The following is a 229,001-nucleotide window of genomic DNA, read 5'->3' as shown; positions in this document are numbered from 1 at the left end:
GTGGACCTTTCTCGCCAGCAGGTGTGCCCTGGCGTGTTGCAGCAGCTGTGCGAGCTGGCCCGGCAAATGAATCTGCCTGCGGCCATTGCCGGCCTGTTTGCCGATAACCAGTTTAACCCCACCGAGCAGCGCGCCGTGCTGCACACGGCACTGCGTATGCCGGCCGGTGCCGTGCTGATGCGTAACGGGGAAAATATTATCCCCGTTGTGCATGCAGAGCTGACTAAAATGCGCCGCTTTTGCCAGCGCATACACAATGGCGAATGGCGGGGTTACACCGGACTGCCCGTGACGGATGTGGTCAACATTGGCATTGGTGGCTCCGACCTGGGCCCGGCCATGGTGTGCGAGGCACTTAAGCCCTATTGCACCACCGGCATTCGCGCGCATTTTGTGTCGAACATAGACCCGGCGCATTTAGCCACCACCCTTGACCAGCTTAACCCGGCCACTACCTTGTTTGTGGTGTCGTCCAAAAGCTTTGGCACGGATGAGACCATGTCTAACGCGGTGGCTGCCCGCCAGTGGCTGCTGAGTGCCTGTGGTGATGAGAGCCTGATTCAGCAGCATTTTGTGGCGGTGTCTACCAATCATCGCAAGGTGGTGGAGTTTGGCATTGCGGCCGAGAACATGTTTGAGTTCTGGGACTGGGTAGGCGGGCGCTTTTCTTTGTGGTCGGCCATTGGCCTGCCCATTGCGCTGGCCGTGGGCTTTGAGCGCTTTGAGCAGCTGCTGGCCGGTGCCCATGCCATGGATGAACACCTGCGCACCACGCCCCTTGAGCAGAACATTCCGGTGCTGCTGGCGTTGTTAACCGTGTGGAACCATAACGTGCTGGGCCATGCCAGCGAAGGGGTGTTCCCCTACAGCCAGCTGATGCACCGCTTTCCGGCGTTTTTGCAGCAGCTGAATATGGAGTCGAACGGCAAGTCGGTTACCTTGAGTGGCGAGCCGGTCAGCTGTGCCACCGGCCCCATTGTGTTTGGTGATGTGGGCTCCAACAGCCAGCATGCGTTTTTTCAGCTGCTGCATCAGGGCACCACTGTGGTGCCGGCGGAGTTTATTGGTTTTGTAAACTCGCCTTACGACTTTGCTGCTCACCGGCACAAGCTGCTGGCCAATATGCTGGCCCAGGCAGAGGCACTGGCCTTTGGCAAACCGGCCGCTGAGGTGGAAGCCGAGCTGAGCGCGGAAGGCTTGAGCGAACAGCGCATTGCCGAGCTGCTGCCCAGTAAGGTGATGCCCGGCAACCGCCCCAGCACGGTGATTTTGTGCAAGGAGCTGACGCCTCACACCCTTGGCAGCTTAATTGCCCTGTATGAGCACAAAACCTTTGTACAGGGCGTGCTGTGGAGCGTGAACAGCTTTGACCAGTGGGGCGTAGAGCTGGGCAAAAAGCTGGCCAGCGGTCTGGTGGGTGCCCTTGCCGGTGAAACGGATGCCTCAAACCACGATGCGGCCACGCAGAGTCTGGTGCAGCAAATTTGCCGTTGGAGCGCCCCTGCGGGGAGCTGTAAGCCGTAAGCTATCAGCTGTAAGTTAACCCCCTCCCAGCCTCCCCCTTGGTAAGGGGGAGGAGCTGAAATGGTGCCCCTTGAAAAGGGGGAGGAGATGAAATGGTGCCCCTTGAAAAGGGGGAGGAGCAAATCGGTTCCCTCCCCTTGCCAAGGGGAGGGTTAGGGTGGGGTTAAGGGCTGAGTTAAAACGGAAACACCACCGGCACCAGTGCTATCACTCCTGCTGAATACACCAGGCTTACGGGAAGGCCGGTTTTAATGAAGTCGGTCATGCGGTAGTGGCCTGGTGAATACACCATTAAGTGCGTTTGATAGCCAAAGGGCACCATAAAGCAGGCGCTGGCACCAAAGGCCACTGCCATAATAAACGGCATGGGATCAGCGCCAAAAGCCTGAGCGGTAGACAGCCCCACCGGAAATGCCAGCGCTGCGGCGGCGTTGTTGGTGACGGTTTCTGTAAGCATGAGTGTCATTACATATACGCCCACAAAAGCCCCGAACACGCCATAGCCACTGAACAAGCTGCGCATGCCGTCTGCCACCAGCTGGGCCGCGCCCGAGCTGTCCATGGCTTTGGCTACCGTCAGCGCAGAACCAATAATAATAACCAGCTCAAACGGAAAGCGCCGGCGCAGCTCGCCCAGGGTTAATATGCGGCTTAGCAACAGGCCGGCCAGCAACAGCAGCAGGCCATTTAACAGCGGCAATGCGCCAAAGGCGGCCAGTGCCACCACGGCACCAAAGCCCACAAAAGCGAGCGTGCTTTGCCGGTTGCTGAGCTTGGGCCGCTGCCAGTTGCCCAGAATATGAAAGTTGCGGTCTATGTTGCGGTGCTGCGTAAAGTCTTGCCCCACGGCCAGCAGCAGGCTGTCTCCCACTTTCAGCGGTATGGTGCCCAGCTGGCCGGTTAACCGCTTGTTGCCCCGTCTTATGCCCACCACACCGGCATTAAACATGGTGCGAAAATCCACTTCCTGCAAGGTGCTTTTGGCCAGCTCCGACTGATTGGACACCACTACTTCTACCAGGTTGGATGCCAGCAGTTTGTCTACCCCGTTGCCAAACAGCTCCAGCCCGTTAAATGGCTGCAGTGCCTGCACTTTTTCTATTTCTCCGGTGAACACCAATACGTCATTTGCTTCCAGAATCTCATCGGGTGCCACCGGGCTTATCAGCCTTTCGTTGCGTACTATTTCCAGCAAATAAAGACCATTTAAGTTTCTGAGTTTGTTTTGCTCTATGCTGCGGCCAATAAGCGGCGCACCGGGCTGCACTTTGGCTTCCAGAAAATAAGGCTGCTGACCGTTGTGTTGCTGTAATTTGTGCCGGGGCAGCCAGCGCCGGCTGAGCATAATCACAAGCAGGCACAGCAGCGCCACCGGCACGCCCACAGCGGCAAATTCAAACATGCCCAGCGCCGGCAGGCCGGCATTTACTACAAAGGAGTTAACCACCAGATTGGTAGAGGTGCCAATCAGGGTAGTGATGCCCCCCAGCACAGAGGCAAACGACAACGGAATAAGCAAGCGCGAAGGTGCTATGTGCTGCTGGCGGGAAATGACGCCCAGCAAAGAGCCCACCACGGCGGTGTTGTTGAGAAAGGCCGAGAGTGTGGCGGTAACGCCCATCAGCCTGAAGGTGGCCAGATGCTCGTTGCCCTTAAGCAGCGCGCCGGAAAAACGCTCCAGCAGTGGAGAGCGCTCCAGCGCCAGTGACACCAGCATTAATACCAGCAGGGTGGCCAGCGCCGGATTGGTAAAACTGCTTAACCATTGCTGCTGAGTTACTACTCCCAGCATTAAATAGCCGGTTGCCCAGCTGCCAAACAGCACAGCCGGCGACAGCTTTCCGCGCACCAGCAACACCAGCAGCACTCCTACCGATGCCAATACCCACCAGGCCATCATTTTTCCCGTTCTTTTATATGCATGCTTTTATTCTACTTTGTTGTTTAATACACTGTCATCCGAAACTGAGCCTGCATTTTTTATAAATCGCTTAAAGCCAAGTGGTAACTGGGTTTGAACAACAAACAAAGTATTAAAGATTTATCGCCAGCAACGTTAAACCAGCGCCGGAAACAGGCGGTGGAGCTGCGCCTTGGCGGTGCTACTTTGGCTCAGGTTTCTGCTGCCACCGGGTTAAGCAACCCCACCATTATTGCCGCCTGCAAAGCCTTTGCCGCCGGTGGCTGGGATGCCATAAAAGTAAAGCCCAGAGGCCGGCAAAAAGGTGAAGGCCGCGCCTTGTCTGCCGAGCAAGAACAGGTGTTGCTGCAGCGCCTGCACACTGCGCCGCCGGAAGGAGGGCTATGGCACTCTGGGCTGGTGCTTGAGTGGCTGGCAGCAGAGCTGAACGTGAATGTAAGCGAACGCTCGCTGCTGCGCTTTATGGAACGTCACCAGTTGCAGAGAGAGCCGGAGCAAACGGTCTTCTCCCGCTTTACCCACCCGGCATGTGAACAATGGCGCAGGCATGCGTTACCCATTATCGAGCAACGTGCCCGGCATATGAATGCCCGTGTATTATGGGCGGGAATAAAAAACCTGGGCACTTATACGCAGCTTTATGCTCATACCCCCAGAGGCCGGCAATACTGGATGATGGCCCCCTATCCCGCTGCTGCCCTTGATTTTATTGCTTTTTTTGAACGCCTGATAACTGAAGAGCCATCCGCCTGTCTGGTGCTGCGCGGTTGCGCGTTATCCCGGAATGAAACCATTCAGCACTGGCTGGGTACGCATTCACAGCTGAATGTGTTTCACCCGGCCGCTCATTCATTTTCACCGGCAGAGCCGGTGCAAACACATCATGGTCGTCGCACACAGCCGCTGGCTGCCCGTGACTCGGCTACATCTGTAACAACGAGGACTTCAATGAACCTTACTCACCTGCAACGGCTGGAAGCCGAAAGTATTCACATTATGCGGGAAGTAGTGGCCGAGGCCGACAACCCGGTCATGCTTTATTCCATTGGTAAAGACAGCGCCGTGATGCTGCATCTGGCCATGAAAGCCTTTTACCCCTCGGTGCCCCCCTTCCCTCTGCTGCATGTAGACACCCGCTGGAAATTCCGTGAAATGTACGAGTTCCGCGACCACATGGCCAAAAAGCTCGGCATGGAGCTGCTGGTGCACGTCAACCCGGAAGCCATTGAAAAAGACATCAACCCCTTTACTCATGGCTCCGCCATTCATACCGACATCACCAAGACCGAAGGCCTGAAGCAGGCGCTGGACAAGTACGGTTTTGATGCCGCCTTTGGTGGCGCCCGCCGCGATGAAGAGAAGTCCCGCGCCAAGGAGCGTATTTTCTCCTTCCGCACCGCTCAGCACCGCTGGGACCCCAAAAACCAGCGCCCCGAGCTGTGGAAACAGTACAACGCCCGCAAGCACAAGGGCGAGTCCATTCGGGTGTTCCCCCTGTCCAACTGGACCGAGCTGGATATCTGGCAGTACATTCACCTCGAGAACATTCCCATCGTGCCGTTGTATTACGCCGCCGAGCGCCCGGTGGTGGAGCGTGACGGCACCCTGATCATGGTGGATGACGAGCGCATGCCGCTGAAAGACGGCGAAGTGCCCATGATGAAGCACGTGCGTTTCCGCACCCTCGGCTGCTACCCGCTCACCGGCGCGGTGGAGTCCACCGCCGCCACCCTGCCCGACATTATTCAGGAAATGCTGCTGACTAAAACCTCCGAGCGCCAGGGCCGCATGATTGACCACGACTCCGCCGCATCCATGGAGAAAAAGAAACAAGAGGGTTACTTCTAACGTGCCGAAGGCACGTTAGAAAGCTGGAAGCCGGCAGCTTGAAGCTGGAAGTGGCGTAGGTTGGCGATGAGCGTAGCGAATCCCAACAATGCAGGCGCTTGCCGACATGCAGGGACACGCCCCAATCTACGGACTACAGGCAGTATTTTTATGCTCTTGCATGATGTGCGAGAGCCAAAACACAAGATTCAGAGGATTTCATCATGGCGCATCAATCGGATCTTATCGCCACTGATATTGAGCAATATCTGCAGCAGCACGAGAATAAGAGTCTGCTGCGTTTTATTACCTGCGGCAGCGTGGATGACGGCAAAAGCACCCTGATTGGGCGTTTGCTGTTTGAGTCCAAGATGCTGTTTGAAGATCAGCTCGCCGCCATGGAAGCCGATTCCAGAAAATACGGCACCCAGGGCGAAGACATCGACTTTGCGCTGCTGGTCGACGGCCTGGCCGCCGAGCGCGAGCAGGGCATCACCATTGACGTGGCCTACCGTTTCTTCTCCACCGACAAGCGCAAGTTCATCGTGGCCGACACCCCCGGACACGAGCAGTACACCCGCAACATGGTGACCGGCGCCTCCACCGCCGATGCCGCCATTCTGATGGTGGATGCGCGTAAAGGCATTCTGACCCAGACCCGCCGCCACAGCTATCTGATGTCGCTGCTGGGCATTCGCCATATTGTGGTGGCCATCAACAAGATGGATCTGGTGAACTACTCGGAAGAGACCTTTAACCGCATCAAGGAAGACTACGCTCAGTTTGCCGAGCAGCTCAACCTGGAAAGCATCACCTACATTCCGCTGTCGGCGTTCAAGGGCGACAACATTGTTGAGCCCAGCCAGAACATGACCTGGTACCACGGCACCACCCTGATGGGGTACCTGGAAACCGTGGAAGTGGACGACACCCGTATGCAGCGGGCCCCCTTCCGCTTGCCGGTGCAGTGGGTGAACCGCCCCAACCTCGACTTCCGTGGCTTCTCCGGCACCATCGCCAGCGGCGTGATCCAGCCCGGCGACCGCATTCGGGTGCTGCCGTCCGGCAAGGAAAGCACGGTGGAGCGCATTGTGGTGCACGGCGGCGATCTGGCTCAGGCCGTGGCCGGCCAGTCGGTGACCCTGACCCTGGCGGATGAAATTGATATTTCCCGTGGTGATGTGATCTCCACCACCGAGGATCCCATTGCCACCGCCGATCAGTTTGAGACCACCCTGGTGTGGATGCATGAAGACGCCCTGCTGCCGGGCCGCCCCTACCTGCTGAAGATCGGCACCAAAACCGTGACCGCCACCGTCACCGATATTAAATATCAGGTGAACGTGAACACCCTGGAGCACGTGGCCGCCAAGAAGCTGGATCTGAACGGCATTGCGGTGTGTAACCTCAGTCTGGACCGGGCCATTGCCTTTGATGACTACCAGAGCAACAAGGACACCGGCGGCTTTATTCTGATCGACCGGCTGAGCAACAATACCGTGGCCGCCGGCATGCTGAATTTCTCCCTGCGCCGCAGCCAGAACATTCATATGCAACACGTGGATGTGAACAAGGAAGCCCGCGCCCTCTCCAAAGGACAGAAGCCGGCGGTACTGTGGTTTACCGGTCTGTCCGGTGCCGGCAAGTCCACCATTGCCAATCGGGTGGAGAAAAAGCTGCACGCGCTGGGCAACCATACCTACCTGCTGGACGGCGACAACGTGCGCCACGGCCTGAACAAGGATCTGGGCTTCACCGATGCCGACCGGGTAGAAAACATTCGCCGGGTGGCGGAAGTATCCCGACTGATGGTGGATGCCGGCCTGCTGGTGCTCACTGCCTTTATCTCGCCGTTCCGCGCCGAGCGCCGCCTGGCCCGGGAAATGCTGGAAGAGGGTGAGTTTATTGAGGTGCACGTAGACACCCCGCTGAATGTAGCCGAAGAGCGTGACGTGAAGGGTCTGTATAAAAAGGCCCGCCGCGGCGAGCTGAAGAACTTCACCGGCATCGACTCGGCCTACGAGCAGCCCGAGAACCCGGAAATCCGCCTCGACACCACTCAGCTGAGTGCCGACGAAGCAGCCGATGCGGTGATTGCCGTGCTGAAAGAGCGGGGAATAATTACAGGATAAAAAACAGCTGTAAGTTAAACAGGCGTAGGTTGGCGATGAGCGTAGCGAATCCCAACATTTATACCGCCTGCCGGAATATTGGGACTCGTCCCAACCTACGATCTCGTTCTCTCTGCAGAACAGACTCCGGCCTTCGCCGGAGTGACGTTACAAGGAAATTAAATGTCTATTACTCAGGAATTGCTCAACCAGGTAGACGCCCTCGCCCGCCGGGCCGGCGACGCCATTATGGAAATCTACGGACGGGACTTTGCCGTTGAGCATAAACAGGATAACTCGCCGCTGACCGAGGCCGATGCCGCCGCGCACCACATCATTGCCGACGGCCTGGCCCGGCTTGAACTCAAAGCCCCCGTGCTGTCGGAAGAAGACACCGCCGGTTTTGCCGGTGCCGATGAGCACGGTCGTTACTGGCTGGTAGATCCGCTGGATGGGACCAAGGAGTTCATCAAGCGTAACGGCGAGTTCACCGTGAATATTGCCCTGATCGAAAACGGCAAACCGGTACTGGGTGTGGTGTATGCGCCGGCCCTGAATACGGGCTATGTGGCTGCCGAAGGCCTGGGGGCTTTTAAAACCGAAGGCGATGCAGCTCCGGTGGCCATCAGCGTAGCCGAACACCAGACCGGCACCCCCTGGCGCGTGGTGGGCAGCCGCTCTCATGGCGGTGGCGAGCTGCCGGCTCTGCTGGAAAAACTGGGTGAGCACCAGCTGGTGCCTATGGGCAGTTCACTCAAGCTGTGCCTGGTAGCAGAAAATGCCGCCGATATTTATCCTCGCCTTGGCCCTACCTCACTGTGGGACACCGGTGCCGCTCAGTGTGTGGTAGAGCAGGCCGGCGGCACCGTGGTGCAACTGAGCGGCGAACCGCTGAGTTACGCCAACACCAGGGAAGTACTCAACCCCTACTTTCTGGTGCTGGGCGAGAATGACGTGAACTGGCCGGCACTGTTTGCCTAAACAAGAAAAAGGGGTCGGAGTCATTTTTAAAATGACTCCGACCCCTTTTTTAATGATTGAGCCTTTTATGCTTCTAACCACATCTCTTGGCATCTGGCGCCAGCGCCGGGTGCTTAATGCTCTACTGGTGCCTCATTCCCTTGGACTTATGCCCAGCAACAGCCCCACTGCTGTAGTGGGCTGGGGCATGAAACCCAATACTGAAAAAGCCCGAAAATTGGCACAGCAGCGCGCTCTGCCTTTCTGGCAACTGGAAGACGGGTTTGTGGGTTATATCGGTCACCCGGCTGAGGGCGGGCAGCGGCTGTCACTGATCGTGGATGAAGTGGGTGTGTATTACGATGCCACCCGGCCAAGCCGCCTTGAGCACATGCTGCAGCACCTGGATTGGTGGAATGACGGCTGGCAGCAGCGGGCCAGAGCGCTGCGCCAGGCTCTGGTTGAGCATGGTATTACCAAATACAACTGTTATACCGGCAATGTGCTGCCTTCGGCGGTAGCAGCCAGGTTGGATAATACTCGCCCCAGGGTGCTGGTGATTGACCAGACCAAAGGCGATCAGTCGGTACGGCTGGGGCTGGCCAGCGAGCAGTCATTTGCCGATATGCTGACCGCCGCCAAAGCCGAAAATCCGGGCGCCCAGATTATTGTGCGCACGCACCCGGATGTATTGTTGGGCAAAAAGCGAGGCTATTTAACAGATGTAGCCGGTGACGATGTGCTGTTACTGGCCGACAGTGTGAATCCGTTTGCACTGATGGCAGAAGTAAACAAAGTATATACGGTTACCTCTCAGCTGGGCTTTGAGGCACTGCTGGCGGGCAAGCCGGTGGTATGTTTTGGTGTGCCCTTTTATGCCGGCTGGGGTGCAACCGATGACCGTGTTGCCGTGCCCCGCCGGGGCAAGCCGCGCACTGTGGAGCAGCTGCTGGCAGCGGCGTATGTTCGTTATTGTCGCTATGTTGATCCGGTAACCGGTGAACGCTGTGAGCCGGAAGCGCTGCTGGACCTGCTTCTGGCACAGCGCGCCCCTGTGCCTCAAGTGGATGAACTTTATGCGGTAGGCTTTTCACTGTGGCGGCGGCGGTTTGCGCCTTATTTTTTGCGCCGTTATGCCAGGAAAGTGACATTTGTTGATCGTATTCCGGACGCGATGGATTCCAGCCTTCAGCCGAATAATAAACAAGCCGTGCTGGTGTGGGGCCGTAAGTTTGAGTGTCAGCTGGCGAGCTGCTCTCTGCCGGTGTGGCGCATGGAAGACGGTTTTTTGCGCTCGGTGGGGCTGGGCTCGGATCTGCGACGGCCCGGCTCGCTGGTGATTGACTCTGTGGGCATGTATTACGATCCGCGCATGCCCAGCGCCATTGAGCAGCATTTAAAGCAACATGATTTTTCTGAGCTGGAGCTGAAACTGGGTGAACAGCTGTTAACGCACTTTCGCGAGCAGGCCCTGACCAAATATAACGTGGGCACTCGCAGCCAGCTGAACTGGCGGACACTGGCCGGAGAGCGCCGCATTATTCTGGTGCCGGGACAGGTGGATGATGATGCCTCTGTGCAGTTGGGCAGCCCTTTTGTGGCGGGCAATGCTGCTTTGCTTGAAGCGGTGCGGGCCGCTTACCCCGATGCTTTTATTGTGTTTAAGCCGCACCCGGATGTGGTGAGCGGTAACCGCCAGGGTCGGGTGCCGGAGAAGGTGCTGAACGCCTGTGTGGATTTGGTTGAAACCAGCGCCGGCATTGTAGACTGCCTGGATGCAGCCAACGCCGTGCATGTGCTGACTTCTTTAACCGGACTTGAGGCCTTGATACGCGGTAAGCCGGTAACCGTATGGGGACAGCCGTTTTATGCCGGCTGGGGCCTGACCACCGATATGCACCCGGTAGCACGCCGGGGCAGTGAGCTGCCCCTGGCGGCGCTGGTGTACGCCACTTATGCCTGGTATCCCACTTATGTGGATTACAAAACCGGCCTGTGCAGCACCCCGCTGCGTATGGCGCACCAGCTGGCTGAAGAGCGGAAAAATTACCGGGAGCCAACACACCCGGCAATGCTGTTTATGTATCGCCGGTGGCGGAAGCTGACGTATTTATGGGAGGCGTTTGCCCCTTCGGGGAGCCATAAGCCGTAAGCCGACATGTTGGGACTCGCCCCAACCTACCGACTTAAATGCTCCGCATGAAACCGCAGGTGCTCTTCAATAAAACTGGCGATGAAGTAGTAGCTGTGGTCGTAGCCGGGCTGCAAACGCAGCTCAAGAGCGGCACCGCTTTCTTCGGCAGCGGCCTGAAGCGCTTGCGGCTTGAGCTGCTCGGCCAGGAAGTTGTCGGCCTCGCCCTGATCCACCAGCATCGGCAATGAGCAGCCCTTTTCCTTAAGCAGCAGACTGGCGTCGTACTCGGCCCAGGCGGCCCTGTTCTCACCCAGGTAGGCGCCCAAGGCCTTGTGGCCCCAGGGGCAGTCGCTCGGGTTGGAGATGGGGGCAAAGGCCGATACCGACACAAAGCGCTCGGGGTTGCGCAGCGCCAGCACCAGGGCGCCGTGGCCTCCCATCGAGTGGCCACTGATGGCGCGCTTGCCGTTAAGCGGCAGTTCGCTTTCCACCAGCGCCGGCAGCTCGCTCAGCACATAATCATACATGCGGTAGTGGCTGCTCCAGGGCGCCTGGGTAGCATTGACGTAAAAGCCGGCACCCAGGCCCAGATCGTAGGCGCCGTCGGCATCGTCGGCCACGCCTTCACCCCGGGGGCTGGTGTCGGGAATGATCAGCGCCAGCCCAAGCTCGGCAGCCACGCGCTGGGCACCGGCCTTGGATGAAAAGTTCTCGTCGGTGCAGGTTAACCCCGACAGCCAGTACACCGCCGGCACCGGCCCCTGCTCGGCCTGGGGCGGCAGAAACACGGAAAACTGCATGCTGCAATTAAGAGTGTGGGAGTCGTGATGATAGCGGATCTGGCGACCGCCAAAGCACTTTTGCTCTTGTACAAGTTGCATTGAGGATCCCTTGTAAAACGATGACAGGTTGCTGTCGCCCCCGCGAGAGCGGGGGCCCATGTCACGGCTCGGCGCCGCTGGCATGGATTCCCGCCTGCGCGGGAATGACGGCCTGAAAGAGTCCTGAACTTACTTGTTGTACAGGATCACGGAGCGAATGGACTTGCCTTCGTGCATCAGGTCAAAGGCGTGGTTGATGTCGTCCAGGCCCATGGTGTGGGTGATGAAGGTATCCAGCTCGAACTCGCCGTTCATGTACTGCTCAACGATACCGGGCAGCTGGGAGCGGCCTTTTACGCCGCCAAAGGCGGAGCCTTTCCAGACCCGGCCGGTCACCAGCTGGAACGGACGAGTGGAGATCTCGGCGCCGGCCGGAGCCACACCAATGATCACCGACTCGCCCCAGCCCTTGTGGCAGGCTTCCAGTGCGGAGCGCATCACCTTGACGTTGCCGATGCACTCAAAGGAGAAGTCCACGCCACCGTCGGTCATTTCCACGATCACGTCCTGGATCGGCTTGTCAAACTTGCTCGGGTTCACGCAGTCGGTGGCGCCCAGTTTTTTGGCGATTTCGAACTTGTCTTCGTTGATGTCGACGGCAATGATGCGGCTGGCCTTGGCCTGCACTGCACCGATGATCACCGCCAGGCCAATGCCGCCCAGGCCAAATACGGCTACGGTGTCGCCTTCCTGCACGTTGGCGGTGTTCTTGACCGCGCCCATGCCGGTGGTAACGCCGCAACCCAGCAGGCAAACCTTCTCCAGCGGTGCTTCGGGGCTGATTTTGGCCAGGGAGATTTCCGGCACTACAGTGTGCTCGGCAAAGGTGGAGCAACCCATGTAGTGGAAAATCGGCTTGCCGTCCTTGAAGAAACGGGTGGTGCCGTCGGGCATCAGGCCCTTGCCCTGAGTGGCGCGTACCGCCTGGCACAGGTTGGTTTTACCGGATTTACAGAACTTGCACTCGCCACACTCGGCGGTATACAGCGGAATAACGTGGTCACCCACCTGCAGGCTGGTCACACCCTCGCCCACGGCTTCCACGATGCCGGCGCCTTCATGACCCAGAATGGACGGAAACACGCCTTCGGCATCGTCGCCGGACAGGGTATAGGCGTCGGTATGGCAAACACCGGTGGCCACAATGCGCACCAGCACTTCGCCTTTCTGGGGGGGCATCAGATCCACTTCTTCAATGCTGAGCGGCTTGCCCGGTTCCCAGGCGACGGCGGCGCGGGTTTTCATCATTTCCATGGTTGGCTCCTGTTTACTTTCAATGTTGTCTTTTGTGTGAAGCGCAGCCGCGCTTCGTATGGTGGTTATTGTATTACAGCCCCGGTTGATGATAATGCTCAGCACAGCAAATCATCTTTACCAGTGAGTAACAATGACCAACTGGGAAGGCATTAACGAGTTCATTAGTGTAGTGGAAAGCGAGAGCTTCACCGCCGCCGCCCGCCGGCTGAACGTGTCGGTGGCCCATGTCAGCCGACGCATCAATCAGCTGGAAAAGCGGCTGGGGGCCAAGCTGCTGTACCGCACTACCCGCAAGCTCAATCTGACCGAGACCGGGCGACTCTACTACCGCCAGGTGCGCCGGGTACAGGACGAATTGCAGGCCGCCGAACAGCAGGTCATGGCGATGGAGGGCAACCCGGCGGGCAAGCTGCGCATTACCGCGCCTGTCTATTATGGCGAGCAGTTTCTGGCCCCGCTGGTGAACGACTTTCTGCTGCGCTATCCGGAGCTGAAGCTCGACATGGTGCTTACCAACCAGACGGTGGATCTGGTGCAGGAAGGGTTCGATCTGGCCATTCGCCTCGGCACCCTCGACTCCTCCAGCCTGATGTGCCGCAAGCTGGCCAGGCGCACTCAGTACCTGTGCGCCGCCCCCGGTTACCTGGCACGCTTCGGCACACCACAGCATATTGGTGATCTGGTCCGGCATCGTTGTCTGGCGGGCACCGTGGATCACTGGCGTTTTGTGGAGGATGGCAAGCCCCGCGCCTTTCGGCTGCAACCGGGCTGGCACTGCAACTCGGGGCTGGCCTTGAAGGACGCCGCCATCAAGGGCCTGGGCATAGTACAGCTGCCGGATTATTACGTGACCGCAGAGCTGGAAAAAGGGCTGCTGGTGAGCCTGCTCGATGAGTACCGGCTGCCGGACGACGGCGTCTGGGTGGTCTACCCCAATAACCGGCATCTGTCGCCGCGGGTGCGGCTGCTGGTGGATTATCTGGTGGAGCAACTGGGTTAGGGCTCACCATGGCGCTGAACGGAGCCCAGCTGACTTTGTTCCGGTGCCAGGTATACAATTGGCCATATTCCAGACAGCCCGCCCCAGCCGACAGGAAGCCGACATGCTCTCGTTCAAGCCTTGTGAAATTCTGACGCTGCCCGCCGAAATGGCCACCCACCAGCACCACTACAACCAGATGGTGATCGGCCTCAACGGGCAAACCGAATTCGACATCAACGGCAACGGCACCCTGCTCGGCCCCGGCCAGGGCTGCCTGGTGGCCTCGGAGCAGGATCACGCCTTTGGTGGTCTGGGACGCAACAGCATACTGGTGGTCAACCTGCCGCCGATCGCCGCCCCATGGGGGCCCGGCGGTAAAGAGCGATTGTCGGACTTGTTCGACAAACCCCGTTACTTCCAGCTGCCGTCCCAGGCCCGGCAGTTGGTGGCGGCACTGACTCAGGAAATCAGCAGTCACCCCGAAGACCAACTGCTCGGTCAGGCCTGCGCCCATACCCTGATGTGCGCACTGCAGCGACACATGACCGTTGCCGGCGGCCGCCCCCGGCGCACGCAGCTCAACCTGGATCTGATAGACGATTACATAACGCAGCACCTGCACCGCAAGATCACGGTGCCCCAGCTGGCCGGTTGTGCCTTTCTGGGAGAAAGCCAGTTTCACCTGCTGTTCAAGGAGCAAACCGGGCTGTCACCCTATCAGTACGTGCTGAAGAAGAGGCTGGCCGAAGCTTCCCGGCTGCTGAGCAACAGCCAGCTCAGCCTGTCAGACATTGCCCAGCATTGCGGTTTCTCCAGCCAGAGCCTGTTTACCCAGGTGTTTAGCCGGCATCAGGGGGTGTCTCCGGCCCGTTACCGCAAAATGCACGCCTGATCACATCCCCGCCGCGACCGGCGTTTTGCTAAAAAATGCCGGAGCATTGCAAAAGACGCCCTTTCAACCAGGCTTTACCATCTTCCGCTGTAACAAGATATTAACCAACAGCCATACTCAGGCACACGCAAGTCAGGAATCCATCCCGGAGGAACAGGGAATGATTGAGTCTAATTATGCCATTACCGGCACCTTTATTGTTTATTTGCTGGGCATGCTGGCCATCGGCTACTACGCCTACAAACGCACCGCCAGCTCGGCCGATTATTTTCTCGGCGGACGCTCACTCGGCCCCTGGCCGGCGGCCATTTCCGCCGGCGCTTCCGACATGAGCGGCTGGCTGCTGCTCGGCCTGCCCGGCTACGCCTATGTGGCGGGCATCGAATCTCTCTGGCTGGCCGGTGGCCTGCTGCTGGGCACCTGGGCCAACTGGCAGTTCTGCGCCAAGCGGCTGCGCACCTACACCATCGAGACCGATAACGCCCTGACCATTCCCGAGTATCTGTCTCGCCGGTTTGAAGACAACTCCAAGCTGCTGCAGACCATAGCCGCCTTTTTCATTCTGCTGTTCTTCCTGTTTTACACCAGCTCGGGACTGGTGGCCGGCGGCAAGCTGTTTGAAACCGTATTCGGACTGGATTACCAGATTGCCGTGGTGGCCGGCACCGTCTGCATCGTCTCCTATACCCTGTTCGGCGGCTTTCTGGCGGTGTCCTGGACCGATCTGGTGCAGGGCCTGCTGATGGCGGCGGCACTGATGTTCGTGCCCATCGCCGCCATGGAAGGGGGTTTTGGTCAGCTCGGCCAGGATCTTTCCGCCATCAACCCCGAACTGCTGACGCTGTGGAACGACATCAACGGCGAACCGCTGTCGCTGGTCGCCATTGCTTCGCTCGCCGCCTGGGGCCTGGGTTATTTTGGCCAGCCCCACATTCTGGCGCGGTTCAAGGCAACCCGCAGCAACAAGGACATCGGCACCGCCCGCCGCATTGCCGTCAGCTGGAGTCTGCTGTCGATGGCCGGCGCCGTCATGGTGGGCATGGTGGGCCTGCTTTATGTGCAACAGCAGGGCGACGCCCTGGCCGACAGCGAGACCATCTTTATGGTGCTGGTGAACGCCCTGTTTCATCCGGTGATCGCCGGCATTCTGCTGGCCGCCATTCTGGCCGCCATCATGAGTACCGCCGACTCCCAGTTGCTGGTGTCCTCCTCGGCGCTGGCGGAAGATTTTTACCGGCGGGTATTCAGGCCCGATGCCAGCTCACAAAGCATCGTGAACGTGGGCCGCTTTGCGGTCATCGCGCTGTCGGTTATCGCCCTGATACTGGCCTTCAACCCCGACAGCACAGTGCTGGGCCTGGTGTCCTATGCCTGGGCCGGCTTTGGCGCCGCCTTTGGCCCGGCGCTGCTGTTCAGCCTGTACTGGCGCAACATGAACCGTAACGGCGCCCTGGCCGGTGTACTGACGGGCGGTGTGACCGTGGTGGTGTGGAAACAGCTCTCCGGCGGACTGTTCGACCTGTACGAAATCGTGCCCGGCTTTGTCTTTGCCTCGCTCGCCATTGTACTGGTCAGCACCCTGACCGGTGGTGCCAGCACCTCGGTCGGCGCCACCTTCGACCGTTACCGAAAGAGTCTTGATACCCTGGACTGATTCAAAGGCTCAAAAACCAAAGGCCGGCAACTTGCCGGCCTTTTTTATGTATGCGATAAGCGCTTGCTCAGCCCATCTGCGACTGCAGGTAGTTCGGCAGGCCAATGCGCTGGATCAGGCCCAGCTGCTGCTCCAGCCAGTGGGTGTGGTCGTTCTCGGTGTCTTCCAGCAACACCTGCAGCATGTTGCGGGTCTGATAGTCCTGCTCCTGTTCGCACAGGGCCATGACCTTGCGCAGATCCTCGATCACCTTGTATTCCAGGTTCAGATCGCTCTGCAGCATGGAGGGAACGTCCTTGCCGATGTTAAGCGGTACCCGGGTCACCATGTCGGGGGTGCCTTCCAGAAACAGAATGCGCTCAATCAGCTTGGAGGCATGGCCCTTTTCGTCTTCGAATTCGTGATCGATGCGCTCAAACAGCTTGGCCAGGCCCCAGTCTTCATACATGCGGGAATGGATAAAGTACTGATCCATGGCGCTCAGCTCGCCGGCCAGCAGCTCGTTCAGCGCGGCAATAATTTGCTGGTTACCTTTCATTGTTGTGCTCCCTTACAGTTGCGACTGCTGGTAATTCTCAAGGCCAATTTTACCAATCAGGTCAAGCTGGGTATCAATCCAGTCCAGATGGCCTTCTTCGTATTCTTCCAGTCCGCACAGCAGCTCGCGAGACACGAAATCCTGCACCGACTCACAGTAGGCGATGGCTTCTTTCAGCACCTGCAACTGCTCTTCCACCTGCTGGCGATCACAGCTCAGCATTTCTTCGGTGTTTTCACCAATACGCAACCGGTTGAGGTGCTGCAGGTTGGGCAGGCCTTCGAGAAACAGAATGCGCTCGATCAGTTCATCGGCCTGCTTCATGTCCTTGATGGACTTCTTGTATTCCCGCTCGTTGAGCTGGTTCAGGCCCCAGTTCTTGAACATGCGGGCATGCAGAAAATACTGGTTGATGGAGGTCAGCTCGATACTGAGCACCTGATTCAGGTACTCAATGACTTTCTTGTCGCCTTTCATAACCACTCTCCCCTTTGAATCGTGGGCCTAAGGATAGACGGCAATCACACTTTTTTCAAATACAGCTCAAATATAAGTTACTGATTTAATTGGATTTAAGTGGTAACAAGAACGAATGGCATTTACCCTTTTGCTGCGAAGGCGGCCGCTTAAAAAACAGGCCGGCATGGCCGGCCTCGTTGTAACACAAGGGATTATTCGATCCATATGGGATTGGAATAGGCGCGTTTGCCCTCGCGATCTTCCACCACCCACTGCATCCAGGTGTGATTGGGGGGCACGGGCACCCCGGTTCTGAACCACCTGGCGCCATTGATCTTCCAGCCGGCCACCTGTTTGCCGTCCAGCCATACCTCGGCCTTGGCCAGGCCAACCTCGGAGCGAAACTCCACCTGACTTTCGCTGAAGGGTTTGGCGGTGCCGCCGAAATTGGTGGTGATGGGGTAAACCTGAGGCCCAAAGCTCAGAAAACTGTGGCCCTTGCCGGCGGCGCTGGCATAGCCGGCGCTCCCCCGGCCATTCGGGGTATAGGCATAGAGCTTGCCGTTGCCGGCCCCCAGATACACCCTTTCACCCTTGCTCCAGCGCTGGCGCAGATCTTTCAGCTGAGCGTCAAAGCCCTCGGTCACCGGCCTCAGCTCCAGCAGCGCCAGCTCGGCCTGGCCCAAACCGCTATAGAAGGGCTTGTCGGCATTCAACGCCCCCAGGGAGCCGGCGCTGAGCCAGGCGCTGACGTCACCGCCTTTGCGCTGCTGGCGCAGATCGTCGCTGGCATGAAGCAGGCCCAGCTCATTTTGCAGGCTGGCGGCGGTCCAGTGAGACTGCACCATGTTGGGCATGTCGTTGTAGTCGGAGCCAGCCGGTGCTGCGCCGCTGTTGCGCTGCAGGCGGTAGCCGGCAAGGCGGGCCTTGCCCTGGGGCAGCCTGGTGAAAAGGCGAATACCGGCGTCGTCCCGGTTCACCTCGTAGCGGCTGACCAGCAGCTGTCCGTGCCAGCGCCGTTTCAACTCAATCACCAGCCGGCGCTCGCTTTGCTCCAGCACCTCGATGTGAGCCGAAGAAGGCTCGCCCTCCCCGGGCACAACGTCGAGGCTTTGCACCAGATCCGGGCCGTAGCGGCCCTGCTCGACCAGCGCCAGATCCACCAGGGCCCCGCTGTTGGCGCTGATTGCAAAGGCGAAATACGGTGTGCGTACCGTAATGTCCTGCTCGCCGGTGGCATTGCCCCCTTCGATAAAGGTGGGTCCGCGAGTCAGCTCCAAAGTTGCCGCGGCGTTGCCGGCATCACCGCCCTGTGAGGCGCAGGCAGAAAGCACCAGGGCTGCCAGCAGGGTCAGCCCGGTTTGATAAAAGCGCATGTTGAACACCCCGATATGAATAAAACTGCCGTGAATTCTGACAGCTTGCAGGCGGAACTCAATAGCCTGCAGCCATGCTGCAGGCTAATACCACGACAGTCCGCGGTTGCAGCTGAAACCCGGCGCGGTGCAAGGGCTCGAGTGCGACCAAAGCCGTCGTCAGGGTTGCTCACCATCAAGCCAGGCCTCGGCCTCACTCCGGCTTTCAAAGTATTTCACCTGGCTGCCGAGCATAAACCAGTCCACCAGGGTCGCCATGATCTTTTCCTTGAGATTGCAGCCCACAATGGCCAGCCTGCTGAACTCGTCGCCGTGCTTTTGCGTAAAGCGAATGTCTTCCCAGAAGGCGCGGGCCTCCCAGCCGCTGAAGCCGGTAAGGTCCACTAGCGCGAAAATACGTGGCTTGTCCATGGCCGCCAGCTCCTGCTCCAGATGCTGTTCCATTTCCCTGAAGTCGTCGTAGGCGATGTCGCCGAAAATACGCAGGTGCAGACGCAGGGTACGATTGTCCCGGCGCGTCATTTCCGCTTCCATTCCGTGAGCCTTGAGCATGGCCGTCTCCTTGAACGAGTGAGTGTGGCACTAAGTATAGAGCCGCCTGACCCACTTCCACCCGCAACCGCCCCTGTTACATGCGCTCCAGTTGTTCCAGCAGCTGGTTAAGGTGGCTGAGCAGAGCGCCGGTGTCGCCGTTGGCCAGGCCCTGAGCCAGGCGGGACTCCCACTCCAGCACTCTGGGGACCATACGCCGGTAGAGCGCCTGGCCTTGCCGGGTAAGGGCGATGCGTGCCGCGCGCTGATCCCGGGGGCTGGGCGTGCGCCGGATCACGCCCTTGTCTTCCAGCCCCTGCAGCGCACGGGACACCTTGACCTTATCCATGCAGGTGAGTTCGGCCAGCTCCCGGGCAATACGGGCTTCTCCCTGGCCCAGCACCGCCAGCAAGCGCCACTCGGGCCGGGTAATGCCAAACTCCCGGCGGTAAAACACCGCCAGCTCACTGCTCACCCGCTCGGCCACCTGCATCAGTTTGTAGGGAAGAAAACGTTCCAGCTCAAAGTCGTCCTTGTCATCCATTGGTGGTTCCTGTCAGTCCGTGAAGGTGCGAAGTGTAACCATTTTCACCCTCTCCTTTGAAGAGGCCACATAACAGGGTGAGCGGCTATAGTGAGTAAGGTATTGATCACGACGGGAGCCATAACATGAAAGACAGGGTCTCCTTTCCCCTGCGCGAAGGCGACTACTCGCGTCAGGCCCATTGCGACCTGCCCGCCGGCAGTTTTGAGCGGGAAATCGGCAAGGACGGTTTTTTTGGCCCGGCCAGTCACATGTATCACCGTCATCCGCCCACCGGCTGGAGCCACTGGGAGGGTCCGCTGCGCCCCCGCGCCCTCGACACCGGCAAGCTGCCCACCATGGGCCCCTCGCCCTGGAACGCCGCACCTTTGCTGTATAATGATCGCCTGCGTGTTCGGCTGTGGCACTGCCAAAACGCCATGGATCACCTGGTGCGCAACGGCGACGGCGACGACTGCCTGTTCGTGCACCGAGGCCATGGCATGCTGTATTGCGACTATGGCCGGCTGCCCTTCACCGAAGGAGATTATCTGGTGTTGCCTCGCGCCACCAGCTGGCGCATTGAGCCCGCCGAGCCGGTCACCCTGCTGATGATCGAAGCCACCCATGGCAGCTACCGGCTGGCGGATCGGGGGCCGGCAGGGCGGCATGCCATTTTTGACCCCGGCGTGCTGGAGCACCCGCACATCGACGATGCCTTTGCTCGTCAGGCCGAAGCGCCCGGCGAGTGGCAGGTTAAACTCAAAGCCCGCGAGCAGCTCAACACCATCACCTATCCATTCAATCCCCTTGACGCCATCGGCTGGAAGGGCGATCTCACCGTGCTCAGGCTCAACTGGCGGGACATTCGGCCGTTGATGAGCCACCGCTATCACCTGCCACCCTCGGCCCACAGCACCTGGGTGGCCGATGATTTCGTGATCTGCACCTTTGTGCCCCGGCCCATGGAGTCGGACCCCGGCGCCCTCAAGGTGCCCTTTTTTCATAACAACGACGATTACGACGAAGTCATCTTTTATCACCAGGGCAACTTTTTCAGCCGCGACAACATCGACGCCGGCATGATCACCTGGCACCCCTGCGGCTTTACTCATGGCCCGCATCCCAGGGCCCTGGCCGCCGGCAGTCAGTCCAGCCGCCGCGAGACCGACGAGGTGGCGGTGATGATCGACAGCCGCCAGCCACTTAACCTGGCCGACCTGCCACCGGGCGTGGAAAACGCCGATTATGTGAATTCGTGGCAAGGAAAGACTTAAGCCAACTGACAGCATCAAGGAGGTAAGCGTGAAACTGGCCTCTCTCAAGGAAGGACGCGATGGCAGCCTGGTGGTGGTGTCCCGGGATCTGCGCCGGGCCTGCAGTGCCGAAGGGGTCGCCCCCACCCTGCAGGCCGCCCTCGACAACTGGGACGAATGCGAGCGGGCCCTGCGCGCCCTTTACCAGCAACTGAACCGGGACGAACACAAGGACGCCTTTGATTTTATTCCCCAGGAATATGCCGCTCCCCTGCCCCGGGCCTATCAGTGGGCCGACGGCAGCGCTTACGTCAGTCATATCGAGCTGGTGCGCAAAGCCAGAGGCGCCGATATGCCGCCGAGTTTCTGGACCGATCCGCTGATGTATCAGGGCATGTCCGACGGTTTTCTCGGCCCGTGCGACGATATTGTCCTGGCCGACGAAGCCTGGGGCATCGATTTTGAAGGAGAAGTGGCGGTGATCACCGCCGATGTGCCCATGGGCACCGGTGAACGCCACGCCCTGCCCTACGTCAGACTGCTGATGCTGGTGAACGATGTATCATTGCGCAACCTGATCCCGGCGGAGCTCGCCAAGGGCTTTGGCTTTTTTCAGTCCAAGCCGGCCACCGCCTGCTCGCCGGTGGCGGTCACTCCCGACGAGCTGGGCCAGCACTGGCACCGGGGCCGGGTGCAGCACCGGCTGCGGGTCACACTTAACGGCAGCCTGTTCGGTGAGCCCCATGCCGGCACCGACATGACCTTTGGCTTTGACCAGCTTATTGCCCACGCCTGCCTGAGCCGGCCACTGGGGGCCGGCACCATTATCGGCTCGGGCACCGTCTCCAACCGGGATGAAAGCACCGGCTCCTGCTGCATTGCCGAGCGCCGCACACGCGAACAGCTGGGTGCCGGCAGTGCCAGTACCCCCTTTATGCGCTTTGGCGATCGGGTGCGCATGGAGATGCTCGACGATGACGGCCACTCCATTTTCGGCGCCATCGATCAGCAATTGGTGCATTACAAGGGACCGGACGCATGAGTACCGCTCCGCTGTGGATCCCCTCGCCCGCGCGGGTACAACAAAGCCTGCTGCATGCCTTTATGCAGCGCCTGGAGCACGAGCTTGGGCTGCCGTTTGACGACTACCGCGCCCTGCATGCCTGGTCGGTGGCATACCCTGATCTGTTCTGGCATCAGTTGTGGCGCTTTGCCGGCGTTATTGGCCATCGGGGCAGCGTCACCGTGACCAACCCCAGTGATGCCGAACACGCGCTCTGGTTTCCCGAGGCCCGGCTCAATTTTGCCGAAAACCTGCTGGCCCATGATAGGGTGCCCCTCGATGAGCCCGCCATGATTGCCCTTGCCGAAGACGGCAAAACCCGCACGTTAAGCTGGCACCAGCTGCATCAGCAGGTGGCGGCGGTGGCGGCCTGGCTGGATGAGGCCGGCGTACAACCCGGCGACGTGGTGGCGGGCTTTTTACCGAATGTGCCGGAAACCCTGATCGCCATGCTGGCCACCGCCAGTCTGGGGGCAATATGGACCTCCTGCTCGCCGGACTTTGGCGCCGAGGGGGTGATTGAACGCTTTGGTCAGACTCAGCCCAAGGTGTTGTTTGCCGCCGACGGCTACCGCTACAACGGCAAGGCGCACGACAGCCGCGTCCGGGCCAGCGCCATCATGGCGGCCATTGCCAGCCTCACCCACAGGGTGGAAGTGCCCTGCCTGGGCGACACGCCCCCTCCCGACGGCGTTACTCCCTGGTCCGAGATGCTGGCCACCCATGGCCATGCGCCGCTTAGGTTTCATTCCATGCCCTTTAATGCGCCGCTGTACGTGCTCTATTCCTCCGGCACCACCGGCAAGCCCAAGTGCATGGTGCACGGTGCCGGCGGCACCCTGCTCAACCACCTGAAAGAGCACATGCTGCACTGCGATATTCACCCTCGTGACCGGGTATTTTATTTCACCACCTGCGGCTGGATGATGTGGAACTGGCTGGCCTCGGCACTGGGCAGCGGCGCCACCCTGCTGCTTTATGACGGCGCCCCCTTTTATCCCGATGCCGGCCGGCTATGGCAGTGGTGCAGCGAGCAGCAGGTCAGCCTGTTCGGCACTTCGGCCAAATACCTGGAGGCGCTGGAAAAAACCGGGCTGCAACCGGGCCGGCACTACCACCTCAATGCGCTGCGTACCCTGTGCTCCACCGGCTCGCCACTGGCGCCGGAGCAGTTTGATTTTGTCTACCGGCATATCAAGCGCGATCTGCTGCTGGCGTCCATTTCCGGCGGCACCGATATTTGCGGCTGCTTTGTGCTCGGCAACCCCGTAAGCCCGGTGTACCGGGGCCAGTGTCAGGGCCCGGGGCTGGGCTTAAACGTGCGGGTGTTTGATGATTCCGGTCAGCGACTGCTTGGCGAGCCGGGAGAGCTGGTGTGCTGTAACGCCTTTCCCAACCGGCCGGTGGGCTTCTGGAACGATGAAGACGGCAGCCGTTATCACCAGGCCTACTGGGCACGGTGGCCAGGCGTGTGGCATCACGGCGACTTTGTCACTCAAACCCGTGAGGGCGGCATGGTGTTTCACGGCCGCTCCGATGCCGTACTCAATCCGGGGGGCGTACGCATCGGCACCGCCGAAATTTATCGCCAGCTGGCACGCTTTGAGGAAATTGCCGAATCCGTGGTGATCGGCCAGCGCCAGGGCAACGACGAACGCCTGGTGCTGTTTGTGCAGCCGGCACAGGGCCATGACCTGACCCCGGTGCTGGCCGAGGCCATACGAAAGCGGCTACGGGAAGCCTGCTCACCGCGCCATGTGCCGGCGGTGATCCTGGCGGTAAACGACGTGCCCCGCACCCGTTCGGGCAAGCTGGTGGAGCTGGCAGTACGGGAAGTAGTGCACCAGCGGCCGGTGAAAAACCAGGAAGCGCTGGCCAACCCCGAGGCGCTGGAACAATTCAGGAACAGGCCGGAGCTGAATTTGTAGGTTCGGTATTAGCCGGGCAACGGCATTGCATATGGCGCGGTTTTTCCGACTGAAGCCGGGCCTACAAAAGGGCTCAGCTGTCGAGGTAGCGCCCCTGGGTCAGCTCGCGCTCGCGCTGACATTCGGCCAGATAGATGGCAGCCACCACGGAAGATTCCTGATGATGATCATCAATGGCCCGGGAGACCATGCGCTCCAGGGTCTTTTCATTTTTGGCCATGCGAAACTTGCGCAGCCAGTAATACTTGTCCTGCAGATCCTGTGCCTGTTCTGACTCTAAATATACGTTCATTAATGGTGTGAATTCCGGTGAGGAAATAGGGTAAATGGCCGAAGCCTGAAAATTAGACGACAAAACATTCAAAATGGTTCCCGCGCCGATGACGCGGGAACCCGGGCAGAACGGGCTCAGCGAACCCGCGGCACGAAGCCGATCACATCATACACCCGGTCGAGGGTCTGCACCGCCTTGGCCCGGGCCTTGTCGGCGCCCAGCGTCAGCACGCGACGCAGTTCGGTCTCGTCTTCCCGCAGTTCGTGAAAACGCTGCTGAATGGGGTTGAGCATATCGAGTACCGCTTCGGCAGTTTCGGTCTTGAGGTGACCGTACATTTTGCCTTCAAAATGCTGCTCCAGCTCGGCCACCGGGCGGCCGCTGGCGCCCGCCATCAGGGTCAGCAGGTTGGATACGCCGGGCTTTTCGGCGGTATCGAAACGCACCTGAGGCGGATCTTCCGAGTCGGTCAAGGCCCGCTTCAGCTTCTTGGTGATCTTCTTGGGATCTTCCAGCAGGCCGATGAAGTTGTTGGCATTGTCATCTGACTTCGACATCTTTTTGGTCGGCTCCTGCAGGCTCATGATGCGGGCGCCGTCTTCGGGGATAAAGGGCTCGGGCACGGTGAACACGTCACCGTAGAGCTGATTGAAGCGATAGGCAATGTCCCGGGTCAGTTCCAGGTGCTGCTTCTGATCGTTGCCCACCGGCACCTGATTGGCCTGATACAGCAGAATGTCGGCGGCCATCAGTGCCGGATAGGTAAAGAGGCCGGCGTTGATGTTTTCGGCGTAGCGGCTGGACTTGTCCTTGAACTGGGTCATGCGCGACAGTTCGCCAAACTGGGTGTAGCAGTTGAGCACCCAGGCCAGCTCGGCGTGCTCGGGCACGTGGGACTGAATAAAGATGGTGCTCTGTTCCGGTTCCAGGCCAATAGCCAGGTACAGGGCGGCGGCGTCCAGGCAGGCGGAGCGCAGGGCTTGCGGGTCCTGGCGCACGGTAATGGCGTGCATATCCACAATGCAGTACAGGCAGTCGTAGTCCTGCTGCATTTTCACCCACTGGCGCAGGGCGCCCATGTAGTTGCCTATGGTCAGCTGGCCCGAGGGCTGGGCACCGCTGAGTACGATGGGTTTAGCCATGTTGTTCCTTGTGGTGTATTTGATTAAAGCTTAAGCAGTTCAGCGAGCCCGGCGAAGTCGTCCAGCACCCAGTCGGGCTCGCTGTCGGCGATGGGCCGGCCGTAGTTGTAACCGTAGGTGAGCGCCGCCACCGCCATGCCCGCGGCCTTTGCCGCCAGCACGTCGTTTTCCGAGTCTCCCACCATCAGGGTACGGGCCGGACTCACGTCCAGCCGTTCACAGATGTGCAGCAGTGGCGCCGGACTGGGCTTTTTTTCGGCCAGGCTGTCGCCGCCCAGGGCCAGCTCAAAGTGCTTGCCGAGCCCCGCCGCCGCCAGAATGCCGGGCACAAAGCGATACGGCTTGTTGGTGACCAGCGCCAGGCGCTTGCCCGCGGCGCGCAGGCGCTCAAGGGTATCGAGCACGCCGGGATAAAACACCAGGTCACCGTCGGCATGACCGGCGTAGGCCTCGTCAAACAGGGTGCGGGCACGACGGTGCAGTTCGGCCTCAGGGGCTTGCCCCTCGGCGGCGGTCAGGGCGCGCTGCACCAGCATGTCGGCACCATTGCCCACCCAGTGACGCACCGCATCCACCGGCTGGGCGGCGTGGCCGAGATGTTCCAGCATCTCGTTGATGGCCTCGGCCAGCTGGGGCACGCTGTCGATCAGGGTGCCGTCGAGATCGAACTGAATAAGTTCAAACTCAGCCATGGGCGGCGGCCAGCTCGCGGCGCATCTCGTCAATCACCGCCTTGTAGTCGGGCTTGCCAAAAATGGCGGAGCCGGCCACAAACATGTCGGCGCCGGCCTCGGCGATGTCGCGAATGTTGTCGGGCTTGACGCCGCCGTCGATCTCCAGGCGAATGTTACGGCCGCTGGCGTCAATACGGCGACGGGCTTCGCGCAGCTTGTCGAGGGTGCAGGCGATAAAGGACTGGCCACCAAAGCCCGGGTTGACCGACATCAGCAGGATCACGTCGACCTTGTCCATCACATAGTCGAGGTAGCTCAGCGGCGTGGCCGGGTTGAACACCAGACCGGCCTGACAGCCGTGCTCGCGGATCAGCCCCAGGGTGCGGTCGACGTGCTCGGACGCTTCCGGATGAAAGGTAATGATGGAGGCACCGGCCTTGGCAAAGTCGGGCACCAGGCTGTCGACCGGCTTGACCATCAGGTGCACGTCGATGGGCGCGGTAATGCCATAGTCACGCAGGGCCTTGCACACCATGGGACCTATGGTCAGGTTGGGCACATAGTGGTTGTCCATCACATCGAAGTGCACGACATCGGCACCGGCTTCCAGCACTTTCTCCACGTCTTCACCCAGACGGGCAAAATCGGCGGAAAGAATGGAAGGAGCTATCAGAAAGTCTTTCATCAGGGTTACCTTGAGCGCAAAAAACGCACCGATTCTACCCCAGCGACCGGGGATTCTCTACAACCCCTTCGGGGAGCTGTAAGCTATCAGCTTTAAGCCATAAGAAATTACCGCTGTTTGAAGGTGCAACGCAGTGCCTGCAACCAGTTGAACTTACGGCTGACAGCTTACGGCTTATAGCTTCCCGAAGGGGGTAAGGAGTGAATCATGAGCTGGAAACACAGACTGCAGGCGGTGCTGGCCGCCCTGTTCGGGGTGCAGTCGGAGCAAAACCGCCAGGCCCAATTCACCGGCAGCCCCTGGCCCTATATCGCCGCGGGGGCGGTACTGATCCTGCTGTTTGTGCTGATGCTGGTGGGAATAGTGAAGCTGGTGCTGGGTTAGGCGAACAGCGCCAGCAGTTCGTCCACCTTCTGGCGGTTGTGGCCGTGGCGGCTGATGGTGCGCTTGACCGCCACCACGTCCAGACTGGCATCCCGGTACAGCTCGCGGGTAAGCGGAATATCGTGGTTGCTGATCAGCACAGGCACGCCCCTGGCGGCGGCTTCCCGGGCCAGCCGGGCCAGAATGGCCTGATCGTCCAGGGTAAAACCATTGGCGGCGTAGGTGGTAAAGCTGGCGGTACTCGACAGCGGCGCATAGGGCGGATCGCAGTAGAACACCTGATCCGGCTTGGCACTGGCAAACACCTCGTCGTAGCTCTGGCAGACAAAGGTGGCCTTTTGCGCCTTTTCGGCGAAAAACCACAGCTCCTTTTCGGGAAAATAGGGCTTCTTGTAGGCGCCGAAGGGCACGTTGAAGCCGCCCTTGCGGTTATAGCGGCACAGGCCGTTGTAACCATGGCGGTTCAGATAGAGAAACAACAGCGCCCGGCGGAACGGCTCCGTCTCCTGGTTGAACTCGGTACGCAGGCCGTAATACACCGCCTTGTCGTTGTTATCGGGAGTAAACAGGCCGGCCGCCTCGCGCACAAAGACATCGGGGCGCGTTTTCAGCAACTGATAGAGATTGATCAGATCGGCGTTGATGTCCGCCAGCACATAGGCATCAAAATTCGAATTCAGAAAGACCGAGCCGGCGCCCACAAAGGGTTCGACCAGGGTGCGCCCTTCGGGCAGGCGACGGTTGATGTTGTCCACCAGACCATACTTGCCGCCGGCCCACTTCAGGAATGCGCGGGTTTTCGTCATTGTTGCCATTGCTGCCGAACCGTGTGAGGGGCGCGCATTGTAACCCCATGCCGCGCTCATGGCTACGGGCCGGCTTCTTTTTGCACCTGGCCAAACGGCTTGGGCCAGGGCTTGGCGGCACGCAGCTCACCGGGCAGCGAACCAATGGCGCGCCGCGCCTGCTCGGCGGTGGCAAAATCACCGTGTACCAGCACATACCAGGGCTGGCCGTTAAGGGTACGGGTATACACCCAGGCCGGCGACAGCCGGTGGCGGGACACCAGCTGGTTCAGGGCGCTCTGATCCCGGCTGGCCATCAGTTGCAGGGTGTAATGGTCTGCCGGCTGTTGTTTCAGTGCCGCCGACTGAGCCGGCGCCGAGGCGCGCTCCGCCGTCTGCCCGGATCGGGCGCTGCCGTCACGGCGCAACAGCTCGCTCACCACCTCGTCTTCAATGATCACCCGCTCCCTGCTGCTGTCGTCGGGAGACTCCGCCACTTGCGTGGCCACCTGAGGCTCTTCGGGCAGGGGCTCCGCCGGCCAGTCACTCACCAGTGGCTCGGCCTGAGGTTCAGCTTCGGTTGCCGGGGCTTCCGGAGCCAGGGTGAGGGGTTGCGCCGGAGCCTCGGGCAGGGATTCGGCCTGAAACGGCTGGACCACCTCGGGGGCGGGCTCCGGTTTGCCCACCAGCAGGGCGACCAGCGCCGCCAGGCCGAGCAGGATCAGCCCGGTAAGCAGGATCTTGACCGATTTGTTTTCAAGCCATTGCCGGTATTGCGGGGTTCTCATGCTCGACTCCATACTGGCCGCCAGATCACCCGGGTAATGCAGCCGTTCCAGCAGTTCCGCCGCCGGCTCCACCCCGGAATAAAGGCACAGTTGCCGTTTATCTTCCTCACTCAGCTCGGGAACTTCAAGCTCTACCACCGGCAGCTCGGGGTAGCTGCGCAACAGCCCCCGTACGCCCCCGGCCCAGGACGGCAGACCCAGCAGCGCCATAAAGGGCCGCTGCTCCGCCGGCAGGCCCAGACACAGTTCGGCCAGCTCCTGCAGTTGAGGGTCGGTCAGCCACTGAGCATTGTCCACCACCAGCAGACGCCGGGCCGGCGCCGCCGGCAGCAGCCGGGACATGGAATCGAGCAGTGGATCATCGGCATCGAACACAGCCCCGGCAAACCACTGCTCCAGCAGCGCTTCGCGAAAGGTGGCCTGACTGGTGATCAGACGGGCATCAAGTACCACAGGCGTCAGCAGCTCGCTGTGCCGGGCCAGCAGGCTGGCCAGGGTGCTTTTGCCGGCGCCCTTCGGGCCACTCAGCAACACCAGCTCGTGATCGAGCCGAAACAGGTGCAGCAGCCGCTCCAGCAACTGCTGTTGGGAAGAAAGGGTAGGCAGGGCCTCGACGGTCACGCTACGCCGCCCTTAATCCAGCACGTGTGCCAGCTGGGCTTCGGTGACGTCGTCGACAACCTGTGCCCGGCCAATGCCTTGTGGCAGCACCAGCCGCAGCTTGCCGGCCAGCACCTTTTTGTCACGCAGCATGTGCGGCAGGTACTGGTCAAGCGTCATGCCGGCAGGGCCGGCCACCGGCAGGTGAGCCCGGGACAGCAAGGCCTCGACCCGGGCCACCTCGGCCTCGGTCATGTCACCGCGCAGCCGGGCGGTATGGCAGGCCTGCATGGTGCCGGCGGCCACCGCCTCACCGTGCAGCCAGTTGCCATAACCCATCTCGGCTTCAATGGCGTGACCAAAGGTATGCCCCAGGTTAAGCAGGGCACGCACGCCGTGCTCGCGCTCGTCACAGGCCACCATTTCGGCCTTGATTTCGCAACAGCGGCGAATGGCATAGGACAGCGCCTCGGTATCGAGCTGTTGCAGCCGCGGCAGCTTGTCTTCCAGCCAGGCAAAGAAGTCGGCGTCCCAGATAATGCCGTACTTGATCACCTCGGCCATGCCGGCGGCAAACTCCCGTTCGGGCAGGGTTTGCAGACAAACGGTGTCAATTAACACCAGTTCCGGCTGGTAAAAGGCGCCGATCATGTTCTTGCCAAGAGGATGGTTGACAGCCGTCTTGCCGCCCACCGAGGAGTCGACCTGGGCCAACAGCGTGGTGGGCACCTGAATAAAAGGCACGCCGCGCTGGTAGCAGGCAGCGGCAAAGCCGGTGAGGTCACCGATCACGCCGCCGCCGAGGGCCACCAGGGTGGTATCGCGGCCGTGACCGCTTTCCAGCAGCTTGCCCATCACCTGATTAAAGGTGTCCAGGGTTTTGAACTGCTCGCCGTCGGGCAGCACCAGGCTGTCGACATTCAAGGGGGCCAGCGCCGCCAGCAGCCGTTCAAGATACAAGGGCGCCACCACCTCATTGGTGAGCACCAGTACCTTTTTGCCTTTGATGGCGCCCTTCAGCAGGGCGCCGTCGGCCATCAGGCCGTCGGCAATCAGAATGGGATAGCTGCGCTCAGCCAGATTGACGGTTAACCTTTCCATGGAGCTTCTCCCGGCTTACAGGCCGATCAGTTCAACGATCTGGTTGGCCACCAGCTTGGCGCTCTGCTCGTCGGTACGCACGACATAGTCGGCCACTTCACGATAGAGCTCGTTGCGCTCATGGGCGAGGCGCTCGAGCACGTCCCGCGGCGCTTCTTCGGTCTGCAGCAGCGGACGGCGCTTGTCTTTCTGCACCCGTGCCAGCTGTTTTTCCACCGTGGTTTCCAAGTACACCACTATGCCCCGGGCCGACAGCCGGTTGCGGCTTTCCCGGCTCTTGACCGAGCCACCGCCGGTGGCGAGCACGATGCCCTGCATCTCGCTCAGCTCATTAATTACCTTTTCTTCGCGTTGGCGGAAGCCTTCTTCGCCTTCGACATCAAACACCCAGCTGATATCGGCACCGGTGCGGCGCTCGATCTCATGATCGGAGTCGTAGAACTCCATATGGAGTTGTTGTGCCAGGTATTTGCCAATGGTGCTCTTGCCCGCACCCATAGGTCCCACTAGGAAGATATTGCGTTTCTCAGCCATGTTGCACGAAATTCTCACAAACAAATGCGCCCCACGAACACCGCGGGGTCGACGATGAACCTAACCTTGATTTTCTGAAACTGGACGCCGGATTATCGCAACTGAGCCGGCGGCTGGCAAGGAGCACGCCGCCGGCTCGAAAATTGGGGGCCAGTTATCAGGCGCTGTCGTGCACGATACGGGGGGTGACGAAGATAATCAATTCCCGCTTGCGGTTGGTATCGGAAGTGCTCTTGAACAGGCGTCCCACCACCGGAATATCCCCCAGCAGCGGCACCTTGGTCACGGTGCGGGACTGCACCTGCTGAAAGATCCCCCCCAGCACCAGGGTTTCGCCGTCGTTCACCAGCACCTGGGTGGTGATCGACTGGGTATCGATGGCCACGGCCACTCCCCCGGTAGCCTGGGGCACTTCCTCGCCAATGGAGTCCTGAGTCACGGTCAGATCCAGCACCACCCGGTTGTCGGGGGTGATCTGGGGCGTCACCTTGAGGCTCAGCACCGCGTCCTGAAACTGCACTTCGGTACCGCCCTCGCCCGATGAGCTGGAGTAAGGCACCTGGGCCCCCTGCTCGATCAGCGCCGGCTTCTGATTGGAGGTGGTGACCCGGGGGCTGGCGATGATCTCGCCGCGGTTTTCCCGCTCCAGTGCCGCCAGCTCCAGATCGAGAATGGTGCCGTCCGACAGCTTGGCAATCTGCAGCCCGATGGAGCCACCGGTACTGGTGATGGGCAGGTTAACGTTTAAATTACCTTCGGTGCTGTTATGCTCACCACTGGTGTCGTTGCGGTATTCCCAGTTGACCCCAAAGGCTTCTTCAAAGCCCTCGTTGATGGTCACCATGCGCGCCTCGATCACCACCTGCTTGATGGGAATATCCAGCAGCGACAGCATGCGACGAATGTTTTCGATGTTTTCCCGAGTGTCCTTGATCACCAGTATGTTGGTTCTGTCGTCCACCGCAATGGCGCCACGTTCCGACAGCAGCCGGGTGCTTTCGTTGGTGAGCAACGCCACCACGTCCACCGCCTTGGCGTAGTTGACCTGCAAAAACTCGGTTTCAAGCGGTGCCAGCACTTCCTTGGCCTGACGGTTTTCCAGTTGCTGCTGCTCCTGCTGGGCCAGCTCCGCCGCCGGCGCCACCAGCAGAATATTGCCGTCCAGCCGCTTGTCGAGGCCGCGCACCTGCAAAATGGTGTCGAGGGCCTGCTCCCAGGGCACGCCGTCCAGGCGCAGGGTCAGGTTGCCCTGCACCGAGTCGGTGGTGACCAGGTTGAAGTTATTGAAGTCGGCGATCAGCTGCAGCGCGGTGCGCACCGGAATATCCTGAAAATTCATTGAGATGGGCTTGCCACCGTAACGCTTGCCGGGACGACTGGCGCTGACCGCCCGCGCCGGCCGGGCCAGCTCAATGACAAACTCGCGGCCGCGCTGATCGTACTGGTAAACAAACTCACCGTCCGCTTCCACCGTGATCACCACGTTTTCCCGCTCCCGGCGCGTGTGAATGCGATTGGCCAGAGTGGCGAAGTCGGTGACATCGTAGGTTTTCAGCAGCAGATCGGGAATATGGGTATTGTGAAAGCTGGCCTCCAGCCGCTGGCCACGCTTTTGCAGATCCACCGCCGCCGCGGCCCGGTCGAGGGCGATCACCACCTGCGCCTGACCCTCGGCGCCCCGGCGAAAGTCTATGCCGGCAATGCCGTTAATGGCCCCCGGCGGCAGCGGCTTGCCGGCCCCCGAGGTGGCGGAAACCCCCGCCCCCAGCAGCACCTGCAGCAGCTTGCCTTCCTGGCGTACCCGGTAGGGCTGCACCCGGCTCATGGGGATCACCACCTCCAGCGCCGCTCCGGCACGACGCACCTCAATGGTGGAAATGCCCTGGCGTTCGATGGGAATGCGGTTTTCCAGCAGTGCCGAGCTGGCGCCGGGCAGGCGCAGCACCAGACTAACCGGATCCTGAGTGAGCCGCTCGGTCACCGCCGGCGGCTGGTCAAACTCCATTTCCAGCACCAGTTGTTCGCCGGCCAGCGGATTGACCCGAAACTGCTCCAGACTGGCAGCCAGCGCCGGCCAGGCGCTCAGCCAGGCCAGGGCCGCAAGCAGACAGACCCTCAACCGCGCGGCGGTCGTTTTTCCCATGATGCGCACTCCCTGCAAAAATAATGATGTTGTTTGAGTCATTGTGGTTCGCCGGCCAGCGCCAGCGTTGTTTCCCGCTGAGTCCAGCAGCCCCGGCCATCGGACACGTATTCTTTCAGGGTGATCCGTTCCGCGCTGATGGCGGTCACCTCGCCGTGGTTCAGCCCCAGCCGGTCTCCCGGCGCCACCAGGTGGGTTTCTCCATTCCGCAACACCACCAGCGCCCGCATTTCACCGGCATTCTGCAGGCTGCCCCGCATGGCGAGATTATTGAGGGAATGGGACTCCAAGGGCTGCTTTTCCCGCTGCATATCGGGCTGTTCGCAGTCCCGCGGCGCCTGTCCGCGGCTGGCGGCACTTTCCGGCCGGGGGGCCACAAAGGGGCTGCGTTCACTCACCGGCACATACGCCTCGGGCACGTATTCATTGACCTCGGGCATGGGTTCCGGCGCCGCCGCCGGACGGGAACGCACCTCGGCCACATAACGGCGCAGATCTTCTTCTTCGGAGCAGGCGCTCAGGCCCAGTACCAGCAACATGGCAAGGGTGAGTCTCATCGGCCCCCCTGCTCGTTGTATTTGTAGGTTTTGGCCAGCATGCTCATGGCGAGCTGGTCACCGCTCTTGTTGCTGAGGCTGAAACTGTCGAGGATCACGATACGCGGCAGCGCGGCCACGTCGGCCACAAACCGGCCCAGCTGATGATAATCGCCGCCGACGATAATTCGCATGGGCAGCTCGGTGGAAAATTCGCCCGGCTGCTCCGCCTCCCAGTTGATGCGCTCAATACGCAGGCCGTTGTCGGTGGCGATAAAACTGATGTCATCCAGCAGGCCGGCGATCTCCAGCTGGTTGGGCAGCTTGCGCAGCTCGTTTTCCAGCCGGGCCTGCAATGTTTTCATCTGCTGCTCGTAGGCCGGCAGGGCCGCCGCCTGGCGGGCCTTGGTTTCAAAGGTCGCCTTGAGCCCGGCCTCCTGAGCCTGCGCCCGCTCCAGCCGCGCCAGGCTGTCGCGGATCAAAAACTGCCCCATCAGCCCGGCGAGCAGGGCGCACAGTATCACCACTGTGGCCACCTTGGCGGGTTTGGGCCACTGGCCGATATTGTCAAAATCGAGTTCGTTCAGCTCTTGCCAGTTCATGGCTGCCCCCTGTCTGCGGCCACCTTCACGCTCATGGAAAACTGACTGAGGGCGATGGGTTGACTGTCGGATGCGTAAATGGAGCCAAGGCGGGGCTCGGTCAGCCAGCGGCTGGCTTCCATGCTGCGCAGCATGCTGGCCACCCGCGGATAGGCTTCGGTCTTGCCCACCAGTTCAATGCGCTCCCGGGCCACATTAAGTGAGCTCAGGTACACACCGGGAGGCACCAGCCCCGGCATCTGGTTGAACAACCGCACCGAAAAGGCGCGTCTGTGCTGCAACTGGTCGATCAGCCGCATGCGCTCCAGCAGTTGTTCCCGCTGCTGACGAATGGCGCTGATTTCCCCCAGCACCTGATCCAGCCTGACGGTTTCCACCTGCAGAAAACGGTTGCGCTCCTGCTGGTGCGCCACCAGCTGGCCGATGCGCAGGTTCACCAGCAGCATGATCACGGCGGTGACGGCCACCGCCACCGACAGCAATATCATAAAGCGTTTTTTCTGCCGGCCCTTGAGTCCTTCCCGCCAGGGCAGCAGGTTTATATTTGACATGGTGAAAAACTCCTCAGTGCCAGCCCCAGTGCGGTGGTGTAGGCCGCCGCCCCGGCATATTGCCGCTCATCGCCGCCCAGCAGCCGCTCAAACCGGGGCACAAACACCGGCATGGCCAGCTCCTGCTCCAGCACCGGCGCCAGCTGGGCCAGCTGGCTGCCACCGCCACTTAAAAACAGCGCCTGGGGCGGCTGGCTGCCGGAGCTGCTCTGAAAGATTTGCAGGTTGCGGCGAATGTGCTGGAGAATGGCGGTAATGTGACGCTGGCTAGCCTCATCCAGCAGCGGCTCTGGCAAGGTGTGTTCCAGCTTGGCGGCGTCGGCCTGGGTTTCCGGTATGCCCGACAACTGGCTGAGCTCCCGAGTGAAATGGGCGCCGCCGAAGTTCTGCAGGCGGCTGTGAATGACTTCCCCCTGCTCCATGACCCCAAAGGTCAGGCACTCGGCACCAATATCGGCCAGCGCCAGCAGGCCCACGTCGGCCTGCTCCGCCTGCAGCAGGGCCTGGGCGGCACGGGCAACGGCGTGCACGCCTATGTCGACCACGCCGGCTTCCCAGCCGGCCAGCTGCAGCGCCGCCAGGCGCGTGGAAATACTGTCGGTACGGGCGGCGCTGAGCAGAATGTTTTCCCGGTCGGGACGCGCCTGACTGGGGCCCAGGCGTTCAAAGTCGAGGCTGATCTCTTCCAGCGGAAAAGGAATGTGCTGGCCGGCTTCCAGCATGACCTGGTTTTCCAGATCGTCGTCGCTCAGGCCCCGGGGCAAGGCGATGATCTTGGTGGTCACGCTGCTGCCGGTGACCGCCGTGGCCACCCTGTCGATGCGGCTGCCAAGCTGGCGCCGCAACTGTTTCAGCGCCTCGCCCACCGCTTCAATGTCCTGCAGCTGATGGTCGATGATACTGTTGGCGGGCGTGGGCACACTGGCCATGGCAGCCAGTTGCATGCGCTCCCTTTGCCCCTTGAGCACCACCGCCTTGAGGCTGCCGGTGCCAAAGTCCACCCCCACCATCCACTGCACATCCCGTTTTCCGGTCAGGCTAAACATAAGCATCCATGTAGTTGTTTTTGTTGGCGTCTGTAAGCTTAGACAGACTCATTTGTACTTATAGACATTTAATAAAATAAAACCAAAAGCGCTCGAACATGACGCCGCTCACAGGATATACTTGCCGGCCAATTGGTTAAAAAATGATTTACCGGGTTTTATTACATGCTCAAATGGCTCGTTCGCCTGTTTGCCCTGGCCTTTTTTCTCGGCCTGTCCGGCATGGTTGCACTTTTTGTTCTTTACCAGCAAATCAGCGCCGATCTGCCGGATGTTTCCAGCCTTAAGGACGTGCGTCTGGAAACGCCCATGCGCATCTACAGCCAGGATGGCGAACTGATCTCCCAATACGGGGAGCAACGCCGCACGCCGGTCACCATCGACCAAATGCCGTTACCGCTTATCGATGCCTTTCTTGCCACCGAGGATGCCCGCTTTTACGAGCACCCCGGCATCGACCCGGTGGGCATTGCCCGCGCCGCCATGGTGTGGCTGACCACGGGGGAAAAACGCCAGGGCGCCAGTACCATTACCCAGCAGGTAGCCCGCAACTTTTTCCTCAGCCGGGAAAAAACCATAGTGCGCAAGGTGAAAGAGATTGTTCTGGCTTTGCACATCGAAAGTCAACTGAGCAAGGACGAGATCCTTGAGCTTTACCTCAATAAAATTCCCCTGGGCCACCGCGCCCATGGCGTGGGGGCGGCCGCCCAGGTGTATTACGGCAAGGAGCTGGCCGATCTGAGCCTGGCGGAAATGGCGATGATCGCCGGCCTGCCCAAGGCGCCGTCCACCCTTAACCCCATCAGCAACCCGCGCCGGGCCGGCGAACGCCGGGCGGTGGTACTGGGTCGTATGCTGGACACCGGCAAAATCACTCAAGGCCAGTATGACGAGGCCATGGCCGCGCCGGTACGCACCCGCTACCACGGCGCCGAAATTACCCTGAGCGCCCCCTACCTGGCGGAAATGGCTCACCAGTTTGCGGTGTCCATGTTTGGTGACGAAGCCTATACCCGTGGCCTGAACATCTACACCACTGTCCACGCCGACGAGCAGCAGGCCGCCAACCAGGCGCTGGTGAACGGCCTGCTGGCCTACGATTTGCGCCACGGCTACCGGGGCCCGGTAGCCACCCTGTGGCAGGGCGACGAGGCCTGGAGCACCGAGCAAATTGAACAGCATCTGGACGAGCAGCCCGCTTACTGGCCGCTGGAACCGGCGGTGGTGACCAAGGTATCAGAACGCAGTGCCACCGTATTGATCAAGGACAAGGGTCAGGCCGAGCTGGGCTGGGATGGCCTCAAGTGGGCTCGCGCTTACATTGCCGACAACCGCCAGGGCAAGGCGCCCAAGCGGGCCGCGGATATTCTCAAGGCCGGTGAACAGGTATGGGTGCGCCCTCACCATGACGGCTGGATGCTGAGCCAGCAGCCCGATATCAACGGCGCCCTGGTGGCGCTGGAGCCGACCAGCGGTGCCGTCACCGCCCTGGTGGGGGGCTTTAACTTTACCCTCAACAAGTTCAACCGGGTGAATCAGGCCGAGCGCCAGATGGGCTCCAACATCAAGCCCTTTATCTATTCCACCGCCCTGGATCACGGCTTTACCCTGGCCAGCCTGGTGAACGACGCGCCCATCAATCACTGGGATGCGGGCAGCGGCAACGCCTGGAAGCCGCGCAATTCGCCCAATGTGTATGACGGCCCCATTCGGGTTCGTGAGGCCCTGGCCCGTTCCAAGAACGTGGTGTCCATTCGCCTGCTGCGCGACAGCGGCATTGCCAACGCCATGCAGCGGCTGAACGACTTCGGTTTTGATACTCACCGTATTCCCGCCACCGAAAGCCTGGCGCTGGGCTCCCCCTCGGCCACGCCGCTGCAAATGGCCACCGGCTACGCCACCTTTGCCAATGGCGGCAACAAGATCTCGCCCTTTCTGGTAGAGCGCATCGAGGATGCCCAGGGCGTGGTGCTGTACCGGGCCGCGCCCGAGCAACAGCGCATTATCAGCGAGGAAAATGCCTACCTCATCAGCTCGGCGCTGGGCTCGGCCATTCAGGGCGGCGTCAGCGGTGAGCGCCGCTGGAACGGCACCGGCTGGCGCGCCGGTCGCGCCCTGGGCCGCAGCGACATCGCCGGCAAGACAGGCACCACCAATGACTCGCGGGATGCCTGGTTCTCGGGCTTTACGCCGGACCGGGTCGCCACCGCCTGGGTGGGCTTCGACGACTTTGGCCGGCCCCTGGGCCGCACCGCCTACAACCCCAATCTGGGCCGGGATCAGGTGGCCGGCGGCGAGTTCGGCGGCAGCACGGCACTGCCGATCTGGGCCGATTACATGAAGGTGGCGCTGTCGCACTTTCCGGAGCGTGAACGCCCCCTGCCCGGTGAACTGGTGACCGCCACCATCGACACCAGCACCGGTCTGCTGAGCAATGGCAAGGGCCGCACCGAATACTTCGTGAAGGGCAGTGAGCCCCGCCGCTACAGCCGCCCCGACAGCCATCAGCAATTTGGCGGCACCAGCGTCACCGACGAGCTGTTTTAAACGGTGCGCACAGCTACAAAAAGGCGCTGCATGGGCAGCGCCTTTTTTATGGCAATCGCTCGTTCAGCAGGGTGCTGATCACCCGGGCCATTTCGTTAAAACAGGGCCGGCGCACCGAGTGAGCCCGGTGCAGCAGGGCAATGGTACGGCTGGGCCGGGGATCGGTCACCCTGAGGTAATGCACGCCGGTATCCCCATTACGCTCCCCCACCGCCAGCTGAGGGATCAGGGTCAGCCCCGATCCCGCCGCCACCATGTTGCGCAGGGTTTCCAGGCTGGTGGCCTTGAAATGGCTGTCTTCGCCGATACCGGCGGCAAAACAAAAGCCCATGGCCTGATCCCTCAGGCAGTGACCGTCTTCCAGCATCAGCAGCTTTTCGCCCTTGAGCTCATCGAGGCGTATCTGCTTCCGTCCGGCCCACTCGTGAGTAACGGGCACCGCCAGCAGCATGGCTTCGTCATACAACGGCAGAGCGCCGAAGTTATCCATGTTGTCGAGCTGGGCCAGGATCAGACAGTCGAGCTCGCCGTCCGCCAGCTGCTTGAGCAATACCTGGGTCTGGGCCTCGTAAAGAAAGATGTGCAGCTCGGGAAAGTGCTGTTTCAGCGCCGGAATGATGTGCGGCAACAGATAAGGACCAACCGTGGGAATCAGCCCGATATGCAGCTCCCCCGACATGGGCTCGGTAAAGGTGCGGGCAATGTCGCGCAGCTCCTTGGTGGCGGCCAGCACCCGCCGGGCCTGATTGGTAATGGCGTCCCCCGCCGGGGTAAACAGCACCTTGCGGGAAGTGCGCTCCATCAGCAATACGCCCAGCTCGTCTTCCAGCTTGCGCAGCTGGCCGCTGAGGGTGGGCTGACTGACGTAACATTTCTCCGCCGCCTTGCGAAAGTGGCGCTCTTCGGCGAGCGCCACCAGGTATTCAAGATCCCGTAAATTCACCTGTTCACCATGGTTATTCATTCCTTTACCGGCATGATCCCCGATTTTGGTGAAAATGGAAAGGATCAGCCCAGATGGGCGGCCAGGTCGTCGCTGCCGCCGATATGACGACCGTCGATAAACACCTGGGGTACCGTGCTGCGACCGGACACCGCCTTCAGGCTGATGCTGGTGGCGTCCTGGCCGACGATTACTTCCTCATAGCGCATATTGCGCTCCAGCAGCATCTGCTTGGCACGGGCGCAGTAAGGGCAGCCAGGCTTGCTGAACAGGGTGATGGCCGAAGGCTTGGCCGCGTCCGGATTGATATGCGCCAGCATGGTGTCGGCATCGGACACTTCAAAGGGGTCGCCGGGCTTTTCGGGCTCGATAAACATCTGTTCAATCACGCCATCCTTCACCAGCATGGAATAGCGCCAGGAGCGCTGGCCAAAGCCCAGCTCGCGCTTGTCTACCAGCATGCCCATGCCCTCGGTGAACTCACCGTTGCCATCGGGAATGACGCGAATATGCTCGGCTTCCTGATCCGCCAGCCAGGCGTTCATCACAAAGGTGTCGTTCACGCTCATGCAGATAATGTCGTCAACGCCGTTTTCAAACAGCACCGGCGCCAGCTCGTTGTAGCGGGGCAAATGGGTGGAAGAACAGGTGGGAGTAAAGGCGCCGGGCAGGGAAAACACCACCACGGTTTTGCCACTGAACAGCTCATCGCTGGTGACATCCATCCACTGATCCTGATGGCGGGTGCGAAAGGTAACCTGGGGTACACGCTGGCCGGTTTTGTTGGTCATCATGGTTTGAGTCCTTGTATTAACGGTTTGAAACTGGACTCAGTATGACCCGGCCATAACCAAAGTGTAAATCGTTTGAATAACTTGAATTGATAGCCCTTAACAATCAAAAGAGCAATGGCGATACCATTGCTCTTTTCATCATGTGCTTCAGCCCCAGCCGTTGAGCCACCCGTTATAGATCTGCTCCTTTAACTCGAGTCGTCGCAGTTTAAGACTTTCAAACTCGGTGTCGGAGATCGGCATGTTACAGGCTTCAAGGCCTTCAATTTCGTGATTCACCTTGTGGTATTCCCGGGCAAGACGGGCAAATTCCTCATCGTTCAGCTTGAGCGCGGTAATGTGGTCGGCATGCTCGGGAAACTCTTCGGCAAGCGTGTGTGTCATGAATCAACCTCCTCGGCGTCAGGGGATGATTTAACTATAGACGACACTTTCCTCCGGTACCCGGGCCATGGCGGCCTCCACCACCTCGGGGCCGGCGCCGCGCTTGTGGGCGTTTTCACTCAAGTGCCGGCGCCAGGCCCGGGCCCCCGGCATGCCCTGAAAAATCCCCAGGGTATGACGGGTAATATTGCCGAGATAGGTGCCCTGAGTGAGCTCCCGCTCGATATAGGGCAGCAGATTGCGGATCACCTGATGGCGGCTCGGTACCTCACGCTCATCACCAAACAGCTCGGCATCCACCCGCGCCAGCAGATAGGGGTTCTGATACGCCTCGCGGCCCAGCATAACGCCATCCAGATGCTGAAGATGAGCTCCGGCCTCTTCCAGGGTCTTGATGCCACCGTTCACGGCGATGGTCAGCCCGGCGTAATCCCGCTTCAGCTGGTAGACCCGGTCGTAATCCAGCGTCGGAATTTCCCGGTTTTCCTTCGGGCTGAGCCCCTGCAGCCAGGCCTTGCGGGCGTGCACGATCAGCGCATCGATGCCGGCTTCGGCCACGCTGTCCACCAGGGTGCACAGAAATTCGTAGCTGTCCTGCTCGTCGATGCCAATGCGGGTTTTCACCGTCACCGGAATGGACACCGCCGCCTTCATGGCCGCCACGCCCTCGGCCACTTTTTGCGGCTCAGCCATCAGGCAGGCACCGAACAGGCCGTTTTGTACCCGATCCGACGGGCAGCCCACGTTCAGATTGATCTCGTCATACCCGCGCTGTTCGGCCAGCACCGCGCAGTGAGCCAGAGCCTCGGGATCATTGCCGCCCAGCTGCAGCACCAGCGGGTGCTCTTCCTCGTTGTAGGCCAGGTAATCGCCCTTGCCGTGAATAATGGCCCCGGTGGTGACCATTTCGGTATACAGCTGGGCATGACGGCTCATCAGCCGGTGAAAATAGCGGCAATGGCGGTCGGTCCAGTCGAGCATGGGGGCAACGGAGAAACGGGCGCTGGGGTAATGACTCATGAGCGTGATGACTTTTTGAACAACAGGGCGCGCATTATACCCAAGCCCGCTCACAGACCCAACCCCGAACGCAGGAAGGGGCGGACTGCTGTGGTAGAATGCGCCCAGAAGCCCTAGCGATGAGCCTGATTTATGTCCATATCACAACAACTTGAACGTGCCGAGCGGCTGTGCGAGCAGCGCGGCGTGCGCTTTACCCCTACCCGTCGTCATGTGTTTGCACTGATGGCCGGTCACAAGGGGGCGGTCAGCGCCTACGAGTTGCTGGACAAGCTCAAGGAGCTGGAGCCCAGCGCCAAGCCGCCCACCGTATACCGGGCGCTGGACTTTTTGCTGGCCCAGGGGTTTGTGCACAAGGTGGAGTCTCTGAATGCCTTTTTATTCTGCGATCACTTCGCCGAACATCATCCCATGCAATTGCTCATCTGCACTCAGTGCGGCGAGGTCATCGAACTGCACGATGAGGCCATCAACCGCGCTTTTGAGCACCAGGCCGAGCTGCACGGCTTTGCCATCACCAGCCAGTCCATCGAGGCCCACGGCCAGTGCCGCCGCTGTCAGGGCGAAACCGCCGGCAGCTGATATGCTTATGGCACAGCCATCAACACATGGACGCAACGATGGGCGCACTGATCAAACTGCTGCTGTTACTGCTGGTCGGCTTTTTTCTGGCCAGCGAAGTCAATCTCAGCACCTCGCTGTATCGCTATGAAGACAATGAAATCGAGCTGACCTTTCCGGTCTGGCAAACCGACAACCCCTGGTATTACCTCAAGTGGAACCCGGCTGAACACGAGTTCGAACAGCGTATCAGCCTGAAACAGTGACCCCGATCAGTGTCGTGCGGCACCACCGTGCTAGTATGCCGGCTTTTACGCACGGAACAGGACCATGGTCGAACCACTGATCAATCTGTTACTGCCATTCATGCTGGCACTGATGACCCTGGTCATGGGCATGACCCTGGAAGCCACCCACTTCACTCGCCTTCTGCGCCGCCCTCGCCCGCTGCTGCTGGGGCTGGCACTGCAATGGTTGCTGCTGCCGTTGCTGGCCTGGGGGCTGATTTGGCTGCTGGCACTGCCGCCGCTGGTGGCCGCCGCCCTGGTACTGATCACCGCCGCCCCCGGTGGCGCCACCTCCAACCTGTTCAGTTTTCTGGCCGACGGCGACACCGCCCTTTCGGTGAGCCTCACCGCCCTGGTCGGCCTGCTGGCCCCCCTGTGGATGCCGGTGGTGGTGATGCTGCAACTGGGCTGGCTCGGCCAGCACAACGCCAGCCTGGCCCTGCCACTGGGGCCGGCCATGGCCCAACTGGCGTTGATCTGTATCGTTCCCGTGTTGGTCGGCATGGCGGTACGCCGGCGCTGGTGCGCCTGGGCAAAACGCCATCAGCCGCGGCTGAAAAGAACCGTGAGCCTGATGTTTCTGCTGCTGCTCCTGGTGCTGGTAGCCCGTCATCGTGAAGACTTGCCTTCCCTGTTCAGCCTGGCGGCGTTGGCCATGCTGCTATTGTGCACCACGGCCCTGACCGCCGGCTACGGGCTGGCACGTCTGGCCGGCTGCACCGAAACCGGTTGTCGCAGCCTGGCCTTTGAAACCGGCATTCAAAACGCCGCCATCGCCATTGTGGTGGCCTACACCCAGCTCAATTCCGGCGAGCTGGCCCTGATGGCGCTGCTGTACGGCATTGTGATGAACATTCCCGCCCTGTTGCTGCTGGGCTGGTTTCGCAGCCGGCAACCAGCAGCGCAATGGCGTGAGGCGTAAATCAAAAAGGCCCTGTTGCGAACAACAGGGCCTTTCTTCACGCCGAAGACTTAATCGACGTATTCCAGTCTGGGCCGGGCGGTCATGCGGGTGACCAGCTCGTAGGCGATGGTGCCCACATGGCGGGCCACTTCTTCCGCCGCCAGGCCGTCGCCCCACAGAATGACTTCATCACCCACCCTGTCGGTGGCATCCGGCCCCAGATCCACCGTAGCCATGTCCATGGACACCCGGCCCGCCAGTGGTACTCGGCGGCCGTTTACCAGCACCGGCGTGCCCGCCGGCGCCATGCGCGGATAGCCGTCGCCGTACCCCACGGCAATCACCCCGATGCGGGTGTCTCTCGGGCTGACCCAGCTGCCGGCGTAGCCCACCGGCTCGCCGGCCTTGTGCTCGCGCACCGCAATCAGGGTGGAGGTAAAGTTCATCGCCGGACGCAGACCGAAGTCGGTGCCCTGCTGCTCGCCAAAGGGCGTGATGCCATAGAGCATGACACCGGGACGAATGTAGTCGGCATGAGCGTCGGGAAACGCCAGCACACCGGCAGAATTGCACAAGGCGGTGGCGCCCACCCTGCCCTCGGTGGCGGCCTTGAAGGCCGCAATCTGCGCCTCGGTAATGGCACGCTGATCCGGCTCGTCGGCGCGGGCGAAGTGGGTCATGGCGTTCAGGGGCTGGATCACACCGGGCAGGTGGGCCAGACGGGCAAACACGCCCTCGGCTTCTTCCGGAGCAAAACCGACCCTGTGCATGCCCGAGTCGATTTTGACCCAGACGGTGACTGGGGCGGCAAGGGGAGTCTGCTCGAGGGCGTCGAGCTGGGCATGGCTGTGAATGCACAGGTGAAAGTCGTGGCGGGCAGCGTAGTGCAGCTGCTCCAGGTTAAAAAAGCCTTCCAGCAGCAGAATGGGCAGCTGAATGCCGCCGGCACGCAGACGCTGGGCCTCTTCAAAGCGGGCCACCGCAAACATGTCGGCGTCGCGCTCCAGCGCCGCCGCCACGGTGAGATCACCGTGACCATAGGCATTGGCCTTGACCACGGCCATGGCTTTGGCCGTGGGCGCCGTTTGCCTGGCCACCTTCAGGTTGTGCCGAATCGCCTCCAGACTGATGCGGGCCACCGCTCCCCGTGCATCCATTTTCGCTCCTTAATAATCATCATCGAAATCCGGTCCGGCGTAGTTGTCGAAGCGGGAAAACTGTCCCTGAAACGTCAGCCGCACCTTGCCTATGGGTCCGTTACGTTGCTTGCCGATGATGATTTCAGCGATGCCTTTATCGGGGCTGTCTTCGTGATAGACCTCGTCCCGATAGATAAACATGATGAGGTCGGCATCCTGCTCGATGGAGCCGGATTCCCGCAGGTCCGAGTTTACCGGGCGCTTGTCGGCCCGCTGTTCCAGGCTTCGGTTCAGCTGGGACAGTGCCACCACGGGCACTTCCAGCTCCTTGGCCAGGGCCTTGAGCGAGCGGGAGATCTCGGCGATCTCCAGGGTCCGGTTGTCGGCCAGACTGGGTACCGTCATCAGTTGCAGGTAGTCGATCATGATCATGCTGACGCCGCCGTGCTCACGGGCCACACGCCGGGCCCGGGAACGCACTTCGGTGGGGGTCAGGCCGGAGGAGTCGTCAATATAGAGCTGACCCTTTTCCAGCAACATGCCCATGGTGGACGACAACCTGCCCCAGTCTTCATCATCCAGTTGCCCGGTTCGAATGCGGGTTTGATCGATTCTCCCCAGGGAAGCAAGCATCCGCATAATAATCTGCTCAGATGGCATTTCCAAGGAGAATATGAGCACTGGTTTGTCATTTGTTAGTGCAGCGTGCTCACAAAGATTCATTGCAAAAGTGGTTTTACCCATAGAGGGTCTGGCCGCCACTATAATCAGATCGGAAGATTGCAGCCCTGCAGTTTTTTTATCTAGATCATTGTATCCAGTAGAGACACCGGTAATGCCCTGATGAGGATTTTTAAATAAATCCTCTATGCGATCTATGGTCTTTTCGAGCAGGTTACGCAGCGGCTGAGGGCCTTCATTGGCACTGGTGCGGCTCTCGGCAATCTTGAATACCCGGCTTTCGGCCAGATCCAGCAGATCGGATGAGTTGCGCCCCTGAGGGTCGAAACCGGCCTCGGCAATCTCGTTGGCCACCGCGATCATTTCACGCACCACCGCCCGCTCCCGCACGATATCGGCATAGGCGCCGATGTTGGCGGCACTGGGGGTGTTCTTGGCCACTTCCACCAGGTAGGAGAAACCGCCCACGGTTTCCAGCGCCTCATGGCGCTCCAGCTCTTCCTGTACCGTGATCAGATCGATGGGGCTGCCGGTCTGGCTGAGCCGCTGCATGGCCTGAAACACCAGCCGGTGGGGCCGGCTGTAAAAGTCGGCATCCGAGACCTTCTCCGCGACCCGGTCCCAGGCGTTGTTGTCCAGCAGCAGGCCGCCCAGCACGGACTGCTCCGCTTCAAAGGAGTGGGGCGGCATTTTTAGCTGGGCCACGGCCTGATCGGACCGGTTGGCGGTCTTGTCTGTCATCGGAACTCTCGCTGATTGACCAAAACGTCATTATCGGAATTTTTGGCCGGTACGGAAAGGTTCAAAGTTGTCTGTAGGTTCACGGGCGCGCCACTGAATAACAAAACGGCAGTTGACATAACATGTCGCTGCTTTAGGATGTTGCCAGTCCGTTAATCAAGGAAACCACCATGCGCAAACTGCTTGCCCTGTTTACCCTGATCTTTGCGGTGGGTCTGACCACCACCGCCTTTGATGCCGAAGCCCGCAAGATGGGCGGTGGCAGCCGCTCCATCGGCAAGTCTTTCAAGACCGCGCCGGCGCAGCCAACCCAGCAAAACATCAACCGCAACAACACCAGCCAGACCCAGCCCCAGTCCAAAAAATCCGGCCTGATGGGCGGCATTCTGGGTGGCCTGCTGGCCGGCGGCCTGTTCGCCGCCCTGCTCGGCTCCGGCGCCTTTGAAGGCTTTCAGTTCATGGACTTTCTGCTGATCGCCGGCCTGGCCTTTGGCGCCGTCATGCTGTTCCGCGCCCTGCGCCGAAGCAAGGCTCAGGCCGCCCAGCCCGCCTACAACGGCCCCCAGCGTTTTGAAGCGCCGCCGGCAGCCCCGGCCGCAACCGGTGCCACCGGCGGTTTTGGCGCCACCGATGTGCCGTTCAACCTGCCTCCCGGCTTTGACATGCAGGCCTTTTTACAGGGCTCCCGCGAGCATTACCGCACCCTGCAGGAAGCCTGGAACCAGAACAACCTGGAAAAAATGCGTGAATACCTGTCGCCGGAGCTGTTTGCCGAGCTGAGCCGGGAGCGTGCCACCCTGAGCGGTGATCAGCACACCGAGGTGATGTTCGTGGACGCCGAGCTGGTGCGTGCCGACCACACTTCCTACCAGGCCCAGGTGAGCCTGAAGTTCAGCGGCCGCTACCGCGACAGCGCGGAAAACGTGGAGCAGGACATCAATGAAATCTGGCACCTGGAGCGGGATCTGACCCAGGCCAACTCCCCCTGGCTGATTGTGGGTCTGGAAGACCTGGCCTGATAGTTTTCATTCTCTGTATCAAAGGGCTGCCCATGGGCAGCCCTTTTTTGTAGGCGACCTTGGTGGAGCGCGGGCAGCCTGCCCGCCATTTGGCGCAAAGCGGCAACCCGGGTCATTGAGCGCCTCTCGGCACTGATGCAGGCTGGCAGCCTGCGCGGGAAGGACAGCATATAGAATCTGGTTCGTGGCAATCCTCATTTCCAGCCCCTGTTCCCGGGACGCTCATACAAAAAAAGGCGCCCGCAGGCGCCTTGCTATACAAGGATAAAAAGACTCAGCCCACCAGTGCCAGCAGCACACCGGCGGCAACCGCCGAGCCGAGCACGCCGGCCACGTTGGGCCCCATGGCGTGCATCAGCAGGAAGTTCTGATGGTTGGCTTCCAGACCCACCTTGTTCACCACTCGGGCGGCCATGGGCACCGCCGACACGCCGGCGGCGCCGATCAGCGGGTTGACCTTGCCACCGGTCAGGCGGCTCATCAGCTTGGCCATCAACACGCCGGTGGCGGTGCCGATGGAAAAGGCCACCGCGCCCAGAGCCAGAATGCCGAGGGTGTCCAGGGTCAGGAACTTGTCCGCCGACAGCTTGGAGCCCACCGCCAGTCCCAGAAAGATGGTGACCACGTTGATCAGCTCGTTCTGTGCGGTTTTCGACAGCCGGTCCACCACGCCCGACTCCTTCATCAGGTTGCCCAGGCAGAACATGCCCACCAGGGGCACAGCCGATGGCAGGAACAGCAGCGTCAGGGTGAGGATCATCAGCGGAAAGATCACCTTTTCCCGACGGCTCACATGGCGCAGCTGGTCCATCTTGATGGCCCGCTCTTCCGGCGTGGTCAGCAGCTTCATAATGGGCGGCTGAATGATCGGCACCAGCGCCATGTAGGAATAGGCCGCCACGGCGATGGCCCCCAGCAGATCCGGCGCCAGCCGCGATGCCAGGAAGATGGCGGTGGGGCCGTCGGCGCCGCCGATAATGGCGATGGCCGAGGCGTCCGCCAGGCTGAAGTCAAACCCGGGCAGCGCATTCAGGGCAATGGCACCAAACAGGGTGGCAAAAATGCCAAACTGAGCCGCCGCCCCCAGCAACAGGGTCTTGGGGTTGGCGATCAGCGCCCCGAAATCGGTCATGGCCCCCACCCCCATGAAGATCAGCAAGGGAAACACCCCGCTGCCGATGCCCACTTCATAGACGTAGTAGAGCAGGCCGCCGGGATCGGCCATGCCGGCATTGGGAATATTGGCCAGCACACCACCAAAGCCGATGGGCAGCAGCAGCAGGGGCTCAAAGCCCCGGGCGATGGCCAGGTACAACAGCAGCAGTCCCACCGCAATCATCACCAGTTGCTTCCAGTGGAAGTTGGCGATGCCGGTTTCCTGCCACAGTGTTAACAGAGAGTCCATTCCGCGCTCCTTATGCCAGACTGACCAGGGCATCGCCCACGGACACGGCATCGCCTTCCTTCACCAGCACGTCCACCACCTGACCGTCCCGGGCGGCACGCACCTCGGTTTCCATCTTCATGGCTTCCATGATCAGCAGTACCTCACCGGCGGCCACTCGGCTGCCTTTTTTGGCCAGTATCTTGAAGATGTTGCCCGCCAGCGGAGCACTTACCGGCTCGCCACTGCCGGCCGGGGCTGCCGCTGCAGGCGCCGGGGCAGCAGGCGCAGGTGCCGCAGCGCCCGCTTCCTGAACGGCACTGATGCTGCCCGACGGGCCCACTTCCACTTCATATACGCGGCCGTCCACCTTGACCGCATAGGTCTCGGGGGCGCCCGCAGGGGCGCTGGCGGGCGCAGAAGCAGCCGGGGCCGGCTCGGTGCCCGGGGCCGGCTCAAAGGCCTCCGGGTTGTCGCGGTTGCGCAGGAACTTGAGGCCGATTTGCGGGAACAGCGCATAGGTGAGCACATCGTCCACCTCGTCGGTGGCCACCCGCAGCTTTTCTTCCTTGGCCAGCGCCTGAAACTCGCCGGTCAGGCGCACGAGCTCGTCAGTGAGCTTGTCGGCGGGGCGGCAGGTAATGGCTTCGCCACCGTCCAGCACCCGGGCCTGCAGCTCGGCATTCACCGGGGCCGGCGCGGCGCCATATTCGCCCTTGAGGATGCCGGCGGTTTCCTTGGTGATGGTCTTGTAGCGCTCGCCGGTGAGCACGTTGATCACCGCTTGGGTGCCCACAATCTGGGAGGTGGGGGTCACCAGCGGAATAAAGCCCAGATCTTCCCGCACCCGCGGGATCTCTTCCAGCACCTCGTCCATGCGATCGGCGGCGCCCTGCTCTTTCAACTGGCTTTCCATGTTGGTGAGCATGCCACCGGGTACCTGGGCCAGCAGAATGCGGGAGTCCACGCCCTTGAGGCTGCCTTCGAATTTGGCGTACTTCTTCCGTACTTCGCGGAAGTAGGCGGCGATTTCTTCCAGCCTGGTCAGATCCAGGCCGGTGTCGCGCTCACTGTCCTGCACCATGGCCACCACGGTTTCGGTGGGGGAATGGCCGTAGGTCATGCTCATGGAAGACACGGCAGTATCGAGAATATCGATGCCGGCGTCGATGGCCTTCATGTGGGTCGGCAGACTGAGGCCGGTGGTGGCATGGCAGTGCAGCGCCAGCGGCAGCGACACTTCGGCCTTGATGCGCTTGATCAGGGTCTCCGCCTCGTAGGGCTTGAGCAGGCCCGACATGTCCTTGATGCAGATGGAGTGACAGCCGAGATCCTGCAACCGCTTGGCCATATCTACCCAGGTGTCCAGGGTGTGAACCGGCGAGGTGGTGTAGGAGATGGTGCCCTGGGCATGACCACCCATTTCCACCGTGGCCTTGATGGCGCTCTGCAGGTTGCGCACATCGTTCATGGCATCAAAGATACGGAATACGTCCATGCCGTTGGCGCGGGCCCGCTCCACGAACTTGAACACCAGATCGTCGGCGTAATGGCGGTAGCCCAGCAGGTTCTGACCTCGCAGCAGCATTTGCTGGCGGGTATTGGGCATGGCCTTTTTCAGGGCACGCAGCCGCTCCCAGGGGTCTTCGCCCAGGTAACGGATGCAAGCGTCAAAAGTGGCGCCGCCCCAGGTTTCCAGCGACCAGTAACCGATAGCATCGAGCTTTTCGGCAATGGGCAGCATGTCTTCCAGGCGCAGGCGGGTGGCCAGCAGGGATTGGTGCGCGTCACGCAGCACCACGTCGGTAATGGCGAGGGGTTGAGTCATGGTTCAAGGCTCCGTTCAAGTTCCGTTTCAGGGTTTCCGTGTTATGCCGCTCAGTGCTTGTGATTTTTTTTGTATTGCGCAATGGCGGCAGAGATGACGGCCAGCGTCTGCGGGCCGGGCCCGTGCTCACTGGCTGGTGCAGCGGCCTGGGCGGCAGGCACCGGTGCTGCTTCGCCCGCAAAGCGGGCCAGCAGGGTAACGGCCACAATGGCCAGTGACAGAAAGGCAAACACGAAGGCCATGCCCAGCCCCATCAGGCTGGCCGCCTCCAGCAGTTGTGCAGAAAGGTTGTTCATCAGCATTGTCCTTGCTGTGGTTGTCCAGGGGCACGAGCATATCCAGAGCGGCTTGGTACTGGCAACGCCGCATTATTAAAATTGTTGTAATGATCCTAAAACAAGTTGATTTTCGATGGCTGGATCACGCTCGTAGCGGGTAATAAAACGCCGAAAAAGACCTTGTGACGAAGCATATTGAAAGTTGTATACGAAAAAAGACGTGGTGATATACAAAAAGGCGAGCAGGGGGTGCTCTGCGGAAAAGCAAAAAGCCGGCACAAGGCCGGCTTTTTTTAAATGGCGCATCCGGGAGGATTCGAACCTCCGACCGCTCGGTTCGTAGCCGAGTACTCTATCCAGCTGAGCTACGGATGCAAAGTTGTGTGCGTTAATTTTCAGATGGCGCATCCGGGAGGATTCGAACCTCCGACCGCTCGGTTCGTAGCCGAGTACTCTATCCAGCTGAGCTACGGATGCTTTTCTGAAAAACGCTTTTTAAAAATGGCGCATCCGGGAGGATTCGAACCTCCGACCGCTCGGTTCGTAGCCGAGTACTCTATCCAGCTGAGCTACGGATGCGCTGCAAAAATGGCGGTGAAGGAGGGATTCGAACCCTCGATGCGGGTATAAGCCGCATACTCCCTTAGCAGGGGAGCGCCTTCAGCCTCTCGGCCACCTCACCGTGTTTGCGGGGCGTATATTACCGCCGGGCCAAAATAAGTCAAACACTTTTCCGACCTGTTTTTTTCGTTCGAACAGACTTTAAGCATTTAGCATCAAAATCCGGCAAAATGAATAAAAAACACCCCATAAACCCGCTAATTAATACTGGCTGTCGTCGCCGGTACCCTTCTCCGCCTGTATCCGCATGTAGATTTCTTCACGGTGTACGGACACTTCTTTTGGTGCATTCACACCAATGCGCACCTGGTTACCCTTGACGCCCAGCACGGTTACGGTTACTTCGTCACCGATCATCAGGGTTTCCCCTACTCGACGAGTCAAAATCAGCATATGGCTGCTCCTGTAATGGCAATGTATTAGTGAAATATTTTGTTCATTATCCGCTAAAGACGACGAAAAACCCAGCCTTCCCATGGCATGAAATGGGGTAATACGACATCAAAATCAAGAGGCCTGTCGATGACAGGCCTCTTTTACTGTTCGGCGTATGGCTGCCGATTCAAATTATAGACGGCCTGGTCAGGCCTGCCGGGTTACAGACGCTCGTTCAGCCAAGACTTGACCGAGTCCAGCGCCGCCGGCAGTGCCGCCGGCTCGCTGCCGCCGGCCTGAGCCATGTCGGGGCGACCACCGCCCTTGCCACCCACCTGCTGGGCCACCATGTTGACCAGCTCGCCGGCCTTGACCTTGCCGGTAAGATCCTTGGTGACGCCGGCAATCAGGCTGACTTTGTCGCCGCTGACGGTGCCCAGCACCACCACGCCGGACTGCAGCTTGGACTTGAGATCGTCCAGGGTACCGCGCAGGGACTTGGCATCCACCCCTTCCAGGTTGGCCACCAGCACCTTGTTGCCGTTGATGTCGACCACCTGCTCCAGCAGAGAAGCGCCGGCCTGAGCCGCCAGCTTGCCCTTGAGCTGCTCGATTTCCTTTTCCAGCTGACGGCTGCGATCCAGCACCTGACGCACCTTGGCCGATACCGAGAAGGTATCACCCTTCACCAGGCTGGCGGCCTGGCCGATTTCGTGGTCGAGCTGATGCAGGTAAGCCAAGGCCGCTTCGCCGGTCACCGCCTCGATACGGCGCACGCCGGCGGCGATACCGCTTTCGGACAGGATCTTGAACAGACCGATGTCACCGGTGCGGCTGACATGGGTACCGCCACACAGCTCGGTGGACACTTCGCCCATGGCCACAACCCGTACTTCGTTTTCATCGTACTTCTCGCCGAACAGGGCGGTGGCACCGGCCTGTTTTGCCCCTTCCAGATCCATCAGCTGCGTGGACACCGGCAGGTTGGCGCGAATATCGCGGTTGACCATGTCTTCCACTTCCCGCAGTTCCTGGGCGCTCATGGCCTCCAGGTGGGAGAAGTCGAAGCGCAGCCGCTCCGGCTCGACCAGTGAGCCCTTCTGGGTCACATGGTCACCCAGCAGCTTGCGCAGGCTGGCATGCAGCAAGTGGGTCACCGAGTGGTTGAGAGCGGTGGCCTGACGACGGGCACCGTCGACCGCGGCAGACACGCTTTCGCCCACTTCCAGGGTGCCCAGCTCCAGGTAGCCCAGGTGCAGAATGCCGTTGCCGGCTTTTTGCGTGTCTTTCACCACAAACAGGCCGTCGTCCATGCGGATGACGCCCGCATCGCCCACCTGGCCGCCAGACTCGGCGTAAAACGGCGTGGTGTCGAGCACCACGGCGCCCTCTTCACCGGCAATCAGGGCATTCACCGGCTCGCCATCCTTGAACAGACCCGTCACCTTGCCCGGCTGGGCCAGGTGCTCGTAGCCGGTAAAGGCGGTTTCGCCGTCCACCTTGATGGCCTTGGTGTAATCCACACCAAAGTTGGAGGCTTCCTTGGCCCGCTCCCGCTGCTGCTGCATCAGGGTTTCAAAGCCGGCCTCGTCGATGCTGAGGTCCCGATCCCGCAGCACGTCGGCGGTCAGATCCGCCGGAAAACCGTAGGTATCATACAGCTTGAACACCACGTCGCCGGACAGCACAGTGCTGTCGCCCAGCTCATTAATGGCGTCTTCCAGCAGTTGCAGGCCCCGGCCCAGGGTGCGGGCAAACTGCTCTTCTTCCAGCCGCAGCACCTTCTCGATAATGGGGCGCTGGGTATTGAGCTCGGGATAGGCCTCGCCCATCTGCTCGCAAAGAGCCCCTACCAGGGTGTGGAAGAAGGTCTTGTCGGCACCCAGCTTGCGGCCGTGGCGCACGGCCCGGCGAATGATACGGCGCAGCACGTAGCCCCGGCCCTCGTTGGACGGCATCACGCCATCGGCAATCAGGAAGGAGCAGGAACGAATGTGGTCGGCAATCACCCGCAGCGACTTGTTGTCAAGATCGGTGGTGCCCACGGCCTCGGCGGCGGCCTTGATCAATGCCTGGAACAGGTCGATTTCATAGTTGGAGTGCACGCCCTGCAAAATGGTGGCGATACGCTCCAGGCCCATGCCGGTATCCACCGAGGGCTTGGGCAACGGCTCCATGGTGCCGTCGGCATGACGGTTGAACTGCATGAACACCAGGTTCCAGATTTCAATGTAGCGGTCGCCGTCTTCTTCCGGGCTGCCGGGAGGACCACCCCAGATGTGCTCGCCGTGATCGTAGAAGATCTCGGTACAGGGGCCGCAGGGGCCGGTGTCGCCCATGGTCCAGAAGTTGTCGGAGGCGTACTGGGCGCCCTTGTTGTCGCCGATACGCACGATGCGATCTACCGGCACACCAATTTGCTGGGACCAGATACCAAAGGCTTCGTCGTCGGTCTCGTAGACGGTGACCCACAGCTTGTCCTTGGGCAGCTTGACCACGTCGGTCAGGAATTCCCAGGCGAAGCGAATGGCATCCTGCTTGAAGTAGTCACCAAAGCTGAAGTTGCCCAGCATTTCAAAGAAGGTGTGGTGACGGGCGGTGTAACCCACGTTTTCCAGATCGTTGTGCTTGCCGCCGGCACGCACGCAACGCTGGGAGCTGACGGCCCGGTTGTAGGCCCGCTGCTCCAGGCCCAGGAACAGATCCTTGAACTGGTTCATGCCGGCATTGGTAAACAGCAGGGTCGGGTCGTTGTGAGGCACCAGCGAGCTGGACGCCACCACCTGGTGTCCTTGCTGGCGGAAATACTCGAGAAACGCGTTGCGTAACTCAGACGTGGTCATTCGCATGGAAAATCCTGTTGATTGCTTGGTAGGCGTTAACTCCCATAATTTAAAAGGAATGGGGAGCAATGTAAAACGCGCCATCAGGGCGATGACGGCAGAAAGGCGCTATTCGTCACCGCTTTCCAGGGCGTAGCGAATGTGATCCGGGCCAAAGCCCCTCGCCTGCAGGTAGCGCATGCGCCGGGCCCGCTCCTTGAAATCGGTGACGGGTGCCTCGCCAAAGCGGGCCAGATGGCATTCCCGGGCCAGTTCGAACCAGTCGGTGTCCTGCTCTTCCAGGGCCGCGGCTATCTCTTCGGCGCTGACGCCCTTGCGCTGCAACTCGGCGCGAATGCGCTGAGGGCCATGCTTTTTATAAATATGCTGACGCACCTGAACCTGGGCAAAGCGCGCATCCTGCAGCCATTGCTGCTGCTCCAGCCTGTCGAGCGTGCGGGCTATGGCGCTTTCATCAAACTGGCGCTGGTGCAGTTTTTGCTCCAACTCTCGTCGGCTGTGATCCCGCCGCGACAGCAAGCGCAGGGCGCAGTCCCACACGGCCTGATCCGGATTGGATGATTCAAATAACATAAGGAAGTCTTTCAAAAACAAAAGCCGGGCATTGCCCGGCCTTGTTATCAGAATTCGGCGTTGCCGTCGGGGCCGTCCAGCTCGGCCAGGACTTCGCCCTTACCGTCAGCGTCGGCAGCCGCACCGGGCGCCAGCAGCAGCATTTCACGCAGTTGCTGCTCAATTTCTTCAGAGATGTTCTTGTGCTCCAGCAGGTACTTGATGGAGTTGGCCTTGCCCTGGCCAATCTTGTCACCCTTGTAGCTGTACCAGGCACCGGCCTTTTCAATCAGCTTGTGCTTGACGCCCAGCTCAATCAGCTCGCCTTCCTTGGAAATGCCGGCACCATACATGATCTGGAACTCAGCCTGCTTGAACGGCGGTGCCACCTTGTTCTTGACCACCTTGACCCGGGTTTCGTTACCCACCACTTCGTCGCCTTCCTTGATGGAGCCGATACGACGAATGTCGAGACGCACGGAAGAGTAGAACTTGAGGGCGTTACCACCCGTGGTGGTTTCGGGGCTGCCGAACATGACGCCGATTTTCATGCGGATCTGGTTGATAAAGATACACAGGCAGTTGGCGCTCTTGATATTACCGGTCAGCTTGCGCAGCGCCTGAGACATCAGGCGGGCCTGCAGGCCCACGTGGGAGTCACCCATTTCGCCTTCAATTTCGGCGCGAGGAGTAAGCGCTGCCACCGAGTCGACGATGATGACGTCGACCGCACCGGAGCGCACCAGCATGTCGCAGATTTCCAGCGCCTGTTCACCGGTGTCGGGCTGGGACACCAGCAGGTCGTCCACGTTCACCCCCAGTTTGCCGGCATACACCGGATCCAGCGCGTGTTCGGCATCGACGAAGGCACACACCTTGCCGGCGCGCTGGGCCTGGGCGATCACCTGCAGGGTCAGGGTGGTTTTACCGGAGGACTCGGGGCCGTAGATTTCAACAATACGGCCGGTGGGCAGGCCACCAATGCCAAGGGCGATGTCCAGAGACAGGGAGCCGGTGGAAATGGCTTCAACATTCAAAGCCTTGTTGTCGCCCAAACGCATGATGGAGCCCTTGCCAAACTGTTTTTCAATCTGGCCCAGGGCGGCGGCCAAGGCTTTTTCTTTGTTCTGATCCATAAAATGCTCCGCTGAAATTGGCTGGTGCGTTATTCAAGAAACTGGGGTTGAGTATACTGGTTATTCGTACAGTATCAAGTCGGGTTTTGTTCAAGCAGGTCAAGGCAGGCCTGTAACGCGTGCAGCACGGTCTGGTGACGTATCTGGGAACGATCGCCGTCGAGCCGCAGCAGCCGGCAATCGAGACGGTCAGCACTCGTCGAGTAGCAGGCCAGCCAGACGGTGCCCACGGGTTTTTCCGGGCTACCGCCGCCGGGGCCGGCCACCCCGGTGACCGCCACGCCAAGGCCGCAGCCGGACTGAGCACAGGCGCCACGCACCATGGCCTCGGCCACTTCCCGGCTGACCGCGCCATGGCGCTCAATGAGGGCGGTGTCCACGCCCAGCATGTCGTGCTTGGCGGCATTGGAATAAGTGACAAAGCCCCGGTCAAACCAGGCCGAGCTACCGGCAATGTCGGTCATGGCGGCGGCAATGCCACCGCCGGTGCAGGACTCGGCGGTGGTCATCATGATGCCCCTGGCCTGTAGCGCCTCACCCAGTTGCCGTGCCAGTGTGTCCGTGTCCATCGCCTGCCCCATGTGCTCGTTTCAATATGCTGGTATTATGCCGGGCTCGGCCAAAGGGTGCCAACACCATTGCTTACCACCTCGTAAAGACAACGACAAAAGGCATTGATTTCATTATGAATCAGGAAAATTCCCCGCATACGCCCATGATGCAGCAATACCTGGCCCTCAAGGCCCAGCATCCGGACATTCTGCTGTTTTATCGCATGGGGGATTTTTACGAACTGTTCTACGACGATGCCAAAAAGGCCTCGCGACTGCTGGATATCTCCCTGACCAAGCGCGGCAAGTCGGCGGGCACCGCCATTCCCATGGCCGGGGTGCCCTACCACGCGGCGGAAAACTACCTGGCGCGGCTGGTGCAGATGGGCGAGTCGGTGGCCATCTGCGAGCAGATTGGCGATCCGGCCACCAGCAAGGGGCCGGTGGAGCGCCAGGTGGTGCGCATTGTTACCCCCGGCACCCTGTCCGACGAGGCCCTGCTCAATGAACGTCAGGACAATTGCCTGGCGGCGATATATCACGACGGCGAACGGTTTGGCTTTGGCATTCTGGATGTCAGTACCGGCCGTTTTGTGATCAACCAGTTCGACAAGGAAGAAACCCTGACCGCCGAGCTGCAACGCACTCAGCCCGCCGAGCTGCTGTATCCGGAAGGCTTTGACTGGTTTGGTCTTATCGAACAGCGCAAGGGCCTGCGCCGCCGGCCGGAGTGGGAGTTCGATCTGGGCACCGCCCGTCATCTGCTGTGCCAGCAGTTCGGCACTCGGGATCTGGTGGGCTTTGGCGTGGAGCAATCCACCACCGCGCTGTGCGCCGCCGGCTGTCTGCTGCAGTATGTGAAAGATACCCAGCGCACCGCCCTGCCCCATATCAACAGCGTGCGGCTGGAGCGGCGTCAGGACATGGTGATCATGGACGCCGCCACCCGCCGCAACCTGGAGCTGACCCTGAACCTGTCCGGCACGGTGGAAAACACCCTGGCCGAGGTACTGGACTGCACCGCCACCCCCATGGGCAGCCGGCTGCTCAAGCGCTGGATCCATCAGCCCAGCCGCCATAAAGACGAGTTGAACCAGCGCCAGGACATTATCGCCACCCTGATAGAAAGCGGCCGCCATGAAGAGCTGCACCCGCTGCTGCGCCAGGTGGGCGATGTAGAGCGGGTGCTGGCACGGCTGGCACTGCGCTCGGCCCGCCCCCGGGATCTGAGCCGGCTGCGCGCCGCCCTGCAAGCCCAGCCGGATATTCAGGCGGTGCTGGCCGAGGCTCAGGCCGACTGTCTCCTGCCCCTGGCCGAACAGATCAGTGACTTTCCCGAACTGGCCGAGCTGCTGGAAGCAGCCGTGGTCGACACCCCGCCGGTGGTGATTCGCGATGGCGGCGTAATCCGCGACGGCTATAACGCCGAGCTGGACGAGCTACGCGAGCTGGCCGCCGGCGCCCACCGTTACCTGGAAGAGCTTGAAGCCCGGGAGCGAGCCACCACCGGCATCAGTACCCTGAAGGTGGCCTACAACAAGGTACACGGCTTTTATATCGACGTCAGCCGGGCCAACTCCCATCTGGTGCCGGTGCACTATGTACGCCGCCAGACCCTGAAGAACAACGAGCGTTACATTATTCCCGAACTGAAGGAATACGAAGACAAGGTGCTGAATGCCCAGAGCAAGGGCCTGGCGCTGGAAAAACGCCTGTACGAACAATTGCTCGACCGGCTGCTGGAGCACCTGGCGCCCTTGCAGCAAAGCGCCGCCGCCCTGGCCTGCCTGGACGTGCTCGCCAACCTGGCGGAGCGGGCCGACAGCCTGAATTACTGCCGCCCCGAGCTCACCGACGATGAGATCATCGACATCGAGGAAGGTCGCCACCCGGTGGTGGAGCAGGTGATGACGGAGCCCTTTATTGCCAACCCGCTGTCACTGTCTGATGAGCGCAAAATGCTGGTGATCACCGGCCCCAACATGGGCGGTAAATCCACCTATATGCGGCAGACGGCACTGATCGTGCTGCTGGCCTACATGGGCTCCTTTGTGCCGGCGCAAAAGGCGCGCATCGGCCGGGTGGATCGTATCTTTACCCGTATCGGCGCGTCCGACGATCTGGCCTCGGGCCGCTCCACCTTTATGGTAGAAATGACCGAAACCGCCAATATTCTCAACAACGCCAGCCGTCACAGCCTGGTGCTGATGGATGAAATCGGCCGGGGCACCAGCACCTACGACGGCCTGGCCCTGGCCTGGGCCTGTGCCGATGCCCTGGCCAACCGGTTGCACGCCTATACCCTGTTCGCCACTCACTATTTTGAGCTGACCGGACTGGCGGCACTGTGGCCGGCGGTGGCCAATGTGCATCTGGATGCGGTGGAGCACGGCGAGACCATCGCCTTTATGCATGCGGTCCAGGAAGGCGCTGCCAGCCGCTCTTATGGCCTGCAGGTGGCGGCTCTGGCGGGTGTGCCCAGACCGGTGCTGAACCTGGCCCGGCAAAAGCTGGCCGAGCTGGAAAGCGGCCGCGATGCGCCCACGCCGGCCGCCGCCGAACCTCAGGGCTCGCTGCCACTGTTTGAAGAGCCGCTGAATACGGCGCTGACATTGCTGGATGAACTGAACCCGGACGATCTCACTCCCCGCCAGGCGCTGGAACAGTTGTACCGGTTAAAACAGGCCCGAAAAGAAAGCTGAAAGCTGGAAGTAAAAACCACCCCACCCCAGCCCTCCCCTTATCAAGGGGAGGGAGCAAACCGGCGACATATGCTTGCTCTCCTCCCCCTTGTTAAAGGGTGAAGGCTGGGAGGGGGTTATTGGTATTATTCGCTGTGGAACAGGGTATCGATATTCAGGCCCTGCTGAGTCAGGATTTCCTTCAGCCGGCGCAACGCTTCCACCTGGATCTGGCGAACCCGTTCCCGGGTCAGGCCGATTTCCCGGCCCACGTCTTCCAGAGTAGAAGGCTCGTAGCCCAGCAGACCAAAACGCCGCGCCAGCACTTCCCGCTGCTTGGGGTTGAGCTCTTCCAGCCAGCGCACCAGGCTTGAGTGCATGTCGTCGTCCTGAGTCTCGGCTTCCGGATCCTTGTCGTTCTCGTCGGCCAGCACATCAAGCAGCGCCTTGTCGCCGTCACCACCGATGGGGGTATCGACCGAACTTATCTTTTCGTTCAGCTTGAGCATGCGCGACACGTCTTCCACCGGCTTGTCGAGGGCATCGGCAATCTCGTCGGCGGTGGGCTCGTGATCCAGCCGGTGGGCCAGCTCTCGGGCGGTGCGTAGGTAGACGTTCAGCTCCTTGACCACATGAATGGGCAGGCGAATGGTGCGGGTCTGGTTCATGATGGCCCGCTCTATGGTCTGGCGAATCCACCAGGTGGCATAGGTAGAGAAACGAAACCCCCGTTCGGGATCAAACTTCTCCACGGCGCGGATCAGTCCCAGGTTGCCTTCCTCGATCAGGTCGAGCAGGGCCAGGCCCCGGTTGTTGTAACGGCGGGATATTTTCACCACCAGTCGCAGGTTGGATTCGATCATCCGTTTGCGGGCGGCGAGATCGCCACGCAGGGCGCGACGGGCGTAGTGCACTTCTTCTTCGGCGGTGAGCAGCGGCGAAAAGCCGATCTCTCCCAGATAAAGCTGGGTGACATCCAGGCTGCGCTGGCTGGGGGTGCTGAGCACTTCCTCTTCCTGAGTGTCCTGCTCGGCGGTACTCGCTTCGGCGCTTGTGGCCGTCTTCGTTTCTTCGTCGTGGGTCTGTTGTTTTTTCTGGCTCATGGCAGCTCTCCCTAAACCCGGGTACCACCTGTCTCCCGGTGACTATCGCTTGGGCAGGTATTTTCTCGGATCGACCGATTTACCCTGATGCCGGATCTCGAAGTGCAACCGGACATCATCAGCATCACTGCTTCCCATATCCGCTATGTGCTGGCCCGCCCGCACCGTATCCTGCTCCTTGATCCGCAGTACCTCGTTATGGGCGTAGGCCGACAAGTAATCATCGTTGTGTTTGATGATGATCAGATTGCCATAACCACGTAGCGCATTCCCTGCGTAAACTACCTTGCCTGCCGCGGCGGCCTTGACGGCCTGCCCTCTGCTGCCCCGAATGTCGATGCCCTTGTTGCCGGTTTCCGACACTGAAAAGCCCGAAATCACCGGCCCTTTGACAGGCCATTGCCAAACGATGGCAGCATTGACAGCAGTGCGTTTTTGTACTTCAGACCCAGCGTATGCTTTTCCCCTGGCCGGTGCAAGAGGCCTGGGTGATTTTGCAGCAGCGGGTTTGGCAGGCCGTGACAGGCCTGGTTTCGCCTGGGTCTTTGGCTTGCTGGCGGGGCGGCTGATGGCATGAAGCGCCAGCTGCTGACCCACGTAAATGCGGTAGGGCGGGCGCAGTCCGTTAAGGCTGGCGAGATCCGCCACCGAGTGATTGGTTCGCCGGGCAATGCCGCTCAGGGTGTCGCCCCGGCGTACCCGGTACACCACCCGCTTGCGACCGGGTACATCCAGACGCAGGGTCTGGCCGGGATAAATGCGATAAGGCGCGCGCAGACCATTGTGGCGAGCCAGGGTGGTCACATCGGTCCCGGCCTGCCAGGCAATGGAATAAAGCGTATCGCCACGGGCCACCACATAATGACGGCCATTGGCCTTGATGTAGCCCTGAGCATGAACGCCGACCCCGCGTACGGGGGCCGGACGATGGGCAGAGCAGGCCGAGAGCAGCAGCATCAGCGCCAGGCTGATACTCACCGCTTTGACGTAGCTGCTCCCCCGCGTCATCAGTTCCTCAGCAACAGATAGGCGATCACCGCCGCCGCCACGCACAGCCAGCCCAGCAGATCGATATAGCGAATGAGCTTGCGCTCCATTTTCACCCCGCCCCAGACCATGAGCCCGGACACCAGGAAAAAGCGCAGGCCGCGGCCCACCAGGGAGATCAGCAGAAACGGCATAAAGGCCATCTGCAGCAGGCCGGCGGTAACGGTAAACACCTTGTAGGGAATGGGCGTAAAGCTGGCGATAAAGATGACCCACACGCCCCATTCATCAAACCACTGACGGGCAATGTCCATCTTGCCCTGATAGCCCATGGTATTGATAAAGGGCTCCACCAATGGTTCCCACATGGCATAGCCCAGCAGGTAACCAAAGGCCGCACCCAGCACCGAAAACACCGTGGCCAGGGTGGCGTAGTTCCAGGCCCGCTCGGGCTTGGCCAGCGCCATGGGGGCCAGCATGACGTCCACCGGCACCGGCCAGAAAATGGACTCCACAAAACTGTTCATGGACAGGTAAACCGGTGCATGGCGGTGCACCGCCCACATCATCACCAGCCGGTACAAACGGGAAAACAGCTTCACTCAAGATCACCCTGAATCAAAGGAACAAAACGCACCGCTTCCAGCTCGGTACGCACAAAATCATCACCCCGGCGCTGGTAGAGCCACAGGGTTTGTTGCATGGCCCCCACCGGAATCACCATGCGCCCGCCATCGGCCAGTTGCTCCAGCAGCGCCGTGGGCGTGGAGCTCGCCGCCGCCGTCACAATAATGGCATCAAACGGAGCCTTACTGGCCCAGCCCTGCCAGCCGTCACCGTGCTTGGTACGCACGTTGTATAAATCCAGTCGCTGCAACCGTCGCCGGGCCTGGTATTGCAATGGCTTGATGCGCTCTATGGTGTAGACCTCATCCACCAGCTGGGCCAGCACCGCGGTCTGAAAACCTGAGCCGGTGCCCACCTCCAGCACCCGGCGGGGCATGGGCCCCTGCAGCAGGGCCTCGGTCATGCGCGCCACTATGTAAGGCTGGGAAATGGTCTGGCCAAAGCCGATGGGCAGGGCACTGTTCTCCCAGGCCTTGTGGGCCATGGCCTCATCCACAAACTCGTCCCGGGGCAGCGCGGTAATGGCCCGCAGCACCCGCTCGTTATGAATGCCCTGCTGCTTCAGCAGGCGATAGAGCTGCTCTCCTGCTAACGTGCGCACATCCTTACTCCACATCCTTGATCCAGCGGGACAGGGCCGCCATTTGATCGTATGCCGTGAGATCGATGGTCAGCGGCGTAATGGACACAAAGCCACGCTCCACCGCATCAAAGTCGGTGCCTTCACCCGCGTCCTGAATGGCTCCAGGCGGCCCTATCCAGTAAATGGGACGACCACGGGGATCAAATTCCTTGAGTACCGCCTCGGAACGATGGCGGTTCCCCAGACGGGTCACTTTGATACCCTTAATTTCCGCCAGGGGCAAGTCGGGCACGTTGACGTTAAGGATCTGGTTGGAGTACAGCGGCGCCCGCAACAGGCCCTGTACCAGCATGCCGGCGAAATGGGCGGCGGTCTCGAAATGGCGCTCGCCACACAGGGAAATGGCCAGCGACGGCAATCCCAGATGGCGGCCCTCGGTGGCCGCCGCCACCGTGCCCGAGTAAAGCACGTCGTCGCCCAGGTTGGCACCGTGATTGATGCCCGCCACCACCAGATCCGGGTCCGGATCCAGCAGGCAGTTCACCGCCCAGTGCACGCAATCGGTGGGCGTGCCCTTGACCGAATAGAAGCCGGTGTCGTCCAGCTTGTCGGCCCGCAGGGGCACTTCCAGCGTCAGGGAATGACTGGCACCGCTGCGATTGCGGTCCGGCGCCACCGTCACCACTTCGGCAAATTCCGACAGCGCCCGGCTGAGGGTGCGAATACCGAGGGCGTTGACGCCATCGTCATTACTCACCAGTATTTTCATGGCTCTCCTTTTCCTTGATGATTTCCCGTACCAGGCTGGTGGCATAGCTGCCCGCCGGCAACCAGAACGACAACGTCAGGCTGCGCTCACTGCGCTGCCAGCTCAGTTGTTCCGGTTTCAGCAGCAGGGCGCGGCGCTCCTGCTTGAGACCGTTGGCCTCGAGCCCACTCTGCAACTCCTCCATGCCGGCCAGGGCCGCCTGCTCAAGCGATGCAGCGTCGGCCTCGCTGGGCAACCGGCCCCGCCCCCACAAGGGGGCACTCAGGCGAATGTCGCCGGAAGCAAAACGCGCACGCAGGGCGTCGTCAAGGGGATTGTCGTCGTTAATGGTGAAAAACGACTGACTGCCCGCCAGCATCACGCAATCGCCGTTCAGCAGTTGCTCGCCGGTGTGCTGCGCCAGCCGATGACTCACCGCCAGATTGAACAGGTAACTGCGGGCCGCAGATAAATACATCGACCGCTTGTTGCGATCCTTGATGCGTTTGCCACCAAACATGGCCCTGGCCTGTGCGATATTGCCACCGTCGTGGCCAAAGCGCTGGTCCCCGAAGTAGTTGGGCACGCCCCGCTCACGAATGGCCGCCAGCCGGGCCTCGAGCTCCTCATCGTCCTCGAGACCGGTCAGGGTCAGCTCAAACCAGTTGCCCTTGAGCGCCCCGGTTTTCAGCTTTTTATGGTGACGGGCAATGGCCAGGATCTGTACGTCGTCGTTTTCCAGCGGGGAAAAGTCGGGCATCTCCTTGCCCGGCAGATGCACACCGAACCACTGCTCGGTCACCGCATGCCTGTCCTTGAGTCCGGCCCAGGTCACATCGCGCTGGGCCACGCCGGCCAGCCGGGCCAGATCACGGGCCACCCACTGGGTGTTCTGGCCGCGCTTGCGAATGTGCAGAAAAATGTGCTCGCCTTCACCGCTGGGGGCAAAGCCCAGATCCTCGCGCACCACAAAATGTTCAGGCTCGGCCTTGAGCCGGCCGCTGGCGGCGGGCTCGCCATGGAGATAATGCCAGTCGTTGTTCATGCTTTTACCAGTAACACCACGGCTTCCGCCGCCATGCCCTCTTTGCGGCCGATAAAGCCAAGTTTTTCGGTGGTGGTCGCCTTGACGTTGACCTGAGAAGAGTGAGCCTGCAGATCCTCGGCGATATTGGCCGCCATGGCGTCGATAAAGGGCGCCAGCCTGGGGGCCTGGGCCATGACGGTGACATCCGCATTACCCAGCACGTAGCCTGCCGCTTTCACTTTTGCAAAGACATCGCGCAGCAGAATGCGGCTGTCGATGCCGGCAAAGGCGGCGTCAGTGTCGGGAAAGTGGCGACCGATGTCGCCGGCGCCAATGGCGCCCAGCAGGGCATCGCTCAGGGCGTGCAGCACCACGTCGCCGTCGGAATGGGCCAGCAGCCCCTGTTCATGGGGCACTGTCACCCCGGCCAGAATACAGGGACCCTGACCACCAAATTTATGCACGTCAAAACCGTGCCCGATTCGCATCATTCGTTGTTCTCTTTCAGCTGCTGCAGAAAAAAGCCGGCCAGCGCCAGGTCTTCCGGCCGGGTAATCTTGATATTGTCGGCACGGCCTTCCACCAGCAGAGGGTGAACGCCGGCCAGCTCCATGGCCGAGGCCTCATCGGTCACCGCCAGGCCTTTGGCCAGCGCATCAGACAGCGCCCGGCGCAGGCTTGGAGTGGCAAAGCACTGGGGCGTCAGTGCGTGCCAGAGTTCGTCCCGGGACACGCTTTCGAGAATGGCGCCCTGGCCATCGCCCCGCTTCATGGTGTCCCGCACCCGGCATGCCAGAATGGCCCCTTGCGGTTGCTGTGCGCTCGCCAGCAGGGCATCGAGATCGCCACGAGCCAGGCAGGGCCGGGCCGCGTCGTGCACCAGCACATGGTCGCTGGTCACAAACTCAAGGGCATTGAGTACCGAATCGGCCCGTTCCCGGCCGCCTTCGGCCCGCACTACGCGAGCATCGGTGGCCAGCGGCAACGACGCAAACCACTGATCCTCGGGGCCGATTGCCACTACCACCCGCTCGATGGCGTCATGGGCCAGCAGTCGTTCGACCGTGTGTTCGAGCACGGTTTTACCGGCCAGGTTCAGGTATTGCTTGGGCACGGCGCTGCCCATGCGTTTGCCTACCCCGGCGGCCGGCACCACGGCGGTAATGCTGGCGCGGCTCATGGCCTGAGTCCGTCGTCGTCGGGGATCACCCGGTAAAAGGTTTCATCGGGCTTGATCATGCCGAGATCGTTGCGGGCCAGCTCTTCCACGGCCGCCAGCCCCTGGTTGAGATCCTTGATTTCCCGGTACAGCAGGGCATTGCGCTCTACCAGCCGTTCGTTGTCGGTGAGCTGACGCTCCACGTTGGCGGCCGCTTCATGGTATTCGGCCAGGCCGTTTTTGCCCCACCACAGGTGGTATTGCAGGGTGGCCAGCAGGGCGAGCAGTATCAGCGTCAGGGTGCGCATTTATCCTCCGAAACAAGACGGTTAGTTTCCCATATTCCCCGGCCGAACAAAAGAAACCCCGCACGGAGCGGGGTTGGGCATGTTACCGCACCGTCATGTCCGCAAAGGCGGACATTCGAAGCAAGCAGCCGGTTGGCCTGCCATAAAAAAACCCCGCTCAAGGCGGGGTTTTTTTTTCAGCTCAAGACAGGCATCAGGCCTGACCTTTCACCTCGGACAGACCGCGGAACGGGGCCTGGTCACCCAGCTCTTCCTCGATGCGGATCAGCTGGTTGTACTTGGCGATACGGTCGGAGCGGCTCATGGAGCCGGTCTTGATCTGACCGGCGCAGGTGCCCACGGCCAGATCGGCAATGGTGGCGTCTTCGGTCTCGCCGGAGCGGTGAGAGATCACGGCGGTGTAACCGGCGTCCTTGGCCATCTTGATGGCGTTCAGGGTTTCGGTCAGAGAGCCGATCTGGTTGAACTTGATCAGAATGGAGTTGGCGATGTTCTTGTCGATGCCTTCCTTCAGGATCTTGGTGTTGGTGACGAACAGATCGTCACCCACCAGCTGTACCTTGTCGCCCAGAATCTGGGTCTGGTAGGCAAAGCCGTCCCAGTCGGACTCGTCCTGACCGTCTTCGATGGAAACGATCGGATACTGATGGCACAGCTCGGCCAGGTAGTCGGAGAACTGCTCGGAGGTGAAGACCTTGCCTTCGCCCTTCATGTTGTACTTGCCGTCTTCATAGAATTCGGAAGAGGCGCAGTCCAGGGCCAGGGTCACGTCCTTACCCAGGGTGTAGCCGGCCTGCTCCACGGCTTCCTGAATGGCGGCCAGGGCAGCGGCGTTGGATTCCAGGTTGGGGGCGAAGCCACCTTCGTCACCCACGGCGGTAGACAGGCCCTTGGCCTTCAGTACCTTGGCCAGGTTGTGGAACACCTCGGCGCCGATGCGCAGCGCTTCCTTGATGTTCTTGGCACCCACCGGCTGGATCATGAATTCCTGAATGTCGACGTTGTTGTCAGCGTGCTCACCGCCATTGATGATGTTCATCATCGGCAGCGGCATGGAGTACTGGCCCGGGGTGCCGTTCAGTTCGGCGATCCAGGCGTACAGGGGCTGGCCCTTGGCGGCGGCGGCGGCCTTGGCGTTGGCCAGAGACACGGCCAGAATGGCGTTGGCGCCCAGGCTGGCCTTGTTGTCGGTACCGTCCAGATCGATCATGACCTGGTCAATGTCGGCTTGCTGAGTCGCGTCCTTGCCCACCAGAGCGGCGGCAATGCGGTCGTTGATGTTGGCCACGGCAGTCTGCACGCCCTTGCCCAGAAAACGGGACTTGTCGCCGTCACGCAGTTCCAGTGCCTCGCGGGAACCGGTAGAAGCACCGGACGGTGCCGCGGCGCGGCCCATGAAACCACCTTCCAGGTAGACGTCGGCTTCCACGGTAGGGTTACCACGGGAGTCGATGATCTCACGACCGATCACTTTAACGATCTTAGCCATTCTCTGTTTCCTCTTGAGTTAAACGCAAAACCTAACTAAAGCGCTAAAAAATACGGCCGACCCCAAGGGGTCAGCCGCTGGTACTGGTTACTCCAGCTCTCCCTGCTGGTACTGGCCGGCCGCCTTGACGAAGCCGGCGAACAGGCCGTGACCGTCGCGAGGGGTGGAGGTGAATTCGGGGTGGAACTGAGCCGCCACAAACCAGGGGTGATCCGGGTTTTCGATGATTTCCACCAGCTTCTTGTCGGCGGAAAGACCGGTCACCTTCAGGCCCGCCGCCTCGATTTGCGGCAGCAGGCGGTTGTTCACTTCATAGCGATGGCGATGACGCTCGTAGATGGTGTCGGAACCATACAGGTCGTGCACCTTGGAGCCCGGCGCCAGGTGGCACAGCTGGGCGCCCAGGCGCATGGTGCCGCCCAGATCGGACTCTTCGTCACGTACTTCGACGTTGCCTTCTTCGTCGACCCACTCGGTGATCAGACCCACCACCGGATAGGGGCTCTTGGGATCAAACTCGCTGGAGTGGGCGCCTTCCAGGCCGGCCACGTTACGGGCGTATTCGATCAGTGCCACCTGCATGCCGAGACAGATGCCGAGATAGGGCACCCGGTTTTCCCGGGCGTAGCGGGCCGCCATGATCTTGCCTTCCACGCCGCGCTCGCCAAAGCCGCCGGGCACCAGAATGGCGTCCAGGCCTTCCAGCAGGGCCACGCCCTTGCTCTCCAGATCCTGGGAGTCGATGTACTTGATGTTGACGGTGAGCCGGCTCTTCAGGCCGCCGTGCTTGAGCGCCTCGTTCACCGACTTGTAGGCATCGGGCAGCTCAATGTATTTGCCCACCATGCCGATGGTGACTTCGCCCACCGGGTTGGCTTCTTCGTAAATCACCTGTTCCCATTCAGCCAGGTCGGCCGCCGGGCACTCCAGGCCAAAGCGCTTGACCACCAGCTCGTCCAGACCCTGGGACTTGAGCAGCGCCGGAATCTTGTAGATGGAGTCCACGTCCTTCAGCGAAATCACCGCCTTGTCGGACACGTTACAGAACAGGGCGATCTTGCCGCGCTCAACGGCCGGAATCACCCGGTCGGAACGGCAGATCAGAATGTCGGGCTGAATGCCGATGGACAGCAGCTCTTTCACCGAGTGCTGGGTCGGCTTGGTTTTCACCTCGCCGGCGGCGGCCATGTAGGGCACCAGGGTCAGGTGCATGAACAGGGTGTTTTCCCGGCCCACTTCCACCGCCAGCTGGCGAATGGCTTCCAGGAACGGCAGCGATTCGATGTCGCCGACGGTGCCACCGATTTCCACAATGGCCACCTGATGGCCTTCGGCACCGGCGATCACTCTGTCCTTGATGGCGTTGGTGATGTGCGGAATCACCTGAATGGTGGCCCCCAGATAGTCGCCGCGTCGTTCCTTGCGCAGCACATCCGCGTACACGCGGCCGGAGGTGAAGTTGTTGCGGCGGGTCATCTTGGTGCGGATGAAACGCTCGTAATGGCCCAGGTCCAGATCGGTTTCGGCGCCGTCGTCGGTGACGAAGACTTCACCGTGCTGGGTGGGGCTCATGGTACCCGGATCCACGTTGATGTAGGGATCCAGCTTCATGATGGTCACGTTAAGACCGCGGGCTTCGAGGATGGCGGCCAATGAGGCGGCTGCAATGCCTTTGCCCAGGGAGGAGACCACCCCGCCAGTAACAAAAATATATTTAGTTGTCATGCTGAACCTGAAAAGCTTGGGAACGAATGAAATGTGGAATTCAAGACGGGGTCACATTATACGCAAGAAGCCCGATTACGACAATGAAACAATATCCCGTCCGCACCGCCCTGTGGCAGCTCCCTTTTTCACTCGAATGACCGAAACTATAACTTCTATCGTAGTTTTATTACAACAAAACAACATTCCGGCTTGCGATTGCCCGCCAGCCGGTCAGAATGGACTCACGGTGGCCGGCTCCCTGCCGGCTGTTGGTGATTTCAGCGATAAGGATATGTAATGAGCTTTACTTTCAATGAGTTGAAAAACAGCTGCCGGGATCACTGGCGCACCTACCGGGAACACGACTTCGTTCGTCAGCTAGGTCAGGGCACCCTGGCGCCCGAGGCCTTTCGTCATTACCTGAAGCAGGATTACCTGTTTCTGATCCAGTTTGGCCGTGCCTTTGCCCTGGCCGCCTACAAGAGCCCCACCCTGGCGGATCTGCGCCATGCCAAGGCCGGGCTGGATGCCATTATCGATCTGGAGCTGGGCCTGCATATCGATTATTGCAACCAGTGGGGCATCGGCGAGCAGGAACTGGCCGAGCTGCCCGAAGCCCGCGCCACTCTGGCCTATACCCGTTATGTGCTGGACACCGGCAATCGGGGGGATCTGCTGGATCTGCATGTGGCCCTGGCCCCTTGCCTGGTGGGCTACGCCGAGATCGCCCGCTGGCTGGTGGAGCAGCCCGACACGGTGCGGGGTGAGGCCAACCCCTTTGAGGCCTGGATTGCCATGTATGAAAGTGCCGAGTTTCAGGCCGCGGCCCAGGCCGAGATCGCCTGGCTGAACGAGCGCCTGGCAGAGGTGCCGCCATCGCGATTTAACCAGCTGTGCCGTATTTTCGACGACGCCACCCGGCTGGAAATCGACTTCTGGGACATGGGGTTAGAGCAAAGAATGTGAGTATCGGGGACTGGGGTACAAACCTGGTCATTCCGGACTTGATCCGGAATCCATTCTGCCAACAGATGTGCAATCCCCCCTGGACTCCGGCCTTCGCCGGAGTGACGGTATTGTTGCCCTTTCCAGTCCCCATTCCCTAATCCCTGCTGTTTACAGCTTGTCAGTCAGCTCCGGCAAGACATCAAACAGATCCGCGACCAGGCCGTAGTCAGACACCTCAAAAATGGGGGCGTCCTCGTCCTTGTTGATGGCCACAATGATTTTGGCATCCTTGATGCCGGCAAGGTGCTGAATGGCACCGGAAATACCCACGGCAATGTACAGCTCCGGCGCCACTATCTTGCCGGTCTGGCCCACCTGCTGATCGTTATCGGCCAGGCCCGCATCCACCGCCGCCCGGCTGGCGCCCACCGCCGCCCCCAGCTTGTCGGCGAGCTGTTCCAGCAGGGCAAACTGCTCCCTAGTGCCCAGGCCACGGCCTCCGGACACCACCACCCGGGCCGAGGTCAGCTCGGGACGCTCACTGTCACTGAATTCATCGCGCACAAAGCGACTGGCGCTGTCCACCGCCACCGGGGCCACGCTTTCCACCGGCGCCGTGTCATTCCCCTCGGCCGCCGGCTCAAAAGCGGTGGGGCGAATGGTCAGCAGGGTCACCGGATCCAGCGACTGCACCCGGGCCAGGGCGTTGCCGGCGTAAATGGGCCGTACAAAGATGTCATCACTTTCCACGGCCACCACGTCCGCCACCAGCCCCACACCCAGCAGGGCCGCCGCTCTGGGCAGCACATCCTTGCCAAAGGTGGACGCCGGCGCCAGCACGTGGCGGTATTGGGTGGCCAAGCGAGAGATCAGCGCCGCGCAGGGCTCGGCCAGCTGGTGCTCATAGAGGGCATCGTCCGCCACCAGCACTCTGCTCACCCCGGCGAGCCGGCTGCCCTGTTCACTCACGGCGGCGCAGTCATGGCCCATCACCAGCAGGTGCACCTCGGCATTCAGAATGCCCGCCGCTCCCAGCACCTTGTGGGTATTGACGCCAAGACGGGCGTTATCGTGTTCGGCTATCACCAGTATGCTCATGGAATCACCTTGGCTTCATGCCTGAGTTTGTCCACCAGTTCGGCTACATCGGCCACCCGCACACCGGCCTTGCGCGCCGGTGGCTCGCTCACTCCCAGCAGACGCACATGCTGCTCGGGGGTAATGCCAAGTTCGTCGGGAGTGAGCCTGTCCAGAGGCTTTTGCCTGGCCTTCATGATATTGGGCAGTGAGGCAAAGCGCGGCTCGTTCAGGCGCAGATCCGTGGTGATCACCGCCGGCGGTACCAGTGCCTGAGTGCGCAGGCCGCCGTCCACTTCCCGGGTGACCCGCAGGTCGTCGCCATCCCGCTCGATGGCCGAGGCAAAGGTGGCCTGGGGCCAGCCATTGAGCGCCGCCAGCATCTGTCCGGCCTGATTGTGATCGGTATCGATGGACTGCTTGCCCATCAACACCAGGTCGGGGGTTTCCCGCTCGCACAGGGCCGCCAGCAACCGGGCCACGGTGAGCGGCTCGGCAGGCTCGGCGGTTTCCACCAGCATCGCCCGGTCGGCGCCCAGAGCCAGGGCGGCGCGCAACTGCTCGCTGGCCTCGGCCGGGCCAATGGATACGACCAGGATTTCCGACACCCAGCCCTTTTCCTTCATGCGCACCGCCTCTTCCACCGCGATTTCGCAAAAGGGGTTGGCCGCCATTTTGACGTTGCTCAGATCCACGTCGCTGCCGTCAGGGCGCACTCTGGCCCGAACGTGATAGTCGATTACCCGTTTGACCGTCACCAATACTTTCATGACCGCTCCCGGAGTTGGTTAATACGACTTAATACTAGACGATTCCCGGCCCGCTCCCGTTTGTTAAATATCGCCGTCAATACAATACTTTAGCCATGACAACCACAGGGAGAGCGTGATGGAGCGGGAGTCGATGGAGTTTGATGTGGTCATAGTTGGTGCGGGCCCGGCGGGGCTGGCGGCGGCCTGCGGCCTGATGCAGCGCGCACAGCAGGCCGGTCTTGAGCTCACTGTGTGCGTGGTGGAAAAGGGCGCCGAGGTGGGGGCGCATATTCTTTCCGGCGCCCTGCTCGACACTCAGGCCCTGAACGAGCTGTTTCCCGACTGGCGTGAACGGGGTGCGCCGATATCCACCCGGGTGAGTGATGAGCATTTTTACATGCTGAGCAGCGACCAGGGTGGCCTGGAGCTGCCCGCCTTTATGACGCCCCGCTCGCTGCACAACAAGGGCAACTATATCGTCAGCCTGGGAAAACTGTGCCGCTGGCTGGCACAACAGGCAGAAAGCCTGGGCGTGGCGGTGTTTCCCGGCTTTGCCGCCAGTGAGGCGCTGTTCGATGACCAGGGCGCCGTGTGCGGCGTGCTCACCGGTGACATGGGGCTGGCGGCGGACGGTTCGCCCAAGCCCGGTCATGTGCCGGGCATGGAACTGCGGGCCCGCTATACCCTGTTTGCCGAAGGCAGCCGGGGCCATATCGGCAAGACACTCATCGACCGCTTTGCACTGGATCGACACCGAGATCCCCAGCATTACGCCATTGGCTTCAAGGAGCTGTGGCGGCTGGATTCGAAGCGCCATCGGCCGGGCCTGGTGGTACACGGCGGCGGCTGGCCACTGGGCAGCAATGGCGGTGGTTTTTTTCTTTACCATGGTGACGACGGCCTCGCCTCGGTGGGGCTGATCGTCGATCTCAACTATCAAAACCCGCATCTGGATCCGTTCCGGGAATGTCAGCGGCTCAAGCACCACCCGCTACTGGCCCGTCATCTGTGGGACGGGGAACGGCTGGCCTGGGGCGCCCGGGCGCTGACCAAGGGCGGGCTGAACTCCCTGCCGCAAATGATCCTGCCCGGCGCCCTGCTGCTGGGCTGTAATGCGGGCACCCTGAACGGCGCCCGTATCAAGGGCATTCACACCGCCATGAAATCCGGACTGCTGGCCGCCGAGGCGCTGGTGCCGGCACTGGCGGCAGGCCGCCGCGGTGACCAGCTCAATGAATTTGACGCATTAATGAAAGAAAGCTGGCTGCAGACCGAGCTGGAACGGGCCCGGCACTTTGTTCCTGCACTGCACAAACTAGGGCCCTGGCTGGGGGGAACCATCAACTGGCTCAGCCAGAACTTGCTGGGCGGCCGGCTGCCGTTTGCGCCGCATGATCGTACGCCGGATTACGCTGCCCTCAAACCGGCCGCGGCCTGCTCGCCCATTTCCTACCCCAGGGCCGACGGCGTGCTGGCCTTTGACCGCATGTCGTCGGTACATTTGGCCAGCACCGGCCACGACGAGGATCAGCCCTGCCATCTGCGTCTGGCAGATGCGAGCCTGCCGCTGCGGGACAACCTGCCCCGCTATAATGAACCAGCCCAGCGTTACTGCCCCGCCGGTGTCTATGAATTGGTGGAAGAAGGCGGTCGCTGCGTTTTCCGCATTAACGCCGCCAACTGTGTGCACTGCAAAACCTGCGACATCAAGGATCCGGCCCAGAACATTACCTGGGTACCGCCGGAAGGGGGCAGCGGACCCAATTATTCCGGCATGTAATCCATAAAAAAAACCCTGAAGGCAGTGCTCCCTCGTAAGGGACCAATGCGTTCAGGGATATGGCAGTGGTTATGGTTATTTTGTTGTTTGGCTCTGTTAACGCAAGGGCACGTTCCGTTGCTGTGCGTTGCAAAAAACAATACGCCTTTCACCTGCCGGCAACAAGATAGACTTTAGTTCTAACCGGGCAACATCCAGAGCCCCATGCCCAGCATCATCATATTTTCGGTCAGGGATATGGCCCCAAGCGGCACATTACTATTCCTCCCGACACAGGCGCATTTCAGCTCACGCCTGTCTATATACACCGCCTTGAATACAGACACAGCCCCAATCATGCCAATCATAATGGCCACAGGCGAAGCCAGCCAGAGCAGAGTCCCCGATGTCATGGCAATACCCGCCAAGGCCTCGCCAAAGGGATAGATCCTGCCGTAGGGAACCCAGCGCCGGGCCAGCAGATCATAATTCAGAAACATGGTTGAAAAGCTTTCAATATCCTGCAGTTTCTGCACGGCCAGAAAACACATCGAAATGGAAATGAACCACTCCACAGCGCGCTGGGTAAAAATGCTGTCATACATCTGCCAGGACAGTCCCAGCGCCATCAGCATGGCCACGGCAAAAATGGCAATCACCGGCTGATATGAGGTCTGCTTTTCTTCTGGATTGTCGAGCCCAAAATAAACACGCAACTTCTCGTAACCGCCGATACGTTCACCATCAATAAAGGCCTGAGGTGTCGTATCCACACCGTGACGCTCCATAAAGGCATCGGTTTCCTCCCGCGAGGAAAGATGATGATCCTCCACTTCCAGCCCCTGACGTTCCAGCAAATCCTTTGACTTCAGGCCGTAAGGACACAGATGCTTTGGCATTACCATACGATAGAGTTGCGCCGTTTGTTTGCCGGTCTGCTTCTCTGTCATTACTGTCCTCCCTCTGTCTATAACCGCAGGCCACCGTCCATTTCCAGTATGCGACCGTTGAAATAGTCATTTTCGATGATGTACTGCAGGCTGTGCACCAGCTCATCCACTTCCGCCAGCCGGCCCGAAGGTATGCGCCGAGTAATGCGTTCCATGGCTTCGGGTTTCATTCGCGCCGTCATATCGGTGTCGATCACTCCGGGCGCAATGCCCGCCACGCGAATGCCGAGCCGTGCCAGCTCGCCGGCCCAGCACACCACCAGGGCCGCAACGCCCGCCTTGCTGGCGGCATAGTTACTCTGCCCCGCATTGCCGGCCCGGGCCACCGAGGAAATATTGACAATCAGCCCGCCCTCGCCCCGTTCGGCCATGATGGCCGCCGCCTCGCGGCCACAGAGAAAGCTGCCGGTAAGATTAACGTCTATCACTTGCTGCCAGTCCTGCAGAGTCATTTTGCGGCTGACCTTGCCATTCTCAAGCTTCACCAGCAGGGCATCGCGCAGCAGGCCGGCGTTGTTGACCAGTACGTCCAGGCCGCCCAGCTCCCGTACGATATGGCCAAAACAGTCGGCCACCTGGGTTTCATCGGCCACATCACACAGGTGCACCGCCACCCGGGCACCGGTGGAGGCCACCATTTCGCCGCTTTTGGCCAGATCCTGCTCGTTATTATCGAGCAGTGCCAGCGCCGCCCCCTGCCGGGCCAGCTGGTGGGCCATGGCTCGTCCCAGGCCGCGCCCGGCCCCGGTGATCACCACCACCTTGCTTTTGATGTCCATTCAGTCGTCTCCCTGTGGTTTGCGATAAAGCTGAAACAGGCTGGAAAAATCCAGCCCGCCGTGGCCCGCCACCTGATGCAAACTGAACAGGGCCCGGGCCGCAGAGCCCATGGGCACCGGCGAGCCGCTGCCCTGACTCAGGCTCATGGCCAGATTGAGATCCTTGCACATCAGGTTGACCTGAAAGCCGCCCTGATAGCCGCGGCTGGCGGGCACGTTTTCCATGACGCCGGGCACCGGATTGTAGTGTTCCATCACCCAGTTGTTGCCCGAACTCTGGTGAATGATTTCAGACAGTACCGCCGCATTCAGGCCGTGTTCCAGCCCCAGGTTAAGGGCTTCACAACTGGCCGCCATCTGCGCCGCCAGCACCAGGTTGTTGCAGGCCTTGGCCACCTGACCGGCGCCATGCGGGCCAGCGTGCAGCACCTTCTTGCCCATGTGCGCCAACACGGGGCTGGCTCGGGCAAACTGATCGTCGCTGCCACCCACAATAAAGGTCAGGGTGCCGGCTTCGGCCCCGGCCACGCCACCGGACACTGGCGCATCCACAAAGTCCAGACCGTGCCCGGTAGCCACCTTGGCCATGCGTTGCGCTGTGTCCGCTTCGATAGTCGAGCAGTCGATCACCAGGGTACCCGGTGCCAGGTGACCAAAGAGGCCGTCATCGCAGCTGTAAAGACTGGCCACCTGCTCGCCACTTTGCAGCATGGAGATCACCACGGCTGCGTGTTTGGCGGCGGCGCTGGCCGTGGTTTCGGGAATACCGCCCAGGGCTGCGGCCCGGCTGACCGCTTCGGACTGCAGATCAAACACCTGAACCCTGTGTCCAGCCTTGACCAGATTGGCGGTCATGGGCAATCCCATGTTGCCCAGACCGATAAATGCGATGGTTGCCATAATCTGTGCCTCCTATTTGAGATCCGCGAGCGGGCTCAGGCCCCAGGGGGAAGTGAACAGGGTGTTCAGCAGGGGAGTATCTACTTCCTCCAGACTGGAAAAGGTCCAGTCGGGACGATTGTCCTTGTCGATTAGCCGGGCGCGGACCCCCTCGGCAAACTCCCGAAAGCGGCATAGCTGCACCGACAGTGCCAGCTCGCTCTGAAACACCTGCGCCAGTGACAGATGCCGGCTGGCGGCCAGTTGCCGGTGGATCACCGCCATGGCCAGCGGGCTGCCCGCCGCCAGGGTTTGCTGGGCACGCGTAAACCATGCATCGTGCATATCCACTTCAAGAATAGCGTTCACCTTGTCGGCCAGGTTGTCCCTGTCCATCAGCTTGCGGATCAAGTCCTGATGCCGGCGCAAGGGCGAGTCGAGCCCGGCAAGGGCCGTGGCCGATTCGGCTTCCAGCTCTCTGAGTACAGCAGGCACCGGGTTGGGCCCGCCGTTTTCGTCCTGCAGCCTGGGCCACAGTTCGCTCAACCGCTCCTGGGCCACAAACCGGTTGGCCAGTCCCAGCCAGAGGCTGTCGGCGGCATTGAGAGAGCAGCCGGTCAGGGCAATAAATTCCCCCAGCCCCGGCGGCAGCCGGTTAAGAAACCAGCTGCCGCCCACGTCCGGATAAAGCGCAATGGTGACCTCCGGCATGGCCAGCCGGCTGCGCTCGGTGACGATGCGCTGACCGGCCGCCGTAAACAGCCCCATGCCGCCGCCCATCACAATGCCGGCGCCCACACAGACTACCGGCTTGCCAAAGGTATGCAGCAAATAATCGAGCCGGTATTCCCGCTCAAAAAAACGCGCTGCCGCCCCGGGCACCAGACCCAGCTCCCGTTCTCCACAGCCAGACCGGGCGGCGGCAATGGCCTTGCTCAGCCCCACCACGTCGCCACCGGCGCAAAAGGCTCTGTCCCCGGATCCTTCCAGCACGACCGCCACCAGGCTGTCATCCCGTTGCCAGTCTTGCAGCGCTGTCAGCATGGTTTCGATCATGTCCAGATCCAGCGCATTGAGCTGAGTTTCCCGCTCCAGTACCAACCGGCCGATATGGCGGCCGCCGGCGGTGGGCAGTCTGTTCACCCTTACACTCATATCCTCTCCTAACGGTTACGCCACTTGGGCTCGCGCTTTTCCAGAAAGGCGTTCACTCCTTCCTGCTGATCCTCGGTGTCGAACAGCGCCATAAAGGCATCACGCTCCCGCACTCTGCCCTCGTTCAGCGGACGCTGCCGGGCCGACTGTATCAGCGCCTTGCAGGCGGCCACCGAGCCCGGGCTTTGTCCTTCAGCCCGCTCGGCCAGTGCCAGGGCCCGGGCCAGCACCTCATCATCGGGCCCCACTTCTTCCACCAGCCCGATATGCAGCGCCTGTTCGGCACTCAGCCGCTCGCCGCACAGAATCATTCGCTTAGCCTGCGCTTCACCCACCAGACGGGTCAGTAACTGAGTGCCACCGGCACAGGGCAGCAGCCCCACCCGAGCCTCGGGCAGGCCCATTACCGCGCGCTCGGCGGCAATGCGCAGGTCACAGGCCAGTGCCGCTTCCAGCCCGCCGCCCATGGCAAAACCGTTTATGGCTGCCACCGACAGCCCGCGAAACTCACTCAGGGCCTCAAAGGCCCGGCCAAAGGCCTGGGCCATGGCATGCGCCTTGCCCTTGTCGCCGTCGGCAAACAAACGCAGCTCGGCCCCGGCGCAGAAAAACTTCTCGCCCTCACCGGTGAGCACCAGACTGCGAATGTCGTCGTCATTATTTAGCTCGCCCACCAGCTCTGCCAGCCGGTTCAGGCTCTCTACCGTCCAGGTATTCGCCGGCGGATTGTTCATGGTCAACAGCGCCACTCGCCCTTGTTTTTCATACTGGATCACAGCTCGCCTCCTTCCGCCAGCAGCCGGCGGGCGATCAGCAGCTTCATGATTTCGTTGGTGCCTTCCAGAATGCGGTGCACCCGGGTGTCGCGCACATGGCGTTCCAGCGGATATTCCCGAATGTAGCCGTAGCCGCCATAAAGCTGCAGCGCCTGATCGCAGACTCTAAAACCCACATCGGTGGCAAAGCGCTTGGCCATGGCGCAATAGGTGGTGGCATCAGCATGTTTGGCATCCAGCCGGCTGGCGGCCAGGCGCACCAGCTGGCGGGCCGCCGCCAGCTCGGTGGCCATATCGGCCAGAGTAAATTGCAGCGCCTGAAACTCTGCTAGTTTGCGACCAAACTGGCGGCGCTCCTGCAGATAATTACACGCCATATTCAGCGCCTGCTGCGCCGTGCCCAGGGAGCAGCTGGCGATATTGATACGGCCGCCGTCCAGCCCCTTCATGGCGAGCTTGAACCCTTCACCTTCCCGCCCCAGCAACTGGCTGGCGGGTACCCGTACGCCGTCAAACGTCACACTGCGGGTAGGCTGACTGTGCCAGCCCATCTTGTCTTCCGGCCGGCCGTACTCAATGCCGGGGCTGTCGGCATTGAGGGCAAAGGCTGAAATGCCGCCGGGTCCGTCGCCGCCGGTGCGGGCCATGACCACCATCACTCGAGTGCTGCCCGCCCCCGAGATAAACATCTTGCTGCCGGTAAGTTCATAGTCGTCGCCCACTTTCTTTGCCTGGGTTTTAAGGGACGCGGCATCCGAGCCGGCATTGGGCTCGGTCAGACAATAGGATCCCAGCAACTGGCCACTGGTCATGCCCTCCCGCCACTGCTCCCAGACCTCTTTGCGGGCTGTGCTGGCAATCATCCAGGTCACCATGTTGTGAATGGTGAGAAAAGCAGTAGTGGAGGTGCAGCCCATGGCCAGCCGTTCAAAGATAAGGCTGGCATCGAGCCGGGACAGCCCCAGACCACCGGCAGCCTCGGGGGTATACAGGGCGCAAAACCCCAATTCGCCTGCCTGTTGCAAGGTCTCCACCGGAAAGTGATGGTCCCGGTCCCACTCCGCCGCATGGGGCGCCAGCGCCTTGTCGGCAAATTCTCCGGCCAGCGCCACAAAGGCCCGCTGATCCTCATTCAGTTCAAAATCCATGAGCCCTCCTCTAAAGCTGGAAGCGAGAAGGCGGAAGCTGCTCCAGATTTCTTCCAGCTTCTCGCTTCCAGCTTCAAGCTTTGTTTCGTCATTTAAGGTGAATCGACATATTGGGGCCGGTAACGACGTCATCGTCGAACCAGCGGGCGGTCACGGTTTTGGTTTCGGTATAAAAGCGTATCGCCTGTTTGCCGTAGGCATGCAGATCGCCGTAAAAGGAGCCGCGCCAGCCGGTAAAGGAGAAAAACGGCAACGGCACCGGAATGGGCACATTAATGCCCACCTGCCCCACCTGTATTTCCATCTGATACTTGCGCGCCGCCGCCCCGGAGGCGGTAAAGATGGCCGTGCCATTGCCATAAGGGTTGGCGTTTACCAGGGCAATGGCCTCATCCAAGGTGTCGGCTGTCATTAACAACAGCACGGGGCCGAAAATCTCTTCGGTATAAATGCGCATGGTGGGTGTCACGCCGGCAAACAGGGTGGGCCCTACCCAATTGCCGTCCGGGTGACCGCTGACGGTGCAGTCACTGCCATCCAGCAAACAGTCGGCGCCTTCCTGTTTGCCCGCTTCAATCAGCCCCAGTACCCGTTTTTTGGCGGCCTGGCTAATAAGCGGGCCGTAGCCTGCCTTGGGATCATTCCAGGCACCGGGGTGCACTTTCGCCAGTGCTTCTTTAATCTCAGGGATCCACTTTCGCGCTTCGCCCACCAGCACCCCCACCGAAATGGCCATGCAGCGCTGACCGGCGGCCCCCACCGATGCGCCTACCAGATTATTGATGGCCTGAAGCTTATTGGCGTCGGGCATGACCACCATGTGGTTCTTGGCCCCGGCAAACACCTGCACCCGTTTGAGCCGGTCGGTGGCGGTGCGGTACACATGCCGCCCCACCGCCACCGAGCCCACAAAAGACACGGCAGCGATATCCTCATGAGTCAGCAGCTGATCCACCACCTCGGGGCCGCCGTGCACGATATTGAGCAAACCGTCGGGGGCGCCCGCTTCACGAAACAACTTGGCCAGCTCCATGGGCACCAGGGGATCCTGTTCCGAAGGTTTCAGCACAAAGGCATTGCCGCAGGCGATGGCCAGCGGAAACATCCACAATGGGATCATGGCCGGAAAATTAAAGGGGGTAATACCCAGGCACACTCCAATCGGCTGACTGAAGCTGTAGCAATCCACCCCGGCGGCCACGTCGGCTTGTGTTTCGCCCAGACTTAGTGAGGCCACATTGGCGGCCTGCTCCACCACTTCTATGCCCCGCCACACATCACCTTTGGCATCTTCCAGGGTCTTGCCGGTATCCTGGCTGAGCAGCCGCGCCAGCTCGTCGTGCTGCTCTTTTAGCAGGGCCTGATAGCGCAGCATCAGCCGGGCCCGCTCCGGCACCGGCACTCGCCGCCACTGTTCAAAGGCGCAGCTTGCCGCTGCCACCGCCGCATTCACTTCATCAATCGTGGTGCAGGGCAGTCGCGCAATCACCTTCTGAGAGGCCGGGTTGGTCACCTCCAGCCACTGTTTGGTCTGGCTTTGCACCATGCTGCCGTCGATCAGCAGCGGAACCTGATAGGCCATGGAATCACCTCATTCACACAGTTCAATCGCCAGCGCCGTGGCCTCGCCACCGCCAATGCACAATGCCGCCACCCCGCGCTTCAGCCCCCGCCGGCGCAGGGCGTGAAGCAGGGTCACCACAATTCGCGCCCCGCTGGCGCCAATAGGATGCCCCAGGGCGCAGGCACCGCCGTTGACGTTCACTCTGTCCGGGTCAAGATCCAGCTCCTTGATGGCCAGCAGAGTGACCACGGCAAAAGCCTCGTTGATCTCGAACAGATCCACCTCATCCACACGCCACGCCAGTTGCGCCAGCAATTTCTCAATGGCACCGATGGGTGCCAGGGTAAATTCGGCGGGCAGTTGCGCATGAGTGGCGTGCCCAGTAATACGCGCCAGCGGCTTAAGGCCCAAGGTGTTTGCCTGTTCTTCCGTGGTCAGCACCAGAGCGGCGGCACCGTCGGAGATGGAGCTGGAATTGGCAGCGGTGATGGTGCCGTCTTTGGCAAAGGCGGGCCTGAGCCCGGGTATTTTTTCCGGGTCCGCATTGCCCGGCTGTTCATCGGTGTCGACGATGGATTCCCCTTTGCGGCCGGTTACCGTGACCGGAGCAATTTCCTCGCGAAAATCCCCATCAGTAATGGCCCGGCGGGCCCGGCACAACGAGCTGATGGCAAAGTCATCCATCTCTGCCCGCGTTACACCAAAGTTGTCCGCGGTACGCTGGGCAAAGCCCCCCATCAGACCACCTTCGTAGGCATCTTCCAGGCCATCACAAAATATGTGATCCAGCAGCTGGCCGTGGCCCAAGCGCAACCCAGCTCTGGCTTTGGGCACCAGGTAGGGCGCCAGACTCATGCTCTCCATGCCGCCGGCCACCATGACCGAGGCCGAGCCTGCCCGCAGTTGATCGTGGGCCAGCATCAGCGCTTTCATGCCCGAGCCGCACATCTTGTTGACCGTGGTACAGGGCACCGACACAGGCAGGCCCGCGCCCAAGGCCGCCTGCCGGGCCGGGGCCTGGCCCTGACCGGCGGGCAGCACGCAGCCCATGATCACCTCGTCTACCTGCCCGGCGGAAACGCCCCCCCGCGCCAGTGCGGCATCAATGGCAACCGCCCCCAGCCGGTGGGCAGGCTCGTTACCCAATGTGCCCATCAGCCCGCCCATGGGAGTACGGGCGGCGGCAACAATCACAATGTGCTTCCCTGTGCTCATGCTGGCCTCGTTGCTGAAAAATGCCTTTATCCGTTAAAGCTTAGCTGGCTCCCGCTGACTATAGTTAATGCATTCAAACGAACCCGGTTTACTGCATTTTCAGGAGGAGACATGGCCCCTTATCCCACTCTTGAGCTTGAGCTCGGCGAGATGCATACCCTGCTGCGTGAGCAGGTAGCCGCCTTTGCCGGCAAGGAAATCGCGCCCCTGGCCGAGGCCATCGACCGGGACAATCGCTTTCCCGCCGAACTCTGGCCAAAGCTGGGTGACATGGGGCTGTTTGGCATTACCGTGGCTGAAAGATTTGGCGGCGTGAACATGGGTTATCTGGCCCATGTGCTGGCCATGGAGGAGATCAGCCGGGCTTCGGCCTCGGTGGGGCTGTCTTACGGTGCCCACTCCAACCTGTGCATTAACCAGATCCACCGTCATGGCAATAACGAACAACAACAGAAATACCTGCCCGCCCTGCTCAGTGGCGAGCATATCGGGGCATTGGCCATGTCCGAGCCCGGGGCCGGCTCCGATGTGGTGGCCATGACACTCACCGCTCGCCGCGACGGCGACCACTTTGTGCTGAACGGCAACAAGATGTGGATCACCAATGGCCCCGACGCCCAGGTGTTTGTGGTCTATGCCAAAACCGAGCCGCAGGCCGGCGCCAAAGGCATCAGTGCCTTTATTGTTGAAGCCGGCACGCCCGGCTTTGTACCGGCGCAGAAGCTCGACAAGCTCGGCATGCGTGGTTCCAACACCTGCGAGCTGGTGTTTCAGGACTGCCGGGTGCCCGCCGCCAACCTGTTGGGGCCACTGAACGAGGGCGTCAAGGTACTGATGAGCGGTCTGGATACCGAGCGGCTGGTACTGGCCGGCGGGCCGCTGGGGATTATGACGGCGGCCATGGATCTGGTGGTGCCCTATGTGCGTGAGCGCAGGCAATTTGGCCAGGCCATTGGCGAGTTTCAGCTGGTGCAGGGCAAGCTTGCCGACATGTACACGCGCATGAACGCCGCCCGCTGTTATATCTACATGACCGCCATGGCGGCGGACAGAGGCAGGCTCAGCCGTCAGGACGCCGCCGGGGTCATTTTGCTGGCCGCCGAAACCGCCACGCAAGTGGCCCTCGATGCCATTCAGCTGCTCGGCGGCAACGGCTATATCAACGAATACCCCGCCGGCCGCCTGCTACGGGACGCCAAGCTCTATGAAATTGGGGCCGGCACCTCGGAGATCCGTCGCATGCTGATCGGCCGGGAGCTGGTACGCGAACCTTAAGGAGCCGTTATGACCCAGTTTGTCAGCCGGGTGCAGCCGGCTTGTGCGGAGTTTATTACCAACCAGACCGCCATGGCCGCCGAGGTGGCGGCGCTGCGTGAGCAGGTTACCCACATTGCCGAGGGGGGCGATGCCGCCAGCCGGGACCGCCATCAGGCCAGAGGCAAGCTGCTGGTGCGGGAGCGCATCAGTGCCCTGCTGGATGAGGGCGCGCCCTTTCTTGAGCTGTCGCAACTGGCGGCGCTGAACGTTTACGACGAGCCGGTGCCGGCAGCTGGCATCGTTACCGGCATCGGCCGGGTGCAGGGAGTGGAGTGCATGATTGTGGCCAACGACGCCACGGTCAAGGGCGGCACCTATTATCCGCTCACGGTCAAAAAACACCTTCGGGCCCAGGCCATTGCCGAGCGTTGCCAACTGCCCTGCCTGTATCTGGTGGACTCCGGCGGCGCGCATCTGCCCAGCCAGGACGAAGTATTCCCGGACCGAGACCATTTTGGCCGCATCTTCTTTAATCAGGCGCGTATGTCCGCCGCCGGCATTCCTCAGTTGGCGGTGGTCATGGGCCTGTGTACCGCCGGCGGTGCCTACGTGCCGGCCATGGCCGACGAGTCCATTATGGTGCGCAACCAGGCCACCATTTTTCTCGGCGGCCCGCCCCTGGTAAAAGCCGCCACCGGTGAGGTGGTCAGTGCCGAAGAGCTGGGTGGTGCCGAGGTGCACACCCAGCAGTCTGGCGTGGCGGATCACGCCGCCGATGACGATCGCCAGGCGCTGGCCATGGCCCGCCGGCTGGTGGCCAACCTGAATGTTTCCGCCGTGCCCCCTCCTCCACGCACACCCATGCCGCCCCGCTACTCAGCCGACGAGCTCTACGGCATTGTCGGCACCAGCCTGTGCACCCCCTTTGAGGTGCGGGAGGTGATCGCCCGGTTGGTGGACGACTCTGTGCTGGACGAGTTCAAGCGCGACTATGGCTCCACCTTAGTCACCGGTTTTGCTCACCTGCACGGCTATCCGGTGGGCATTATTGCCAACAACGGCATTCTGTTCAGCGAGTCGGCCCAGAAGGGGGCGCATTTTATCGAGCTGTGCTGCCAGCGAAATATTCCGCTGCTGTTTTTGCAGAACATCACCGGCTTTATGGTCGGCAAAAAATACGAGGCCGAAGGCATTGCCAAGCACGGTGCCAAACTGGTGACAGCGGTGGCCTGCGCCAGCGTGCCCAAAATCACCCTTATCATCGGCGGCAGCTTTGGTGCCGGCAATTACGGCATGTGCGGCCGGGCCTATGACCCGGATTTTTTGTGGTGCTGGCCCAATGCCCGTATTTCGGTAATGGGTGGCGAACAGGCCGCCGGTGTGCTGGCCACGGTGCGCCGGGATGCACTGGCAAAAGCAGGCAAGGAGTGGAGCGCCGAGGACGAAGCCGCCTTTAAAGGCCCCATTATCGAACGCTATGAGCAGCAGGGGCATCCCTGGTATGCCAGCGCCCGGCTGTGGGACGATGGCGTTATCGACCCCAAAGACAGCCGCGCCGTGCTGGCCATGAGCCTGGCGCTGGCGAGCAAACGCCCGGCAACCCCCACCCGCTTTGGCGTGTTTCGCATGTAGGGCGCCTGCAAGGACGCCTGTAAGGACGCCTGTAAGGAGATGTCATGACCGACCCGATAACACTGCAACCGGCCGGCAAGGGCGTATGGGAGCTGGTGCTGAACACCCCCGAGCGCCGCAATGTAATGAACGAAGCCACCATAGAAGCCTTTCACCAGTGCCTGAACGAGGCCGAAGCCAAGCCAGGGTTGCGCCTGCTGGTGCTGAAGGCCGAGGGCAAGCACTTTTGTGCCGGCGCGGATCTGGGCTGGATGCTACGGGCCGCCGAATTAAGCCAGTCACAAAACCGCGCCGATGCCGCCCGACTCGCCGAGCTGCTGTGGCGGCTGGACCGCTTTGCTCACCCTACTCTGGCGCTGGTACAGGGAGCCGCCTATGGCGGCGCGCTGGGGCTGGTGTGCGCCTGCGATATTGTGATTGCCGCCGACAACGCCCGCTTCAGCCTGAGTGAAACCCGGCTGGGGCTGATCCCCGCCACCATTTCTCCCTATGTGCTGCGGGTGCTGGGTGCCCGTCAGGCCCGACGCTTTATGCTGAGCGCGGAAGTCATCGACGCCGTCCGCGCCGAACGACTGGGTCTGGTGCATGAAGTGACCACTCAGCCCCTGGAACAGGCCGCCGCCGCCGTTATTGAGGCGCTGCTGAGGGGCGGCCCAAACGCTCAAGCCGCTGCCAAGGCCTTGATTCAGGACTATGCCGGCCAGCCGGTGAACCGGGCTCTGGTAGCCGACAGCGCCCACCGCCTGGCCACCCTGCGCATTACCGATGAAGCCCGGGAAGGGCTGGCCGCTTTTCTGGAAAAACGCACTCCGGACTGGGAGAACGATCCATGCTGACCAAACTGCTGGTGGCCAACCGGGGCGAGATTGCCTGCCGGGTACTGCGCACCGCACGCCGGCTGGGGCTGCACACCATAGCCGTGTATTCCGACGCCGACCGTCACGCCCTGCATGTGGAAATGGCCGACGAGGCCTGGCGGCTGGGCCCGGCACCGGCGGCGGAGAGTTATCTTAATCAGGCGGCACTGCTGGACATTGCCGGCGCCAGTGGCGCCGATGCCGTGCATCCGGGTTACGGTTTTCTCTCGGAAAACGCCAGCTTTGCACAGGGCTGTGCCGACACCAACCTGGTGTTTGTGGGCCCGCCCCCTGCCGCCATTGCCGCCATGGGCGACAAGGCCGCCGCAAAGGCGCTGATGGCCAGCGCCGGCGTACCGCTGGTACCCGGCTACCACGGCGAGGAGCAAAGTGATGAACGACTGAAACGCGAAGCCGACGCCTGCGGTTATCCCCTGCTGCTAAAAGCCGTGGCCGGCGGCGGCGGCAAGGGCATGCGCATAGTGCACACCCCAGCCGACTTTGATGAGGCGCTGGCCGCCGCTCGGCGCGAGGCCAGAGCGGCCTTTGGCAACGACGCCATGCTGCTGGAGCGTTACCTGCCCGAGGCCCGGCATGTGGAAGTGCAGGTGTTCTGCGATGCTCACGGCAACGGCCTTTATCTCTCGGAGCGGGACTGCTCGGTGCAGCGCCGGCATCAGAAAATTCTGGAAGAAGCCCCCGCCCCCGGCCTGAGCCAGGCCACCCGCATCGCCATGGGGGAAGCTGCGGTGCGCGCCGCCCGGGCCATCGACTATCGCGGCGCCGGTACCGTGGAGTTTCTCTATACCGAAGACGACCACTTCTACTTTATGGAGATGAACACCCGGCTGCAGGTGGAGCATCCGGTGACCGAGTTCATCACCGGGCTGGATCTGGTGGACTGGCAATTGCGCGTGGCCTCGGGCGAGCCGCTGCCGTTGACCCAGGACCAAATCACGTTAAGCGGCCATGCGGTGGAAGCCCGAATTTATGCCGAAGACGCCGAGCACGGCTTTCTGCCCGCTGCCGGCACCCTGCATGTGCTGCGCGAGCCGGACACCTCGGAACGAGTGCGCCTCGACACCGGCGTGCGCCAGGGCGACGAGGTGGGCATTTATTATGATCCGCTGATCGCCAAACTGATCGTGCATGATCAAACTCGCGAAGCCGCCCTGGCCGGGCTGGCCGGGGCCCTGGCGCACTACCGCATCGGTGGTGTGAAAACCAATATCGGCTTTCTGCACCGTCTGTGCCGTCACCCCGCTTTTATGGCGGGCGAGCTGCATACCCGCTTTATCGAACAGCACGAGCACAGCCTGTTTTCTCCCCCTCTGCTTGCCACCGGTGAGGTACTGGCATTGGCCGCTCTGGCTCATGCTTCAGGCCTGCCGCCCAGTGGCGCTTCGCCCTTTGCCGCGGCCACCGGCTGGCGGCTGAACCAGCCGGCGGAACACCGGCTGCGACTGGAATATTTGGGTGATATTCATGATGTGATGCTCACCGCCACGAATAATGGCTGGCGGGCACAAACGGGCGAACAGCAGCACATGGTTGACGGTGAGCGGACCGACGAGCGGTTACAGGTGATGCTGGATGATCGCCGGATCAGCCTGCATGTGGCCGGTGTCGACGCCCACCTCTGGTTGTTCTATCGAGGCCAGCGCCTTGATCTTCGCAAGGTGAATGATGAAACCGGCATGGCCCGGCACAGCACCGGCGGCAGCCTGACCGCCCCCATGCCCGGCCTGGTGGGTGAACTGAAGGTGACCGAAGGCGAGGAAGTGGCCGAAGGCCAGATCCTGCTGGTGCTGGAAGCCATGAAAATGGAGCACCCCATTCGCGCTCCCATGGCGGGACGGGTGGCAGACATTCACTTTCGCACCGGCGATCAGGTGAACGAAGGAAACGAGTTGTTACGGCTGGAGCCTGAATATGGATAGCGTCAGACTGGTGGAAATGGGCCCCCGGGACGGTCTGCAGAACGAGCCGGCGCGAGTGCCCGCTGCCGTGAAAATCGAGCTGGTGGAGCGGCTGGCGGAGTGCGGCCTGACTCATATCGAAGCGGCCAGTTTTGTCTCCCCCAAATGGGTACCGCAAATGGCCGATGCCAGTGACGTGTTAACCGGCATTTGCCGCCGTGAAGGCGTGGTGTATTCAGCGCTGACCCCAAATCTGAAAGGTCTTGAAGCGGCGCTGGCCGCCGGTGCAGACGAAGTGGCGGTGTTTACCGCCGCCTCGGAACGCTTTTGCCAGAAAAATATCAACTGCTCGGTGGCGGAAAGTCTGGCGCGTTTTACCCCGGTACTGCAACTGGCCCATGAACGCGGCGTCCGGGTGCGGGGCTATGTTTCCACCGTGCTGGGCTGTCCCTATGAAGGGGACATCCCCCCCGCCGCCGTGGCCCGAGTGGCCGGCGAGCTGTATCGCCTGGGCTGTGATGAAATCTCCCTGGGCGACACCATTGGCACCGGCACGCCGAAAAAGGCCATCGCCATGCTGTCGGCGGTACGCCAGGAGGTGCCCCTGGTGCGGCTGGCGGCCCATTTTCACGATACCTACGGCCAGGCCCTGGCCAACCTCTATGCAGTGCTGGAGCAGGGCTTGGGCATTATCGACAGCTCGGTGGCAGGCCTGGGCGGCTGCCCCTATGCGCGCGGGGCCACCGGCAATGTGGCAACCGAAGACGTGGTCTATCTGCTGCACGGCCTGGGCCTGGAAACAGGAGTGGACCTCAACCAACTGGTAGCTACCGGCCGCTGGATAAGCCAGCAGCTGGACCGTGAAAACGGTTCTAAAACCGGGCGTGCCTGGAACAAGTAACCAATCCCCAGTCCCTATTCCCCAGTCCCTGAACGAAAAAAGGGAGCCGAAGCTCCCTTTTTGGTGTCTGACTCGACAACCTTACTGGTTAACGAACTCCACACCTTTCTGAATATCGCCACGCAGGGTTTCCAGCATGCCGTCCATTGCAGCCTGTTCAAAGGCGCTGACTTCGCCGTAGGGCAGTACTTTTTCAACGCCGTTCTTGCCGAGCAGTACCGGCTGGGCGAAGAAGTCAGCATGCTCGCTGCCGCCGTCTACATAGGTGCACTCAACCACGTTGGCTTCGCCCTGCATGGCTTTCACCAGAGACAGCGCGAAACGGCAGGCGGCCTGACCCATGGACAGGGTGGCGGAGCCGCCGCCGGCCTTGGCTTCAACCACTTCGGTGCCGGCGTTCTGAATGCGGTAGGTCAGCTTCTCGATTTCTTCGTCGGAGAAGGAAACACCTTCCACCTGAGACAGCAGCGGCAGAATGGTTACGCCGCTGTGGCCACCGATTACCGGAACCTTGACGTCGGCCACGTTCAGACCCTTGGCTTCGGCCACGAAGGTCTCGGCACGGATCACGTCCAGGGTGGTGATACCGAACAGCTTGTTCTTGTCGTACACACCGGCCTTCTTCAGCACTTCGGCGGCGATCGGCACAGTGGTGTTCACCGGGTTGGTGATGATGCCGATGCAGGCCTGCGGGCAGGTGGCAGCGGCTTTTTCGATCAGGTTCTTGACGATGCCGGCGTTCACGTTGAACAGGTCGGCACGGTCCATGCCCGGCTTACGGGCAACACCGGCGGAGATCAGCACAATGTCGGCGCCGGTCAGGGCCGGAGTGGGATCTTCACCACCAAAACCAACCACGTTCACGGCAGTCGGGATGTGGCTCAGGTCGGCGGCTACACCGGGAGTCACGGGAGCGATATCGTACAGGCTCAGTTCAGAGCCGGCAGGCAGGTTGTTCTTCAACAGCAGGGCGAGAGCCTGACCGATACCACCGGCAGCTCCTAGTACGGCAACTTTCATAACTGAACTCCGTTTATTATTGAATAGTTATACGTTTCCTGGGCCCTAGCAAAATAGCGAAAGCGCGCTTTAAACACAATGCCCAGGCCCATCAAATGTAATGGTTATGTGAGCCAACGCAGGGCTTCACCCCTGCTGCTGGAATGCCAGTGCGCGCCGCTCCAGCAGGCGGAACAGCCAGGTCAGCAGGCTGTTCATCAGCAGATAAATAGCGCCGGCCACGCCGAACACCGTCAGGGTGTCGTAAGTCTGGCCGTTAATGCGCTGGGCCAGGCCCATGATATCCATAATGGAAATGGTACTGGCCAGCGAACTCCCCTTGAGCACCAGTACCACCTCGTTGGAATAGGCCGGGATCACCCGGCGCATTGCATGGCGCAGTTTCACGCTCAGGGTCTGCCACTCGCTCATACCGAGCGCCCGGCAGGCCAGGGTTTCGCCTTTGGGTACGGCATCCAGCGCGCCCTTGAACAGCCGGCAGGTATAGGCACCGGCATTCATGCCCAGGGCCAGAATGGCGCAGAACAGGGGCTCACGCAGATATTGCCAGGCCCAGCTTTGCTTGATCCAGTCAAACTGGGCCGGGCCGTAATAGATCAGAAAGATCTGCACCAGCAGCGGCGTGCCGGTGATCAGCAACAGATACGCTTCCGTCAGCCAATTCAGCACCGGCACCCGCTTGTCCAGGATCCAGGTGAGCAACAGGGCGATCACCAACCCCAGCAGCAGGCCGGAGGCGGTGATCAGCAGTGTTATCTGCAGTCCTTCCAGCAGGGTCAGGGAATAGTCGAGCAATTTAGTCATAACGGGTTACCCTCGCCTGCAGCCGTTTCAGACCCTGCTGGCTGACCAGGGTGATGGCCAAGTAGATCAGTGCCGCCAGGGCATACCAGGTAAAGGGCTCATAGGTACTGGCTGCCGCCGACTTGGCCTGGTGCATCAGATCGTGCACACCAATCAGGGATACCAGCGCCGTATCCTTCAACAGCACCAGCCACTGATTGCTGAGCCCCGGCAAGGCGTGGCGCCAGGTTTGCGGCAGCACAATATGAAAGAAGGTGTAAAGCGGTGGCAGCCCCAGGGCCTGCGCGGCCTGGCGCTGGCCGCGGGACACGGCATTGAGCGCGCCGCGCAGGGTCTGGGCGGCGTAGGCGGCAAACAGCAGCGACAGCGCGGTCACGCCGCACCAGAATGGGCTGAATTCGATGTATTCGCCGGTCAGCAGAAACAACAGGTGAGTGGAGCCGAAATAGATAAAGAACACCACCAGAATTTCCGGCAGGCCGCGCAGCACTGTGGTGAGCGCGGACGCCGGCAGCCGAAGCAGCCGCCAGCGACTCATTTCGGCTCCGCAGAACAGCACGGCCAGCACCATGCCCACCGCCAGCGAGACCAATGCCAGCCCGAGGGTCATCAGGCCGGCATTCAACAGATGATTCAGCATCAGTGCGGGAAGTACTTGCCGTAGAGGCTATCGTAGGTGCCATTGGCCTTGAGCTCGGCCAGGCCCTGGTTCAGCTTGTCGAGCAGTGCCTGGTTACCCTTGGTCACGGCAATGCCAAAGCCGGTGCCGAAGTAGTTGTCGTCGGTCACGGCGTCACCCACCACTTCAAAGCCATCGGACTTGGCCAACCAGTCCCCCACCACGGCGGTGTCGGCAAACACGGCTTCAATGCGGCCGTTGGTCAGATCCAGCAGGGCATCCTGCACGCTGGGATAGGCACGCGCTTCCAGACCGTCATCTTCCAGCTTGTCCTGCATGTACTTCTGGTGAGAGGTGCCGTTCTGCACGCCCACGGTTTTGTCCTTGAGCGCATCAATGGCACTGAACTGGCCGGCAGGCGCCACGAACACGGCGGAGTTTTCGTAATAGATGTCGCTGAAATCCACCTGCTCGGCGCGCTCGGGGGTGATGTCCATGGCGGCGATGGCGGCGTGGTAGCGCTTGAACTTGAGGCTTGGGATCAGGCTGTCAAAGGCCTGATTGTGAAAGCTGCACTTAAGCTCCGCCACGTCGCACAGGGCCTTGGCAAGATCGATGTCAAAGCCCTGCATTTCGTTGTTGTCGTCAACGAACTCAAAGGGAGGATAGGCGGCGTTGGTCACGAACTTCACTTCATCGGCCTGAGCGGCGGTGCTGCCGGCGGCGGCCAGCAGGGCCAGGGACAACAGGGTCTTTTTCATGGGGATATCCTTATTAATGAGTCAGAAATTCCGCCAGACGCTGGGTCTGGGGATGGTCAAGCAAGTCGGCGTCGCCGTATTCCACCAGTTTGCCCTGCTCAAGATAGGCCACCTTGGTCGCCACCCGACGGGCAAAATTCACTTCATGGGTCACGATCACCTGGGTAATGCCGGTTTTGCCCAGCTGGGAAATGATCTCCGCCACTTCCTTGGTGATCTCGGGATCCAGGGCTGCCGTGGGTTCGTCAAACAGCAGCACTTCAGGGCTCATCATCAGCGCCCGGGCAATGGCCACCCGCTGCTGCTGGCCGCCGGACAAGGAGCCCGGCCAGGCATGGCGCTTGTCGGCGAGCTTGAGCTGGGCCAGCAATTGACCCGCCTTGTCCTGAGCCTCGGCCTTGTTCATACCCAGCACCTTGAGCGGCGCCTCCAGCAGGTTTTGCTCCACGGTCAGGTGCGGCCACAGATGATATTGCTGAAACACCATGCCCACCTTGCGGCGCAAGCCCTGTGCCCGCTTTGGCAGCCGGCCGTTATCGTCGGCGGGAAAGCTGAAGGTCTCATTGGCGATGGCCAGAGAGCCGGAATCCGGTATATCCAGCAGGTTCATCAGTCTCAACAGAGAACTTTTCCCTGCCCCACTGGGCCCAAGTAGCACTAATGTCTCTCCGGCATCGCATTGCAGCGAAACCTGGCTTAAAATTTCCTGACCGGACCAGGACTTGCTTATGCCGCTGAATTCTATGCCCATGCGCTATGTTCACTTCATCTGTCAGAGTCTTTGGCTGATTTTATTTTGCATTATTGTTAATGCAAGCTAATTTTGCATCTTTATGCAAGATAAATGACTATTCCTTGATAAAAACTCATGGCGGATAGACAATATGTCCCATTCACTCACGCTCGGTCGACTGCAAAACATGAACGAAAAACAGGAACAGCTGGTCAAGGCGTTCAAGGCGCTGCTAAAGGAAGAGCGCTTTGGCTCTCAGGCGGAAATCGTCAATGCCCTGCAGGAACTGGGATTTGAGAACATCAACCAGTCCAAGGTGTCCCGCATGCTGAGCAAGTTCGGCGCAGTGCGCACCCGTAACGCCAAGATGGAAATGGTGTACTGCCTGCCGGTGGAGCTGGGTGTGCCCACCAGCAGCAGCCAGCTCAAGAATCTGGTGCTCGACGTGGGCCACAACAGCGCGCTGATCGTGATTCACACCAGTCCCGGCGCCGCCCAGCTGATCGCCCGCATGCTCGACTCCCTGGGCCGGGCCGAAGGCATTCTCGGCACCATTGCCGGCGATGACACCATTTTTATTACCCCTACCAAGGAAACCCCCATCGAGGAGCTGTACCAGAGCGTACTGGAGCTGTTCGAGCAATACGTTTAAACACACACCCGTGAGGGGGGAAGAGTAAGGGGTGAGGCGCCTTGTTCGAATCATCTCCTAGCTCCCCTCACTCCTCCCCCCCTTCTCCTCACATTTCAGGCATAGCGTTACACATCTCCCTGCGATAACAGCCATTCCTCTGAGGGCGCGAAAAATGCTGCGCCCGTCTGCGCTTGCGTGTACAGGGTCAGGTGATCGAAATGTCCTTCGCCGTCGCCCCGGTACATGCTCTCCAGCATGGCGGTAAAGTGGTGCGGCGTGTTACAGCAGGAAATAAATACCAGGCCCTGCTCGGTGGCCGAGCCCCAGGGCATGCTCTGACGCAAAATCTCCAGGCTGTTGCCGGCAGCATCCTTCAGGCTGGTGCGTTTGGTGTGGGCGGTCAGCGGCTTGTCGGCCGAGGCATACTCTATGTTGTCGGCCTTGGTGCGGCCGTATACGTCTTCCTGCTCTTTTACTGCCAGCTGCTGCCAGCGCGTCATACGGTGCTGAAAGCGCTGCACATGCACATAGCTGCCACCGGCAAAAGGCCCCTCGGCCACCAGCGCCACCTCGGCCCGGTGCTCCCCTTCCGGGTTTTCGGTGCCATCCACAAAGCCGGTCATGTCACGGCTGTCGAGATAACGAAAGCCCTGGCGCTCATCCTGTAACGCCACCAGGCCGGCCAGCAACGCCATCACCCGCTGCACGGCAATCCAGGCCACATCGAGGCGGTCGGCGCGCAACTGAAAGAAGAGATCAACGGGTGTGGCCGGCGCCGAACGCTCCCCTTCGCCCTGAGCCGGAAAGGCGGTCAGCTCGGCGGGGCGCCCCTGCGGATAGAGCTCGTCCCAGGCTTCGCTGCCAATCGCCGCCAGGCCGGAAAAGGCGGCGTCGGGGTCGCTGGCAGCCAGCTCCCGCCACAGCGCCGGCACGGCCTTGAGCCTTTCACGTACCTCGGGCTGGCGTCCTGGCAGAATATTGAAAAACAGGTAATAAGCGTGAAGGTTGGGTTCGGCGCAAACGCCGGCTTGTGCTGTCATGCTGTACTCTTCCGTTGCTTCGAAAGAGTCCAATATAACAACAAAAATGGGGACTGGGGACAGTACCAGCCCCTGATCTATTCCCTGAACTTAAGCCACTTCCCGCTGGCGTTCGCCCTGACCGGGAAAAAAGGTCAGGGCATGGGGCGCCACGCTTACCTGTACGCCGCTCACCGCCGGCAGCGGCTCATTGATGCTCACCTCCAGCACCAGCCCCTGGCACTCCACCAGGCAGCGGGTATGGGCGCCCAGAAACTGCTGCTCCAGCACTCTGGCATTGCCCCGCTCGGTTTCAGTCAGAGAAATCTGGCGCGGACGCAGCAACAGCTGGCCCTCGCTGCCGGGCTCGGCATTGAGCGCCGCCTGGCTTTCAATGGGGCCGATGGGGGTAACCAGGGTGTGGCTGTCGTGCACCGTGGCCGGGACATAGTTGCTCTGGCCAAGAAAGTCCGCCACAAAGGGTGTTTGCGGGTGCTGATACAGGGTTTGCGGCCGCCCAACCTGCTCGATATGTCCCTGACGGAACAGCGCCAGCTTGTCGGAAAAGGCAAAGGCCTCTTCCTTGCTGTGGGTCACAAAGATGGCGCTGATGCCCTGCTCCTTGAGCAGAGCACGAATTTCGCCAATCAGACGCATGCGCACCTGGGTATCGATATTGGAAAAGGGCTCGTCCAGCAGCATCAGCTGGGGCCGGCAGATCAGCGCCCGGGCAATGGCCACCCGCTGCTGCTGACCACCTGACAGCTGATGCGGAAAGCGATCGCCGAGACCCGTCAGGTTGACCAGCTCCAGCACCTCTTCCACCCGGCCTTGGATCACCCTCTTATTGCTTTCCTTGCTCTGCAGGCCAAAGGCCACGTTCTGGGCCACGTTAAGGTGGGGAAACAGGGCGTAATCCTGAAAGATCATGCCGATGTTGCGCTCTTCCGGCACCACCGCCAGGCCGTGACCGTTGACCTGCTGACCATTGATGGCAATCTCGCCGCCACTGACCGGCAACAGGCCCGCCACCGCCTTCAGCAGGGTGGTTTTGCCGCAACCGCTGGCGCCCAGCAGGCACATGATCTCGTTGCTTTGCACTTGCAGCGACAGGCCGTCCAGCACCGGCTTGCCGTTATAACTGCAACAAATGTTCTCAATCGTCAGTGCCGCCATCAGTGATGTTGCTCCAGTGAACGGTTCAGAAAAATCAGCGGTATCAGGCCCACCAGCACAATCACGATGGCGGGCAGCGCGCCCAGCTCCAGCTGCTCGTCGGAAACGAACTGATACACATAGGTCGCCAGGGTCTGAAAATTGAAGGGCCTGAGCAGCAGGGCCGCCGGCAACTCCTTCATGCACTCGATGAACACCAGCAGGGCGCCGGCCAGCATGCCCTTGCGGATCAGCGGCAGGTGCACTCTGCGAATCATGGCCGCCGGGCCGTAACCCATGGTCTGGGTCACCATGTCGAGGGACGGCGATACCTTGTTGAGGCTGCTTTCCACCGCACCAATGGCCATGGCGCCAAAGCGCACCAGATAACCAAAAGCAATGGCGGTCATGGTGCCGGTGAGCAGCAGGCCGGGCTCGGGCAGATTCAGCCACAAGGCCAGATCGTTGATGGCGAAGTCCATCATGGTGAGCGGCACCAGCACGCCGATGGCCAGCACTGTGCCCGGCAGGGCATAGCCCATGGACGCCAGCCGCATCGGCAGCACGGTGTAACGCTTGCCTCCCAGGCGGTGGGTCATGCCCAGCAGCAGGGCGATGGCCAGCGCCAGCACCGCCACCACGCCCGACAACAGCAGGCTGTTAAAGCTGTATTCAAAGAAGCGGGCATTCCAGGCCTGATCGAAATAGCGCACCGCGTGATAGCTGAGAATGGTAAAAGGCAGCAAAAAGCCGAGCCCTACCAGGCCCCAGCAAAACACCAGCGCCGCCCACTTGCGTACACCGGTGAGCCGGTAACCGGTTTCCTGCTCGTGCCCCATGCCCTTCTGAAACACCTGCTGACGCTTGCGGCTCATGCGCTCCATGCTCAGCAGTACCATGACCACCAGCAACATGATGGCGGAGATCTTGGCCGCCGCCTGCAGACTGCCGTAACCCAGCCAGGTGTCGTACACCGCCGTGGTCAGGGTGTTGACCGCAAAGAAGTTGACAGTGCCGAACTCGGCCAGGGTTTCCATCGCCACCAGCGACAGACCCACCGCCAGCGCCGGCCGCGCCAGCGGCAAACTGACCCGGCGAAAGCTTTGCCAGGGCGAGCAGCCCAGCAGCCGGCTGGACTGGATCAGGCTGGTGGACTGCTCCAGAAAGGCGGTACGCCCCAGCAGGTAAACGTAGGGATAGAGCACCAGCCCCATGACCAGGGCGGCGCCGCCGAGGCTGCGAATGGGGGGAAAGACATAATCGGCGGCCGACTGCCAGCCAAACCAGTCACGCAGCGCCAGTTGCACCGGGCCGGAGTAATCGAGCAGGTCGGTGTAAACGAAGGCGACAATGTAGGACGGCATGGCCAGGGGCAATATCAGCGCCCACTGCAGCCAGCGGCGGCCCGGCAGCTCGCACATGGCCATCAGCCAGGCGGCAGGCAAGCCAAACAACAGACTCAGGCCCATCACCAGCAGCACCAGCCAGAAGGTATTGCCAATATAGGCCGGAAGCACAGAAGCCCACAGATGACGGAAGATGTCTTCTGCGGGCAACAGGGATTCCACTATCAGTGCCAGAACCGGCAGGGTCAGCACAAGGGCGATGCCCCAGCTGCTGACCGTCCAACCATATCTTTTCATTTACCACTCGAAGCGGGGGCGAACCCCCGTCTTTTTACAGATCGTATTTCACTTCGTCTACCAGCTTGATCGCTTCCTTGGCATGTTTTGCGACCTCGGTCAGCGGCAGGGTATCGGCCTTGAACTCACCCCAGCTGCTCACCAGCTCTGACGGCTCCACACCCGGCTTGACCGGATATTCGTGGTTGGCGGAGGCATACAGATGCTGGGCCTCGTCGCCGGCCAGGAATTCCATCAGCTTGAGCGCGGCATCCTTGTTCTTGGCATGCTTGGTCATGGCCACGGCGGAAATATTGACGTGGGTACCACGATCGCCCTGGTTGGGGAAGTTGATGTACGCAGATTCGGCCCACTCACGCTGATCGTCGTTGGTCAGCATGACGCCGTAGTAATAGCTGTTACCCAGGGCATAATCACACACGCCGTCCTTGATGGCCTTGACCTGATCCCGGTCGCCGCCCTGAGGCTTGCGCGCCAGGTTGTCTTTCAGGCCCTGCAGCCAGTTTTTGGTGTACTCGCTGCCGTGCTCGGCAATCATGGAGGCGGTCAGCGCCACATTGTAGGGGTGCTTGCCACTGCGAGTACAGAGCTTGCCCTGATATTTGGGGTCAGCCAGCTCTTCATAGGTGATGTCATCACGCTTGCCCACCCGGTCAACCGAGCTGTAGATGGCACGAGCGCGGGTGGTCAGAGCAAACCACTTGCCGTCGGCGTCCCGGTACTGGGCCGGAATGTTGGCTTCCAGCACGTCGCTTTGCACGGCTTGAGTCAGATCCTTGCCCACCACGTCCATCAGCCGGCTGACGTCCACGGTCAGCACCAGATCGGCCGGGGACAGACGACCTTCCCGCTCCAGACGCTCGCCCATGCCGTTCTTGATAAAGACCACATTCACGTCGATACCGGTTTCCTCGGTAAAGGTATCAATAATGGGCTTGATCAGGAATTCCTGACGGTTGGAGTAGACATTGACTTCTTCGGCAAAGGCCTGGGCGGTGAAACTGGAAGCCAGCAGGGCGGCGGCAGAGAGGAAAAATGCTTTGGTCATCATCCGGGTCCATGAAGGTTGATTGAGAATAATTAACGTTCAGCAGTATACAAGGGCCAAACCGGGAATCAACCGCCAAAGCGCATTGAAATAAGAAAAATTTTCATCTGCAATACGATCCCTTGCGCCAGATCAAAAAAAGAGGAGCACCAGGCTCCTCAAAAACAAGACCCGGCGGCCTCGTGACGTAATCAAGACGTATAACTGCACTGCTCCATGCTCGACGAGCCCCGGCGGCCAGCGGACGCCGGGGTGACAAACCTGGGTTAACGCGGCTTCAGGGTGACGAACTCGGGATAGGCATCAATACCGCAGTCGATCTGATCCATGCCCGACAGCTCCTCTTCCTCGCCCACCCGAATGCCCATGGTTTTCTTGAGGCCGTACCACACCAGCAGGCTGATACCGAACGACCAGCCGCCAATCACCAGAATGCCGGCAAGCTGGGCCAGGAAACTGGCATCCCCGTTGGCGACCGGCACCAGCAGCAGCCCCAGGGTGCCGCACACGCCGTGTACCGAAATGGCGCCCACGGGATCATCGACGCGCAGACGATCCAGCCCCACGATGGCATACACCACCAGCACGCCGGCCAGCAGGCCGGTACAGGCCGCCCACAGGTGACCCGGCGACAGCGGATCGGCGGTGATCGCCACCAGTCCGGCCAGGGCGCCGTTGAGGATCATGGTGAGATCCGCCTTGCCCCAGGTCAGCTTGGTCACCAGCAGGGCACCGATGGCACCGGTGGCGGCGGCGGCGTTGGTGTTCACAAAGATTTTGGCTACGGCGGTGGCGTTCTCGACATCGGACACCAGCAGCTGGGAGCCGCCGTTAAAGCCGAACCAGCCCATCCACAGAATAAAGGTACCCAGGGTCGCCAGCGGCATGTTGGAGCCGGGAATGGGGTGGATTTCGCCCTTCTTGCCATACTTGCCCTTGCGCGCCCCCAGCAGCAGTACCCCGGCCAGAGCGGCGGCGGCGCCGGCCATGTGTACGATGCCGGAGCCGGCAAAATCGGTGAAGCCCCACTCGGAAAGGAAACCGCCGCCCCAGGTCCAGTAGCCTTCCACCGGATAGATAAAGCCGGTCATCACCACGCTGAAGGCGAGAAAGGCCCACAGTTTCATGCGCTCGGCCACGGCTCCGGAGACGATGGACATGGCGGTAGCCACAAACACCACCTGAAAAAAGAAGTCGGACTCCAGGGCGTGGTCGGCCCCGTCAGCCGGACTGCCAATCAGGCTGCCGAAGCTCGGCAAGACGCCCCCTTCAGGGTTGTTCACGTACATGATGGAGTAGCCCACCAGCAGGTACATGGTGCAGGCAATGGCAAACAGCAAAATGTTCTTGGTCAGGATCTCGGTGGTGTTCTTGGCCCGAACCAGGCCCGCCTCCAGCATGGCGAAACCGGCGGCCATCCACATCACCAGCACGCCCGACATCAGAAAATAAAAGGTATCGAGGGCAAATTTCACTTCGGTTAATGCATCCATGGCGGTGTCTCCCTTAAATGGCTTCCAGATCCCGCTCGCCGGTGCGAATGCGCACCGTCTGCAGCAGGTCGTAAACGAAGATCTTGCCATCGCCGATTTTGCCGGTGCCGGCGGCCTCGGTAATGGTTTCAATCACCCGCTCCACGTCTTCACTCTGAGCGGCGATTTCCAGCTTGATCTTGGGCAGAAAATCCACCTGATATTCGGCTCCACGATAGAGCTCGGTGTGCCCTTTCTGCCGGCCGAAACCTTTTACTTCACTGACCGTCATGCCATCGATGCCCATGCCGGCCAGGGCCGAGCGAACATCGTCGAGCTTGAAAGGTTTGATAATGGCGCAAATCATTTTCATGGTGAGCTCCTCGCGCAGCCAATTTAAGTCACTCTATGCATTACAAGCATCGTGCCAGTTTTTTATTTGCTTATATTCAATGACTTACATGCGAGCGCATGGATGCAGGCGCAACCAAAATGTTATGCTGGTGCAATTAACAGGCGGCAAGCACCAAAACGGTGCGAAGGAAATCATCATGCTGGAAGTATCGGCCCGGGTGCAGATCCCGGACAGCGAGCTGGAGTTTATGACCATGCGGGCCGGCGGCCCGGGCGGTCAGCACGTCAACAAGACCGACTCGGCAGTGCAGCTGCGCTTTGACTACGCCGGCAGCCCCAGCCTGCCCGCGGTATACAAGGAAGCGCTGGCCAACATGAAGGATCACCGGGTGCTGGCCAGCGGCCTGATCTTAATCAGAGTGGAAAGCGAGCGCAGTCAGCTGATGAACAAGGAGGCCGCCAAGGAAGCGCTGATCGCTCTGCTGCAAAAGGCCGGCAAACCGGTGAAGGTGCGCCGCCCCACCAAGCCCAGCAAATCCGCCAGGGCCAAACGCACCGACAGCAAGACCCACAGGGGCAAGATCAAGAGCGGACGGGGGAAGGTGAAGTTTTAAATTAAACCTGCCGTCATTCCCGCGCAGTGAAGAGCCAGAGCCGTCTGCACTGGATTCCCGCCTTCGCGGGAATGACAAAAGTAGCCGGCCTACCGCCCGGTCAGAAAATCACGCCATTGGGTGAGCAGCCGGGCCAGATCGTCCAGGCCGCAGCCGGCGTAATGGGCGTCGTCGTAATAGCTCATGCCCTCTTCCAGCTCACCGTTGTCAAAGGCCAGGCCATGGCCAACAAGCTCGGCTTCGCCATCGCCGAGGGCCAGGGTAAACTCGGCGTATTCCTTGCGAACTTCGTCCTGCGGCTGAGCGTCCAGCGCAGCGATGGCGTCCAGCAGCCGGCTTGCCTCGGCGGCATCCACCTCGTCGGTCAGCCACTGGCCAAAGGCCTCATGGCCCATGTCGCACCGGGCCCGGCAACGGCCGTCCAGATCACGCAGAAAATCAAATTCCATGGCCGTCCTCCCGGCGAAAAGGCGCTATTCTAGCCGCCGCCCACCCTGGCTCACAAGCACCCGTCCAGCCAGGGCCCGCCACAGCTTGCCGCCGGTTACCCAGAAGGGGCGCAGGATCAGGGTGCTCATGCGCTGGTAACGCTGGTTGTCCTTCTCTCCTACCCCGAACTCCAGCGGCTCGGGGGTGGCCGTGGTCACATAGAGGGTGCCGAACATCCAGTCCCAGACCGACAGGTTGGTGCCATAGTTCAGGCTGAAGTGCCTGGGGTCCTTGCTGTGATGGATCTGATGCTGGGCCGGGCTGTTGATCACATGCTCGATAACAGGTCCGAACGACAGCCACACATGGCTGTGGCGCAGGTTGGCGGCCAGGGAGTTAAACAGCAGCACCAGATAACTGGAGCCAAACAGGGTGTACTTGCTGATTTTGCCGCCACTCAGGTAAAAGAACAGCCCGGCGAACAGCGCCAGCGCCGTCCCCTTGCACAGTTTTTCAATCAGCTTTTCCACGATATGAATGCGGCTGGCGGTGGGCGGCACCATGACGGTGGCGGAATGATGCACCTTGTGAAACTCCCACAGCCAGCGGCCGTGAAAGGCCCTGTGCACCCAGTAATGCACAAAATCCGAGACCAGAAAGGCGCCCAGGCCATAGGCCAGCATCAGGGCCGTGCTCTCCCCCCGCCAGGCCCGCTCTCCCCACCAGTGGGCCAGGGTGCCACTGACGTCACTCGAACGCAGCAGAAAAGGATCCAGCCAGACCAGCACCGGCACCACCAGAGCGGCATGCAGCAACACCCGCAGAAAATAATACTGGTAATCGATAAGGGCAGAGCGGTGAAGCCACACCCGCCGCCCGCCGAGGAAGTGCCCGAAACTGCGGTATTGCCCCTCGTTTCGGCGCCGGTAGAGCACATAAGCCACGGCAAAGGAGATGGCCAGAAACACCACGCCCAGGCGCCCATTAAGATCGAACAGGCCGGTAAAGCGATGCCAGAGCGGCAGCCAGAACTGGCTGTAAAACATATCGGTGAGCGCCGAAAACTGATCCATGGGGCCGTGCCGTCCGTCCGGGCATGAAAAGGGAGTGCAATTCTAAAAGAAAGTCAGTCTCAGTTCCATTTTGTCTTTGGATATTGATTTTCGAGTCAGGCGAACAGAATTCACACAAAACGTGAACACATTTTACACCATTCTTGCATACATAAACTGGCCGGACCGTCCCATATCCAGTATCCTATGCGCCCTTCAGCGGCCCGGTTTTCGAACCGGCTCGCCAAAAATAACCATAACAATGACAACACCCGTAGCAACACACCGGAAAAAATATGTCTAACCACACGCAGCAATCTTCGCACCAGAGCGATCTGGTGTACCGGCTTCATGACAAGCCGCCGTTTATGCAGTCTCTGTTCGCCGCCATTCAGCATCTGCTGGCCCTGTTCGTGGCCGTGATCACGCCGCCGCTGATCATCTGTCAGACCCTGGGCATTCCCGCCGCCGACACCGCCCATATCATCAGCATGTCGCTGTTTATCACCGGTGTGGCGTCCTTCATTCAGATGAAGCGGGTCGGCCCCATCGGCACCGGTTTGTTGTCCATTCAGGGCACCAGCTTTAACTTTCTCGGTCCCATCATCGCCAGTGGCCTGGCCATGAAGGACGGTGGCGTGACCACCGAAGCCATGCTGGCGGCCATTTTTGGTACCGCCCTGCTGGCCGCCCCCACCGAGATGATCATCTCCCGCTTTCTGCATCTGGCCCGGCGCGTGATTTCGCCTCTGGTGAGCGGCATTATCGTCACCCTGATCGGCCTGACCCTTATTCAACTGGGCCTGACCTCCATCGGCGGCGGTTTTGGCGCCATGGCCGCGGGTGAGTTCGGCTCCCTGGAAAACCTGGCTCTGGCCGGTACCGTGCTCGGCATCATTATCATCATGAACCGCAGCCGTAATCCCTATATTCGCCTGTCCTCCATTCTGGTGGCCATGGTTGCCGGCACCCTGCTGGCCTGGCAGATGGGCAAACTGGCCCCGCTGTCCGACAGCCTGCCCACCGTGGCCCTGCCCATTCCCATGCAGTATGGTCTGGGCTTTGACGCTTCTCTGTTCATTCCGCTGGTGCTGGTATACGTGATCACCTCGCTGGAAGCCATTGGCGATACCACCGCCACCTCGGAAGTGTCCGGCGAGCCGGTCTCCGGCCCGGTGTACATGAAGCGCCTCAAGGGCTGCGTGCTGGGCGATGGCGTGAATTCCTCACTGGCCTCGGTTTTCAACACCTTTCCGGTGTCCACCTTCAGTCAGAACAACGGCGTGATCCAGATGACCGGCGTGGCCAGCCGCCACGTGGGCTTCTTCGTGGCCGGCATTCTGGTGATCATGGGCCTGTTCCCGGCCATCAGCACCCTGGTGCAGCGCATTCCCGAGCCGGTACTGGGTGGTGCCACCCTGGTGATGTTCGGCTCCATCGCCGCCGCCGGTGTGCGTATTCTGTCCCGGGAAAAACTGGACCGTCGTGCCCTGTTCATCATCGCCATCTCCTTTGGCATGGGCCTGGGCATTTCCCAGAAGCCGGACATTCTGCAGTTTATGCCCGACATCATTAAGAACGTGTTTGCCTCCGGCATCTCCGCCGGCGGTATCACTGCCATAGTGATGAACATCATCATGCCGATGAGCAAGCCCGAGACCGACGAAGCCGCCGAACAACAGCAGGCCGAACAGGCCGGCTAATCTCGCGATATTCTCTGCTCAAAGGGCCGGCTTATGCCGGCCCTTTTTATTCCCGCTCCCCACTTGAACAGTGCTACAGCGCCCAGCGGCGCAGCAGGTTGTGATAGACCCCGGTGAGCTGAATGCTGGCCTCATTATCGGCACCCAGTTGCTGATTGATGTTCTGAATGCCGGTATCCAGATCGAACAGCAGGCTGCGCTGACCGTCGTCCCGCACCATGCTCTGAATCCAGAAAAAGGAGCTGATGCGCGCGCCGCGCGTCACCGGCAGCACCTTGTGCAAGCTGGAGGACGGATACAAAATCAGGTCTCCCGCCGGCAGCTTGACGCTGTGGGCGCCATAGGTGTCTTCCACCACCAGCTCGCCGCCGTCGTATTCGTCCGGCTCGCAGAAAAACAGCGTGGCGGAGAGATCGGTACGCAGGCGCTCCCCCGTGACCTTGCTGGTGCGAATGGCATTGTCCACGTGAATGCCAAAGGATTGACCGCCCTGATAGCAGTTGAACAGCGGCGGAAATATTTTCTCCGGCAGCGCCGCCGCCACAAACAGCGGATGACGGGATAACGCCTCGGTTATCATCTTGCCGATAATATTGGCTGTGTCGCTGTCTTCGGGCAGTTGCAGATTGTTCTTGGCCCGGGCCGACTGAAAGCCGGCGGTGGCATTGCCGTTTATCCAGTCGGCGGCCAGCAGCCGCTCGCGGCACTCGGCCACCTGCTCGGCGCTGAGTACGCCGGGAATATGCAGCATCATGATGACATTCTCTTTTACGTGATAATGAATAAAGCCCCGTGAGGGGCTTTCATTTAACGGATCATTGGAGCACAGGCGGCTCGCCTGCATCAGCGCCCACCGGGTCGCTCGAGAGTTGCCGCTTCGCGGCAAATTGCGGGCGGGCCGCCCGCGCTCCATTGAATCAGAACCGGTAGTTGGCGGACAGTACGGCAGAGCGGCCGTCCCCCAGTTCCACGGCGGAGCTGCGGTCATCAAGTCCGGGGCGGCCACGCACCCGCTCCACGTAGTCCTCGTCAAACAGGTTGTTGACGTTCAGCTGCAGGCTGAAGGCGTCGGTCACCTGATAGGACGCCATGGCATTGTGGACCCAGTAGCTGTCGATCTTGGCATCCACATCGGACGCCACGTAGCGAGAGCCCACATAACGGGCGCCGTAGCCCAGCTCCACTCCCGGCATCAGCTCATAGGTGGTCCACAGGTTGGCGCTGTTGCGCGGCGTGTTGCCCAGCGGGTTACCTTCGGCTGAACGGCCACCTTCTTGTGGCTTGGCCACAGACTTCAGGGTTTCGCTGTCGAGCAGGGTGTAGTTGGCAAACACCTTCCACTCGTCGGTCAACACGCCGGTCAGGCCCAGCTCCATACCCTGCACCCGCTGCTCACCGGCCAGCTCCAGCTCATCGTCGGCATTGGTCTCGCGGGCGTTGGTCTTGTCGACCCGGAACAGGGCGCCGTCCAGTCCCAGCCGACCGTTCATCAGCTCCCACTTGGTACCCAGCTCCCAGGTTTCGTTCTTCTCGGGCTTCAGGTTTTCGGCACCGTTACCACGCGGCAGACCACCGGAGGTGGCCAGCGCCTCGGCAGAGGGGTTAAAGGAGGTGCCGTAGGCCAGGTAGACCCGGCCGTTATCGGCGGGCTTGAACACGATACCGGCACGGCCACTGAACATTTGATCACTGGTGGAGGTGGTTTCACCACTGTCCTTGTCGGTGGTTTCACCGGAGATCCAGTCATGACGCAGGCCCAGGCTCAGATCCCACTGCGAGTGCAGTGTCACGGTATCAAACACATACAGAGCGCGGGTATCCAGCTCGGCTTCTTTGCCGCCACGGGGGGTAACGGTAACAGGCCCGGTCCATACGCCCGGCGGGTTAGCAAGGCTGTAGCCATTCTCAGGATAAGCACTAGTGCCCTGACCAAGGTTATAGTTGCTAGAGGTCAGATCATAGGTTTCCCGGGAGATCTCCGCCCCCACCAGCATATCGTGCTTCAAGGCGCCGGTGTCGAATTCAACTGCCAGACCGGTCTGATTAATCCACATGTCGGTTTGGGCATCACGGCGGTAGGCCTGAGGTCCTGCTGGCAAATACTGCCCATCAGGAAGAAAATTCCCCTTATCGACCTCGAACTCACCTGAGCCGGCCGGCTCTTCTTTCCTTTTGAATCTACTGATATGAGACGCAGACACCGTTGTGTCTCTGTCCACCCGGCTGTAGCGGGTCTGGTTTTCAATGCGGGCGGTATCGCTCAGCTCGTGCTCAAGCTTGAGGGTGACGGCATCGGACTGAATCTTTTCTTCATCCAGATTGCGCCAGCCAAAGTAGCTCTCTCTGTCTACGCCGGGCACTACCTTGCCGTCCCGGGCCGGCAGGCCATAGTCGGGCAGGTTGTCGTCCTGCTGGTGGAAGTAGCTCAGGGTGGCCCGGGTTTGCTCGCTCAGACCTATGGTCACGGACGGCGCAATACCAAAACGCTGACGGTCGATATCGTTACGGCCGGGCACGTCGTTTTCGTGAGCCATCAGGTTGATGCGGGCGGCGCTGTTCACACCCACATCCAGCATGGTGTTGGCGTCCAGGGTTACACGGCGATAGTTGTCGGTACCCACACTGGCGCCGATTTCAGCGAAGTCGCGCTGTTTGGGGGCCTTGCTCACCTGGTTGATGGCGCCGCCTGTGGTGCCGGCACCGCCAAACACCGAGTTGGGGCCCTTCAGCACTTCCACCTGCTCAATATTAAAGGTGTCGGTGCGGTTGTTCTGGCTGCTGTCGCGCAGCCCATCGATTTGCATGTTGGCGTTGGCGCTGAAACCGCGAATATTGATCTTGTCGCCGGAGCCGCCGCCGCCCTCGCCCGCGTCAAAAGTGATGCCGGACACATTGGAAAGCACCTGGCGCAGACTCAGGGCCTGCTGCTCTTCCATCACCTCTTTCGGCACCACGGTCACGGTCTGGGGCGTATCCAGCAACGGCTTCACATACTTGTTCGATGCCGACTCCCCGGCCTTGTAGCCCTGCTCGCGGGACTCCTTGACCAGCACGGTATCAAGACGGGTCACGTCCTGCTGGGCATGAGCGGGGACCGCCATACTGGCCACGGCCAGGCCCACCGCCGAGCCGATCATGGTTTTGGGGGGAAGTGCGGATGAGCGAATAAAGGTGCGCACTGACAACTCCTTATGGGTATATTTTTATGAGAATTAAGCACCAAAACAAAAGGCGACTAATTCTCATTTATTGTTTGATTTAGATCAAGGAGCTTATATCTTTTTGTTCGGTTTGCTTCGGTGCTATTCCACAGTTCAGGAATTAAAGAAGGCGGAAAGCGGGCAATAAAAAAGCCAGCCCGAAGGCTGGCTTTGACTCAGACGAGGTTAATTCGTCTTAGATGGCCTGCTGAAAGATCACGGTATCGGCCTTTTCCACGTAGCTGTCCAGCTCGTCGAAGTTCAGGTAACGATAGGTGTCGGCAGCGGTGGCGTTCAGCTCCTCGGCGTATTCCAGGTACTCGGCCACGGTCGGCAGCTTGCCGTGAATGGCGGCCACGGCAGCCAGCTCGGCGGACGCCAGGTAGACGTTGGCGCCCTTGCCCAGACGGTTGGGGAAGTTACGGGTGGAGGTGGACACCACAGTGGTGTTGTCTCCTACCCGCGCCTGGTTACCCATGCACAGGGAGCAGCCCGGAATCTCGATGCGGGCACCCACCCGGCCAAAGATACCGTAGTAGCCTTCGCTGGTGAGCTGATCCTTGTCCATCTTGGTGGGCGGCGCTACCCACAGGCGGGTCGGCAGCTGGCCCTTGAACTTGTCGAGCAGCTTGCCGGCGGCACGGAAGTGACCAATGTTGGTCATGCAGGAGCCGATGAAGATTTCATCGATATTCTCGCCGGTCACCTCGGACAGCAGACGGGCATCGTCGGGATCGTTCGGGGCGCACAGAATGGGCTCCTTGATCTCGCTCATGTCGATTTCCAGCACGTGGGCGTACTCGGCATCGGCATCGGCTTCCATCAGCTCGGGGTTGGCCAGCCACTCTTCCATGCCCTTGATGCGGCGCTCCAGGGTGCGCTTGTCGCCGTAGCCTTCGGCAATCATCCACTTCAGCATCACGATGTTGGAGTTCAGGTACTCGATGATCGGCTCTTTATCCAGCTTGATGGTACAACCGGCGGCGGAGCGCTCGGCGGTGGCATCGGCCAGTTCGAATGCCTGTTCCACCTTCAGCTGGGGCAGACCCTCGATTTCCAGCACACGGCCGGAGAATTCGTTGATCTTGCCTTCCTTGGCCACGGTCAGCAGACCGTTCTGAATGCCGTAGTAAGGAATGGCGTGCACCAGATCCCGCAGGGTGATGCCGGGCTGCATTTCGCCCTTGAAGCGCACCAGCACGGATTCCGGCATGTCCAGCGGCATCACGCCGGTGGCGGCGGCAAAAGCCACCAGGCCGGAGCCCGCCGGGAAGGAGATACCGATGGGGAAACGGGTGTGGGAGTCACCGCCGGTGCCCACGGTATCGGGCAGCAGCATGCGGTTCAGCCAGGAGTGAATAACACCGTCACCCGGGCGCAGAGACACGCCGCCCCGGTTCATGATGAAGTCGGGCAGAGTGTGGTGGGTGGTCACGTCCACCGGCTTGGGATAGGCGGCGGTGTGGCAGAACGACTGCATGGTCAGGTCGGCGGAGAAGCCCAGGCAGGCCAGATCCTTCAGCTCATCCCGGGTCATGGGGCCGGTGGTGTCCTGAGAGCCGACGGTGGTCATCTTGGGCTCGCAGTACTGGTTGGGGCGCACACCCTCAACACCACAGGCCTTGCCCACCATTTTCTGGGCCAGGGTGTAACCCTTGCCGGAGTCGGCGACCGGCGCCGGGCGCTTGAATACTTCGGACGGCGCCATGCCCAGCGCTTCGCGGGCCTTGTCGGTCAGGCCGCGACCGATAATCAGCGGAATACGGCCGCCGGCGCGCACTTCGTCGAGCAGTACGTCGGTCTTCAGCTTGAAGGTGCTGATGACGTCGTCGCTGCCGTGGCGGCAGATCTTGCCCTCGTAGGGATAGATGTCGATCACGTCGCCGGTGTTCAGCTTGGTCACGTCGCACTCGATGGGCAGGGCACCGGCGTCTTCCATGGTGTTGAAGAAGATGGGCGCGATTTTGCTGCCGATGCAGATGCCGCCGGCACGCTTGTTGGGCACGAACGGAATGTCGTCGCCCATGTGCCACAGCACGGAGTTGGTGGCAGACTTGCGGCTGGAGCCGGTGCCGACCACGTCGCCCACGTAGGCCAGCGGATGACCTTTTTCCTTCAGGGCTTCAATGGCCTTGATGGGGCCAACCACGCCGTCTTCGTCGGGCTCGATGCCGGGACGGGCGTTTTTCAGCATGGCCTGGGCGTGCAGCGGAATGTCGGGGCGGGACCAGGCGTCCTGAGCCGGAGACAGGTCATCGGTGTTGGTTTCGCCGGGCACCTTGAATACGGTCATGGTGATCTTGTCGGCCAGGGGCGCGCGCTCCAGGAACCACTCGGCCTCGGCCCAGGACTGCATCACCTGCTTGGCAAAGGCGTTGCCGGCCTTGGCCTTTTCGTCCACGTCGTGGAAGGCGTCAAACATCAGCAGAGTGTGGCTCAGGGCCTTGGCGGCGATGGGCGCCAGGGCGTCCACGTCCAGCAGCTCGACCAGGGGAGCAATGTTGTAACCACCCTGCATGGTGCCCAGCAGCTCGGTGGCCTGCTCGGCAGACACCACCGGCGAGCTCACTTCGCCTTTGGCCACGGCGGCGAGGAAACCGGCTTTTACGTAAGCGGCTTCATCAACACCAGGGGGAATGCGGGTAGACAGGAGTTCGTAGAGGAAGGCTTCTTCGCCGGCGGGCGGGTTCTTGAGTAATTCAACCAGGGCGGCAACTTGCTCTGCATCGAGTGGCTTGGCAACCACTCCCTCTGCGGCACGTTCTTCGACGTGTTTACGATAGGCTTCAAGCACGACTGTATCCTCTTATTATCATTCGCCACCGTGGGCGTAAATGTCCTTGTAGGGGGCCTTGGGCGTCCGTAAGAACGCCGCGAAAGTATATAAGTTTTAACCCCGGATTAAAATCCGGCCCGCCTGTCCTTTGGTCGAATATTTGACTAACGCCATGTTTTGAATAGCATTTCCGTGCTTTTGCCACAAAACCAACGATCAACAAACCGTTAACATCAAAAGCTGAACAGGTTGCCGAAATAGAGGTAAACGCTGCTTTTATCCCCTTCCGCCTGACCAAAGGCCAGATAGAGGGGTCCCCAGTTGGTGTCTACACCAACGAATATGCTGCCGGCGGTGAGCGAGTCGTCCCAGCCCACCTCGGCGCCGGAATTCCACACCCCGCCCCGCTCAAGCGACCCGCCCAGGTACACGGGAGAGCGAAAGGCACCGAAGTCGTTATCGAACCAGCGGTAGTGATACAGCACCCCGGCCAGGCCGCTGTAACGGCCGCTGAGCTGCTCGCTCTGATAACCCGACAGGTTGAACAGGCCCCCCAGGCTACGGGCGAATACCGGCAGCGGCTGCTCGGCGGTGGAGCCCCCCAGCACCAGCTTGCCCACCAGCGTGTGGCGACCGGCATTCCAGGGCCTGAGCCAGTCCAGCTCGTAGTCGAGCCCGGCCACGTTTTCACTGCTGCCCTGTCCGTCCAGCCGGTTGCGGTAATACCCCAGGGTCAGCTCCGCCGCCTCGCCGTGAGTGGGAAAAAACACATTGTCCAGGGTGTCGTGGGTGAAGCGCAGATAGGGGCCGGCCGAGGCCACATCCAGGCTGCCGTCCAGGTTGCGCGCCTCAATGCTGCCGGTAAGCCCCTGCACCCCCAGGGCCAGCTCGCTCCAGGGGTTCAGGTTGTAGCCCAGCTCGCTCAGCCCTCGCCAGGTGGCGTAGTCAAAGTCCAGGGTAGTGAGCCGGCCAAATTGCTCGAAGCTCTCTTCCCCCGGCTCAACAAAAAAGGTGCGCCGGCGTTTTTCATACTCGCCCCTGACCTTCCAGAAAACGTCATAGTCGGTATCCAGCGGGGTGTAGAACTCGGTCGCCACCAGCTTGTTGCTGCCCAGGGTCACCTCGGCCAGCCATTCGCCCCCCAGCATATTGATGTTGGTACGACGAAACTGAGCACCGATCTCGTAACTGGTGCGGCTGGAAAAGTCATCTTCCAGGGCGAACTTGAGATCCACAAAGCCCGGGCCCCAACCCTTTTCCGTGGTCTGCACCGTCAGCACCTGCTCGCCGTCGCGCTCTTCAATGCGGTAACTGACCTGCTCAAAGGCATCCAGGGCATAGAGCCGGCGCACGCCCCGCTCCAGCTCCTCGGTCTGGTGAAACTGGCCGGGCCTGAGCCCCAGCACGTCCCGGATCACCGCCTCGCTCAGGTTGCCGTTGCCTTCCACTTCCACTTCCACCTTGTCCAGGAACACCGCATCGCTGCGCTGCAGCCGGGCGCGCCGATCCAGTTTACGGTTGTGATACTCGGCGTAGTCCCGCTCGCTGATGGCCAGTGCCTGCAGTTGCGGCAACATGGCTTGCGCCGCCGCTTCCCCCCGGCGAATGGCCTCGGGCATGCGGTTGAAATCCCCCACGCCAATGCCAATGATATCGGGGGTGAGCAGCACATCGTCGTCGCTGAGCAGCGCCGTTTGCCGCTCGGTACCAGCCCGGGTCAGGTAGTTAGTGAGCTGGGTGACCATGGCCAGGGCGCTGTCGAGCTCGGCTCTGGGGAGCATGGCATCGCCGATGTCCACGGCGATGACCACGTCGGCGCCCAGCGCTTTCGCTACATCCACCGGCAGGTTGTTGACCACGCCGCCGTCCGCCAGCAGCTTGCCGTTCAGCGCCACCGGCTGCAGCACCCCGGGTACCGACATAGAGGCCTGCATGGCGGTGGCCAGATGACCGCGCTTGAGCACCACAGGCGTCATGGTTTCCATGTCGGTGGCCACCGCCCGGTAGGGAATGGGCAGATAGTCGAAGTTTTTCAGCCGGGGAATGGTGAGGGTACTGCTCCTGAGCAGGGCGCCCAGGGCCTGGCCCTGAAAGAAACCGCCGGGCAGACTGAGCTGCCACTTTTCATCAATGCCAATATCGGTGCGCAGTAAAAATTCGTCGTTCTGGCGCTTGCGCCGAAGCGAGAGTTCGTCCCGGCCCACCTTGTCCTGATAGCCCTGATTCCAGTCCAGGCCCAGCAACTGGCGCTCCAGCTCGTCGGCATCGAGCCCCAGGGCGTACATGCCCGCCACATAGGCGCCCATGCTGGTGCCGGTGACAATATCCACGGGAATGCGGTTGGCTTCCAGCACCCGGATCACCCCCACATGGGCGGCGCCCTTGGCCCCGCCCCCGCTCAGCACCAGGGCCACGCGCGGGCGCTCGGCCTGCGCCGGCAAGGACAACAACAGGGTCAACAGCAGAAGGATGGGGCGCATGGCATGTCACGGCAGCACAAATAATGTCCGCATTGTATGCCGGCGGGCTGGAAATGAGGAGAGGCGGGAGTGCGGGTAAAGACAGGGGCAGACATGGAGGTTGCCGCTTCGCGCCAATATGCGGGCGAGCCGCCCGCACTTCAAAGACATGCAGCCCTCCTCTCCCCTTACCCCTCACAGCGCCTGGCATCACGCCGGCAGCCGGAACCGCCCCACCAGTTGCTGCAGCTCGTTGCCGAGGTCGGCGAGCCGGGCGCTGTTGTCGGCAGCCTCGTCGCTGGCGGCGGCGGAATGTTCGGACAGCTCGCGAATGCTGAATACCGAGCGGTTGATCTCTTCCGCCACCGAGCTTTGCTGTTCGGCGGCGGTGGCGATCTGGCTGTTCATCTGCTGGATCTGCGATACCGCCCGGGCCATGGCCTGAATGGCGTTACCGGTCTCATTGGCGGTGGCCACCGTGTCTTCGGCCATCACGGCGCTGTGATCCATCATGGTCACCGACTCCCGGGCCTTGCCCTGCAACCCTTGTATCATGCCTTCAATCTGGGAAGTCGCCTGCTGAGTGCGTTGAGCCAGGGCCCGCACTTCGTCGGCCACCACCGCAAAGCCCCGGCCATGCTCGCCGGCCCGGGCGGCTTCGATGGCGGCATTGAGCGCCAGCAGGTTGGTCTGCTCGGCCACCCCCTTAATCACATCGAGAATGCCGCCGATGTTGAGGCTTTCGCTTTCCAGTTGCTGAATGACCGCCAGCGAACGGCGCACCTCTTCCGCCAGCTCGCCGATCCGCGCCGTGGTCTGAGTGACCCTGTCATTGCCGGCACCGGCATCGTTATCAGCGGTCTGGGCCGCGCCAAAGGCGGCCTCGGCGTGACGGGCCACCTCCTGCACGGTGGCGGCCATTTCGTTCATGGCGGTGGACACCTGCTCCAGCTCCAGCCGCTGCTGATTGGTGCCACTGCGTCCCTGCTCCGACATGGCCGACAGGCTCTGGGCCGAGGTCGCGATATGGCTGCTGTTGTTGTTGAGCTCGCCCACCAGAGTGCGCAGGTTCCGGGTCATGGTCTGCATGCTGTCCATCAGCCGGCCCAGCTCGTCCTTGCGCTCATGAGTCACATCCTGGGTGAGATCGCCGGTGGCGATGCGATCCGCCTGGGCCACCAGTATCTTGAGCGGATTAACGATCCCCTGAGTGATCAGCCAGGCGAACAGGGCGCCCATCACCAGGGCGGCGACAGTCACCAGCAGGATCAGCATGCCCGACCACTGGCTGACGGTTTCCATGTTCAGCTTCTGGCTGGCCACCAGGGCGGCGCTGCTTTCGGCCATGGTGGTGGTCAGCTCGCCAATGCGCTCCTGTACCGTATCCAGCTCACGCGTCGTTTCGATATAGGCTTTTTGCTGTTCATCAAAGCGGCTGAGCAGCTCATAAAACTCGCGCACATCCCGATCTTCGCCCAGCTTCAGGCGGCTTTCCAGCGTGAGCAGCAGGCCCCGAAGCCGGCTGGCAAGCCGGGTCACCTCGGCCTCAGCACGGCTGATGACGTACTCCTTCTGGCTGAGGCGTATGCCCACCAGGCGTACCAGCCAGCTCATGTAGGCGGGTTCGCCGGCGCTCAGATACTCGGCACGCTGCTGGGCGGCAAAGCCCAGCTGGTTCATGCTGAGCAGCAACTCACCGGCCTTCTCTTCCAGCACGCCAAGCCGCTCCAGCTCCTGCTGGTAGGTTTGGGTTCCGTTGAGCAATTGCCCCAGCCGGGCCCGGTCGTCGGCCTGCTGCAGATCATCCAGCAAACTGCCCGCCAGGCTGCCGGCCCGGGATACCAGGGTTTTGGCCTGCTCCAGCTGTTCGATGTCATGCTGCAACAGGTAGTTTTTCTCGAACTGCCGGGCCTGCTGAAACAACAGATCGATCTGTGCCGCCCGCTCCTGCCGGTCGGCACTGCTCAGTACCTGGTTCAGAGAAAAACCACTGATGGCGGCGATGGCCAGGGTGGTCAGCAACATCATCACAAAGCCCAGGATCAACTTGAACCTGACACTCAGATTGCCGGGGTGAAAGCGCATGTCGTATTCCCTTACGTCACGGTAAAACGTTGAATGTGTGCCCTTGAACAGGCTTTTCAACATATCGGCTAATTGACAAGGGCGCGCGCTTTTTATTCAAAACAGTGATCTGTGACACAAATGAGGCTGAATTGCAGGGGAATGGAATAAAAAAATCCCCGGCCAGTAGGCCGGGGATTTTTATTGCCGAAGGCGTAAAAGAATTACTTCTTCTTCTTGGCCTTGGGGTTCGGCATGTCGGTGATGGAGCCTTCGAACACTTCGGCGGCCATGCCCACGGACTCGTGCAGAGTGGGGTGAGCGTGAATGGTCAGCGCGATGTCTTCGGCGTCGGCACCCATTTCGATGGCCAGACCGATCTCGCCGAGCAATTCGCCGGCGTTGGTACCTATGGTGGCACCACCCAGAACACGGTGAGTGTCTTTATCGAAGATCAGCTTGGTCATGCCGTAGGCAGAGTCGGAGGCGATGGCGCGACCGGACGCAGCCCAGGGGAAAGAAGCCACTTCAAAGTTCAGGCCTTTTTCCTTGGCTTCCTTCTCGGTTACACCCACCCATGCCACTTCAGGCTCGGTGTAGGCGATGGACGGAATCACTTTCGGATCGAAGTAGTGCTTCATGCCAGCAATGACTTCGGCGGCCACGTGGCCTTCATGCACGCCCTTGTGCGCCAGCATGGGCTGACCCACGATGTCGCCGATGGCGTAGATGTGCGGCACATTGGTGCGCAGCTGCTTGTCGACATTGATGAAGCCACGCTCGTCCACGTTGACACCGGCTTTCTCGGCGTCCAGTGACTTGCCATTGGGAGTACGGCCGATGGCCACCAGCACGGCGTCATAGACGTTGGTCACGCTCTGGCCTTTCTTGTCTTCCATGGTGACGTGAATGCCGTCGTCCTTGGCATCAACGGCGGTCACCTTGGTTTCCAGCATCAGGTTGAACTTGCTCTTCACCTGCTTGGTGAACACCTTGATGATGTCCTTGTCGGCAGCCGGGATCACCTGGTCGAACATTTCAACCACATCGATCTTGGAGCCCAGGGAGTGGTAAACGGTACCCATTTCCAGACCGATGATACCGCCACCCATGACCAGCAGCTTCTCGGGCACTTCCTTCAGCTCCAGCGCATCGGTGGAGTCCCATACGCGCGGATCTTCATGAGGAATGAAAGGCAGCTGGATCGGACGGGAGCCGGCCGCGATGATGGCGTTGTCGAAGTTAACGGTGGTGTTGCCACCCTCGCCTTCCACCACCAGGGTGTTGGCACCGGTGAACTTGGCAAAACCGTTCACTACCTTGACCTTGCGCATCTTGGCCATGCCGCCCAGACCCTGAGTCAGCTGACCAATTACCTTTTCCTTGTGCGCGCGGATCTTGTCGATGTCGATCTGCGGCTCACCAAAGGTCACACCGTGGCTGGCCATGATCTTGGATTCTTCAATCACCTTGGCGATATGCAGCAGCGCCTTGGAAGGAATACAGCCCACGTTCAGACATACACCGCCCAGAGTGGAATAGCGCTCTACGATAACGGTTTCCAGACCCAGGTCGGCGGCACGGAAAGCGGCGGAGTAACCGGCAGGACCCGCGCCCAGAACCACAACCTGAGCTTTGACTTCTTGACTCATGGTGACCTCTATTATGATTTTTTAGCCCTGTTCAGGCAGTGGCGGCGAGAGCACCAGACTCAAGGCGGCCACTACATTGCAAACGGGCAAAAGTTTACTGTTCTGTTATCAAAAAGAAAGTAAAAAGGCAGGCTTATGCCTGCCTTGTCACATTAAAGGGCCAGGCGGCGAAGGTCGCTCAGCACACCACTCAGCATGGTGATGAAGCGGGCACCGTCGGCGCCGTCGATCACCCGGTGGTCGTAGGACAACGCCAGCGGCTGGATCAGGCGGGGCTCGAACTCTTTACCGTTCCATACCGGCTTGATGCCGGACTTGGACACACCCAGAATGGCCACTTCCGGCGCATTCACGATGGGGGTGAACTGGGTGCCACCAATGCCGCCCAGAGACGAGATGGTGAAGCAACCGCCCTGCATGTCGGCCGCGGTCAGCTTGCCGGCACGGGCTTTCTTGGAGATTTCACCCAGCTCGATGGCCAGCTCGCGAATACCTTTCTTGTTGACGTCGCGAACAACCGGAACCACCAGACCGTTGGGAGTATCTACCGCCACACCGATGTGCACGTACTTCTTCATCACCAGGCTCTGGCCGTCTTCCGACAGGGAAGAGCAGAACTTGGGGAAGGCTTCCAGCGCCTTGGCGGCGGCCTTCATGATGAAGATCAGCGGGGAGATCTTGTAACCCAGCTTCTGCTTCTCGGCGATGGCGTTTTCGCTCTTGCGGAAAGCTTCCAGTTCGGTGATATCGGTCTCGTCGAACTGGGTAACGTGAGGGATTTTCACCCAGTTACGGTGCAGGTTCGGACCGGAGATCTTCTGAATGCGGGTCAGGGCCACTTCTTCCACTTCACCGAACTTGGCAAAGTCGACCTTGGGCCAGGCCAGCACTTCCATACCACTGCCGGCCACGGCCACGCCCGCGGGCTGACCGGAAACCTGCTTGATGATGGACTTGACGTAGTTCTGTACGTCTTCCTTCAGAATGCGCTGTTTCGGGCCGGTGGCGGACACCTTGGACAGGTCCACACCGAACTCGCGGGCCAGACGGCGAACCACAGGCGTGGCATGCACGTAGGCGTTGTTCTCAACGAACTCACCCTTGGCCGGAGCAGCAGCGGCGGCCGGGGCGGCAGCCTTGGGCGCTTCAGCCGCGGGGGCAGCCTTGGCCGGAGCGGCGGCGGCAGGAGCAGCAGCCGGGGCGGCACCTTCCACCTCGAACACCATCACCAGCGAGCCGGTAGCAACCTTGTCACCGGTGGCAACCTTGATTTCCTTGACCACACCGGCGAAGGGCGCAGGTACTTCCATGGAGGCCTTGTCACCTTCCACGGTCAGGATGGACTGCTCGGCTTCCACCTTGTCGCCCACGGCTACCATCACTTCGGTGACTTCCACTTCGTCACCGCCGATGTCCGGCACGTTCACGTCTTTGGCAGCAGCAGCGGCCGGCGCGGCAGCCGGAGCGGCTTCGGCCGGGGCAGCAGCAGCCGGAGCGGAGCCAGCTACTTCAAAGACCATGATCAGAGAGCCAGTGTTGACCTTGTCGCCCACGGCAATCTTGATCTCGGCTACCTTGCCGGCGAACGGAGCCGGCACTTCCATGGAGGCCTTGTCGCCTTCCACGGTGATCAGGGTCTGCTCTTCCTCAATGGTGTCGCCTACGGCCACGGCGATTTCGGTTACTTCAACCTCGTCACCACCGATGTCCGGCACGTTCACTTCTTTCAGGGCGCTGGCGGCAGCAGCGGCCGGCGCGGCTTCAGCCTTGGGAGCCTCGGCTTCAGCCGGGGCGGCAGCGCCGCCCTCTGCTTCAAAGACCATGATAAGAGAACCGGTGTTGACCTTGTCACCCACGGCAATCTTGATTTCCTTGACCACGCCGGCGGCGGGGGCAGGCACTTCCATGGAGGCCTTGTCGCCTTCCACGGTGATCAGAGACTGTTCTTCCTCGACCTTGTCGCCCACGGCAACCAGGATCTCGGTGACTTCAACCTCATCCGCGCCGATATCCGGCACCAGAATATCTTTAGACATGTGTTACCCCTTATGCGTACAGCGGGTTGATCTTGTCGGCGTCGATGCCGTACTTGGCAATGGCGTCGGCCACGACCTGCTTGTCGACGGTGCCCTGCTTGGCCAGCTCGGTCAGCGCGGCAACGACCACGTAGTGCTTGTTCACTTCGAAGTGACGACGCAGGTTGTCACGGCTGTCGGAACGACCGAAACCATCGGTACCCAGTACCTTGTAGCTGGCGGACGGCATGAAGGCACGAACCTGTTCGGCGTAGTTCTTCATATAGTCGGTGGCAGCAATGGCCGGCTCGGAACCCATCACCTGAGCGATGTAAGGCACGCGGGCCTCTTCGGTCGGGTGCAGCATGTTCCAGCGCTCGGCGTCCTGACCTTCGCGGGTGACTTCGTTGAAGGAAGTCACGCTGTATACGTCGGAACCGATGCCGTATTCCTCGGCCAGGATCTGAGCGGCTTCACGCACGCCCACCAGGATGGTGCCGGAGCCCATCAGCTGAACCTTGCCGTTCTTGCCTTCCACGGTTTCGAGCTTGTAGATACCCTTGCGGATGCCTTCCTCGGCACCTTCCGGCATGGCCGGCTGGTGGTAGTTCTCGTTCAGCGTGGTCAGGTAGTAGTACACGTTCTCGGGGTTGTCGCCGTACATACGACGCAGACCGTCCTGAACGATAACCGCTACTTCATAGGCGTAGGTCGGATCGTAGGTGATACAGTTCGGAATGGTACCGGCCAGAATGTGGCTGTGACCGTCTTCGTGCTGCAGACCTTCACCGTTCAGGGTGGTACGACCGGAGGTGGCACCCAGCAGGAAACCGCGCGCCTGTTGGTCACCGGCAGCCCAGCACAGATCGCCCACACGCTGGAAACCGAACATCGAGTAGTAGATGTAGAACGGAATCATGGGGCAGTCGTTGGTGCTGTAAGAGGTGGCAGCCGCCAGCCATGAAGACATGGCGCCCAGCTCGTTGATACCTTCCTGCAGTACCTGACCCTTCTTGTCTTCCTTGTAGTAAGCAACCTGCTCACGGTCCTGAGGTACGTACTGCTGGCCGTGCGGGTTGTAGATACCGATCTGACGGAACAGGCCTTCCATACCAAAGGTACGGGCTTCATCGGCCAGGATGGGCACGATGCGCTTACCGATGGACTTGTCTTTCAGCATGATGTTCAGAGAACGCACGAACGCCATGGTGGTGGAGATTTCACGCTTCTGCTCTTCCAGCAGCGGGGCGAAGTCTTCCAGCGCCGGAATGTCCAGCTTGACGGTGGTCTGCGGCAGACGGGTCGGCAGGTAGCCTTTCAGGTTCTGACGACGGGCATGCAGGTACTCGTGCTCGCGGGAGCCTTCCTCAATCTTGATGTAAGGCAGGTTCGGCAGCTCTTCGTCGCTGACTTCAATGTTGAAGCGATCGCGGAAGTGCTTGAGGGAAGACATGTCCATCTTCTTGACCTGGTGCGCGATGTTCTTGCCTTCGGCGGCATCGCCCATGCCGTAACCCTTGATGGTCTTGGCCAGGATAACGGACGGCTTGCCCTTGGTGTCGGCGGCGTTCTTGTACGCAGCAAACATCTTGGCCGGATCGTGACCACCCCGGTTCAGGGCGAAGATTTCTTCGTCGGTCATGTCCTTCACCAGCTCGGCGGTCTCCGGGTACTTGCCGAAGAAGTGCTCGCGCACGTAGGCGCCGTCTTTGGACTTGAAGGTCTGGTAGTCGCCGTCCAGGGTCTCGTTCATCAGCTGAACCAGCTTGCCGGACTTGTCTTTAGCGATCAGCTCGTCCCAGCGACGGCCCCAGATAACCTTGACCACGTTCCAGCCGGCGCCGGTAAACAGGCCGTCCAGTTCGTTGACGATCTTGCCGTTACCCACAACCGGGCCATCCAGACGCTGCAGGTTACAGTTGATGATGAAGCACAGGTTGTCCAGCTTCTCGCGGGCAGCGATGGTGATGGCACCCTTGGATTCCGGCTCGTCCATCTCGCCGTCGCCCAGGTAGGCGTAAACGCGCTGCTCGGAGCAGTCTTTCAGGCCACGGTCGGTCAGGTACTTGAGGAAGCGGGCCTGATAGATGGCGTTGATCGGACCCAGACCCATGGATACGGTCGGGAACTGCCAGAAGTCCGGCATCAGCTTGGGGTGCGGATAGGACGGAATGCCCTTGCCGTCCACTTCCTGACGGAACATGTCCAGCTGGGCTTCGGTCAGGCGACCCTCGGCAAAGGCGCGGGCGTAGATACCGGGAGAGATGTGGCCCTGGAAGAACACCAGGTCGCCGCCGTCTTTCTCGTTACGGGCGCGGAAGAAGTGGTTGAACGCCACTTCGTACATGGTGGCACTGGAGGAGAAGGAAGACATGTGACCACCCAGGTCCAGGTCTTTCTTGGAGCCGCGCAGTACGATCATGACTGAGTTCCAACGGATGATGGCGCGGATCCGCCGTTCCAGATCCCAGTTGCCCGGGTACTCAGGCTCTGCGTCGGCAGCAATGCTGTTAACGTAATCTGAGTGAGCGTTTCGGGCCACGGCAACGCCATGCTTGATGGCTTTGGTGGTCAGGCGCTCGTAAATGTATTGAGCGCGCTCAGGTCCTTCTTGACGGATCAAAGACTCCAGGGCGTCGAGCCACTCTTGAGTCTCTATTGAATCCACATCGTTTTTCAGGATATCAGACATGGCTGTTTCCTATCTCGTTTGGGGCAAGTGCCCATGGGTTTCGTCGCTGCCGAAGGCATTATTATTCCTGTTGCCGGGTCCGGCGCAGGGAACGCTGAATGCGGCTCTCCTCGCGCTGGATCTCCAACAGGGTTTCTTCAATAAAGGCCAGGTGCTCATGACAAGCGTCCCTGGCCTGCTCCGGCTCGCGTGACAAAATGGTCTGGATCAGATTGGCGCGATGTTTGCGGATCTGCTCCACCATGCCGGCTCGCCGGTTAAGAATCTGAATGTTGCGCAGAATGCTGGACTCCAGCATGGGCTGAATGGCGCGCAACAGGTGCAGCAGCACCACGTTGTGGGCGGCTGCCGCCACCGCCAGGTAGAACTCGGCGGCATACTTGGCCTCTGCGGCCAGATCGCCCTTTTCCTGGGCCTGAATAATGGCCTGCTGGGCCTCACGAATGGCATCGAAGTCGGTTTCGGTACCGCGCATCGCCGCATAAAAGGCAGAAATGCCTTCCATGGTGTGGCGAAACTCCAGCAGGTCGTACTGGGATTCCGGGTGTTCCGCCAGCAGCTGAAACAGAGGATCCGCCAAGCCCTTGGTGAGGGCATTCTGTACGTAGGTGCCCCCGCCCTGCTTGCGGGAAACCAGGCCACGCACCTCCAGGTGCTGAATGGCCTCGCGCACGGACGGGCGCGACACAGCGAACTGCTCGGCCAGCTCCCGCTCGGGCGGCAACCGCTGGCCCGGCTGCAGGCTGCCTTCCACTATCATCTGCTCCAGCTTGGAAGCGATGGTCTCGGCAAGTTTGGGCTGTTTGATGCGCTGGTAGGTCATTCGCTCTGGCTTTTTAAATTGGTAATACCAATTAACACTGTTAAAAAAAGGTATCAGAGCAGGCAAGAATTGTCCATTTTTTTTGTGAGCATTGCACACAAAAGGGCCGTTACGCCCGGCGTTTTTTTTGGGCCAGCTCATAAAACTAGCCCAGCCACGGGAAAACACAAGAATATTGGTAATGGTCAGACCAACAGGGAAAAACAGGGATTGGGGAATAGGGACTGGGGATTGGTGGTGTAGCAGGCAACGCCGATGTTGCCCGAAGCAGCAGTGGGGATTGCCGGAGCCGACCATTAAATGCCATATATGGCATTTTCGAGCGTACATGGGGCGAACTTGTTCGCCGTGACGAAGTAAAAAGCCTGACCGAACATTGAATATGTTCGCAGCAGGCTTTTTAGTGAGTGACATTCAGTGAAGCGTGTCGGCGCAGTGCAACCACACTGCTGATTCGCGTGGAAGATGCTCAGAGCATGGCTCTGAAGCGCTTCCAGTCAAAGCCGGGGCCGGGGTCGGTTTTGCGGCCGGGGGCAATGTCGCTGTGGCCGGTAATGCGCTCGGGAGTAATGGCGGGGTAAGCCTGCATTAAAGCCCGAGTCATCTTGGCCAGTTGCCGGTACTGGGCATCGGTATAGTCACCGGTGTCGGTGCCTTCCAGTTCAATGCCGATGGAAAAGTCGTTGCAGCGCTCGCGCCCGTCAAAGCAGGACAGTCCTGCATGCCAGGCGCGCCGGTGAAAGGGCACATACTGCACCAGCTCGCCGTCGCGCCTGATCAGACAGTGGGCCGACACCCGCAATTGGTGAATGCCCTCAAAATAGGGATGGGCGTTTGCATCGAGACGGCCCAGAAACAGGTCATCTATATAGTTGTCGCCAAAGCGCCCCGGCGGCAGGCTGATGCAATGCACCACCAGCAACGAGATGTCGCCCGCCGGGCGCTCGTCCTGGTGAGGCGATTCACAGTGGCGGGCAGGGCTCAGCCAGCCCTTATCAAGGGTAAAAGGCATAACGGATCCGTAAGCGTGAAGTGAGCGGGAGTATACTAACAGTTTGAACGCGTTTTTCGCCAAGGAGTCAGAATGGCGCAACAGCCCGATACGGTGCGCCGGACCGGACGCATCATGTGGATCCTGGTGTGGGGCCTGAGCCTGCTGCTGCTGACCTGGTACTTTAACCAGCGCCTGATGCAGGAAAACAACCCCAACCAGGAGGTGCGTGTGCTCGGCGCCAATACCGTGGTGCTGGAGCAAAACCGCCACGGTCACTATCTGGCCAGCGGCACCATAGACGGGCAGCCGGTGGTGTTTCTGCTCGACACCGGCGCCACCCAGATGGCGGTGCCTCAGGCCTTGGCCGCGCGGCTGGACCTGCCGGCGGGCCGGGCGCTGGCCCTGAACACGGCGGCGGGCCAGGTGACCGGCTACCGCACTCATATTAAATCGTTGTCGCTGGGGCCCTTCACCCTGTACGATCTGGACGCCGTCATCATGCCCAGCCAGAGCGATGAAGTGCTGCTGGGCATGAACGCCCTGCGCCACTTTGAGCTGGTGCAGCGGGGCTCGCAGATGACCATCACCTATTTGGAGCCGGCGCCCTGAGCCCGGCAGGCACGCTTGCCAGTAAACTCGCGATAAAAGGTAGACTCAATGCACAACGCCACCCTGGCCAAGGAAATTCGTTTTAACGTGACCGCTGCCCTCACCGAGGATCTGGGTGGCAGCCTGGATGCCCAACAGGACATCACCGCCATGCTGCTGCCGGAAGATCAGCAGGTCACCGCCCACCTGATTACCCGTGAAGACGGCGTGTTCTGCGGCCGGGACTTTGCCGAGGAAACCTTTGTGCAGCTGGGCGGCCAGGTGGAGCTGCACTGGCTGGTAAAAGACGGCGACGCCATTACCGCCGGCCAGCGACTGCTGACCCTCACCGGGCCGGCCCGGGCCATTCTTACCGGCGAGCGCACTGCGCTTAACTTTATTCAGACCCTCTCCGCCGTGGCCACCGAGACCCGGCGTTATGTGGCGCTGCTGGCCGGCACCCACTGCCGTCTGCTCGACACCCGGAAAACTCTGCCCGGGCTGCGCCAGGCGCTGAAATACGCGGTCACCTGCGGCGGTGGCCATAACCATCGCATGGGCCTGTATGACGCCTACCTTATCAAGGAAAACCACATTTTCGCCTGTGGCGGCATCGACAAGGCGGTGGCCGAAGCCCGCCGGCTGCAGCCGGAAAAACCGGTGGAAGTGGAAGTGGAATCCCTGGCCGAGCTGGAGCTGGCCCTGAGTGCCGGCGCCGACATCGTGATGCTCGACAACTTCAGCGTGCCCGACATGCGCACCGCCGTGGCCACCACCGCTAGCCGCGCCAGGCTGGAAGTCTCCGGCAACGTCACCCTGCAGACCATTGCCGAGTACGCCGCCACCGGAGTGGACTTTGTCTCTGTGGGTGCGCTCACCAAGCATGTGCGGGCCCTGGACCTGTCGCTGCGGGTTGAAAGCTGAACGCGGCACCCTTCACCTTTGTACATATGTTATGCCGGGCTTGCCCGGCATTTTTGTGCGTACGTGCCGATGAAAACTCAAATGAATCCATATGGTTAACGGTAGCAGATGTTCAAAAAACAACCATTGCATTATGTGAGTAGATCCACGTCAAAAGTGCCGTGAATTTTTTCGTTCGGCGCAACAATTCAGTGGGCAATATTCAAATGGCTTGCTATAGATATGGGGCAGGCTCAATCAAGGCCCGCCATAACAAGACGAATTGCTGCTCGAGGACAAGACCCATGAACCAAGTTTCCCACGCTCGCCCCCAGGGCGGTTTTACCCTGATTGAACTGATGATAGTGGTGGCGATTGTGGCCATACTGGCCGCCGTGGCCCTGCCGGCGTATCAGACCTATACCCAACGCGCCAAGTTTAGTGAGGTAATTGCTGCGACTGGAGGAGCTAAAACTGCATTTGAAGTATGTGTTCAGGCTGGGGGAACATTAGCTGACTGTATATCCAAGGCTGATACTATTGCTGCAAATGGGGTTGATACTGATTACGTCAATAGTGTTGACGTTGAAGCATCCACTTTGAATGCTACTAGTAATGCAAAAATTACAGCTACAGCAACTTCTGCACTGGGAAGTTTAACTTACATCATGGAAGGTACAGTTGATGGTGGAAGAGTCAAATGGGCAAATAACCCATCAGGTAGTGTCGGTTCTTGTGTTGGTGATGGTATTTGCTAAACCAATATGACCATCCCCGTTAATACCAGCAGAAGCGGCCTGGCCCGAAGCCTGGCCGCTTCTTCGCTGTTATCCTCCACCGAGCTGGATCAGGTGCAGAGCCTGGCCCGGCAGGAAGGCAAGCCACTCAGCACCATGCTGGTGGAAAAACAGCTGCTCAGCTCCCCCGAGCTGGCCCGCTTTTGCGAGCGGGAATACGGCCAGCCGTTGCTGGATCTCGACGACTTCGACGTCGATCAGCTGCCGCCCCAGTTTCTCAGCATGGATCTCATCGAGCGCCATCACGCCGTTCCGGTGAAGCTGGAAAACCGGGTGCTCTACCTGGCCATGTCGGATCCCACCCATGTGGCGGCGCTGGAAGACTTCGGCTTTCGCTTCAACCTGGTCACCGACACCCTGCTGGTGGAAGAAGACAAGCTGCAGCAACTGCTGCTGCGCTTGCAGCAAAGCGGCGGCACCGGGCTCGACATTGACGGCATTGCCGACGACGACATCGCCGGCCTGGAGCTGGGGGAAGATCCTTCGGAGCGGGAAGACGAGGTCGGCCGCAACGAAGACGATGCCCCCATCGTTCGATATATCAACAAGATCATGCTGGACGCGGTGCGCAAGGAAGCCTCGGATCTGCACTTTGAGCCCTATGAGCGCTTTTTTCGCATTCGCTTTCGCATCGACGGCATGCTGCACGAGGTGGCCTCACCGCCGGTGCACCTGGCCAGCCGTTTCGCCGCCCGGCTCAAGGTGATGGCCCGGCTCGATATTGCCGAACGCCGCCTGCCTCAGGACGGCCGCATCAAGCTCAAGCTGACCCGCTCCAAGTCGGTGGACATGCGGGTTAACACCCTGCCCACCATGTGGGGAGAAAAGGTGGTGATCCGTATTCTCGACAGCTCCGCCGCCCGTCTCGATATCGATCAGCTGGGCTACAGCGACGAGCAGAAGGCCATGTACCTCAAGGCCCTGAAGCGCCCGCAGGGCATGATACTGGTCACCGGCCCCACCGGCTCGGGCAAGACGGTGTCGCTGTATACGGGCCTCAGCATTCTCAATACCGTGACCGCCAATATTTCCACCGCCGAAGATCCCATTGAAATCAACCTGCCCGGCATCAACCAGGTACAGATCAATCCCAAGGCGGGGCTGTCCTTTGCCCATGCCCTGCGCGCCTTTCTGCGCCAGGACCCCGACATCATCATGGTGGGGGAAATCCGCGATCTGGAAACTGCCGAGATTTCGGTCAAGGCAGCCCAGACCGGCCACCTGGTGCTGTCTACATTGCACACCAACTCCGCCGCCGAGACCCTGACCCGGCTGGGCAACATGGGACTGCCGGCCTACAACATCGCCTCGTCGGTGAGTCTTATCATGGCCCAGCGGCTGGCCCGCAAGTTGTGCACGCATTGCCGCACGCCGGAAATCCTGCCCCATGAGCAACTGGCCCAGCTCGGCTTTAGTCCCGCCCAGCAGGCGGGCGGCATTACCCTTTACCGGGCGGTGGGCTGCGCGCACTGCACCGAGGGCTACAAGGGGCGCATCGGCGTCTATGAAGTTATGGCCATGAGCGAGCGGCTGGCCAACCTGATTATGGAAGACGCCGGCTCTCTGGCCCTGGCCCGGGCGGCGGAAGAAGAAGGCATGGTCACCCTGCGCCAGGCCGCGCTGGAAAAGGCGCGCCTTGGCATTATCAGCCTGGCGGAAGTCAACCGCATCACCGGCTGAGGCTTATTGGTAACAGGAAGGCACCATGGCAACTGCAAAGGACTTTCGGGTTTACCCCTACAAGTGGGAAGGCATTAACCGCAAGGGGCAGAAGGTCTCGGGCTTTGTGCAGGCGGCCGACGTCAAGGCCGCCAAGCGCGAGCTGCAGCGTCAGGGGGTGAACGCCCTCAAGGTAAAACGCAAAAGCCAGAGCGTGCTGGCCCGCTACAAGGACGCCATCAAGCCCGCCGATATCGCCATCATCACCCGGCAGATTGCCACCATGCTGGGCGCCGGCGTGCCCCTGGTGCAGACCCTGCAGATCATCGCCCGCTCCTACGAGAAATCCAGCATTCGCGAGCTGGCCGGCACCCTGGCCGCCGATGTGGAAGGGGGAACGCCGCTGTCCGATGCCCTGAAAAAGCACCCGCGCCACTTTGACGATCTCTACTGCGATCTGGTGCACTCCGGCGAGCAGACCGGGGCGCTGGAACATATTTTTGACCGCATCGCCATCTACCGGGAAAAAGCCGAGGCCATCAAGTCGAAAATTCGCAAGGCCATGTTCTACCCGGCCATGGTAATTCTGGTGGCCCTGGTGGTCACCGCCATACTGCTGCTGTTCGTGATCCCGCAGTTCGAGGAAATTTTCGCCGGCTTTGGTGCCACCCTGCCGCTGTTTACCCAGATGGTGATCAACCTGTCGCGCTGGCTGCAGCAATACTGGCTGTACATACTGGCCGGCATGGCGGTGAGCGTCTGGCTGTACGTGCGCGCCTGGCGCAACTCGCAAAAGGTGCGCGATGCCACCGACCGCTTTGTGCTGCGCCTGCCCGTGGTCGGCAAGATTCTGCACAAGGCCGCCCTGGCCCGCTTTGCCCGCACCCTGGCCACTACCTTTTCCGCCGGCATTCCATTGGTGGAAGGCCTGTTGTCGTCCGCCGGCGCCGCCGGCAACGTGGTCTACCGCCAGGCGGTGGTGCAGATGCGCGACGAGGTGATTGCCGGCATGCAGATGAACATTGCCATGCGTGCCACCGGCCTGTTTCCGGACATGGTGGTGCAGATGGTGATGATCGGCGAGGAGTCAGGCGCCATTGACGACATGATGCACAAGGTGGCCACCATCTACGAGCGGGAAGTGGACGACGCCGTGGACGGCCTCACCAGCCTGATTGAACCGCTGATCATGGTGGTACTGGGTGTTCTGGTTGGCGGCCTGGTCATCGCCATGTATCTTCCCATCTTTAACCTGGGCAGCGTGGTACGCTGAGCTCAGCTTGTTTGTTGGACCATGCAAGTTCGTCGGACAAAGGGCACTACTTCGCCGACACGCCGTGAACCCCTCCATGGGGGCTCCGCTGCGCCTTCCCTGGCGCAGAGGGTACGGCGAAGCAGACACCCTTTACCCTCCTTGTCAGGCACCGAGTTGACTGTCAGTATTCTGCAGACGGCTCCGCAACATCACGAAGCGGCAGCGTGGATTACCGGAGCCGGCCATCAAATGCCAGGGATGGCATTTGCTGAGCGCCCCATGGATGGGCTTGAAGCGTGCCGGCGGAGCGTAACCGCGCTGTCGCTTCGCACTGCTTTCGCTCCAGCAATTTGCAACGATAAGCCGGGTGAAAGCCGAGAGAAAATAATAATACTGGAAACCTCATGACCCAACTGCTCGACAATACCACTCTGCTTTATATTGTTCTCCCCCTGCTCGGCCTGCTGGTGGGCAGCTTTCTCAATGTGGTAATCCACCGGCTGCCGCTGATGATGCAGCGGGAGTGGCAACGGGAATGCGCCGGGCTGAACGATCAGCCGGTGACCGACGAGGCGCCCTTTAATCTGTGCGTGCCCCGCTCCCGCTGCCCCCAGTGCCAGCATGTGCTGGCGGCCAAAGACAATATTCCCGTGCTCAGCTGGCTGTGGCTGAAAGGACGCTGCCGCTATTGCAGCGCCCCCATCGCCAAACGCTACCCGCTGGTAGAACTGGCCTCGGCGCTAATTGCCGGCCTGGCCCTGTGGCGCTTTGGCCTCGGCCCTCAGCTGCTGGCGGCGCTGGTCTTCAGCTGGCTGCTGCTGTGCATGACCCTGATCGATCTCGATCACCTTTTGCTGCCCGACGATCTCACCCTGCCGCTGCTGTGGCTGGGCCTGCTGCTCAACGTGGGTGAGCTGTTCGTGTCGCTGCAGTCTGCTGTGATCGGCGCCGCCGCCGGCTACGGCATTTTGTGGAGCCTGTACTGGCTGTTTAAACTGGCCACCGGCAAGGAAGGCATGGGCTATGGCGACTTCAAGCTGCTGGCCGCCATCGGCGCCTGGTTTGGCTGGCAAAGCCTGCTGCCGGTACTGCTGCTGGCTTCATTTACCGGCGCCGCCCTGGGGCTGGGGCTGATGGCCCTGCGCCGCCTGGGCGAAGACAGAGTGCTGCCCTTTGGCCCGGCCCTGGCACTGGGGGGCTGGTGTTACCTGATGTGGGGCACCGAGGTAGTGAATCTTTACTGGAGCATTGCGTTATGAGTTATGTGGTGGGCCTGACCGGCGGCATCGGCAGCGGCAAAAGCACGGTGGCCGAGCTGTTTGCCGCCCAGGGCGTGGACATTATCGATGCGGACATTATCGCCCGTGAGGTGGTCGCCCCCGGCGAGCCGGCGCTGGCGGCCATTGCCGAACACTTTGGTCCTGAGGTGATAACTGAAAGTGGCGAGCTCGACCGGCGCGCCCTGCGAGCCCGCGTGTTTGACAACCCACAGGAAAAGGACTGGCTCAACGCCCTGCTGCATCCGGTGATCCGTGAGCGCATGGTGGCCGCCTGCGCTGCCAGCACCTCCCCTTACTGCCTGCTGGTGGTGCCTCTGCTGGTGGAAAATAACCTCACCGGCCTGTGCAACCGGGTACTGGTGGTGGACGTCAGCCCAGAGGTTCAGCTTGCGCGCACGGTCAAGCGGGATCAGGCCGTTGAAGCCCAAATTCGTGCCATCATGGCCGCTCAGGCCAGCCGGGAACAGCGCCAGGCCGCCGCCGACGACGTTATCAACAACAACAGCCCCGACAAGGCGGGGCTGTTACAAGAAGTGTCAAGGCTGCACCGGCAGTACTTGAGCCTGGCTCAAAACCACTGAGCCAGACTCAAAAACTCAGAGGATCACGCCACCGCCCTCGGCGGTTTGCGTGCTCTCACGGGCCGGGGCCCGGCTGGCTGAGCTCTTGCGCGGCGCCGGTTTGCGCGCCGGCGCCTTGGCAGGACGCACTATCTGGCCTTTTTGCACCAGGCCGGCTTCCCCTTCCACCACTCTGGCGTAGGCCATCTTGGGCTTGACCGTGGTAATGCGGATCTTGCCAATGGCCTCTTCATCCTGGCCCAGCACCTCGCCGGTGTAGGGATCCACCAGCTTTTCACCCAGGCTGTACACGGTAAAGTAGCTGCCGGACTTCAGGGTCTTGCCGCCCTGATTGATGATCACTCTGTCGCCGGTCACACCGATCACCCGCAGTGGATAGATGTTGTCCATCGACTCCTGAAAGATTTGCTTTACCGCCTGGTTGATCAGGCCATTCAGGTTGCCGTTGCTGGCGTTCAGGCTGACGGTATCGGACCACTTCACCTGTCGGGTGGGCACCTCGATGATCTGATAGCGCACCTTGAGGGCACTGCGGGCATAGTGATTAACCTCGCCGGTCAGGGCCACGGTTTCGGACCAGCGCCGGGTGCCGGCCTGTTCCACCTTGCCCACCACCATGTAATCCAGCCCCAGCACCTGACCCATGCGGGCCTTTTCGGTGAGGGCGGTGTCATCGCTTTCCCACAACTGACGTTCTTTCTGGTAGGCCTGATCCTGCTCCCGGTCGAGTACCGCAAAACGGCGGCTCTGGGTGTAGAGGTCCTGCAGATCCCGGCTGAAGGTGGCACCATGGCGGCCCTTAAACGGCAGCACGGCCAGCTTGCGCCGGCTGTCGGCGGACATGCCCGCCGGCTTGTAGCGCAGCACGTTGACATGCAGCTCCACCCGGCAACCGGCATCGTCACACTGCTGCGACAGCATCTGGTAGCTGTCCACCATGCCCTTGGCGGCCATACGACCGTCCCGCTGAGTGTGGGTCAGGCTTTCGGTCTCGCCGTTTTTCTTGTGCAGCAGCTGTTCAACCTGCTGCGAGCTGTTGATGTCAACGCCGTTCACCTGACGTACCGCTTCCACCAGGGCATTTTCCACCGCCAGCTGCTCGGTCACGCCATGGCCGGTAACCTGCACCGGGGTCACGTCGGCCCGGGCGATACCCGCCAGCAGACACAATGGCAGCAGGGCTGCCAGCAACCATGTTTTCATGCTTTGCTCCTCAGAAGTCCGCCACGTCCATCATGTCCATGCTGGCACCCTGGTTGCTGCCCCCCTGATAACCGGCCGCGCCTTTCTGCCCGGGCACCTTGCCGGCCTTGAAGGTACGCATGGCCTGCTCTTTCTGAGGATGCCAGGCCACCACCACACCGTTGATTTCACGATCGGAAGTGGGGTGTTTGTGAGTCCAGCGCTTGGCCACTTCCAGCCCCACCAGGCCCTGCACAGAGGAGCTCATGCGCGACATCTGCCGGGTTTCCTTGAGCAGCTTGGTGGTCAGCTCTTCCACGGTTTCTTCACCGGCATCGGTTTTGGTCAGGGTGGCGTTTCTCTCCCGCACCTGGCCCTTGCTGACCTCGGCATTAACGCTGCCATAGAGGTTATAAGCCTCGGCGATATGGGCATAGGCGTCCTGCTCGGCCTCGATAAAGGAAAAGTCCCGGTTGTCGTTGCACTCTTCATAGTCCACCGGGTTGCAGTCGTTGCCCGCCATGCCGAACGACACCAGCATGGGGTAACCCTGCTCGTCCCGCATCAGCCGGACGCCATATTCGTACATCAGGTTGGCCTTGTTGGACTCGAGGAAGTTATCCAGATTGACGCCGCGCTTTTCCGGCTCCGGCTGCACATGGCCCTTGCTCTGGCGCAGGGACGCCAGCACGTTTTTCATCTTGTTGGAGGTGGACAGCACCGCCGCCACCGAGGTGTTGCCGTTGGTGTCGGTGATTTCAAAGGTACGAATGATCATGGCACCGCTGATTTCGCCCCGGGACTGGGTTTCCACAGTACGGCTGATGGCCTTGCGCATCATCAGCTTGCGCTTGGAAGGCGGCGCGGCATTAAACTCCTGTGGATCCACGCCCAGCTCCACCAGCTTTTTGTCGAGAGAGGCATCGGCCACTGCCACCACCTTGTCGAGCATGGCTTCGAGCTTGCCGCTGTTCTGCAGCTCTTCCGGAGTAAACTCCGGCTCCTGATTGGTACGGAACGCTTCACGCATCACCTCGGAAGAAATGCTGATATACAGCTCCTTGATCAGGGCTTCCCGGGCCTTGGTCTGAGCCTGCAGATAGGCAATGCTGCGGGCATCGGCCCAGTCCGGTGAAGTGGGCTGGCGGGACACATCGGCCACCCCGAATTGCAGAAAGACTTCCTGACCACGGCCCTGCCGCTGATAGGCAGCCTTGCGCTCGCGCACGTATTTGCTGGCCTGCTCGGTCACATGCAGATGCGCGTTGTCGATGCCCTGCTCGGCGGACTTGACGATTTCCAGCTCGGTCTGGGCCGGGGCCGCCGGCTCATCAGCCACCTCGGTGGCAGGAGCCGGTGCGGTCACCGGCGCGGGCGCATTGGCCGGCGCCGGGGCATTCTGGCCGTGAGCAGCCGGGGCCAGGGCCAACAGCAGCGAGGCTGCCAGATAGTGTTTTTTCATGGTGTTTCTTCCCTAAAAACAACGGGGTCGCCAGACCCCGTGCAGTTACCAGGTAACGGTGCGGTTATCGCCGCGCTTGATGATGGGGTACTCCCCTTCCCAGTAGGCCAGCCCGTTTTCCAGGTTGGTCAGGGTCAGCTGGAAGTAGTAGTCGGACTGCTGGGTACGGCGGTCCACCCGGTTGTTACGCTGAATGATCTTGCCGCTCAGGCTGAAGTCGGGGGCAATCACCTTGTTGTTTTTCTTGACGGTGCTGCGCTTGACCATGGACGAGTTGCGCAGCTGACGCACCTGCTGGGTCATGGCGTCTTCCGGGCCGTTAAGGCCAATGGCGGTGGTGGTAATGAACTTGCCGCTTTGCAGCAAACTGACACGAATTTTCTTGGTGAGCTGATCGGTGTCGATGCGCTGGGTGGTGTCGTTGATCATGGACGATACCGCCATCACGTAGCGACCGCCCTGAGCCGCCTTGGGGTGTACCAGCAAGGGGCTTGCCACCATGTCGTCCACCGCCTGGGAGGCGGCGCTTTCAAAATCCTTGTAGTCCAGTCCCATTACTACGGTCTGGTCCTGACCCGGATTCACATAGTGGGCGGTGGGGGCACAGCCGGACAGGGCCGCCATCAGGATCACCGCGGAAAGTTGTTTTTTCATTGCGCTCTCTCTTTTTTCGTGTCTGTTACAGATTCATCACTTCAACCTGAGGTTGCTGCAAGGGCGAGGTAGCCTTCACATACACCAGGTGAAAACGGCTTTCCGGATCCAGCGTGACCTTCAGCGGTTGCTCCAGTTCGGCCACCTTGATGTTCAGCTTGCCGTTGGAGGGGCGCTGCACCCGCGCCAGCTGCCATTCCTTGGGCAGGGCGCTCCAGTGGCGAATATCGGCACCTGTGGTGGCGGCCTGAGTCAGGCCAGCGGCCAGGCCCAGCAGCTGGTTTTGATCCTGCAGCTGTTTCTGGGCCACGGTTTTAAGCGTGGCGCGAATGATTTCGCGGGTGAGGATAAAGGGAAACTCGGATTTGAATTCGGCCTGAATAATGCGGTCCATGCTGGCCAGCGGACGGGTCTTAACCGGCCCCACCTGCAGGTTGGAAAAGGCGGCGTCACGCTCCACCAGCTTGGGCAGGGCAATACCGCTGTAACTGACGTTGGAGGTAAACACAAACAGCGGCAGGTCGATGCGGAATTCTTCCTTTTTGCTGGCCAGGCCATTTTCAAACACCACCCAGACCGTGGGTTTCTGGCGCTTCATGGACTGACCACGGCGCAGGGCATTGGCCATGTTCATGTCGGTTTTGACATCCGCATGCTTGGTCAGGCCGTATACCCGCTTGAAGCTGGCGTGAGCCTTGCTGAAATCGCTTTTGTCCTGGGCCTTGAGCATGAAATACAGGCCATGCAGGTAGGTGGCAAAGGGGTTCACGTAACCGTCGTAGGCCTGCCACTGGGAGAGATCCACGCCCTGCTCGGCCAGCAGGGGATCGGCCACTTCCAGGGTGCGGTTAACGTTGTCCTGATCGACCTTTTCTTCTTCCTGGGCCAGCTCTTCTTCCTGAGCGGCAATTTTTGCGGCGAAATGTTCGGCCGCCCGGCGCTGACGGTCTTCGGTACGGTTCCATTCAATGCGGGCGTTGGCGTAGTCGCCCTGGGCCATGAAGTTCATCGCCTTGTAGGCGTTGAGCATGACGCCGTCATACTGGGTCTGGTGATAACTGGTAATGCTGTCGTTCACCAGCATGGAGCCCGCCAGCTCAACCCCCTGCATCAGAATATGCTTGGTGTCTTCGTCCTTCATGCCGTTTTCGGCCTGATCAAACAGACTGGTGGACTTGTCGTAGATTTTTTCCTGACGCATCAGGCTGGCGGCCTGTAATGACCACAGCAGGTCATCGGCTTCCCCCTGTTCATTCAGCCCCGAATGCTGTTCGGCAATGGCGAGCGCATCCAGACTGCGTCCGTCGGCCAGGGCCTGATCGAAATCACCAAACTTGTTCTTCTGGTGAATGGTGGTACACCCGGATAAAAACACTATGCCGGCCAATACCAGCGGGTACTTTCCTGAAAGCGGGATCATTCGCGTTCTTCCATGTACTTTGAATCGGATTAATGGGTACGCCAGAAACTGACGCGCCTATTAAACACAAAAAAAAGACCTGTTTGAACCACCCATTAGTATTAAAACGAAATGGGCGCGATGAAAAATGAAAAGGCAGAACAAAAATGGCAGGAATAACTAAAAAACAGTGATAACCACTGTCTTTTTTTCTTAAAGACCGAAAACAAACACTTACAGAACGAATCAAGGCCGGCGAAGCCGGCCTTGCAAAAGAAGGGAATTACTTGGTGCGGGTAAAGATCAAATCCCAGACGCCGTGGCCCAGACGGTGGCCACGCTGTTCAAACTTGGTCAGCGGGCGGTAGTCGGGGCGCGGCATATAGTCGCCGTCGGTGGCGGCGTTGGCGTAACCGGGGGCTGCCTTCATCACTTCCAGCATATGCTCGGCGTAGTTTTCCCAGTCGGTGGCCATGTGGAATTCACCGCCAATCTTCAGCTTGCTGCGCACCATTTCCACAAACTCGGGGCGCACAATGCGGCGCTTGTGGTGGCGCTTCTTGTGCCAGGGATCGGGAAAAAACAGCTGCACCCGGTCCAGGCTTTGCTCGGGCAGCATTTGCTCGAACACTTCCACCGCGTCGTGGCACATTACCCGCAGGTTGGTGAGACCGGCTTCCGCCGCCCCCATCAGGCAGGCGCCCACGCCCGGGGTGTGCACTTCAATGCCGATAAAGTCCTGCTCCGGCGCGGCGGCGGCCATTTCCACCAGAGAGCCGCCCATGCCAAAGCCGATTTCCAGCACCCGCGGGGCGACTCGGCCGAACACGGCGTCCAGATCCAGCAGCTCACCGCTGAACTCTATGCCCATCACCGGCCACTGCTCCGCCATGGCCTTTTCCTGGCCCTTGGTCAGGCGGCCTTCCCGGCGCACAAAGCTGCGAATTTTACGCTTGCGCAGCTCTTCCTCGGTCTGAGCGGGCGGCTTCTGTTCTGTCATCTTGTTTCTCCGGCAGGCAATGAAGTGCGAATTATCCAAAGTTAAGCCAAAGGTGCAAGCCGAAATACGCTTGCGAAAAAAGCCGGCCTTTTTACGCCATTTTCAAAAAAAACACGCCCGCCCCGCGGCCATAACGAAAAAAACCACCGCCCCCGGCTACCTAGACTTTTATCGTGACCCGGCCATTCAAGGAGTCTGCGTATGAAAGCCATGGAACGCATTTTTGGCAACGGCAAGGTAACCGACGCCCTGATGCCCTATCTGACGGATCCGCGCCTGGTGCGGGAGCTGGCCTATATCAACGGCCAGTGGGTGCACGGACGCAGCGATTCGCCGGTATTCAATCCGGCCACCAACGACGTGATTGGCCATGTGCCCAGGCTCGATGCCGAGCAGGTGACGCACGCGGTGGATGCCGCCCAGACCGCCTTTGCTGACTGGCGCGGCCTGATGGCGGACGAACGCGCCGCCCTGCTGATGCGCTGGCATGATCTCATTCTTGAGCACAAGGAAGACCTGGCCACTCTCATGGTACTGGAGCAGGGCAAGCCCCGGGCCGATGCCCAGGGCGAAATAGACTATGGCGCCTCCTTTGTGCGCTGGTTTGCCGAAGAAGGCCGCCGCGCCTGCGGCGACACCATTCCCAGCCATATTCCCGGGGCCAAACTCCTTACCCAGCGCGAGCCGGTGGGCGTGGCGGCCTTGATCACCCCCTGGAACTTTCCCCACGCCATGATCACCCGCAAGGCGGCGGCGGCCCTGGCCATTGGCTGCACCCTGGTGATCAAACCCGCCAGCGAAACGCCATTTTCCGCCCTGGCGCTGGCGGAGCTGGCCGAGCGGGCCGGCTTTGCCCCCGGCGTGATCAACGTGATCACCGGTGCCGGCGCCGAGCTGGGTGAGGCCCTGTGCCGGGACGACAGAGTGCGGGCACTGTCGTTTACCGGCTCCACTCAAGTGGGCAAGCAACTGCTGGCCGCCTGCGCCAACACGGTGAAGAAGTGCGCCATGGAGCTGGGCGGCAATGCGCCCTTTATCGTGCTGCCCGACATGGACCTGAAAGAGGCCGCTCAGGCGGCGGTGGCCGCCAAGTTCCAGACCGCCGGTCAGGACTGCCTGGCCGCCAACCGCATTCTGGTGCCCCGGGCGCACTATGAGGAATTTCTCGATGCCTTTGCCGGCGAAATGGCCCGCATTCGAGTGGGCAACGGCCTTGAAGCCGGCGTGACCATGGGTCCGCTTATTCACCGCCGGGCAGTCGAGAACGCCCAGGCGCTGGTGGACGACGCCCTGGCGCACGGCGCCCGGCTGTTTGCCGGCAACAAGCACACCGGCCCCGGCGAAAACTTCTTTCTGCCGGTGCTGCTGGCCGATGTCACCCCGGCCATGCGGGTATTCCGGGAAGAAACCTTCTGCCCGGTGGCCGCCGTACTGCCCTATGACGACACCAACCAGCTGCTGACACTGGCCAACGACACCGAGTACGGCCTGGCCGCCTATGTGTTCGGCCATGATCAACGGCAAATCTGGCCGCTGCTGGACGGCCTTGAGTTCGGCATGGTGGCGGTCAACTCGGTAAAAATGACCGGCCATTGCATCCCCTTTGGTGGCATCAAGCACTCGGGGCTGGGCCGGGAAGGCAGCCGCCACGGTTTTGATGATTTCAGCAACCTGAAGTACGCCTGCCTGGGCGGGCTTTAATCGCGCATTCGAACAGGAGGTTCACCATGACCCTGAACACGCAGCAATGGCTGGAAACCGATCGCCACACCATCTTTCACGCCTCCACTCCCCTTGGCCAGTATGCCCGGGGCGAAATGAGCGGGCGCATTATCACCGGTGCCGAAGGCATTCGCATTTATGACTCCCAGGGCACCGAGCTGATCGACGCCTTTGCCGGCCTCTATTGCGTCAACATCGGCTATGGCCGCATGGAAATGGCCGAGGCCATGTATGAACAGGCGAAAAAGCTGGCCTACTACCACACCTATGTGGGCCACAGTAACGAGGCGCTGATCACCCTTTCCCGGCGCATTCTCGACAAGGCCCCCGCCGGCATGAGCAAGGTCTATTACGGCCTGTCGGGCAGCGACGCCAACGAAACCCAGATCAAGCTGGTGTGGTACTACAACAATGTGCTGGGCCGGCCGGACAAGAAAAAAATCATCTCCCGGGATCGAGGCTACCATGGCTCCAGCGTGGCCGCGGGCTCGCTGACCGGGCTGCCGCTGTTCCATGCCCATTTCGATCTGCCGCTGGAACGCATTCATCATACCGTGGCGCCCTACTACTATCGCCGGGCCGACGGGGCCATGAGCGAGCAAGAGTTTTCCCGCTGGTGCGCCGACCAGCTGGAAGCAAAGATCCTGGCCGAAGGCCCGGACACAGTGGCGGCCATGATCGCCGAGCCGGTGCTGGGCACCGGGGGCATAGTGCCGCCGCCGGCAGGCTACTGGCCCGAAATTCGCAGGGTGCTCGACAAGTATGATGTGCTGCTGATTGCCGACGAGGTGGTGTGCGGCTTTGGCCGGCTGGGGGCCGAATTTGGCTCGCTGTATTACGACATGAAGCCGGATCTGATGACGGTGGCCAAGGGCCTGACCTCGGCCTATCAGCCGCTGTCGGGCGTGATTGTGGGCGAGAAAGTCTGGCAAACCCTGGAGCGAGGCACCGACGACTGGGGCGCCATCGGTCACGGCTACACCTATTCCGGTCACCCCATGGGGGCGGCGGCGGCGCTGTGCAACCTGGATATTATCGACCGGGAAAACCTGGTGGGTAACGCCGAAGGCACCGGCGCCCATCTGCAGCAACGCATGAAAGCCACCTTTGCCGGCCACCCACTGGTGGGCGACTGCCGGGGCATCGGCCTGCTGGCGGCGCTGGAGTTTTCCAGTAACCCGGCCAGTCGCACTCACCTGGACCCCGCTCTCAAGGTCGGGCCGCGCATCGCCGCCGCCTGCCTGGAGCAGGGGCTGATCGCCCGGGCCATGCCCCATGGCGATATTCTGGGCTTTGCCCCGCCGCTGGTGGTAACCCCCAATGACATAGACGATATCGTGGCGCGCACCGAAAAGGCGGTGAACACCGTCACCGACGAGCTGATACGCAGCGGCGATCTCAGGGCCCGGTAAGCGTTACCGACTGACGCAAAACACCGAACCGGCCGGTTCGGTGTTTTTGTGCCCTGAATGCGACGTCAGGTACCGCCGGAACTGGCCTGCAGGTCCACCGGCGGCAGGCGATCGGCGCCCCAGCTGCGGGTGGTATAGGCGATCACCCGCTCCAGCTCTTCCTGGCTGATGGCGGCCAGTTCGCCCCGCTCCAGCGGATCGTAGTGAAAGATATAAAGACGGGAAGCCAGCTGCTCGAACGGCAGGGACGCTTCGCCAAAGCGCTCGCCGTTCCCGGCGGTACTGACCACCACGCCGTCCCCCCAGTTTTGCCCGCTGTCATTGTTGGGGTTATAGAAATACACCCGCATCTGGTCCTGGGGATCCAGGCTCACCCTGAGCAGGGTAATGGCATGCCAGCCGATAAATCTCGCCGCGCTGTCGGTTACCGCGATACCGGCGGGCTGGGGGTGCACCACCGGCTGGTTGCCGTTGTAATAGGGGTGATAGCAGGCATAGAAATGGCGCTGAAAATTCTCCAGATCCGTCAGCTTGCCGGTTGCCACATCCACATTGATGCGAAAGCCCCGCCCCGTCCACCAGCCGTGAAACTCGGGGTTGATCCAGCGGTGAGGATCCCCTTCCCGGCCGACACAACGGCGGCCCATCTCCGCATAAATACGATCCAGGTGCGGCACCACCAGCAAGGACACCGGATCCAGATCCACCGGCAGCGAATTAGCCACGCCGCCGGCACTTTGCCGCGAGGAAATGGGCTGACCTTCAAAGTGCATGATCACTTCATCGTCCCGGACGGCCCACACCACGATCTGCAGCAGGTAGTCGGGATCATTGTACGACCACATGGACAATGCCCGGGCAGACTGACAGGTGGGGTTGTTGCCCTGCCCGACCCCAAGAGGCTGGCCCAGCATGGACAACACCCCCGCCAACAGCCAGGCCCGAGGGGCCGGGGCGGTGCCAAAGGCCTGTTCCAGACGTTGCCGCGAATACACTGACAGCGGCAGGGCCAGCTGGCGCCAGAGCGCCGGTGCCACCGGTGGCTGGTACAAAATGCCGCGCTCCAGCGTCAGTGCCAGACCGTACAGCGCCTGAGCGGTTTGAGGGTGAATGGCTTCCCGAATCAGGCTGTGCACCAGTTCACGGTAACAGAGCATGCAGTCCCGCCCGGTGCTGGACAGGCCCAGGGCCTCGCTCAGCAGATGATCGTCCTGAGTGAGCAGAAAATGCACCAGCATCGTATGATAGGGCGACACCAGGCCGGTATCGTGCATGGCGCGGGCAAAGCCGGCGGCTTCATATTGCAGCTGGCCTCGGTCCATGGCCTCCAGCCGCTGCCGGTACACCTCAACGCCGGGATCCTCCCGGCAGCCCTGAGTGGTGCCGTAAAGGCTGCTGATCAGACGATCGGCCCCGGCGCCGCTGGCCCCCAGTTCGATCTCCGGGTTGTTCCGGCAGATGGCGATCTGGGTGATCATCTGCCTGACCTGCTCCACCTGTATGGGGCGCTGCTGAAGGATCCGCCAGATCTCGTCAACCAGCTGATCGAGCACTTTCTCATAGCCGATCACCTCACTCAGGTAGCCAAACAGCGCCCGGGTCATCAGCGCCAGCCGCCCCTGCTGCTCCCGCTCCGCTTCCGTCGGCGGCGTAAACAACAGCGACAAATTGATGGCCATCACCTGAGACAGATAGTGCCGGGCCTGCTCCGCCGATATCAGTGAATGGGAAAAATGCCCCTGCGCCACGGCTAGCAGCCGCAGCTCGCTGAGTGCCTCCATGACCACGGTATCGGCCTCGGCACTGCTCAGCGAATAGGCCGTCAGCGCCGGCAACAGAATGTGCGGGCTGGCCCAGTCGGTTCCCAGAAAAACCCCGGCCGCTTCCAGCGTTTGAGCCCGGGCCTCAATGGCGGCACAGCCACCGGGCAGCAGCAACACGCGCCGGGCCGCATCCAGCACCCGGCGCAATTTCAGATGTTTGGCATAGTCGCGGGTCTCAATCATGCTCTGCACGGCATCATCCAGACTCGCCAGGCGTTTGGTCAGGGTAGCATTATCGCTGCGTGGAGCGTCTTGCGCGGAAATCAAGGGAATACCTCATTCGGGATGGAATGACCCCGGGCGGGGCCATTCCATCAACGTGTTGACGGTGGCTCTCACCGATCCTAGATGTAAAAGTCCAGTTCTTCCTGATGCTTGAGCAGATCGCGCATCACGTAGGGATCGTCTCCGAAGAAGTACACCAGCCCCCAGTGCGTGCCAAAGGCGGTGCGCTTGGTGACCGTCTCTTCCAGCGGGGCCGTCAGTTCGTGGGATTCAAAATAGTCATGGTCTTCCGTTTCTTCCGGAACGGCCAGGCGACTCACCACCCGGCGCCGCGGATACACCCCGAAGCAACCCGCATAGCCCCTGGCATCCACCACCTCACGGGGGAAAAAGTCGGCAATTTCCTCATCGGTGGTTTTGGGATCGAAGGCCAGTACCAGCCCCTGATAGGCGTTGAATCCATAGGCCCGCTCCAGCAGCTCAAATACCTTGAAGCCGGGCGGCCGGTAGGCCACTTCACCGAAATACATTTCACCGTCGCTGGTCACAAAGTATTCCGGGTGCACAAAGCCGAATTCAATATCAAAGGTCTTGATGAGCTTTTCAATCTGGGCCGTGATCTGAGGACGGTATTTTTCCAGCTCCGGCGTGGCCGGCACAAAGACCGAATACCCCAGGGTGACATATTCCGAAATATTCAGGAACATGATCTTGCCCTTGTGTATCCAGGCCTCGACGGCGAACTCCCAGCCATCCAGATGAGACTCCATCAGCACCGGAAATTCCTCGTCGGGAATGGAATCCACCTCGTCCGGGGTACGAATAACCCTGTGCCCGAGGCAACCGGCCTTGTCGAACGCCTTGAGGTGAATGGGATCATTGGGATCACCATCCAGTTTCAGCAGGGTCTGGTTGACCCGCTTGAGAAAGCGGATCACATCGTCCTTGTCGTGGGCTTCCTCAAAAATACCAACCCGGATCCCGCCCAGCTGCGCCCGGCGTTTCATCAGCGCCTTGTCGCGCAGCAGCATGGCCTGCCCGAACAGCCGGGGGTTGTCCAGCAGCACCGAGTTGATGGCGCCGGCCCACTCCACGGTTTCTTCATACAGGGGAATGGCCACATCCACCCCCATGTCGCGCAACTTGTGTGCGATTTCCATGGAGCGATCATTCAGGCGCTCGAAGTTCCAGGGCACATAGGGAATATCATGCTGCCGGCAATATTCCTCGGCCCAGTCGGGGGCCACCACCACGTAGCGTCGATCAAAGCGGTCCACCGCCTCAATCGCATTCAGGCTCCACCCCAGCAGGGCCACATAGCCTTTTTCGGGGTTTTTGGGCATTGGTGTAACATCTGTCATTAAAAAATATCCCTTTTCTGCCAAATGTTTATACAACGTACACGTTATAGACCCCGATTCCAATGCCCGGCATTTTCCGCCAGGGGCCGGCAGCCGGTAAATATTTGGCCGTAAAAAAACCACGCCGGCCCAAAGGCCGGCGTGGTTGATGGCGTCGTTTTCCCTTGCGGGACCAGTCCACTTACCGCTGCGGACGCAGGGTCGGGAACAGGATCACGTCGCGAATGGTGTGAGAGTCGGTCAGCAGCATCACCAGACGGTCGATGCCGATGCCCTGGCCGGCGGTGGGCGGCAGGCCGTGCTCCAGCGAGGTCACATAGTCCTCGTCGTAGAACATGGCTTCGTCGTCACCGGCGTCCTTCTGCTCCACCTGATCGCGGAAGCGCTGGGCCTGATCTTCGGCGTCGTTGAGCTCGGAGAAGCCGTTGGCGATCTCGCGGCCGCCGATGAAAAACTCAAAGCGATCGGTGATCTCGGGATCCTGGTCGTTGCGGCGCGCCAGCGGCGACACTTCGGCCGGGTATTCGGTGATGAAGGTCGGCTGGATCAGGCGATGCTCGGCAGTCTCTTCAAAGATCTCGGTGATCACGCGGCCCAGACCCCAGGTTTTCTCGACCTTGATCTTGAGATCCTTGGCCACTTCACAGGCGGTCTCAAAGGTGGCCAGCTGCTCCAGGGTCACTTCCGGGTTGTACTTGAGGATGGCGTCCTTCATGCTCAGGCGCGCGAACGGCTTGCCGAAGTCAAAGGTCTCCTCGCCATACTGCACCTCGGCGCTGCCCAGCACCTCGGTGGTGACGGTGCGCAGCATTTCCTCGGTGAAGTCCATCAGGTCACGGTAGTCGGCGTAGGCCCAGTAGAACTCCATCATGGTGAACTCGGGGTTGTGCCGGGGCGACAGGCCTTCGTTACGGAAGTTACGGTTGATCTCGAACACCTTCTCGAAACCACCCACCACCAGCCGCTTGAGATACAGCTCGGGGGCGATGCGCAGATACATGTCCAGATCCAGCGCATTGTGATGGGTGATAAAGGGACGGGCCGAGGCGCCACCCGGAATCACCTGCATCATGGGGGTTTCCACTTCCATAAAGCCGTGGCTGTTCATAAAGCTGCGAATGGCAGCCATGACTTTTGAACGCACCACAAAGGTCTGGCGGGAGTCTTCGTTGGTGATCAGGTCCAGGTAACGCTGACGGTAGCGGGTTTCCTGATCCGACAGGCCGTGGAACTTCTCCGGCAGCGGGCGCAGGGCCTTGGTCAGCAGCTGAAAGCTGTCCATGTTGACGTAGAGGTCGCCCTTGCCGGACTTGTGCAGGGTACCGGTCACGCCGATGATGTCGCCGATGTCGAGGCCGTTATACTGCTCCTTGATCTGCTTCTGGGCATCCTTGGTGGCGTAGGCCTGAATGCGGCCGGACATGTCCTGCAGCGCCAGGAAGGGGCCACGCTTGGCCATGATGCGGCCGGCGACTGAGGCCACCTTGCCCAGCGACTCCAGGGTTTCTTTATCGTGCTCGCCGAATTTGGCCTGCAGATCGGCGGCCAGGTGCTGGCGGCGGAAATCGTTGGGGTGACCGTTAGCCGGGCAGTCCTTGCGGATCTGCTCGAGCTTGGCCCGGCGCTCGGCAATGAGCTTGTTCTCGTCTTGTTGCTGCTCTGTCGTCATGATTAAGCCTTGTTTGAATCTTGTTTGGAGCCCCTCTGCCCGCCAGGGGCCGGGGCAACCACGCCAACACGCAGCAAGTACATCCATGTATGCTCGACGATGGCATCCATGCCATCGACGGTTGGCTTAGGCCGCACCCAGCCCCAGGCTGAGCGGCACTGAAAAAGGTTACAGCCCGGACTTGAGGCTGGCTTCAATAAACTTGTCCAGACCGCCGTCCAGAACCGCCTGGGTGTTGCGGGTTTCCACGCCGGTGCGCAGATCCTTGATGCGGGCGTCATCCAGCACGTAAGAGCGGATCTGGCTGCCCCAGCCGATGTCGGACTTGCTGTCTTCCAGCGCCTGCTTTTCGGCGTTCTGCTTTTGCAGCTCAAACTCGTAGAGCTTGGCTTTCAGCTGCTTCATGGCCTGGTCGCGGTTCTTGTGCTGGGAGCGGTCGTTCTGACACTGCACCACAATGCCGGTGGGCTCGTGGGTAATACGTACCGCCGAGTCGGTCCGGTTAACGTGCTGACCACCGGCGCCGGAGGCGCGGTAGGTGTCCACCCGCAGGTCGGCCGGGTTGATCTCGATCTCGATGTTGTCGTCGATTTCCGGATACACAAAGGCAGAGCAAAACGAGGTATGACGACGGCCGCCGGAGTCGAACGGAGACTTTCGTACCAGGCGGTGTACGCCGGACTCGGTACGCAGCCAGCCAAAGGCGTATTCGCCGGTGAACTTGACGGTGGCGGACTTGATGCCGGCCACTTCGCCTTCGGACAGTTCGATGATCTCGGTCTTGAAACCACGAGCCTCGCCCCAGCGCAGGTACATACGCAGCACCATGTTGCACCAGTCCTGGGCCTCGGTGCCGCCGGAGCCGGCCTGCAGATCCAGGTAGCAGTCAGACTCATCCTGCTCGCCGGAGAACATGCGGCGGAATTCCAGATCCTCGAGTTTTTTCTCCAGGGCATCCAGATCGGATTTGGCTTCTTCGAAGGTGTCTTCGTCCTCTTCTTCCACCGCCAGCTCAACCAGCTCGCCGATGTCGGCGATGCCCTGGTCCATTTCTTCCAGGGTGCCTACCACAGCTTCCAGGGCGGATCTTTCCTTACCCAGTGCCTGGGCGCGCTCGGGCTGGTTCCACACATCCGGCTGTTCCAGCTCGGCGTTTACTTCTTCCAGACGCTCTTTCTTGGCGTCATAGTCAAAGGTACCCCCTAAGAAGCTGCGCCCGTTCAGACAGCTCCTTAAGTTTGTTGTACACGGGGTTTGTTTCAAACATGGATCGACAGACTCTCTGTTGACTGATGTGAGTGGTTTTGGCGCCACGCCAAAATGAGGCGCTTATTCTACCCAAAGCCGGCCCCGAACGCAGCAATACCCGGTTATTTTGTGCAGGGCCGGTTGCTCATCGGCAACCTATTTATTGCTCTCTGGCAGCGGCCGTTATCAATCTTTGTGCTAATACTCTAAGTGGTATCGCAGTTTTATGGCCCAAATGAGTAACGCTATGGCACATCGCCATTCAAGAGGACGTGATTATGACAGGCAAAGGAACAGCAGCCCTTCTGATGGCCGGAACCCTGATGGCCGGCACCCTTCAGGCCGCCACCCTGGACGAGGTGAAACAGAGAGGAGTACTCAAGTGCGGGGTGAACAGCGGCCTGCCGGGATTTTCCAACCCCGACGACAAGGGCGTGTGGAAAGGACTGGATGTGGATCTGTGCCGGGGCATTGCCGCCGCCGTACTCAATGATGCCGGCAAGGTGCAGTACATTCCGCTTAACGCCAAGGAGCGCCTGACGGCGCTGCAGTCCGGCGAGATCGATGTGCTGTCGCGCAACACCACCTGGACCTCCAGCCGGGATACCGAGCTGGGCGTCAACTTCACCGGCATCAACTATTACGATGGCCAGGGCTTTCTGATCCACAAGCACCTGGGCGTCACCAGTGCCAAGGAGCTGGATGGTGCCGCCATTTGTATTCAGTCGGGCACCACCACCGAGCTGAACGTGGCCGATTACTTCCGCCGCAACGGCATCAGCTACAACGCCGTGGTGTTCGATACCTCAGAGCAGACGGTACAGGGGCTGGAAGCCGGTCGCTGTGATGTGCTCACCTCGGATCTGTCCCAGCTGTATGCCCTTCGCATCAAGTTGTCCAAGCCCGACGAAGCCGTGGCACTGCCCGAGGTGATCTCCAAGGAGCCGCTGGGTCCCTCGGTACGCCAGGGTGACGACCAGTGGTTCAATGTTGTCAAATGGACCCACTTCGCCATGCTCAACGCCGAAGAGTTGGGGCTGACCAAGGCCAACGTGGACAGCATGAAAACCAGCGAAAACCCGGACGTGCGCCGGCTGCTCGGCCTGGAAGCCGACTTCGGCAAGGGCATGGGGCTCGACAAGGAATGGGCCTACCGCATCATCAAACAGGTGGGCAACTACGGCGAAATCTTCGAAGCCAACGTCGGCCAGGACTCACCGCTCAAGGTGGAACGCGGCCTGAACCGTCTGTGGACCGACGGCGGCCTGCAATACGCCCCGCCGGTACGCTGACCCCGACCGGGCCGCCATGGTGCGGCCCGCTGGCCCATCGCGGGCCAGCCTCTCTTCAGGCTACAGTGAGGGATAACGTTCATGTCATCACCGGTTCCCCCTTCCGCTCCTCCGGTTAAATTTTGGCGCGATCCGACCAAGCGGGCGCTGGTCTTTCAGCTGGTGCTGCTGTGTGCCGTCGCCGCCTTTATCGGACTGATCGTCAACAATACCCTGACCAACCTCAGCACCCGCGGCATCACCACAGGTTTTGACTTTCTCGACGATCCGGCCGGCTTTGCCATTGCCCAGTCGCTGATCCCCTATGCCGAAACCGACACCTATGGCCGCACCTTTGTGGTGGGGCTGCTCAACACCCTGCTGGTCTCCTTTCTCGGCATTATCGGCGCCACCCTGCTTGGCTTTGTGATCGGCGTGGCGAGGCTGTCGCCCAACTGGCTGATTGCCCGGCTGGCTTCGGCCTATGTCGAGCTGTTTCGCAATATTCCACTGCTGCTGCAGATGTTTTTCTGGTACTTCGCGGTACTGCGCACCCTGCCCGGCCCCCGAGACAGCCTCAACCTGGGCGACAGTATTTTCCTCAACGTGCGCGGCCTGTATCTGCCCGAGCCATTGCCCAATGCCGGTTTTCACTGGGTCTGGCTGGCCCTGTTGCTGGCGGTGGTAGTGTCGGTCTGGCTGGTTCGTTTCAACCACCAACGCCAGGAAGCCACCGGCCAGCGCCTGCCGGTTGGATGGATGGTTTCTGGACTGGTTATCCTGCTGCCAAGCGTGACCTTTGTGGCGCTGGGTGCGCCGCTGGAATGGAATTATCCGGCCCTGCGCGGCTTCAATTTTCGTGGCGGCATGACAGTCATTCCCGAGTTTCTGGCGCTGTGGCTGTCACTCACCGTCTATACCGCCGCCTTTATCGCTGAAATCGTACGTTCCGGCATTCAGGCCATCTCTCATGGCCAGACCGAGGCGGCCCATGCCCTTGGCATCAAGGACAGCCTGACCCTTAGGCTGGTGATCATTCCCCAGGCCATGCGAGTGATCATTCCTCCATTGACCAGCCAGTATCTCAACCTGACCAAGAACTCGTCGCTGGCCACCGCCATTGGCTATCCGGATCTGGTATCGGTGTTTGCCGGCACCACCCTCAACCAGACCGGCCAGGCCATCGAGGTCATCGCCATCACCATGCTGGTATACCTCACCATCAGCCTGTCGGTGTCGTTCTTTATGAACTGGTTCAACAAGCGCATGGCGCTGGTGGAGAGATAACATGTTCAAGGACACGCTAACACCGGAACGCCCGGCCCCGGTTTCGCGCAAGGGGCTGACCGGCTGGTTGCGCACCAACCTGTTTTCCGGCCCGCTCAACTCGGCAGTGACCCTGCTTGGCCTCTACGCCCTGTACCTGATATTGGTGCCCGCCATCGACTGGGCCATCGTCAGCGCAGACTGGACCGGCAGCAGCCGTGATGCCTGCACCAGTGGCGGCGCCTGCTGGGTCTTTATCAGCAACCGGCTGCAGCAGTTTACCTATGGTTTTTATCCGGGTAGCGAGCTGTGGCGCATCAACCTGACCTTTGTGCTGTTTGTGGTGCAGCTGTTGTGGCTGGCCCTGCCACGACTACCAGCAAAGATGTGGCTGGCACCCTTTATGGTGCTGGTGTTTCCGGTCATCGCCTGGATGCTGCTCTATGGCGGCTACTTCGGCCTGACCGAAGTGCCCACCCACCAGTGGGGCGGTCTCACCCTGACGCTGATCCTGGCTGTGGTCGGCATTACCGCCGCCCTGCCCATCGGCACCCTGCTCGCACTGGGCCGGCGCTCTCACATGCCCATCGTGCGCAGCCTGTCGGTGGTGTTTATCGAGTTCTGGCGCGGCGTGCCGCTAATCACCGTGCTGTTTATGTCGTCGGTCATGCTGCCCCTGTTCGTGCCCGAAGAGCTGACCCTCGACAAGCTGGTGCGGGCCATGATCGGCATCATCTTCTTTCAGTCCGCCTACATGGCGGAAGTGGTGCGTGGCGGCCTGCAGGCTATTCCCAAGGGGCAAAACGAGGCAGCCCAGGCGCTGGGGCTGAATTACTGGAAGACGATGGTACTGATCGTGCTGCCCCAGGCGCTGAAGCTGATGATCCCCGGCATCGTCAATACCTTTATCGCCCTGTTCAAGGACACCAGCCTGGTGCTGATCATCGGCCTGTTTGACCTGCTGGCCATCGTGCAGGCGGGCCTGGCCGATCCCAACTGGCTGGGTTACGCCACCGAGGGCTATGTGTTTGCCGGCCTGGTGTTCTGGGTGTTCTGCTATGGCATGTCGAAATACAGCCAGTACCTGGAACGCAAGCTGCATACCGGCCACAAGAGACGTTAGTCGCATCGATTGGAGTGAGTACATGGAAGCACAACAACAGGAAGCCATGGTGACCCTGCGCGGGGTAAACAAGTGGTATGGCGACTTTCACGTCCTGCGCGACATTGATCTGACCGTGACCAAGGGCGAACGCATCGTCATTTGCGGCCCATCCGGCTCGGGAAAATCCACCCTTATTCGCTGCATCAACCGGCTGGAAGAACACCAGCAGGGCGACATCATCGTGCGCGGCACCCCGCTTACCAACGATGTTAAAAACATTGAAACCATTCGTCGGGAAGTGGGCATGGTGTTTCAGCACTTCAACCTGTTCCCCCACCTGACGGTGCTGGAAAACTGCACCCTGGCGCAGATCTGGGTGCGCAAAACACCCAAGCGGCAGGCGGAAGAGATCGCCATGAAACTGCTGGCCCGGGTAAAAATTGAAGAGCAGGCCAAAAAGTACCCGGGACAGCTGTCCGGTGGCCAGCAGCAGCGGGTGGCCATTGCCCGCAGCCTGTGCATGAACCCGGAGATCATGCTGTTTGACGAGCCTACCTCGGCGCTGGATCCGGAGATGATCAAGGAGGTGCTGGACGTGATGATCGAGCTGGCGGAAGAAGGCATGACCATGATGTGCGTGACCCATGAAATGGGCTTTGCCCGCACCGTGGCGGATCGGGTGATCTTTATGGATGCCGGGCAGATCATTGAGGAAAACGATCCCGAGACCTTCTTCCACCACCCCCAGTCGGAACGCACCAAGCTGTTTTTAAGCCAGATACTGGGCAACTGACAACCTTATTAGCTATTCATTCACCGGCAGCGAAAACAACTCGCTGCCGGTGCCGATAATACCAGTTTAAAATTCCACTAAAGATATTACCTTTGGCGGCCGATAATGGACGACACCCACATTAGCAAAATAAAAAAAATGAACAATCTCAAATTAAAGCACAAAATCCTGCTGAGTTTTGTGGTGGCCATCATCCTCACCGTGGCCATCCTCAGCGGCCTGAGTTTTCGGGAAATGAAAGATCAGCTGTACCAGGACAGCGAGCAGGCGGTGGCCGTGCTGGCGGAGAAAGAAGCGGCGCGCGTATCGGAGTGGCTGCGCATTCGCCAGGCCATGCTTACCGCCGCCGGCCAACAGCTGAGGGATGAGCCCCGCCCGGCCCTGCAACTGGTTAAGGAAGCCGGTGATTTTCAGCTGAGTTATTTCGGTACCGCCGACGGCGTGATGATCGATGCCCAGCCTCGGGATCGCAGCAGTTATGATCCCCGCTCCCGCCCGTGGTACAAGCAGGCGCAACAGGAAAACCGCGCCATCGTCACTCCCCCCTACGAAGACGCCACCTTTGGCGGCACCGTGGTGACCCTGGCCCAGCCGGTGACCCATGCTGCGGGCGGGCTGGCTGGCGTGATTGGCGCCGACGTGGCCATTTCCAGTCTGGTGGACAGCGTAAACGCCATTCGCCTGCCCGCCGAGGGCCAGGCCATGATGCTGAGCCAGGACGGCACTCTAATCGCCTCCCAGAATGCCGGACTGGCCTTGCAGCCGGCCACCCGCCTGGACGAAGAGCTCACTGCCGCCAATCTGTCGCGCTGGCAGCAACTGACCCGGCTCAATCCGGTAACCCTCAATGGCGAGGCCAAACTGGTGTACGCCGAGGCCATTCCGGGCAGCAACTGGCAGCTGTTGTTCATGCTCGACAAGGCGGCACTGGAAGCCCCGCTCAGCGGCCTGCTGTGGCGCCAGCTGGGCATGTCCGCCCTGGTGATCCTCGCCGCCGTGGTGCTGATCAGCCTGCTGATGCAATACCTGCTGGGCCCCCTGGTGGGCGTATCTCGGGCGCTGGCGCAGATTGCCGACGGCAAGGGCGATCTGACCCAGCGCATTGAGCTGCACGGCAAGGACGAGGTCGGCCTGCTGGCCGCCAATTTCAACCGCTTCGTGTCCAGCCAGGCCGAGCTTATTCGGCAGATCCGCCATCAGGCCGAACACCTGGGCGGCAACGCCGAGCAGGCCTCGGTGCGCGCCAACCAGACCGTGACCGAGCTGGGCCGGGCCCAGCAGGAGGTGACCATGGTGGCCACCGCCGTCACCGAAATGGCCTCGGCCACTCAGGAAATTGCCCACAACGCCGAGCAGACCGCCACCGCGGCTCAGCAGTCCCGCGCCAGCACCGAGCAGGGCAAGCAACTGGTCAACAAAACCCGGGATTCGATCTTTGGCCTGGCCAAGGAAATGGAACAGGCAGCGGCGGTGATCACTCGGCTGGATCAGCACGCTCACGACATTTCCAGCGTGCTGGCCACCATTCAGGGCGTGGCCGAGCAGACCAACCTGCTGGCCTTGAACGCCGCCATTGAGGCGGCCCGGGCGGGCGAGCAGGGTCGCGGCTTTGCGGTGGTGGCCGACGAAGTACGGGTGCTGTCTCAGCGCACCCATGCGTCGACCGAAGAGATTCAGGGCACCATCGGCACCCTGCAACAGGCCACCGGTGAAGCGGTGAAACTGATGCAGGCCAGCCGCAACATGGCCGAGCTGAGCGTGGAAGACGCCGAAGCCGCCGCTCAGGCACTGGAGGAGATCACCGCCGCCGTAGGGCTGATTTCCGACATGGCCAGCCAGATTGCCACCGCCGCCGAAGAGCAGAGCCAGGTAACCGGGGAGATCACCCAGAACACCACCGCCATCAAGGATGTGTCCGACCAGCTGGCGGACGACGCCGAGCAATCACTGAAGCAATCCAGGGATCTGCATCAGCAAGCCGGCGAGCTCAATGGCCTGGTCAGCGCCTTTACCCTGTAAACGCAAAAAGGGCTCATTGAGCCCTTTTTCTTTGCCGTTATGGCCGCACTTGGCCTAACCAGCCGGCTTACAGCGGCGCCAGCCGCTCCACCAGCAATTGCAGCTGGCGCTTGCCCCGCCACTCGTTGACATCCAGCTTGTACACCAGCTGCACGTTCTGAATGGCGGCATTGGGCCAGGTGCTCAAATCCACGTTAAAGGCGATGGCATCGATCACGGTGCGGCCCTCGTCCGGGCTCAGCACCAGCTTGAGATGTTTGTCGCCCACCAGCCGCTGCTGAATAATGCGAAACTCGCCGTCGAACAGGGGCTCGGGAAAGGCCTGGCCCCAGGGCCCGGCAAAGCGCAGCTGCTCGGCCAGCTCCAGGGTCAGCTCGGTGGCAGTGAGTTCGCCGTCGCTGAGGATCTCGCCGGTGAGCAACTCAGGGCTGACCCACTCCTCCACCATTTGCTCAAAGGCAGCCTTGAACGGCTCAAGCGCCGCTTTGGTTATCGACAGGCCGGCGGCCATGGCGTGGCCACCAAACTTGGTGATCAGCTCGGGGTGGCGGCTGTTCACCGCCTCCAGCAGGTCCCGCAGGTGCACGCCGGGAATGGAGCGGCCCGAGCCCTTGAGCTCGTCGTCGCCGGCCTCGGCAAAGGCGATCACCGGACGGTAATACTGCTCCTTGATGCGCGAGGCCACCAGCCCGACCACCCCCTGATGCCAGTCGTCCTGGTGCAGCACCAGCCCGGACGGCAAGTCGCCGTCGCTGATACGTACCTTGGCAAGCGTGGCCAGCGCCTCCTGCTGCATGCTGGTCTCGATGGCCTTGCGCTCCCGATTGAGCTCGTCCATCTCGGCCGCCAGCCGGCGAGCCTCATTAATGTCGTCACACAGCAGGCAGGCCACCCCCATGGACATGTCGTCGAGCCGGCCCACGGCATTGAGCCGGGGCCCCAGGGCAAAGCCCAGATCGGACGCCACCAGCCGCTGCTGGTTACGCCCGGAAATGTCGATCAGTGCCTGAATGCCGGGGCGCAGCCGGCCGGCGCGCATGCGCTGCAGGCCCTGGTGTACCAATACCCGGTTGTTGCCGTCGAGGGCCACCACGTCGGCGACCGTGCCCAGCGCCACCAGGTCTAGATAATCCGCCATGTTGGGTGGTCGAATCCCCTGCTGCTCAAACCAGCCTTGCTCGTTCAGGGCCGAGCGCAGCGCCAGCAGCAGGTAAAAGGCCACCCCCACGCCGGCCAGATTCTTGGACGGAAACTCACAGCCATGCTGGTTGGGATTGACGATGGCATCGGCCGCTGGCGTTTCGTCGCCGGGCAGGTGATGATCGGTAACGATCACCTGCATGCCGGCGGCCTTGGCCGCCGCCACCCCGCTGATGCTGGAAATACCATTATCCACGGTGATCAGCAGCTCGGCACCCAGGGTCACCGCCTCTTCCACCACCTGCGGGCTCAGGCCATAACCGTAATCAAAACGGTTGGGCACCAGATAATCCACCCGCTGCGCGCCCATGGCGCGCAGGCCGTGCACCATCAGCGCCGAGCTGGTGGCGCCGTCACAGTCGAAGTCGCCCACAATCAATATGCTGCGCTGATCACCCAGCGCCTGCGTCAGCAGGCTGACCGCCTCATTCATGCCTCTGAACACCGGCTTGTGCAGGGCATTAGCCTGCAGGTTGAGCTGGTCGGGCGACGTCAGGCCCCGGCTGGCGTACAGCCGCTGCACGATGGGAGACAGCTCGGAAGGCAACTCGTGAGCCACCGGCTCACGCCGGCGAATGGGCAGTGGGGAAGACAAAGACATGGAAAATACTGGCTGTTTAAACAGGCCGACAACACTAACCGGGCAAGGTGAAATTTGCAACGCTCTCCCGAAGACGAAGCAGCAGTGCGGTTGCGCTACGCCGACACGCTTCAGGCCCATCCATGGGACGCTCGGCACCTGCCTTCCCTGGCAGGTGACGGTCGGCTACGGCAATCCCCACTGCTGCTTCGTGAAACTAAGGGTTGCCTGTTAAATACTGACAGTCAGCTTCATCCCCGGCCAAGGAGGACAAAGGGTGTCTGCTTCGCCGCGCCCTTCGCGTCAGGGATGACGCGACGGAGCCTACATGGAAGTATTCACGGCGTGCCGGAGAAGCAGTGCGCTTTGGCCGACGAAAGTGCACGGCAAGACAAATGGTAAGGAAGTCACCCTCTGGGGTGATGCTCCTCATGCAGGGCATTCAGGCGGTGGGTGGCCACATGGGTGTAGATCTGGGTGGTGGACAAGTCCGAGTGGCCCAGCAGCATCTGCACCACCCGCAGGTCGGCGCCGTGGTTAAGCAGGTGGGTGGCAAAGGCATGGCGCAGGGTGTGGGGCGACAGCTCCTGAGTAATGCCGGCGCGCAGGGCGTAGTGCTTGATGCGATGCCAGAAAGTCTGACGGGTCATCTGCCGGGCCCGGCGGGACGGAAACACCACGTCCGACGCCTGTTCGCCCAGCAGCGCTGCCCGCCCTTCCTTGATAAACCGTCCCAGCCAGTACAGGGCTTCTTCCCCCATGGGCACCAGCCGTTCCTTGTTGCCCTTGCCGGTGACCCGCACCAGGCCCTGACGCAGGCTGACGCTTTCCATCGACAGGCTCACCAGCTCGGTTACCCGCAGGCCGGTGGCATAGAGCAGTTCCAGCATGGCCTTGTCGCGCAGTTCCAGCGGATCACCGGCTTCGGGAGCATCGAGCAGCGCCGACACCTGCTGTTCGCTCAGATCCTTGGGCAGACGCTTGGGCAGCTTGGGGCCGGCAATCAGGGCGCTGGGATCATCGGTGCGCAGCTGTTCCCGGTGCAGGTACTGAAAAAACCGCCGCAGCACGCTCAGCATGCGCGCCGTGCTGCTGGCCTTGAAACCGAGGTCGATGCGATGGGCCAGGTATTGCTGCAGGGTCAGGCTGTCCACCGCCAGCAGGCTGCCACCCTCGCCGTCCAGCCAGGTAGCGAAGTGGCCCAGGTCGCTGCGATAGGAGGAAAGGGTGTTGTCGGACAGCCCCTTTTCAAGCCAGAGGGCGTCAATAAACTGCTCGACCAGCGGATGACTCATGTTGACTCCGTGCTCCGCCTGCCCGGCGGCTTCTGTTATGATGGCGCCATTCTCAAAAGAGCGAACGGAGCCCCATGAATATTGGTTTGTTTTACGGCTCGACCACCTGCTACACCGAGATCGCAGCCGAAAAAATTCGCGAGCAGCTCGGTGCCGAGCTGGTCGACCTGCATAATATCAGGGATGTGCCCCTGGCGCGTGCCCAAGACTACCCCATTCTTATTCTTGGTATTTCCACCTGGGATTTTGGCGAGTTGCAGGAAGACTGGGAATCCCACTGGGACGATATCGACACCCTAAATCTCGAAGGCCATGTGGTCGCGCTGTTCGGCATGGGCGATCAGCTGGGTTACGGCGAGTGGTTTCAGGACGCATTGGGCATGCTGCACGACAAGGTGGTGGCCCGGGGCGCCAGCGTGGTGGGCTACTGGCCCAATCAGGGCTACGAGTTTGAAGCCTCAAAAGCGCTGACCGAGGACGGCAAATACTTCGTGGGGCTGTCACTGGACGAAGCCAACCAGTATGACGATACCGACCCCCGCATTGAAACCTGGGTGGCGCAGATCCTGGATGAGATCGCCGCGCTCTAGCATTCCCGGGTTGGCCTGCCCATGGCTACTGTCCCAACCCAGAAAAGCGGCTCAAGGCCGCTTTTCTACTCAGAACGTTACCTTTTACGCTTGAGGCACCAGACTGCGGGATACCTCAAGGTAGGCTTCTCCCCTGTCCCGGACCACCCCGGGCTGGTTGCTTTCGGAAGCGACATGCACGGCTTCCAGCGTGTCCGCCAGCGCCGTGGTTTCCTCGTTAATTCTGGCCAGGGCGTTTTCCAGGGTATAGGTCAGCTGGTGCACCTCACTCAGGGCTTGCGGCGTCAGTTCGCCTGCCAGCAGTTCGGCCAGCCTGGCGTTGTAATCCGTAAAGTTGCTGACCGCCTGGGTCAGGGTCTCGGCAGGCTCGCCCTTGTAGTGAGACGGGCGGGTATCGGCCTGAACATGGCATGCCAGCAGCAGGGGCAGGCTGGTCAGCAACAGGCGGGAGCGCATTTTCATCATGATTTCCTCATATCAGGGGTAATGGTTCGGGTGAACCGCTAACGGCGATAATTATTATCATTTACACTGAGAGTGATAATTGATATCGATCAAGCTAACCCCTTTACCCGCGCTTTCCCGGTAACCGCACAATAAAAAGGGCGGCCTGTGGCCGCCCTGAAATAGCGTTATACATCACCTCAGGCCGTGGCCGGCTGCGCCATTTTGCCGGCCGCCAGGCCAATGACGGCGGCAATGGCGGTGGGCAGGGTCCAGGCCATGCCCACACCGAACAGGGGCAAAAAGTCCAGCAGGCTCATGTCGAGGCCGGCGGCCTGCATGCCGTCAAGCAGGCCAAAGAAGAAGGCCACGCTCATGATCAGGCGAAAGGCAAACACGGGTGCGCGCATCAGCGGCTGCAGATAGGTGGCCACCACCAGGGCAATGGCCACCGGATACAGCGCCACCAGAATGGGCACCGACACGCTGATCAGGGTATTCAGGCCCACGTTGGCCACCAGCATGCAGGCGGTGGCAATGCCCACCACCCAGGCTTTATAGCTGCCCTTGCCGGTCAGGTTGTGAAAGTAATCGGCACAGGACGACACCAGTCCCACTGCCGTGGTCAGGCAGGCCAGGGTCACGATGGCCGACAAAATCCACAGGCCGGGCTCACCGAACAACGACAGCACATAGGCGCTGATGATCTCGCCGCCGTTGCTGGCTCCTATCACCACGCCCTGACTGGTACCGCCAAGAACGAACAGGGAAATATACACAAAACCCAGGCCGGCGGCGGCAATCAGCGCCGCGGCCATCAGGTAGCGGGACTGGGCGCGGGTCTCGGTTACGCCCTTCTTGCGCAGCACATCCAGGATCAGCATGGCGAACAGCAAGGACGCAAAGGTGTCCATGGTGTTGTAGCCCTCGATAAAGCCCTTCACGAACGGCTGGGCCAGGTAGGCCTCGGTGACCGGCGGCTGAGTCCCTTGAGGATTAACGAACACGGCGATGGCCAGGGCCACCAGCAGGATCAGCAGCAGCGGCGTCAGCAGCTTGCCCACCGCTTCCAGCAACCGACCCTGGCTCAGGGACAACAACAGCGCCACGCCAAAGAATCCAAGGGTATACAGGGTCAGTGCGCCCTGCCCCGGGTTCTCGAGAAACGGCTTCACGCCCATTTCATAGGCCACCAGGCCGGTACGGGGGGCGGCAAAGGCCGGGCCGATAATAATGAAAATGGCACTGCCCATGATGGTGATCACCACGGCCGGCAGGTAGCGTCCCATTACCGGCAGGCCGCCGCCGGCCAGGGCCGCGGCCACCAGGCCGGCCAGGGGCAGGCCCACCGCCGTGGTCAGAAAGCCGAACATGGCGCTGGTGAGGTGCTCACCAGCGAGAAACCCGGCCAGCGGGGGGAAGATGATGTTCCCGGCCCCCAGAAAGAAGGCGAATGTCATGAATCCGAGACCCATGACATCAAAAGTGGACAATGGCTTTTTCAAGACAAACCTCGTGGCGGCAACGCGCATTATGAAAGTTTCGTTCGGAAACTAACGAAATAAACAAGACGATGCGCTGCCATTGGCGGTTTGTAAAATACTATAAACTGACAGCGCGCGAGCTGAGCAGTAGCATAATGATGTGAAAATTATCTTCAATACGAAATTTACATCTTAAGATAGAAAGGCGACACCAGACCTTTGTATATATCGCCATACTCGCCAGATGCAGTATTAATGACGATTTCTCCTTTGATTACACAGTTATTGATCCTGCCAAAGCGCAGCAAAAAACGACCCGGATTTTTACCTTCCCGCGTCACAACATTCTGCTGCTCCAGCAAATGCATGCCGTTTGAGTCCGCATGAAGCAGCGCTTCCTCATGGGCCTGCCAGGGCAGTACCAGACAAATCTGCCCGTTTTCGCTCAGCAGCCGGGCACAATGAGCAAACAATTCCGCCAGGCTCAGGCTGCCGCCGTGGCGGGCACTGGCCCGGGCGGCACAGTTAAAGGTTTGCCCCGGCGCAAAATAGGGCGGGTTGGACACAATCAACTCAAAGGGGGCGGCCTCAAATTGCTGCAGGGCGCCCTGCACCACCTTCACCCGCTGCGGCCAGGGCGAGGCGGCCACGTTATCGGCGGCCTGCCCCGCCGCCGCCGGGTCCAGCTCCAAACCGGTAATGTGCACATTATCGCCGCCGCGCTGGGCCAGCATCAGCGCCACCAGGCCGGTGCCGGTGCCCACATCGAGTATGCGCCGCGCCTGGCCCAAGGCTGCCCAGGCCCCGAGCAAAATGCCGTCGGTGCCCACTTTCATGGCACAGCGGTCGTGATGAATATGAAATTGCTTGAGGGTAAAACCGTTGCCGGCCATGGTGATCCCGAGAGTATTTTGGTGGAAGTTCGCCTATAATACTCGGCCATTTTGGCTGACGGAATTGAACATGAGCAGTATGACCTTTGAGCAACTGGAGCTGGACCCCATTCTGGTTCGCGCTCTGGCCCGCATGGGCTATGCCAGACCCACCACCATTCAGAGCCAGGTCATACCCGAAGCCATGAGCGGCCGGGACATTATGGCCTCGGCACCCACAGGCACCGGCAAGACCGCCGCCTTTCTGCTGCCGGTGTGCCAGCATCTGCTGGACTTTCCCCGTCGACAGGCCGGCCCGGCCCGGGTACTGGTGCTGACCCCGACCCGGGAGCTGGCCAAGCAGATTGCCGACGACGCCAAGGCCCTGCTCAAAGACACCGGCCTGCGAGTGGAAACCATCACCGGTGGCGTGCATGCCGACAAGCACCTGCCGGCCCTGACCAAGACCACCGACATAGTGGTGGCCACCCCCGGCCGGCTGCTGCAATACATCGACGAAGAGTCGTTTGACAGTCGCGACATCGAAATGCTGATCCTCGATGAAGCGGACCGCATGCTCGACATGGGCTTTATTCAGGACGTGGACCGCATTGCCGCCGAGGCCCGCTGGCGCCGCCAGACCATGCTGTTTTCCGCCACCCTGGAAGGCCGGGGCCTGATGAAATTTGCCGCCGAGATCCTCAAGGAGCCGGTGGAGCTGTCTGCCGAGCCGCCCCGCAGCGAGCGCAAGAAGATCAACCAGTGGCTGCACCTGGCCGATGACCCCGAGCACAAGTTCGCCCTGTTGCTGCACCTGCTGCGCCAGTCCGACGTGACCCGCAGCATCGTGTTTGTCAAAACCCGGGACCGGCTGATGGAGCTGGCCAGCCGGCTGCAGCAGGAAGGACTGGACAACGCCTGGCTGCGCGGCGAAATGGATCAGGACAAGCGCTTTGAGGCCCTGCGCCGCTTTCGCAACGGCAAGGTCAACATTCTGGTGGCCACCGACGTGGCCGCCCGGGGCATCGACCTGCCCGAGGTCAGCCATGTGATCAACTACGACATGCCGCGCACTGCCGATGTCTATGTGCACCGCATCGGCCGCACCGGCCGCGCCGGCCGCAAGGGCATTGCCATCAGTCTGGTGGAAGCCCACGACATGGCTATGGTGGTCAAGGTAGAGCGTTACACCGATCAGAAGCTCAAGCGCCGGGTAATCGACGAGCTGCGTCCCAAACACAAGGAAGCGGCGGTCACGGTGCGCAAGAAGAAAGAATCCGACGGCAAGGGCAAAAAGGCTGCCCAGCCCAAGAAAAAAGCCCGTCTGCGTGACAAGAAGGCCAAGGGCCAGCCGCGCTGGCTGAAGGAAAAACCAGGCCGGGAAGACTAAGCGCTCGCCTTGAAAAGGCTATGCTGAAAAGCAGGCCCATCAAGGACGAGACCATGAAACCCCGTCAGGACAAGGAGCGGCGCCGGCGAGAGCGCCGCATTATTATCGACCGGCGCGCCTCGGTGCGCTGGGAGCCCGCCAACCCCGACCGGCGCCGGAACGAAGGCCGCCGCAGCAACGACTTTCACCCTGAATGGCAATAGCCATCACGCGGCAATAAAAAACCGGCCTCGAGGGCCGGTCAAAACAAAAGAGAGAGTCAAAAAAGGGAATTGCTGAAACTCAGTAGACACATCCTTATAGAGCCATGCTGTCCGCTAAAGGTTCCCGCCGATTTTCACTTTTTTCAGGAATCCTGCTCTTCGCGCCGAAACACCAGCTCGGTGGCGGTGGACTCGCTATCAACAAAGTAATAGCCGGCGGTATCAAAGGCGGTGAGCTGGCTCACCTCGGTCAGCCGGTTTTCAATGATGTAGCGGGCCATCATGCCCCGCGCCTTTTTGGCGTAGAAGCTGATGATCTTGTACTGGCCGTTCTTGGCGTCCTTGAACACAGGCGTCACTATCTGGCCTTCGAGCTGCTTTGGCTTCACCGCCTTGAAGTACTCGTTGGAGGCCAGATTCACCAGCACATTGTCGCCCTGCTCTGCCATGGCCCGGTTCAGAGTGTCGGTGATGATATTGCCCCAGAAGGCATAGAGATCCTTGCCTCTGGCATTGTCGAGCTTTGTACCCATTTCCAGCCGGTAGGGCTGCATCAGATCCAATGGCCGCAGCACCCCATACAGGCCCGAGAGCATGCGCAGGTGCGTCTGCGCAAAGGCAAAATCGTCTGCGCTCAGAGTTTCAGCGTCCAGGCCGGTATACACATCGCCCTTGAACGCCAGCAGTGCCTGCTTGGCATTGGCGGGGGTGAATTCCGGCTGCCAGTCGGCAAAACGGGCGGCGTTCAGGCCGGCCAGCTTGTCGCTGATCTTCATCAGCTTGCCAATCTCCGCCGGGCTCAGTTCACGGGCCCGCTCAATCAGCTCGGCCGAGTGTTCCAGCAACTCGGGGCGGGTGTAATCGGCGATCACCGGCGGCGTGTCGTAGTCCAGGGTCTTGGCGGGAGACACCACTATCAGCATACGGTCCTCAGGATTCGATGGTTACGTTGTCGAACAGGCCGGAGTCGAGCCCGCCGCCGTCCTGCAGCTTGATCATCAGCCGCAGATCGTTGGGGGAGTCGGCATAGGCCAGGGCTTCGGTGTAGCCTATATGCTGGCGCGTATAGAGGTCAAACAGCGCCTGATCAAAGGTTTGCATACCCGCCTCGCGGGACTTGCCCATGATTTCCTTGAGCCGGTGCATGTCGCCCTGACGGATCACGTCGGCGACGATGGGCGTGTTGAGCAATATCTCAAAGGCACCCCGGCGCTGGTTGCCGTCCCGGGTGGGGATCAGTTGCTGGGCCACAATGGCCTTGAGGTTGAACGACAGGTCAAACAACAGCTGGCGGTGCTTGTTTTCGGGCACCAGGTGCATGATGCGGTCAATGGCCTGGTTGGCGTTGTTGGCATGCAAAGTAGCCATGCACAAATGCCCGGTCTCGGCGAACGAAAGGGCGTAGCCCATGGTTTCCTCGGAGCGGATTTCCCCGATCAGAATCACGTCCGGGGCCTGGCGCAGCGAGCTTTTCAGGGCGGCATCGAAGGATTCGGTGTCGATGCCCACTTCCCGCTGGGTAATGATCGACTGATCGTGCTGGTGCACGAATTCCACCGGATCCTCAATGGTGAGAATATGGCCGCCGGCATGGCGGTTGCGGTGGCCGATCATGGCCGCCTGAGTGGTGGACTTGCCGGTGCCAGTGCCGCCCACAAACAGCACCAGCCCTCGCTTGGCCATGCCCACTTCGCGCAGCACCTCGGGCAGGTACAGCTCCTCAAAGGTGGGAATACGGCTTTCGATGCGACGCAGCACCATGCCCGCCTTGTCCTGCTGCCAGAAGGCGCTGACCCGAAAGCGGCCGTGCTCGTCGTCGTGAATGGCGAAGTTGGCCTCTTTTTCACGGTGGTAGCGCTCCCGGCACTCGTCGGTCATGCAGGACTCCACCAGCGCCAGCGCCTCGCCCTCGCTCAGCGGATGGTCACCGATGGGCACCAGTTTGCCCTGGGTCTTGATGGTGGGTGCCACGCCCACCGAAATGTACATGTCCGAGGCCTTTTGCTCGCACATGCGGCCCAATAATGAAGCCAGCTCCATTACGCTCTCCGTTTACTGATACTGAAAACCATACCGTCATGATGCCGCATTCAGCCTGGCCGCCATCATGACGAAGGTCATGAAACCCGTGTTCGCCCGCCCATACAAGGCCGGCCTCAGATGCTCTGGGGATCCACCGCCTTGGTACGGGCGTCGGCGGGGGACACCTGACCGCTGGCCACCAGCCGCTTGAGGGACTGATCCATGGTCTGCATGCCGTGGGCCATGCCGGTCTGGATCACCGAATACATCTGCGCCACCTTGTCTTCCCGGATCAGGTTACGAATGGCCGGGGTACCCAGCATGATCTCGTGGGCCGCCACCCGGCCGCCGCTGATCTTCTTCAGCAGGTTCTGGGAGATCACCGCCTTCAGCGATTCCGACAGCATGGAGCGCACCATGTCCTTTTCGGCGCCGGGAAACACATCGATGATACGGTCAATGGTCTTGGCCGCCGACGAGGTGTGCAGGGTGCCAAACACCAGATGGCCGGTTTCGGCGGCGGTAAGCGCCAGCCGAATGGTTTCCAGATCCCTGAGTTCCCCCACCAGAATGATATCGGGGTCTTCCCGCAGGGCCGAACGCAGGGCATGGCTGAAGGAGTGGGTGTCTCGGTGCACTTCCCGCTGGTTGACCAGGCATTTCTTGTTGTCGTGCACGAATTCAATGGGATCTTCGATGGTCAGAATGTGCTTGTTGAAGTTGTCGTTGATGTGGTTGACCATGGCCGCCAGAGTGGTGGACTTGCCCGAGCCGGTAGGGCCGGTGACCAGCACCAGGCCGCGGGAATATTCGGCAATGCGCTCAAAGATCTCCGGACCGCCCAGCTGATCCAGGGTCCAGACCTCGCTCGGGATCACCCGGAACACCGCCGCCGCGCCCCGGGCCTGGTGATAGGCATTCACACGAAACCGTGCCAGCCCCGGCAGCTCAAAGGAGAAATCGACTTCAAAGTTTTCTTCCAGCTCCTTGCGCTGACGATCGTTCATGATGTCGTACACCAGCCGGTGTACTTCCCGGTGATCCAACACCGGCAGGTTGATCTTGCGGACCTCGCCGTCTACCCGCAACAGCGGCTGCACGCCGGCAGAGAGGTGCAGATCGGAGGCATTATGCTTTACACTGAACGCCAGTAATTCCGTAATATCCATATTATTCCCCGTCGCTTGAGCCTGAATCGAATTTATTCATATGAGTACTATCGCACAGCATTTGCAAGACGTTCACGCCCGCATGGCCGATGCCGCCACCGAGGCCGGCCGTGATCCCCAAGATATCACCCTGCTGGCGGTCAGCAAAACCAAACCCGCCGAGGATGTGGAAGCCGCCTTTGCCGCCGGTCAGCGCTGGTTTGGCGAGAACTATGTGCAGGAAGCGGTGGATAAAATCACCACCCTGAAAAAGCGCTGCCCCGACATTGTCTGGCACCTTATCGGCCCGCTGCAATCCAACAAGAGCCGGCTGGTGGCGGAGCATTTTGACTGGGTGCAAACCGTGGACCGGCTGAAGATCGCCCTGCGCCTCAACGACCAGCGTCCGCCCCATATGCGCCCGCTCAATATCTGCCTGCAGGTCAATGTCAGCGGCGAAGCCAGCAAGTCGGGCCTCTCCCCCGCCGAGGCCGAGGCCCTGGCCGAGCAGGTGGCCGGCCTGCCCCACCTGTGCCTGCGCGGTCTGATGACAATACCGGAGGCAACCGACAATTCCGACACCCTGCGGGCACAATTACTAGAGTTGAAACACCTCTTTGATAGAATGCAGAAAAAACACCCCCAGCTGGACACCCTGTCGATGGGGATGAGCAACGATCTGGAACTGGCAGTGGCCTGTGGCTCCACCCTGGTACGGGTGGGCACTGCCATCTTCGGCTCCCGCAACCCTTGAGTGATCATTGATGGAACACAGAAAACTCGCCTTTATCGGCGCGGGTAACATGTCGCGCAGCCTGATTTCCGGGCTGATCCAGTCCGGCTACCCGGCCGACTGCATCACCGCCGCCAACCCGTCCCGGCCCAAGCTGGACGCCCTGGCCGCCGACTTCGGCATTCGTACCACCCAGAACAACCTCGAGGCCGCCACCTGGGCCGACACAGTGGTGCTGGCGGTCAAACCCCAGATGATGGCCGCCATGCTGAGCGAGCTGCTGGCCGCCGGCGCCGACCTCGGCGGCAAGCTGCTGGTGTCCATTGCCGCCGGCATTTCCGTGGCTCGTCTGGAAGAAATGGCCGGTGGCCACACCCGCATTGTACGCACCATGCCCAATACCCCGTCCCTGCTGGGCCTGGGCATGACCGGCCTTTATGCCAGGCCCCATGTGGCCCAGGGTGACCGCGACTACTGCCAGCATATGATGGAAGCCGTGGGCAAGGCCCTGTGGGTAGCGGAAGAAGACGGCATCAATCAGGTGATCGCCGCCGCCGGCAGTGCGCCCGCCTATTTTTTCCTGTTTATGGACGCCATGGCCAAACGGGCCGAGCAAAGCGGCTTTAGCGCCGATGAGGCCCGCCTGCTGGTACAGCAGACCGCCCTGGGGGCCGCCAACATGGTGGCCGCCAACCCGCAGTTGTCGCTCACCGAGCTGCGCCAGCAGGTCACCTCAAAAGGCGGCACCACCGCCGAGGCCATTCGCAGCTTTAACGACAACGGCCTCGACCGCCTGGTGGCGGACGCCATGGCCGCTGCCGTGGCCCGGGCCCGGGAACTGGAAAGCCAGCTTTAAGGACGCACCATGAATACCGCTTATTACCTGATCAACACCGTTTTCGACCTCTACCTCATGGTGGTGCTGCTGCGCATCTGGCTGCAGCTGGTCAGGGCCGACTTCTACAACCCCTTCAGCCAGTTTGTGGTCAAGGCCACCAACCCGGTGCTCAAGCCCCTGCGCCGGATGGTGCCCGGTTTCTTTGGCATCGACATGGCGGCGGTGCTGCTGGCGCTGATCGTGGCCACGGTCAAGCTGGCCCTGTTCAAAACCATGAACCTGCTCTATGCCGACTGGAGCATAGTGCTGCTGGTGGGACTGATCACCGTGCTGAAAAAGGCCGGCGCCATGCTGTTCTGGATTTTGATCATTCGTGCCCTGCTGAGCTGGATAAGCCAGGGCCGCAGCCAGATTGAATATGTGATGTATCAGCTCACCGAACCCCTGCTGGCACCGCTGCGCCGCATTATTCCGCCCATGGGCGGGCTGGATCTGAGCATACTGGTGGCCTTTATCGCGCTGCAGGCCCTGAACTGGCTGATGGGCGACCTGTTTGGCCCGTTGTGGTGGCAGCTGTAACGCCGGCGGTGCGGCTGCATGAACACCGGCTGCACCTCAGTCTTTATCTGCAACCCCGATCCAGCCGGGATGCCTTTCTCGGTCTGCACGGCGACGAGCTCAAGGTCGCCATTACCGCCCCGCCGGTAGACGGCAAGGCCAATGCCCACCTGCTGAAATGGCTGGCCAAGCAATGCGGCGTGGCCAAATCCCGGGTGGAGCTGGTGGCCGGCGACAGCAGTCGCCACAAGCGGGTGGTGATCGACCATCCGGGCCGAATTCCGCCGGCGCTGGCGGAACTCCTCGGCGAGGCGTCCTAAACTGATCAATAACTGCCACTGGTAATAAGGAACCGTTATGTTCAAAGCAATGATCACCGCACTGGCCCTGTTGTTCACCTTTCAGGCCTCGGCCGAGGAAACCCGCATCGGCGACTGGACGGTGCACTACAGCGCCTTTCCGTCCACTTTCCTGTCTCCCGACGTGGCCCGCAGCAATAACATTGAACGCAGCCGCTTTAACGGCCTGCTCAACATTGCCGTGCTCGACGCCGACGGCAAGTCGGTGCAGGTGGCCCTGAATGGAGAAGGCAAGAACCTGCTTGGCAATGTGCGCCAGCTGGAGTTTCAGACCATTCGCGAAGGGGACGCGATTTATTACATCGCCCAGTACCCCTACCGCAATGAAGACAACGTGCTGTTCACCATCGACATTCGTGGCCCCAGTCAGGGCGGTGAGCTGAGCTTTCGCCATACCTTCTATACCGAGTGAGGTGTCGAGGGTGAGGAGTGAGGAGACAAACCTCATTTTTACTCCTCACCCCTTTCCCCTCCCCCTCACTTATCCCGGTCACGGTGGTATCATGCCCGCTCGCGGTATTCCACAGGAGCGAAAGGTGACCCAACAAATCGTACTGGCCTCCGGCAACGCCAAAAAAGTTGCCGAACTGCAAACCCTGCTGGGCGGACTGGGCATGAGCGTGGTGCCGCAAACCGAGCTGGGCGTGACCGACGCCGAGGAAACCGGCACCACCTTTGTGGAGAACGCCATCATCAAGGCCCGCCACGCCGCCCAAGTGACCGGCCTGCCCGCCATTGCCGACGACTCCGGCCTGGCAGTGGACGCCCTCGACGGCCGCCCCGGGGTGTACTCCGCCCGTTTTGCCGGCCTGAATGCCAGCGACCAGCAAAACCTCGAGCTGCTGCTGAAGCAAATGCAGGACGTGCCCGCCGACGAGCGCCAGGCCACCTTCTGGTGTGTACTGGTGTATCTGCGCCACGCCGACGACCCCACGCCGCTGATCTGCACCGGCCGCTGGCAGGGCGAGATCACCACAGCCCCTCAGGGTGAACACGGCTTTGGGTACGATCCCGTGTTCCGGGTGCCGGAGACGGACAAAACCGCCGCCGAGCTGACCCCGGCCGAGAAAAACCGCCACAGCCACCGGGCCAGCGCCCTGCACCGGCTGCAGCAACTGCTGCGAGAAGAGATCTGATGCTGACGCTGCCACCGCTAAGCCTGTATGTGCATATTCCCTGGTGTGTGCAAAAGTGCCCCTACTGCGACTTTAATTCCCACGCCCTGAAGGAAGGCATTCCCGAACGGGAATACGTCGACGCCCTGCTGCAGGATCTGGACGCTGACCTGCACTTCGCTCAGGGGCGGCGGCTGCACAGCATCTTTATCGGCGGCGGCACCCCCAGCCTGCTGAGCCCGGACGCCATCGGCCGGCTGCTGGCCGGCGTGCGGGAACGCCTGCCCTTTGAGGACGGCATCGAAATCACCCTGGAAGCCAACCCGGGCACGGTGGAAGCGGGCCGCTTTGGCGGCTTTCGCCAGGCCGGCGTTAACCGCATTTCCATTGGCGTGCAGAGCTTTCAGGCCGACAAGCTGGAACGCCTGGGCCGCATTCACGACCCCGAGCAGGCCCGCTTTGCCGCAAAAGAAGCCGCCAGCGTGGGGCTCAGCAGCTTTAACGTCGATCTGATGCACGGACTGCCCGAGCAGGCGTTGGAAGACGCCCTGTTTGATCTCGAGCAGGCGCTGGCGCTGGCGCCCCCCCATTTATCCTGGTACCAGCTCACCATCGAGCCCAACACCCCGTTCGCCTCGCGTCCGCCGGCGCTGCCGGAAGACGACACCCTGGCGGAGATTTACGAGCGCGGCCACGAACTGCTGCTGGCCCACGGCTATGAGCAATATGAAGTGTCCGCCTACGCTCGCCCCGGTTTTGAAGCCAGACACAACCTCAACTACTGGCGCTTTGGCGACTACCTGGGCATTGGCTGCGGCGCCCACGGCAAGGTCACCCTGCCGCCGCAGGGGCGCATTCTGCGCACCGTCAAGGTAAAGCATCCGCGGGGCTACCTGGAGCCGGAGCGGCCCTATCTGGATCAGCACTGGCACATAGCCGCGCAGGATCTGTCGCTGGAATATTTCATGAACCGGCTGCGACTGTTCGAGCCCATTCCCAAGGCCGACTTTACCGCCCTCACCGGCCAGTCCATGGAACGGCTGCGTACCCCGCTGGCCGAGGCTTACCGGCTGGAGCTGCTTGAAGATACCGGCACCCACTGGCGAGTCACGCCCCTGGGCCGGCGTTTTCTTAACCGTTTGCTCGATTTGTTTCTTGAGGAGTGAAGCAGGTACACTTGCCCCATTATCGCCTCGACTCACAGGCCAAGCGTGTTATGTCATCACTGGTTTACGAATTTCCCCTCAATGAAAAATGCCGCAACTACCTGCGGTTGAGCGAGCTGCTAAAACAGATTGAACAGTGCCGAGGGCTGAACGCCCCCGGTCAGGCTACCGCCCTGTTCAAGGCCCTGCTCGACGCCCTGGAGCTGCTGGAACGCTGTGATCTGCGCACCGATCTGGCCAAGGATCTGGAGCAACAGAACAACAAGCTGGAAGCCTGGGCGCAGGTGCCCGGAGTAGACGCCGCCGCCCTCAAGCAGTTTTCCCAGAAACTCGAGTCCATCAGCCAGCAGCTGCCCCGCAGCGCCCGCCTGGGCCAGACCCTGCGGGAAGACAAGCTGCTCTCGGCGGTGCGCAGCCGTTTTGCCATTCCCGGCGGTCTTTGCCCCTTTGATGTGCCTCAGTTGCATCACTGGCTGAACCAGCCGGCGGAGCGGCAACAGCAGGATCTTGACGCCTGGGTGGAACAGCTCAGCCTGCTGCAACAGGGCCTGACCCTGCTGCTGACCCTGTGGCGGGAAAGCAGCCAGTTTCATCCGCAGCGGGCCAACGCCGGCTTTTTTCAGGACAGCGCCGAACAGACCGACATGATTCGGCTGCGGCTGCCCAGCGATCAGCCGGTATACCCGGTCGTGAGCGGCAACAAGTACCGTTTTACCATTCGTTTTATGCCGGTGGGCAACACCGACATCGGCAACATCGACTTTGAACTGGCGAATATAAAATGAGCAAAATCAGCACAGTCCCCTGCCCCACCTGTGGCGCGTCCGTGGAATGGGGCGAGCAAAGTCCCTTTCGCCCCTTTTGCAGCAAGCGCTGCCAGCTGATCGATCTGGGTGAATGGGCCGACGAAGAAAAACGCATTCCCGGCGAGCCCGCCTGGCTGCCGGAGCAGGACGGTGAAAATGAATACTGAAGTGAAAAAATCCGTGCTGGTGGCGGTGGGCGTGATTGAGAATGCCGCCGGCGAGATTTTTGTCTGCCGTCGCGGCGAAAGCCAGCACCAGGCCTTTAAGTGGGAGTTTCCCGGCGGCAAGGTAGAAGCCGGCGAAACCGTGCCCCAGGCCCTGTCCCGGGAGCTGGAAGAAGAAATCGGTATTCAGGTCAGCCTGTGCGCGCCCTTTATGCGCATTGAACATGACTATGGCGACAAGCAAGTGATCCTCGACATTCGCAAGGTCACCGCCTTTACCGGCGAGCCCCACGGCCGCGAAGGCCAGCCCAGCCGCTGGGTGCCCATTGCCGAGCTGCACACTTACGAGTTTCCTGCCGCCAACAGCCCGATTGTGGAGAAGCTGCAGAAATTGTAGGCCGTGATTTAACCGCGGCGAAATAAAAAACCGGGCTGCACAGGCCCGGTTTTTACTTTCCACTTCACGCCGCCGTCAGGCTTCAATTTCCAGACTGTCTACCCGTTGCAGGCCTCTTGGCAGCAAGGCGCCGCGGCGGCCGCGTTCGCCCTGGTAGTGGGCCAGATCGGCCGGCTTCAGGGTCAGCTTTCGCTTGCCGGCGTGCAGGGTGACGCTGGCGCCTTCGGGCACCACCGCCAGCTGCTTGATGAAGTCTTCCCGGGCCTGCACCTTGGCGCCGGTAATGCCAATCAGCTTGTTGCCCTTGCCCTTGGCCAGCATGGGCAAATCTTTAAGCGGGAACAGCAGCATGCGCCCCTCGTTGGTGACCACCAGGCACAGCTCACTGTCCACCTGTGACACCGGCACCGGCTTGAGCACTTCGCCGCCGGCGGGCACGGTGAGCAGGGCCTTACCGTTCTTGTTGCGGCTGACCATATCGCCGTAGCGGCAGACAAAGCCATAACCGGCGTCGGACGCCAGCAGGTACAGCCGCTCGTCGTCACCGGTGAGCACAAAACGCGCCTGCTCCCCCGGACTCAGGCTGCAACGACCGGTGAGCGGCTCGCCCTGGCCCCGGGCCGAGGGCAGGCTGTGAGCATCCAGACCGTAGGCCCGGCCGCTGCTGGCCAGGAACACCGCCATCTGGTTGCTGCGCCCGGGAGCCGCATCGAGAAAGCCATCGCCGGCCTTGTAACTGAGTGAGGCGCCGTCCACCTCATGGCCCTTGGCGGAGCGGATCCAGCCTTTTTCCGACAGCACGATAGTGACCGGCTCGCTCGGTACCAGCTCTTTTTCACTCAAAGCTTTGGCCTCTTCCCGCACGACCAGGGGCGAGCGGCGATCGTCGCCGTACTTCTCGGCATCGGCCAGGATCTCTTTCTTGAGCAGAGTGCTGAGGCGGCGCTCGGACCCGAGGATCTGTGCCAGCTTGTCGCGCTCGGCGGCCAGCTCGTCCTGCTCGCCGCGAATTTTCATTTCTTCCAGCTTGGCCAGGTGACGCAGTTTCAGCTCGAGAATGGCCTCGGCCTGGGTGTCGGTGAGGCCAAAGCGTTCCATCAGTACCGGCTTGGGCTCGTCCTCACTGCGAATGATCTCTATCACCTCGTCGATATTGAGGAAGGCGATCAGCAGGCCGGCAAGAATGTGCAGCCGGGCCTCGACCTTGTCGAGCCGGTATTGCAGCCGGTTGCGAACCGTCTCGCGACGGAATTGCAGCCACTCGGACAGAATGCGGTCCAGCGTCTTCACCTGAGGCCGGTTGTCCAGCCCCAGCATGTTGAGGTTGACCCGGTAGTTCTTTTCCAGATCCGTGCTGGCGAACAGGTGCTGCATCAGCTGCTCCACGTCCACCCGGTTGGAGCGGGGAATGATCACCAGCCGGGTCGGGTTTTCGTGATCCGACTCGTCCCGCAGATCCGCCACCATGGGCAGCTTCTTGGCCTGCATCTGGCCGGCGATCTGCTCCAGGATCTTGGCGCCGCTGGCCTGGTGCGGCAGCGCGGTGATGACGATGTCGCCCTGCTCCTGGTGATACACGGCGCGCATTTTGATGCTGCCCTTGCCGGTTTCGTAAATCTTCTGAATATCGGCCCTGGGGGTGATGATCTCGGCCTGGGTCGGGTAATCGGGACCGGCCACATGGTCCATCAGCTCGCTCACCGTGGCCTTGGGGTGGTCCAGCAAATGCACGCAGGCGTTGGCCAGCTCCCGGGCATTGTGGGGCGGAATGTCGGTGGCCATGCCCACGGCAATGCCGGTAACGCCGTTCAGCAGTATGTGCGGCAGCCGGGCCGGCAGCATGCGCGGCTCCTTCATGGTGCCGTCGAAGTTCGGGATCCACTCCACCGTACCCTGGCCGAGTTCGCTCAGCAGCAGCTCGGAAAAGCGCGACAGCCGGGCCTCGGTATACCGCATGGCGGCGAAGGATTTGGGATCGTCCGGTGCGCCCCAGTTGCCCTGACCGTCCACCAGCGGATAGCGATAGGAGAAGGGCTGGGCCATCAGCACCATGGCCTCGTAACAGGCGGAGTCGCCGTGAGGGTGATACTTACCCAGCACGTCGCCCACGGTACGGGCCGATTTCTTGTGCTTGGACAGGGCCGACAGTCCCAGCTCGCTCATGGCATAAATAATGCGGCGCTGTACCGGCTTGAGGCCGTCGCCGATATGCGGCAGGGCCCGATCCATGATCACGTACATGGAGTAGTTGAGATAGGCCTGCTCGGTAAAGGTGTGCAGCGGCAGGCGCTCCACCCCTTCCATGGTAAAGTCTTGATTGCTCATTGTATTGTTATCCTCAGGCCAGGGGGTCGACCATGTTGCCCTTGGTTTCCAGCCATTCACGGCGGTCGCCGGCGCGTTTCTTGGCCAGCAGCATGTCCATCAGCTTTTCGGTGGCCTCACTATCGTCCACGGTCAGCTGCACCAGACGGCGGGTATTGGGATCCAGGGTGGTTTCCCGCAGCTGCTTGGGGTTCATCTCACCCAGGCCCTTGAAGCGGGTCACCTGCACCTTGCCCTTTTTCTTCTCGGCCTTGATGCGCTCCAGCACGCCATCCCGTTCGTCTTCATCCAGGGCATAGAACACTTCCTTGCCCACATCGATGCGGTACAGCGGCGGCATGGCCACAAACACATGCCCCGCTGCCACCAGATGGCGAAAATGGCGTACAAACAGGGCGCACAGCAGGGTGGCGATATGCAGGCCATCGGAGTCGGCGTCGGCGAGAATACAGATCTTGCCGTAGCGCAGGCCGGAGAGATCGTCGGAATCCGGATCCAGGCCGATGGCCACCGAGATGTCGTGCACTTCCTGGGACGCCAGCACCTGGCCGGACTCCACCTCCCAGGTGTTCAGGATCTTGCCGCGCAGGGGCATGATGGCTTGAAATTCCCGGTCCCGGGCCTGCTTGGCACTGCCACCGGCGGAGTCCCCTTCCACCAGAAACAGCTCGCCCTGCAGCGGATCGGAGCAGGCGCAGTCGGTGAGCTTGCCGGGCAACGCCGGACCCTGCGTGACCTTTTTGCGCACCACCTTTTTGGCCTGACGCAGCCGGCGCTGGGCGCTGCTGATGCACAGCTCGGCCAGTTGCTCGGCCAGCTCGATATGCTGGTTCAGCCACAGGCTGAAGGCGTCTTTCACTACCCCGGAGACAAAGGCAGCGCACTGACGGGACGACAGCCGCTCCTTGGTCTGGCCGGCAAACTGGGGATCCTGGATTTTTACCGAGAGAATGTAGGCGCAGCGCTCCCAGATGTCGTCCGGGGTCAGCTTGACGCCCCGGGGCAGCAGGTTGCGGAACTCGCAGAACTCACGCATGGCATCGAGCAGGCCCTGACGCAGGCCGTTTACGTGGGTGCCGCCCTGGGCGGTGGGGATCAGGTTGACGTAGCTTTCGCCCAGGGTTTCTCCCCCTTCCGGCAGCCAGCACAGGGCCCAGTCCGCCGCCGAATGCTCGGCGGAGAAGCTGCCGGTAAAGGGGGCTTCCGGCAGGCAGGGATAGTCCTTGACCGCTTCCACCAGATAGTCTTTAAGGCCGTCTTCATAACACCATTCAAGGGTTTCGTTATTGGCCTTGTCGTCAAAGCGAATGGTGAGCCCCGGGCACAGCACCGCCTTGGCCCTGAGCAGGTGCTTGAGCCGGGTGGCGGAGAAACGGGGCGAGTCAAAATAGCTGCCATCGGGCCAGAACCGTACCCGGGTGCCGGTGTTGCGCTGGCCGCAGGTGCCGGTAACGGCAAGCTCGCTCACCTTGTTGCCGTTTTCAAAGGCCATTTCATGCACCTGGCCGGCCCGGCGCACGGTCACGTCTACCCGGGTGCTGAGGGCGTTGACCACGGAAATGCCCACCCCGTGCAGACCACCGGAGAACTGGTAGTTCTTGCCGGAGAACTTGCCGCCGGCGTGCAGCTTGCTGAAGATCAGCTCCACCCCGGAGATGCCCTCTTCCGGGTGAATGTCCACCGGCATGCCGCGGCCGTCGTCGATCACCTCGAGGGACTGATCCTCGTGCAGTATCACCTCCACCTTGCGGGCGTGGCCGGCCAGGGCTTCGTCCACACTGTTGTCGATGACTTCCTGGCCAAGGTGGTTGGGGCGCGCGGTGTCGGTATACATGCCGGGGCGGCGACGTACCGGCTCCAGGCCGTTGAGTACCTCAATGGCGTCCGCAGTATATTGACTCGATGTCATGTTGACCTTCGGTAATCTGGGGTTATTGCCGGATCTTACTACTCGAAGCCCATTGCGGGAAGAAGGAAGCAAAACAGCCGGAAGCCGGAAATAATATCGTTTGCAGGCCAGTGCACTGCCGTCGGCCAAAGCGCACAGCTTCGCCGGCACGCCGTAAACCCATCCATGGGGCTCCATTGCGCCATCCATGGCGCAAAGGGCACGGCGAAGCAGACACCCTTTGCCCTCCTAAGGACACTCGGCGCTGGCTATCAGCTTACAGGCAACGCCGGTGTTGCCCGAAGCAGCAGTGGGGATTACCGAAGCCGACCGGCAAATGTCATGGATGACATTTGCCGAGCGTCCCACGGATGGGCTCGAAGCGTGTCGGCGGAGTGTAACCGCGCTGCTGCTTCGCTTTGTAACGGGCCAGACAGACGATATGCGTTCCCACGCGGAGCGTGGGAACAAGAGCGGATTACAGTTGCAGAAACCGGATGATCTGGGCGCAGTAGTGCTGAAAGCCGATAAAGGAGTGGTCGCCGCCCTTCTGAATGCAGACCCGGGCGAAGCGGTAGTAATCGAGGGCTTCCCGGTAGTCGAGCACTTCGTCGTCCTGCTGCTGCAGCAGCCAGATGCGGTCGAGGCAGGTCGGCTCATTGACTCTGAGCTCGGCCAGCTCGGCCATGTGCTGCCCGGTGAGGGTATAGCGCTCATGGGTGTAGGGGTTGACCTGCTCGCCCAGCCAGTCATTGAGCAACACATGGGGGTTCACCGCCGGATTCACCACCACGGCGCGTACACCGTACTGCTCCGCCACCCGGGTGGACCAGAAGCCGCCGAGGGATGAGCCCACTACCCCGAAAGGGGTGTTCAGTTGGTCACAAATGGACGCAATCTGGGCCCAGGCCGCCGCCGGGGTCGCCGCCAGCTGCGGGCACACCAGTTCGATGTCGGGCCGGTACTGCTGCAGATGCTCGCGCATCAGCCGGGCCTTGATGGAGTTGGGAGACGAATTAAAGCCGTGCAGGTAAAGCAGGGTCGCCATGGTTAATATCCTCTGGCGCTGAAGTCGGGCACAAAGGCATCCGGCGGCAGCCGCCACACCCGGGTACTGAGCCGCCCGTCGGGGTACAGCGACAGCTGGCGCCAGCCCGGGGCGGTGTGATCCAGGGCAAACTCGTCAGACAGCGGCTTGAACTGAATGCAGGTAGAAGGGCTCGCCAGATAACGAATGCCGTCCTGGACCTGGTCAAAGCCCTGGTGAACATGACCGCACAGCACCACTTTGCTGCCCCGGTGGCGCGCCAGCCGGGTCTGGAGTGCCTCGGGATTGCGCAGGTTGTGCTGATCCAGCCAGGCACAGCCCACCAGCACCGTCTGATGATGCACCGCCACCAGCAGGTGATGATTGGGGTAGGTGTCGATGGCTTCGTCCAGCAATGCCAGCTGCTGCTCACTCAGCCGGCCATAGGTATGGCCGCGGGCCTGGGTGTCGAGCAGCAGTACCTGCCAGTGCTCGCCCAGCAGGTGCTTGCCCTGGCTGATGCCGGCGCTGTCCAGTTCCTCCTGCATCAGCGGGGCTTCATCGTGGTTGCCGGGCAGCCAGAACACCGGCGGCGCCAGCTCGGCCATCATGGTCACAAAATGACGATAAGACTCTGCGCTCTGATCCTGGGACAGATCCCCGGTAGCCAGAATGGCGTCGCACCCGGTCAGCTCTTCTTTCATGGCGTCCACCACCGCCCGGCAGCTGTGCCAGGAAGGCACACCCAGCAAGTCGCCGTCTTTATCGGCGAACAAATGAGTGTCGGTGATCTGGGTAAGCTCAAGAATACCGTTGCCGGCATGGGTGCCAAGGGGAACTGTGGAAAGCGTCATTGCCTCGCTCAAAGCTGTTTGACCGTGCTGAATCCGTGTTGCAGGCAACATCTCAGCCATTCGGCGAGAAAGAAGTTAACCTGTTCCTTTTCGTTACGGTGGTGCATGTTTTTGTTGGGATAATCATAACTTGGCTGCAGGGTGGAAATCTGCTGACTGGCACACACTTCGGCCATTCTCACGTCATGATAGAGCCGAACCCGCACTTTCATGCGCATAAACACCGGCAATCCGGGGGTGCACTGTTCAATGGACACATGCCAGGTATAGGGTGCCGTTTCCAGCACCCTTAACACAAACAGCACTCGCTCGCTGATGCCCACCGACAGGCTCTCGCCGACCGCTGCTTCGCCGGGCAGCAGCTTCATCAGCGCCATGTAATTGGTGTCGCAGGTACGCTGCAACCCCTTGAGATCCGGCACATGCTTGCGACCGGTAACGGAAACCAAACTCTCCTCCTTGGACGTGCCGAGTGTGTCAATACCGCTCACACCCTACTCCCACAGTCCAGACTCCAGGTTAAGCGCCAGCCACTGCAACGCAATCACGCTGGCGGCGTTATCTATTTTACCATCGGCCAGCCATTGCATCGCCTGTTTACGGGGCAGCCGGTGTACGCGAATGTCTTCCCCTTCATCGGTCAGCCCCGCGTGAGTCGCTGCCTGACTGGCATCCACCTCGCCCACAAAGACGGTAATGCGCTCGCTGCAACCGCCGGGACTGGAAAAATAGCCCAGCGCCCGGGTCAGGCGCCCCAGGGTCAGGCCCGCTTCTTCCTCGGCTTCCCGCCGTACCACGGCTTCTTCCGTTTCGCCGGGCTCAACGATGCCGGCCACAATTTCCAGCAGCCAGGGGCTGGCATGGTGATGAATGGCACCCACACGGAACTGCTCCACCAGCACCACTTCGTCGCGCACCGGATCATAGGGCAGTACCGCCGCCGCATGGCCCCGGTCAAACAACTCCCGAGTCAGTTCCGGGCCCCAACCGCCGGCAAACAGCCGGTGGCGCAGGCGCACTTTCAGCAACCGGAAAAAACCCTTGTAGCCGGTTTCCTCGGCCACTATCTGCATATCCCGGCGCCCAAAACGGGCGTCCTTATTGTTGCTCATGCTCGCTCCTTGCTTGACATTCCGGTGGCAAAATCTAGACTGAGCCCCTAAATGAATGAACGTTCATTCTCTTGCAATACCTTGCTCACGGTACACCGGTTACTCACTCAGCCGGCCGGCCCGCCAACCAGGGCTCATGTTACCGTTATACTGAACAGACGAAAACCGACTGCCTGCTTGGGCACGGCGATCATGGCATCATCCGTTATACAAGGCCAACCCATGAAAAAAACACTGTTGTCGACCCTGGTACTCCTGTGCGCTGCAGGCCAGGTCCAGGCCGAAAACCTGCTCGACGTCTATCAGCAGGCCACCCAAAACGATCCTCAGGTGCGGGAAGCCAAGGCCCGCCGCGACGCCGCCTTTGAAAAAATCAATGAATCCCGCGCGCCCCTGCTACCTCAGGTGAATCTGGGGGCCGGCGCTACCTACACCGAGAGCAACCAGACCGATTCCACGATCACCAATGCCGGTGTCAACCTGAGCCAGGCACTGTATCGCAAGTCGAGCTGGGTTAACCTCGACATCACCGAAAAGCAGGCGGCCCAGAGTGACGTGAGCTACAAGCGGGAGCAACAGGCCCTGATCGTGCGCGCCACCCAGGCTTATTTCAATGTGCTCAACGCCGAAGACGCCTTAAGCTTTGTGCAGGCCAATAAAGAAGCGGTCAGCCGCCAGCTGGAGCAGACCAAACAGCGCTTTGAAGTGGGCCTGAGTGCCATGACCGACGTGCACGAGGCCCAGGCCCAGTTTGATCAGGCCCTGGCCGATGAAATTCTGGCCCGCAACGCCCTCGACAACAGCAAGGAGGCCCTGCGCGAGCTCACCGGCATGACCTATGAGCAACTGGCTCCGCTCAATACCGACAGCTTCAGCCCAGAGGCATCGGCCCTGCGTGCCGACGGCTGGCTGAAAATCGCCCTGGAGCAAAACCTCGAGCTGCACGGCCAGCGCATTGCCAAAGACATTGCCAGTGAGCAGATCAGTCTGGCACAGGCCGGCCATCACCCCACCCTGGATCTGAACGCCGGCCTGAACAGCCGCCGCACCGATTTCAGTGGCTCCTCCACCGGCATCAGCAACGCTCGCGACAATACCCTGAGCGAAGGCAGCATTGGCGTGGACTTTAAACTGCCGCTCTATTCCGGCGGTGCCACATCTTCACAGGTAACCCAGGCCCGCTACAACTATGTGGCAGCCAGTGAAGTGCTGGAAAAAACCTTTCGCTCGGTGCAGAGCAGCGTCTATTCCTCCTACAACGACGTGACCGGTGCCCTTGGCTCCATTCGTGCCTTTGAACAGCTGGTGGTATCGGCACAAAGCGCCCTCAGCGCCACCGAGGCCGGCTACGAGGTGGGCACCCGTACCATCGTCGACGTGCTCAATGCCACCCGTCAGCTTTACAATGCCCGGCAGCAGTTGTCATCCGCCCGTTACAACTACATCGTCAGCCAGTTGCAGCTCAAGCAGGCCGCCGGCAACCTCACCGAGCAGGATCTGGCCGATATCAATAACGGGCTGCAACGGTAACATTGAACGCAAGTTGTAAAACGTGAGACATCAGGGAAGGCATGGGCCTTCCCTGAATTTACCAAAAAAGGAATTCATGTGGTGAAAATCATTCTGGGTATCGCCCTGGTGGCGCTGGTGGTGCTGTTTATCTATCGCTCTCAGGGCAACAAGCAGGCGGCGGCCGAAAACATCGCAGCGGGCGACGCCTTTCTTGCCGAAAACAAGCAACAGGAAGGGGTGCAGACCACGGCTTCCGGCCTGCAATACCTGGTGCTGCAACCAGGCACCGGCACGGTACACCCCAGGACCAGCGACAAGGTCACCGTGCACTACCATGGCACCCTGCTCGACGGCACCGTCTTCGACAGCTCGGTGAATCGCGGCGAGACCATTCAGTTTGGCCTGAAGCAGGTGATCAAGGGCTGGACCGAAGGCCTGCAGCTGATGGTGGAAGGCGAGAAAACCCGCTTTTTCATTCCCGCCGAACTGGCCTACGGCAACCGCGCCGTGGGTACCATTCCGCCGGGTTCCGTGCTGATCTTTGATGTGGAACTGTTCAAGATCAACTGATTATCAGTGCCATAAAAAATGCCGGCTTGAAAGCCGGCATTTTTATTTATTGTTGCACCTTCAGCGGGTGCGAATGGCCTCGATGATGGCGGTGGTGGAGCAGCCGTCCTCAAAGTTAAGCACGGTGACCTCGCCGCCGTTGGCGGTCACTTCCTCAAAGCCGGCGATATCTTCCGGCTTGTAGTCGCCGCCCTTGACCAGAATGTCAGGCAGCACGCCGGCGATCAGCCGCTGGGGCGTGTCTTCGGCAAAGGGCACCACCCAGTCCACCGCGCCCAAGGCCGCCAGCACCGCCATGCGGCGATCCACGGTATTCACCGGCCGGCCGTCGCCCTTGAGCGCCCGCACCGATTCGTCGGTATTCACCGCCACGATCAGCCGGTCGCCCAGCTTGCGGGCATTGTTGAGGTAGGACACATGGCCGGCGTGCAGAATGTCGAAACAACCGTTGGTCATCACGATTTTCTCGCCCCGGCGACGGGCCGCATCCACTACAAATTTCAGCTGCTGCTCGCTCATGACCCCCATGCCCGACTCGGGGCCGCCATACAGGGCATTGGCCAGCTCGATGGCGGATACGGTGGAGGTACCCAGCTTGCCGACGACGATACCGGCGGCCACGTTGGCCAGGGCGCAGGCTTCTTCCAGCGCCAGGCCGGCGGCCAGGCTGGTGGCCAGGGTGGCGATGACGGTGTCGCCGGCACCGGTCACGTCATAGACCTCATGGGCCCGGGCCGGCAGGTGCAGTTCGTCTTCTTCCCGGCGGATCAGGGTCATGCCGTGCTCGGAGCGGGTCACCAGCAGCGCCTGCAGTTCAAAGCGCTCCACCAGCTCCCGGCCCCGGGCCACCAGCTCCTGCTCGTCCTTCACCTTGCCCACCACGGCTTCGAACTCGCTCATGTTGGGGGTCAGCAGGGTGGCGCCGCGGTATTTTTCAAACTCGGTGCCCTTGGGATCCACCAGCACCGGCACACCGGCCTGATTGGCGGCCCGGATCAGCTCCTGTACCCGGGCCAGAGCCCCCTTGGCGTAGTCGGACAGCACCACCACACCGGCGTCGGCGAGGGACGCCTGAGTACGCTCGCTCAGGGGCGCCGCGTCGTCGGCGTTAAAGCCGTCCTCAAAGTCGAGCCGCAGCAGCTGCTGGTTACGGCTCATCACCCTGAGCTTGGTAATGGTGGGGTGCGTGGCGTGGCGCACAAAGTCACAGTCCACGCCCACCGCCTGCATGCGCTCCTGCAGGGCATTGGCGGCCTCATCGTTGCCGGTCAGGCCCAGCAGGCGCGCGCCGGCGCCCAGGGCGGCAGCGTTCAGCGCCACGTTGGCGGCGCCGCCCGGGCGTTCTTCGTTGTGCTCAACCTTGACCACAGGCACCGGGGCCTCGGGCGAGATGCGTCCGGTTGGGCCCGACCAGTAACGGTCCAGCATCACATCCCCGACCACCAGCACCCTGGCGCCATCAAATTCCGGCAGCTTGATCTTCATAGGTTCCGACTCTTTGACACATGGAAAGGCCGAATAATATCACAGCCTGACGGGCTTGAGTGTGCATGGGTGGCCATTGGCGCCCGAGTTATTTAGAATCCGCCCATTCACCTTTAATGGCGTTGTCACATGCAAAACCAACGGCTTCCTTCCTTTCGCGCAGCCCTGCTGCACCCGCGCTTCTGGCCCGCCTGGCTGGGGCTGAGCCTGCTCTGGCTGCTGGTGACCCTGTTGCCCTGGCGTGCCCAGATGGCACTGGGCCGGGCCCTGGGCCGGCTGTCGATGAGGCTGCTGAAGTCGAGAGTGAAAGTGGCCCGGCGCAACCTGGATCTGGCCCTGCCGGAGCGGGAAAAAAGCGAGCGCGAGCGGCTGCTGAAGGCCAACTTTGAAAGCGTGGGCTGCGCCATTTTCGAAACCGGCATGGCCTGGTTCTGGCCGCACTGGCGCATGCGCGCCCTCACCACTATGGAAGGCACCGAGCACGTGGACGCCGCCGTGCAAAACGGCCAGGGCATGCTGCTGCTGTCGGCGCACTTTCTTACCCTGGAGCTAAATGCACGCCAGTTCGGTCTGTACCGCCCCGGTGTGGGGGTTTATCGCCCCAACACCAATCCGGTGCTGGAATACGCCCAGGTGCACGGCCGCTGCCGCTCCAACAAATATCTGGTGGACCGGCTCGACATCAAGGGCATGCTCAGGGCCCTGCGCGCCGGCGATGCCCTCTGGTACGCGCCGGATCACGATTACGGCCGCCACGCCAGCGTGTTTGTGCCCTTCTTCGCCGTCGACAAGGCCGCCACCATTACCGGCACCGCCACCCTGGCGCGGGTAAAAAACACCGTTACCCTGCCCTGCTTTACCCTGCGTGAAAAGAATGGCTACCGGCTGATTATTCAGGCGCCATTGGAGAACTTTCCCGTCGGTGACGACGAGGCCGACGCCATTACCGGCAACCGGGTGATCGAGGCTGCCATTCGCCGCGCCCCGGAGCAGTACATGTGGCTACACCGCCGGTTCAAGACATTGCCAGAAAAGGATATGCCTTCAAGGTACTGAGCATATGGGGGACTGGGGATTAGGGACTGGGGACTGGTAATCAGGTCTCGAGTTTCCGTTTGATGCTGCGCTGCAAACCGTTAAGCAAGCGAAATGTGTGGTCCAGCTGCCGAAAGACATCATGAGTTTCCGGCAGCAGGCCAAGCATACACGCGATCTCCATCTGAGTATCGAGCTCATTCAGCGAGCCTCTGGCAATGCTCAGGAAATGAGCGTATTCACGGGTACTCGCTCTGGCCACACCTTCGGCAATGTTCGAAGGCACTGAAATGGCGGCTCTGCGCATCTGGGACGTGAGACCAAACAACTCGGCCCGGGGAAATGACGCCGAGACCTCATAAGTCAGCTTGACCAGCAGCATGGATTCACGCCAGACATCCAGTCGCTTGTGCGTCTTCATATTTGCCCTCCAGTCCCTGTTCCCTATTCCCTAGTCCCTAGTCCCTGCCTTTGAGCCATTTATTCCAGCTTGCCACCACCCATTCCCGCTCCTGGGTGAGCTCGGTGTCGGGTACCCGGCCGGGCTGATCCGACAGGCTGAGACGATGGCCCCGGTCGCGAATGGCGCAGTAGGCCTGGCGCAGCCGCAGCGACTCCTCTTCGTCGAGCAGATCCACCTCCACCGCGGTTTCCAGAATACGCATGTTGTCGGGCCAGCGGGTCAGCTCCGGGTGCTGCTCACTGTAGGCCAGCACCAGATACTGGGTCAGAAACTCGATATCGGCCAGGCCCCCGACCGACTGCTTGAGATGAAACTCCCCCGGGCCGGCCTTGATCAGGTGCGACCTCATCTTCTCGCGCATGGCCACCACCTCGGTGGCCAGCTCACCCCGGTCGCGGGGCTTGCTCAGCACGGCGGCACGAATACGGGAAAATTCCTCACACAGCGTCGGCTCGCCCACAATCAGACGGCTGCGCACCAGGGCCTGGTGCTCCCAGGTCCAGGCATCCTTCTCGAGGTAGTGACCGTAAGCGTCGAGGGGAGTCACCATCAGACCGGAGTTGCCGCTGGGGCGCAGGCGCATGTCCAGCTCATAGAGCACGCCGCTGGCGGTGCGGGTATTGAACAGGTGAATAATGCGCTGGGCCAGGCGCAGGTAGAACTGGCGGCTGTCCAGCGGCTTGTCACCGTTGGTCTGACCGCTCATGCCGGCCTGATGCACGAACACCAGATCCAGATCCGAGCTGTAGGCCAGCTCAATGCCGCCCAGCTTGCCGTAGGCCACCACGCCAAAGCCCTTGTCGCCGCTGTCCGCCAGCTGGGCCGGCACGCCATGGCGGGCGGTGATCTGGGCCCAGGCCTGATTGACCACCTCTTCCACGATGGCTTCCGCCAGCCAGGTGAGGTGATCGCTCACTTTCATCAGCGGCAGTACACCGGCAATGTCGGCGGCGGCGATGCGCAGCAACTGAATCTGCTTGAACTGGCGCAGCGCCTCCATCTGCTGCTCCACATCCTCTTCCGGTACCCGCAGCAGAAACTGGCGCAGCTCGTCCTTGTAGGCGTCCAGCGGAATGGGGTTGTACAGCACCTGAGGCACCAGCAGCTCGTCCAGCAAAATGGGAAAGCGCGCCAGCTGCTCGGCTACCAGAGAGCTGGCCTCGCACAGGCGAATAAGCTGGGTCAGGGCGCCGGCATTTTCCACCAGCAGCTGCAGATAGGCGGTACGGGTGGCGATTTGCAGCAGCAGCTTCTGCAGCCGGGCAAACAGAATGCCGGGGGTGTCGGACTGGCTGACCTTTTCCAGCAGCACCGGCATCAGTTTTTCCAGCGCCTGCCGGCCCTGGGGCCCCATGGCCCGGCGCGGACACTCTTCCTTGAAGGTGTTCAGGGCACCGGCCAGCCGTGCCGCCTTGTCGGCGGCCATGCCCTGCTCTGCCAGCAGGGTGGCCAGCTCGTTTTCCTCCTCCCAGTCGGTCTGCCAGATATCGGACCAGATCTGGGCCACGCCTTCCTCTTCCGCTTCGGTACTGTCGCCGATCAGCAGCTCAAACTGGCGGTGAACCCCGTCCATGGCGGCGTGCAGTGTGGTCAAAAAGGCGTTCCAGTCGTTGTGACCGGTCAGCCAGGCCAGCCGGGCCTGGTTGAGCTCGTCAAAGGGCAGGGTCTGGGTCTGCTGATCGGCAAAGGCCTGCAGGTAGTTTTCCACCTTGCGCAAAAAGCGGTAGCTGGCGTGCAGCTGTTCGGTCACCTCACGCTCCAGCGCCCCGGCATCACAGGCTGCCGCCAGCGCCTCGGGCAGGTGGCGCACCTGCAGTGCCGGCTCCCGGCCGCCACGGATCAGCTGAAACACCTGAGCGATAAACTCCACCTCGCGAATGCCGCCGGCACCCAATTTGATATTGTCTTTCAGACCCTTGCGGCGGACCTCGGCGGCGATCATGGCCTTCATCTGGCGCAGGGAGTCGATGACCCCGAAGTCGATATAGCGGCGAAACACAAAGGGCTTGAGCATGGCGCGCAGCTCGGCGGTATATTCACCCTCGTCGTTGAGAATGCGCGCCTTGACCATGGCATAGCGCTCCCAGGTACGGCCGTGGTGCTGGTAATAGTCTTCCATGGCGGTAAAGCTCACCGCCAATGGTCCCGACTCGCCAAAGGGCCGCAGGCGCATGTCCACCCGGTAGACCTGGCCGTCTATGGTGGTCTGATTGAGGGCATTGACCAGCTTTTGCCCGAGGCGAATAAAGAACTGCTGGTTGGCCAGCTCCCGCCGCCCGCCTTTGGTCACGCCATTGTGAGGAAAGGTAAAGATCAGATCGATGTCGGAAGACAGGTTGAGCTCGCCGCCGCCCAGCTTGCCCATGCCGAGGATCAGCATGGGCACGGCGTTGCCGTCGGCATCCGTGGGGGTACCCAGCTCGGCGCACTGACGCCGGTACAGCCAGCGGTAGCTTTCCACGATCAGGGCATCGGCCAGCGCCGAGATATGCACAAAGCTTTCTTCCACTTCGGCCCCCAGCAACATTTCCCGCCAGGCGATGAGCAGCAGCTCCCGGCGCCGGAACTGGCGCAGCAGCCGCATCATGGTGGCCTCGTCATTCACCTCGCCAAGCATGGCAGCCAGCTCGGGCTGATAGCGGCTGGACCGATCGGCATTAAACAAGTCCCGCTCATCACTCAGCTCCAGCGCCAGCTCGGGCTGGCGGCATAGGCTGTCGGCGGCAAAATCGCTGCAGGCAAACAGCCGTTTCAGCCGCACAATGCGCTCGGCATCGAGACGAGGCAGCACCTCGGCGGCGCGTTCGGAAAAATGGGCCCAGTGTTTGTCGGCCTGAGCGACGAGCGGGGCGGGCAATGCTGACATTGGCAATTCCTTCTGTTCGACAATGGCTTTCAGACTATCACCCTTGCCGGGGCGGCACAGCGGGCCGAGCGCAAATTCTCGTGCGCCACGTCGCGCTTGCACTGGCAAGGCCGGCTGAATTAGTCTTTAGCCGACTTATTATGTCAGGATTCGTGCATGGAACTATCAATCATCGGCCGCCATCTGGAGCAGCTGGGCGAGGCCTCGACCACAGGTTTTGCCTTTCAGTGCTACCCCATTCCCGGCGAGGTAGAGGTACTCAGGGTCACGGTGGAAGGGCGGGAAGAACTGCCCTTGTTCATTTCCGTGTCCGATGATCAGATTTTGTGCATCAGCTACCTGTGGGATGAAAGTCAGGTGGATCCGACGCGGCGCCAGGCCATGCTGGAGGCCATGCTCGACATGAACATTCCCATGCCGCTGTCGGCCTTTGCCCGGCTGGACGACTGGTACGTGGTGTTTGGCGCCCTGTCGCTCAACTCGGCCCTGGCCGACATCGAGCACGAGCTGGCGGTGCTGAGCGACAACTGTCTGGAAGTGATCGAAGACATGGCGGAGTTTTTGTTGTGAGGGCACGAGTATGAGCGTATTAGGTCGCGTACTGCGCAGCCTGCAGGATGAAAAAGACGGCAGCCTGGATTCGGAACGGGTGTGCGTGCAACTGGTACAGGACTGTCGCCATGCCGAGCAGCACATGCAGGGGCTGGCGCGCCAGTGCCAGCAGCTGAAGCAGGAACTGGTCGCCGCCGATGAGCAGACCGCCCGGCTGGCACAACGCCATGGCGAGCAGGAAAGCGCCGTACTGGCCGCCCTCGACGGTACTCACGAACAGGCCCACACCCTGGCTCAGGCCCTGGCGGAGCTGGAAAACCGGCAGGCCGAGCTGGCCGCGCGCCGGGCCCATGATGAAAAACGGCTGAGCTACTATCGCCGCCGCTGGCTGGAAGCCGAACGCCACTATCACGATCTGTGCCGGCAGCTGGCCATGGCCCGGGCCACCCGTTGCGTGCGCCAGACCATGGCCGCCATTCGCGAGCATCCGGAGGTAACCCTGGTCAACGCCAAGGAGGCCCTGGCCCATATTCGCGCCCGGGAGCAGCAGCCTCAGCCCGACGAACCGGCTCCGGCAAGCGGCCGGGCCCGCCGGCACAGCGCCGACGAGGTACTGGCCCGGTTGCGGCAACAACGGAATACACGCCCATGAGCCAGCGCAAACTGCCGGACAAGTGGCAGAGCTCGGTACGGGCCGCCCGGGCGGTGCAGGTGGCCTTTGACATGGACGAAAAGCTGCAATACCGCATTCGCCGCGAAGCCCTGGACAATGGCCTCAGCCCCTCGGACCAGATTCGGCACATACTGAGCCTGCCCACCTCGGCCAAGCCCAAGCGCCCCCGCTTAACGGTGTCGCTGAGCCCGGACGATTATGCCCGCCTGGCCGAGCGCTACGGCCTGGCGCCCGAGCAGCAGCTGGAGATCAAGCACAGAGTGATGGACGAGCTGCTGGCATACAGCCAAAAGCAGGACGAGGCCTGATTCCCCCATATAAAAAGGAGCCTTACGGCTCCTTTTTAATGTCAACGCCAGTAAGGCGTGAGCTCCAGCGCCTGACGGCGGGACTGCTCCAGGGCTTCCAGCAAAAAACCCTGCTTGCGCGCCAGCCACTGCTCCAGCTCTTCGGCCTCATCCGCTTCCAGCTTTTCCACCAGTTCCGGCAGCGGCGAGAGCATGTCGAGATCCTCGATGCCACGCAGAATGTCGAGCCAGGGCATGCGAAAGCTCAGGCGCTCCGCCTCCGGAAACAGCCGGCTGAAACACAGGCCCACCATTAAATTGCGGCGCAGCTTGCCCTTTTGCTGAATATATTGCGCCACACTGAGCTGTTCGCCCCCCAATGCGCTGTGACGCAGGGTCTGCCAGCTGTCTTCCAGCAACGGATCGGCCAGGCTGGCCACCGGTGCCAGCAGCTGGTTTTGTTGCTCCCGGGTCAGGCCGGCGCGCCAGTCCTGGCGATAGAGCCAGTGGGTCAGCCCCAGCACCAGGCGGCCGTAGCGGGGGCTGTGCAGCAGCTCGCGCAGGCTGTGCTCGTCGGGCAGGCCCTGCTGCTGCTCGGCCAGCAGCCGCAGCAGGCTCTTGCGGCAATCGAGCCGGCGCAGGTAATGGCCCTTGTCGGCAGTCAGGTGCGCCAGCATCTGGGCGCGGTCCAGCCAGGACAGCTGCTGTTGCAGCCACAGCAGATCGTCGACCCAGCCGCTGTTGACCCGAAGCGATACCCGCTCGCCAAACATCAGCAAAATCTGGTGCACCAGGGCGGCGCCTTCGCGCAGCTGCACCAGCCAGTCGATGTCGGGGCGGGCCAGCCAGCCTTCCTCGTGGTGCTGCCAGTGTGCCAGGGCCTGGTGCAACAGCTCCACCATGGCCTGCTCACAGGACTGCGCCGGCAGCAATGCCACCGGCTCCAGCGCCTGCAGCTCGGGCATGGGGCTTAAGCCAGCCAGCCGGTAGCCGCGCTGGGCCTTGGAGACCGCCCCCAGACGCAAGCCGCCCCCTTGCACCAGGTGCTCGGCCAGCTCAAACAATACCGAGGCATCGCCGCGCACCAGCTCCAGCTCCAGTTCGCAAATGGGCTCGCGCTGATCGCCCGCCTGCACCTCGCCCTCGTCCAGGGCCAGTTCAATTTCGGCGCCGTTCAGTTCCACCAGCCAGCGGCGACGCACGAAATCGGTACAGAACAGCGGCTGCAGCCCCTGCTGCAGGGCTTGCGGATCGGCGCCCTCGGGCCAGATGGACGCGGGAAACAACGACAGGTCGGGATTGTGCACACCCAGGGCCACGTTGAACTCCGGGCGCTGGTGCAGCCCCCCCACCTGGCTGCCGGCGAGCTTGACGGTCTGCTCCAGCTCGCCGTTCTGGCTGCGGATGCGCAGACCGGCGCCCAGACGGCGCAGGCCCAGCTCGGCGGTATCGAAGTAGGTATTGGCCAGGTGCTGGCGGTCGTGTTCAAGAATTCGGCAGGGTGGCAGCAGGTCGGGCAGGCTGTCATTGAGTTCGCGTGAGACAAGAAACTTGATCTCGATTTCTGTATCCATAGAGAGTGTCCGGAAAACCAACCTTCTGTTTTAAATGTGAAAGCAAAAACCACCATCAGAGTAGCATGGCAGTTTTATGAAAAATGCTGTTTTCTTGCCTGGGGAGTTACGTTACCATTCGCGCCACATTGACGTATCGAGTGTTTTTTCACCGACACAGGGTTGGCTATGCCAGTTAATACTATTTTGGGACTCTTTGCCAAGTCTCCTATCAAGCCCCTGCAGAAGCATGTGATGAAAGTCCATGAAGCTGCACAGCAATTGGTTCCCTTCTTCGACGCCATGTGGGAGCAGGATTGGGAAAACGCCGAACGGATCCAGCGTCGCATCTCCCAGCTGGAACGGGAAGCCGATGCGCTGAAGCGCGAAATCCGCCTTAAACTCCCTCGCGGCCTGTTTATGCCGGTGGAACGCACCGACATGCTGGAACTGCTCACCCAACAGGACAAGATTGCCAACAAGGCGAAAGACATCTCCGGCCGCATCGTGGGTCGTCAGATGGCTATTCCCGTTGAGCTCAAGTCCGCCTTTATGGATTACCTCAACCGTTGTATCGATGCCACCGCCCAGGCCTCCAAGGCCATCGATGAGCTCGACGAATTGCTGGAAACCGGCTTCAAGGGCCGGGAAATGGATCTGGTCACCGACATGATCCACCAGCTCGATCTGATTGAAGACGACACCGACGTGATGCAGGCCCGGCTGCGCAAACAGCTGCAGGCCATTGAAGAAAACTACAATCCCATCGATGTCATGTTCCTGTACAAGATCCTTGAGTGGGTCGGCGACCTGGCAGATCAGGCCGAGCGGGTTGGTTCCCGTCTGGAACTGATGCTGTCCCGTTCCTGAGCGAAACGACAAGGTAAATAAATGGATATCATTGCTAACTACGGCACCACGCTAATTCTGGTGGCGGCCGTCTTCGGCTTCTTTATGGCCTGGGGCATTGGCGCCAACGACGTGGCCAACGCCATGGGCACCTCTGTCGGCACCCGCTCCCTGACCATTAAACAGGCGATCATCATCGCCATGATCTTTGAATTCGCCGGTGCCTACCTGGCCGGCGGCGAGGTCACCTCCACCATTCGCAAGGGCATCATTGATGTCGGGGCCTTTGAGGGGCACCCGGATCTGCTGGTGTTCGGCATGATCGCCTCGCTGCTGGCCGCCGGTGCCTGGCTGTTGCTGGCCTCCTGTTTCGGCTGGCCGGTGTCGACCACCCACTCCATTATCGGGGCTATCGTCGGCTTTGCACTGGTGTCGCTTGGCTCTGACGCCGTGCACTGGGGCAAGCTGGGCGGTGTGGTCGGCTCCTGGATCGTGACCCCGGCGCTGTCGGGTCTGCTGGCCTACTTCACCTTTATCAGCGTGCAGCGGCTGATTTTCAATGCCGAAAACCCGCTGCTGGCAGCCAAGAAATACGTGCCCGCCTATATCTTCCTCACCGTCATGGTGATCTGCCTGGTGACCCTGAAAAAGGGCCTCAAGCACGTGGGCCTGGAGCTGACCGATGTGCAGAGCTGGGGCCTGTCGGTGGCCGTGTCGCTGGTGAGCGCCGTGATCAGCGCCTTCTACATCAAGCGCCAGCGCTACAACCCCAAGGATGACAAGGACATGCACTTCTCCAACGTGGAGAAGGTGTTCGGCATTCTGATGGTGGTCACCGCCTGTGCCATGGCCTTTGCCCACGGCTCCAACGACGTGGCCAACGCCATCGGCCCGCTGTCGGCCGTGGTCAGCGTGGTGCAGAGCGCCGGGCAAATCGGCGCCAGCGCCAGCATCGCCTGGTGGATTCTGCCGCTGGGTGGCATCGGCATCGTGATCGGCCTGGCTTCACTGGGCCACAAGGTCATGGCCACCGTGGGCACCGGCATTACCCACCTCACCCCCAGCCGGGGCTTTGCGGCTCAGCTGGCAACGGCTGCGACAGTGGTGATCGCATCGGGTACCGGTCTGCCCATTTCCACCACCCAGACCCTGGTGGGCGCGGTGATGGGCGTGGGCCTGGCCCGGGGCATTGCCGCCCTGAACCTTAACGTGCTGCGAAATATCGTGGTTTCGTGGGTGGTCACCCTGCCCGCCGGCGCCGTGCTGGCCATTGTGTTCTTCTACATCATTCAGTGGATGTTCACCTGATACCACTCGAATACCAGGGGGCCTTGCGCCCCTTGTTCTTGTCCTTCCCGCCCCTCGCCATTACCATGGCCTCACTACAAGAGCCCCAAGGATTTTTCAGGTGAAAGCAAAATTTCTGCTGCTGTTGTGCAGCCTGTTTTGGGTGAGCCAGGCCAGCGCCGCCACCCGTTACATTTCCGATGACGTTTATGCCTTTCTGCATGCCGGCCCCAGCAACCAGTACCGCATTATAGGCTCCATCAATTCCGGTGAAACGGTGGAGTTTCTCGGCCGGAATAACGACACCGAGTATGTGCAGATAAAGGACGCCGAGGGCCGCACCGGCTGGATGGATGGTCGTTTTCTGCAAACCGAGGAGAGCTTTCGCTCCCGCCTGCCGGTGCTGGAAAAAGCGCTGAACGATACCAGGGCTCAGCTGGCCAGCGTGGATGAGCGCCATGCCCAGGACGTGGCCGACAAGGTCAATCTGATCGAGCGCCAGCAGCAGGAGCTGGCCACCCTGACCGCCCGCCTGAACGAGCTCAGCAGCAGCCACGAGCAGCTCTCTTCCGAGAATCAGCGCCTGTCCAGCCTGATGGATGACCGTGAGCATCAAATGCGTCTGGACTGGCTGGTGCACGGCGGTCTGGTGGCCGGTGCCGGCGCCCTGCTGGGCTTTGTGCTGCCGATGATTCCCCTGCGTCGCCGCAAGCGTCAGGACAGATGGATGAACTGATCCCTTAGGGATTGGGGACTGGTTCCAAGCATGAAAAAAGCCGCTGGGTTTACCAGCGGCTTTTTGTTTACTCAGCGTCGTTCAGGGCAAAGTGCCGGTTGGGCTTGCGGTACACCACGCCGTCCTGCTGCAGCCAGTGAAAGATGTCTTCCACTTCTTCCTTTGACTTGTTCAGCAGCGCCGACACCGCCCCCTTGGCACAGCGCAGCTCGCCCGCCTTCAGCCGCTCTACCAGCTCGTGATAATAGTCGGGGCGCACGACGGGCTCGGCAGGTTCGACCACCGGCTCGGGTTGCGGCAGTGCCGGCGCCGGCTCGCTGCCATGCAGGCGATGATGACGCCGAAAACGAATTTCCTCACCCAGCAGCGAGATAAAAAAGGCGGCAAAGAAGTCGAGCAGCATCGACAGCGCCGCCACAATGCCAAACTGAACCCGCGACAGCGGCCAGCCCAGGCCGTCGGCCAGACCGCTCATCAGCCCCATCAACGAGTCCTGACTTTCCACCGCGACCTGATCCCGCTCCCGGCGCAGCTCGTCCTGCTGCGCCATCAGCGCCTGATTGCGCTTGAGCATGCGGGTCATGCCGGTGGCGATGCGATCCATCTCGATATAGGCCTGGGCCGCCTGTTCGTTGATCTCGATTTCCCGGTCAAGGGCGGCAATGCGATCATCATAACTTTGCACCAGGGCGGCCCGCGCCTTGTCGCCCTGCAGCAGGGTGTTGGTCGCGGCATTAATGCCGCCAACACTGCCGGCAATGGACAGCGCCGCCAGAATGCCATAGAAGCACAGCGCCTTGCCGGCCCCCAGCCGATCCCGGCGGTTGAGCCGCTCCCCCATCTCGTACCAGATGTAGAACTTGCCCACCTCAAACACCAGTGCCAGGCCGCCGAACATCACCTTCATCAGCGGGCCCTGATCCAGGGACAGAAACAACAGCAGGGAAAACACCATGGACGCGGCGATGGAGGCGCCGGTGATGAGATAAATCACGAACAGGGCAAAGTGCCCCTTGGGAAGACGTTGATACTTCAAGGCCGGAATACCAAAAACAAAATGAGCGAGCATTATAGGGGGCACTGATCCACAGGCAAGTACCGCTCGAGACCCGGCTTGCCACCTTCTCAAGCATGATCCCGGCACCGGAGCGGCACCATGAACTATAGTCATTCCAGAAAACACGCTCCATTTCGTATACGAAAGTGACGTACCAAAAGAGTTAAAAAGATGACTGACGGCCACAAACTGCTACAAAACAGTGATCTATCTGCCATTACGTGATCTTTATCTTTTTGGTTACGAGAAAATCGTATACATTACGGGCATTCAACGGCCTGGGATCAGGCCATTTTCATTCGCAACATCAGGACGCTCGCCATGTTTACTGTCGCCAATGTTTTTGCCCCCGATTACCGTCCTTCCGATCTGGCCGCGTTGCGTCAGGACATCACCCAGAACTACGCGGTGGATGAAAGCGCCTGGCTGGCCCGGCTGCTGGAGCAAGTGCCCGCTTCGGGCCCGGACATGGCACAACTGGAAGATCAGGCGCGTCGGCTGGTGACGCGGGTGCGGGAAGACAGTGACGGCGGCGATGGTATTGACGCCTTTTTGCAGCAATACAGCCTGGATACCCAGGAAGGCATTATTCTGATGTGCCTGGCCGAGGCCCTGCTGCGTATTCCCGACAGCCACACTGCGGATGAGCTGATCAAGGACAAGCTCTCGGGTGCCGACTGGGCAAAGCACTTTCGCCAGAGTGACTCCACCCTGGTGAACGCCTCCACCTGGGGCCTGATGCTCACCGGCCGCATCGTGCGCATGGACAAGAAACTCGACGGCAATCCGGCCAACGTGCTCAGCCGCATGATCAACCGTCTGGGCGAGCCGGTGGTGCGCTCGGCCATGTACGGCGCCATGAAAATCATGGGCAAGCAGTTTGTGCTGGGACGCTCTATCTCTGAGGCGCTCAAGGCCAGTCGCAAGTCCCGGGAGCAGGGCTACACCCACTCCTACGACATGCTCGGCGAGGCCGCCATGACCGCCGACGACGCCGAAAAATACCGGGCCGACTACGCCAGCGCCATTGCCGCCGTGGGCGGCGAGAAGCTCAACAACCCGGCCGTGCCCCGCCCGTCCATTTCCATCAAGCTGTCGGCATTGCACCCACGCTACGAAGAAGCCAACCGCGAGCGGGTGCTGACCGAGCTGTACGCCACCGTGCAAGGGCTGCTGGAAACCGCCCGCAAACTCGATGTGTTCATCACCATCGATGCGGAAGAAATGGACCGGCTGGAGCTGTCCCTCGAGCTGTTTGAAAAGCTCTATCGCAGCGACGTCAATAAAGGCTGGGGCGGCCTGGGGCTGGTGGTGCAGGCTTACTCCAAGCGCGCCCTGCCGGTGCTGTGCTGGCTTACCGCCCTGGCCCGGGAGCAGGGCGATGAAATTCCGTTACGGCTGGTAAAAGGGGCCTATTGGGACAGCGAAATCAAGCACAGCCAGCAGGCTGGGCTCGACGGCTACCCCGTCTATACCCGCAAGGCGGGCACCGATGTGGCCTACCTGGTGTGCGCCCGCTACCTGCTGAGCGCGGCCACCGAAGGCGCCATTTATCCGCAGTTTGCCACCCACAACGCCCACACGGTAGTGGCCGTGCTCAACATGGCCGGCCAGCGCCGCTATGAATTCCAGCGCCTGCACGGCATGGGGGAAGAGCTGTACGATGCCGTGCTGGCAGACAACCCCGGCCTTAACTGCCGCATTTACGCGCCCGTGGGCGCCCACAAGGATCTGCTGCCCTATCTGGTGCGCCGGCTGCTGGAAAACGGCGCCAACACCTCGTTCGTGCACAAGCTGGTGGACCCCGACACTCCTATCGACAGCCTGATCACCCATCCGGTAACCAGCCTGCGGGAGTGCCACAGTCTGGCCAACGACAAGATCCCCCTGCCCCACGACATTTTTGCCGATCGCAAAAACTCGGCCGGCTTCAACCTGAACATCGAAGCGGTCCGCACCCCCCTGTTCCGGAAGCTGGAACAGCTCGCCGGTAAAAGCTGGCAGGCCGCACCGCTGGTGGGCGGCAAAGTGATAAGCGGGGAAAAGCGCCCGGTTATCAGCCCGCAGAACCGGGCACAGCAGGTGGGCGAAGTGGTGTTTGCCGACCAGGCCACGGTCGAGCAGGCCATCACTCATGCCCAGGCGGCATTCAAGGGCTGGCGTGATGCGCCGGTGGAAACCCGGGCTCAGGCCCTGGAAAAACTGGCGGATCTGCTTGAAAGCCACAGCGCCGAGTTTATCTCGCTGTGCACCAGGGAGGCAGGCAAGCTGCTGCAGGATGGCATCGACGAGGTGCGCGAGGCGGTGGACTTCTGCCGTTATTACGCCAATGAAGGCCGCCGCATGATGCATGAGCCCACCAAGCTGCCCGGCTATACCGGCGAGCTTAACCTGCTGCAGGCGCAGGGCCGCGGCCCCTTTGTGTGCATTAGTCCCTGGAACTTTCCCCTGGCGATCTTTCTCGGTCAGGTCAGTGCGGCCCTGATCACCGGCAATACCGTGCTGGCCAAGCCCGCCGAGCAGACCAGCCTCATCGCCCACCTGGCGGTGACCCTGGCCCACCAGGCCGGCATTCCCGGCGATGTGCTGCAACTGCTGCCCGGCGACGGCGCTACCGTGGGCGCGGCACTCACCCAGGATCCGCGCATTGCCGGGGTCTGCTTCACCGGCTCTACCGACACCGCCCAGTTGATTAACATGACCCTGGCCAAGCGCAGCGGCGCCATAGTGCCGCTGGTGGCGGAAACCGGCGGCCAGAACGCCATGATTGTGGATTCCACCGCCCTGCCCGAGCAGGTGGTACGGGACGTGCTACGCGCCGCCTTTCAGAGTGCCGGTCAGCGCTGCTCGGCGCTGCGGGTACTGTATTTGCAGGACGACATTGCCGACCGGGTGCTGGAAATTCTGGAAGGCGCCATGCAGGAGCTGAGCGTGGCGGATCCGGCGCTGTGGTCCACCGACGTCGGCCCGGTGATCGATGCCGACGCTCAGGCCGGGCTGCAGGCTCACCTGGACGCCATGAAGGCCGCCGGCCACAAGGTGATTGCCGAAGCGCCCATGAGCGAGGCTTGCGCCAACGGCTATTACCTTCGCCCCACGGCGCTGGAAGTTGGCAGCATCGGTGAACTGAGCAAGGAGCAGTTTGGCCCCATATTGCACGTGGTGCGCTTCAGGGCGAAAGACATCGACAAGGTTATCGACGACATCAATGCCACCGGCTACGGTTTGACCCTGGGCGTACACAGCCGCAATGAATCGTTCGCCGCGCACGTGGCCAAGCGGGCCGAGGTGGGCAATGTCTACATCAACCGGGATCAGATCGGCGCCATGGTGGGCGTGCAGCCCTTTGGTGGCCGCGGCCTGTCCGGCACCGGCCCCAAGGCCGGCGGCCCCCACTACCTGACCCGGTTCATTACCGAAAAGACCATCACCAACAACACCACCGCCATCGGTGGTAACGCCACCCTGCTGTCGCTGGGTGAAGGGTGATGACAACCCCACCCTACCCCTCCCCTTAACAAGGGGAGGGAAAACTTAGCCCCTCCCCCTTGGTCAAGGAGGAGGCCGGGAGGGGGTCTGCCAACCGAAAATGATTCTCAAAGGCGCTGAAGCGCCTTTTTCACTTTCAGTCGCTATAATGGCCGTTTTGCATGTGGGGAGAGCGGGCGTTGAAAATCTATCTGGTGGGGGGCGCGGTCAGGGATGAACTGCTGGGCCTGACGGTAACGGAGCGGGACTACATGGTGGTGGGCGCCACTCCCGCGCAATTACTCGACCTTGGCTACACCCAGGTGGGCAAGGACTTTCCGGTATTTCTGCACCCGCAAAGCAAGGAGGAGTACGCCCTCGCCCGCACCGAGCGCAAGGCCGGCACCGGTTACACCGGCTTTATCTGCGACTTCGGCCCCGAGGTCACGCTGGAAGAAGATCTGCGCCGGCGGGATCTCACCATCAACGCTATCGCTCAAAACGACGACGGCGAGCTGGTTGATCCTTATGGTGGCGTGGCCGACATTCACGCCCGAGTGCTGCGCCATGTGTCCGAGGCCTTTGGCGAAGATCCGCTGCGGGTGCTGCGGGTAGCCCGCTTTGCCGCCCGCTTTTACCATCTGGGCTTTACTCTTGCCCGGGAAACTCAGGCGCTGATGACGCAAATGGCCGACAGCGGCGAGCTCTCTGCGCTCACGCCCGAGCGGGTATGGAAAGAAACCGAAAAGGCGTTGGCCAGCGACAACCCGCAGGTCTTTTTTGAGGTGCTGCGCGACTGCGGCGCCCTGGCGGTGCTGTTTCCGGAAGTGGATGCCCTGTTTGGCGTGCCCGGCCCCAAAACCTGGCACCCGGAGATCGACACCGGCCTGCACACCATGATGGTGCTCAAGCGCGCCGCCGAACTGGGCGCCACTCTGCCCTGCCGCTATGCCGCCCTGTGCCACGACCTGGGCAAGGCGCTGACGCCGCCCGATCACTGGCCCAGCCACCACCATCACGGTGAACTGGGTGTGGCCCCCATTCGAGCCTTGAGCGAGCGGCTGAAGGTACCCACCGAGCACAAGGAGCTGGCGGTACTGATGAGCCGCTGGCATATCTGCCTGCACCGGCTGGCCGAGCCCGCCCCGCAGCAGGCCCACACCGTGCTGGAACTGCTGGATCACACCGACGCCTGGCGCAAGCCGGACCGTTTTGCCGAGCTGTTGCTGTGCGCTCAGGCGGATTTGCAGGGCCGCACCGGCTTTGAGCGCCGGCCCTATCCCCAGCGGGAGCGGTTATGGCAGTGGCTGCAGGAGCTGAAGCAAATTACCGCCCGGCCCTTTGTGGCTCAGGGACTGAAAGGCCCCGCCATTGGCGAGGCCATTCGTGAAGCCAGACGGGAACGCCTGGCGCAATTGCTTCAGGCCTGACTCAATACGCCGATCAGCACCGCGCCCAGGGCCAGCCGGTAGAGTACAAAGGGCAGCACGCCCAGGCGGTTGAGCAGGCTCAGAAACAGGTGAATGCAGGCCAGCGCACTGACAAACGACACCAGCACACCCAGGGTCACCGCCGGCCACGACATGACCGCCCCACTGCCCACCAGGCCAGTGGCCTGGTGACTGCCCGCCAGCAAAATCACCGGAATCGACATTAAAAAGGAAAACCGCGCCGCCGCCTGCCGGGTAAGCCCCAGCATCAGGCCGGCGGTGAGGGTAATGCCGCTGCGCGAAGTGCCGGGGATCAGGGCCAGCGCCTGGGCACAGCCCAATATCAGGGCGCCACGCCAGCCGGTCTGATATTCGTTCTTGCACTGGCGGGCGATGCGATCCGCCCACCACAACAGCAGGCCAAACACCATGGTGGCGGCGGCGATCACCCAGCCCGAACGCAGGTAGGCGCTAATGATATCCCCCAGCAGCAGCCCCACCACGCAGGCGGGCACCGTGGCCAGCACTATGCCCCAGGCCAGTTTCGACTCGGCATTGTGACCACCACCGCGCAGCGATGCCCACCAGCTCAGTGCCATGATGCGCACTTCGTGCCGAAAGTAATACAGCACCGCCAGCAGGCTGCCCAGGTGCACGGCCACGTCAAAGGCCATGCCCTGATCGGGCCAGCCCAGTAACACTGAAGGCAATACCAGATGGGCAGAGCTGGAAACGGGAAGGAACTCGGTCAGGCCCTGAATAAGGGCCAGCAGAATGGCATGTACTTCCATGGCACCGTTCTCTGAAACAAGAATGATGTCAGTATAACGGCGAGGAATGACAATGAAATGACGTCAGCCCTGAAGATTGCGGCAGGCGAAACGCTCGATTTCCACGCCCACCCCGGCGGCATTGGGCACGGCGGCGGGTTTGGTGAGCCGCACCCTGACCGACAGCACCGGGAATTCGGTCAGGATCAGTCGCGCTATGTGCTCGGCCATGGTTTCCACCAGCTCCACATGGTTCTGCTCGGCATAGGCGGTCACCTTCTGGGACAGGGTGGCGTAGTCGAGGGCGCAGCTGATGTCGTCGCCCGCGGCCGCCGGACGGTTGTCGTAACCCATTTCCAGATCAAAACGGATCTTCTGCCGAATGCCCTTTTCCCACTCGTAAACACCTATGGTGGTTAATACCTCAAGGCCTTGCACAAACACTTTATCCATCGTCTTCGTCTTCTGTTAAGCTGTGGCTGTCTTTGGCGAGCAGGCCGTGAGGCCTTGTTAAGCGCGCCATCATAACGGATTGAACCCGGGGTATAAACCGCGAGATGACCGCCCTTACGCTGTTCATGATCATACTGGCTTATCTGGGAGGCTCGGTGTCCAGCGCCGTGCTGATCTCGCGTCTCTACCGTCTTCCCGACCCCCGCACCCACGGTTCCGGCAACCCCGGCGCCACCAATGTGCTGCGCACCGGCAACCGCAGCGCGGCCGTGTGGGTACTGCTGCTCGACATTCTCAAGGGCACCCTGCCCGTGTACCTTGGCTGGTTTCTCGGCATCAGCCCGCTTTATCTGGCCTTTATTGCCATGGCCGCCTGCCTGGGACACATGTTTCCGTTGTTCTTTCACTTTCGCGGCGGCAAGGGCGTGGCCACCGCACTGGGCGCCCTGCTGCCGCTGGGCATGGACATGGCCGGCCTGTTGCTGCTGACCTGGCTGGTGAGCCTGGGCCTGTTTGGCTATTCGTCACTGGCGTCGCTGATCACCGCCCTGTTCGCGCCCTTGTTCGTGTACTTTATCAAGCCCGAATACACCCTGGCGGTGGCCTTGCTGTCCTGCCTGATCATCATTCGCCACCACCGCAACATCAGCCGGCTGTATCACAACGAGGAAACGCCCATCCTCAACCGGCTTAAACGAAACCGGGAAGAGTGAGGGGTCAGGAGTAAAGGGTGAGGCGCAAGGTAAAACCACCCCTGCATTCTCCTCACTCCAGTATCCTTACGCCTCACCGTCAACCGGCGGCAATTCGTCCAGCGGCCAGCGCGGACGGGCATGCACCCGCAGCGGCTCGGTCTGGTTGGCCTTGAGCCGTTGCAGTCCGGCAAAGGCGATCATGGCGCCGTTGTCGGTGCAGTATTCGTTACGCGGATAGAACACCTCGCCCTTCAGTCCTGCCATCAGGGCCTCCAGCTGTTCACGCAGCGACACATTGGCACTCACCCCGCCCGCCACCACCAGCCGGTTGAGCCCGGTCTGCTGCAACGCCCGCTTGCACTTGATGGCCAGGGTATCGACCACCGCCTGCTGAAAGGCGTGGGCGATATCGGCCCGGGTCTGGTCGTCGTCGCCTTCGGCGGCAATGGTGGTGGCAGTGGCGGTCTTCAGCCCGGAGAAGCTGAAATCCAGCCCGGGCCTGTCGGTCATGGGCCGGGGGAACCTGAAGCGGCCGGGCACGCCGGCTTCTGCCAGTCTGGCAAGACGCGGGCCGCCGGGATAGTCGAGCCCCATCAGCTTGGCGGTCTTGTCAAAGGCCTCGCCGGCGGCATCGTCAATGGACTCGCCGAGAATTTCGTAGCGGCCGATGCCGTCCACCCGCACCAGCAGGGTATGACCGCCGGACACCAGCAGCGCCACAAAGGGAAACGCCGGTACCTTTTCTTCCAGCATGGGGGCCAGCAGGTGCCCTTCCATGTGGTGCACCGCCACCGCCGGCTTGCCCCAGGCAAAGGCCAGGCTGCGGCCGATGGTGGCGCCCACCAGCAGCGCGCCCATCAGGCCGGGGCCGGCAGTATAGGCCACGCCGTCGATGTCGTCCTTGCTGCAGCCGGCGTCGGCCAGCGCCGCCTCAATCAGCGGAATGGTCTTGCGCACATGATCCCGGCTGGCCAGCTCGGGCACCACGCCGCCGTAGTCGGCGTGCAGTTTCACCTGGCTGTAAAGCTGGTGTGAGAGTATGCCGAGCTGGTCGTCATAGATGGCGATGCCGGTTTCATCGCAGGAAGTTTCGATGCCAAGTACACGCATGGGAAAATGAATAACACTGTCGAAAAATAGGCGTCTATGGTACCCTGCCCGCGCTTTTTTAACCAGCGAAGGGGTGTCGGACTTTACAGCCGGGCCCGGTTAAGAGTAGAATTTCGCACCATTTTATTGTCATACTGGTTAATACAAGCCAGTTAACCGAGGTGAGAGGCACATGCCAGTAATTAAAGTACGTGAAAACGAGCCCTTCGACGTAGCCCTGCGTCGCTTCAAGCGTTCCTGCGAAAAGGCCGGTATCCTGTCTGAAGTACGTCGCCGCGAGCACTACGAAAAGCCGACTACCGAGCGCAAGCGCGCCAAGGCTGCCGCTGTTAAGCGTCACGCCAAGAAGCTGGCTCGCGAAAACGCACGTCGCACTCGTCTGTACTAAGGCGTTGTTGATCTCATGTCTTTGAAAGACCAGCTGTCAGAACAGCAGAAAAATGCCATGCGTGCCAAAGACAAGGCTCGCCTGGGTACCCTGCGCATGCTGATGGCCGAGATCAAGCAGAAAGAGATCGACAGCCGCGAAACCCTGGACGATGACGGCATCATCGCGGTGATCACCAAAATGGTGAAACAGCGCAAAGATGCCGCCAACCAGTTCGAGCAGGCCGGTCGTCAGGAACTGGCCGACAACGAGCGCCAGGAAATCGTGGTGCTGCAGGAATTCCTGCCGCAACCCCTGACCGAAGACGAGCTGGATGCTTTGCTCACGCAGGCCATCGCCGATACCGGCGCCACTGGCATGCAGGACATGGGCAAGGTAATGGCGGTACTCAAACCGCAGATCCAGGGCCGTGCAGACATGGGTAAGGTCAGCGCCACCATCAAGGCCAAACTGGCCTGATAACCGCCGCTGAGCTGCCAACGGGCCGTGCTTCGCGAGAATGCACGGCTTTGTTTTTTGCTTTACGGTGAATCATGGCTGGCAGAATCCCCCAACAATTTATCGATGACCTCCTCGCCCGCACCGACATTGTCGACCTGGTCGATCAACGGGTAAGGCTCAAAAAAGCCGGCAAGAACTACCAGGCCTGCTGCCCCTTTCATAACGAAAAAAGTCCGTCCTTTACCGTCAGTCCCGACAAACAGTTCTATCACTGCTTCGGCTGTGGCGCCCATGGCACCGCACTTGGCTTTTTGATGGAATACGACGGGCTGGAATTTCTCGACGCCATTGACGAACTCGCGGCCATGCACGGCCTCACCGTGCCCCGGGAAACCACCGGCGGCAGCTCGCCCCAGCAACAGGCGGCGGCCCGGGCCGAACGCCAGGATCTCTATGGCCTGCTGAACGACATCAGCCACTTTTACCAGCAGCAGCTGCGCAGCGCGCCGGCGGCCATCGACTATCTCAAGGGCCGGGGTCTGAGCGGTGAAGTGGTCAAGCGTTTCGGCATCGGCTTTGTGCCGGATCAGTGGGACAGCGTTAAACGCCGCTACGGCAAAAACCGCGATACCGAACGCCAGCTCATCGACGGCGGCATGCTGCTGCAAAACGACAAGGGCCGGGTCTACGACCGCTTTCGCGATCGCATCATGTTCCCAATTCGGGATCGGCGCGGCCGCACCATCGGCTTTGGCGGCCGGGTGCTGGGCGACGGCACCCCCAAATATCTGAACTCGCCGGAAACCCCGGTGTTTCACAAGGGCCGCGAGCTGTACGGCCTCTATGAAGTGCGCCAGGCTCACCGCAACCCGGAACGTATTCTGGTGGTGGAAGGCTACATGGACGTGGTGGCCCTGGCCCAGTTTGGCATCGACTATGCGGTGGCCAGCCTCGGCACCTCCACCACCTCCGATCAACTGCAGCTGCTTTACCGCACCACCCGCGAGGTGATCTGCTGCTACGACGGCGATCGCGCCGGCCGCGAAGCCGCCTGGCGGGCCCTGGAAAACGCCCTGCCGCTGATGCAGGACGGCCGCAGCCTGCGCTTTGTATTTGTGCCCGACGGCGAAGACCCCGACAGCCTGGTGCGCACCCAGGGCAAAGACGCGTTTGAACAACTGCTGAACACCGCCCAGGACTTTGGTGATTTTCTGTTTGAACGGCTGGCCCAGGACAGCATGAGTGGCGACGCCGGCCAGCACGAGCTGGCCCACAAGGCTGCCGAAGCCATTATGCGGGTGCCCGAAGGCTTTACCCGGGAGGGACTGGTAACCCGGTTATCGCGTCAGCTCAACTGGGGTGAAAACGAGCGCCGGGTGAAAGAACTGTTCCAACGCCTAAAGCCGGCCGAAGGCCAGGAAAAGGCCCCTGCGGCCCGCCCGCAAAAACTAAAGCTGACCCCGCTTCGACGGGCCATTGCCCTTGTGCTACAATATCCGGCTGCCGCAGCCCGACTGCCGGAAATGCCGGCCCTGGAGGAACTCTCGCTTCCGGGTATGGAACTGCTGCTGGCCCTGCTGGTCATGGTTCGAGAGCAGCCCGGTATGAGTACCGCCCAGCTGCTGGAACACTGGCGCGGCCACCCGTCGGAACCCGCGCTGTCGCGCCTGGCCATGGCCGAAAACGCCTTTGCCGGCGACAATATCGAGCAGGAGCTGCAAGACATCTTCGTGGTGCTGATCAACGAATACCTGGCCCGGCGCATTGAGCTTTTACAGCAAAAAAGCCGCAGCCGCGACGGACTGACACCATCGGAAAAACAGGAATTACTGCTGCTGCTGACAGAAAGCAAGGGCGGCACGGTCTTATAATTGAAAAACGGGCAAACCGCCCCAAGATTGTAGTGAAGGCCCGGTTGACGGGTAAATGAAGAAATCAATGCAGGCTGCAGCACGCTCGGCTCAAGGGCGAGGTGTTGGCAAACTCGGACCAGTTAGCCTGACTGGTCAAATTTTGTTATAATCGGCTACTTGCGCGCCAGAAATGAGTGCCCCAGTACCCACACCCTCTTGCAACATCTAACCGGACGAGTTCTATGGAGCAAACCCCGCAGTCACAGCTTAAGCTTCTCGTTGCCAAAGGTAAAGAACAGGGCTACCTGACCTATGCCGAGGTAAATGATCATCTTCCTCAGGATATTGTCGACTCCGATCAGATCGAAGATATCATCCAGATGATCAATGACATGGGCATTCAGGTGGTGGAAAACGCCCCTGATGCCGATGATCTGATGATGACGGAAACCACCGCCGACGAAGACGCCGCCGAGGCCGCCGCCCAGGCGCTGGCGTCTGTTGAATCTGAAATTGGCCGCACCACCGACCCGGTGCGCATGTACATGCGCGAAATGGGTACCGTGGAGCTGCTGACCCGCGAAGGCGAAATCGACATCGCCAAGCGCATTGAAGATGGCATCAACCAGGTACAAAGCTCGGTGTCCGAGTACCCGGAGACCATTACTTCGCTGCTGGACCAGTTCGACCGCTTTGAAGCCGGCGACATCAAGCTGAGCGACATTATTTCCGGCTTTGTTGACCTGGAAGAAGCCGATGACGTGGCGCCCACCGCCACTCACATTGGCTCCGAGCTGAGCGACAAGGACCTCGACGACGAAGACGACGACGAGGATGAAGACGAGGACGAAGACGACGATTCAGAGACCGACAACGGTCCGGATCCCGAGCTCGCCCGCGAGAAGTTCGGCCAGCTGCGCGAGCAGTACGAAATTGTCAGAGACACCATTGCCGCCAAGGGCCGCACCTCGAAGGAAGCTGCCGCGCAGATCACCGCACTGGCGGATCTGTTCCGCCAGTTCCGCCTGGTGCCCAAGCAGTTCGATCGCCTGGTAAACAGCATGCGCGACATGATGGAGCGGGTGCGGGTGCAGGAGCGCATCATCATGAAGCTCTGCGTTGAGCAGTGCAAGATGCCCAAAAAGACCTTCGTGCAGGCCTTTGCCCATCATGAAAGCGAGCAGGCCTGGTTTGAAACCCAGCGGGCCGCCGGCAAAACCTGGTCTGGCCGTCTTGAAGACGTGGCCGAAGACGTACTGCGCGCCATTGGCAAGCTCAAGCTGGTAGAAGAAGAAACCGGCCTGACCATCTCCCAGATCAAGGACATCAACCGTCGCATGAGCATTGGTGAGGCCAAGGCCCGCCGTGCCAAGAAGGAAATGGTGGAAGCCAACCTACGTCTGGTGATTTCCATTGCCAAGAAGTACACCAACCGCGGTCTGCAATTCCTGGATCTGATCCAGGAAGGCAACATCGGCCTGATGAAGGCGGTCGACAAGTTCGAATACCGACGCGGCTACAAGTTCTCGACCTACGCCACCTGGTGGATCCGTCAGGCCATTACCCGCTCCATTGCGGATCAGGCCCGTACCATTCGTATTCCGGTGCACATGATTGAGACCATCAACAAGCTCAACCGGATTTCCCGCCAGATGCTGCAGGAAATGGGCCGCGAGCCCACGCCGGAAGAGCTGGCCCACCGCATGGCCATGCCGGAAGACAAGATCCGCAAGGTGCTGAAAATTGCCAAGGAGCCGATCTCGATGGAAACCCCCATCGGTGACGACGAAGATTCGCACCTGGGCGATTTTATCGAGGACACCACCCTGTCGCTGCCGGCGGACTCCGCCACTAGCGAGAGCCTGCGTAACGCCACCCACGATGTGCTGGCCGGCCTCACCGCCCGGGAAGCCAAGGTACTGCGCATGCGTTTTGGTATCGACATGAACACCGACCACACCCTTGAGGAAGTGGGCAAGCAGTTCGACGTTACCCGTGAGCGTATTCGCCAGATTGAAGCCAAGGCTCTGCGCAAACTGCGACACCCCAGCCGCTCCGAAGTGCTGCGCAGCTTCCTCGACGAGTAAGCACAACCGCACACAGTTCAAAGGGCGCTTCGGCGCCCTTTTTGTTTGCCTTTCAGCTTAAGTCGGGCAAAGGAATTGCTTCTCCGACACGCCGTGAACACCTCCCTGTGGGCTCCGCTGCGGCATCCCTGCCGCAGAGGGTACGGTGAAGCAGCTCCCTTTGCCCTCCTTCCTGACACTCGCCTTGCCTGCCTTAACCTGCTCCACCAACCGCTTAAAAATCAAGCGTCTAAGCTTCTGCCGCGGCTGGACAGGCCCCCACCGCTTCCCCTATAATCAGCCCACTTTTGGCCCCTTAGCTCAGTTGGTTAGAGCACACGACTCATAATCGTTAGGTCCCCAGTTCAAGTCTGGGAGGGGCCACCATACAGACACCGAAAAAAGCCAGTTGCATCAGTGCGCTGGCTTTTTTTGTGCCCTTCGAGTGCGACATTCACAGCACTGGTGCAATAGACTCTCCCCTTACCTGCTCTTTACATATATTGAATACTGTTACCGCTACAGATCAGGGAAGCCCGCACCATGACAGAAGCCCATTTCGAGCTGGTTGAATTTATTCATAAGCACCCGCGCCTGTTGGTGCTGACCGGTGCCGGCATCAGTACCGACTCGGGTATTCCCGACTACCGGGATCAGCAGGGCCAGTGGAAGCGCCAGCAGCCGGTACAGCACCCGGATTTTATGCGCTGCGAGCACACCCGCAAGCGCTACTGGGGCCGCAGTCTGGTGGGCTGGCCGGTAATGCGGGATGCCAGGCCCAACCCGGCCCACAACGCCCTGGCACAACTGGAGCAACTGGGCCACATAAGCCTGCTGGTCACGCAAAACGTGGACGGCCTGCACCAGCGCGCCGGCAGTGAAAAGGTAGTGGACTTGCATGGCCGCTCCGACCAGGTGGTGTGCATGAGCTGCGACTACCGTTGCAGCCGGGACGAAACCCATAGGCGCAGTGCCGAGCTGAACCCCGACTTTATTCACTACACCGCCGCCACCGCCCCGGATGGCGATGCCGATCTGGAAGTGGACTTCAGCCGCTTTCGCATACCTGGCTGCCACCGGTGCGGCGGCATCCTCAAGCCGGACGTGGTGTTTTTTGGCGACAACGTGCCCAAACAACGGGTGGTGGATTCACTGACGGCCCTTGAACGCGCCGACGGCCTGCTGGTGATCGGCTCGTCACTGATGGTGTATTCCGGCTACCGCTTCTGCCGCAAGGCGCAGGAATGGAACAAGCCCATTGCTGCCCTGACGCTTGGCAAAACCCGCGCCGATGAGCTGCTCAGCCTCAAGCTGAGCGCGCCCATCACTCCTCTGTTGCAGGCGGCGGTACATACCATAAGCCCGCCACGCTGATACTGGCAGACGGTATGCCTTAATGCGCTGCTGGTGCCTGCCACTGGCCGCGCTGATAAAACACAATGTCATCGCCATCAAAGCGGGCCAGGTGCAGCCACTGGTTCTCAACCAGGGCGCGCACCACCGGCTGGGCCTGCAGCACCGATTCAATGGCCGCGGCCGGTGCATCAATCACCACCGTCAGTCGCAGGGGCTCATGGTGCCAGTGCCGGCCGTCATGCACCGACTGCAGGGCCAGCCCGATACGCAGATCGCCACCGTTGCCTTCAAACACTCCCAGTCTGCCGCCCACCACGTTGTGCAGGGTTTTGTTGCCGCTGCCATAGCGCGGATTGTCAACGGTCGAGGCGAAATACTGCATGTTAATCCAGTTGGTCACCACCATGGGTGCCGTCATGATTTGAGTCAGCAGGCTGGCATTCGGATCGGCGGCGCTGTCATATTCATGCAGGAAGGCCCGCCCGCCCAGATCCCGCCCGCGGGTACGGGCCCGGCTCGCCACAATAAAGGCGGCATTGTTGGCCAGCCCCCACTCCGGCCGGGTTTGCGCCCAGTCGTTGGCCCGCTCCCTGAATTGACGGCGCAAAACCTCCGGCTCGGCCGGGCGGGCGCTCAGTCCCAGGGCCGGAGCCCGCTCGGCCCGGGCCGCGCAGCCGGCGTCATCCAGCGCCTGCTGCAGCGCAGGCAGCGCTTGTCTGGCCTCGCCCTGCAGCGAGTCGGTGTCGAACAGGGTCACCTCATCGGTGGTGGTGTTGTGCAGGGCTGCCAAGAAACGGGTGCGGGCCGGCAGCCTGATGCCCTGCCCGACCAGGCCGGCACGAACGGCCTCATCGTTAAGTATGTCCGCCAGCGCCCGCGCATTGACTTCGCCGGTCTGACCACAACAGGCACCGCAATCCAGGCCGGCCCGGTGAGGGTTGTTCTGGTTCTGGCTGCCGTGCCCCACCAGCAGCACCAGCGGTGCCAGCTCGCCGGTCAGCCCCATGCCGGTCAGGGCACTGTGCGCCACTGTCACCCGTTGCTCCACACTGCCCTGCAATACCGGCCGCAGCGTGCAGGCGCGGGATGCGGCCAGCCCCGGGCTGGCATCCCGAGTCGTCTTGTTTTGGGGCCGTGAGCGCTTGATCAACTTGCCCAGATAGCCCAGGCCCAGGGTTTCCACCAGGCTGAAGGCCGACGCCGGCAGGGTGGCAAAGGGCTGCCAGCCCGCCTGCCGTTGAAGGGCCTGCTGGCGCTGGCCGGCCAGGGCCTCGTCCTGGGCGGCCTCCCCTGTGGTGTCCGACACCGTCATGGCCGGTGCCAGCAACCCCGGCAACTGAGGCCGGCTGGCCTCGGTGCCCAGGGGCGAATAGCGGATCGGCAGACCAAAAAAGCCGGCAAAGCCCAGGGTCTGAATGGAATCTGAGCGGGCCTCCAGATGACGGCGAAACACTTCCGAGCGCACATCAATACAGAACGCCGCCTGCACTTTGGGCTCCGCCGGGCCGGACTCGGCCACCGGTGCCTGCAACGCCTGCGTCAGCGCCCGCTGATAACTGCGTTCGTGAGCGCGCAACCACACCAGCCGAAAGCGTGTGGCCTCGGTGTTCACGGTTTCACCGTGCCGGGCCCACTGGCTGCGCCAGCAGTCCCAGACCGAGCCGGCCTGACGGGCGCCGTCATCAATCAGGCTCTCCCAGCTCAGGCGAATGGCCAGCAGATCCACCAGGGTGTCATCGTCCTGCCCGTTCAGCCGGGCCTGCCAGCGACGATAGGCACACCAGGCCGCCCAGCCGCCAATGCGATAGATAACCGCCTGCAGGTAATCGGCCAGCGCGTCCGGCTCAATGCCCAGCTGCGCCAGCGCCTGGTGTATCTGCTCCCGGGGAGTGGCCGCCAATGCCGCGGCCCGGGCCGGCATGTTTGCCGCCTGCATCAGCAGCGCCACACTGTGATCCCGCATCAGGGTGGCCCGCCAGCTCTGGTACAGGCCATCGTGGCGTTCAGGGTGCCAGTCGGCCTGATCTTCATCAAAATAGGCGGCACAGAACTGGGCAATCTGATGGGTAATGGTGTCACACCAGGCCGGGTGGTGTTGCAGATCCCGCTGGCTGTCGAGAGTATCGCACAGCAGCGGCGGCGGCACCGGAGCCGTTGCCGCATGTTCCAGAGCGGCAATGGCGGCGGTGGCGTCTTCACCCGCCTCCCCGGCCGCGGCGTCTAGATCCGCCGGCGTGATACGGCCGTCCTGCCACAGGGTGCGGTAGTAGTCGAGCGGCATGGCCATGGGCGAGCCCGCCAGCCGGGCCTGCTGTTCGGCTACCTCCGCAAAGGGCCGCTCCACCATGGACCAGTAGGGATTAACGGCAATCATGCGATCCAGCGGCCAGGTGGGCGCTATCTGTGCACAGGCGGCGTGAATGGCTGCGTCCACCATGCCACCATGGTCGTGGGGTTGCCGGCTGGCACTCATGCTGTTTCTCCCAGTTCGTTGGTATGACGGTTAACCCGTGTTTGTGCCTGCAGCGGACTCAGACGTGCGGGCCAGATTTTAAAGGTGATGCGCGTAAAGGTTTCGTCCAGATAAAAACCGTTGTAGGCCCAGGGATACATACGCTGGACCAGCGGGTGCTGGCCATGGTGGCTTACCGCCACCTGGGCTGCATACAGCAGCACAAAGGCCAGCAGCGTCCAGGCCAGCAGCAGCGGGCTGGCCGGGGCCGAGGCCGGCGCCAGCCCGGCCACCAGCCAGTGCCACAGCAGATACAGGTGCAGCAGCGCCAGCACCTGCAGGGCCCCCCGGCCCAGCCGCGGCCACAGGCTGCGCGGTCCGTGCCAGAGCAGCGGAGCCAGCCCCAGCACCAGTATTGCCACGGCCGCCAGTGGCAGGGTCAGCGCCGGCACCCAGAGCTGCCAGAGCAGCAGAGGCATGGCCACCAGTGCGGCCACCATCAGCAGCGCCGATACACCGCCCCGCACGCCGGCGATATGGGGCCGGTAATCCTTCAGCCGGGCATGCTCCACGGCCTCGCCGACCGCCAGAAAGGCATGAGCCTTGTAGATGGAGTGGGCCAGCAGGTGCAACAGCGCCAGCTCATACAGGCCAAGGCCAATCTCCACCAGCATAAAGCCCATCTGGGCACAGGTTGACCAGGCCAGCCTGACCTTGATGCTGATGCGGGTCATCATCACCCAGCCCGCCAGAACCGCGGTCAGACTGCCGACGATCACCAGCAGGTATTGCGCGGCCGGGGCCAGGGCGATGAGCGAGGCCAGGGTGATCAACACAAAGCCGCCAATATTCACCACGCCGGCATGCAGCAGCGCCGATACCGGCGTGGGTGCTTCCATCACCTGGATCAGCCAGCCGTGCAGCGGCAGTTGCGCCGACTTGAGCACCGCCGCCAGGGCAATCAGCACCGCCGCCCCATGCAGGGCTAGGGGCAGGGATTCAGCCGCCGCCAGCTGCGCATTGAGCACATCCACCGACAGGCTGCCCACCGAGCTGTAAATCAGCACCAGCGCACCCAGCAGACACAGTTCGGCCATGCGGCTGACCAGAAATTTCTTGTGCGCAACGATTTGGCCGGTCTTGCGCTCGGCGTAATAGGTCAGCAGGTAGTGCAGACCTATGCTGGTACCGCTCCAGGCCAGCGCCATCACTGCCAGATGACGGCTCGCCACCAGCACGGTCACCGACGACAGGGTAAACATGATGGCCCGCACAAACAGCGCCTGGCGCGGTTCGCCCCGCAGGTAACGGGAGGCATAGCCCACAATCACCCAGCCCAGTACCGCCACCAGCATGCCCATCACCACCGGCAGCCCCGGCGGTGTTACCCGGGTCAGCCCCCATTGCAGCGCAGGCACCAGTAGGCTGGCGGCCAGCGCCAGCCGTGACGACAACCGGGCAATGCGCCAGTGATGCTGACGCGATAACATGCAGGCCAGCCAGCCCACCAGATAACAGGCGGCAAGGGCAGCCCCACTCAGTACAAAAGGCATGGGTTACGCTCTCAAAAAGTCGTGATTGACGAATTGCGCGTATTTTTGCAGCCGGCAGAATGTTTTGTAAAATATATAAATATTCACAAGACGTTCTATTAAAGAGAACAATGAATGCGTAACCTCAACTTTCATCACCTGCATTACTTCTGGACCGTGGCCAAGGAAGGACACCTGACCCGGGCGGCGAAAAAGCTCAATGTTTCCCAGTCGGCCCTGTCATCCCAGATCCGCCAGCTGGAAGAGCAACTGGGACAGGCTTTGTTTCTGCGCCAGGGCCGCACCCTGACCCTGACCGAGGCCGGTCATCTGGTACTGGAATATGCCGAGAGCATTTTCAGTCTGGGCAGCGAGCTGCTGTCGGTGATGGAGAGCGGAGAGCATCAACGGGTACAGCAACTGCGCATTGGCGCGGTGGCGACCCTGTCCCGGAACTTCCAGGAAAACTTTCTGCGCCCCACCTTTGGCCAGCCGGATGTGAGGCTGGTGATCACCTCATCCAATCTCGACGATCTGCTGGGCCAGCTTAAAATGCACAAGCTTGATCTCATTCTCTCCAACCGCCCGGTGGTATCGGATTCGGCCACGCCCTGGCGCTGCAAGCTGCTCGCCCAGCAGCGGGTATGCCTGGTCGGCCCCACCCAGGCCGGGTTTGAGCAACTGTCTTTTCCCCGGGATCTGGAGCAGGTCAATGTGCTGCTGCCAGGCCCCGACAGTGATATACGCACCCAGTTCGACATTTACTGTGAGGAGCACGGCGTCTCCATTTCGCCATACGCCGAAGTGGATGACATGGCCATGCTGCGCTTGCTGGCGCGGGATGCCGGCGGCATTGCGGTGGTGCCCGAGGTGGTAGTGCAGGATGAAATACAAAGCGGCATGCTGCGTAACTACTGCACGCTGCCGGTTACCGAGTGTTTTTATGCCATTACCGCCCGGCGTCATTTTGAACTGCCGCTGCTGAATGCCCTGCTGGCTCGCCGGAGCACAAGCGATGAGCCGCCAGCGGCATTGATATAAAGACGGGGTCCTTTACCGGTGAGCTGGCCACTATTATACAATCAGGGCCGGCCTCGCCCTGCTGTTGCAAGGAGTCTTCATGTCCCTCGTGCTGCTGCTGACCCAGCAGATGTCGCTGTATCTGGTCATTGTGTACCTGGTCAGCCGCACGCCGCTGTTCAAACTGTTTACCGAGGCCGCCACCCGGCTGCCCCACAAGGTGTTCATTTATCTGGTGTTTTCCGGCTTTTGCATCATGGCCACCTACTTTGGCGAGCAGACCCACGGCGCCATCGCCAACACCCGTGCCATGGGTGCGGTGCTGGGCGGCCTGCTCGGCGGCCCGGTTACCGGCACCCTGGTGGGCCTCACCGGCGGGCTGCACCGCTACAGCCTGGGCGGCTTTACCGATCTGGCCTGCGCCGTATCCACTACCCTGGAAGGGCTCTCCGCCGGCCTGGTCAGCCTGTATCTGCGGCGCACCGGACGCAGTGAGCAGGTGTTCAATCCACTACGGGTGTGCCTGCTCACCCTGGCTGCCGAGATCATGCAGATGAGCATTATTTTGCTGCTGGCCCGCCCCTTTGACGATGCCCTGGCACTGGTGCTGCAAATCGCGCCGTCCATGCTGCTGGTCAACTCGGTGGGCGCCGCCCTGTTCATGAGCATGATTCGGGATCAGAAAGCCATGTTCGACAAGCAGTCGTCGGCCTTTTCCACCAAGGCGCTGAAAATTGCCGAACGCAGCGTGGGCCTGCTCAGCAAGGGCTTTAACGAGGAAACCAGCGCCCAGGTGGCGCGCATATTGATAGAAGAAACCAAAGTCGGTGCCGTGGCCATTACCGACCGGGAAAAGCTGCTGGCCTTTATCGGCATCGGCGCCGATCACCATCTGCCCGGCGCGCCCATTTCCTCGCAAATGACCCTGGACGCCATTCATCACAACCGGGTGATGTTTGCCGACGGCGTGGAAACTCCCTACGCCTGCTCCATGTCGCCCCACTGCACGCTTGGCTCCAGCCTGGTGATTCCGCTGCGCAGTGACAACGAAGTGGTGGGCACCATCAAGCTGTACGAGCCCAAGAACAAGCTGTTCCTCAATATCAACCGCACCCTGGGGGAAGGCATCGCCCGCCTGCTGTCCAGCCAGATCCTGTTTGGCCGCTTTGTGGAGCAGCAAAGCCTGCTGACCCAGGCGGAGCTGAAACTGTTGCAGGCCCAGGTTAATCCGCATTTTCTGTTCAATGCCCTGAGCACCATAGGCGCCATTACCCGCCGGGATCCCAACAAGGCGCGGCAGCTGTTGCAGCAGCTCAGCCAGTTTCTGCGCATCAACCTCAAGCGCACCACCGGCCTGGTCACCCTGGGCGACGAACTGGAGCATATTCATGCCTACCTGACCATCGAGAAGGCCCGCTTTATCGACAAACTGCGAGTGGACATCGACATTCCCGAGTCGCTGCACGGTATTCGGGTGCCGGCCTTTACCCTGCAGCCCATTATCGAAAACGCGGTCAAGCACGGCACTTCCCACCTGCTGGACACCGGTCATATTCAGGTTAACGCCAGCCTGAATAACCAGGAACTGCTGCTGGAAGTCACCGACAACGCCGGCCTGTATCAGCCCAAAAAAGACTCGGACGGTCTGGGCATGAACCTGGTGCACAAGCGCATTCAGAACCTGTTCGGCCCCGACTACGGCCTGACCGTGGTCTGTGAACCCGGTGACTTTACCCGGGTTGAAATTCGCCTGCCCATTACGGAGCCCCCAGCATGATCACCTGCCTGATTATCGACGACGAACCCTTTGCCCGGGACGAGCTGGCCGCCCAGCTCGCCGAGGCCGATGACATCGAGATTGTAGGCCAGTGCGGCAACGCCATTGAAGCCATGCAGGCCATCACCCGGCTAAAGCCCGATCTGGTGTTTCTGGATATTCAGATGCCCCGCATTACCGGCATGGAGCTGATCGCCATGCTGGATCCGGCCACCATGCCCAGAGTGGTGTTCGTCACCGCCTTTGACGAGTTCGCGGTGCAGGCCTTTGAGCGCCACGCCTTTGACTACCTGCTCAAGCCGGTGGACGAGCAGCGACTGCAACAAACCCTGGAAAAGGTACGCCGGGATCTGCGCCCGCAGGCAGTGGAAGCCCTGGCCCCGAGCCGGCTGGAGCACCTGCCCTGCTACAGCGGCCAGAAGCTGAAGGTAGTGCCGGTGGCGGAGGTGGAATACGTGTTCAGCGATCTCTCCGGCGTACACGTGGCCACCGCCAGCGAGCAGGTGCACACCCAGATGACCCTGAAGGTCATCGAAGAAAAAACCCCCCTGGTGCGCTGCCACCGGCAATACCTGGTAGCACCCGGCGCCATTGCCGAAATCGAGATGCTGGAAGCCGGCGCCGAGCTCACCACCCGCGCCGGCGCCCGGGTGCCGGTATCGCGCCGCTACCTCAAGCCCCTCAAGCAGCTGTTCGGTTTTCACTAGCAGAATATGAGCGATCGTTCAGCCCCGCTGCCGACCGCTTACCCCCTTTATTCGACCGCTCACTCAGGAACCGCTTTTCCCGTGTTGATGGCTGCCTACACTGGCGGCACTTACTACAAGAGGGATGATGTTATGACCTGGTTTCTGCTCTGCGTCGGCCTGCTGCTCGGCGGCTATTTCATCTACGGCACCTTTGTCGAAAAGGTGTTTGGCATTCGGACGGAGCGCCAGACCCCGGCGTTTACTCAGGGCGATGGCGTCGACTATGTGCCCATGTCCAAGGGCAAGGTCTACCTCATCCAGCTGCTTAACATCGCCGGTGTCGGCCCCATCTTCGGCCCCATTCTGGGCGCGCTTTACGGCCCCGCCGCCATGCTGTGGATTGTGCTGGGCTGCATCTTCGCCGGTGCCGTACACGACTACTTCTCCGGCATGCTGTCGGTGCGCAACGGCGGCCAGTCTGTGCCCAACCTGGCGGGTAAATACCTGGGCCGGGGTGCCAAAAACTTTATGAACGTGTTCGCCATTGTGCTGCTGCTGCTGGTGGGTGTGGTGTTTATCTCCGCCCCCGCCGGCCTGCTGGCCAAGATCACCGGCGTGAGCGTGTCGGTGTTTGTGGGCGTGATCTTCGTCTATTACCTGCTGGCCACCATAGTGCCGGTAGACAAGATCATCGGTCGTCTGTACCCCTTCTTCGGCGCCCTGCTGATCTTCATGTCGGTGGGCCTCACCGTGGCGCTGGTCGCTTCCAGCGAGCACAGCATGCTGCCGGGCTTTGAAGTGGATGACTTCCTGCAGAACCTGAACCCCAACGACATGCCGCTGTGGCCGGCGCTGTTCATCACCATCGCCTGTGGCGCCGTATCCGGCTTTCATGCCACCCAGTCGCCGCTGATGGCCCGCTGCGTGGAAAATGAAAGCAACGGCCGCTTCGTGTTCTACGGCGCCATGATCGGGGAAGGCATTATTGCGCTGATCTGGTGCGCCATCGCCCTGTCCTTCTTCGGTGGCGTGGAAGGCCTGAACAACGGCATGGGCGGCAACCCGGCCAACCTGGTGTATGAGGCATCAACCGGCCTGCTGGGTGCCGTGGGTGGCTTTATGGCGGTGCTGGGCGTGATTGTGCTGCCCATTACCTCCGGCGACACCGCCTTTCGCTCCGCCCGTCTGATCCTGGCCGAGTACTTCAACCTGCCGCAAAACCGCCTGCCCAAGCGGCTGATGCTGGCCATTCCGCTGTTCGTGATTGGCGCCGTACTGACCCAGGTGGACTTCGGCATTATCTGGCGTTACTTCGGGGTCGCCAACCAGGCTACCGCCGTGATGATGCTGTGGACCGCCTCGGCCTACCTGCTGCGCCACAACAAGCTGCACTGGATTGCCACCGTGCCGGCCATGTTCATGACTACCGTGGTCATCAGCTTCCTGCTGAACTCCGCCACCCTGGGCGCGGGCCTGCCGATGACCCTGTCCACCATCACCGGCATTGTGCTGACCCTGGTGATCACCGCCCTGATCGTGACCCGCATCAAGGGCCGCAACGAGCATCTGCTGGCCGACGAAGCCTGATTGCTCACTCTTGGTATGCAAAAGCCGGCCTTCATGGGCCGGCTTTTTGTTTGAGGGCAAAGGCGACGTACTTGGGTTATTTGTCATTCCCGTGAAGACGGGAGTCCATTCCGTCGGCACCAGCACTGGGTCCCCGTCTTCGCGGTGAATGACGTTCCTTCTCGGGGGCGACGTACTTGAGTTATGCGGCAAGGCCAGAAATCCAGAAACCTCGCGCTGATTGCTCAACCCTCTTTCGCCCGCTCATCGCCCTGGCGCCAGGCGTCGATAAAGCGGTGATAACAGGCCACCAGCAGGTCCGCCTCATGGGCATAATCGGGAACCGTGTCGGGGAAATACAGCGCACAGCGGCTGCCGGCATTTTGTGCGGTTTGCAAGTCAAACAGATAATCGCCCACATACAGAATGTCGGCCGGCGCCAGCTGCCACTGTCGGCAAATTATCTGGATCCCTTCGGGGTGGGGTTTGGGCCTGGCATCATGACGGGTTAATACCAGATCAATGTCGATACCCAGTTTATTGATGGTGAGCTGGGCAGCCTCGGGGATGTTGCGGGTTAAAATCGCCAGCGGCAGCGACCTGGCGCGCAGAAACGCGATCAGCTCCTTCGCCCCGTCCACCCAGCTGGAGCTGTGCGATGCCCGGCATTCGTACTCGTGAATAATGGCCAGCGCCTTTTCTCGCGCCGAAGCATCATTCAGGCTGTCCACATGGGCCAGCACATCGGCCCCGGGGCTCATGCCCAACTCACGGCGCAAGCCCGGAAAATCGGGATTGGAATGGGCCAGGGTGCCATCGAGATCGAAGATAACACCTTGAATATCATGAAATTTAAAATCACTGCCGCGAGTCATCACTGCCCCCTCATTCCCTTTAAAAACCCACCTCACCCGGCCCTGCTCAGTCCAGCGTGACTTCGTAGCCGGTGAACTTGCGCAGGTTGATAACCCCGGTGTCGAGGATCAGATACTGGCCCTTGATGCCGAGCAGGGTGCCGGCCACTTCGGGGTGCTTGTCAAAGTTGTGACTGGTGATTTTGGTGGGGTATTCCAGCACCGGATAGCTGAGTTCCACCACCGGCTCGTCCACCTGAGTAATGGCGTCGTCGCCGTATTTGAGCGAGAGCTCGGCCAGCTTCTCCTTTATTTCCGGCAGCAGGCGCTCGGCTTCGGCTTTCAGGTCCAGCGGGGCCTCCTCCCCCTTGAGCATGGCGCGCCAGTTGGTTTTGTCGGCCACCATGTCGGCCAGCGCTACTTCCACAAAGCCGGACAGCTGGCGGGTGGCCACCCTGAGCAGGGGCAACGCCTGAGTGGCACCCTGGTCAATCCAGCGGGTGGGTACCTGAGTGTGACGGGTAATACCCACCTTCAGCCCGGAGGTGTTGGCCAGGTAAACCACGTGCTGCACCATGCAGTTGCGATCGCCCCACTCGGGCTCGCGGCAGGTGCCTTCAAAGTAGTGACAGGTTTCCGGCTTCATCACGCACATGTCGCAGCGGGCCAGCTTTTTCATGCAGGGAAAGCAGTGCCCCTGGGAATAGCTTTTTTTGGTTTTGCGGCCGCAGGCATCGCAGTAAATGTTGCCGGTAAAGGTCAGCTTCAACGGCTGACCCAGGCGGGCGTTCAGGTCGATACGGTGCTCGCCCAGCGCCAGTTGATAGGCCACGGGGCCGGCCAGGCTGGCCGGCATTTTGATCAGGGTTCCGGTGAGGTTGCTCATGCTTGCTTCTGTGTCGTTATGTTATGAGCCCCATTCTACCAGCCACCGGCACGGGCGTCCCGGTGCCGGGTCAGCGCCCGGCCGCCGCCCGCCGGCGAGACTGCTCGCAGTGCGCCTTGAACTTCTCACCAATCTCGCTGAAGGTGGTGATGTTTTCTTCTGCCAGCCGGGCCGCCAGCTCGGCATCGCCGGCACAAATGGCATCCACCAGCGGCTGGTGGCTGTCGGCAATTTCCGCCGGCTCGTAGGTCACCAGATCGATGTTGAAATAAATCAGCATCTGATTAGCCACGTTCTGATAGATGCCGTAAAGCCGCTGGTTTTCACTCAGCTCCACAATCAGGCTGTGCAGCTGCAACTCCATGCGGCTCAGCTCCTGGCTGTCCACGCCCGGGGTGGCGGCCTTTTCCAGAAACAGCGCCATCATGTGCTGCAACCGCTGGCGGCCCTCATCATTCAAACGCTCGGCGGCCAGCCAGGCGGAGCGCGGCTCCAGTGCCACCCGCAGATGGAAGATCTCCCACAGATCATGCTCGTTCAGATCGATCACCTGCCAGCCCACATAAGGGGTCTGCACCACTATGCCCTCGTGGGCCAGGGTGTTCAGCGCCATGCGAATGGTGCTGCGCGACAGCTCCAGCTCCCGGGCCAGGGCACTTTCCACCAGCTTTTGTCCCATTTGGTAATGGCCGCTGAGAATGAGCTCGCGCAGGTAGTCGGCGGCTTGTTCTTCCAGACTGCTTTTAATGATTTTTTTCATTACATATCAATCGTTAGGGTGAATCGAGCAGGAACATTGTACAGGATTCTTCACCACCGGGGTGATACTCATCCGCCGCTCCGGCCCACAAAGCGCGGCACCGGAGCGCCAAAAAACAGACACATTGGCACTGTTCCTCGGTTTTGACCTATGTCAAAATCGCCGACCGTAGATTGTAGGACAATCAGCAAAAAGGATCAGGTGAACATGACAATCAAAGCCATTCGGTTACACCGACAGGACAATGTCGCCACCTTGCTGAGTGATGCGGGCAAGCATCAGACAGTGGAGGTCATCGACGATAACAACCAGCGGGTGGGCAGCTTTCAGACGCTGCAGGCCATTCCCTTTGGCAACAAGATGGCGCTGAACGCCATCGCGCCTGAAGAACACATCGGCAAGGCCGGCTACAACATCGGGATCGCGATCAGGGCTATTCCCGCCGGTGAGCTGGTGCATGTGCAAAACGTGCGCAGCAGCCGGGTTGATATTCCGGACAGCATCATCGAACAGATCATTCAGCAAATGCGGATCGAAACCGAATGAAACAGCAATTTCAGGGGTACCGGCGCGCCAATGGCCAGGTCGGGATCCGCAATCATATTCTGATCCTGGCCGTTGATGAGTGTGCCGAAGGCATCGCCCAGGCCATTCGCCAGAAAGTAAGCGACTGCGTCATCGTCACCAACCATTACACCTGCATGTATGGCGGCAACGAAGAGCTGGTCAATATCATGACAGGCGCCGGCCTCAACCCCAACGTGGCGGGCGCGCTGATCCTCAACATGGGCTGCGGCAGTATCGATCCGGCGCTGATCGCCACCCCGCTGGAGCAGGCCGGCAAGCCGGTGCGCCGGCTGTCGATCATCAAGAACAACGGCACCCGCCAGACCATTCGTGACGGCATCGCCCTGGCTCAGGAACTGGTGGCGCTGGCCGAAGCGGTACCGGTCGAGCCGGTTTCCATCAGCGAGCTGCTGGTGGGCGTCAAATGCGGCGGCTCCGATACCAGTTCCGGCATTGCGTCCAACCCGGCGGTGGGCCGGGCAGTCGATGCCCTGGTGGATGCCGGCGCCAGCTGCGTGGCCGGCGAGCTGATTGAACTGATCGGCTGTGAAGACATTCTGCGCCGGCGGGCGGTCAGCCCGGCGGTGGCCGACAAGCTGGAACGGCTGATCCTGGAAGAAGAACGGCGCTGGCACGTGCCCGGCACAGAAGTGGAAACCATGAGCATCGGCAACAGCGTCGGCGGCCTGACCACCCTGGAAGAAAAGGCCCTGGGTGCCCTGCATAAAACCGGTACCCGCCCCATTCAGGACGTGCTGCGCATTACCCCGCAGGGCATTGAACAGCCACAGGCGCCGGGCATGTACCTGTCGGAGACCACCCACCTGTGTGGTGGCTCGGGCATGCACTTCGCGGCCCTGGGTGCCCAGGTGATTTTGTGGACCACCGGCGGCGCCGGTTTCAGCAATCCCATAGTGCCGGTGATCCGGGTCAGCGGCAATGCATCACTGATCACCGAAGACATCGACGTGGACGTAAGCGGCATCATGTCGGCCACCCAAAGCGTGGAACAGGCCGCCGAGCGAGTGCTCGACTGCCTGGATCGCGTGATCGACGGCGAGCAAACCGCCATCGAGGAAGTCGGCTTTGCCTACTGCTCGCTTTACCAGAAGGAGCAGCGCCTGGAAACGCTGATCCATACCCAACCGGTTTAAGAGGTTTCGATGCGTATTACCGATGTAGAAGTCATTTGTCTGCGGGTGCCCGCGGCGGATCAGGAGTGCGAGTGGGGCGAGGATGCGGTCATTGTGCGCGTGCACACCGACACCGGCCTGATTGGCGTGGGCGAAGCCGACAGCTCCCCGGCCGTGATCAAGGCCTGCATTGAAACGCCTCAGTCCAATCTCTATTGCCATGGCCTGCGCGCACTGCTGATCGGCGAAAACCCGCTGGAAATCGAGCGGCTGTGGAACAAGATGTACTGGGCGTCCAACTACGTGGGTCGCCGCGGCGCCGGCATTCATGCCATCAGCGCCATCGACATCGCGCTGTGGGACATTGCCGGTCAGTTTTACCAGGTTCCCCTGCATACCCTGCTGGGCGGCCAGTACCGCGACAGGATCAAGGCCTACGGCACCTTTATTCCCGACGCTGATCCCGAGGCCAACGGCGCCATTGCCGCCGATCTCGTGGCCCAGGGCTTTACCAGCATCAAGTTCGGTGGTGGCGTGTTCGGCGACGATCCCGATACCGATGTGCGCATCGTCAAGGCGGTGCGCGAGGCGGTGGGCGAGCACATAGAGGTGCAGATCGATCTGGCCTCCAAGTGGCGCACCTCGGGCCATGCCGGCTACATGGCCGAACGGCTGGCGCCCTATAACCTGAACTGGATCGAAGAGCCGGTGCTGGCCGACGATCTGGCCGGCTACAACAAGCTTGCAGGCAGGCTCAAGGCCAAGCTGGCCGGGGGCGAGTCGCTCACTACCCGTTACGAATTCAAGCATTTCCTGGAGCATTCCGGGGTCGATATCGTGCAGCCGGACATCACCCGCTGTGGCGGCATCACCGAAATGAAAAAAATCTACGACCTGGCTCAGCTGCACGGCGTGCAGCTGGTGCCCCACGGTTTCAGTACCGGCATTCTGCTGGCCGCCTCGGTGCACTTTCTCGCGGCCTGCGAGCACGGCACCCTGATGGAATATTCCCAGAGCCAAAGCCCGCTGTTCACCGATCTGGTGGCCAACCGTCTGCCCTTTGAAAACGGCCATGTACCCGTGCCGATGTCACCCGGACTGGGTATCGAACTCAACGAAGACATCATCGGCCGCTACCGCGTGTAATAAACGAAATGGAATCATTCGCTATGAAACAACAGAGAAAAAGCGTCGACAAACCGCTGATGCTGATAAGCCTCACCACCATCTTTTTTATCGTGGCAGGCCTGTCACTGTACCCCGAACAGGGTAACGACGTGGCCAAGATGCTGTTCAGCGGTATCACCGAGCAGTTCGGCTCCGTGTATCTGCTGTTCGGCTTTTTCAGCGTGATTGCGCTGGCCTGCATTGCCTTTGGCAAGCACGGCAACATTCGCCTCGGCGACAACAAGCCCCAGTACAGCCTGTTCACCTACCTGGCCATGATGATCTGCGCCGGCCTGGGCTCGGCCACCGTGTACTGGGCCTTTCTGGAGTGGGGCTATTACTACATGGATCCGCCCTACAATATCGAAGCGAATTCGCCGCTGGCGGCGGAATGGGCCACCAGCTACAACATGTTCCACTGGGGCATTTCGGCCTGGTCGCTGTACTGCATCGCCTCGCTGCCGGTGGCCTACTCCTTTCATGTGCGCAAGAACCCGCAGCTCAAGCTCTCCGCGGTGTGTGAAAGCATCATGGGCCGCTATTACACCACGGCCGTGGGCAAGACCATCGACACCATTTTCATCTTCAGCTGCGTGGGCGCCATGGGCATTACCCTTGGGCTGAGCGTGCCCATGGTGACCGAAGGCATCGCGTCCCTGCTGGGCACCAAAAGCAGCTTTGGCATGAACCTGGGCCTGATGCTGGCCATTACCGCCCTGTTTACCGTCAGCTCCTACGTGGGCATTGAAAAGGGCATGGCCAAGCTGAGCGACATGAACACCAAGCTGGCGGTGCTGTTTGTGCTCGCCATTCTGGTGCTGGGCCCGACCACCTTTATCATCGACCAGTCGGTGAACGGCTATGGCCTGATGCTGCAGAACTTCATTCGCATGAGCCTGTGGACCGATCCGGTGGAAGGCGGCTCCTTCCCCACCTCCTGGACCGTATTCTACTGGGCCTACTGGATGACCTATGTGCCCTTTATGGCGCTGTTCGTCACCAAGGTGTCGGCGGGCCGCACCCTGAAGGAAGTGATCCTCAGCATGGTGGTGGGCGGCAGTGCCGGCTGCTTTATCTTCTTTGGCGTGCTGGGCAGCTACAGCATGAGCACCCACCTCAACGATCTGGTCAACGTCACCGAGTCCATCAACAGCATCGGCGGCTCGGCCACGGTAGTGGAAGTGCTGCGGACCCTGCCGTTCAGCGCCCTCTTCATCATGGTGTTTGCGGTCATGTCCATTCTGTTCCTGGCCACCACCCTGGACTCTGCCTCCTTTACCCTGGCAGCCACCGCCTCCAATCAGCTGGATGAAAACGCCAACCCGCCCACGGCGCTGCGGCTGTTCTGGTGCCTGATCCTGGCGGCGGTGCCCCTGGCGATGATGTTTATCGACGCTCCCCTGAGCACGGTACAGACCATGGCCATCGTCACCTCACTGCCGCTGATGCTGGTGATCTTCATCATGCTGTACGGCTTCTTCCGCTGGCTCAATGGCCGGGAAACCGAGAGTGTGGCGCCAGCCCAGCAGGCGGAACAACCGGCCGTGGTTGCAGTACCGGCCGACTGACCGGCTGCCGGTAAAGACAATCACAGGGCGGAAGCGCAGGCTTCCGCCCTTTTGCTTTTTGGGCGCCCGCTTCCATACTCAGCCCCATGGATCATCAATCAGCGAGCACACCATGGCCCATGTTCACTACCCCCGCCTGACCCACCTGGCCCTGCATGTGCGGGATCTCGACGCCTGCCTGACTTTTTACACGGAGTTTTGCGGCCTGACAGAAACCCACCGGCGGGAAAGCGGCCCCCAGACCATCGTCTGGCTGGCGGAGCCGGGCCGGGAGCAGGACTTTGTGTTTGTGCTGATGAACGGCGGTGAGGATCTGCAGCTGGGTGCACGGGACTACCGTCACTTCGGCTTTACCCTGCCCAGCCGCGAGGCGGTGGATGCCCTGGCCGAGCGGGCCGAACAGGCGGGCTGCCTGCTGTGGCCGCCCCGGGACGAGCCCTTTCCGGTGGGCTACTACTTTGGCGTAAAGGATCCCAACGGCAACCAGGTGGAGTTCAGCTTTGGTCAGCCCCTTGGTCCGGCTGCCGCACCAGCGCCGGTTGCGTAACGGGCTCGATAAAGTCTACCGCGCCCTCGGCGGTGATCTGCTGCACGCACACCGGCTCGCCCTGCTCGTTAAAGCGCACATAGCCGATGCCGGCGCGGTTCAGCAAGCGCTCGCCCGTTGAGGCCCCCACCGGCGAATGGGGGGTAATGCGCAGTTTGCGCCGGCGGGTAAACCAGTTCAGCGGCGAGCGCGGCGCATAGAGCCAGCGGTTAAGCCGGTCGAGCACGTCCAGCAGCCGGCGGGGAAACTCGTTCTTGATGCCGCTGCTGGTGATCTGCCAGATATGGGGCTCGCCGCCCCGGTGGCGCAGACGTATGTCGTACATAAAGGAGTAGTGCACATCGCCGGAGAGGATCACGTAATTGGCCGGGGTGCGGGCATGGCGAAAGATGTTGAGGATCACGTTGGCGGTGCCCTTGTGGGCCATCCAGTTTTCCGCATCCACCAGCAGCGGCTTGCCCAGCCAGGTAAAGATCTTCTGAATCACCTCGATCAGCTTCACCCCGAACACCGGGGTGGGTGACACCACCACCACCGACTCCTGATTGAGCATTTCACCCTGCAGCTCGGTCAGCGCCTCCCAGTCCATCAGCCCGGACGGCCGGTTCAGGCTGGACTCGGAGCGCCAGCGCCGGGTACGGGTATCGAGCACCAGCAGCCGGGGCTGAGTGTCGAGCTGGTATTGCCAGCCGTCAAACGTCAGCAGGGTATCGATCAGTTGATCCTGACGCTCACCGTCCGGTTGCTCGCTCCAGGCCTGTAATCGTTCCAAAGGATCGCCGGCAAAGGCATCGGGATCATTGCCCCAGCCCTGGCAGATCAGGTAACCGGCAAGAGCGTTGCCGATGATCCGTTTGGAGAACGGATGGCCATAGGCGCTTTGTTCCCAGCCGGCGGTGAGGTTCCAGTCGTCGGTCACGTCATGATCGTCAAAGATCATCAGGGTGGACATATGGGCCAGCAGCCGGCGCACCGCCGGCAGGCCGTCCACAAAAGCCGCCAGCCGCTCCCGCTCGTGCCGGTAACGTTCGGCCAGATCCCCGTCAAGCTGCGGACGATCCTCGGGCAGCAGCTGCCAGGGCACCGGCGACCACACCAGCAGGTACATGGCCAGCACCTCGGCCAGGGTGATCAGGTGGTTGGCGGCACTGCTGGTGGTAAAGATGGGCTTGCGCGCCCCTTCAAAAAAACGCTTTTGCAGCGGCACGTTTTCCCGCGTGCCGGGCAGCAGTTGCTCGCGCCGGTAATAGTTGAGCGGGCTGGCAAAAAGCTCGTCGCTGTCGGCCACCAGGGCGCCCTCCAGCTCCTCGCCATACAGCCCCAGCTTCCCGATCAGCTGATGAATGGCGGTGAGCATGGGGCCGGCCACGTCGTCGGCGTAGATCTGATCCCCGCTCAGCATGAGTTGCGCCGGACGCTGGGCCGGCTGGCTGTGACGCTCACCGAGCCAGGCGTCTGCCGCTACCAGGCCATCGGGCGCGGCGTGGTGAGGCTTGCGGCAGGAACCGTGCAGCAGGCTGTCGAGCTTGCTGCGGATCACCAGGCTGGGCAGGCTTTCCCCTTCATAACACAGCTCGCGCCCCCACTCGGCCATGCCGTGCCAGTCCTGCTCGCCCGGCCGGCGCCACTGCAGATCGTAAGACAGGCGCGTGTCGGTGGGCAGGGGCTCATCCAGGCGCAGGTCCAGCAATTGAATAAAACAGGACTCCCCCACCCGCAGCTGCCGCTGGCCCTCGCCGGAAAACAGCAAAGGCTCGCGGTCGGGCAGGCACAGGCGAAAGGCCAGCTCTTCGCGGCTGGCCAGCCAGAATACCAGGCGTGAAGGGTCGGCCCGGCGCAACAGCGGGCCGGCAAGAATGGTGAGGTTCATAACGAGTCCGTATGTTTACATCTGCGCTCATCATACCCACTGGCACTGAGCCTTGAAAGAAAACCGGGCTCAAGCCCGGACGCTTTCTGCCGTTAACCCGGTATTGATTGCTCATAGGGTTAACTTATTTTGTACCGACCCAAATGACATTCATAAAACAAAATGATAAAAATATGTAAACAAATCTAGGGTGGTATCAAGGATGAAACGACTTTCCATCAGGCAAAAAATTCTGTTGCTGGCGTTGTTGCCGTTGCTGCTGCTGGCCGCTGTCAGCACCTGGGTCAATGTGTCCCAGTCGCTGCGGCTGAAAGAGCTCAGCGGCCAAAGCCTGCATCAATCCCTTTTTGAGTCCCGCAAGCAACAGCTCTCCAACTACATGGAGCTGGCCATTACCAGCATTCAGCCGCTGCTGGCCCGGGGCGACACCACCATCGCCAAGGAGCAGCTGCGCCGGCTGCGCTTTGACCAGGGCTCAGGCTACTTTTTTGTCTACAACCATGACGGTGTACAGGTGGTCAGCGCCGACAACCCGGCCCGGGAAGGCAAGAACTACTTCAATTCCACCAGCCCGGATGGCCGCCATCTGGTGCAGGAATACATAGATCTGGGCCGTAATGGCGGCGGCTATGTGGAATACAAGTGGCCCAAGCCCAACAGCAATCAGGGCTCGCCCAAGCTGGCCCATATCATGCCCATTCCCGGCACCGACTGGCTGCTGGGCACCGGTTTTTACATCGACGACCTGCTGGCCACCGTGGCCCGGCTGGAGCAGGAGCTGTCGGCCTCGGTGCGTCAGGGCCTGATCAACTCGGCACTCTCCGCCACCTTGCTGCTGGCGCTGATCGCCGCCGTGGGCCTGGTCATCGCCCGGGGCATTCACGCCCCCATTCGTCAGGCGGTGCACACCATGGAGAACATCGCTCAGGGAGAAGGGGATCTGACCCGCCGGCTCGACGCCAACCAGCAAAACGAACTGGGCACCCTGGCCCGCTCCTTTAATCAGTTTGCCGGCCAGATCAGCGATCTGGTGCAGAACACCCGCCATTCCGCTGACACCCTGCAGCAGGCCAGCAACGAGCTGCAGCGCTTTATGGAAGAAACCGAGGCCGGCATCGATCGCCAGCATCACGAGAGCGACCAGCTGGCCACCGCCATGAACCAGATGTCGGCCACCGCCCAGGAAGTGGCCAGCAGCGCCGCCAACGCCGCCGAGGCCGCCGAACAGGCCGAAACCCTGGTGAACAACGCCCAGCAGCAGCTGCAGGGCGCCATTACGGTGATTGATGGGCTGGAAAACCAGGTTGCCGCCGGGGTCGACATCATTCAGCGGCTGGGTCAGGAATCGGAGCAGATTGGTACCGTGCTCGACGTGATCCGCGGCGTGGCCGAGCAGACCAACCTGCTGGCGCTCAACGCCGCCATCGAAGCGGCCCGGGCCGGCGAGCAGGGCCGTGGCTTTGCGGTGGTGGCCGACGAGGTGCGCACCCTGGCCGGCCGTACCCAGACCAGCACCGAGGAGATTCACACCATGATCACCCGGCTGCAGCAGGGGGCCAAGGAAGCGGTGCAGGCCATCGAGACCATTCGCGACGGCTCCAGTCACACCGTGACCGAGGCCCGCCGCATCGACGAGGCCCTGCTCGACATCGGCACCGCGGTGAACACCATCAACCTGATGAACGCCCAGATCGCCAGCGCGGCGGAAGAGCAGACTCAGGTATCGGAAAGCATCAACACCAACGTGCATCAGATTGTGGCCATTGCCGAGCAGACCAACGCCGGCTCCAGGGCCGCCACTCAGACCAGTCGCCAGCTGGGCGATCTGGCCAGCCGGCTACAACAACTGGTGGGACGCTACCGCACCAGCTAAAGCCGTGCGGTAAGCCGGTTGAATGTGGCCAGCTTATGCCGCACTGTAACAGCTGGTAGGACGCTACCTCACCAGCTAAGGCCTCGCGGTCACCCGGTGGAATCTGGCCAGCTTATGCCAGAGCCGCAACAGCTGGTAGGACGCTACCGCACCAGCTAAGGCCTGTTCACGCCGGCGGCCTCAACCGCCGGCGTGCGCATTCTCTGGCCACTTTATCCCCCCTTCTTTACACTGGGGCTCCGTTTCCTTCGGAACCTTTACTTCATGCGCGAAAAAATCGAGCAACGTTCTTTTCTGTTTACCCTGCTGCTGGTCAGCCTGCTGTTCGGGCTGGTGCTCAGGCCCTTCTGGGGCGCCATTTTCTGGGCCTGCGCCATCAGCGTGATTTTCTATCCGCTGCAAAACGCCATCATGGCGCGCATCGGCGACAAGCCCAACCGGGCAGCGCTGCTGACCCTGGCGTTCTGCGTGATCATCGTGGTGCTGCCGGTGCTGTTTATCGCGGCCTCGTTCGCCCAGGAAGGGCTGCTGCTGTACCAGCGCATCGATCAGGGTGAAATCAGCCCCGGCAAGCTGCTGGAGCAGGTGCGCACCGCCTTTCCGCTGCTGCCCGATCTGCTGGGGCGGCTGGGCATCGATCTGGACAGCGTGCGCGAAAAGCTGTCGGAGGCGGCAGTCACCGCCAGCAAACTGCTGGCGGGCAAGGCGCTTAACGCCGGTCAGAGCACCTTTACCTTTGTGGTGGACGTGGCGCTGATGCTGTATCTGACGTTCTTTTTACTGCGTGACGGCCATCAGCTGACCGAGCTGCTGGTGCGGGCCCTGCCCCTGGGAGATGCCCGGGAGCGCACCCTGTTTGCCAAGTTCTCGGAAGTGACCCGGGCCACGGTCAAGGGTAACATTCTGGTGGCCATGGCCCAGGGGGCCCTGGGCGGCTTTATTTTCTGGGTGCTGGACATTCCCGGGCCGCTGCTGTGGGGCGTGGTGATGGCGTTTCTGTCACTGATCCCGGCCATTGGCGCGGCCCTGGTGTGGCTGCCGGTGGCCATCTACCTGTTTGCCACCGGCGAATGGGTTTCGGGCAGTGTGCTGGTGGCCTTTGGCGCCCTGGTCATCGGCCTGGCCGACAACGTGCTGCGCCCGCTGCTGGTGGGCCGCGACACCAAACTGCCCGACTATCTGGTGCTGTTCTCCACCCTTGGGGGGATCAGCCTGATGGGCATCAACGGCTTTGTCATCGGCCCGCTGGTGGCGGCCCTGTTTCTGGTGTTCTGGGATATCTTTATGCGCGAGTTCAACGGCCACGAGCTGGAGGACTGAGGCCCTGGGCCCCCGCCTTCGCGGGGGCGACGCGTAAACAAAAAGGCCCGCATTCATTGAATGCGGGCCTTTTAACATCAGCGGGCTGTGGCTCAGTCCAGTTCAACGGTCAGTTGTACCGACTCGTCAAAGAAGAACTCGTCACAGTTGTTGCCCGGACCACTGCGATCCACCACCAGAAACTCGTCGTTGTCACGCAGCGCCATGATCGGATGGTGCCATACGCCTCTGTGGTAGTTCACACCCTGGCGACCGGTGGCGCGGAAGGCGCGTACGGTGGACGGGTCTATGTTCATGCTGCCGTCGCCAACCGGGGCAACCACCAGCAGGAAGTCGTGACCGAACAGCGGAATGAAAGACTGGGATCCAAACGGGTGGCGCTCCAGCATTTTCACCTGCAGCGGATATTCCAGGGTTTCAGCACGGAAAATGTTGATGATGCCCTGGCCCTGTTCGTCCAGCTGCACTTCGCCCAGCTTGTGGTAACGCTGAGTGGAGCCGTTGTTGATCATGAAGTAGTCACGACCTTCGGATTCGATCACGTCACCAAAGGGAGCAAAGGCTTCCTTGGTCAGCGGCTCGATCTTGAGAGTTTTGATCATTACTGCCTCCTGCAGAGAAGAAGAAAGAACGGCGAGGCAGACAGCCTCGCCGGCCGTGTTACATGTCGTTCAGACGGAACGCGGCAATCTTGTTGATCTCGGCAACGGCGCGATCAAACTCGGTGTCGTAATCGTTGTGAATACGCTCTTCAAAGGCCGCCAGGATCTGGTGACGGTTGGAGCCTTTTACCGCCATGATGAACGGAAACTGGAATTTTTCCTTGTAGGCGTTGTTCAGGGTGGTGAAGCGCTCGAACTCTTCGGCGGTGCACTCGCTGATGCCGGCACCGGCCTGCTCGTTGGTGGAGGCTTCGGTCAGCTCGCCGCGCTGGGCGGCCTTGCCGGCCAGATCCGGGTGAGCGTTGATCAGGTCAAGCTGAGCCTGCTTGTCGGCGTTCAGCATCACACCGCTCATGCGGGCGTGCAGCTTTTCAATCTCATTGTCGGCCTCGGTCAGGCCCTGATCATAAGTCTGCTCTGCCACCCAGGGAGAGTGCTCGTAGATGTCGGCGAAAGTTTTTACGAATTCGTCGCGGCCCATGGAGGCGGGCTTGCAGGTCTTGAACAGGCTCATTACTTGTTTCCTTTATAGGGGTGGTGCTCATGCCAGTGCTTGGCAATGTCGATGCGGCGGGTAAACCACACCTTGTCGTGGCTGCGGGCGTACTTGATGAAACGCTCCAGACCGGCCATACGGCCCGGACGGCCCAGCAGGCGGCAGTGCATGCCGATAGACAGCATCTTGGGAGCTTCGGCGCCTTCTTCATAGAGCACGTCGAAGGCATCTTTCAGATACTGGTAGAATTCTTCACCGTTGTTGTAGCAACCCTGGCCAAAGCGCATGTCGTTGGTGTCCATCACGTACGGAATCACCAGGTGGCCCTTGCCCTTGTTGTCTACCCAGTAAGGCAGATCGTCGCCGTAGGAATCGGAGTCATACAGAATGCCTTCGTCTTCCATCACAATCTTGCGGGTGTTGGGGCTGTCACGGCCGGTATACCAGCCCTGGGGGCGCTGGCCACAGACGCGTTCAAAGATTTCCATCGCCTTGTGGTAATGCTCGCGCTCTTCTTCTTCGCTCATGAACTGATAGGTGATCCACTTGTAGGCGTGCGAGCAGATCTCGTGACCTTCGTCCATAAACGCCTTGGCGATTTCCGGATAGCGCTCAATGGCGGTGGCCACGGCGAAGATGGTCAGCGGAATGTCGTAGCGCTTGAACAGGCGCAGCAGACGCCATACGCCAGCGCGGCTGCCGTATTCGTAGATGGATTCCATGCTCATGTGGCGGGCATCGGGGAAGGCCACGGCCGCCGGCATTTCAGACAGGAAGGCTTCAGATTCGCCGTCGCCGTGCAACACGTTACGCTCACCGCCTTCTTCGTAGTTCAGTACAAAGTTGATGGCGATACGGGCGTCACCGGGCCACTTGGGGTGAGGAGGGTTGGCGCCATACCCGACCAGGTCGCGGGGATAGTCTTTGTTTTGGCTCATCTGAAAACTCCTAAAAAAACAAAGGATTACATGCCGGCCAAAGGCAGCCGGGAAGAGAGAGTTTGACGGTCGTCACAATCTTCCCATTGTATACAATAAAATCAACTTATGTAAATGACTGGTTTAGTTTTTGTATCGGAAGGCATCCGGAAATCTTGCTTTGTGGCCGTAAAGCAATGACAATCAGCGATGAATCAAGATGTCCACGTTCAGAAATGTGATCTGGTACGTAAAAAAACATATCTCGATGTTAAGATAATGTAGACGGACCAGTTATCTTGATGTAAAAATACTTCTACCGGCGTTGTTCGTCGGTAGTACCTTGGACTTTGAAGACGCAGTAATGCGCAAGGTAACTTGAAAATGGGAAGACTCACTACTCACGTACTCGATACTGCCAAGGGCCTGCCCGGCACCGACATCAAGGTTGAGCTGTACAAGGTGGACGGCGAGCAAACCACGCTGCTCAACACCGTTTACACCAACCACGACGGCCGTACCGATGCGCCCATCCTGGAAGGTGCTGACTATGTATCAGGCAAATACCAGCTGGTATTCCACACCTCTCCTTATTTCAAGAAACAAGGTATTGAACTGCTCGAGCCGGCGTTCCTGGATGACGTTGTTATCCGCTTTGGTATTGCCGAAGGCGAAGAGCACTATCACGTACCCCTGCTGATCTCGCCCTACAGCTACTCTACCTACCGCGGTAGCTAAAGGGTCGCAGACGGCTCCTGCTCATGCCGCCGGCCCAGGGAACGACTGGCGGCATGAGCAGTCTGCACATTACCCACGAGGACTTCCGGTTATGGAACACGCCAAGCACGAGCCAACCTCTCACCCCCTCCCGGCTTCACCGGGACTCCTGGACAGACTGTTCAAACTGAGCGCCCATGGCACCACGGTCAAAACCGAGCTGGTGGCTGGTCTGACGACCTTTATCACCATGGCGTACATCATTTTTGTTAACCCCAATATCATGTCTGCCTCCGGCATGGACGCGGGAGCCGTATTTGTCGCCACCTGTATCGGTGCCGCCATCGCCACCCTGTTTATGGGACTCTACGCCAACTGGCCGGTGGGCCTGGCCCCGGGCATGGGCCTGAACGCCTTCTTTGCCTTTACCGTGGTCGGCGAGATGGGCTATAGCTGG

The 229,001-nt window shown here is 60.9% G+C and carries 204 protein-coding genes and 5 tRNA genes (2 of these 209 only partly in view); 86 read left to right on the top strand and 123 right to left on the bottom strand.

What is annotated here, in order from left to right; all coding sequences use genetic code 11:
• Window positions 1–1,524, top strand: the 3' portion of a protein-coding gene (gene pgi / locus Q9290_RS08165; RefSeq protein ID WP_371930907.1) for a glucose-6-phosphate isomerase. Its footprint begins 141 nt before the window's first position; 1,524 of the gene's 1,665 nt are visible here — the last part of the coding sequence; the start codon falls outside the window, past its left edge; its stop codon occupies window positions 1,522–1,524.
• A gap of 175 nt (window positions 1,525–1,699) precedes the next feature.
• Here the strand turns inward: pgi and Q9290_RS08160 are convergent, their stop codons facing one another.
• Entirely contained in the window at window positions 1,700–3,424 is a 1,725-nt protein-coding gene (locus Q9290_RS08160; RefSeq protein ID WP_306079138.1) for an SLC13 family permease, read from the bottom strand.
• Window positions 3,425–3,907: 483 nt separating this feature from the next.
• On the opposite strand from Q9290_RS08160, the gene cysD reads away from it, so the two are divergent.
• From cysD to Q9290_RS08135, 4 genes are all read left to right on the top strand, one after another.
• Window positions 3,908–5,293, top strand: a complete 1,386-nt coding sequence (gene cysD / locus Q9290_RS08150) for a sulfate adenylyltransferase subunit CysD (RefSeq protein WP_371930908.1) — start codon at window positions 3,908–3,910, stop codon at window positions 5,291–5,293.
• A gap of 203 nt (window positions 5,294–5,496) precedes the next feature.
• On the top strand, window positions 5,497–7,404 hold the full coding sequence (gene cysN, locus Q9290_RS08145) for a sulfate adenylyltransferase subunit CysN (protein WP_306079137.1): 1,908 nt from the start codon (window positions 5,497–5,499) through the stop codon (window positions 7,402–7,404).
• 162 nt (window positions 7,405–7,566) lie between these two features.
• Entirely contained in the window at window positions 7,567–8,364 is a 798-nt protein-coding gene (gene cysQ / locus Q9290_RS08140; protein ID WP_306079136.1) for a 3'(2'),5'-bisphosphate nucleotidase CysQ, read from the top strand.
• A 31-nt stretch (window positions 8,365–8,395) separates the two neighbouring features.
• Window positions 8,396–10,495: a capsular polysaccharide biosynthesis protein gene (locus Q9290_RS08135; protein WP_371930906.1), complete on the top strand. Its 2,100-nt coding sequence runs from the start codon at window positions 8,396–8,398 to the stop codon at window positions 10,493–10,495.
• A gap of 26 nt (window positions 10,496–10,521) precedes the next feature.
• On the opposite strand, the gene fghA is transcribed toward Q9290_RS08135, so the two are convergent.
• Window positions 10,522–11,358, bottom strand: a complete 837-nt coding sequence (gene fghA / locus Q9290_RS08130; protein WP_306079134.1) for an S-formylglutathione hydrolase — start codon at window positions 11,356–11,358, stop codon at window positions 10,522–10,524.
• A gap of 129 nt (window positions 11,359–11,487) precedes the next feature.
• Window positions 11,488–12,612, bottom strand: a complete 1,125-nt coding sequence (locus tag Q9290_RS08125) for an S-(hydroxymethyl)glutathione dehydrogenase/class III alcohol dehydrogenase (protein ID WP_462806087.1) — start codon at window positions 12,610–12,612, stop codon at window positions 11,488–11,490.
• A gap of 133 nt (window positions 12,613–12,745) precedes the next feature.
• On the opposite strand from Q9290_RS08125, the gene Q9290_RS08120 reads away from it, so the two are divergent.
• The 3 genes from Q9290_RS08120 (at window position 12,746) to putP (ending at window position 16,143) form a co-directional block, all read left to right on the top strand.
• Window positions 12,746–13,615 carry a LysR family transcriptional regulator gene (locus Q9290_RS08120; RefSeq protein ID WP_306079133.1) on the top strand — a complete coding sequence of 290 codons (870 nt, stop codon included), beginning with the start codon at window positions 12,746–12,748 and terminating at the stop codon, window positions 13,613–13,615.
• Window positions 13,616–13,718: 103 nt separating this feature from the next.
• The gene (locus Q9290_RS08115; RefSeq protein ID WP_306079132.1) at window positions 13,719–14,489 is read left to right on the top strand and encodes an AraC family transcriptional regulator; all 771 of its coding nucleotides are present in this window, start codon (window positions 13,719–13,721) and stop codon (window positions 14,487–14,489) included.
• A 160-nt stretch (window positions 14,490–14,649) separates the two neighbouring features.
• Window positions 14,650–16,143: a sodium/proline symporter PutP gene (gene putP / locus Q9290_RS08110; protein ID WP_306079131.1), complete on the top strand. Its 1,494-nt coding sequence runs from the start codon at window positions 14,650–14,652 to the stop codon at window positions 16,141–16,143.
• A 67-nt stretch (window positions 16,144–16,210) separates the two neighbouring features.
• Here putP and bfr (Q9290_RS08105) read toward each other — a convergent pair whose 3' ends face one another.
• The 5 genes from bfr (Q9290_RS08105) to Q9290_RS08085 all read right to left on the bottom strand — a co-directional run bounded on the left by bfr (Q9290_RS08105) (window position 16,211) and on the right by Q9290_RS08085 (window position 19,591).
• Complete coding sequence (gene bfr / locus Q9290_RS08105; protein ID WP_306079130.1) at window positions 16,211–16,681, bottom strand: bacterioferritin; 471 nt, start codon at window positions 16,679–16,681, stop codon at window positions 16,211–16,213.
• 12 nt (window positions 16,682–16,693) lie between these two features.
• A complete protein-coding gene (bfr, locus tag Q9290_RS08100) occupies window positions 16,694–17,158 on the bottom strand; it encodes a bacterioferritin (protein WP_306079129.1) in 465 nt (154 codons plus the stop codon).
• Between the two features lie 194 nt (window positions 17,159–17,352).
• On the bottom strand, window positions 17,353–18,516 hold the full coding sequence (locus Q9290_RS08095) for a CehA/McbA family metallohydrolase domain-containing protein (RefSeq protein WP_306079128.1): 1,164 nt from the start codon (window positions 18,514–18,516) through the stop codon (window positions 17,353–17,355).
• Window positions 18,517–18,675: 159 nt separating this feature from the next.
• A complete protein-coding gene (locus Q9290_RS08090) occupies window positions 18,676–19,068 on the bottom strand; it encodes a SpoIIAA family protein (protein ID WP_306079127.1) in 393 nt (130 codons plus the stop codon).
• A 76-nt stretch (window positions 19,069–19,144) separates the two neighbouring features.
• Window positions 19,145–19,591, bottom strand: a complete 447-nt coding sequence (locus tag Q9290_RS08085) for a MarR family winged helix-turn-helix transcriptional regulator (RefSeq protein WP_306079126.1) — start codon at window positions 19,589–19,591, stop codon at window positions 19,145–19,147.
• Between the two features lie 125 nt (window positions 19,592–19,716).
• Here Q9290_RS08085 and Q9290_RS08080 point away from each other — a divergent pair, with 125 nt between their 5' ends.
• From Q9290_RS08080 to Q9290_RS08070, 3 genes are read left to right on the top strand one after another with little or no spacing between them, the layout of a single operon-like run.
• Window positions 19,717–20,847 carry a homogentisate 1,2-dioxygenase gene (locus tag Q9290_RS08080; RefSeq protein ID WP_306079124.1) on the top strand — a complete coding sequence of 377 codons (1,131 nt, stop codon included), beginning with the start codon at window positions 19,717–19,719 and terminating at the stop codon, window positions 20,845–20,847.
• A gap of 28 nt (window positions 20,848–20,875) precedes the next feature.
• Complete coding sequence (locus Q9290_RS08075) at window positions 20,876–21,868, top strand: fumarylacetoacetate hydrolase family protein (RefSeq protein ID WP_306079123.1); 993 nt, start codon at window positions 20,876–20,878, stop codon at window positions 21,866–21,868.
• On the top strand, window positions 21,865–23,817 hold the full coding sequence (locus Q9290_RS08070) for an acetoacetate--CoA ligase (RefSeq protein ID WP_306079122.1): 1,953 nt from the start codon (window positions 21,865–21,867) through the stop codon (window positions 23,815–23,817). Before Q9290_RS08075 ends, Q9290_RS08070 begins: the two co-directional genes overlap by 4 nt.
• 73 nt (window positions 23,818–23,890) lie before the next feature.
• Here Q9290_RS08070 and Q9290_RS08065 read toward each other — a convergent pair whose 3' ends face one another.
• The 4 genes from Q9290_RS08065 to rpe all read right to left on the bottom strand — a co-directional run bounded on the left by Q9290_RS08065 (window position 23,891) and on the right by rpe (window position 26,592).
• A complete protein-coding gene (locus tag Q9290_RS08065; RefSeq protein WP_306079121.1) occupies window positions 23,891–24,109 on the bottom strand; it encodes a hypothetical protein in 219 nt (72 codons plus the stop codon).
• A gap of 116 nt (window positions 24,110–24,225) precedes the next feature.
• On the bottom strand, window positions 24,226–25,233 hold the full coding sequence (gene trpS / locus Q9290_RS08060; RefSeq protein ID WP_306079120.1) for a tryptophan--tRNA ligase: 1,008 nt from the start codon (window positions 25,231–25,233) through the stop codon (window positions 24,226–24,228).
• Between the two features lie 23 nt (window positions 25,234–25,256).
• Window positions 25,257–25,925: a phosphoglycolate phosphatase gene (locus Q9290_RS08055; protein WP_306079119.1), complete on the bottom strand. Its 669-nt coding sequence runs from the start codon at window positions 25,923–25,925 to the stop codon at window positions 25,257–25,259.
• Window positions 25,918–26,592, bottom strand: a complete 675-nt coding sequence (rpe, locus tag Q9290_RS08050) for a ribulose-phosphate 3-epimerase (RefSeq protein WP_371930905.1) — start codon at window positions 26,590–26,592, stop codon at window positions 25,918–25,920. Before rpe ends, Q9290_RS08055 begins: the two co-directional genes overlap by 8 nt.
• A gap of 207 nt (window positions 26,593–26,799) precedes the next feature.
• On the opposite strand from rpe, the gene Q9290_RS08045 reads away from it, so the two are divergent.
• Window positions 26,800–26,976: a DUF2970 domain-containing protein gene (locus Q9290_RS08045; RefSeq protein WP_306079118.1), complete on the top strand. Its 177-nt coding sequence runs from the start codon at window positions 26,800–26,802 to the stop codon at window positions 26,974–26,976.
• On the opposite strand, the gene Q9290_RS08040 is transcribed toward Q9290_RS08045, so the two are convergent.
• From Q9290_RS08040 to pilM, 9 genes are all read right to left on the bottom strand, one after another.
• Complete coding sequence (locus tag Q9290_RS08040; protein ID WP_306079117.1) at window positions 26,973–27,782, bottom strand: Dam family site-specific DNA-(adenine-N6)-methyltransferase; 810 nt, start codon at window positions 27,780–27,782, stop codon at window positions 26,973–26,975. The two genes, Q9290_RS08045 and Q9290_RS08040, sit on opposite strands and share 4 nt — an antisense overlap.
• A 62-nt stretch (window positions 27,783–27,844) precedes the next feature.
• Window positions 27,845–29,170 (bottom strand): AAA family ATPase, encoded by a 1,326-nt coding sequence (locus Q9290_RS08035; protein ID WP_306079116.1) that lies wholly within the window; start codon window positions 29,168–29,170, stop codon window positions 27,845–27,847.
• A gap of 12 nt (window positions 29,171–29,182) precedes the next feature.
• The gene (aroB, locus tag Q9290_RS08030) at window positions 29,183–30,250 is read right to left on the bottom strand and encodes a 3-dehydroquinate synthase (protein WP_306079114.1); all 1,068 of its coding nucleotides are present in this window, start codon (window positions 30,248–30,250) and stop codon (window positions 29,183–29,185) included.
• A gap of 15 nt (window positions 30,251–30,265) precedes the next feature.
• Window positions 30,266–30,784, bottom strand: coding sequence for a shikimate kinase AroK (gene aroK / locus Q9290_RS08025; protein WP_306079113.1), 519 nt, complete (start codon window positions 30,782–30,784; stop codon window positions 30,266–30,268).
• Between the two features lie 157 nt (window positions 30,785–30,941).
• Window positions 30,942–32,927: a type IV pilus secretin PilQ gene (locus tag Q9290_RS08020; protein WP_306079112.1), complete on the bottom strand. Its 1,986-nt coding sequence runs from the start codon at window positions 32,925–32,927 to the stop codon at window positions 30,942–30,944.
• Between the two features lie 38 nt (window positions 32,928–32,965).
• Window positions 32,966–33,484: a pilus assembly protein PilP gene (locus Q9290_RS08015; protein WP_306079111.1), complete on the bottom strand. Its 519-nt coding sequence runs from the start codon at window positions 33,482–33,484 to the stop codon at window positions 32,966–32,968.
• Window positions 33,481–34,065 carry a type IV pilus inner membrane component PilO gene (locus Q9290_RS08010; RefSeq protein ID WP_306079110.1) on the bottom strand — a complete coding sequence of 195 codons (585 nt, stop codon included), beginning with the start codon at window positions 34,063–34,065 and terminating at the stop codon, window positions 33,481–33,483. Before Q9290_RS08010 ends, Q9290_RS08015 begins: the two co-directional genes overlap by 4 nt.
• Window positions 34,062–34,616, bottom strand: coding sequence for a PilN domain-containing protein (locus Q9290_RS08005; protein ID WP_306079109.1), 555 nt, complete (start codon window positions 34,614–34,616; stop codon window positions 34,062–34,064). Before Q9290_RS08005 ends, Q9290_RS08010 begins: the two co-directional genes overlap by 4 nt.
• On the bottom strand, window positions 34,604–35,662 hold the full coding sequence (pilM, locus tag Q9290_RS08000) for a type IV pilus assembly protein PilM (RefSeq protein ID WP_306079108.1): 1,059 nt from the start codon (window positions 35,660–35,662) through the stop codon (window positions 34,604–34,606). Before pilM ends, Q9290_RS08005 begins: the two co-directional genes overlap by 13 nt.
• 165 nt (window positions 35,663–35,827) lie before the next feature.
• On the opposite strand from pilM, the gene Q9290_RS07995 reads away from it, so the two are divergent.
• Entirely contained in the window at window positions 35,828–38,209 is a 2,382-nt protein-coding gene (locus Q9290_RS07995; RefSeq protein ID WP_306079107.1) for a penicillin-binding protein 1A, read from the top strand.
• Between the two features lie 46 nt (window positions 38,210–38,255).
• On the opposite strand, the gene oxyR is transcribed toward Q9290_RS07995, so the two are convergent.
• The 4 genes from oxyR to dusA form a co-directional block, all read right to left on the bottom strand.
• Complete coding sequence (oxyR, locus tag Q9290_RS07990) at window positions 38,256–39,152, bottom strand: DNA-binding transcriptional regulator OxyR (RefSeq protein ID WP_306079170.1); 897 nt, start codon at window positions 39,150–39,152, stop codon at window positions 38,256–38,258.
• A gap of 65 nt (window positions 39,153–39,217) precedes the next feature.
• Window positions 39,218–39,946, bottom strand: coding sequence for a glutathione peroxidase (locus Q9290_RS07985; RefSeq protein WP_306079106.1), 729 nt, complete (start codon window positions 39,944–39,946; stop codon window positions 39,218–39,220).
• 147 nt (window positions 39,947–40,093) lie between these two features.
• Window positions 40,094–40,330: a YdcH family protein gene (locus Q9290_RS07980; protein ID WP_306079105.1), complete on the bottom strand. Its 237-nt coding sequence runs from the start codon at window positions 40,328–40,330 to the stop codon at window positions 40,094–40,096.
• A gap of 30 nt (window positions 40,331–40,360) precedes the next feature.
• A complete protein-coding gene (dusA, locus tag Q9290_RS07975; RefSeq protein WP_306079104.1) occupies window positions 40,361–41,350 on the bottom strand; it encodes a tRNA dihydrouridine(20/20a) synthase DusA in 990 nt (329 codons plus the stop codon).
• Between the two features lie 132 nt (window positions 41,351–41,482).
• Here dusA and zur point away from each other — a divergent pair, with 132 nt between their 5' ends.
• The 3 genes from zur to Q9290_RS07960 all read left to right on the top strand — a co-directional run bounded on the left by zur (window position 41,483) and on the right by Q9290_RS07960 (window position 43,120).
• Complete coding sequence (gene zur / locus Q9290_RS07970) at window positions 41,483–41,932, top strand: zinc uptake transcriptional repressor Zur (RefSeq protein ID WP_306079103.1); 450 nt, start codon at window positions 41,483–41,485, stop codon at window positions 41,930–41,932.
• A 38-nt stretch (window positions 41,933–41,970) separates the two neighbouring features.
• Entirely contained in the window at window positions 41,971–42,177 is a 207-nt protein-coding gene (locus tag Q9290_RS07965; RefSeq protein ID WP_306079102.1) for a hypothetical protein, read from the top strand.
• A 64-nt stretch (window positions 42,178–42,241) separates the two neighbouring features.
• Window positions 42,242–43,120 (top strand): bile acid:sodium symporter family protein, encoded by an 879-nt coding sequence (locus tag Q9290_RS07960; protein ID WP_306079101.1) that lies wholly within the window; start codon window positions 42,242–42,244, stop codon window positions 43,118–43,120.
• Window positions 43,121–43,170: 50 nt separating this feature from the next.
• On the opposite strand, the gene alr is transcribed toward Q9290_RS07960, so the two are convergent.
• On the bottom strand, window positions 43,171–44,259 hold the full coding sequence (gene alr / locus Q9290_RS07955; RefSeq protein WP_306079100.1) for an alanine racemase: 1,089 nt from the start codon (window positions 44,257–44,259) through the stop codon (window positions 43,171–43,173).
• Between the two features lie 9 nt (window positions 44,260–44,268).
• A complete protein-coding gene (gene dnaB / locus Q9290_RS07950; protein WP_306079099.1) occupies window positions 44,269–45,663 on the bottom strand; it encodes a replicative DNA helicase in 1,395 nt (464 codons plus the stop codon).
• A 170-nt stretch (window positions 45,664–45,833) separates the two neighbouring features.
• Here dnaB and Q9290_RS07945 point away from each other — a divergent pair, with 170 nt between their 5' ends.
• The gene (locus Q9290_RS07945; RefSeq protein ID WP_306079098.1) at window positions 45,834–46,682 is read left to right on the top strand and encodes a Tim44 domain-containing protein; all 849 of its coding nucleotides are present in this window, start codon (window positions 45,834–45,836) and stop codon (window positions 46,680–46,682) included.
• A 274-nt stretch (window positions 46,683–46,956) separates the two neighbouring features.
• On the opposite strand, the gene Q9290_RS07940 is transcribed toward Q9290_RS07945, so the two are convergent.
• The 12 genes from Q9290_RS07940 to Q9290_RS07885 form a co-directional block, all read right to left on the bottom strand.
• Window positions 46,957–48,087, bottom strand: a complete 1,131-nt coding sequence (locus tag Q9290_RS07940; RefSeq protein WP_306079097.1) for a sodium ion-translocating decarboxylase subunit beta — start codon at window positions 48,085–48,087, stop codon at window positions 46,957–46,959.
• 10 nt (window positions 48,088–48,097) lie between these two features.
• Window positions 48,098–49,894 carry a sodium-extruding oxaloacetate decarboxylase subunit alpha gene (oadA, locus tag Q9290_RS07935; protein ID WP_306079096.1) on the bottom strand — a complete coding sequence of 599 codons (1,797 nt, stop codon included), beginning with the start codon at window positions 49,892–49,894 and terminating at the stop codon, window positions 48,098–48,100.
• Window positions 49,895–49,944: 50 nt separating this feature from the next.
• The gene (locus tag Q9290_RS07930; protein WP_306079095.1) at window positions 49,945–50,190 is read right to left on the bottom strand and encodes an OadG family protein; all 246 of its coding nucleotides are present in this window, start codon (window positions 50,188–50,190) and stop codon (window positions 49,945–49,947) included.
• A 280-nt stretch (window positions 50,191–50,470) separates the two neighbouring features.
• A tRNA-Arg gene (locus tag Q9290_RS07925) sits at window positions 50,471–50,547 on the bottom strand.
• Between the two features lie 25 nt (window positions 50,548–50,572).
• Window positions 50,573–50,649: transfer RNA gene (locus tag Q9290_RS07920), tRNA-Arg, on the bottom strand.
• 25 nt (window positions 50,650–50,674) lie between these two features.
• Window positions 50,675–50,751: transfer RNA gene (locus tag Q9290_RS07915), tRNA-Arg, on the bottom strand.
• 10 nt (window positions 50,752–50,761) lie between these two features.
• Window positions 50,762–50,854, bottom strand: a tRNA-Ser gene (locus tag Q9290_RS07910).
• 140 nt (window positions 50,855–50,994) lie between these two features.
• Window positions 50,995–51,186 (bottom strand): carbon storage regulator CsrA, encoded by a 192-nt coding sequence (gene csrA / locus Q9290_RS07905; protein WP_019933193.1) that lies wholly within the window; start codon window positions 51,184–51,186, stop codon window positions 50,995–50,997.
• A gap of 203 nt (window positions 51,187–51,389) precedes the next feature.
• Entirely contained in the window at window positions 51,390–54,017 is a 2,628-nt protein-coding gene (gene alaS / locus Q9290_RS07900) for an alanine--tRNA ligase (RefSeq protein ID WP_306079094.1), read from the bottom strand.
• 102 nt (window positions 54,018–54,119) lie between these two features.
• Window positions 54,120–54,584 carry a regulatory protein RecX gene (locus tag Q9290_RS07895; protein ID WP_306079093.1) on the bottom strand — a complete coding sequence of 155 codons (465 nt, stop codon included), beginning with the start codon at window positions 54,582–54,584 and terminating at the stop codon, window positions 54,120–54,122.
• A 47-nt stretch (window positions 54,585–54,631) separates the two neighbouring features.
• Entirely contained in the window at window positions 54,632–55,699 is a 1,068-nt protein-coding gene (gene recA / locus Q9290_RS07890) for a recombinase RecA (protein WP_306079092.1), read from the bottom strand.
• Window positions 55,700–55,773: 74 nt separating this feature from the next.
• The gene (locus Q9290_RS07885) at window positions 55,774–56,268 is read right to left on the bottom strand and encodes a CinA family protein (protein ID WP_306079091.1); all 495 of its coding nucleotides are present in this window, start codon (window positions 56,266–56,268) and stop codon (window positions 55,774–55,776) included.
• Window positions 56,269–56,381: 113 nt separating this feature from the next.
• On the opposite strand from Q9290_RS07885, the gene mutS reads away from it, so the two are divergent.
• Window positions 56,382–58,952, top strand: a complete 2,571-nt coding sequence (gene mutS / locus Q9290_RS07880; protein ID WP_306079169.1) for a DNA mismatch repair protein MutS — start codon at window positions 56,382–56,384, stop codon at window positions 58,950–58,952.
• 125 nt (window positions 58,953–59,077) lie between these two features.
• On the opposite strand, the gene rpoS is transcribed toward mutS, so the two are convergent.
• The 11 genes from rpoS to pyrG all read right to left on the bottom strand — a co-directional run bounded on the left by rpoS (window position 59,078) and on the right by pyrG (window position 68,687).
• Complete coding sequence (gene rpoS, locus Q9290_RS07875; RefSeq protein ID WP_306079090.1) at window positions 59,078–60,034, bottom strand: RNA polymerase sigma factor RpoS; 957 nt, start codon at window positions 60,032–60,034, stop codon at window positions 59,078–59,080.
• 42 nt (window positions 60,035–60,076) lie between these two features.
• Window positions 60,077–61,042, bottom strand: coding sequence for a LysM peptidoglycan-binding domain-containing protein (locus Q9290_RS07870; RefSeq protein WP_306079089.1), 966 nt, complete (start codon window positions 61,040–61,042; stop codon window positions 60,077–60,079).
• Entirely contained in the window at window positions 61,042–61,623 is a 582-nt protein-coding gene (locus tag Q9290_RS07865; protein ID WP_306079088.1) for a YqaA family protein, read from the bottom strand. Before Q9290_RS07865 ends, Q9290_RS07870 begins: the two co-directional genes overlap by 1 nt.
• Window positions 61,620–62,264, bottom strand: coding sequence for a protein-L-isoaspartate(D-aspartate) O-methyltransferase (locus Q9290_RS07860; protein ID WP_306079087.1), 645 nt, complete (start codon window positions 62,262–62,264; stop codon window positions 61,620–61,622). The genes Q9290_RS07865 and Q9290_RS07860 overlap by 4 nt, the downstream gene beginning before the upstream one ends.
• Window positions 62,254–63,000 (bottom strand): 5'/3'-nucleotidase SurE, encoded by a 747-nt coding sequence (surE, locus tag Q9290_RS07855; protein WP_306079086.1) that lies wholly within the window; start codon window positions 62,998–63,000, stop codon window positions 62,254–62,256. The genes Q9290_RS07860 and surE overlap by 11 nt, the downstream gene beginning before the upstream one ends.
• Entirely contained in the window at window positions 62,981–64,024 is a 1,044-nt protein-coding gene (gene truD, locus Q9290_RS07850) for a tRNA pseudouridine(13) synthase TruD (protein ID WP_306079085.1), read from the bottom strand. Before truD ends, surE begins: the two co-directional genes overlap by 20 nt.
• The gene (gene ispF / locus Q9290_RS07845; protein ID WP_306079084.1) at window positions 64,021–64,497 is read right to left on the bottom strand and encodes a 2-C-methyl-D-erythritol 2,4-cyclodiphosphate synthase; all 477 of its coding nucleotides are present in this window, start codon (window positions 64,495–64,497) and stop codon (window positions 64,021–64,023) included. Before ispF ends, truD begins: the two co-directional genes overlap by 4 nt.
• Window positions 64,494–65,186, bottom strand: coding sequence for a 2-C-methyl-D-erythritol 4-phosphate cytidylyltransferase (gene ispD, locus Q9290_RS07840; protein ID WP_306079083.1), 693 nt, complete (start codon window positions 65,184–65,186; stop codon window positions 64,494–64,496). The genes ispF and ispD overlap by 4 nt, the downstream gene beginning before the upstream one ends.
• Window positions 65,183–65,473 carry a cell division protein FtsB gene (ftsB, locus tag Q9290_RS07835; protein WP_306079082.1) on the bottom strand — a complete coding sequence of 97 codons (291 nt, stop codon included), beginning with the start codon at window positions 65,471–65,473 and terminating at the stop codon, window positions 65,183–65,185. Before ftsB ends, ispD begins: the two co-directional genes overlap by 4 nt.
• Window positions 65,474–65,666: 193 nt before the next feature.
• A complete protein-coding gene (gene eno / locus Q9290_RS07830; RefSeq protein WP_306079081.1) occupies window positions 65,667–66,962 on the bottom strand; it encodes a phosphopyruvate hydratase in 1,296 nt (431 codons plus the stop codon).
• An 87-nt stretch (window positions 66,963–67,049) separates the two neighbouring features.
• The gene (gene pyrG / locus Q9290_RS07825) at window positions 67,050–68,687 is read right to left on the bottom strand and encodes a glutamine hydrolyzing CTP synthase (protein WP_306079080.1); all 1,638 of its coding nucleotides are present in this window, start codon (window positions 68,685–68,687) and stop codon (window positions 67,050–67,052) included.
• A gap of 279 nt (window positions 68,688–68,966) precedes the next feature.
• Between pyrG and tenA the strand changes: the two genes are divergently transcribed.
• The gene (gene tenA / locus Q9290_RS07820; protein WP_306079079.1) at window positions 68,967–69,635 is read left to right on the top strand and encodes a thiaminase II; all 669 of its coding nucleotides are present in this window, start codon (window positions 68,967–68,969) and stop codon (window positions 69,633–69,635) included.
• Between the two features lie 150 nt (window positions 69,636–69,785).
• Here tenA and Q9290_RS07815 read toward each other — a convergent pair whose 3' ends face one another.
• Both Q9290_RS07815 and Q9290_RS07810 read right to left on the bottom strand, forming a co-directional pair.
• Window positions 69,786–70,715 carry an electron transfer flavoprotein subunit alpha/FixB family protein gene (locus Q9290_RS07815; protein WP_306079078.1) on the bottom strand — a complete coding sequence of 310 codons (930 nt, stop codon included), beginning with the start codon at window positions 70,713–70,715 and terminating at the stop codon, window positions 69,786–69,788.
• A complete protein-coding gene (locus Q9290_RS07810; protein ID WP_306079077.1) occupies window positions 70,712–71,464 on the bottom strand; it encodes an electron transfer flavoprotein subunit beta/FixA family protein in 753 nt (250 codons plus the stop codon). Before Q9290_RS07810 ends, Q9290_RS07815 begins: the two co-directional genes overlap by 4 nt.
• Window positions 71,465–71,582: 118 nt before the next feature.
• Between Q9290_RS07810 and Q9290_RS07805 the strand changes: the two genes are divergently transcribed.
• Window positions 71,583–73,226 (top strand): electron transfer flavoprotein-ubiquinone oxidoreductase, encoded by a 1,644-nt coding sequence (locus tag Q9290_RS07805; protein ID WP_306079076.1) that lies wholly within the window; start codon window positions 71,583–71,585, stop codon window positions 73,224–73,226.
• Between the two features lie 179 nt (window positions 73,227–73,405).
• Here the strand turns inward: Q9290_RS07805 and Q9290_RS07800 are convergent, their stop codons facing one another.
• The 8 genes from Q9290_RS07800 to Q9290_RS07765 all read right to left on the bottom strand — a co-directional run bounded on the left by Q9290_RS07800 (window position 73,406) and on the right by Q9290_RS07765 (window position 81,671).
• Window positions 73,406–74,155 carry a MauE/DoxX family redox-associated membrane protein gene (locus Q9290_RS07800; protein WP_306079075.1) on the bottom strand — a complete coding sequence of 250 codons (750 nt, stop codon included), beginning with the start codon at window positions 74,153–74,155 and terminating at the stop codon, window positions 73,406–73,408.
• Window positions 74,156–74,172: 17 nt separating this feature from the next.
• Window positions 74,173–74,934, bottom strand: coding sequence for an SDR family NAD(P)-dependent oxidoreductase (locus Q9290_RS07795; RefSeq protein WP_306079074.1), 762 nt, complete (start codon window positions 74,932–74,934; stop codon window positions 74,173–74,175).
• Complete coding sequence (mmsB, locus tag Q9290_RS07790) at window positions 74,935–75,834, bottom strand: 3-hydroxyisobutyrate dehydrogenase (protein ID WP_306079073.1); 900 nt, start codon at window positions 75,832–75,834, stop codon at window positions 74,935–74,937. It abuts the gene before it with no gap.
• Window positions 75,835–75,846: 12 nt separating this feature from the next.
• Complete coding sequence (locus tag Q9290_RS07785; RefSeq protein ID WP_306079072.1) at window positions 75,847–76,968, bottom strand: enoyl-CoA hydratase/isomerase family protein; 1,122 nt, start codon at window positions 76,966–76,968, stop codon at window positions 75,847–75,849.
• Between the two features lie 8 nt (window positions 76,969–76,976).
• Complete coding sequence (locus Q9290_RS07780; protein WP_306079071.1) at window positions 76,977–77,744, bottom strand: enoyl-CoA hydratase; 768 nt, start codon at window positions 77,742–77,744, stop codon at window positions 76,977–76,979.
• Window positions 77,741–78,892, bottom strand: coding sequence for an acyl-CoA dehydrogenase family protein (locus Q9290_RS07775; protein ID WP_306079070.1), 1,152 nt, complete (start codon window positions 78,890–78,892; stop codon window positions 77,741–77,743). Before Q9290_RS07775 ends, Q9290_RS07780 begins: the two co-directional genes overlap by 4 nt.
• A gap of 88 nt (window positions 78,893–78,980) precedes the next feature.
• The gene (locus Q9290_RS07770) at window positions 78,981–80,474 is read right to left on the bottom strand and encodes a CoA-acylating methylmalonate-semialdehyde dehydrogenase (RefSeq protein WP_306079069.1); all 1,494 of its coding nucleotides are present in this window, start codon (window positions 80,472–80,474) and stop codon (window positions 78,981–78,983) included.
• A 9-nt stretch (window positions 80,475–80,483) separates the two neighbouring features.
• Entirely contained in the window at window positions 80,484–81,671 is a 1,188-nt protein-coding gene (locus tag Q9290_RS07765) for an acetyl-CoA C-acyltransferase (protein WP_306079067.1), read from the bottom strand.
• 111 nt (window positions 81,672–81,782) lie between these two features.
• Between Q9290_RS07765 and Q9290_RS07760 the strand changes: the two genes are divergently transcribed.
• The 5 genes from Q9290_RS07760 to Q9290_RS07740 are packed head-to-tail and all read left to right on the top strand — an operon-like array spanning window position 81,783 to window position 88,237.
• Window positions 81,783–82,946: an isovaleryl-CoA dehydrogenase gene (locus tag Q9290_RS07760; protein ID WP_306079066.1), complete on the top strand. Its 1,164-nt coding sequence runs from the start codon at window positions 81,783–81,785 to the stop codon at window positions 82,944–82,946.
• Window positions 82,947–82,955: 9 nt separating this feature from the next.
• Window positions 82,956–84,560 carry a carboxyl transferase domain-containing protein gene (locus tag Q9290_RS07755; protein ID WP_306079065.1) on the top strand — a complete coding sequence of 535 codons (1,605 nt, stop codon included), beginning with the start codon at window positions 82,956–82,958 and terminating at the stop codon, window positions 84,558–84,560.
• A 44-nt stretch (window positions 84,561–84,604) separates the two neighbouring features.
• Entirely contained in the window at window positions 84,605–85,396 is a 792-nt protein-coding gene (locus Q9290_RS07750; RefSeq protein ID WP_306079064.1) for an enoyl-CoA hydratase-related protein, read from the top strand.
• A complete protein-coding gene (locus Q9290_RS07745) occupies window positions 85,390–87,357 on the top strand; it encodes an acetyl/propionyl/methylcrotonyl-CoA carboxylase subunit alpha (protein WP_306079063.1) in 1,968 nt (655 codons plus the stop codon). The genes Q9290_RS07750 and Q9290_RS07745 overlap by 7 nt, the downstream gene beginning before the upstream one ends.
• The gene (locus tag Q9290_RS07740) at window positions 87,350–88,237 is read left to right on the top strand and encodes a hydroxymethylglutaryl-CoA lyase (protein ID WP_306079062.1); all 888 of its coding nucleotides are present in this window, start codon (window positions 87,350–87,352) and stop codon (window positions 88,235–88,237) included. Before Q9290_RS07745 ends, Q9290_RS07740 begins: the two co-directional genes overlap by 8 nt.
• Window positions 88,238–88,318: 81 nt before the next feature.
• Here Q9290_RS07740 and mdh read toward each other — a convergent pair whose 3' ends face one another.
• The 5 genes from mdh to Q9290_RS07715 all read right to left on the bottom strand — a co-directional run bounded on the left by mdh (window position 88,319) and on the right by Q9290_RS07715 (window position 92,192).
• Window positions 88,319–89,257, bottom strand: a complete 939-nt coding sequence (mdh, locus tag Q9290_RS07735; protein ID WP_306079061.1) for a malate dehydrogenase — start codon at window positions 89,255–89,257, stop codon at window positions 88,319–88,321.
• 126 nt (window positions 89,258–89,383) lie between these two features.
• On the bottom strand, window positions 89,384–90,052 hold the full coding sequence (artM, locus tag Q9290_RS07730; RefSeq protein WP_306079168.1) for an arginine ABC transporter permease ArtM: 669 nt from the start codon (window positions 90,050–90,052) through the stop codon (window positions 89,384–89,386).
• Between the two features lies 1 nt (window position 90,053).
• On the bottom strand, window positions 90,054–90,701 hold the full coding sequence (gene artQ, locus Q9290_RS07725) for an arginine ABC transporter permease ArtQ (protein WP_306079060.1): 648 nt from the start codon (window positions 90,699–90,701) through the stop codon (window positions 90,054–90,056).
• Window positions 90,701–91,441, bottom strand: a complete 741-nt coding sequence (locus tag Q9290_RS07720) for a transporter substrate-binding domain-containing protein (RefSeq protein ID WP_306079059.1) — start codon at window positions 91,439–91,441, stop codon at window positions 90,701–90,703. Before Q9290_RS07720 ends, artQ begins: the two co-directional genes overlap by 1 nt.
• Window positions 91,442–91,454: 13 nt before the next feature.
• On the bottom strand, window positions 91,455–92,192 hold the full coding sequence (locus Q9290_RS07715) for an ATP-binding cassette domain-containing protein (protein WP_306079058.1): 738 nt from the start codon (window positions 92,190–92,192) through the stop codon (window positions 91,455–91,457).
• 169 nt (window positions 92,193–92,361) lie between these two features.
• Between Q9290_RS07715 and argR the strand changes: the two genes are divergently transcribed.
• The gene (argR, locus tag Q9290_RS07710) at window positions 92,362–92,826 is read left to right on the top strand and encodes a transcriptional regulator ArgR (protein WP_094200596.1); all 465 of its coding nucleotides are present in this window, start codon (window positions 92,362–92,364) and stop codon (window positions 92,824–92,826) included.
• A 107-nt stretch (window positions 92,827–92,933) separates the two neighbouring features.
• On the opposite strand, the gene Q9290_RS07705 is transcribed toward argR, so the two are convergent.
• The 6 genes from Q9290_RS07705 to Q9290_RS07680 form a co-directional block, all read right to left on the bottom strand.
• Window positions 92,934–93,848 carry a Dyp-type peroxidase gene (locus tag Q9290_RS07705; protein WP_306079057.1) on the bottom strand — a complete coding sequence of 305 codons (915 nt, stop codon included), beginning with the start codon at window positions 93,846–93,848 and terminating at the stop codon, window positions 92,934–92,936.
• A gap of 90 nt (window positions 93,849–93,938) precedes the next feature.
• Window positions 93,939–95,003, bottom strand: coding sequence for an ABC transporter ATP-binding protein (locus Q9290_RS07700; protein ID WP_306079056.1), 1,065 nt, complete (start codon window positions 95,001–95,003; stop codon window positions 93,939–93,941).
• On the bottom strand, window positions 95,003–96,625 hold the full coding sequence (locus Q9290_RS07695) for an ABC transporter permease (protein ID WP_306079055.1): 1,623 nt from the start codon (window positions 96,623–96,625) through the stop codon (window positions 95,003–95,005). The genes Q9290_RS07700 and Q9290_RS07695 overlap by 1 nt, the downstream gene beginning before the upstream one ends.
• Before the next feature lie 34 nt (window positions 96,626–96,659).
• A complete protein-coding gene (locus Q9290_RS07690) occupies window positions 96,660–97,673 on the bottom strand; it encodes a Fe(3+) ABC transporter substrate-binding protein (RefSeq protein ID WP_306079054.1) in 1,014 nt (337 codons plus the stop codon).
• Between the two features lie 266 nt (window positions 97,674–97,939).
• The gene (locus Q9290_RS07685; protein WP_306079053.1) at window positions 97,940–99,166 is read right to left on the bottom strand and encodes an ammonium transporter; all 1,227 of its coding nucleotides are present in this window, start codon (window positions 99,164–99,166) and stop codon (window positions 97,940–97,942) included.
• A gap of 13 nt (window positions 99,167–99,179) precedes the next feature.
• Complete coding sequence (locus Q9290_RS07680) at window positions 99,180–99,518, bottom strand: P-II family nitrogen regulator (RefSeq protein WP_306079052.1); 339 nt, start codon at window positions 99,516–99,518, stop codon at window positions 99,180–99,182.
• 178 nt (window positions 99,519–99,696) lie between these two features.
• On the opposite strand from Q9290_RS07680, the gene arfB reads away from it, so the two are divergent.
• The gene (gene arfB / locus Q9290_RS07675; protein WP_306079051.1) at window positions 99,697–100,113 is read left to right on the top strand and encodes an alternative ribosome rescue aminoacyl-tRNA hydrolase ArfB; all 417 of its coding nucleotides are present in this window, start codon (window positions 99,697–99,699) and stop codon (window positions 100,111–100,113) included.
• Window positions 100,114–100,202: 89 nt separating this feature from the next.
• Here arfB and Q9290_RS07670 read toward each other — a convergent pair whose 3' ends face one another.
• Window positions 100,203–100,562, bottom strand: coding sequence for a YacL family protein (locus Q9290_RS07670; RefSeq protein WP_306079050.1), 360 nt, complete (start codon window positions 100,560–100,562; stop codon window positions 100,203–100,205).
• 24 nt (window positions 100,563–100,586) lie between these two features.
• Window positions 100,587–101,615 (bottom strand): sterol desaturase family protein, encoded by a 1,029-nt coding sequence (locus Q9290_RS07665; protein WP_306079049.1) that lies wholly within the window; start codon window positions 101,613–101,615, stop codon window positions 100,587–100,589.
• Between the two features lie 275 nt (window positions 101,616–101,890).
• Between Q9290_RS07665 and Q9290_RS07660 the strand changes: the two genes are divergently transcribed.
• A complete protein-coding gene (locus tag Q9290_RS07660; protein WP_306079048.1) occupies window positions 101,891–103,297 on the top strand; it encodes a uracil-xanthine permease family protein in 1,407 nt (468 codons plus the stop codon).
• Window positions 103,298–103,370: 73 nt separating this feature from the next.
• Here the strand turns inward: Q9290_RS07660 and Q9290_RS07655 are convergent, their stop codons facing one another.
• From Q9290_RS07655 to ampD, 10 genes are all read right to left on the bottom strand, one after another.
• Window positions 103,371–104,141, bottom strand: coding sequence for a Fe2+-dependent dioxygenase (locus Q9290_RS07655; protein ID WP_306079047.1), 771 nt, complete (start codon window positions 104,139–104,141; stop codon window positions 103,371–103,373).
• Between the two features lie 73 nt (window positions 104,142–104,214).
• A complete protein-coding gene (locus tag Q9290_RS07650; protein ID WP_306079046.1) occupies window positions 104,215–106,476 on the bottom strand; it encodes a TonB-dependent receptor in 2,262 nt (753 codons plus the stop codon).
• A 217-nt stretch (window positions 106,477–106,693) separates the two neighbouring features.
• The gene (acnB, locus tag Q9290_RS07645; RefSeq protein WP_306079045.1) at window positions 106,694–109,291 is read right to left on the bottom strand and encodes a bifunctional aconitate hydratase 2/2-methylisocitrate dehydratase; all 2,598 of its coding nucleotides are present in this window, start codon (window positions 109,289–109,291) and stop codon (window positions 106,694–106,696) included.
• A 215-nt stretch (window positions 109,292–109,506) separates the two neighbouring features.
• Window positions 109,507–111,753 carry a patatin-like phospholipase family protein gene (locus tag Q9290_RS07640; protein WP_306079044.1) on the bottom strand — a complete coding sequence of 749 codons (2,247 nt, stop codon included), beginning with the start codon at window positions 111,751–111,753 and terminating at the stop codon, window positions 109,507–109,509.
• Window positions 111,754–111,942: 189 nt separating this feature from the next.
• Window positions 111,943–113,817, bottom strand: coding sequence for a methyl-accepting chemotaxis protein (locus Q9290_RS07635; protein WP_306079043.1), 1,875 nt, complete (start codon window positions 113,815–113,817; stop codon window positions 111,943–111,945).
• A gap of 203 nt (window positions 113,818–114,020) precedes the next feature.
• Window positions 114,021–115,448: a dihydrolipoyl dehydrogenase gene (lpdA, locus tag Q9290_RS07630; protein ID WP_306079042.1), complete on the bottom strand. Its 1,428-nt coding sequence runs from the start codon at window positions 115,446–115,448 to the stop codon at window positions 114,021–114,023.
• A gap of 152 nt (window positions 115,449–115,600) precedes the next feature.
• Window positions 115,601–117,484, bottom strand: coding sequence for a pyruvate dehydrogenase complex dihydrolipoyllysine-residue acetyltransferase (gene aceF, locus Q9290_RS07625; protein ID WP_306079041.1), 1,884 nt, complete (start codon window positions 117,482–117,484; stop codon window positions 115,601–115,603).
• Between the two features lie 10 nt (window positions 117,485–117,494).
• Window positions 117,495–120,155 carry a pyruvate dehydrogenase (acetyl-transferring), homodimeric type gene (gene aceE, locus Q9290_RS07620; protein WP_306079040.1) on the bottom strand — a complete coding sequence of 887 codons (2,661 nt, stop codon included), beginning with the start codon at window positions 120,153–120,155 and terminating at the stop codon, window positions 117,495–117,497.
• Window positions 120,156–120,216: 61 nt separating this feature from the next.
• On the bottom strand, window positions 120,217–120,978 hold the full coding sequence (gene pdhR, locus Q9290_RS07615; protein WP_306079039.1) for a pyruvate dehydrogenase complex transcriptional repressor PdhR: 762 nt from the start codon (window positions 120,976–120,978) through the stop codon (window positions 120,217–120,219).
• A 469-nt stretch (window positions 120,979–121,447) separates the two neighbouring features.
• Complete coding sequence (gene ampD, locus Q9290_RS07610) at window positions 121,448–121,990, bottom strand: 1,6-anhydro-N-acetylmuramyl-L-alanine amidase AmpD (RefSeq protein ID WP_306079038.1); 543 nt, start codon at window positions 121,988–121,990, stop codon at window positions 121,448–121,450.
• A gap of 72 nt (window positions 121,991–122,062) precedes the next feature.
• On the opposite strand from ampD, the gene Q9290_RS07605 reads away from it, so the two are divergent.
• The 7 genes from Q9290_RS07605 to coaE all read left to right on the top strand — a co-directional run bounded on the left by Q9290_RS07605 (window position 122,063) and on the right by coaE (window position 129,035).
• The gene (locus tag Q9290_RS07605; protein ID WP_306079037.1) at window positions 122,063–122,581 is read left to right on the top strand and encodes a retropepsin-like aspartic protease family protein; all 519 of its coding nucleotides are present in this window, start codon (window positions 122,063–122,065) and stop codon (window positions 122,579–122,581) included.
• A gap of 48 nt (window positions 122,582–122,629) precedes the next feature.
• Window positions 122,630–123,484, top strand: coding sequence for a carboxylating nicotinate-nucleotide diphosphorylase (gene nadC, locus Q9290_RS07600; protein ID WP_306079036.1), 855 nt, complete (start codon window positions 122,630–122,632; stop codon window positions 123,482–123,484).
• Window positions 123,485–123,768: 284 nt separating this feature from the next.
• Entirely contained in the window at window positions 123,769–124,221 is a 453-nt protein-coding gene (locus tag Q9290_RS07595) for a pilin (protein ID WP_306079035.1), read from the top strand.
• 6 nt (window positions 124,222–124,227) lie between these two features.
• Window positions 124,228–125,940, top strand: coding sequence for a type IV-A pilus assembly ATPase PilB (gene pilB, locus Q9290_RS07590; protein ID WP_306079034.1), 1,713 nt, complete (start codon window positions 124,228–124,230; stop codon window positions 125,938–125,940).
• Between the two features lie 25 nt (window positions 125,941–125,965).
• A complete protein-coding gene (locus Q9290_RS07585) occupies window positions 125,966–127,192 on the top strand; it encodes a type II secretion system F family protein (protein ID WP_306079033.1) in 1,227 nt (408 codons plus the stop codon).
• Window positions 127,193–127,578: 386 nt separating this feature from the next.
• On the top strand, window positions 127,579–128,433 hold the full coding sequence (locus Q9290_RS07580) for a prepilin peptidase (RefSeq protein WP_306079032.1): 855 nt from the start codon (window positions 127,579–127,581) through the stop codon (window positions 128,431–128,433).
• Complete coding sequence (coaE, locus tag Q9290_RS07575; protein ID WP_306079031.1) at window positions 128,430–129,035, top strand: dephospho-CoA kinase; 606 nt, start codon at window positions 128,430–128,432, stop codon at window positions 129,033–129,035. Before Q9290_RS07580 ends, coaE begins: the two co-directional genes overlap by 4 nt.
• A 15-nt stretch (window positions 129,036–129,050) precedes the next feature.
• On the opposite strand, the gene Q9290_RS07570 is transcribed toward coaE, so the two are convergent.
• From Q9290_RS07570 to trmB, 5 genes are all read right to left on the bottom strand, one after another.
• Entirely contained in the window at window positions 129,051–130,238 is a 1,188-nt protein-coding gene (locus Q9290_RS07570) for a CsgG/HfaB family protein (protein ID WP_306079030.1), read from the bottom strand.
• A gap of 10 nt (window positions 130,239–130,248) precedes the next feature.
• Window positions 130,249–131,679, bottom strand: coding sequence for a DUF6844 domain-containing protein (locus tag Q9290_RS07565; protein ID WP_306079029.1), 1,431 nt, complete (start codon window positions 131,677–131,679; stop codon window positions 130,249–130,251).
• A 45-nt stretch (window positions 131,680–131,724) separates the two neighbouring features.
• A complete protein-coding gene (lpoB, locus tag Q9290_RS07560; RefSeq protein ID WP_306079028.1) occupies window positions 131,725–132,333 on the bottom strand; it encodes a penicillin-binding protein activator LpoB in 609 nt (202 codons plus the stop codon).
• A gap of 25 nt (window positions 132,334–132,358) precedes the next feature.
• Window positions 132,359–133,753, bottom strand: a complete 1,395-nt coding sequence (locus Q9290_RS07555) for a COG3014 family protein (protein ID WP_306079027.1) — start codon at window positions 133,751–133,753, stop codon at window positions 132,359–132,361.
• A gap of 262 nt (window positions 133,754–134,015) precedes the next feature.
• A complete protein-coding gene (gene trmB / locus Q9290_RS07550) occupies window positions 134,016–134,732 on the bottom strand; it encodes a tRNA (guanosine(46)-N7)-methyltransferase TrmB (RefSeq protein WP_306079026.1) in 717 nt (238 codons plus the stop codon).
• Between the two features lie 201 nt (window positions 134,733–134,933).
• Between trmB and Q9290_RS07545 the strand changes: the two genes are divergently transcribed.
• Both Q9290_RS07545 and Q9290_RS07540 read left to right on the top strand, forming a co-directional pair.
• Window positions 134,934–136,433, top strand: a complete 1,500-nt coding sequence (locus Q9290_RS07545) for an NAD-dependent succinate-semialdehyde dehydrogenase (protein ID WP_306079025.1) — start codon at window positions 134,934–134,936, stop codon at window positions 136,431–136,433.
• A gap of 26 nt (window positions 136,434–136,459) precedes the next feature.
• A complete protein-coding gene (locus tag Q9290_RS07540) occupies window positions 136,460–137,866 on the top strand; it encodes an aminotransferase (protein WP_306079024.1) in 1,407 nt (468 codons plus the stop codon).
• Between the two features lie 65 nt (window positions 137,867–137,931).
• Here Q9290_RS07540 and Q9290_RS07535 read toward each other — a convergent pair whose 3' ends face one another.
• From Q9290_RS07535 to prfB, 4 genes are all read right to left on the bottom strand, one after another.
• Window positions 137,932–139,956 carry a hypothetical protein gene (locus Q9290_RS07535; protein ID WP_306079023.1) on the bottom strand — a complete coding sequence of 675 codons (2,025 nt, stop codon included), beginning with the start codon at window positions 139,954–139,956 and terminating at the stop codon, window positions 137,932–137,934.
• Window positions 139,957–140,033: 77 nt separating this feature from the next.
• Window positions 140,034–141,257, bottom strand: coding sequence for an ATP-grasp domain-containing protein (locus Q9290_RS07530; protein WP_306079022.1), 1,224 nt, complete (start codon window positions 141,255–141,257; stop codon window positions 140,034–140,036).
• Between the two features lie 199 nt (window positions 141,258–141,456).
• The gene (gene lysS, locus Q9290_RS07525) at window positions 141,457–142,944 is read right to left on the bottom strand and encodes a lysine--tRNA ligase (protein WP_306079021.1); all 1,488 of its coding nucleotides are present in this window, start codon (window positions 142,942–142,944) and stop codon (window positions 141,457–141,459) included.
• Between the two features lie 168 nt (window positions 142,945–143,112).
• A protein-coding gene (gene prfB, locus Q9290_RS07520; protein ID WP_306079020.1) for a peptide chain release factor 2 occupies window positions 143,113–144,211 on the bottom strand; the annotation gives its coding sequence in 2 pieces (ribosomal slippage) (window positions 143,113–144,135 and window positions 144,137–144,211; 1,098 coding nt in all).
• A 289-nt stretch (window positions 144,212–144,500) separates the two neighbouring features.
• Here prfB and Q9290_RS07515 point away from each other — a divergent pair.
• The 5 genes from Q9290_RS07515 to Q9290_RS07495 all read left to right on the top strand — a co-directional run bounded on the left by Q9290_RS07515 (window position 144,501) and on the right by Q9290_RS07495 (window position 150,646).
• Window positions 144,501–145,484 (top strand): amino acid ABC transporter substrate-binding protein, encoded by a 984-nt coding sequence (locus Q9290_RS07515; RefSeq protein WP_306079019.1) that lies wholly within the window; start codon window positions 144,501–144,503, stop codon window positions 145,482–145,484.
• A gap of 81 nt (window positions 145,485–145,565) precedes the next feature.
• Window positions 145,566–146,750 (top strand): amino acid ABC transporter permease, encoded by a 1,185-nt coding sequence (locus tag Q9290_RS07510; RefSeq protein WP_306079018.1) that lies wholly within the window; start codon window positions 145,566–145,568, stop codon window positions 146,748–146,750.
• A gap of 1 nt (window position 146,751) precedes the next feature.
• The gene (locus tag Q9290_RS07505; RefSeq protein WP_306079017.1) at window positions 146,752–147,852 is read left to right on the top strand and encodes an amino acid ABC transporter permease; all 1,101 of its coding nucleotides are present in this window, start codon (window positions 146,752–146,754) and stop codon (window positions 147,850–147,852) included.
• 22 nt (window positions 147,853–147,874) lie between these two features.
• On the top strand, window positions 147,875–148,627 hold the full coding sequence (locus tag Q9290_RS07500) for an amino acid ABC transporter ATP-binding protein (protein ID WP_462806086.1): 753 nt from the start codon (window positions 147,875–147,877) through the stop codon (window positions 148,625–148,627).
• A 138-nt stretch (window positions 148,628–148,765) separates the two neighbouring features.
• Window positions 148,766–150,646, top strand: coding sequence for a methyl-accepting chemotaxis protein (locus Q9290_RS07495; RefSeq protein WP_306079016.1), 1,881 nt, complete (start codon window positions 148,766–148,768; stop codon window positions 150,644–150,646).
• A gap of 67 nt (window positions 150,647–150,713) precedes the next feature.
• On the opposite strand, the gene recJ is transcribed toward Q9290_RS07495, so the two are convergent.
• Both recJ and xerD read right to left on the bottom strand, forming a co-directional pair.
• On the bottom strand, window positions 150,714–152,447 hold the full coding sequence (gene recJ, locus Q9290_RS07490) for a single-stranded-DNA-specific exonuclease RecJ (protein ID WP_306079015.1): 1,734 nt from the start codon (window positions 152,445–152,447) through the stop codon (window positions 150,714–150,716).
• A gap of 386 nt (window positions 152,448–152,833) precedes the next feature.
• A complete protein-coding gene (xerD, locus tag Q9290_RS07485; RefSeq protein ID WP_306079014.1) occupies window positions 152,834–153,721 on the bottom strand; it encodes a site-specific tyrosine recombinase XerD in 888 nt (295 codons plus the stop codon).
• Between the two features lie 74 nt (window positions 153,722–153,795).
• On the opposite strand from xerD, the gene fldB reads away from it, so the two are divergent.
• Window positions 153,796–154,311, top strand: a complete 516-nt coding sequence (fldB, locus tag Q9290_RS07480; protein ID WP_306079013.1) for a flavodoxin FldB — start codon at window positions 153,796–153,798, stop codon at window positions 154,309–154,311.
• An 84-nt stretch (window positions 154,312–154,395) separates the two neighbouring features.
• Here the strand turns inward: fldB and Q9290_RS07475 are convergent, their stop codons facing one another.
• The 3 genes from Q9290_RS07475 to Q9290_RS07465 form a co-directional block, all read right to left on the bottom strand.
• Window positions 154,396–154,776, bottom strand: coding sequence for a DUF6746 family protein (locus Q9290_RS07475; RefSeq protein WP_306079012.1), 381 nt, complete (start codon window positions 154,774–154,776; stop codon window positions 154,396–154,398).
• A 179-nt stretch (window positions 154,777–154,955) separates the two neighbouring features.
• The gene (gene brnQ / locus Q9290_RS07470) at window positions 154,956–156,230 is read right to left on the bottom strand and encodes a branched-chain amino acid transport system II carrier protein (protein ID WP_306079166.1); all 1,275 of its coding nucleotides are present in this window, start codon (window positions 156,228–156,230) and stop codon (window positions 154,956–154,958) included.
• 194 nt (window positions 156,231–156,424) lie between these two features.
• Window positions 156,425–157,132 carry a tRNA1(Val) (adenine(37)-N6)-methyltransferase gene (locus Q9290_RS07465; RefSeq protein ID WP_306079011.1) on the bottom strand — a complete coding sequence of 236 codons (708 nt, stop codon included), beginning with the start codon at window positions 157,130–157,132 and terminating at the stop codon, window positions 156,425–156,427.
• A 70-nt stretch (window positions 157,133–157,202) separates the two neighbouring features.
• On the opposite strand from Q9290_RS07465, the gene srmB reads away from it, so the two are divergent.
• On the top strand, window positions 157,203–158,501 hold the full coding sequence (srmB, locus tag Q9290_RS07460) for an ATP-dependent RNA helicase SrmB (protein WP_306079010.1): 1,299 nt from the start codon (window positions 157,203–157,205) through the stop codon (window positions 158,499–158,501).
• Between the two features lie 53 nt (window positions 158,502–158,554).
• Entirely contained in the window at window positions 158,555–158,704 is a 150-nt protein-coding gene (locus Q9290_RS07455) for a hypothetical protein (RefSeq protein WP_306079009.1), read from the top strand.
• A 143-nt stretch (window positions 158,705–158,847) separates the two neighbouring features.
• Here Q9290_RS07455 and yaaA read toward each other — a convergent pair whose 3' ends face one another.
• From yaaA to Q9290_RS07440, 3 genes are all read right to left on the bottom strand, one after another.
• Complete coding sequence (yaaA, locus tag Q9290_RS07450; protein WP_306079008.1) at window positions 158,848–159,627, bottom strand: peroxide stress protein YaaA; 780 nt, start codon at window positions 159,625–159,627, stop codon at window positions 158,848–158,850.
• A 7-nt stretch (window positions 159,628–159,634) separates the two neighbouring features.
• Complete coding sequence (locus Q9290_RS07445; RefSeq protein ID WP_306079007.1) at window positions 159,635–160,744, bottom strand: PilT/PilU family type 4a pilus ATPase; 1,110 nt, start codon at window positions 160,742–160,744, stop codon at window positions 159,635–159,637.
• A gap of 116 nt (window positions 160,745–160,860) precedes the next feature.
• Window positions 160,861–161,895 carry a type IV pilus twitching motility protein PilT gene (locus tag Q9290_RS07440; RefSeq protein ID WP_306079006.1) on the bottom strand — a complete coding sequence of 345 codons (1,035 nt, stop codon included), beginning with the start codon at window positions 161,893–161,895 and terminating at the stop codon, window positions 160,861–160,863.
• A 40-nt stretch (window positions 161,896–161,935) separates the two neighbouring features.
• Between Q9290_RS07440 and Q9290_RS07435 the strand changes: the two genes are divergently transcribed.
• The 10 genes from Q9290_RS07435 to mutT all read left to right on the top strand — a co-directional run bounded on the left by Q9290_RS07435 (window position 161,936) and on the right by mutT (window position 168,010).
• On the top strand, window positions 161,936–162,628 hold the full coding sequence (locus Q9290_RS07435; RefSeq protein WP_306079005.1) for a YggS family pyridoxal phosphate-dependent enzyme: 693 nt from the start codon (window positions 161,936–161,938) through the stop codon (window positions 162,626–162,628).
• 10 nt (window positions 162,629–162,638) lie between these two features.
• Window positions 162,639–163,463 (top strand): pyrroline-5-carboxylate reductase, encoded by an 825-nt coding sequence (gene proC, locus Q9290_RS07430; RefSeq protein WP_306079004.1) that lies wholly within the window; start codon window positions 162,639–162,641, stop codon window positions 163,461–163,463.
• Between the two features lie 9 nt (window positions 163,464–163,472).
• Entirely contained in the window at window positions 163,473–164,024 is a 552-nt protein-coding gene (locus Q9290_RS07425; protein ID WP_306079003.1) for a YggT family protein, read from the top strand.
• Window positions 164,012–164,323, top strand: coding sequence for a DUF167 family protein (locus tag Q9290_RS07420; protein ID WP_306079002.1), 312 nt, complete (start codon window positions 164,012–164,014; stop codon window positions 164,321–164,323). The genes Q9290_RS07425 and Q9290_RS07420 overlap by 13 nt, the downstream gene beginning before the upstream one ends.
• A gap of 37 nt (window positions 164,324–164,360) precedes the next feature.
• Window positions 164,361–164,774 carry a DUF4426 domain-containing protein gene (locus Q9290_RS07415; RefSeq protein ID WP_306079001.1) on the top strand — a complete coding sequence of 138 codons (414 nt, stop codon included), beginning with the start codon at window positions 164,361–164,363 and terminating at the stop codon, window positions 164,772–164,774.
• A 124-nt stretch (window positions 164,775–164,898) separates the two neighbouring features.
• Window positions 164,899–165,498, top strand: coding sequence for an RdgB/HAM1 family non-canonical purine NTP pyrophosphatase (gene rdgB, locus Q9290_RS07410; protein ID WP_306079000.1), 600 nt, complete (start codon window positions 164,899–164,901; stop codon window positions 165,496–165,498).
• Window positions 165,498–166,643 (top strand): radical SAM family heme chaperone HemW, encoded by a 1,146-nt coding sequence (gene hemW / locus Q9290_RS07405; RefSeq protein WP_306078999.1) that lies wholly within the window; start codon window positions 165,498–165,500, stop codon window positions 166,641–166,643. Before rdgB ends, hemW begins: the two co-directional genes overlap by 1 nt.
• Window positions 166,644–166,693: 50 nt before the next feature.
• Complete coding sequence (gene zapD / locus Q9290_RS07400; protein WP_306078998.1) at window positions 166,694–167,428, top strand: cell division protein ZapD; 735 nt, start codon at window positions 166,694–166,696, stop codon at window positions 167,426–167,428.
• The gene (gene yacG / locus Q9290_RS07395; RefSeq protein ID WP_306078997.1) at window positions 167,425–167,616 is read left to right on the top strand and encodes a DNA gyrase inhibitor YacG; all 192 of its coding nucleotides are present in this window, start codon (window positions 167,425–167,427) and stop codon (window positions 167,614–167,616) included. The genes zapD and yacG overlap by 4 nt, the downstream gene beginning before the upstream one ends.
• Window positions 167,606–168,010, top strand: coding sequence for an 8-oxo-dGTP diphosphatase MutT (gene mutT / locus Q9290_RS07390; RefSeq protein WP_306078995.1), 405 nt, complete (start codon window positions 167,606–167,608; stop codon window positions 168,008–168,010). The genes yacG and mutT overlap by 11 nt, the downstream gene beginning before the upstream one ends.
• 75 nt (window positions 168,011–168,085) lie before the next feature.
• Here mutT and parC read toward each other — a convergent pair whose 3' ends face one another.
• The 6 genes from parC to nudF all read right to left on the bottom strand — a co-directional run bounded on the left by parC (window position 168,086) and on the right by nudF (window position 175,216).
• Complete coding sequence (gene parC, locus Q9290_RS07385) at window positions 168,086–170,335, bottom strand: DNA topoisomerase IV subunit A (protein ID WP_306078994.1); 2,250 nt, start codon at window positions 170,333–170,335, stop codon at window positions 168,086–168,088.
• 13 nt (window positions 170,336–170,348) lie between these two features.
• Window positions 170,349–172,244, bottom strand: a complete 1,896-nt coding sequence (gene parE / locus Q9290_RS07380; protein ID WP_306078993.1) for a DNA topoisomerase IV subunit B — start codon at window positions 172,242–172,244, stop codon at window positions 170,349–170,351.
• A 457-nt stretch (window positions 172,245–172,701) separates the two neighbouring features.
• Window positions 172,702–173,271, bottom strand: coding sequence for a YqiA/YcfP family alpha/beta fold hydrolase (locus tag Q9290_RS07375; protein WP_306078992.1), 570 nt, complete (start codon window positions 173,269–173,271; stop codon window positions 172,702–172,704).
• 2 nt (window positions 173,272–173,273) lie between these two features.
• A complete protein-coding gene (gene cpdA, locus Q9290_RS07370) occupies window positions 173,274–174,104 on the bottom strand; it encodes a 3',5'-cyclic-AMP phosphodiesterase (protein ID WP_306078991.1) in 831 nt (276 codons plus the stop codon).
• An 8-nt stretch (window positions 174,105–174,112) separates the two neighbouring features.
• Window positions 174,113–174,553 (bottom strand): DUF1249 domain-containing protein, encoded by a 441-nt coding sequence (locus Q9290_RS07365; RefSeq protein WP_371930903.1) that lies wholly within the window; start codon window positions 174,551–174,553, stop codon window positions 174,113–174,115.
• 45 nt (window positions 174,554–174,598) lie between these two features.
• Window positions 174,599–175,216: an ADP-ribose diphosphatase gene (gene nudF / locus Q9290_RS07360; protein ID WP_306078990.1), complete on the bottom strand. Its 618-nt coding sequence runs from the start codon at window positions 175,214–175,216 to the stop codon at window positions 174,599–174,601.
• Window positions 175,217–175,438: 222 nt separating this feature from the next.
• Between nudF and tolC the strand changes: the two genes are divergently transcribed.
• A complete protein-coding gene (gene tolC / locus Q9290_RS07355) occupies window positions 175,439–176,746 on the top strand; it encodes an outer membrane channel protein TolC (protein WP_306078989.1) in 1,308 nt (435 codons plus the stop codon).
• Between the two features lie 81 nt (window positions 176,747–176,827).
• The gene (locus Q9290_RS07350; RefSeq protein WP_306079164.1) at window positions 176,828–177,298 is read left to right on the top strand and encodes an FKBP-type peptidyl-prolyl cis-trans isomerase; all 471 of its coding nucleotides are present in this window, start codon (window positions 176,828–176,830) and stop codon (window positions 177,296–177,298) included.
• A 60-nt stretch (window positions 177,299–177,358) separates the two neighbouring features.
• On the opposite strand, the gene hldE is transcribed toward Q9290_RS07350, so the two are convergent.
• The gene (gene hldE, locus Q9290_RS07345; protein ID WP_306078988.1) at window positions 177,359–178,783 is read right to left on the bottom strand and encodes a bifunctional D-glycero-beta-D-manno-heptose-7-phosphate kinase/D-glycero-beta-D-manno-heptose 1-phosphate adenylyltransferase HldE; all 1,425 of its coding nucleotides are present in this window, start codon (window positions 178,781–178,783) and stop codon (window positions 177,359–177,361) included.
• A gap of 129 nt (window positions 178,784–178,912) precedes the next feature.
• On the opposite strand from hldE, the gene lpxL reads away from it, so the two are divergent.
• On the top strand, window positions 178,913–179,839 hold the full coding sequence (gene lpxL / locus Q9290_RS07340; RefSeq protein ID WP_306078987.1) for an LpxL/LpxP family Kdo(2)-lipid IV(A) lauroyl/palmitoleoyl acyltransferase: 927 nt from the start codon (window positions 178,913–178,915) through the stop codon (window positions 179,837–179,839).
• Window positions 179,840–179,879: 40 nt separating this feature from the next.
• Here lpxL and Q9290_RS07335 read toward each other — a convergent pair whose 3' ends face one another.
• Both Q9290_RS07335 and glnE read right to left on the bottom strand, forming a co-directional pair.
• On the bottom strand, window positions 179,880–180,239 hold the full coding sequence (locus tag Q9290_RS07335; RefSeq protein ID WP_107851864.1) for a four helix bundle protein: 360 nt from the start codon (window positions 180,237–180,239) through the stop codon (window positions 179,880–179,882).
• 37 nt (window positions 180,240–180,276) lie between these two features.
• A complete protein-coding gene (gene glnE / locus Q9290_RS07330) occupies window positions 180,277–183,147 on the bottom strand; it encodes a bifunctional [glutamate--ammonia ligase]-adenylyl-L-tyrosine phosphorylase/[glutamate--ammonia-ligase] adenylyltransferase (RefSeq protein WP_306078986.1) in 2,871 nt (956 codons plus the stop codon).
• Between the two features lie 156 nt (window positions 183,148–183,303).
• Between glnE and Q9290_RS07325 the strand changes: the two genes are divergently transcribed.
• From Q9290_RS07325 to Q9290_RS07315, 3 genes are read left to right on the top strand one after another with little or no spacing between them, the layout of a single operon-like run.
• The gene (locus tag Q9290_RS07325; RefSeq protein ID WP_306078985.1) at window positions 183,304–183,717 is read left to right on the top strand and encodes a YjfI family protein; all 414 of its coding nucleotides are present in this window, start codon (window positions 183,304–183,306) and stop codon (window positions 183,715–183,717) included.
• A 10-nt stretch (window positions 183,718–183,727) separates the two neighbouring features.
• Window positions 183,728–184,351, top strand: coding sequence for a hypothetical protein (locus tag Q9290_RS07320; RefSeq protein WP_306078984.1), 624 nt, complete (start codon window positions 183,728–183,730; stop codon window positions 184,349–184,351).
• Complete coding sequence (locus Q9290_RS07315) at window positions 184,348–184,680, top strand: hypothetical protein (protein ID WP_306078983.1); 333 nt, start codon at window positions 184,348–184,350, stop codon at window positions 184,678–184,680. Before Q9290_RS07320 ends, Q9290_RS07315 begins: the two co-directional genes overlap by 4 nt.
• A 41-nt stretch (window positions 184,681–184,721) precedes the next feature.
• On the opposite strand, the gene Q9290_RS07310 is transcribed toward Q9290_RS07315, so the two are convergent.
• Window positions 184,722–186,233, bottom strand: a complete 1,512-nt coding sequence (locus Q9290_RS07310) for a CYTH and CHAD domain-containing protein (protein ID WP_306078982.1) — start codon at window positions 186,231–186,233, stop codon at window positions 184,722–184,724.
• 168 nt (window positions 186,234–186,401) lie between these two features.
• On the opposite strand from Q9290_RS07310, the gene Q9290_RS07305 reads away from it, so the two are divergent.
• The 3 genes from Q9290_RS07305 (at window position 186,402) to Q9290_RS07295 (ending at window position 189,084) form a co-directional block, all read left to right on the top strand.
• The gene (locus Q9290_RS07305; RefSeq protein WP_306078981.1) at window positions 186,402–187,082 is read left to right on the top strand and encodes a TIGR00153 family protein; all 681 of its coding nucleotides are present in this window, start codon (window positions 186,402–186,404) and stop codon (window positions 187,080–187,082) included.
• 21 nt (window positions 187,083–187,103) lie between these two features.
• On the top strand, window positions 187,104–188,369 hold the full coding sequence (locus Q9290_RS07300; RefSeq protein ID WP_306078980.1) for an inorganic phosphate transporter: 1,266 nt from the start codon (window positions 187,104–187,106) through the stop codon (window positions 188,367–188,369).
• A gap of 100 nt (window positions 188,370–188,469) precedes the next feature.
• Complete coding sequence (locus Q9290_RS07295; RefSeq protein ID WP_306078979.1) at window positions 188,470–189,084, top strand: TIGR04211 family SH3 domain-containing protein; 615 nt, start codon at window positions 188,470–188,472, stop codon at window positions 189,082–189,084.
• 67 nt (window positions 189,085–189,151) lie between these two features.
• Here the strand turns inward: Q9290_RS07295 and Q9290_RS07290 are convergent, their stop codons facing one another.
• Complete coding sequence (locus tag Q9290_RS07290; RefSeq protein ID WP_306078978.1) at window positions 189,152–190,120, bottom strand: hypothetical protein; 969 nt, start codon at window positions 190,118–190,120, stop codon at window positions 189,152–189,154.
• 342 nt (window positions 190,121–190,462) lie between these two features.
• Here Q9290_RS07290 and putA point away from each other — a divergent pair, with 342 nt between their 5' ends.
• The gene (putA, locus tag Q9290_RS07285; protein ID WP_306078977.1) at window positions 190,463–193,630 is read left to right on the top strand and encodes a bifunctional proline dehydrogenase/L-glutamate gamma-semialdehyde dehydrogenase PutA; all 3,168 of its coding nucleotides are present in this window, start codon (window positions 190,463–190,465) and stop codon (window positions 193,628–193,630) included.
• 179 nt (window positions 193,631–193,809) lie between these two features.
• Window positions 193,810–195,039, top strand: a complete 1,230-nt coding sequence (locus tag Q9290_RS07280; RefSeq protein WP_306078976.1) for a multifunctional CCA addition/repair protein — start codon at window positions 193,810–193,812, stop codon at window positions 195,037–195,039.
• Here Q9290_RS07280 and Q9290_RS07275 read toward each other — a convergent pair.
• Window positions 195,030–195,830 carry an undecaprenyl-diphosphate phosphatase gene (locus tag Q9290_RS07275; protein WP_306078975.1) on the bottom strand — a complete coding sequence of 267 codons (801 nt, stop codon included), beginning with the start codon at window positions 195,828–195,830 and terminating at the stop codon, window positions 195,030–195,032. The genes Q9290_RS07280 and Q9290_RS07275 overlap by 10 nt on opposite strands.
• A gap of 63 nt (window positions 195,831–195,893) precedes the next feature.
• Complete coding sequence (folB, locus tag Q9290_RS07270) at window positions 195,894–196,262, bottom strand: dihydroneopterin aldolase (RefSeq protein WP_306078974.1); 369 nt, start codon at window positions 196,260–196,262, stop codon at window positions 195,894–195,896.
• Between the two features lie 104 nt (window positions 196,263–196,366).
• Here folB and plsY point away from each other — a divergent pair, with 104 nt between their 5' ends.
• Window positions 196,367–196,975, top strand: a complete 609-nt coding sequence (gene plsY / locus Q9290_RS07265) for a glycerol-3-phosphate 1-O-acyltransferase PlsY (protein ID WP_306078973.1) — start codon at window positions 196,367–196,369, stop codon at window positions 196,973–196,975.
• Between the two features lie 66 nt (window positions 196,976–197,041).
• On the opposite strand, the gene tsaD is transcribed toward plsY, so the two are convergent.
• Complete coding sequence (gene tsaD / locus Q9290_RS07260; RefSeq protein WP_306078972.1) at window positions 197,042–198,067, bottom strand: tRNA (adenosine(37)-N6)-threonylcarbamoyltransferase complex transferase subunit TsaD; 1,026 nt, start codon at window positions 198,065–198,067, stop codon at window positions 197,042–197,044.
• Between the two features lie 172 nt (window positions 198,068–198,239).
• On the opposite strand from tsaD, the gene rpsU reads away from it, so the two are divergent.
• From rpsU to Q9290_RS07230, 6 genes are all read left to right on the top strand, one after another.
• Window positions 198,240–198,455 (top strand): 30S ribosomal protein S21, encoded by a 216-nt coding sequence (gene rpsU, locus Q9290_RS07255; RefSeq protein WP_014293599.1) that lies wholly within the window; start codon window positions 198,240–198,242, stop codon window positions 198,453–198,455.
• 15 nt (window positions 198,456–198,470) lie between these two features.
• Window positions 198,471–198,914: a GatB/YqeY domain-containing protein gene (locus tag Q9290_RS07250; RefSeq protein WP_014293600.1), complete on the top strand. Its 444-nt coding sequence runs from the start codon at window positions 198,471–198,473 to the stop codon at window positions 198,912–198,914.
• 74 nt (window positions 198,915–198,988) lie between these two features.
• Complete coding sequence (dnaG, locus tag Q9290_RS07245; protein WP_306078971.1) at window positions 198,989–200,767, top strand: DNA primase; 1,779 nt, start codon at window positions 198,989–198,991, stop codon at window positions 200,765–200,767.
• 176 nt (window positions 200,768–200,943) lie between these two features.
• Window positions 200,944–202,836, top strand: coding sequence for an RNA polymerase sigma factor RpoD (gene rpoD / locus Q9290_RS07240; RefSeq protein ID WP_306078970.1), 1,893 nt, complete (start codon window positions 200,944–200,946; stop codon window positions 202,834–202,836).
• Window positions 202,837–203,125: 289 nt separating this feature from the next.
• Window positions 203,126–203,202: transfer RNA gene (locus tag Q9290_RS07235), tRNA-Ile, on the top strand.
• 156 nt (window positions 203,203–203,358) lie between these two features.
• Window positions 203,359–204,189 (top strand): NAD-dependent protein deacetylase, encoded by an 831-nt coding sequence (locus Q9290_RS07230; protein WP_306078969.1) that lies wholly within the window; start codon window positions 203,359–203,361, stop codon window positions 204,187–204,189.
• Window positions 204,190–204,208: 19 nt separating this feature from the next.
• On the opposite strand, the gene Q9290_RS07225 is transcribed toward Q9290_RS07230, so the two are convergent.
• Together Q9290_RS07225 and Q9290_RS07220 are read right to left on the bottom strand one after the other, a co-directional pair.
• Complete coding sequence (locus tag Q9290_RS07225) at window positions 204,209–206,644, bottom strand: YbcC family protein (protein ID WP_306078968.1); 2,436 nt, start codon at window positions 206,642–206,644, stop codon at window positions 204,209–204,211.
• Window positions 206,641–208,176: an NADH-quinone oxidoreductase subunit L gene (locus tag Q9290_RS07220; protein WP_306078967.1), complete on the bottom strand. Its 1,536-nt coding sequence runs from the start codon at window positions 208,174–208,176 to the stop codon at window positions 206,641–206,643. The genes Q9290_RS07225 and Q9290_RS07220 overlap by 4 nt, the downstream gene beginning before the upstream one ends.
• 114 nt (window positions 208,177–208,290) lie before the next feature.
• Here Q9290_RS07220 and Q9290_RS07215 point away from each other — a divergent pair, with 114 nt between their 5' ends.
• The 4 genes from Q9290_RS07215 to Q9290_RS07200 all read left to right on the top strand — a co-directional run bounded on the left by Q9290_RS07215 (window position 208,291) and on the right by Q9290_RS07200 (window position 213,228).
• Window positions 208,291–209,196 carry a LysR family transcriptional regulator gene (locus tag Q9290_RS07215; RefSeq protein ID WP_306078966.1) on the top strand — a complete coding sequence of 302 codons (906 nt, stop codon included), beginning with the start codon at window positions 208,291–208,293 and terminating at the stop codon, window positions 209,194–209,196.
• A 79-nt stretch (window positions 209,197–209,275) separates the two neighbouring features.
• Entirely contained in the window at window positions 209,276–210,952 is a 1,677-nt protein-coding gene (locus Q9290_RS07210) for a sensor histidine kinase (RefSeq protein ID WP_306078965.1), read from the top strand.
• On the top strand, window positions 210,949–211,659 hold the full coding sequence (btsR, locus tag Q9290_RS07205; protein WP_306078964.1) for a two-component system response regulator BtsR: 711 nt from the start codon (window positions 210,949–210,951) through the stop codon (window positions 211,657–211,659). The genes Q9290_RS07210 and btsR overlap by 4 nt, the downstream gene beginning before the upstream one ends.
• Before the next feature lie 132 nt (window positions 211,660–211,791).
• Window positions 211,792–213,228 (top strand): carbon starvation CstA family protein, encoded by a 1,437-nt coding sequence (locus Q9290_RS07200; protein ID WP_306078963.1) that lies wholly within the window; start codon window positions 211,792–211,794, stop codon window positions 213,226–213,228.
• Between the two features lie 224 nt (window positions 213,229–213,452).
• On the opposite strand, the gene Q9290_RS07195 is transcribed toward Q9290_RS07200, so the two are convergent.
• The 3 genes from Q9290_RS07195 to Q9290_RS07185 form a co-directional block, all read right to left on the bottom strand.
• The gene (locus Q9290_RS07195; RefSeq protein WP_306079163.1) at window positions 213,453–214,082 is read right to left on the bottom strand and encodes an HAD family hydrolase; all 630 of its coding nucleotides are present in this window, start codon (window positions 214,080–214,082) and stop codon (window positions 213,453–213,455) included.
• Window positions 214,083–214,128: 46 nt separating this feature from the next.
• On the bottom strand, window positions 214,129–214,947 hold the full coding sequence (locus tag Q9290_RS07190) for a DUF2797 domain-containing protein (protein WP_306078962.1): 819 nt from the start codon (window positions 214,945–214,947) through the stop codon (window positions 214,129–214,131).
• Window positions 214,948–215,017: 70 nt separating this feature from the next.
• Complete coding sequence (locus Q9290_RS07185; RefSeq protein WP_306078961.1) at window positions 215,018–215,707, bottom strand: GntR family transcriptional regulator; 690 nt, start codon at window positions 215,705–215,707, stop codon at window positions 215,018–215,020.
• Between the two features lie 207 nt (window positions 215,708–215,914).
• Between Q9290_RS07185 and Q9290_RS07180 the strand changes: the two genes are divergently transcribed.
• The 5 genes from Q9290_RS07180 to Q9290_RS07160 all read left to right on the top strand — a co-directional run bounded on the left by Q9290_RS07180 (window position 215,915) and on the right by Q9290_RS07160 (window position 220,689).
• On the top strand, window positions 215,915–216,253 hold the full coding sequence (locus tag Q9290_RS07180; RefSeq protein WP_306078960.1) for a hypothetical protein: 339 nt from the start codon (window positions 215,915–215,917) through the stop codon (window positions 216,251–216,253).
• The gene (locus tag Q9290_RS07175) at window positions 216,250–217,428 is read left to right on the top strand and encodes a UxaA family hydrolase (protein ID WP_306078959.1); all 1,179 of its coding nucleotides are present in this window, start codon (window positions 216,250–216,252) and stop codon (window positions 217,426–217,428) included. Before Q9290_RS07180 ends, Q9290_RS07175 begins: the two co-directional genes overlap by 4 nt.
• Window positions 217,429–217,437: 9 nt before the next feature.
• Complete coding sequence (locus Q9290_RS07170) at window positions 217,438–218,553, top strand: mandelate racemase/muconate lactonizing enzyme family protein (protein WP_306078958.1); 1,116 nt, start codon at window positions 217,438–217,440, stop codon at window positions 218,551–218,553.
• 23 nt (window positions 218,554–218,576) lie between these two features.
• Window positions 218,577–220,142: a BCCT family transporter gene (locus Q9290_RS07165; RefSeq protein WP_306078957.1), complete on the top strand. Its 1,566-nt coding sequence runs from the start codon at window positions 218,577–218,579 to the stop codon at window positions 220,140–220,142.
• A 112-nt stretch (window positions 220,143–220,254) separates the two neighbouring features.
• A complete protein-coding gene (locus Q9290_RS07160; protein ID WP_306078956.1) occupies window positions 220,255–220,689 on the top strand; it encodes a VOC family protein in 435 nt (144 codons plus the stop codon).
• Here Q9290_RS07160 and Q9290_RS07155 read toward each other — a convergent pair.
• Window positions 220,637–222,559, bottom strand: a complete 1,923-nt coding sequence (locus tag Q9290_RS07155; protein WP_306078955.1) for a metallophosphoesterase family protein — start codon at window positions 222,557–222,559, stop codon at window positions 220,637–220,639. The genes Q9290_RS07160 and Q9290_RS07155 overlap by 53 nt on opposite strands.
• A gap of 202 nt (window positions 222,560–222,761) precedes the next feature.
• On the opposite strand from Q9290_RS07155, the gene Q9290_RS07150 reads away from it, so the two are divergent.
• Together Q9290_RS07150 and Q9290_RS07145 are read left to right on the top strand one after the other, a co-directional pair.
• Entirely contained in the window at window positions 222,762–224,432 is a 1,671-nt protein-coding gene (locus Q9290_RS07150; RefSeq protein WP_306078954.1) for a methyl-accepting chemotaxis protein, read from the top strand.
• A 264-nt stretch (window positions 224,433–224,696) separates the two neighbouring features.
• Window positions 224,697–225,752 (top strand): AI-2E family transporter, encoded by a 1,056-nt coding sequence (locus Q9290_RS07145; RefSeq protein WP_306078953.1) that lies wholly within the window; start codon window positions 224,697–224,699, stop codon window positions 225,750–225,752.
• Between the two features lie 92 nt (window positions 225,753–225,844).
• On the opposite strand, the gene Q9290_RS07140 is transcribed toward Q9290_RS07145, so the two are convergent.
• From Q9290_RS07140 to puuE, 3 genes are read right to left on the bottom strand one after another with little or no spacing between them, the layout of a single operon-like run.
• Complete coding sequence (locus tag Q9290_RS07140) at window positions 225,845–226,354, bottom strand: ureidoglycolate lyase (protein ID WP_462806085.1); 510 nt, start codon at window positions 226,352–226,354, stop codon at window positions 225,845–225,847.
• 58 nt (window positions 226,355–226,412) lie between these two features.
• Window positions 226,413–226,928, bottom strand: a complete 516-nt coding sequence (gene uraD / locus Q9290_RS07135) for a 2-oxo-4-hydroxy-4-carboxy-5-ureidoimidazoline decarboxylase (protein WP_306078952.1) — start codon at window positions 226,926–226,928, stop codon at window positions 226,413–226,415.
• Complete coding sequence (gene puuE / locus Q9290_RS07130; RefSeq protein WP_306078951.1) at window positions 226,928–227,848, bottom strand: allantoinase PuuE; 921 nt, start codon at window positions 227,846–227,848, stop codon at window positions 226,928–226,930. The genes uraD and puuE overlap by 1 nt, the downstream gene beginning before the upstream one ends.
• Window positions 227,849–228,211: 363 nt before the next feature.
• On the opposite strand from puuE, the gene uraH reads away from it, so the two are divergent.
• Together uraH and Q9290_RS07120 are read left to right on the top strand one after the other, a co-directional pair.
• The gene (uraH, locus tag Q9290_RS07125) at window positions 228,212–228,565 is read left to right on the top strand and encodes a hydroxyisourate hydrolase (protein ID WP_306078950.1); all 354 of its coding nucleotides are present in this window, start codon (window positions 228,212–228,214) and stop codon (window positions 228,563–228,565) included.
• A gap of 91 nt (window positions 228,566–228,656) precedes the next feature.
• A protein-coding gene (locus tag Q9290_RS07120; protein WP_306078949.1) for an NCS2 family permease crosses the window boundary here: on the top strand, window positions 228,657–229,001 show its start. Its footprint extends 999 nt past the window's final position; only the first 345 of its 1,344 coding nucleotides appear in the window; the start codon lies at window positions 228,657–228,659; its stop codon lies off the right edge, out of view.

Origin of the sequence: Oceanimonas aquatica (assembly GCF_030732065.1) — a bacterium.
Taxonomy (GTDB): Bacteria; Pseudomonadota; Gammaproteobacteria; order Enterobacterales; family Aeromonadaceae; genus Oceanimonas.
The sequence above is the reverse complement of the archived record's forward strand: the minus strand, read 5'-3'. Positions and strand labels throughout refer to the sequence as shown.

Excerpts from the sequence above, each read along its gene's own strand:
- Q9290_RS07585 (WP_306079033.1), top strand. The coding sequence starts at position 125,966 with ATGGCAACTGCAAAGGACTTTCGGGTTTACCCCTACAAGTGGGAAGGC.
- Q9290_RS08055 (WP_306079119.1), bottom strand. The coding sequence starts at position 25,925 with ATGGCTGAGTTTGAACTTATTCAGTTCGATCTCGACGGCACCCTGATC.
- Q9290_RS07960 (WP_306079101.1), top strand. The coding sequence starts at position 42,242 with ATGGTCGAACCACTGATCAATCTGTTACTGCCATTCATGCTGGCACTG.
- Q9290_RS07140 (WP_462806085.1), bottom strand. The coding sequence starts at position 226,354 with ATGATCAAAACTCTCAAGATCGAGCCGCTGACCAAGGAAGCCTTTGCT.
- rpoS (WP_306079090.1), bottom strand. The coding sequence starts at position 60,034 with ATGAGCCAGAAAAAACAACAGACCCACGACGAAGAAACGAAGACGGCC.
- Q9290_RS07985 (WP_306079106.1), bottom strand. The coding sequence starts at position 39,946 with ATGATGACCAACAAAACCGGCCAGCGTGTACCCCAGGTTACCTTTCGC.
- Q9290_RS07810 (WP_306079077.1), bottom strand. The coding sequence starts at position 71,464 with ATGAAAGTATTGGTGACGGTCAAACGGGTAATCGACTATCACGTTCGG.
- Q9290_RS07335 (WP_107851864.1), bottom strand. The coding sequence starts at position 180,239 with ATGAAGACGCACAAGCGACTGGATGTCTGGCGTGAATCCATGCTGCTG.
- recA (WP_306079092.1), bottom strand. The coding sequence starts at position 55,699 with ATGGATCAGAACAAAGAAAAAGCCTTGGCCGCCGCCCTGGGCCAGATT.
- Q9290_RS08040 (WP_306079117.1), bottom strand. The coding sequence starts at position 27,782 with ATGACGAAAACCCGCGCATTCCTGAAGTGGGCCGGCGGCAAGTATGGT.
- Q9290_RS07565 (WP_306079029.1), bottom strand. The coding sequence starts at position 131,679 with ATGAAAAAACACTATCTGGCAGCCTCGCTGCTGTTGGCCCTGGCCCCG.
- ftsB (WP_306079082.1), bottom strand. The coding sequence starts at position 65,473 with ATGCGCACCCTGACGCTGATACTGCTCGCCCTGCTGGCCACCCTGCAA.
- Q9290_RS07180 (WP_306078960.1), top strand. The coding sequence starts at position 215,915 with ATGACAATCAAAGCCATTCGGTTACACCGACAGGACAATGTCGCCACC.
- trpS (WP_306079120.1), bottom strand. The coding sequence starts at position 25,233 with ATGGCTAAACCCATCGTACTCAGCGGTGCCCAGCCCTCGGGCCAGCTG.
- artQ (WP_306079060.1), bottom strand. The coding sequence starts at position 90,701 with ATGCTGAATCATCTGTTGAATGCCGGCCTGATGACCCTCGGGCTGGCA.
- btsR (WP_306078964.1), top strand. The coding sequence starts at position 210,949 with ATGATCACCTGCCTGATTATCGACGACGAACCCTTTGCCCGGGACGAG.
- Q9290_RS07210 (WP_306078965.1), top strand. The coding sequence starts at position 209,276 with ATGTCCCTCGTGCTGCTGCTGACCCAGCAGATGTCGCTGTATCTGGTC.
- Q9290_RS08095 (WP_306079128.1), bottom strand. The coding sequence starts at position 18,516 with ATGCGCTTTTATCAAACCGGGCTGACCCTGCTGGCAGCCCTGGTGCTT.
- Q9290_RS07815 (WP_306079078.1), bottom strand. The coding sequence starts at position 70,715 with ATGAGCATACTGGTGATAGCCGAACACGATAACGCCCGTCTTGGCGTC.
- Q9290_RS07540 (WP_306079024.1), top strand. The coding sequence starts at position 136,460 with ATGACCCTGAACACGCAGCAATGGCTGGAAACCGATCGCCACACCATC.
- alaS (WP_306079094.1), bottom strand. The coding sequence starts at position 54,017 with ATGCGAATGACCACGTCTGAGTTACGCAACGCGTTTCTCGAGTATTTC.
- ampD (WP_306079038.1), bottom strand. The coding sequence starts at position 121,990 with ATGCCTTTTACCCTTGATAAGGGCTGGCTGAGCCCTGCCCGCCACTGT.
- Q9290_RS07415 (WP_306079001.1), top strand. The coding sequence starts at position 164,361 with ATGTTCAAAGCAATGATCACCGCACTGGCCCTGTTGTTCACCTTTCAG.
- cysQ (WP_306079136.1), top strand. The coding sequence starts at position 7,567 with ATGTCTATTACTCAGGAATTGCTCAACCAGGTAGACGCCCTCGCCCGC.
- Q9290_RS07230 (WP_306078969.1), top strand. The coding sequence starts at position 203,359 with ATGACAGAAGCCCATTTCGAGCTGGTTGAATTTATTCATAAGCACCCG.
- Q9290_RS07190 (WP_306078962.1), bottom strand. The coding sequence starts at position 214,947 with ATGAGCAACCTCACCGGAACCCTGATCAAAATGCCGGCCAGCCTGGCC.
- tolC (WP_306078989.1), top strand. The coding sequence starts at position 175,439 with ATGAAAAAAACACTGTTGTCGACCCTGGTACTCCTGTGCGCTGCAGGC.
- mutT (WP_306078995.1), top strand. The coding sequence starts at position 167,606 with ATGAATACTGAAGTGAAAAAATCCGTGCTGGTGGCGGTGGGCGTGATT.
- Q9290_RS08125 (WP_462806087.1), bottom strand. The coding sequence starts at position 12,612 with ATGGAAATGATGAAAACCCGCGCCGCCGTCGCCTGGGAACCGGGCAAG.
- Q9290_RS07640 (WP_306079044.1), bottom strand. The coding sequence starts at position 111,753 with ATGCGCCCCATCCTTCTGCTGTTGACCCTGTTGTTGTCCTTGCCGGCG.
- aroK (WP_306079113.1), bottom strand. The coding sequence starts at position 30,784 with ATGGCTGAGAAACGCAATATCTTCCTAGTGGGACCTATGGGTGCGGGC.
- parC (WP_306078994.1), bottom strand. The coding sequence starts at position 170,335 with ATGAGCAATCAAGACTTTACCATGGAAGGGGTGGAGCGCCTGCCGCTG.
- Q9290_RS07595 (WP_306079035.1), top strand. The coding sequence starts at position 123,769 with ATGAACCAAGTTTCCCACGCTCGCCCCCAGGGCGGTTTTACCCTGATT.
- Q9290_RS07980 (WP_306079105.1), bottom strand. The coding sequence starts at position 40,330 with ATGACACACACGCTTGCCGAAGAGTTTCCCGAGCATGCCGACCACATT.
- Q9290_RS07665 (WP_306079049.1), bottom strand. The coding sequence starts at position 101,615 with ATGGATCAGTTTTCGGCGCTCACCGATATGTTTTACAGCCAGTTCTGG.
- uraH (WP_306078950.1), top strand. The coding sequence starts at position 228,212 with ATGGGAAGACTCACTACTCACGTACTCGATACTGCCAAGGGCCTGCCC.
- Q9290_RS07750 (WP_306079064.1), top strand. The coding sequence starts at position 84,605 with ATGACCGACCCGATAACACTGCAACCGGCCGGCAAGGGCGTATGGGAG.
- dnaB (WP_306079099.1), bottom strand. The coding sequence starts at position 45,663 with ATGACAGACAAGACCGCCAACCGGTCCGATCAGGCCGTGGCCCAGCTA.
- Q9290_RS07945 (WP_306079098.1), top strand. The coding sequence starts at position 45,834 with ATGCGCAAACTGCTTGCCCTGTTTACCCTGATCTTTGCGGTGGGTCTG.
- hemW (WP_306078999.1), top strand. The coding sequence starts at position 165,498 with ATGCTGACGCTGCCACCGCTAAGCCTGTATGTGCATATTCCCTGGTGT.
- Q9290_RS07215 (WP_306078966.1), top strand. The coding sequence starts at position 208,291 with ATGCGTAACCTCAACTTTCATCACCTGCATTACTTCTGGACCGTGGCC.
- lysS (WP_306079021.1), bottom strand. The coding sequence starts at position 142,944 with ATGACGACAGAGCAGCAACAAGACGAGAACAAGCTCATTGCCGAGCGC.
- Q9290_RS07940 (WP_306079097.1), bottom strand. The coding sequence starts at position 48,087 with ATGGACTCTCTGTTAACACTGTGGCAGGAAACCGGCATCGCCAACTTC.
- lpoB (WP_306079028.1), bottom strand. The coding sequence starts at position 132,333 with ATGAAAAAACAACTTTCCGCGGTGATCCTGATGGCGGCCCTGTCCGGC.
- Q9290_RS07760 (WP_306079066.1), top strand. The coding sequence starts at position 81,783 with ATGGCCCCTTATCCCACTCTTGAGCTTGAGCTCGGCGAGATGCATACC.
- recJ (WP_306079015.1), bottom strand. The coding sequence starts at position 152,447 with ATGTCTTTGTCTTCCCCACTGCCCATTCGCCGGCGTGAGCCGGTGGCT.
- coaE (WP_306079031.1), top strand. The coding sequence starts at position 128,430 with ATGAGTTATGTGGTGGGCCTGACCGGCGGCATCGGCAGCGGCAAAAGC.
- Q9290_RS07435 (WP_306079005.1), top strand. The coding sequence starts at position 161,936 with ATGAGTACTATCGCACAGCATTTGCAAGACGTTCACGCCCGCATGGCC.
- Q9290_RS08010 (WP_306079110.1), bottom strand. The coding sequence starts at position 34,065 with ATGAACTGGCAAGAGCTGAACGAACTCGATTTTGACAATATCGGCCAG.
- lpxL (WP_306078987.1), top strand. The coding sequence starts at position 178,913 with ATGCAAAACCAACGGCTTCCTTCCTTTCGCGCAGCCCTGCTGCACCCG.
- fldB (WP_306079013.1), top strand. The coding sequence starts at position 153,796 with ATGAATATTGGTTTGTTTTACGGCTCGACCACCTGCTACACCGAGATC.
- Q9290_RS07195 (WP_306079163.1), bottom strand. The coding sequence starts at position 214,082 with ATGACTCGCGGCAGTGATTTTAAATTTCATGATATTCAAGGTGTTATC.
- Q9290_RS07695 (WP_306079055.1), bottom strand. The coding sequence starts at position 96,625 with ATGAAAAGATATGGTTGGACGGTCAGCAGCTGGGGCATCGCCCTTGTG.
- Q9290_RS08045 (WP_306079118.1), top strand. The coding sequence starts at position 26,800 with ATGAGCTGGAAACACAGACTGCAGGCGGTGCTGGCCGCCCTGTTCGGG.
- rpsU (WP_014293599.1), top strand. The coding sequence starts at position 198,240 with ATGCCAGTAATTAAAGTACGTGAAAACGAGCCCTTCGACGTAGCCCTG.
- Q9290_RS08135 (WP_371930906.1), top strand. The coding sequence starts at position 8,396 with ATGACTCCGACCCCTTTTTTAATGATTGAGCCTTTTATGCTTCTAACC.
- Q9290_RS07320 (WP_306078984.1), top strand. The coding sequence starts at position 183,728 with ATGAGCGTATTAGGTCGCGTACTGCGCAGCCTGCAGGATGAAAAAGAC.
- Q9290_RS08160 (WP_306079138.1), bottom strand. The coding sequence starts at position 3,424 with ATGATGGCCTGGTGGGTATTGGCATCGGTAGGAGTGCTGCTGGTGTTG.
- mmsB (WP_306079073.1), bottom strand. The coding sequence starts at position 75,834 with ATGGCAACCATCGCATTTATCGGTCTGGGCAACATGGGATTGCCCATG.
- puuE (WP_306078951.1), bottom strand. The coding sequence starts at position 227,848 with ATGAGCCAAAACAAAGACTATCCCCGCGACCTGGTCGGGTATGGCGCC.
- Q9290_RS08020 (WP_306079112.1), bottom strand. The coding sequence starts at position 32,927 with ATGGGAAAAACGACCGCCGCGCGGTTGAGGGTCTGTCTGCTTGCGGCC.
- Q9290_RS07300 (WP_306078980.1), top strand. The coding sequence starts at position 187,104 with ATGGATATCATTGCTAACTACGGCACCACGCTAATTCTGGTGGCGGCC.
- folB (WP_306078974.1), bottom strand. The coding sequence starts at position 196,262 with ATGGATAAAGTGTTTGTGCAAGGCCTTGAGGTATTAACCACCATAGGT.
- Q9290_RS07775 (WP_306079070.1), bottom strand. The coding sequence starts at position 78,892 with ATGGATTTTGAACTGAATGAGGATCAGCGGGCCTTTGTGGCGCTGGCC.
- ispD (WP_306079083.1), bottom strand. The coding sequence starts at position 65,186 with ATGAGCCGCGCCAGCATTACCGCCGTGGTGCCGGCCGCCGGGGTAGGC.
- ispF (WP_306079084.1), bottom strand. The coding sequence starts at position 64,497 with ATGATGCGAATCGGGCACGGTTTTGACGTGCATAAATTTGGTGGTCAG.
- hldE (WP_306078988.1), bottom strand. The coding sequence starts at position 178,783 with ATGAAGATCAAGCTGCCGGAATTTGATGGCGCCAGGGTGCTGGTGGTC.
- argR (WP_094200596.1), top strand. The coding sequence starts at position 92,362 with ATGAACGAAAAACAGGAACAGCTGGTCAAGGCGTTCAAGGCGCTGCTA.
- mdh (WP_306079061.1), bottom strand. The coding sequence starts at position 89,257 with ATGAAAGTTGCCGTACTAGGAGCTGCCGGTGGTATCGGTCAGGCTCTC.
- Q9290_RS07720 (WP_306079059.1), bottom strand. The coding sequence starts at position 91,441 with ATGAAAAAGACCCTGTTGTCCCTGGCCCTGCTGGCCGCCGCCGGCAGC.
- Q9290_RS07795 (WP_306079074.1), bottom strand. The coding sequence starts at position 74,934 with ATGGACATCAAAAGCAAGGTGGTGGTGATCACCGGGGCCGGGCGCGGC.
- dnaG (WP_306078971.1), top strand. The coding sequence starts at position 198,989 with ATGGCTGGCAGAATCCCCCAACAATTTATCGATGACCTCCTCGCCCGC.
- plsY (WP_306078973.1), top strand. The coding sequence starts at position 196,367 with ATGACCGCCCTTACGCTGTTCATGATCATACTGGCTTATCTGGGAGGC.
- Q9290_RS07145 (WP_306078953.1), top strand. The coding sequence starts at position 224,697 with ATGCGCGAAAAAATCGAGCAACGTTCTTTTCTGTTTACCCTGCTGCTG.
- Q9290_RS07965 (WP_306079102.1), top strand. The coding sequence starts at position 41,971 with ATGGGCGCACTGATCAAACTGCTGCTGTTACTGCTGGTCGGCTTTTTT.
- zapD (WP_306078998.1), top strand. The coding sequence starts at position 166,694 with ATGTCATCACTGGTTTACGAATTTCCCCTCAATGAAAAATGCCGCAAC.
- Q9290_RS07440 (WP_306079006.1), bottom strand. The coding sequence starts at position 161,895 with ATGGATATTACGGAATTACTGGCGTTCAGTGTAAAGCATAATGCCTCC.
- Q9290_RS07690 (WP_306079054.1), bottom strand. The coding sequence starts at position 97,673 with ATGACCAAAGCATTTTTCCTCTCTGCCGCCGCCCTGCTGGCTTCCAGT.
- tenA (WP_306079079.1), top strand. The coding sequence starts at position 68,967 with ATGAGCTTTACTTTCAATGAGTTGAAAAACAGCTGCCGGGATCACTGG.
- xerD (WP_306079014.1), bottom strand. The coding sequence starts at position 153,721 with ATGAGTCATCCGCTGGTCGAGCAGTTTATTGACGCCCTCTGGCTTGAA.
- Q9290_RS07425 (WP_306079003.1), top strand. The coding sequence starts at position 163,473 with ATGAATACCGCTTATTACCTGATCAACACCGTTTTCGACCTCTACCTC.
- Q9290_RS07150 (WP_306078954.1), top strand. The coding sequence starts at position 222,762 with ATGAAACGACTTTCCATCAGGCAAAAAATTCTGTTGCTGGCGTTGTTG.
- Q9290_RS07740 (WP_306079062.1), top strand. The coding sequence starts at position 87,350 with ATGGATAGCGTCAGACTGGTGGAAATGGGCCCCCGGGACGGTCTGCAG.
- Q9290_RS08120 (WP_306079133.1), top strand. The coding sequence starts at position 12,746 with ATGACCAACTGGGAAGGCATTAACGAGTTCATTAGTGTAGTGGAAAGC.
- aceE (WP_306079040.1), bottom strand. The coding sequence starts at position 120,155 with ATGTCTGATATCCTGAAAAACGATGTGGATTCAATAGAGACTCAAGAG.
- Q9290_RS07315 (WP_306078983.1), top strand. The coding sequence starts at position 184,348 with ATGAGCCAGCGCAAACTGCCGGACAAGTGGCAGAGCTCGGTACGGGCC.
- Q9290_RS07220 (WP_306078967.1), bottom strand. The coding sequence starts at position 208,176 with ATGCCTTTTGTACTGAGTGGGGCTGCCCTTGCCGCCTGTTATCTGGTG.
- Q9290_RS07800 (WP_306079075.1), bottom strand. The coding sequence starts at position 74,155 with ATGACAGAGAAGCAGACCGGCAAACAAACGGCGCAACTCTATCGTATG.
- Q9290_RS07275 (WP_306078975.1), bottom strand. The coding sequence starts at position 195,830 with ATGGAAGTACATGCCATTCTGCTGGCCCTTATTCAGGGCCTGACCGAG.
- Q9290_RS07545 (WP_306079025.1), top strand. The coding sequence starts at position 134,934 with ATGAAAGCCATGGAACGCATTTTTGGCAACGGCAAGGTAACCGACGCC.
- Q9290_RS07505 (WP_306079017.1), top strand. The coding sequence starts at position 146,752 with ATGTTCAAGGACACGCTAACACCGGAACGCCCGGCCCCGGTTTCGCGC.
- Q9290_RS08005 (WP_306079109.1), bottom strand. The coding sequence starts at position 34,616 with ATGTCAAATATAAACCTGCTGCCCTGGCGGGAAGGACTCAAGGGCCGG.
- Q9290_RS07685 (WP_306079053.1), bottom strand. The coding sequence starts at position 99,166 with ATGGATGCATTAACCGAAGTGAAATTTGCCCTCGATACCTTTTATTTT.
- Q9290_RS07635 (WP_306079043.1), bottom strand. The coding sequence starts at position 113,817 with ATGCGCTTTCACCCCGGCAATCTGAGTGTCAGGTTCAAGTTGATCCTG.
- Q9290_RS08085 (WP_306079126.1), bottom strand. The coding sequence starts at position 19,591 with ATGGATGACAAGGACGACTTTGAGCTGGAACGTTTTCTTCCCTACAAA.
- Q9290_RS07310 (WP_306078982.1), bottom strand. The coding sequence starts at position 186,233 with ATGGATACAGAAATCGAGATCAAGTTTCTTGTCTCACGCGAACTCAAT.
- Q9290_RS07475 (WP_306079012.1), bottom strand. The coding sequence starts at position 154,776 with ATGATGAAAATGCGCTCCCGCCTGTTGCTGACCAGCCTGCCCCTGCTG.
- Q9290_RS07375 (WP_306078992.1), bottom strand. The coding sequence starts at position 173,271 with ATGGCGACCCTGCTTTACCTGCACGGCTTTAATTCGTCTCCCAACTCC.
- Q9290_RS07495 (WP_306079016.1), top strand. The coding sequence starts at position 148,766 with ATGAACAATCTCAAATTAAAGCACAAAATCCTGCTGAGTTTTGTGGTG.
- oadA (WP_306079096.1), bottom strand. The coding sequence starts at position 49,894 with ATGACTCAACCCCTCGCCATTACCGACGTGGTGCTGCGTGACGCGCAC.
- Q9290_RS07455 (WP_306079009.1), top strand. The coding sequence starts at position 158,555 with ATGAAACCCCGTCAGGACAAGGAGCGGCGCCGGCGAGAGCGCCGCATT.
- parE (WP_306078993.1), bottom strand. The coding sequence starts at position 172,244 with ATGACATCGAGTCAATATACTGCGGACGCCATTGAGGTACTCAACGGC.
- Q9290_RS07165 (WP_306078957.1), top strand. The coding sequence starts at position 218,577 with ATGAAACAACAGAGAAAAAGCGTCGACAAACCGCTGATGCTGATAAGC.
- rpe (WP_371930905.1), bottom strand. The coding sequence starts at position 26,592 with ATGAAAGACTTTCTGATAGCTCCTTCCATTCTTTCCGCCGATTTTGCC.
- Q9290_RS07185 (WP_306078961.1), bottom strand. The coding sequence starts at position 215,707 with ATGAAAAAAATCATTAAAAGCAGTCTGGAAGAACAAGCCGCCGACTAC.
- fghA (WP_306079134.1), bottom strand. The coding sequence starts at position 11,358 with ATGCAACTTGTACAAGAGCAAAAGTGCTTTGGCGGTCGCCAGATCCGC.
- cpdA (WP_306078991.1), bottom strand. The coding sequence starts at position 174,104 with ATGACGCTTTCCACAGTTCCCCTTGGCACCCATGCCGGCAACGGTATT.
- yacG (WP_306078997.1), top strand. The coding sequence starts at position 167,425 with ATGAGCAAAATCAGCACAGTCCCCTGCCCCACCTGTGGCGCGTCCGTG.
- Q9290_RS07930 (WP_306079095.1), bottom strand. The coding sequence starts at position 50,190 with ATGAACAACCTTTCTGCACAACTGCTGGAGGCGGCCAGCCTGATGGGG.
- Q9290_RS07655 (WP_306079047.1), bottom strand. The coding sequence starts at position 104,141 with ATGCAGGCGAGCCGCCTGTGCTCCAATGATCCGTTAAATGAAAGCCCC.
- Q9290_RS07765 (WP_306079067.1), bottom strand. The coding sequence starts at position 81,671 with ATGAGCACAGGGAAGCACATTGTGATTGTTGCCGCCGCCCGTACTCCC.
- Q9290_RS07515 (WP_306079019.1), top strand. The coding sequence starts at position 144,501 with ATGGCCGGAACCCTGATGGCCGGCACCCTTCAGGCCGCCACCCTGGAC.
- tsaD (WP_306078972.1), bottom strand. The coding sequence starts at position 198,067 with ATGCGTGTACTTGGCATCGAAACTTCCTGCGATGAAACCGGCATCGCC.
- aceF (WP_306079041.1), bottom strand. The coding sequence starts at position 117,484 with ATGTCTAAAGATATTCTGGTGCCGGATATCGGCGCGGATGAGGTTGAA.
- Q9290_RS07860 (WP_306079087.1), bottom strand. The coding sequence starts at position 62,264 with ATGTGGAGTAAGGATGTGCGCACGTTAGCAGGAGAGCAGCTCTATCGC.
- Q9290_RS07745 (WP_306079063.1), top strand. The coding sequence starts at position 85,390 with ATGCTGACCAAACTGCTGGTGGCCAACCGGGGCGAGATTGCCTGCCGG.
- Q9290_RS07715 (WP_306079058.1), bottom strand. The coding sequence starts at position 92,192 with ATGGGCATAGAATTCAGCGGCATAAGCAAGTCCTGGTCCGGTCAGGAA.
- Q9290_RS07870 (WP_306079089.1), bottom strand. The coding sequence starts at position 61,042 with ATGACGCGGGGGAGCAGCTACGTCAAAGCGGTGAGTATCAGCCTGGCG.
- Q9290_RS07555 (WP_306079027.1), bottom strand. The coding sequence starts at position 133,753 with ATGATCCCGCTTTCAGGAAAGTACCCGCTGGTATTGGCCGGCATAGTG.
- yaaA (WP_306079008.1), bottom strand. The coding sequence starts at position 159,627 with ATGCTGATAGTGGTGTCTCCCGCCAAGACCCTGGACTACGACACGCCG.
- nudF (WP_306078990.1), bottom strand. The coding sequence starts at position 175,216 with ATGAGCAACAATAAGGACGCCCGTTTTGGGCGCCGGGATATGCAGATA.
- bfr (WP_306079129.1), bottom strand. The coding sequence starts at position 17,158 with ATGAAAGGCGACAAGAAAGTCATTGAGTACCTGAATCAGGTGCTCAGT.
- eno (WP_306079081.1), bottom strand. The coding sequence starts at position 66,962 with ATGGCTAAGATCGTTAAAGTGATCGGTCGTGAGATCATCGACTCCCGT.
- glnE (WP_306078986.1), bottom strand. The coding sequence starts at position 183,147 with ATGTCAGCATTGCCCGCCCCGCTCGTCGCTCAGGCCGACAAACACTGG.
- Q9290_RS08115 (WP_306079132.1), top strand. The coding sequence starts at position 13,719 with ATGCTCTCGTTCAAGCCTTGTGAAATTCTGACGCTGCCCGCCGAAATG.
- surE (WP_306079086.1), bottom strand. The coding sequence starts at position 63,000 with ATGAAAATACTGGTGAGTAATGACGATGGCGTCAACGCCCTCGGTATT.
- Q9290_RS07770 (WP_306079069.1), bottom strand. The coding sequence starts at position 80,474 with ATGGCCTATCAGGTTCCGCTGCTGATCGACGGCAGCATGGTGCAAAGC.
- Q9290_RS07680 (WP_306079052.1), bottom strand. The coding sequence starts at position 99,518 with ATGAAAATGATTTGCGCCATTATCAAACCTTTCAAGCTCGACGATGTT.
- Q9290_RS07895 (WP_306079093.1), bottom strand. The coding sequence starts at position 54,584 with ATGTTATTTGAATCATCCAATCCGGATCAGGCCGTGTGGGACTGCGCC.
- Q9290_RS07580 (WP_306079032.1), top strand. The coding sequence starts at position 127,579 with ATGACCCAACTGCTCGACAATACCACTCTGCTTTATATTGTTCTCCCC.
- putP (WP_306079131.1), top strand. The coding sequence starts at position 14,650 with ATGATTGAGTCTAATTATGCCATTACCGGCACCTTTATTGTTTATTTG.
- bfr (WP_306079130.1), bottom strand. The coding sequence starts at position 16,681 with ATGAAAGGTAACCAGCAAATTATTGCCGCGCTGAACGAGCTGCTGGCC.
- Q9290_RS07670 (WP_306079050.1), bottom strand. The coding sequence starts at position 100,562 with ATGGAATTTGATTTTCTGCGTGATCTGGACGGCCGTTGCCGGGCCCGG.
- Q9290_RS07445 (WP_306079007.1), bottom strand. The coding sequence starts at position 160,744 with ATGGAGCTGGCTTCATTATTGGGCCGCATGTGCGAGCAAAAGGCCTCG.
- Q9290_RS07705 (WP_306079057.1), bottom strand. The coding sequence starts at position 93,848 with ATGACAGCACAAGCCGGCGTTTGCGCCGAACCCAACCTTCACGCTTAT.
- lpdA (WP_306079042.1), bottom strand. The coding sequence starts at position 115,448 with ATGAGTCAAGAAGTCAAAGCTCAGGTTGTGGTTCTGGGCGCGGGTCCT.
- pilB (WP_306079034.1), top strand. The coding sequence starts at position 124,228 with ATGACCATCCCCGTTAATACCAGCAGAAGCGGCCTGGCCCGAAGCCTG.
- Q9290_RS07175 (WP_306078959.1), top strand. The coding sequence starts at position 216,250 with ATGAAACAGCAATTTCAGGGGTACCGGCGCGCCAATGGCCAGGTCGGG.
- Q9290_RS08015 (WP_306079111.1), bottom strand. The coding sequence starts at position 33,484 with ATGAGACTCACCCTTGCCATGTTGCTGGTACTGGGCCTGAGCGCCTGC.
- srmB (WP_306079010.1), top strand. The coding sequence starts at position 157,203 with ATGAGCAGTATGACCTTTGAGCAACTGGAGCTGGACCCCATTCTGGTT.
- pyrG (WP_306079080.1), bottom strand. The coding sequence starts at position 68,687 with ATGACAACTAAATATATTTTTGTTACTGGCGGGGTGGTCTCCTCCCTG.
- uraD (WP_306078952.1), bottom strand. The coding sequence starts at position 226,928 with ATGAGCCTGTTCAAGACCTGCAAGCCCGCCTCCATGGGCCGCGACGAA.
- Q9290_RS07570 (WP_306079030.1), bottom strand. The coding sequence starts at position 130,238 with ATGAAAACATGGTTGCTGGCAGCCCTGCTGCCATTGTGTCTGCTGGCG.
- trmB (WP_306079026.1), bottom strand. The coding sequence starts at position 134,732 with ATGACAGAACAGAAGCCGCCCGCTCAGACCGAGGAAGAGCTGCGCAAG.
- Q9290_RS07755 (WP_306079065.1), top strand. The coding sequence starts at position 82,956 with ATGACCCAGTTTGTCAGCCGGGTGCAGCCGGCTTGTGCGGAGTTTATT.
- Q9290_RS07170 (WP_306078958.1), top strand. The coding sequence starts at position 217,438 with ATGCGTATTACCGATGTAGAAGTCATTTGTCTGCGGGTGCCCGCGGCG.
- pdhR (WP_306079039.1), bottom strand. The coding sequence starts at position 120,978 with ATGACCTACCAGCGCATCAAACAGCCCAAACTTGCCGAGACCATCGCT.
- arfB (WP_306079051.1), top strand. The coding sequence starts at position 99,697 with ATGCTGGAAGTATCGGCCCGGGTGCAGATCCCGGACAGCGAGCTGGAG.
- cysD (WP_371930908.1), top strand. The coding sequence starts at position 3,908 with ATGGAACGTCACCAGTTGCAGAGAGAGCCGGAGCAAACGGTCTTCTCC.
- nadC (WP_306079036.1), top strand. The coding sequence starts at position 122,630 with ATGCACAACGCCACCCTGGCCAAGGAAATTCGTTTTAACGTGACCGCT.
- Q9290_RS07510 (WP_306079018.1), top strand. The coding sequence starts at position 145,566 with ATGTCATCACCGGTTCCCCCTTCCGCTCCTCCGGTTAAATTTTGGCGC.
- Q9290_RS07200 (WP_306078963.1), top strand. The coding sequence starts at position 211,792 with ATGACCTGGTTTCTGCTCTGCGTCGGCCTGCTGCTCGGCGGCTATTTC.
- Q9290_RS07530 (WP_306079022.1), bottom strand. The coding sequence starts at position 141,257 with ATGCCCAAAAACCCCGAAAAAGGCTATGTGGCCCTGCTGGGGTGGAGC.
- Q9290_RS07160 (WP_306078956.1), top strand. The coding sequence starts at position 220,255 with ATGGCCCATGTTCACTACCCCCGCCTGACCCACCTGGCCCTGCATGTG.
- Q9290_RS07500 (WP_462806086.1), top strand. The coding sequence starts at position 147,875 with ATGGAAGCACAACAACAGGAAGCCATGGTGACCCTGCGCGGGGTAAAC.
- Q9290_RS07305 (WP_306078981.1), top strand. The coding sequence starts at position 186,402 with ATGCCAGTTAATACTATTTTGGGACTCTTTGCCAAGTCTCCTATCAAG.
- putA (WP_306078977.1), top strand. The coding sequence starts at position 190,463 with ATGTTTACTGTCGCCAATGTTTTTGCCCCCGATTACCGTCCTTCCGAT.
- proC (WP_306079004.1), top strand. The coding sequence starts at position 162,639 with ATGGAACACAGAAAACTCGCCTTTATCGGCGCGGGTAACATGTCGCGC.
- Q9290_RS08065 (WP_306079121.1), bottom strand. The coding sequence starts at position 24,109 with ATGAACGTATATTTAGAGTCAGAACAGGCACAGGATCTGCAGGACAAG.
- brnQ (WP_306079166.1), bottom strand. The coding sequence starts at position 156,230 with ATGGGTCTCGGATTCATGACATTCGCCTTCTTTCTGGGGGCCGGGAAC.
- cysN (WP_306079137.1), top strand. The coding sequence starts at position 5,497 with ATGGCGCATCAATCGGATCTTATCGCCACTGATATTGAGCAATATCTG.
- Q9290_RS07660 (WP_306079048.1), top strand. The coding sequence starts at position 101,891 with ATGTCTAACCACACGCAGCAATCTTCGCACCAGAGCGATCTGGTGTAC.
- truD (WP_306079085.1), bottom strand. The coding sequence starts at position 64,024 with ATGAACAACGACTGGCATTATCTCCATGGCGAGCCCGCCGCCAGCGGC.
- Q9290_RS07325 (WP_306078985.1), top strand. The coding sequence starts at position 183,304 with ATGGAACTATCAATCATCGGCCGCCATCTGGAGCAGCTGGGCGAGGCC.
- Q9290_RS08070 (WP_306079122.1), top strand. The coding sequence starts at position 21,865 with ATGAGTACCGCTCCGCTGTGGATCCCCTCGCCCGCGCGGGTACAACAA.
- Q9290_RS07465 (WP_306079011.1), bottom strand. The coding sequence starts at position 157,132 with ATGGCCGGCAACGGTTTTACCCTCAAGCAATTTCATATTCATCACGAC.
- alr (WP_306079100.1), bottom strand. The coding sequence starts at position 44,259 with ATGGATGCACGGGGAGCGGTGGCCCGCATCAGTCTGGAGGCGATTCGG.
- dusA (WP_306079104.1), bottom strand. The coding sequence starts at position 41,350 with ATGAGTCATTACCCCAGCGCCCGTTTCTCCGTTGCCCCCATGCTCGAC.
- Q9290_RS07225 (WP_306078968.1), bottom strand. The coding sequence starts at position 206,644 with ATGAGTGCCAGCCGGCAACCCCACGACCATGGTGGCATGGTGGACGCA.
- aroB (WP_306079114.1), bottom strand. The coding sequence starts at position 30,250 with ATGGAAAGGTTAACCGTCAATCTGGCTGAGCGCAGCTATCCCATTCTG.
- Q9290_RS07785 (WP_306079072.1), bottom strand. The coding sequence starts at position 76,968 with ATGAGTGTAAGGGTGAACAGACTGCCCACCGCCGGCGGCCGCCATATC.
- Q9290_RS07700 (WP_306079056.1), bottom strand. The coding sequence starts at position 95,003 with ATGGCGGCACTGACGATTGAGAACATTTGTTGCAGTTATAACGGCAAG.
- Q9290_RS07605 (WP_306079037.1), top strand. The coding sequence starts at position 122,063 with ATGGCGCAACAGCCCGATACGGTGCGCCGGACCGGACGCATCATGTGG.
- Q9290_RS07995 (WP_306079107.1), top strand. The coding sequence starts at position 35,828 with ATGCTCAAATGGCTCGTTCGCCTGTTTGCCCTGGCCTTTTTTCTCGGC.
- Q9290_RS08090 (WP_306079127.1), bottom strand. The coding sequence starts at position 19,068 with ATGCTCAAGGCTCACGGAATGGAAGCGGAAATGACGCGCCGGGACAAT.
- Q9290_RS07250 (WP_014293600.1), top strand. The coding sequence starts at position 198,471 with ATGTCTTTGAAAGACCAGCTGTCAGAACAGCAGAAAAATGCCATGCGT.
- csrA (WP_019933193.1), bottom strand. The coding sequence starts at position 51,186 with ATGCTGATTTTGACTCGTCGAGTAGGGGAAACCCTGATGATCGGTGAC.
- Q9290_RS07155 (WP_306078955.1), bottom strand. The coding sequence starts at position 222,559 with ATGAACCTCACCATTCTTGCCGGCCCGCTGTTGCGCCGGGCCGACCCT.
- pilM (WP_306079108.1), bottom strand. The coding sequence starts at position 35,662 with ATGTTTAGCCTGACCGGAAAACGGGATGTGCAGTGGATGGTGGGGGTG.
- zur (WP_306079103.1), top strand. The coding sequence starts at position 41,483 with ATGTCCATATCACAACAACTTGAACGTGCCGAGCGGCTGTGCGAGCAG.
- Q9290_RS07885 (WP_306079091.1), bottom strand. The coding sequence starts at position 56,268 with ATGGACACGGACACACTGGCACGGCAACTGGGTGAGGCGCTACAGGCC.
- Q9290_RS07805 (WP_306079076.1), top strand. The coding sequence starts at position 71,583 with ATGGAGCGGGAGTCGATGGAGTTTGATGTGGTCATAGTTGGTGCGGGC.
- Q9290_RS08080 (WP_306079124.1), top strand. The coding sequence starts at position 19,717 with ATGAAAGACAGGGTCTCCTTTCCCCTGCGCGAAGGCGACTACTCGCGT.